The 227682-nt window shown below is 66.2% G+C and carries 210 protein-coding genes, 4 tRNA genes and 1 pseudogene (1 of these 215 only partly in view); 99 read left to right on the plus strand and 116 right to left on the minus strand.

What is annotated here, in order from left to right; genetic code table 11:
- Positions 1-451: 451 nt before the first annotated feature.
- From rpsI to L1965_RS03350, 4 genes are all read right to left on the minus strand, one after another.
- Positions 452-943 (minus strand): 30S ribosomal protein S9, encoded by a 492-nt coding sequence (gene rpsI / locus L1965_RS03335; protein WP_235755004.1) that lies wholly within the window; start codon positions 941-943, stop codon positions 452-454.
- A gap of 2 nt (positions 944-945) precedes the next feature.
- Positions 946-1410 (minus strand): 50S ribosomal protein L13, encoded by a 465-nt coding sequence (gene rplM, locus L1965_RS03340; protein WP_235755005.1) that lies wholly within the window; start codon positions 1408-1410, stop codon positions 946-948.
- A 156-nt stretch (positions 1411-1566) separates the two neighbouring features.
- Positions 1567-1986 carry a PaaI family thioesterase gene (locus L1965_RS03345; RefSeq protein ID WP_235755006.1) on the minus strand — a complete coding sequence of 140 codons (420 nt, stop codon included), beginning with the start codon at positions 1984-1986 and terminating at the stop codon, positions 1567-1569.
- Between the two features lie 447 nt (positions 1987-2433).
- A tRNA-Met gene (locus tag L1965_RS03350) sits at positions 2434-2510 on the minus strand.
- Between the two features lie 103 nt (positions 2511-2613).
- Between L1965_RS03350 and selD the strand changes: the two genes are divergently transcribed.
- Positions 2614-4794 (plus strand): selenide, water dikinase SelD, encoded by a 2181-nt coding sequence (gene selD, locus L1965_RS03355; RefSeq protein ID WP_235755007.1) that lies wholly within the window; start codon positions 2614-2616, stop codon positions 4792-4794.
- 169 nt (positions 4795-4963) lie between these two features.
- Here selD and gltX read toward each other — a convergent pair whose 3' ends face one another.
- Positions 4964-6286 carry a glutamate--tRNA ligase gene (gene gltX / locus L1965_RS03360; protein WP_235755008.1) on the minus strand — a complete coding sequence of 441 codons (1323 nt, stop codon included), beginning with the start codon at positions 6284-6286 and terminating at the stop codon, positions 4964-4966.
- Between the two features lie 80 nt (positions 6287-6366).
- On the opposite strand from gltX, the gene L1965_RS03365 reads away from it, so the two are divergent.
- Together L1965_RS03365 and L1965_RS03370 are read left to right on the plus strand one after the other, a co-directional pair.
- Positions 6367-6774: a metallopeptidase family protein gene (locus tag L1965_RS03365; RefSeq protein WP_235755009.1), complete on the plus strand. Its 408-nt coding sequence runs from the start codon at positions 6367-6369 to the stop codon at positions 6772-6774.
- Complete coding sequence (locus tag L1965_RS03370) at positions 6771-7739, plus strand: 1-phosphofructokinase family hexose kinase (RefSeq protein WP_235755010.1); 969 nt, start codon at positions 6771-6773, stop codon at positions 7737-7739. Before L1965_RS03365 ends, L1965_RS03370 begins: the two co-directional genes overlap by 4 nt.
- Positions 7740-7802: 63 nt before the next feature.
- On the opposite strand, the gene L1965_RS03375 is transcribed toward L1965_RS03370, so the two are convergent.
- Positions 7803-8129, minus strand: a complete 327-nt coding sequence (locus tag L1965_RS03375; RefSeq protein WP_235755011.1) for a DUF6280 family protein — start codon at positions 8127-8129, stop codon at positions 7803-7805.
- Between the two features lie 360 nt (positions 8130-8489).
- Here L1965_RS03375 and efp point away from each other — a divergent pair, with 360 nt between their 5' ends.
- Positions 8490-9053: an elongation factor P gene (efp, locus tag L1965_RS03380; protein ID WP_235755012.1), complete on the plus strand. Its 564-nt coding sequence runs from the start codon at positions 8490-8492 to the stop codon at positions 9051-9053.
- Between the two features lie 300 nt (positions 9054-9353).
- The gene (locus L1965_RS03385; protein WP_235755013.1) at positions 9354-10076 is read left to right on the plus strand and encodes a sterol desaturase family protein; all 723 of its coding nucleotides are present in this window, start codon (positions 9354-9356) and stop codon (positions 10074-10076) included.
- Positions 10077-10090: 14 nt separating this feature from the next.
- Here the strand turns inward: L1965_RS03385 and dinB are convergent, their stop codons facing one another.
- The 6 genes from dinB to L1965_RS03415 form a co-directional block, all read right to left on the minus strand.
- Entirely contained in the window at positions 10091-11179 is a 1089-nt protein-coding gene (dinB, locus tag L1965_RS03390; protein WP_235755014.1) for a DNA polymerase IV, read from the minus strand.
- A 14-nt stretch (positions 11180-11193) separates the two neighbouring features.
- Positions 11194-11913: a CAF17-like 4Fe-4S cluster assembly/insertion protein YgfZ gene (gene ygfZ, locus L1965_RS03395; RefSeq protein WP_235755015.1), complete on the minus strand. Its 720-nt coding sequence runs from the start codon at positions 11911-11913 to the stop codon at positions 11194-11196.
- On the minus strand, positions 11910-13658 hold the full coding sequence (locus L1965_RS03400) for an ABC transporter ATP-binding protein (RefSeq protein ID WP_235755016.1): 1749 nt from the start codon (positions 13656-13658) through the stop codon (positions 11910-11912). Before L1965_RS03400 ends, ygfZ begins: the two co-directional genes overlap by 4 nt.
- 289 nt (positions 13659-13947) lie before the next feature.
- Positions 13948-14343 (minus strand): CopM family metallochaperone, encoded by a 396-nt coding sequence (gene copM, locus L1965_RS03405; RefSeq protein ID WP_235755017.1) that lies wholly within the window; start codon positions 14341-14343, stop codon positions 13948-13950.
- Between the two features lie 124 nt (positions 14344-14467).
- Entirely contained in the window at positions 14468-15037 is a 570-nt protein-coding gene (locus tag L1965_RS03410) for an RsmD family RNA methyltransferase (RefSeq protein WP_235755018.1), read from the minus strand.
- Positions 15038-15125: 88 nt separating this feature from the next.
- Positions 15126-16328: an NAD(P)/FAD-dependent oxidoreductase gene (locus L1965_RS03415; RefSeq protein ID WP_235755583.1), complete on the minus strand. Its 1203-nt coding sequence runs from the start codon at positions 16326-16328 to the stop codon at positions 15126-15128.
- Between the two features lie 78 nt (positions 16329-16406).
- Between L1965_RS03415 and L1965_RS03420 the strand changes: the two genes are divergently transcribed.
- The gene (locus L1965_RS03420) at positions 16407-16892 is read left to right on the plus strand and encodes a peroxiredoxin (protein WP_235755019.1); all 486 of its coding nucleotides are present in this window, start codon (positions 16407-16409) and stop codon (positions 16890-16892) included.
- A 78-nt stretch (positions 16893-16970) separates the two neighbouring features.
- Here L1965_RS03420 and guaB read toward each other — a convergent pair whose 3' ends face one another.
- Positions 16971-18419, minus strand: coding sequence for an IMP dehydrogenase (gene guaB, locus L1965_RS03425; protein ID WP_235755020.1), 1449 nt, complete (start codon positions 18417-18419; stop codon positions 16971-16973).
- A gap of 274 nt (positions 18420-18693) precedes the next feature.
- Here guaB and L1965_RS03430 point away from each other — a divergent pair, with 274 nt between their 5' ends.
- The 6 genes from L1965_RS03430 to L1965_RS03455 all read left to right on the plus strand — a co-directional run bounded on the left by L1965_RS03430 (position 18694) and on the right by L1965_RS03455 (position 24665).
- A complete protein-coding gene (locus L1965_RS03430) occupies positions 18694-19854 on the plus strand; it encodes an OmpP1/FadL family transporter (RefSeq protein WP_235755021.1) in 1161 nt (386 codons plus the stop codon).
- A gap of 132 nt (positions 19855-19986) precedes the next feature.
- The gene (locus tag L1965_RS03435) at positions 19987-20850 is read left to right on the plus strand and encodes an ATPase (RefSeq protein WP_235755022.1); all 864 of its coding nucleotides are present in this window, start codon (positions 19987-19989) and stop codon (positions 20848-20850) included.
- Between the two features lie 2 nt (positions 20851-20852).
- A complete protein-coding gene (locus L1965_RS03440) occupies positions 20853-21779 on the plus strand; it encodes a homoserine O-succinyltransferase (protein WP_235755023.1) in 927 nt (308 codons plus the stop codon).
- Positions 21779-22672 (plus strand): polyphosphate kinase 2, encoded by an 894-nt coding sequence (gene ppk2, locus L1965_RS03445; RefSeq protein WP_439332043.1) that lies wholly within the window; start codon positions 21779-21781, stop codon positions 22670-22672. Before L1965_RS03440 ends, ppk2 begins: the two co-directional genes overlap by 1 nt.
- Complete coding sequence (locus tag L1965_RS03450; protein WP_235755024.1) at positions 22669-23514, plus strand: TPM domain-containing protein; 846 nt, start codon at positions 22669-22671, stop codon at positions 23512-23514. Before ppk2 ends, L1965_RS03450 begins: the two co-directional genes overlap by 4 nt.
- Positions 23515-23624: 110 nt before the next feature.
- The gene (locus L1965_RS03455) at positions 23625-24665 is read left to right on the plus strand and encodes an ABC transporter substrate-binding protein (RefSeq protein ID WP_235755025.1); all 1041 of its coding nucleotides are present in this window, start codon (positions 23625-23627) and stop codon (positions 24663-24665) included.
- Between the two features lie 69 nt (positions 24666-24734).
- On the opposite strand, the gene L1965_RS03460 is transcribed toward L1965_RS03455, so the two are convergent.
- Positions 24735-25088, minus strand: coding sequence for a Rieske (2Fe-2S) protein (locus tag L1965_RS03460; RefSeq protein ID WP_235755026.1), 354 nt, complete (start codon positions 25086-25088; stop codon positions 24735-24737).
- Between the two features lie 369 nt (positions 25089-25457).
- Between L1965_RS03460 and L1965_RS03465 the strand changes: the two genes are divergently transcribed.
- Entirely contained in the window at positions 25458-26501 is a 1044-nt protein-coding gene (locus L1965_RS03465) for a homocysteine S-methyltransferase family protein (RefSeq protein ID WP_241865421.1), read from the plus strand.
- Complete coding sequence (gene metH, locus L1965_RS03470; RefSeq protein WP_235755027.1) at positions 26494-29202, plus strand: methionine synthase; 2709 nt, start codon at positions 26494-26496, stop codon at positions 29200-29202. Before L1965_RS03465 ends, metH begins: the two co-directional genes overlap by 8 nt.
- 75 nt (positions 29203-29277) lie before the next feature.
- Here the strand turns inward: metH and L1965_RS03475 are convergent, their stop codons facing one another.
- The 5 genes from L1965_RS03475 to xdhA all read right to left on the minus strand — a co-directional run bounded on the left by L1965_RS03475 (position 29278) and on the right by xdhA (position 36602).
- Complete coding sequence (locus tag L1965_RS03475; RefSeq protein ID WP_235755586.1) at positions 29278-30705, minus strand: mannose-1-phosphate guanylyltransferase/mannose-6-phosphate isomerase; 1428 nt, start codon at positions 30703-30705, stop codon at positions 29278-29280.
- Positions 30706-30830: 125 nt separating this feature from the next.
- A complete protein-coding gene (guaD, locus tag L1965_RS03480) occupies positions 30831-32114 on the minus strand; it encodes a guanine deaminase (protein ID WP_235755028.1) in 1284 nt (427 codons plus the stop codon).
- Positions 32102-32845 (minus strand): xanthine dehydrogenase accessory protein XdhC, encoded by a 744-nt coding sequence (xdhC, locus tag L1965_RS03485; RefSeq protein WP_235755029.1) that lies wholly within the window; start codon positions 32843-32845, stop codon positions 32102-32104. The genes guaD and xdhC overlap by 13 nt, the downstream gene beginning before the upstream one ends.
- Positions 32842-35148, minus strand: coding sequence for a xanthine dehydrogenase molybdopterin binding subunit (xdhB, locus tag L1965_RS03490; protein ID WP_235755030.1), 2307 nt, complete (start codon positions 35146-35148; stop codon positions 32842-32844). Before xdhB ends, xdhC begins: the two co-directional genes overlap by 4 nt.
- A 2-nt stretch (positions 35149-35150) precedes the next feature.
- Positions 35151-36602: a xanthine dehydrogenase small subunit gene (gene xdhA / locus L1965_RS03495; protein ID WP_235755031.1), complete on the minus strand. Its 1452-nt coding sequence runs from the start codon at positions 36600-36602 to the stop codon at positions 35151-35153.
- Between the two features lie 111 nt (positions 36603-36713).
- On the opposite strand from xdhA, the gene L1965_RS03500 reads away from it, so the two are divergent.
- Positions 36714-37607 (plus strand): LysR family transcriptional regulator, encoded by an 894-nt coding sequence (locus tag L1965_RS03500; RefSeq protein ID WP_235755032.1) that lies wholly within the window; start codon positions 36714-36716, stop codon positions 37605-37607.
- A gap of 36 nt (positions 37608-37643) precedes the next feature.
- Here L1965_RS03500 and L1965_RS03505 read toward each other — a convergent pair whose 3' ends face one another.
- From L1965_RS03505 to bhcA, 9 genes are all read right to left on the minus strand, one after another.
- Positions 37644-39050, minus strand: coding sequence for a PepSY-associated TM helix domain-containing protein (locus L1965_RS03505; RefSeq protein WP_235755033.1), 1407 nt, complete (start codon positions 39048-39050; stop codon positions 37644-37646).
- A gap of 129 nt (positions 39051-39179) precedes the next feature.
- Entirely contained in the window at positions 39180-39542 is a 363-nt protein-coding gene (locus tag L1965_RS03510; protein WP_235755034.1) for a DUF2946 family protein, read from the minus strand.
- Between the two features lie 59 nt (positions 39543-39601).
- A complete protein-coding gene (locus L1965_RS03515) occupies positions 39602-40855 on the minus strand; it encodes a urate hydroxylase PuuD (protein WP_241865422.1) in 1254 nt (417 codons plus the stop codon).
- Positions 40856-40858: 3 nt separating this feature from the next.
- The gene (gene uraH, locus L1965_RS03520) at positions 40859-41212 is read right to left on the minus strand and encodes a hydroxyisourate hydrolase (protein ID WP_235755035.1); all 354 of its coding nucleotides are present in this window, start codon (positions 41210-41212) and stop codon (positions 40859-40861) included.
- A gap of 183 nt (positions 41213-41395) precedes the next feature.
- Complete coding sequence (locus tag L1965_RS03525) at positions 41396-42862, minus strand: uracil-xanthine permease family protein (RefSeq protein ID WP_235755036.1); 1467 nt, start codon at positions 42860-42862, stop codon at positions 41396-41398.
- Positions 42863-42904: 42 nt separating this feature from the next.
- The gene (gene bhcD / locus L1965_RS03530) at positions 42905-43867 is read right to left on the minus strand and encodes an iminosuccinate reductase BhcD (protein ID WP_235755037.1); all 963 of its coding nucleotides are present in this window, start codon (positions 43865-43867) and stop codon (positions 42905-42907) included.
- Positions 43867-45030 (minus strand): 3-hydroxy-D-aspartate aldolase BhcC, encoded by a 1164-nt coding sequence (gene bhcC / locus L1965_RS03535; protein ID WP_235755038.1) that lies wholly within the window; start codon positions 45028-45030, stop codon positions 43867-43869. Before bhcC ends, bhcD begins: the two co-directional genes overlap by 1 nt.
- An 11-nt stretch (positions 45031-45041) precedes the next feature.
- Entirely contained in the window at positions 45042-46004 is a 963-nt protein-coding gene (bhcB, locus tag L1965_RS03540) for a beta-hydroxyaspartate dehydratase BhcB (RefSeq protein WP_235755588.1), read from the minus strand.
- On the minus strand, positions 46004-47194 hold the full coding sequence (gene bhcA / locus L1965_RS03545; RefSeq protein ID WP_235755039.1) for an L-aspartate--glyoxylate aminotransferase BhcA: 1191 nt from the start codon (positions 47192-47194) through the stop codon (positions 46004-46006). The genes bhcB and bhcA overlap by 1 nt, the downstream gene beginning before the upstream one ends.
- Before the next feature lie 187 nt (positions 47195-47381).
- Here bhcA and bhcR point away from each other — a divergent pair, with 187 nt between their 5' ends.
- Complete coding sequence (bhcR, locus tag L1965_RS03550; RefSeq protein ID WP_235755040.1) at positions 47382-48182, plus strand: HTH-type transcriptional regulator BhcR; 801 nt, start codon at positions 47382-47384, stop codon at positions 48180-48182.
- 72 nt (positions 48183-48254) lie between these two features.
- Here bhcR and L1965_RS03555 read toward each other — a convergent pair whose 3' ends face one another.
- Positions 48255-49556 carry an NCS2 family permease gene (locus L1965_RS03555; RefSeq protein ID WP_235755041.1) on the minus strand — a complete coding sequence of 434 codons (1302 nt, stop codon included), beginning with the start codon at positions 49554-49556 and terminating at the stop codon, positions 48255-48257.
- Between the two features lie 223 nt (positions 49557-49779).
- Here L1965_RS03555 and puuE point away from each other — a divergent pair, with 223 nt between their 5' ends.
- Together puuE and L1965_RS03565 are read left to right on the plus strand one after the other, a co-directional pair.
- A complete protein-coding gene (gene puuE, locus L1965_RS03560) occupies positions 49780-51186 on the plus strand; it encodes an allantoinase PuuE (protein ID WP_235755042.1) in 1407 nt (468 codons plus the stop codon).
- Positions 51183-52076 carry a bifunctional allantoicase/(S)-ureidoglycine aminohydrolase gene (locus L1965_RS03565; protein WP_235755043.1) on the plus strand — a complete coding sequence of 298 codons (894 nt, stop codon included), beginning with the start codon at positions 51183-51185 and terminating at the stop codon, positions 52074-52076. The genes puuE and L1965_RS03565 overlap by 4 nt, the downstream gene beginning before the upstream one ends.
- A 1091-nt stretch (positions 52077-53167) precedes the next feature.
- Here L1965_RS03565 and L1965_RS03570 read toward each other — a convergent pair.
- The 14 genes from L1965_RS03570 to L1965_RS03635 form a co-directional block, all read right to left on the minus strand.
- Positions 53168-53243, minus strand: a tRNA-Phe gene (locus L1965_RS03570).
- Between the two features lie 83 nt (positions 53244-53326).
- Positions 53327-53491 (minus strand): DNA gyrase inhibitor YacG, encoded by a 165-nt coding sequence (locus L1965_RS03575; RefSeq protein WP_235755044.1) that lies wholly within the window; start codon positions 53489-53491, stop codon positions 53327-53329.
- Positions 53491-54543: a ribonuclease E/G gene (locus L1965_RS03580; RefSeq protein ID WP_235755045.1), complete on the minus strand. Its 1053-nt coding sequence runs from the start codon at positions 54541-54543 to the stop codon at positions 53491-53493. Before L1965_RS03580 ends, L1965_RS03575 begins: the two co-directional genes overlap by 1 nt.
- Positions 54540-55145, minus strand: a complete 606-nt coding sequence (locus tag L1965_RS03585) for a Maf family protein (protein ID WP_235755046.1) — start codon at positions 55143-55145, stop codon at positions 54540-54542. Before L1965_RS03585 ends, L1965_RS03580 begins: the two co-directional genes overlap by 4 nt.
- 28 nt (positions 55146-55173) lie before the next feature.
- A complete protein-coding gene (gene infA, locus L1965_RS03590) occupies positions 55174-55392 on the minus strand; it encodes a translation initiation factor IF-1 (RefSeq protein ID WP_010397442.1) in 219 nt (72 codons plus the stop codon).
- 86 nt (positions 55393-55478) lie between these two features.
- Positions 55479-56687, minus strand: a complete 1209-nt coding sequence (locus L1965_RS03595; protein ID WP_235755589.1) for a FliM/FliN family flagellar motor switch protein — start codon at positions 56685-56687, stop codon at positions 55479-55481.
- 60 nt (positions 56688-56747) lie between these two features.
- On the minus strand, positions 56748-59420 hold the full coding sequence (locus L1965_RS03600) for a sensor histidine kinase (RefSeq protein WP_235755047.1): 2673 nt from the start codon (positions 59418-59420) through the stop codon (positions 56748-56750).
- Complete coding sequence (locus L1965_RS03605; RefSeq protein WP_235755048.1) at positions 59410-59739, minus strand: hypothetical protein; 330 nt, start codon at positions 59737-59739, stop codon at positions 59410-59412. Before L1965_RS03605 ends, L1965_RS03600 begins: the two co-directional genes overlap by 11 nt.
- 34 nt (positions 59740-59773) lie before the next feature.
- The gene (locus L1965_RS03610; protein WP_235755049.1) at positions 59774-60133 is read right to left on the minus strand and encodes a response regulator; all 360 of its coding nucleotides are present in this window, start codon (positions 60131-60133) and stop codon (positions 59774-59776) included.
- A 99-nt stretch (positions 60134-60232) separates the two neighbouring features.
- Positions 60233-61507: an XRE family transcriptional regulator gene (locus L1965_RS03615; RefSeq protein ID WP_235755050.1), complete on the minus strand. Its 1275-nt coding sequence runs from the start codon at positions 61505-61507 to the stop codon at positions 60233-60235.
- Between the two features lie 151 nt (positions 61508-61658).
- Positions 61659-62522 (minus strand): ATP-binding protein, encoded by an 864-nt coding sequence (locus L1965_RS03620; protein ID WP_235755051.1) that lies wholly within the window; start codon positions 62520-62522, stop codon positions 61659-61661.
- Complete coding sequence (gene tatC, locus L1965_RS03625; protein ID WP_235755052.1) at positions 62519-63412, minus strand: twin-arginine translocase subunit TatC; 894 nt, start codon at positions 63410-63412, stop codon at positions 62519-62521. Before tatC ends, L1965_RS03620 begins: the two co-directional genes overlap by 4 nt.
- A gap of 1 nt (position 63413) precedes the next feature.
- Positions 63414-63926 carry a Sec-independent protein translocase protein TatB gene (tatB, locus tag L1965_RS03630; protein ID WP_235755053.1) on the minus strand — a complete coding sequence of 171 codons (513 nt, stop codon included), beginning with the start codon at positions 63924-63926 and terminating at the stop codon, positions 63414-63416.
- Positions 63927-63947: 21 nt separating this feature from the next.
- Positions 63948-64193 carry a twin-arginine translocase TatA/TatE family subunit gene (locus tag L1965_RS03635; protein WP_235755054.1) on the minus strand — a complete coding sequence of 82 codons (246 nt, stop codon included), beginning with the start codon at positions 64191-64193 and terminating at the stop codon, positions 63948-63950.
- A gap of 180 nt (positions 64194-64373) precedes the next feature.
- On the opposite strand from L1965_RS03635, the gene L1965_RS03640 reads away from it, so the two are divergent.
- Both L1965_RS03640 and L1965_RS03645 read left to right on the plus strand, forming a co-directional pair.
- Positions 64374-64991 (plus strand): MarC family protein, encoded by a 618-nt coding sequence (locus tag L1965_RS03640; RefSeq protein ID WP_235755055.1) that lies wholly within the window; start codon positions 64374-64376, stop codon positions 64989-64991.
- Positions 64991-65560, plus strand: a complete 570-nt coding sequence (locus tag L1965_RS03645; RefSeq protein ID WP_235755056.1) for a retropepsin-like aspartic protease family protein — start codon at positions 64991-64993, stop codon at positions 65558-65560. The genes L1965_RS03640 and L1965_RS03645 overlap by 1 nt, the downstream gene beginning before the upstream one ends.
- Positions 65561-65694: 134 nt before the next feature.
- Here L1965_RS03645 and L1965_RS03650 read toward each other — a convergent pair whose 3' ends face one another.
- Both L1965_RS03650 and L1965_RS03655 read right to left on the minus strand, forming a co-directional pair.
- Entirely contained in the window at positions 65695-66063 is a 369-nt protein-coding gene (locus L1965_RS03650) for a hypothetical protein (protein ID WP_235755057.1), read from the minus strand.
- A gap of 326 nt (positions 66064-66389) precedes the next feature.
- On the minus strand, positions 66390-67868 hold the full coding sequence (locus tag L1965_RS03655) for a phospholipase D-like domain-containing protein (protein ID WP_235755058.1): 1479 nt from the start codon (positions 67866-67868) through the stop codon (positions 66390-66392).
- A 288-nt stretch (positions 67869-68156) separates the two neighbouring features.
- Here L1965_RS03655 and L1965_RS03660 point away from each other — a divergent pair, with 288 nt between their 5' ends.
- Complete coding sequence (locus tag L1965_RS03660) at positions 68157-69878, plus strand: tetratricopeptide repeat protein (protein ID WP_235755059.1); 1722 nt, start codon at positions 68157-68159, stop codon at positions 69876-69878.
- Here L1965_RS03660 and L1965_RS03665 read toward each other — a convergent pair.
- From L1965_RS03665 to L1965_RS03690, 6 genes are all read right to left on the minus strand, one after another.
- Positions 69852-70412 carry a hemerythrin domain-containing protein gene (locus L1965_RS03665; protein WP_235755060.1) on the minus strand — a complete coding sequence of 187 codons (561 nt, stop codon included), beginning with the start codon at positions 70410-70412 and terminating at the stop codon, positions 69852-69854. The genes L1965_RS03660 and L1965_RS03665 overlap by 27 nt on opposite strands.
- The gene (locus tag L1965_RS03670; RefSeq protein ID WP_235755061.1) at positions 70412-71365 is read right to left on the minus strand and encodes an ABC transporter permease; all 954 of its coding nucleotides are present in this window, start codon (positions 71363-71365) and stop codon (positions 70412-70414) included. Before L1965_RS03670 ends, L1965_RS03665 begins: the two co-directional genes overlap by 1 nt.
- 6 nt (positions 71366-71371) lie before the next feature.
- A complete protein-coding gene (locus tag L1965_RS03675) occupies positions 71372-72670 on the minus strand; it encodes an ABC transporter permease (protein ID WP_235755062.1) in 1299 nt (432 codons plus the stop codon).
- A 68-nt stretch (positions 72671-72738) separates the two neighbouring features.
- Positions 72739-73818: an ABC transporter substrate-binding protein gene (locus L1965_RS03680; protein ID WP_235755063.1), complete on the minus strand. Its 1080-nt coding sequence runs from the start codon at positions 73816-73818 to the stop codon at positions 72739-72741.
- A gap of 194 nt (positions 73819-74012) precedes the next feature.
- Complete coding sequence (locus tag L1965_RS03685) at positions 74013-75086, minus strand: ABC transporter substrate-binding protein (protein WP_235755064.1); 1074 nt, start codon at positions 75084-75086, stop codon at positions 74013-74015.
- A gap of 20 nt (positions 75087-75106) precedes the next feature.
- Positions 75107-76210: an ABC transporter ATP-binding protein gene (locus L1965_RS03690; RefSeq protein ID WP_235755065.1), complete on the minus strand. Its 1104-nt coding sequence runs from the start codon at positions 76208-76210 to the stop codon at positions 75107-75109.
- Between the two features lie 204 nt (positions 76211-76414).
- Between L1965_RS03690 and L1965_RS03695 the strand changes: the two genes are divergently transcribed.
- Positions 76415-78205: a coiled-coil domain-containing protein gene (locus L1965_RS03695; RefSeq protein WP_235755066.1), complete on the plus strand. Its 1791-nt coding sequence runs from the start codon at positions 76415-76417 to the stop codon at positions 78203-78205.
- A gap of 31 nt (positions 78206-78236) precedes the next feature.
- On the plus strand, positions 78237-79274 hold the full coding sequence (locus L1965_RS03700) for a TAXI family TRAP transporter solute-binding subunit (RefSeq protein ID WP_235755067.1): 1038 nt from the start codon (positions 78237-78239) through the stop codon (positions 79272-79274).
- On the opposite strand, the gene L1965_RS03705 is transcribed toward L1965_RS03700, so the two are convergent.
- From L1965_RS03705 to L1965_RS03740, 8 genes are all read right to left on the minus strand, one after another.
- Entirely contained in the window at positions 79275-81191 is a 1917-nt protein-coding gene (locus L1965_RS03705; RefSeq protein WP_235755068.1) for an AAA family ATPase, read from the minus strand.
- A 246-nt stretch (positions 81192-81437) separates the two neighbouring features.
- Positions 81438-82532, minus strand: coding sequence for a glycosyltransferase family 4 protein (locus L1965_RS03710; protein WP_235755069.1), 1095 nt, complete (start codon positions 82530-82532; stop codon positions 81438-81440).
- The gene (locus L1965_RS03715; protein WP_235755070.1) at positions 82529-84085 is read right to left on the minus strand and encodes an ABC transporter permease; all 1557 of its coding nucleotides are present in this window, start codon (positions 84083-84085) and stop codon (positions 82529-82531) included. The genes L1965_RS03710 and L1965_RS03715 overlap by 4 nt, the downstream gene beginning before the upstream one ends.
- Positions 84082-84879, minus strand: coding sequence for an ABC transporter ATP-binding protein (locus tag L1965_RS03720; RefSeq protein ID WP_235755071.1), 798 nt, complete (start codon positions 84877-84879; stop codon positions 84082-84084). The genes L1965_RS03715 and L1965_RS03720 overlap by 4 nt, the downstream gene beginning before the upstream one ends.
- Complete coding sequence (locus L1965_RS03725) at positions 84869-85867, minus strand: ABC transporter substrate-binding protein (protein ID WP_235755072.1); 999 nt, start codon at positions 85865-85867, stop codon at positions 84869-84871. Before L1965_RS03725 ends, L1965_RS03720 begins: the two co-directional genes overlap by 11 nt.
- A 24-nt stretch (positions 85868-85891) precedes the next feature.
- Positions 85892-86842 (minus strand): lysylphosphatidylglycerol synthase transmembrane domain-containing protein, encoded by a 951-nt coding sequence (locus tag L1965_RS03730; RefSeq protein ID WP_235755073.1) that lies wholly within the window; start codon positions 86840-86842, stop codon positions 85892-85894.
- Positions 86839-88443 (minus strand): alkaline phosphatase family protein, encoded by a 1605-nt coding sequence (locus L1965_RS03735; protein WP_235755074.1) that lies wholly within the window; start codon positions 88441-88443, stop codon positions 86839-86841. Before L1965_RS03735 ends, L1965_RS03730 begins: the two co-directional genes overlap by 4 nt.
- Positions 88440-89162, minus strand: a complete 723-nt coding sequence (locus L1965_RS03740; RefSeq protein WP_235755075.1) for a CDP-alcohol phosphatidyltransferase family protein — start codon at positions 89160-89162, stop codon at positions 88440-88442. The genes L1965_RS03735 and L1965_RS03740 overlap by 4 nt, the downstream gene beginning before the upstream one ends.
- A 120-nt stretch (positions 89163-89282) precedes the next feature.
- On the opposite strand from L1965_RS03740, the gene L1965_RS03745 reads away from it, so the two are divergent.
- Positions 89283-89831, plus strand: a complete 549-nt coding sequence (locus tag L1965_RS03745) for a cytochrome b (RefSeq protein WP_235755076.1) — start codon at positions 89283-89285, stop codon at positions 89829-89831.
- A gap of 51 nt (positions 89832-89882) precedes the next feature.
- Here the strand turns inward: L1965_RS03745 and L1965_RS03750 are convergent.
- Positions 89883-89969 (minus strand) — tRNA-Leu (locus L1965_RS03750).
- 210 nt (positions 89970-90179) lie between these two features.
- Here L1965_RS03750 and lipB point away from each other — a divergent pair.
- From lipB to L1965_RS03770, 4 genes are all read left to right on the plus strand, one after another.
- Positions 90180-90842 (plus strand): lipoyl(octanoyl) transferase LipB, encoded by a 663-nt coding sequence (lipB, locus tag L1965_RS03755; protein WP_338421469.1) that lies wholly within the window; start codon positions 90180-90182, stop codon positions 90840-90842.
- Between the two features lie 125 nt (positions 90843-90967).
- Positions 90968-91405, plus strand: coding sequence for a c-type cytochrome (locus tag L1965_RS03760; protein ID WP_235755078.1), 438 nt, complete (start codon positions 90968-90970; stop codon positions 91403-91405).
- Between the two features lie 195 nt (positions 91406-91600).
- Entirely contained in the window at positions 91601-93277 is a 1677-nt protein-coding gene (locus tag L1965_RS03765; protein WP_235755079.1) for a cytochrome c oxidase subunit I, read from the plus strand.
- Positions 93277-93771, plus strand: a complete 495-nt coding sequence (locus tag L1965_RS03770) for a DUF2244 domain-containing protein (protein WP_235755080.1) — start codon at positions 93277-93279, stop codon at positions 93769-93771. The genes L1965_RS03765 and L1965_RS03770 overlap by 1 nt, the downstream gene beginning before the upstream one ends.
- A 239-nt stretch (positions 93772-94010) precedes the next feature.
- Here L1965_RS03770 and L1965_RS03775 read toward each other — a convergent pair whose 3' ends face one another.
- The gene (locus L1965_RS03775; RefSeq protein WP_235755081.1) at positions 94011-94475 is read right to left on the minus strand and encodes a GatB/YqeY domain-containing protein; all 465 of its coding nucleotides are present in this window, start codon (positions 94473-94475) and stop codon (positions 94011-94013) included.
- 180 nt (positions 94476-94655) lie between these two features.
- Here L1965_RS03775 and carA point away from each other — a divergent pair, with 180 nt between their 5' ends.
- Both carA and L1965_RS03785 read left to right on the plus strand, forming a co-directional pair.
- Positions 94656-95804 carry a glutamine-hydrolyzing carbamoyl-phosphate synthase small subunit gene (carA, locus tag L1965_RS03780; RefSeq protein ID WP_235755082.1) on the plus strand — a complete coding sequence of 383 codons (1149 nt, stop codon included), beginning with the start codon at positions 94656-94658 and terminating at the stop codon, positions 95802-95804.
- A 73-nt stretch (positions 95805-95877) separates the two neighbouring features.
- Positions 95878-98040 (plus strand): glycosyltransferase, encoded by a 2163-nt coding sequence (locus L1965_RS03785; protein ID WP_235755084.1) that lies wholly within the window; start codon positions 95878-95880, stop codon positions 98038-98040.
- 52 nt (positions 98041-98092) lie between these two features.
- Here the strand turns inward: L1965_RS03785 and L1965_RS03790 are convergent, their stop codons facing one another.
- Positions 98093-100918 (minus strand): [protein-PII] uridylyltransferase family protein, encoded by a 2826-nt coding sequence (locus L1965_RS03790; protein ID WP_235755085.1) that lies wholly within the window; start codon positions 100916-100918, stop codon positions 98093-98095.
- 200 nt (positions 100919-101118) lie between these two features.
- Between L1965_RS03790 and L1965_RS03795 the strand changes: the two genes are divergently transcribed.
- The 3 genes from L1965_RS03795 to ilvN all read left to right on the plus strand — a co-directional run bounded on the left by L1965_RS03795 (position 101119) and on the right by ilvN (position 104488).
- Positions 101119-101958 carry an arginyltransferase gene (locus L1965_RS03795; RefSeq protein WP_235755086.1) on the plus strand — a complete coding sequence of 280 codons (840 nt, stop codon included), beginning with the start codon at positions 101119-101121 and terminating at the stop codon, positions 101956-101958.
- Between the two features lie 152 nt (positions 101959-102110).
- On the plus strand, positions 102111-103865 hold the full coding sequence (locus tag L1965_RS03800) for an acetolactate synthase 3 large subunit (RefSeq protein WP_235755590.1): 1755 nt from the start codon (positions 102111-102113) through the stop codon (positions 103863-103865).
- 62 nt (positions 103866-103927) lie between these two features.
- A complete protein-coding gene (gene ilvN, locus L1965_RS03805) occupies positions 103928-104488 on the plus strand; it encodes an acetolactate synthase small subunit (protein WP_235755087.1) in 561 nt (186 codons plus the stop codon).
- A gap of 37 nt (positions 104489-104525) precedes the next feature.
- On the opposite strand, the gene L1965_RS03810 is transcribed toward ilvN, so the two are convergent.
- Both L1965_RS03810 and L1965_RS03815 read right to left on the minus strand, forming a co-directional pair.
- Positions 104526-104888: a hypothetical protein gene (locus L1965_RS03810; protein ID WP_235755088.1), complete on the minus strand. Its 363-nt coding sequence runs from the start codon at positions 104886-104888 to the stop codon at positions 104526-104528.
- 864 nt (positions 104889-105752) lie between these two features.
- A complete protein-coding gene (locus L1965_RS03815; protein ID WP_235755089.1) occupies positions 105753-106520 on the minus strand; it encodes a M48 family metalloprotease in 768 nt (255 codons plus the stop codon).
- Positions 106521-106661: 141 nt separating this feature from the next.
- Between L1965_RS03815 and L1965_RS03820 the strand changes: the two genes are divergently transcribed.
- From L1965_RS03820 to L1965_RS03830, 3 genes are all read left to right on the plus strand, one after another.
- On the plus strand, positions 106662-106910 hold the full coding sequence (locus tag L1965_RS03820; RefSeq protein WP_235755090.1) for a DUF8831 family protein: 249 nt from the start codon (positions 106662-106664) through the stop codon (positions 106908-106910).
- A 163-nt stretch (positions 106911-107073) separates the two neighbouring features.
- On the plus strand, positions 107074-107646 hold the full coding sequence (locus L1965_RS03825; RefSeq protein ID WP_235755091.1) for a nitroreductase family protein: 573 nt from the start codon (positions 107074-107076) through the stop codon (positions 107644-107646).
- Positions 107643-108359, plus strand: a complete 717-nt coding sequence (locus tag L1965_RS03830; protein WP_235755092.1) for an EI24 domain-containing protein — start codon at positions 107643-107645, stop codon at positions 108357-108359. Before L1965_RS03825 ends, L1965_RS03830 begins: the two co-directional genes overlap by 4 nt.
- Here L1965_RS03830 and L1965_RS03835 read toward each other — a convergent pair.
- Complete coding sequence (locus L1965_RS03835) at positions 108316-108585, minus strand: DUF1467 family protein (RefSeq protein WP_235755093.1); 270 nt, start codon at positions 108583-108585, stop codon at positions 108316-108318. The two genes, L1965_RS03830 and L1965_RS03835, sit on opposite strands and share 44 nt — an antisense overlap.
- A complete protein-coding gene (gene mce / locus L1965_RS03840) occupies positions 108585-108989 on the minus strand; it encodes a methylmalonyl-CoA epimerase (RefSeq protein ID WP_235755094.1) in 405 nt (134 codons plus the stop codon). The genes L1965_RS03835 and mce overlap by 1 nt, the downstream gene beginning before the upstream one ends.
- 174 nt (positions 108990-109163) lie before the next feature.
- Here mce and L1965_RS03845 point away from each other — a divergent pair, with 174 nt between their 5' ends.
- Positions 109164-109856, plus strand: coding sequence for a response regulator (locus tag L1965_RS03845; protein WP_235755591.1), 693 nt, complete (start codon positions 109164-109166; stop codon positions 109854-109856).
- Between the two features lie 121 nt (positions 109857-109977).
- Here L1965_RS03845 and L1965_RS03850 read toward each other — a convergent pair whose 3' ends face one another.
- The 6 genes from L1965_RS03850 to L1965_RS03875 form a co-directional block, all read right to left on the minus strand.
- Positions 109978-111156, minus strand: a complete 1179-nt coding sequence (locus tag L1965_RS03850; RefSeq protein ID WP_235755095.1) for a DUF1501 domain-containing protein — start codon at positions 111154-111156, stop codon at positions 109978-109980.
- A gap of 4 nt (positions 111157-111160) precedes the next feature.
- Positions 111161-112540, minus strand: coding sequence for a DUF1800 domain-containing protein (locus L1965_RS03855; RefSeq protein WP_235755096.1), 1380 nt, complete (start codon positions 112538-112540; stop codon positions 111161-111163).
- Between the two features lie 71 nt (positions 112541-112611).
- Positions 112612-114387 (minus strand): aspartate--tRNA ligase, encoded by a 1776-nt coding sequence (gene aspS / locus L1965_RS03860; RefSeq protein WP_235755097.1) that lies wholly within the window; start codon positions 114385-114387, stop codon positions 112612-112614.
- 60 nt (positions 114388-114447) lie between these two features.
- The gene (locus tag L1965_RS03865; RefSeq protein WP_235755098.1) at positions 114448-115107 is read right to left on the minus strand and encodes a CPBP family glutamic-type intramembrane protease; all 660 of its coding nucleotides are present in this window, start codon (positions 115105-115107) and stop codon (positions 114448-114450) included.
- Complete coding sequence (locus tag L1965_RS03870; RefSeq protein ID WP_235755099.1) at positions 115080-115871, minus strand: glycoside hydrolase family 25 protein; 792 nt, start codon at positions 115869-115871, stop codon at positions 115080-115082. Before L1965_RS03870 ends, L1965_RS03865 begins: the two co-directional genes overlap by 28 nt.
- Positions 115872-116036: 165 nt before the next feature.
- Entirely contained in the window at positions 116037-116315 is a 279-nt protein-coding gene (locus L1965_RS03875; RefSeq protein ID WP_235755100.1) for a hypothetical protein, read from the minus strand.
- Positions 116316-117009: 694 nt separating this feature from the next.
- On the opposite strand from L1965_RS03875, the gene L1965_RS03880 reads away from it, so the two are divergent.
- Genes L1965_RS03880 through L1965_RS03890 form a run of 3 tightly spaced genes read left to right on the plus strand, consistent with a single transcriptional unit; the run spans position 117010 to position 120462 of the window.
- The gene (locus L1965_RS03880; protein ID WP_235755592.1) at positions 117010-117843 is read left to right on the plus strand and encodes a glycosyltransferase; all 834 of its coding nucleotides are present in this window, start codon (positions 117010-117012) and stop codon (positions 117841-117843) included.
- Positions 117843-118676 (plus strand): NAD-dependent epimerase/dehydratase family protein, encoded by an 834-nt coding sequence (locus tag L1965_RS03885; protein WP_235755101.1) that lies wholly within the window; start codon positions 117843-117845, stop codon positions 118674-118676. The genes L1965_RS03880 and L1965_RS03885 overlap by 1 nt, the downstream gene beginning before the upstream one ends.
- Before the next feature lie 37 nt (positions 118677-118713).
- On the plus strand, positions 118714-120462 hold the full coding sequence (locus L1965_RS03890; protein WP_235755102.1) for a chloride channel protein: 1749 nt from the start codon (positions 118714-118716) through the stop codon (positions 120460-120462).
- A 96-nt stretch (positions 120463-120558) separates the two neighbouring features.
- On the opposite strand, the gene cobT is transcribed toward L1965_RS03890, so the two are convergent.
- Complete coding sequence (cobT, locus tag L1965_RS03895) at positions 120559-122427, minus strand: cobaltochelatase subunit CobT (protein ID WP_235755103.1); 1869 nt, start codon at positions 122425-122427, stop codon at positions 120559-120561.
- Between the two features lie 148 nt (positions 122428-122575).
- Between cobT and L1965_RS03900 the strand changes: the two genes are divergently transcribed.
- A complete protein-coding gene (locus L1965_RS03900) occupies positions 122576-123160 on the plus strand; it encodes an NADPH-dependent FMN reductase (protein ID WP_235755104.1) in 585 nt (194 codons plus the stop codon).
- Positions 123161-123345: 185 nt separating this feature from the next.
- Here the strand turns inward: L1965_RS03900 and cobS are convergent, their stop codons facing one another.
- Complete coding sequence (gene cobS / locus L1965_RS03905) at positions 123346-124317, minus strand: cobaltochelatase subunit CobS (RefSeq protein ID WP_235755105.1); 972 nt, start codon at positions 124315-124317, stop codon at positions 123346-123348.
- Between the two features lie 130 nt (positions 124318-124447).
- Between cobS and L1965_RS03910 the strand changes: the two genes are divergently transcribed.
- The 12 genes from L1965_RS03910 (at position 124448) to L1965_RS03965 (ending at position 135945) form a co-directional block, all read left to right on the plus strand.
- Complete coding sequence (locus L1965_RS03910) at positions 124448-125002, plus strand: sigma-70 family RNA polymerase sigma factor (protein ID WP_338421463.1); 555 nt, start codon at positions 124448-124450, stop codon at positions 125000-125002.
- Complete coding sequence (locus L1965_RS03915) at positions 124999-125712, plus strand: anti-sigma factor (protein WP_235755106.1); 714 nt, start codon at positions 124999-125001, stop codon at positions 125710-125712. The genes L1965_RS03910 and L1965_RS03915 overlap by 4 nt, the downstream gene beginning before the upstream one ends.
- A 113-nt stretch (positions 125713-125825) precedes the next feature.
- The gene (locus L1965_RS03920) at positions 125826-126062 is read left to right on the plus strand and encodes a hypothetical protein (RefSeq protein WP_235755107.1); all 237 of its coding nucleotides are present in this window, start codon (positions 125826-125828) and stop codon (positions 126060-126062) included.
- Between the two features lie 122 nt (positions 126063-126184).
- Positions 126185-127189 (plus strand): DUF808 domain-containing protein, encoded by a 1005-nt coding sequence (locus tag L1965_RS03925; RefSeq protein WP_235755108.1) that lies wholly within the window; start codon positions 126185-126187, stop codon positions 127187-127189.
- A 186-nt stretch (positions 127190-127375) separates the two neighbouring features.
- Positions 127376-128692, plus strand: coding sequence for a sn-glycerol-3-phosphate ABC transporter substrate-binding protein UgpB (gene ugpB / locus L1965_RS03930; RefSeq protein ID WP_235755109.1), 1317 nt, complete (start codon positions 127376-127378; stop codon positions 128690-128692).
- A gap of 55 nt (positions 128693-128747) precedes the next feature.
- Complete coding sequence (gene ugpA, locus L1965_RS03935) at positions 128748-129626, plus strand: sn-glycerol-3-phosphate ABC transporter permease UgpA (RefSeq protein WP_235755110.1); 879 nt, start codon at positions 128748-128750, stop codon at positions 129624-129626.
- On the plus strand, positions 129626-130474 hold the full coding sequence (gene ugpE, locus L1965_RS03940) for a sn-glycerol-3-phosphate ABC transporter permease UgpE (protein ID WP_235755111.1): 849 nt from the start codon (positions 129626-129628) through the stop codon (positions 130472-130474). The genes ugpA and ugpE overlap by 1 nt, the downstream gene beginning before the upstream one ends.
- 1 nt (position 130475) lies before the next feature.
- Positions 130476-131483 (plus strand): sn-glycerol-3-phosphate import ATP-binding protein UgpC, encoded by a 1008-nt coding sequence (locus L1965_RS03945; protein WP_235755112.1) that lies wholly within the window; start codon positions 130476-130478, stop codon positions 131481-131483.
- A gap of 109 nt (positions 131484-131592) precedes the next feature.
- A complete protein-coding gene (locus tag L1965_RS03950; protein WP_235755113.1) occupies positions 131593-132681 on the plus strand; it encodes a M4 family metallopeptidase in 1089 nt (362 codons plus the stop codon).
- Between the two features lie 45 nt (positions 132682-132726).
- A complete protein-coding gene (locus L1965_RS03955; RefSeq protein WP_235755114.1) occupies positions 132727-133011 on the plus strand; it encodes a protealysin inhibitor emfourin in 285 nt (94 codons plus the stop codon).
- 602 nt (positions 133012-133613) lie between these two features.
- A complete protein-coding gene (locus L1965_RS03960; RefSeq protein WP_235755115.1) occupies positions 133614-134846 on the plus strand; it encodes an aromatic ring-hydroxylating oxygenase subunit alpha in 1233 nt (410 codons plus the stop codon).
- Positions 134847-134853: 7 nt separating this feature from the next.
- Positions 134854-135945 (plus strand): FAD-binding oxidoreductase, encoded by a 1092-nt coding sequence (locus tag L1965_RS03965; RefSeq protein WP_235755116.1) that lies wholly within the window; start codon positions 134854-134856, stop codon positions 135943-135945.
- Positions 135946-135951: 6 nt separating this feature from the next.
- Here L1965_RS03965 and murD read toward each other — a convergent pair whose 3' ends face one another.
- The 9 genes from murD to L1965_RS04010 form a co-directional block, all read right to left on the minus strand.
- The gene (gene murD / locus L1965_RS03970) at positions 135952-137355 is read right to left on the minus strand and encodes a UDP-N-acetylmuramoyl-L-alanine--D-glutamate ligase (protein ID WP_235755117.1); all 1404 of its coding nucleotides are present in this window, start codon (positions 137353-137355) and stop codon (positions 135952-135954) included.
- Between the two features lie 73 nt (positions 137356-137428).
- Positions 137429-138511, minus strand: a complete 1083-nt coding sequence (gene mraY, locus L1965_RS03975) for a phospho-N-acetylmuramoyl-pentapeptide-transferase (protein ID WP_235755118.1) — start codon at positions 138509-138511, stop codon at positions 137429-137431.
- Positions 138511-139881, minus strand: coding sequence for a UDP-N-acetylmuramoyl-tripeptide--D-alanyl-D-alanine ligase (locus L1965_RS03980; protein ID WP_235755119.1), 1371 nt, complete (start codon positions 139879-139881; stop codon positions 138511-138513). Before L1965_RS03980 ends, mraY begins: the two co-directional genes overlap by 1 nt.
- Positions 139878-141362 carry a UDP-N-acetylmuramoyl-L-alanyl-D-glutamate--2,6-diaminopimelate ligase gene (locus tag L1965_RS03985; RefSeq protein WP_439332044.1) on the minus strand — a complete coding sequence of 495 codons (1485 nt, stop codon included), beginning with the start codon at positions 141360-141362 and terminating at the stop codon, positions 139878-139880. The genes L1965_RS03980 and L1965_RS03985 overlap by 4 nt, the downstream gene beginning before the upstream one ends.
- Positions 141363-141373: 11 nt before the next feature.
- Positions 141374-143206, minus strand: coding sequence for a peptidoglycan D,D-transpeptidase FtsI family protein (locus tag L1965_RS03990; protein ID WP_235755121.1), 1833 nt, complete (start codon positions 143204-143206; stop codon positions 141374-141376).
- On the minus strand, positions 143203-143550 hold the full coding sequence (gene ftsL / locus L1965_RS03995) for a cell division protein FtsL (RefSeq protein ID WP_235755122.1): 348 nt from the start codon (positions 143548-143550) through the stop codon (positions 143203-143205). The genes L1965_RS03990 and ftsL overlap by 4 nt, the downstream gene beginning before the upstream one ends.
- A complete protein-coding gene (rsmH, locus tag L1965_RS04000; protein WP_235755123.1) occupies positions 143550-144518 on the minus strand; it encodes a 16S rRNA (cytosine(1402)-N(4))-methyltransferase RsmH in 969 nt (322 codons plus the stop codon). The genes ftsL and rsmH overlap by 1 nt, the downstream gene beginning before the upstream one ends.
- 3 nt (positions 144519-144521) lie before the next feature.
- A complete protein-coding gene (locus L1965_RS16100; RefSeq protein ID WP_235755124.1) occupies positions 144522-145043 on the minus strand; it encodes an MraZ-related protein in 522 nt (173 codons plus the stop codon).
- Positions 145044-145650: 607 nt separating this feature from the next.
- Entirely contained in the window at positions 145651-146736 is a 1086-nt protein-coding gene (locus L1965_RS04010) for an Mrp/NBP35 family ATP-binding protein (protein ID WP_235755125.1), read from the minus strand.
- A gap of 342 nt (positions 146737-147078) precedes the next feature.
- Between L1965_RS04010 and L1965_RS04015 the strand changes: the two genes are divergently transcribed.
- The 6 genes from L1965_RS04015 to L1965_RS04040 all read left to right on the plus strand — a co-directional run bounded on the left by L1965_RS04015 (position 147079) and on the right by L1965_RS04040 (position 152743).
- On the plus strand, positions 147079-147300 hold the full coding sequence (locus L1965_RS04015; RefSeq protein WP_235755126.1) for a DUF1127 domain-containing protein: 222 nt from the start codon (positions 147079-147081) through the stop codon (positions 147298-147300).
- 424 nt (positions 147301-147724) lie between these two features.
- Entirely contained in the window at positions 147725-148504 is a 780-nt protein-coding gene (gene rlmJ / locus L1965_RS04020; RefSeq protein ID WP_235755127.1) for a 23S rRNA (adenine(2030)-N(6))-methyltransferase RlmJ, read from the plus strand.
- Positions 148505-148588: 84 nt separating this feature from the next.
- Positions 148589-148882, plus strand: coding sequence for an FtsB family cell division protein (locus tag L1965_RS04025; RefSeq protein WP_235755128.1), 294 nt, complete (start codon positions 148589-148591; stop codon positions 148880-148882).
- A gap of 118 nt (positions 148883-149000) precedes the next feature.
- Complete coding sequence (gene pdhA / locus L1965_RS04030) at positions 149001-150035, plus strand: pyruvate dehydrogenase (acetyl-transferring) E1 component subunit alpha (protein ID WP_235755129.1); 1035 nt, start codon at positions 149001-149003, stop codon at positions 150033-150035.
- A 17-nt stretch (positions 150036-150052) separates the two neighbouring features.
- Positions 150053-151420 carry a pyruvate dehydrogenase complex E1 component subunit beta gene (locus L1965_RS04035; RefSeq protein WP_235755130.1) on the plus strand — a complete coding sequence of 456 codons (1368 nt, stop codon included), beginning with the start codon at positions 150053-150055 and terminating at the stop codon, positions 151418-151420.
- 12 nt (positions 151421-151432) lie between these two features.
- The gene (locus L1965_RS04040) at positions 151433-152743 is read left to right on the plus strand and encodes a pyruvate dehydrogenase complex dihydrolipoamide acetyltransferase (protein WP_235755131.1); all 1311 of its coding nucleotides are present in this window, start codon (positions 151433-151435) and stop codon (positions 152741-152743) included.
- Positions 152744-152881: 138 nt separating this feature from the next.
- Here L1965_RS04040 and L1965_RS04045 read toward each other — a convergent pair whose 3' ends face one another.
- From L1965_RS04045 to L1965_RS04080, 8 genes are all read right to left on the minus strand, one after another.
- Positions 152882-153400 (minus strand): type 1 glutamine amidotransferase domain-containing protein, encoded by a 519-nt coding sequence (locus tag L1965_RS04045; RefSeq protein WP_235755132.1) that lies wholly within the window; start codon positions 153398-153400, stop codon positions 152882-152884.
- A 65-nt stretch (positions 153401-153465) separates the two neighbouring features.
- Positions 153466-156522: an efflux RND transporter permease subunit gene (locus L1965_RS04050; protein ID WP_235755133.1), complete on the minus strand. Its 3057-nt coding sequence runs from the start codon at positions 156520-156522 to the stop codon at positions 153466-153468.
- On the minus strand, positions 156519-157769 hold the full coding sequence (locus L1965_RS04055; RefSeq protein WP_235755134.1) for an efflux RND transporter periplasmic adaptor subunit: 1251 nt from the start codon (positions 157767-157769) through the stop codon (positions 156519-156521). The genes L1965_RS04050 and L1965_RS04055 overlap by 4 nt, the downstream gene beginning before the upstream one ends.
- Before the next feature lie 198 nt (positions 157770-157967).
- Positions 157968-158738, minus strand: a complete 771-nt coding sequence (locus L1965_RS04060) for a division plane positioning ATPase MipZ (RefSeq protein ID WP_235755135.1) — start codon at positions 158736-158738, stop codon at positions 157968-157970.
- 98 nt (positions 158739-158836) lie between these two features.
- Complete coding sequence (locus L1965_RS04065; protein WP_235755136.1) at positions 158837-159745, minus strand: DMT family transporter; 909 nt, start codon at positions 159743-159745, stop codon at positions 158837-158839.
- Between the two features lie 30 nt (positions 159746-159775).
- The gene (locus L1965_RS04070; RefSeq protein WP_235755137.1) at positions 159776-160720 is read right to left on the minus strand and encodes a DMT family transporter; all 945 of its coding nucleotides are present in this window, start codon (positions 160718-160720) and stop codon (positions 159776-159778) included.
- Positions 160717-161292, minus strand: a complete 576-nt coding sequence (locus tag L1965_RS04075; protein WP_235755138.1) for a peroxidase-related enzyme — start codon at positions 161290-161292, stop codon at positions 160717-160719. The genes L1965_RS04070 and L1965_RS04075 overlap by 4 nt, the downstream gene beginning before the upstream one ends.
- Positions 161293-161440: 148 nt before the next feature.
- On the minus strand, positions 161441-162307 hold the full coding sequence (locus L1965_RS04080; protein WP_235755139.1) for a LysR family transcriptional regulator: 867 nt from the start codon (positions 162305-162307) through the stop codon (positions 161441-161443).
- A 95-nt stretch (positions 162308-162402) separates the two neighbouring features.
- Between L1965_RS04080 and L1965_RS04085 the strand changes: the two genes are divergently transcribed.
- From L1965_RS04085 to rpmE, 9 genes are all read left to right on the plus strand, one after another.
- A complete protein-coding gene (locus L1965_RS04085) occupies positions 162403-162990 on the plus strand; it encodes an FMN-dependent NADH-azoreductase (RefSeq protein WP_235755140.1) in 588 nt (195 codons plus the stop codon).
- Positions 162991-163166: 176 nt separating this feature from the next.
- On the plus strand, positions 163167-164663 hold the full coding sequence (ffh, locus tag L1965_RS04090) for a signal recognition particle protein (RefSeq protein WP_235755141.1): 1497 nt from the start codon (positions 163167-163169) through the stop codon (positions 164661-164663).
- 2 nt (positions 164664-164665) lie between these two features.
- Positions 164666-164830, plus strand: a complete 165-nt coding sequence (locus tag L1965_RS04095) for a hypothetical protein (protein WP_235755142.1) — start codon at positions 164666-164668, stop codon at positions 164828-164830.
- Complete coding sequence (locus tag L1965_RS04100; RefSeq protein WP_235755143.1) at positions 164827-165123, plus strand: chorismate mutase; 297 nt, start codon at positions 164827-164829, stop codon at positions 165121-165123. Before L1965_RS04095 ends, L1965_RS04100 begins: the two co-directional genes overlap by 4 nt.
- Positions 165124-165167: 44 nt before the next feature.
- Positions 165168-165530 (plus strand): 30S ribosomal protein S16, encoded by a 363-nt coding sequence (rpsP, locus tag L1965_RS04105; protein WP_235755144.1) that lies wholly within the window; start codon positions 165168-165170, stop codon positions 165528-165530.
- A gap of 59 nt (positions 165531-165589) precedes the next feature.
- A complete protein-coding gene (gene rimM / locus L1965_RS04110) occupies positions 165590-166087 on the plus strand; it encodes a ribosome maturation factor RimM (RefSeq protein ID WP_235755145.1) in 498 nt (165 codons plus the stop codon).
- Positions 166084-166956, plus strand: a complete 873-nt coding sequence (gene trmD, locus L1965_RS04115; RefSeq protein WP_235755146.1) for a tRNA (guanosine(37)-N1)-methyltransferase TrmD — start codon at positions 166084-166086, stop codon at positions 166954-166956. Before rimM ends, trmD begins: the two co-directional genes overlap by 4 nt.
- Positions 166953-167336 (plus strand): 50S ribosomal protein L19, encoded by a 384-nt coding sequence (gene rplS / locus L1965_RS04120; protein WP_235755147.1) that lies wholly within the window; start codon positions 166953-166955, stop codon positions 167334-167336. Before trmD ends, rplS begins: the two co-directional genes overlap by 4 nt.
- Before the next feature lie 14 nt (positions 167337-167350).
- A complete protein-coding gene (gene rpmE / locus L1965_RS04125; RefSeq protein ID WP_235755148.1) occupies positions 167351-167572 on the plus strand; it encodes a 50S ribosomal protein L31 in 222 nt (73 codons plus the stop codon).
- A 280-nt stretch (positions 167573-167852) separates the two neighbouring features.
- Here the strand turns inward: rpmE and L1965_RS04130 are convergent, their stop codons facing one another.
- The gene (locus L1965_RS04130; RefSeq protein ID WP_277882935.1) at positions 167853-168044 is read right to left on the minus strand and encodes a substrate-binding domain-containing protein; all 192 of its coding nucleotides are present in this window, start codon (positions 168042-168044) and stop codon (positions 167853-167855) included.
- Positions 168045-168214: 170 nt separating this feature from the next.
- Between L1965_RS04130 and L1965_RS16105 the strand changes: the two genes are divergently transcribed.
- Positions 168215-169315 (plus strand): TRAP transporter small permease subunit, encoded by a 1101-nt coding sequence (locus L1965_RS16105; protein WP_338421464.1) that lies wholly within the window; start codon positions 168215-168217, stop codon positions 169313-169315.
- Positions 169308-170336 (plus strand): YeiH family protein, encoded by a 1029-nt coding sequence (locus tag L1965_RS04145; protein ID WP_235755150.1) that lies wholly within the window; start codon positions 169308-169310, stop codon positions 170334-170336. Before L1965_RS16105 ends, L1965_RS04145 begins: the two co-directional genes overlap by 8 nt.
- Before the next feature lie 143 nt (positions 170337-170479).
- On the opposite strand, the gene L1965_RS04150 is transcribed toward L1965_RS04145, so the two are convergent.
- A complete protein-coding gene (locus L1965_RS04150; protein ID WP_235755151.1) occupies positions 170480-172663 on the minus strand; it encodes a TRAP transporter permease in 2184 nt (727 codons plus the stop codon).
- 110 nt (positions 172664-172773) lie between these two features.
- The gene (locus L1965_RS04155) at positions 172774-173745 is read right to left on the minus strand and encodes a TAXI family TRAP transporter solute-binding subunit (protein ID WP_235755152.1); all 972 of its coding nucleotides are present in this window, start codon (positions 173743-173745) and stop codon (positions 172774-172776) included.
- 412 nt (positions 173746-174157) lie between these two features.
- Here L1965_RS04155 and L1965_RS04160 point away from each other — a divergent pair, with 412 nt between their 5' ends.
- On the plus strand, positions 174158-174679 hold the full coding sequence (locus L1965_RS04160; protein WP_235755153.1) for a fasciclin domain-containing protein: 522 nt from the start codon (positions 174158-174160) through the stop codon (positions 174677-174679).
- 72 nt (positions 174680-174751) lie between these two features.
- On the opposite strand, the gene L1965_RS04165 is transcribed toward L1965_RS04160, so the two are convergent.
- On the minus strand, positions 174752-176710 hold the full coding sequence (locus L1965_RS04165; RefSeq protein ID WP_235755154.1) for a protein meaA: 1959 nt from the start codon (positions 176708-176710) through the stop codon (positions 174752-174754).
- A gap of 445 nt (positions 176711-177155) precedes the next feature.
- On the opposite strand from L1965_RS04165, the gene ccrA reads away from it, so the two are divergent.
- A complete protein-coding gene (gene ccrA, locus L1965_RS04170) occupies positions 177156-178445 on the plus strand; it encodes a crotonyl-CoA carboxylase/reductase (protein ID WP_235755155.1) in 1290 nt (429 codons plus the stop codon).
- 129 nt (positions 178446-178574) lie between these two features.
- Here ccrA and L1965_RS04175 read toward each other — a convergent pair whose 3' ends face one another.
- A complete protein-coding gene (locus tag L1965_RS04175) occupies positions 178575-178781 on the minus strand; it encodes a hypothetical protein (protein WP_235755156.1) in 207 nt (68 codons plus the stop codon).
- Between the two features lie 90 nt (positions 178782-178871).
- Here L1965_RS04175 and L1965_RS04180 point away from each other — a divergent pair, with 90 nt between their 5' ends.
- Entirely contained in the window at positions 178872-180419 is a 1548-nt protein-coding gene (locus L1965_RS04180) for an ATP-dependent DNA helicase (protein ID WP_235755595.1), read from the plus strand.
- A gap of 34 nt (positions 180420-180453) precedes the next feature.
- On the opposite strand, the gene L1965_RS04185 is transcribed toward L1965_RS04180, so the two are convergent.
- On the minus strand, positions 180454-181254 hold the full coding sequence (locus L1965_RS04185; protein ID WP_235755157.1) for an EcsC family protein: 801 nt from the start codon (positions 181252-181254) through the stop codon (positions 180454-180456).
- Entirely contained in the window at positions 181205-181822 is a 618-nt protein-coding gene (locus tag L1965_RS04190; protein WP_235755158.1) for a GNAT family N-acetyltransferase, read from the minus strand. The genes L1965_RS04185 and L1965_RS04190 overlap by 50 nt, the downstream gene beginning before the upstream one ends.
- A gap of 109 nt (positions 181823-181931) precedes the next feature.
- On the opposite strand from L1965_RS04190, the gene L1965_RS04195 reads away from it, so the two are divergent.
- The 5 genes and pseudogenes from L1965_RS04195 (at position 181932) to L1965_RS04215 (ending at position 186620) form a co-directional block, all read left to right on the plus strand.
- Entirely contained in the window at positions 181932-182534 is a 603-nt protein-coding gene (locus L1965_RS04195) for a flavin reductase family protein (protein WP_235755159.1), read from the plus strand.
- Positions 182531-183064: an adenine phosphoribosyltransferase gene (locus L1965_RS04200; RefSeq protein ID WP_235755160.1), complete on the plus strand. Its 534-nt coding sequence runs from the start codon at positions 182531-182533 to the stop codon at positions 183062-183064. Before L1965_RS04195 ends, L1965_RS04200 begins: the two co-directional genes overlap by 4 nt.
- Before the next feature lie 260 nt (positions 183065-183324).
- Positions 183325-184584 (plus strand): PQQ-dependent sugar dehydrogenase, encoded by a 1260-nt coding sequence (locus tag L1965_RS04205; protein WP_439332045.1) that lies wholly within the window; start codon positions 183325-183327, stop codon positions 184582-184584.
- Entirely contained in the window at positions 184581-185168 is a 588-nt protein-coding gene (locus tag L1965_RS04210; RefSeq protein ID WP_235755161.1) for a c-type cytochrome, read from the plus strand. Before L1965_RS04205 ends, L1965_RS04210 begins: the two co-directional genes overlap by 4 nt.
- Before the next feature lie 301 nt (positions 185169-185469).
- A pseudogene (locus L1965_RS04215) lies at positions 185470-186620 on the plus strand (IS256 family transposase).
- A gap of 50 nt (positions 186621-186670) precedes the next feature.
- Here L1965_RS04215 and L1965_RS04220 read toward each other — a convergent pair.
- The 12 genes from L1965_RS04220 to coxB form a co-directional block, all read right to left on the minus strand.
- Entirely contained in the window at positions 186671-187024 is a 354-nt protein-coding gene (locus tag L1965_RS04220; protein WP_235755162.1) for a hypothetical protein, read from the minus strand.
- Between the two features lie 26 nt (positions 187025-187050).
- Positions 187051-188685, minus strand: coding sequence for an FMN-binding glutamate synthase family protein (locus L1965_RS04225; protein ID WP_439332059.1), 1635 nt, complete (start codon positions 188683-188685; stop codon positions 187051-187053).
- 79 nt (positions 188686-188764) lie between these two features.
- A complete protein-coding gene (locus L1965_RS04230) occupies positions 188765-190162 on the minus strand; it encodes an FAD-binding oxidoreductase (protein WP_235755164.1) in 1398 nt (465 codons plus the stop codon).
- Between the two features lie 78 nt (positions 190163-190240).
- Complete coding sequence (locus tag L1965_RS04235; protein WP_235755165.1) at positions 190241-190822, minus strand: GNAT family N-acetyltransferase; 582 nt, start codon at positions 190820-190822, stop codon at positions 190241-190243.
- Positions 190822-192096, minus strand: coding sequence for a M16 family metallopeptidase (locus tag L1965_RS04240; RefSeq protein ID WP_277882936.1), 1275 nt, complete (start codon positions 192094-192096; stop codon positions 190822-190824). Before L1965_RS04240 ends, L1965_RS04235 begins: the two co-directional genes overlap by 1 nt.
- Complete coding sequence (gene thrC, locus L1965_RS04245) at positions 192093-193472, minus strand: threonine synthase (RefSeq protein WP_235755166.1); 1380 nt, start codon at positions 193470-193472, stop codon at positions 192093-192095. The genes L1965_RS04240 and thrC overlap by 4 nt, the downstream gene beginning before the upstream one ends.
- A 10-nt stretch (positions 193473-193482) precedes the next feature.
- The gene (locus L1965_RS04250) at positions 193483-194154 is read right to left on the minus strand and encodes an SURF1 family protein (RefSeq protein WP_235755167.1); all 672 of its coding nucleotides are present in this window, start codon (positions 194152-194154) and stop codon (positions 193483-193485) included.
- 173 nt (positions 194155-194327) lie between these two features.
- Positions 194328-195128 (minus strand): cytochrome c oxidase subunit 3, encoded by an 801-nt coding sequence (locus L1965_RS04255; RefSeq protein ID WP_235755168.1) that lies wholly within the window; start codon positions 195126-195128, stop codon positions 194328-194330.
- A 35-nt stretch (positions 195129-195163) separates the two neighbouring features.
- Complete coding sequence (locus tag L1965_RS04260; RefSeq protein WP_235755169.1) at positions 195164-195727, minus strand: cytochrome c oxidase assembly protein; 564 nt, start codon at positions 195725-195727, stop codon at positions 195164-195166.
- Positions 195724-195939, minus strand: coding sequence for a cytochrome c oxidase system small membrane protein (locus tag L1965_RS04265; RefSeq protein ID WP_235755170.1), 216 nt, complete (start codon positions 195937-195939; stop codon positions 195724-195726). Before L1965_RS04265 ends, L1965_RS04260 begins: the two co-directional genes overlap by 4 nt.
- Positions 195940-195944: 5 nt before the next feature.
- On the minus strand, positions 195945-196862 hold the full coding sequence (gene cyoE, locus L1965_RS04270) for a heme o synthase (RefSeq protein WP_235755171.1): 918 nt from the start codon (positions 196860-196862) through the stop codon (positions 195945-195947).
- Between the two features lie 24 nt (positions 196863-196886).
- Positions 196887-197777, minus strand: coding sequence for a cytochrome c oxidase subunit II (gene coxB, locus L1965_RS04275; RefSeq protein WP_235755172.1), 891 nt, complete (start codon positions 197775-197777; stop codon positions 196887-196889).
- Between the two features lie 210 nt (positions 197778-197987).
- Between coxB and tldD the strand changes: the two genes are divergently transcribed.
- From tldD to ftsH, 15 genes are all read left to right on the plus strand, one after another.
- A complete protein-coding gene (gene tldD, locus L1965_RS04280) occupies positions 197988-199409 on the plus strand; it encodes a metalloprotease TldD (protein ID WP_235755173.1) in 1422 nt (473 codons plus the stop codon).
- A gap of 73 nt (positions 199410-199482) precedes the next feature.
- Complete coding sequence (dprA, locus tag L1965_RS04285; protein ID WP_235755174.1) at positions 199483-200670, plus strand: DNA-processing protein DprA; 1188 nt, start codon at positions 199483-199485, stop codon at positions 200668-200670.
- Positions 200671-200911: 241 nt separating this feature from the next.
- On the plus strand, positions 200912-203704 hold the full coding sequence (gene topA, locus L1965_RS04290; protein ID WP_235755175.1) for a type I DNA topoisomerase: 2793 nt from the start codon (positions 200912-200914) through the stop codon (positions 203702-203704).
- 177 nt (positions 203705-203881) lie between these two features.
- Entirely contained in the window at positions 203882-204586 is a 705-nt protein-coding gene (locus L1965_RS04295) for a CoA transferase subunit A (protein ID WP_235755176.1), read from the plus strand.
- A 1-nt stretch (position 204587) separates the two neighbouring features.
- Entirely contained in the window at positions 204588-205229 is a 642-nt protein-coding gene (locus L1965_RS04300; protein WP_235755177.1) for a CoA transferase subunit B, read from the plus strand.
- A gap of 177 nt (positions 205230-205406) precedes the next feature.
- Positions 205407-205988, plus strand: a complete 582-nt coding sequence (locus L1965_RS04305) for a hypothetical protein (protein WP_235755178.1) — start codon at positions 205407-205409, stop codon at positions 205986-205988.
- 34 nt (positions 205989-206022) lie between these two features.
- The gene (gene ybgC / locus L1965_RS04310) at positions 206023-206427 is read left to right on the plus strand and encodes a tol-pal system-associated acyl-CoA thioesterase (RefSeq protein ID WP_235755179.1); all 405 of its coding nucleotides are present in this window, start codon (positions 206023-206025) and stop codon (positions 206425-206427) included.
- A 153-nt stretch (positions 206428-206580) separates the two neighbouring features.
- Positions 206581-207276 (plus strand): protein TolQ, encoded by a 696-nt coding sequence (gene tolQ / locus L1965_RS04315; RefSeq protein WP_235755180.1) that lies wholly within the window; start codon positions 206581-206583, stop codon positions 207274-207276.
- Between the two features lie 65 nt (positions 207277-207341).
- Positions 207342-207734, plus strand: coding sequence for an ExbD/TolR family protein (locus tag L1965_RS04320; protein WP_235755181.1), 393 nt, complete (start codon positions 207342-207344; stop codon positions 207732-207734).
- A gap of 3 nt (positions 207735-207737) precedes the next feature.
- Positions 207738-209444: a cell envelope integrity protein TolA gene (gene tolA, locus L1965_RS04325; protein WP_235755182.1), complete on the plus strand. Its 1707-nt coding sequence runs from the start codon at positions 207738-207740 to the stop codon at positions 209442-209444.
- Between the two features lie 60 nt (positions 209445-209504).
- Entirely contained in the window at positions 209505-210827 is a 1323-nt protein-coding gene (tolB, locus tag L1965_RS04330; protein ID WP_235755183.1) for a Tol-Pal system beta propeller repeat protein TolB, read from the plus strand.
- 35 nt (positions 210828-210862) lie between these two features.
- Positions 210863-211396, plus strand: a complete 534-nt coding sequence (pal, locus tag L1965_RS04335; RefSeq protein WP_235755184.1) for a peptidoglycan-associated lipoprotein Pal — start codon at positions 210863-210865, stop codon at positions 211394-211396.
- Positions 211393-212334 carry a tetratricopeptide repeat protein gene (locus L1965_RS04340; RefSeq protein WP_235755185.1) on the plus strand — a complete coding sequence of 314 codons (942 nt, stop codon included), beginning with the start codon at positions 211393-211395 and terminating at the stop codon, positions 212332-212334. Before pal ends, L1965_RS04340 begins: the two co-directional genes overlap by 4 nt.
- A gap of 10 nt (positions 212335-212344) precedes the next feature.
- A complete protein-coding gene (gene tilS / locus L1965_RS04345) occupies positions 212345-213577 on the plus strand; it encodes a tRNA lysidine(34) synthetase TilS (RefSeq protein WP_235755186.1) in 1233 nt (410 codons plus the stop codon).
- A 57-nt stretch (positions 213578-213634) separates the two neighbouring features.
- The gene (gene ftsH, locus L1965_RS04350) at positions 213635-215527 is read left to right on the plus strand and encodes an ATP-dependent zinc metalloprotease FtsH (protein WP_277882937.1); all 1893 of its coding nucleotides are present in this window, start codon (positions 213635-213637) and stop codon (positions 215525-215527) included.
- Between the two features lie 171 nt (positions 215528-215698).
- On the opposite strand, the gene L1965_RS04355 is transcribed toward ftsH, so the two are convergent.
- Positions 215699-216559, minus strand: a complete 861-nt coding sequence (locus L1965_RS04355) for a D-amino-acid transaminase (protein ID WP_235755187.1) — start codon at positions 216557-216559, stop codon at positions 215699-215701.
- Positions 216560-216740: 181 nt separating this feature from the next.
- On the opposite strand from L1965_RS04355, the gene L1965_RS04360 reads away from it, so the two are divergent.
- On the plus strand, positions 216741-217700 hold the full coding sequence (locus L1965_RS04360; protein ID WP_235755188.1) for an L-malyl-CoA/beta-methylmalyl-CoA lyase: 960 nt from the start codon (positions 216741-216743) through the stop codon (positions 217698-217700).
- Between the two features lie 149 nt (positions 217701-217849).
- On the opposite strand, the gene L1965_RS04365 is transcribed toward L1965_RS04360, so the two are convergent.
- Positions 217850-218746, minus strand: coding sequence for a TIGR02186 family protein (locus L1965_RS04365; protein WP_235755189.1), 897 nt, complete (start codon positions 218744-218746; stop codon positions 217850-217852).
- A complete protein-coding gene (locus tag L1965_RS04370; RefSeq protein WP_235755190.1) occupies positions 218746-219660 on the minus strand; it encodes a sulfite exporter TauE/SafE family protein in 915 nt (304 codons plus the stop codon). Before L1965_RS04370 ends, L1965_RS04365 begins: the two co-directional genes overlap by 1 nt.
- Before the next feature lie 171 nt (positions 219661-219831).
- Here L1965_RS04370 and surE point away from each other — a divergent pair, with 171 nt between their 5' ends.
- The 3 genes from surE to L1965_RS04385 are packed head-to-tail and all read left to right on the plus strand — an operon-like array spanning position 219832 to position 222516.
- On the plus strand, positions 219832-220665 hold the full coding sequence (gene surE, locus L1965_RS04375; RefSeq protein ID WP_235755191.1) for a 5'/3'-nucleotidase SurE: 834 nt from the start codon (positions 219832-219834) through the stop codon (positions 220663-220665).
- Positions 220662-221324, plus strand: a complete 663-nt coding sequence (locus L1965_RS04380) for a protein-L-isoaspartate(D-aspartate) O-methyltransferase (protein WP_235755192.1) — start codon at positions 220662-220664, stop codon at positions 221322-221324. The genes surE and L1965_RS04380 overlap by 4 nt, the downstream gene beginning before the upstream one ends.
- Before the next feature lie 37 nt (positions 221325-221361).
- Positions 221362-222516, plus strand: a complete 1155-nt coding sequence (locus tag L1965_RS04385; protein WP_235755193.1) for a M23 family metallopeptidase — start codon at positions 221362-221364, stop codon at positions 222514-222516.
- Between the two features lie 116 nt (positions 222517-222632).
- On the opposite strand, the gene L1965_RS04390 is transcribed toward L1965_RS04385, so the two are convergent.
- From L1965_RS04390 to L1965_RS04400, 3 genes are read right to left on the minus strand one after another with little or no spacing between them, the layout of a single operon-like run.
- A complete protein-coding gene (locus tag L1965_RS04390; protein ID WP_235755194.1) occupies positions 222633-223916 on the minus strand; it encodes a hypothetical protein in 1284 nt (427 codons plus the stop codon).
- A gap of 23 nt (positions 223917-223939) precedes the next feature.
- Positions 223940-225331 carry a TolC family outer membrane protein gene (locus L1965_RS04395; RefSeq protein ID WP_235755195.1) on the minus strand — a complete coding sequence of 464 codons (1392 nt, stop codon included), beginning with the start codon at positions 225329-225331 and terminating at the stop codon, positions 223940-223942.
- Positions 225328-225981, minus strand: a complete 654-nt coding sequence (locus L1965_RS04400) for a protein-L-isoaspartate O-methyltransferase family protein (RefSeq protein ID WP_235755196.1) — start codon at positions 225979-225981, stop codon at positions 225328-225330. Before L1965_RS04400 ends, L1965_RS04395 begins: the two co-directional genes overlap by 4 nt.
- Positions 225982-226106: 125 nt before the next feature.
- Between L1965_RS04400 and L1965_RS04405 the strand changes: the two genes are divergently transcribed.
- Positions 226107-226180, plus strand: a tRNA-Cys gene (locus tag L1965_RS04405).
- Positions 226181-226753: 573 nt separating this feature from the next.
- Positions 226754-227682 carry the 5' portion of a 3-deoxy-D-manno-octulosonic acid transferase gene (locus tag L1965_RS04410; protein ID WP_235755197.1) on the plus strand. The gene runs 307 nt beyond the window's last position, so the window shows 929 of its 1236 coding nt (coding positions 1-929); it begins with the start codon at positions 226754-226756; the stop codon falls past the right edge of the window.

Consider the following 227682-nt stretch of genomic DNA (forward strand, 5'->3'; position numbering starts at 1 on the left):
CGAAACAGCAAAACCAAGTCCCGCTATCCCGTCCCTCACAGCGTCTCCCGCCGTTCGGTGAAGCGGTATTTACGGACCAGAACCAAAACCCGCAAGAGGAAAATTGGGCCATCTGGTCATTTTTCGCACAAGCACATGAACTGTATGTATAAATTTACGACACTCATGTGACGTGCTGCGTCGCTGTCTTCGCCGGCGGCGCGGGATTCGCGCCTCACCCGGGCCATGATCGACCGAATCCGGATGGAATCACGCCCTCTTCAATCCCGATTCCGGCACCACGCACGCTGATCCGGTGGCGTTCCGCCACCGCATGGGTGCGCCTTTCCATCCGGCGCCCCTTGCCCCTGGCCCCTCCTCAAGCCGGTATCGGTTCTGGTTCGACGACGCGCCATGCAAAAGGCGCGACCCAACGGGCCGCGCCTTCCACGAGAATCGACAAGCGCAGGGATCAGCGCTTCGAGAACTGGAAGCTGCGGCGCGCTTTCGCCCGGCCGTATTTCTTCCGCTCGACGACGCGGCTGTCGCGGGTCAGGAAACCGGCGGCCTTGAGCGCGGCCCGCAGGCTGGGCTCGTGCAGCTGAAGGGCCTGGCTGATGCCATGCTTGACCGCGCCGGCCTGACCCGACAGGCCGCCGCCCTTGACGGTCGCCTGCACGTCGTATTGTCCGGCGACGCCAGCCACGTCGAAGGGCTGCTTCAGGATCATCTGCAGCACCGGACGGGCGAAGTAATCGTTGATGTCCTTGCCGTTCACGGTGACCTTGCCAGAGCCTGGCTTGACCCAGACGCGGGCAACGGCGTCCTTGCGCTTGCCGGTCGCATAGGCGCGGCCGTGCTGGTCGCGCTGCGGCTCGCGGCTGATCGCGGCCTCGGGCGCTGCCGCCTCGATGCCCGGTACTGCCGACTTCAGGTCGTCGAGTGTTTTGATGTCTTCAGCCATAATCACGCGCTCCGGGTGTTCTTGGCGTTCAGGACCTTGACGTCCAGAACTTCGGGCTGCTGAGCCTCGTGCGGGTGTTCGGTGCCCGCATAGACGCGCAGATGGGTCATCTGCTGCTTGCCCAGCTTGTTGCGGGTGATCATGCGTTCGACCGCCTTGATCACCACGCGCTCGGGATGCGCGCCTTCCAGCACCTGACGCGCGGTGCGGTGCTTGATGCCGCCCGGATGGCCGGTGTGCCAGAAGTATTTCTTGTCATCGCGCTTGCTGCCGGTCATCTGCACCTTGTCGGCGTTGATGACGATCACATTGTCGCCCATGTCCATGTGCGGCGTGAACGTCGGCTTGTGCTTGCCGCGCAGGCGGTTGGCGACGATCGTGGCGAGGCGACCCAGAACGACGCCCTCGGCGTCGATCAGGATCCACTTCTTCTCGATCTCCGCCGGTTTCGCGGTATAGGTCTTCATCTTTCGTCCCTTCAGGGTCGGTTTGCTGTTCGAGATGAGGGTATATCGAAAATCGCGCGCGCCGGGTCAAGAGGTATCATCTCGATTTTTATAAATACAATCAGGTGCTTGACAAATAGGTATTAAGATACCCCCGCACAAGCCGCCGGAATTCCGTTATTTCGGCGGAATCGCGTAGGTCATCGAACAGCGCGCAACCGGTTCGGACGCCCCGTCCGAGCCGATCAGTGCTTCGGCCACGGCAAGGACCCTGCCCAGCTTCAGGACACGGCATCGGGCGATCAGGTCCTTGCCCGCTTGCGGCTTGCGCATGAAATCGATCGAGGCGTTCGTCGTCACCGCCAGCGCGACCGGTCCGATCCGCGCGAGGATCGCGCAATAGACCGCCAGATCGGCCAGCGCGAAGATTGATGGTCCGCTGACGGTACCGCCGGGCCGCAGATGGGATTCGTCCACGATCAGTCGCGCCTGCAATCCGTCCTCATCCACGCTATCGACACGGTACTGACCCGCCACCTGCGGAAAATCGCGGGCCAGAAAGGCGTTCAGTGCGTCGGCATCCATCGCGATCGTCATGTTTTTCCCCTGCTCAGTGGCGCCCCACGTTTCAGGCAAAGAGGGAGGAGATCAAGATGCAGCACAGTCTTACGCAGCGACAATGCGTTTGTCGGGAGGCAGAGCCCGGCACCGAAAAGACCGTCGAATCGGGCTGCGGGCGTCATCGTCATGCAGGCCCGCATGACGCACACCGCAACTTGCGCGGCATCGCAGCGACGTCCGGCAGCTTGAGGTCACGCAGCACCCGGACGAGGTCTGCGCGCGGATGAAAGCAGCGAAGTCCGGGCCCAACGCCCGCGCATCAACCTTGTGCCCCGTCGCGGGCTTGATGCCGCGATGGGCCCCTTCCCGGATCCGATAGCCGATCCGCAGGTCAAGCGTGGGATTGGGGAGTCTTCGCAAGACGGGCAGATCTGCCTGACCCGAGGGCCGTCCCGAGAAACATCAGGGAATTGCAGGGTGCGATGGTAGCGGAGGAGGGATTTGAACCCCCGACACAAGGATTATGATTCCTCTGCTCTAACCAACTGAGCTACTCCGCCACGAGTGCTGGGCGATTTAAGGGGTGGCGCCGGGGGCGTCAAGCGGTTTTCTTGACGCTCTGACCGCCAGCCTTCCGGCGAAGCGGAACACGAAGGAGTCGCGATGAAACTCGACATTCCCGCCTCTCGCGATCTGGTGCTGGTCGGCGGTGGCCACAGCCACGCGCTGCTGCTGCGCATGTGGGGGATGCAACCCCTGGCGGGCGCGCGCGTCACGCTGATAAACCCGCACCCGGTGGCCGAGTATTCGGGAATGCTGCCGGGCTTCGTGGCCGGACTTTATGATCGCGACCTGCTGACGATCGATCTCGTGAAGCTGGCGCGGCATGCCGGGGCGCGCCTGATCCTCGACCGTGCGACCGGCCTCGACACGGCTTCCGGCCAGGTGCAACTGGCCGGGCGCGGGCCGGTCGCATACGACATCGCGTCGCTGGACGTCGGCGTCGCGACGATTCCGCCGGATCTGCCGGGCTTTGCCCAGCACGCGCTGCCCCTCAAGCCCACTTCGCAATTCGTCGAACGCTGGCAGGATTTCGCGGCCTCGGGCGGCGGCAGGATCGTGATCATCGGCGGCGGCCTTGCGGGGGTCGAGATCGCCCTTGCCGCCAGGCGCCGCCTGCCCCACGCGCCCGTCACGGTCATCGAGGCCGACGCAACCCCCCTGCGCGAACTGTCCACGCCCGCACGTCGACATGTGCTGGTGCGCGCGGCTGCCGCGAGGATCGACCTGATCTGTGGAAGCCCCGTCACCGAAATCTCCGCGAGGTCCGTTCAGCTTGCCGACGGCCGGACGCTGCCCGCGCAGCTCATCGTGGGCGCTGCCGGAGGCTGGACTCCCGACTGGCTTGGCGCGACCGGGTTGAGGATGCAGGGCGACCGAATCCTCGTCGACGACAGGCTGGCGACCTCGGACGGGCAGGTCTTCGCGACCGGCGATTGCGCGATCCTGTCTGACGCTCCCAGGCCGCAGGCCGGCGTCTTTGCGGTCAGGCAGGCACCCGTGCTGGCCGCGAATCTGCGGGCCGCGCTGACGGGGCGAGGGCGGCAGCGCCGCTTCCGGCCCCAGAGGGACTGGCTGCGGCTGATCGCTGCCGGGGGGGACGCGGTCGCGGACAAGTGGGGACTGGGCGTTGGCGGAGGCTGGGTCTGGCACTGGAAGGACCGGATCGACCGTCGATTCATGGCCATGCTGCACGACCTGCCGAAAATGCCCCCTCCCGCCCTGCCCCGGCAGATGGCGCTCGGGGCGCGCGACGCCATGGGCGACAAGCCGCTCTGCGGAGGATGTGGCGCCAAGATGGGCCGGGCGGCGCTGCAGCGCGTTCTGCTTGCACAAGCCTCGCCGCGTCGGCACGACATCCTGACCGGTCCGGGCGACGACGCCGCAGTCATCCAGATGGGCGATCTGCGACAGGTGTTGACCACCGACCACCTGCGCGCCTTCGTCCTGGACCCTGCATTGATGGCCCGCATCGCGGCGCTGCATGCGCTGGGGGATATCCGGGCAATGGGTGCCCAGCCGCAATCGGCGCTGATCCAGGTGACACTGCCGCGCCTGTCCGAACCCTTGCAGGAGCGGACCCTGACGGAAATCATGGACGCAGCGGCGCAGGTGCTGGACGCGGCAGGCGCGCCGATCGTGGGTGGACACAGCTCGACCGGGGCCGAGATGACCATCGGCTTCTCGCTGACCGGAACGGCCCGCGACCCGATCGGCCAGACCGCAAGACCCGGCGACGTGCTCATCCTGACCAAGCCGATAGGAACCGGGGTGGTGCTCGCCGCCGAGATGATCGGGGCCGCACCCGGCAGGGCCGTCGCCGCGGCCTGGGACTGGATGTCGCGCGATCAGGCCCATGCGGCCCGCATCCTCGGCCAGGACCCGAGCGACCTGCGCGCCCGGGCGATGACCGATCTGACCGGCTTCGGGCTGGCCGGCCACCTGGCCGGCATCGCCGAGGCGTCCGGCGCGCGCATCACGATCGCGCTCGACCGGTTGCCGCTGATCGACGGGGCAGAGACATTGTCAGCGGCCGGACATCACAGCTCGCTTTACGCCGCCAACCGTTCCGCCACGCTTGGCCTGGTTCAGGTCCCCGCGACCGCGCGCGGCCGGCTGGTCTTCGACCCTCAGACCTCGGGCGGCCTTATTGCCGCCCTGCCGGCCGCGCGGGCCGAAGCGGCGCTTGCCGCAATTCACGCGGCAGGCGACGACGCCTGGATCGTCGGCGAGGTCGGGCACGGTCCCGCCGAAGTCCTGTTCCGCCAGCATGAACCTGACTGAAGACCGCATCACGGCCGTCCCACTGACCGCAGCCCGATGAAAGCCGGGCAATCGACCGCCCGGCCATGCCGCTCGTCTTCGGTCTGGAAATATCTCCGGAGGTCCGGGGGCGGGCAGCCCCCGGGGCGGCGCGGGACGCAAACCCGGCGCCTCGGCCGGCCGCGTCCGCTCAGCCGCGTGCCTTCACGACGCGCAGCAGCGGCATCAGCTCGGACATGTCCGGTCCGTGCGCCTGCCCGGTCACGGCCTTGCGCAAGGGCATGAACAGCGACTTGCCCTTCCGGCCGGTCGCCTGTTTCACCCGCCCGGTCCAGTCAGACCAGCTCGTGTCATCATAGGGCGGAGGCGGCAACAGGGTCATCGCCTCGGCAACGAAGCCGGCGTCCTCGGGGTCGATCTGCGGCTCGGCGCCCTCGCTGATGATCCTCCACCAGCCGGCGAGATCGTCCATGGTGGTGATGTTCCCCGACGCCACCCGCCAGAAACGCTCGGCCTGGTCCTGCGGCACGCCCAGGCCCGCGATCCTGTCGCGGACCGCCTCGAAGGGCTGGGACTGGTTCTGCTCGCGGGTCAGGGGCCACAGATCCTCGGCATCGAACTTCGTCGGCGAGGCACCGAACTGCGACAGCTCGAACCGGGCCGCCAATTCGTCAAGGCTGGCCAGCGTGACCGGCTGGCCCGACCCCAGGCGCGCCATCAGCGACAGCAGCGCCTCGGGCGCGACGCCGGCCTCGCGCAGGTCCTTGAGCGACAGCGCGCCGATGCGCTTCGACAGCTCTTCGCCCCTGGCGCCCGTCAGCAGGCTGTGATGCGCGAAGGCCGGAGGCGTGCCGCCGATCGCACGGATGATCTGGATCTGCGTCGCGGTGTTCGTGACATGGTCCGATCCGCGCACGATATCGGTCACGCCCATGTCGGTATCGTCGACGCTGCTGGCAAAGGTATAAAGAACCTGCCCGTCCGCGCGGATCAGCACCGGATCGCTGACCGAGGCCGCGTCGATCGAGATGTCGCCCAGGATGCCATCGACCCATTCGATCCGCTCGTGATCCAGCCGAAAGCGCCAGTAACCTTCGCGCCCCTCCGCCCGCAGCCGGTCGCGATCGGCATCGGACAGATGCAGCCCGGTGCGGTCATAGACCGGCGGCTTGCCCATGTTCAGCTGTTTCTTGCGCTTCAGGTCCAGTTCGGTCGGGGTCTCGAAGACCTCGTAAAGCCGGCCTGTCGCCTTCAGTTCGTCGGCCATCTCGGCATAGCGGTCGAGCCGCAGCGACTGCCGCTCGACCCGGTCCCAATGCAGGCCAAGCCAGTCCAGATCGCGCTTGATGCCGTCGACATATTCCTCTTTCGAGCGTTCCCGGTCGGTGTCGTCCAGCCGCAGAATGAACGTGCCGCCCGCCTTTCGCGCGATCAGGAAGTTGAACAGCGCAGTCCGAAGATTGCCGACATGGATATGTCCGGTGGGCGACGGGGCGAAACGGGTGGTGGTCATGGCGGATCTCCTGTTGCCGATGCTCTTTCACAGCCGGCGTTTTTTGTCCATATCGGGGTGGCAACCCCTGGGAGGTGCGGATGACGGACTGGGAAGGGCTTCGCGCCCCCGATGCCACCGAGATCGAGGTGATGGCACGCGCCGCGCTGGCGACGTTGCCGGCCCGGTTCGCCGGCCACGCGCATGACGTGGCGATCCGGGTCGCCGAATTCGCGTCCGAGGAGGTGCTGGACGAGTTGCAGATCGACGATCCGTTCGAACTGACCGGGCTTTATGACGGAATCCCGGTGACCGAGAAATCCGTCGGCGACCAGCCCGGCGGGCCCGACATCGTCTGGCTGTATCGTCGGCCGCTTCTGGATGAATGGGCCGCGCGCGGCGATGTCACGCTGGGGCAGCTTGTCGCGCATGTCGTCACGCATGAGCTGGCCCACCATTTCGGCTGGTCCGACGATGATATCGCGCGGATCGACAGGTGGTGGGAATGAGCCCCGACCCGGTCGCTGCGCAGGCGCCGATCCTGACCGTCACGCTCAACCCGGCCCTGGACCTTTCGACCGCCGCCGAGCAGGTGCGCCCCGGCCTGAAGCTGCGCTGCGACAAGCCGGTGGTCGATCCGGGCGGCGGCGGCATCAATGTCAGTCGCGCGATCAAGATCATGGGCGGGTCTTCGACCGCGATGGTGGCTCTGGGCGGCGCGACCGGCACCCGCATCGCCGAGATGCTGAAATCCGACGGCCTGTCGCTGGTGCGCCTGACCGCGCCGGGCGAGACCCGGCAATCGCTGGCCGTCACCGACCGCTCGACCGGCGAACAGTATCGCTTCGTGCTTCCGGGCCCGGAATGGCACACAACCCATGTCGCGGACATGATGTCGGCGATCACCGAAAAGGCGCGAGCCGGCGGCTGGGTCGTCGTGTCGGGATCGAACCCGCCCGGCGTTGCGCCGGGTTTTGAACAGATGCTGACGGTGCGCCTGAAGGACGGGCGCGCGAAGCTGTTGGTCGATACTTCGGGCGAGGCGCTGCGGCTGCTGGCCGGATCGTCGATTCCGGTGGACGTGCTGCGGATGGACAGCCACGAAGCCGAGGAGCTGGCGGGCCGCAGCCTGCCGCTGCGCAGTGACAGCGCAGCATTCGCGGCGGGCCTGGTCAAGGATGGCGCAGCGAAGTCGGTGATCGTGGCGCGCGGCGCCGATGGCTCGGTCATCGCCGGACCGGGGGGGGCCTGGCATGCCGAGGCGGCGCGGGTCCCGGTGGTCAGTGCCGTCGGCGCGGGCGACAGCTTCGTGGCGGGCTTCGTGCTGGCGATGGCCCGCGACTGGCCGGTACAGGAGGCCCTGGCGATGGGCGCTTCGGCGGCTGCGGCCGCAGTCATGACCCCGGCCACCGAACTGTGCCATGCCCATGACGTCGATCGCCTGTTCGCGGACCGGCTCATCACCCGGCTGTAACGTCGCGAAATCAGAAAGGCCGCCCCGAACGGGCGGCCTTGCAGCGCCTTGCGGCACGATCTGTCAGGCGGCTTCGGCTTCCTCGGCCTCGGCGGCCATGCGGCGTTCGCTTTCCTCGCGCGACAGCGCCACCGAGGTGCGTACGCCCTTGGACACGAAATCCATCAATCCCTTGACGACCCGTTCGTTCGGATCGATTCCGGCGCAGCTGAGAACCTCGCGGCCATCACGCGACCGCGCCCAGCGGGCGATCTGCTCGGGGCCGTTGCCGTATTTCTTGTCGTCGGCGATGGCATCGTCCAGCGCCGCCAGAACCACCGCAGCGAACAGCTTGCGGGCACGCTGGCCTTGTTCGAAGTTGAAAGCTGAGCCGTCTACAAAATCGCGCATTACATCCGTCCATATATTGGGCCCGGGAGTCGCCCGGGCCTTGCGGGGCTACATCGCCAGAACCCGCATCGTTTATTTCCGTTTCTCCGACGGTGCAGCCTGACTAGACCAGTTCGACACCGATTCGATATTGCCTCGACTGCATGGCTGCCATGCATAACCTGCATTACAGGAAAAACTCAGGTAAATTTTACCACTTCATCGTTGGTTCGTCGGGATTTGTCCTCGGCTCCCGCCTTGACAACGTGCAAAACCCGTTTCGGTTGCCTCTGTCCGCAGCCCCCGATATAGGGGCGCGGCAGCGTCGTTCAACGCCCGGACGGCCCGATTTCCCGAAACATCCCCAACGAGTTTTCCCCCATGCCCAAGATCAACGGCAACGAAATCCGCCCCGGCAACGTGCTGGAGCATGACGGTGGCCTGTGGGCCGCCGTCAAGGTCAACCACGTCAAGCCCGGCAAGGGTGGCGCCTTCGCCCAGGTCGAGATGAAGAACCTGCGCGATGGCCGCAAGCTGAACGAACGCTTCCGCAGCGAAGACAAGGTGGAACGGGTCCGACTGGACCAGAAGGACCAGCAATTCCTGTATGAAAGCGACGGCAAGCTGGTCTTCATGGACAGCGAGACCTTCGAGCAGACCGAGCTTGACGCCGAATTGCTGGGCGATCGCCGCCCGTTCCTGCAGGACGGCATGACCGCCACGATCGAGTATTACGGCGACGAGGCGCTGTCGGTGTCGATCCCGCAGAAAGTCACCTGCAAGGTCACCGAGACCGAGCCGGTGGTGAAGGGCCAGACGGCCGCCAACAGCTACAAGCCCGCCATCCTCGACAACGGCGTCCGCATCATGATCCCGCCCTTCGTGGGCGAGGGCGAGGATATCGTCGTCAACACCGAACTGTTCGAGTACAGCGAACGCGCCTGAGCGCCACTTGCGCGACAGAGGAACCCCCGCGGCCGCGTGTCGCGGGGTTCTTCATGTCGAAACGGGCGCCGCAACGGGCCGCGCGTTGCATCGGCTGTGCGCGCACCCCCCGGATCGCCCGGCTTTGCGATCTGGCCAGCAAATGCTGGCAAGAACCGGCGCACAAAGCGTGCACTGCGGATGCACCGGACAGGCACAGCCTGTACACCGCTTGCGGGCGTTGCGCGGCTGCCGTTGCATCGCCATTGACCCGATGCAGCCCCAAGGGCGATTCTGCAGGCAGGCAGGAGGGAGGACGCGATGATTCCGACATTGCGGGTGCTGATCCACATGGGCGCGCTGCAAAGGCTGGCGCCGTTCTTCATCGCCGGGCTGGTGCTGATGCTGTGGCATTTCGATGTCTGGCTGCTGCTGGCCGTGGCCTATGGCATCGTCGCGCAGTTCGGCGTCGAATACGCGATGCACCGGTTCCTGCTGCATCGGCCGCCGCCCGCCGAGCAAGGCCCCTTCAACGAGCTTTACCGCAGCCATATCGGCCATCACGAATTTCCCGCCGAGGCCGAGTTCTTCACCGGCGGCGACCACTGGTATGCGATCCGCTTCGGCCTGATCTCGGTCGGACTGCACATGCTGGTCCTGCTGCCCTTCGCGGGGCTGGGTGCGGCGTTCCTGTGGTCCTGGGTCGCGGTCTTCGTGGGGTCGGTCGCGGCCTTCGCCTTCTATGAATACTGCCACACGCTGGCGCATCTGGACGTGCCGAAGGAATGGTTCGGCAGGCAGGTGACCCATGCCCATCTGCGCCACCATTTCAACGACCACGAAACGAATTTCCACGTCAGCTTCGGCACCGGCTGGATCGACCGCCTGTTCGGCACCGCCTATGACAAGGACACCGCCCGGGCGCGGTTCGACCGCAAGACGATCCTGTCGATGGGCATGGACCCCGAGGACCTGCGGCTGGTCACCGCGCGCAAGGCCTATGGCCTGCCGCCGCGTCCCGCAGCCGGTCATGCCCGGCGATAGCGGCGCGCAGCGGATCAGCCGAACAGGTCCAGCTGCGCGTCGTCCCGGCGATCGTCATGGTCGAAGCCGGACAGGGTGATCCCCAGCAGGCGCGCACCACGCGGATCGGGCAGCACCGTCGCGGCAAGCGCGCGCGCGATGGCCAGCATCTCGGCCTCGCCGGCCACCGGCCGGTTCAGGGTCCGGGCGCGGGTGATCTGCTGAAAATCCGAGAACTTGACCTTGAGCGTGACCGTCCGGCCCTGCAATTCATGCTTGCCGACATGGCGCCAGACCTTGTCGGCCAGCGCCGCCAGCGCCTCGTCCGCCTGATCCAGGGTCATCAGGTCGGCGTGATAGGTGTTCTCGGCCCCGACCGATTTGCGGATCCGGTCGGGGCGCACCTGCCGGTGATCGATGCCGCGCGAGATGTTCCAGTAATAGCGCCCCGACTTGCCGAAGCGCCGGGTCAGGAAATCCAGGTCCTGGGCGCGCAGATCGGCGCCGGTCAGGATGCCCATGGCGTTCATCCTGGCCGCGGTCGCGGGACCGATGCCGTGGAACCGGCCGACCGGCAGCGTCAACACGAAGTCGGGCCCCCGGTCGGGGGTGATGACGCACAGCCCGTCGGGCTTGTTCTGGTCCGAGGCCAGCTTGGCCAGGAACTTGTTGTAGCTGACGCCGGCGCTGGCCGTCAGCCCGGTCGCCTGGCGGATGCGCGCGCGGATGTCGCGGGCGACCTGCGTCGCGGTCTGGCCGGGCCACAGATGGTCGGTGACATCCAGATAGGCCTCGTCCAGCGACAGCGGCTCGATCAGCGGCGTATAATCGGCGAAGATGTCGCGGATCTGGGCGCTGACGGCGCGATAGACGTCAAAACGGTGCCGCACGAAGATCAGGTCGGGGCACAGCCGCGAAGCGGTGACCGACGGCATCGCCGAGCGGACGCCGAAGACCCGCGCCTCGTAGCTGGCGGCCGCGACCACGCCGCGCAGGGACGAGCCGCCGACCGCGACCGGCTTGCCGCGCAGATCGGGATTGTCGCGCTGTTCGACCGAAGCATAGAACGCGTCCATGTCGATATGGATGATCTTGCGCAGCACCGGCTGCGCATCGGGGGCCATGTCGGCCCCTGCGCTCATTCGGTGAAGACGCGGGCCGGTCCGGCCTCCATCCCCTCGCCCAGCCGGTCGAAGCGGACATGGGCGATGCCCCGGCCGCCCGACTGGGTGTAGAGCACGCCGACATCGCGGCCCTCGCGGGTGATCTTCGTGCCGACCGGGGCCTCGCCGGTCACGCCCAGAACGGTCAGGCCCTTGCGCAGTTCGGTCTTGTGCTTCATCCGCGCCGTGACCTCTTGTCCGACATAACAGCCCTTGCGGAAATCGACGCCGTGCAGCCGTTCGAACCCGGTTTCAAGGATGAAGCTGTCGTTGGGGATCAGTTCGACCAGGGTTTCGGGGATGCAGTGTTCGACGCGGATCGCATCCCAGTCGCTGCCGTCATCGCCCGCCTGGCCGTAAAGCCGCCAGCCAAGGGCCGGATGGCGCGGGTCCGCGATCGCGCCGTCGGGGGCCGGGCCGGTCCCGCGCGCCACGGGCAGGTCGGTCGGATGCAGTTCGACCTTGGAACGCAGCTTGTACATCGACAGGCGCCGCAGCAGGTCGTCGGCCAGGCCGGCGTGGACATCCAGCAGCAGCGCGTCATCATCGGGCACGATCAGGAAATCGGCCAGATACTTGCCCTGCGGGGTCAGCATCGCGGCCCAGCAGGGTGCGCGGTTCACGTCGTTGGTGACCAGGCCTTGCAGGAATTCGACGCGGTCCTCGCCGCTGACGCGGATGATCTGGCGGGTCATGTCTGTTCTCCGAATTGCAGGTCGACGAGGCGGGCATAAGCCGCGCCGTTTGCCATCAACTGGTCATGGCTGCCCTGCTCGACAACCCTTCCGGCCTCGATCACCACGATCTTGTCGGCGTTGCGGATGGTCGACAGCCGGTGCGCGATCACCAGCGTGGTGCGACCTCGCGACAGCCGGTCCAGCGCCTGCTGCACCAGCCGTTCGCTGACCGTATCCAGCGCGCTGGTCGCCTCGTCCAGCAGCAGCACGGGCGCGTCGCGCAGGACCGCGCGGGCGATCGCGATCCGCTGACGCTGGCCGCCCGACAAGGACGAGCCGCGCGGCCCGGCGGCACTGTCCAGCCCGTTCGCCAGCCCGGCGAGGAATTCGCTGACATGGGCGGTTTCCAGCGCCTCTGCCAGTGCGGACGGGTCGGCGTCGGGGCGGCCCATGGTGATGTTGTCGCGCAGCGATTCGTCGAACAGCGCGGATTCCTGGGCGACGGTCGAGAACTGGTCGCGCAGCACCGCCAGATCGTATTCGGCCACCGGCACGCCGCCCATCAGGACCTGGCCGCGATCCGGATCGACCATCCGCGTCAGCAGGTTGAAGACCGTCGACTTGCCTGCCCCCGACGGTCCGACCAGCGCGGTGGTCCGCCCCGCCTCGGCCGTGAACTGCAAGCCGCGCAGCACCGGCTGGCCGTCATAGGACAGCCAGACATCGCGCAGCACGATCGAGGTGTCGGTCGGCGGCTCACGGCGCGGGCCGGACAGGATCGTGGGCTGCGTGTCGAATACCTCGTAGATCCGTTCGAGGCTGGCTGCGGCGGTCTGCCAGATGCCGGCCATGCTGCCCAGCCGCCGCATCGGCTGGAAGGCCAGCGCCAGCGCGGTGAAGAAGGACATGAAATCCCCGATGCTGCGCTCGCCCTGCATGACCTCGTTGCCGCCCAGCGCCAGCACGGCGACGAACCCGATCCCGGTCACGATGTCGGTCAGCGCCGGAATGACGCTGCTGGTCGCTGCGACCTTGACCTGGGCCTTGCGGATGTTTTCCACGATCGCGCCGAAGCGCCGTGTCTGGTCGGCCTCGGCGCGGTTCAGCCTGATCGAGACGATGCCGTGCAGCACCTCGTCAAGGCGGGTGGCGCGCTGGCTGGCGTTCAAGCGATTCTGGCGCATCTTGCGACGGATATAACGCTGCACCAGCGCGGCGGGCGCGATCAGCAGCGGCGCGCCGATCATCGCGCCCAGCGTCCAGACCGGATCGACGGTCAGCGCCACCCCGAACAGCATCACCAGCGAGATCGCGTCCCGCGTGGCGCCGGTCAGCAGGGTCGCCCAGATGCCCTGCACGGCGGCCGTGTCGCCCTGGATGCGCTCGATCAGCGCGCCGGGAGAGTTGTCGCGGAAGAACCGACCGTCCAGCGTCAGGATATGGGCCAGCAGATCGACCTGCATCCGCGTCGCGATCGACAGCGAGATCTTGGTCAGCAACGACCGGCTGGCGACCAGCGTGACGGCCCGCAACAGGAAGATCCCGAAGATCGCCCCGCCGACCCACCAGATCGCGCCCGGCTGCTTGCCGACGAACACCAGATCGAACAGCGGCTTCAACATCCACGAAATCAGCGCCAGCGTCGAACCTTCCAGCGCCATCAGCACGAAGGCCAGCATCATCGCCGCGCGATGACGGCGCAGGTAGTCCGACCACAGCCTGCGGAACAGCGAGGGCATGGGCGAGGGATCTGTCTGGGCCATGGCTGCGCTTGCCTCCTTGGGCGGATCGTCCTGACGCCCAGCCATAGCCCGTGCCGTCCATCGCGGGCAAGGCACCGGCAGCCCTGGGCGGGCGGCGACGGGCTGCCAGACCGATCGCGCGACCAGCGTGGCCGCGCATATCTCGCCGGTTCGCGCGGCGATGGCCGGGCACCCCGCGCTGCTGGTCGTGAACGCGATCGCGTCACCGGGATGCACGCCGATGATGATGGACGACCGGGGCCTCGACCAGCGGATCGCGGCCAGCCAGAAGGGCGGCGCGCCCGGGGGGCTATCGGGACGGCGCGTTGGTCGAAAGCCAGTCCTGCAGGAACCGGATTTCGGATTGCTGGGCCTCGATCACCTGTTCGGCCAGATGGCGGATCTGCGGATCGTCGCCGTGTTCCAGCACCTCGCGCGCCATGTCGATCGCGCCCTCGTGATGCGGGATCATGCCGCGGGCGAAATCCACGTCGGCATCGCCGCTGGGTTCGATCGCCATGCCGTGCCGCATGCGTGCCATCGCCTCGGACATGGCATGGGTCGCGGCGGTATCGGCGGCGTGATCGGCGGCGTGGTCGTGCTGGGCCGCCGAATCGGTGGCCTGCGCGGCCGGCGCATAGGCGCCGAAGGCAAGGGCGAACAGGATCGGGCTGAGACTTGCGGCGCTGCGGGTCGAACGGGTCATGGTTTTCTTCCGGATGGTTTCTGGCGAGGGTCGGGTGAGCCCAGATGTGACTGCACGGCCCGAAGCCGCAACCCAAGGCTGCCGCGCCGGTCATCACGATCCGGCGACGTCGCCCCGGCTCGGGTCAGTCCGCCGCCGGCATCCGCGCCAGGGTGACCACGCTGCCGCCGTAACGGCGCTGGTCGATCCGCACCAGCGGTGGCGGAACCGGGACGGGCTGGGCGTCCTCCCACACGATGATGGCGCCGGGCGCGACCCAGCCGCCGTCCAGCGCCGAGGCGACGGCACGCTGGCCCAGGCCCTTGCCGTAAGGCGGGTCGAGAAAGATCAGACCGTAGGGCGCGTCGCGGTTCGGACCCAGTCGCGTGGCGTCGCGCCGCCAGATATCGGTCGCTCCCATGGCCCGGGCGCGTTCGACATTGGCCCGGATCAGGGCCCGCGCCGTCACCCCGTCATCGACGAAGACCGCCCGCGCCGCGCCACGCGACAGCGCCTCGAGCCCCAGCGCGCCGGTGCCCGCGAACAGGTCCAGCACCCGGGCGCCCGGCACCGGATCGCCATGCGTGCCGTTGATCAGCAGGTTGAAGATCGCCTCGCGGACCCGGTCGGTGGTCGGGCGCAGATGCGCCGCCGCGTCGCCCGCGGCCAAGTCGGCGAGTTTCAGGCCGCGCAGGCTGCCGCCGACGATCCTCATGGATGCGTCCCGCGGCCGAGCGGGGCTGTCTGCCCCCCATCCGGCTGACGCCGGCTTCCCGCCAAGGATCGTTCCCGACCGAAGATCCTCACAGCAGCGCCTTGAGATCGGGTGTTTCGGCGAGGGTTTGCGGATCGGGCGAGCGGCCGGCCTCGATCAGGCGCTTGCCGATCATGTAGGCGCGGGCGTCGTTCAGCGCGTCCACGGCGATCAGCCGGTCGCGCCGATAATACCAGACCGAGCCGCCATGCCGGCCGTCGCCCGGTCGGGTGACGATGCGATCATGGCCGGCGCCCAGCCCGGCGATCTGCAACTTGGCGTCGAACTGGTCGGACCAGAACCACGGCTTCGCGACATAGGCACGATCCGCGCCGAGCATGTTGTCGGCCACGGTCTCGGCCATGTCGATGGCGCCGCCGACGCTTTCCAGCCGGATCCGCTCGCCCTCGAACGGAAAGCTGGCGCAGTCGCCGGCCGCCCAGATCGCCGGATCGGAGCTGCGACCCCGGTCATCGGTGAGGATGCCGTTATCGATGGCCAGCCCGGCCTCGTGCGCCAGCCGGGTCTCGGGCAGGACTCCGATGCCGGTCACGATCAGGTCGGCCGGCAATTCGCGCCCGTCCGCCAGCGCGACGCCGGTGGCGCGGTCGGTCCCGGTGATCCGTTGCAGGCTGGCCGATTCCATGATGGTCACGCCGTGCGCCTGATGCAGCGCGCGGATCATGTCGGCCGTTTCCGTGGCGGCGACGCGGCCAAGGATGCGCGGCGCGGATTCGAGCACCGTCACCTCGAGGTCCAGCTTGCGCGCGACCGCCGCGGCCTCCAGCCCGATATAGCCGCCGCCGATCACGATCAGCCGGCGGCCGGGTCGCATCGAAGGGGCCAGCGCATCGACATCGGCAAGGCTGCGGATCACATACACCCCGGAAAGATGTCCGCCCGCCGCCTCGGGCAGGCGGCGCGGGCGGGCCCCGAGCGTCAGCGCCAGCGCGTCATAGGCCAGGCTGCCACGATCGGTCGTGACCAGCCGGGACGCCGTGTCGATGGCGGTGGCCGTCTCGGACAGGCGCAGGTCTATCCGCTGGTCGGTCCACCATTCGGGGGCGCGCAGCAGCAGCCGCTCCAGCCCCATCTGCCCAAGCAGGTAGGCCTTGGACAGCGGCGGGCGCTGATAGGGCGCCACGGGCTCGGCCCCGACCACGGTCAGCGGGCCGTCATGCCCCCGGGCCCGCAGCCGCGCCGCCATCGAGGCCGCCGCCTGCCCTGCCCCTAGGATCACGATACGCATCAGCTGTTCCCGCCGCTGGCCTGTCTTCGGGACCCAGCCTATAGTCGCGGCGAATCCGTTGCAATTCATGGAGAACGCGCGATGAGCATCCAGGCTGGAGAGAGTTTCCCCGAAGGCAATCTGCTGCGGGCCGGCGAGAACGGCCCCGAGACCGTGCCGACCGCCGAACTGGCCACCGGCCGGGTGGCGATCTTCGGCCTGCCGGGCGCCTTTACCGGCACCTGCACCAACGCCCACATGCCCAGCTTTGTCCGCACCGCCTCGCAGTTTCGCGACAAGGGCATCAGCCGGATCGTCTGCCTGACCGTGAACGATCCCTTCGTCTGCGCGACCTGGGCGCAGTCCACCGGCGCGACCGAGGCCGGAATCGAGGTGCTGGCTGACGCCGATGGCAGTGTGACCCGCGCCCTGGGACTTGATTTCGACGCGCCTCCGGCCGGGCTTTTCGGCCGCTGCAAGCGCTTTGCCGCGCTGCTTCAGGACGGCAGGGTCGAAGTCATCGAGATCGAGGATTCGCCCGGCGCATGCAGCGTCAGTGCCGGCGAGGCGCTGCTGGAGAAAGCCTGAGGGCGGCGCGGCGGCTGGCGCGCCGATCCGCGCGGCCCGGTTTGCGGGCCGCGCGCTGTCCCGGTGACGCCGCCGCGGCTAGCCCAACCTGTAGTTGGGGCTTTCGCGCGTGATCTGCACGTCGTGGACATGGCTTTCCTTCAGCCCCGCACCGGTGATCCGGACGAACTGGCAGTCGCGCCGCATCTGGGCGATGGTGGCGCAGCCGGTATAGCCCATCGCGGCGCGCAGTCCGCCGACCAGCTGATGGATCACGGTTCCCGCCGGCCCCTTGTAAGGGACCTGACCCTCGATGCCTTCGGGCACCAGCTTGTCGGAGGCGGCGTCCTTCTGGAAGTAGCGGTCGGCGCTGCCGCGCGCCATGGCGCCCAGGCTGCCCATGCCGCGATAGGACTTGAAGCTGCGTCCCTGATACAGGATCACCTCGCCCGGGCTTTCGTCGGTGCCCGCGATCGCGCTGCCGACCATCGCGCAGCTTGCGCCCGCGGCAATCGCCTTGGCGAAATCGCCCGAAGACTTGATGCCGCCATCGGCGATGACCGGAACGTCGCCCGCTGCGCCTGCCGCATCCATGATCGCGGTCAGCTGCGGCACGCCCACGCCCGCGACGATCCGGGTCGTGCAGATGCTGCCGGGCCCGATGCCGACCTTCACCGCGTCCGCCCCGGCGTCGATCAAGGCCCGCGTGCCCTCGGCCGTCGCGACGTTGCCGGCCATCACCTGCACCTGGTTCGAGAAGGTCTTGACCCGCTCGACCGCGCGGGCGACGCCCTCGGAATGGCCGTGGGCGGTGTCGATCACCACCATGTCCACGCCGGCATCGATCAGCGCCCGGCTGCGTTCGAAACCCTCTTCGCCCACGGTCGAGGCGGCGGCGACGCGCAGCCGGCCCAGATCGTCCTTGCAGGCCATCGGGTTCAGAACCGCCTTTTCGGTGTCCTTCAGCGTCAGCAGGCCGGTCAGATGACCCTCGCCGTCGGTGATCAGCAGCTTTTCGATGCGGCGTTCCTTCATCAGGTCGATGGCCTGCTGCCGGTCGGCCGGCTCGGTCAGCATCGCCAGCCGCGACGAGGTCATCATCGCCCGAACCGGCGTCCTGTCGTCGCTGGCAAAGCGCATGTCGCGATTGGTGACGATCCCCATCACGCGACCGTCCTGGTCGACAACCGGAAAGCCGGTGACGCTGTAGCGCTCCTGCAGCGCCTTGGCGTCGGCCAGCGTCTGATCGGGGCGCAGCGTGATGGGCTTGTAGACGATGCCGCTTTCGAAACGCTTGACGCGGCGCACCTCGTCGGCCTGCTGGTCGATGGTCAGGTTGCGGTGGATGACCCCCATGCCGCCGGCCTGCGCCAGCGCGATGGCCATGCGGCTTTCGGTCACCGTATCCATGGCCGAAGACAGCAGCGGGATGTTCATCCGGATCGAGCGCGTCACCTGCGTGGTCACATCGGCGGTCGAGGGCAGGACTGCGGACGCGGCGGGAACCAGCAGCACGTCGTCGAAAGTAAGCGCCTCACGAATCTGCATGGGATAGGTCCTTGCGGCAATCTCGTTTGGCAGTTTCCCCTTTCACGCGTGCAGGGGATTGTCCAGACCGCAGACGCCGTTTTCGCGGCCCGCAAGGCCAGACCGCGGGCCGCCCGGGACGCAAGCGACCGGAACGCGTTGCGACAATGTCACGATGCCGCAGGGTCACGGCCGCGTTTTTGCCTACAACCTTACGCTGTGAATTGATTCGGTGCGGGCGCGGCGTAATCTGAACTCAAGGGTCAACCCCGGACCCGGGAGAGGGAGGATTTCCATGAAAAGAGTCATTACCGGTGCCGCGACCCTGCTGATCAGCACGTCGCCGCTGCTGGCCGGCGGGATCGAGCGCGCGCCGCAATCGCTGGCCGCGCTGTTCGAAGCGGGCAACTATGCCGAACTGAGCTTTGGCGGCGTCGACCCAACCGTCACAGGCACGGACAGCCGGGGCTTTCGGACCGGCGACGTGGCGCAGGGCTATGGCTTTGTCGGCCTCGCCTACAAGCAACAGTTCACCCCGGAATTCTCGGGCGTGCTGATCATCGAACAGCCCTTCGGCGCCGATATCCGCTATCCGACCCAGCCCGGGCCGGTGCCGAGCCCGGCCGAGGACGGATCGGTGCTGCTGGGCGGCACGGCCGCGCGTGTCGATTCGACCACCTTCAGCGCGCTGGGTCGCTACACGTTTCCCAACAACTTCTCGGCCCATGGCGGCATCCGCGGATCGCGTGCCGAGGGCAACGTGACGCTGAACGGCGCCGCCTACGGCCCGGTCGCGGGCTACAATGTCGATCTGGATTCGGCATTCGGCGTCGGCTGGGTCGCGGGCGTGGCCTGGGAAAGACCCGAGATCGCCGCCCGTGTTTCGCTGACCTACAACTCTGCGGTCGAACATGATTTCGATACGACCGAAACCGGTCCGCTGATCCCGACCCCGGTCGGCCCCCTGCCCCTGCTGGCGGGCGAGTCGACGACCACGGTCAAGACGCCGGAAAGCTGGAACCTCGAATTCCAGAGCGGCGTGGCCCCGGGAACGCTTGTCTTCGGCTCGATCCGTTGGGTGAACTGGTCCGAATTCAGGGTCGATCCCGATCGCTTCGTGGCGGTGACCGGCGGCGGACTGGTCGACCTGGAAGACACCACCACCTACACGTTGGGTGTCGGGCGCAAGTTCACCGAGAACTGGTCCGGCTCGGCGTCGTTCACCTATGAGAAGGCGGGCGACGATCTCGTCTCGCCGCTGGCGCCGACCAATGGCCGCAAGGGCATCACGCTGGCCGCGATCTATACCCGCGACAACATGAAGATCACCACCGGCGTGAACTACACCAAGCTGGGCGATGCCCGCCCGGAAACCGGAACACCGGACACCGAGCGCGCCCAGATGACCGACAGCGATGCGTGGGGCTTCGGCGTGAGGATCGGCTACAGCTTCTGAACCGATCGCGCGAGGACGTCAGCCAAGGCCCCGCCCTCGGGCGGGGCCTTGGCGCGCTGCGGACCGGTTCCGAAGGTCTTTCCTCTTGATGATCCGCGCATTACCTATGCGGCGGTCAGGAAGGGAAGCAAGATGATCTATCACAGCGGCAGCGCGTGGCGACATGCGGCGAACAAGCGCGTGGTGCTGTTCGGCATGTCCGGCCTTGGCAAGACCTACCTGTCCAACATGCTGCGGGCGGCCGGCGACTGGTTTCACTATTCCATCGATTACCGGATCGGCACCCGCTACATGGGCGAATACATCGCCGACAACTTCAAGCGCGAGGCGATGAAGGTTCCGCTGCTGCGCGAGTTGCTTCTGTCGGACAGCGTCTATATCGCCAGCAACATCACCTTTGAAAACCTTGCGCCGCTGTCCACCTATCTGGGCAAGCCCGGCAGCCCCTCGCGCGGGGGCCTGCCCTTCGACGAATACTGCCTGCGCCAGAACCGCCACAGGCGGGCCGAGATCGCCGCCCTTCTGGACACGCCCGATTTCATGAAACGCGCCATCGACATCTACGGCATCCCGCATTTCGTCTGCGACAGCGGCGGCTCGATCTGCGAGGTTGTCGATCCCGACGACCCCGATGACCCGGTGCTGTCCGCGCTGGAGCGCGACTTGCTGATGGTCTGGATCAAGGGGTCGGACATGCATACCGCCGAGCTGGTGCGGCGTTTCGACCGCGCCCCGAAGCCAATGTATTACCAGCCGGAATTCCTTGAAAAATCCTGGGTGGCCTATCGCGTCGAGAAGGGTTTGCAGGGCGATGAGGTCAATCCCGACGACTTCATCCGCTGGACCTATGCCCGCGCGCTGGCCCACCGGCAGCCGCGCTACGAGGCGATGGCCCGGCGCGGCGTCACCGTTCTGGCCGAGGAGGTCGCCGCGGTCAGTTCACCCTCCGACTTTACCGACCTGATCGCCCGCGCCATCGACCGCAAGGAAGGCTGACGATGCCCATTACCCTGAACGAGAACCTTCCCGCCTTCCGCATCCTGTCGGAAGAGGGCGTGATGGTGATGTCGCCGGGGCGCGCGGCCATGCAGGACATCCGGCCGTTGCGGATCGGGCTGCTGAACCTGATGCCCAAGAAGATCCAGACCGAGAACCAGTTCGCCCGGCTGATCGGCGCCACGCCGCTGCAGATCGATTTCCAGTTGATCCGCATGTCCGACCATGAAAGCCGCAACACCGCAGCCGACCACATGGAAAGCTTCTATCGTCCGTTCCGCGATGTCCATGCGACGGGCGAGAAATTCGACGGGCTGGTGATCACCGGGGCCCCGATCGAGCATCTTCCCTTCGAGCAGGTCACCTACTGGGACGAGCTGACCCGGGTCTTCGACTGGACCCGGACGCATGTCCATTCCACCCTCGGCGTGTGCTGGGGGGGGATGGCGATGGCGTGGCATCTGCACGGGTTGGAAAAGCACCTGCTGGATCGCAAGGCCTTCGGCTGCTTCCGCCACCAGAACCGGGTGCCGGCCTCGCCCTATCTGCGCGGCTTCTCGGACGACGTGCTGATCCCGGTAAGCCGCTGGACCGAGGTCCGGCAGCCCGAGGTGGATGCCCGCCCCGGCCTCGTCACGCTGCTGGCCAGCGACGAGGTCGGCCCCTGTCTTGTCGAGGACCCGGGCCACCGCGCGCTGTATATCTTCAACCATCTGGAATATGACAGCACGACGCTGAAGGAAGAATACGACCGCGATGTCGCGATGGGCAAGTCGATCAACGTGCCCCGCAACTACTATCCCGACGACGATCCCTCGCGCGCGCCGTCGAACCGCTGGCGCAGTCACGCGCATCTGCTTTATGGCAACTGGATCAACGAGATCTACCAGACCACCGAATATGACTTGACAAGGATCGGAAGCATCTGATGCCCAGGTCGAAACCCGCCATGCCGGAACTGCCGCTGGTCGGACGGATCACCGACTATCTCGACCACGGCGCCCCCGAGGAGATCCGCAGGATCATCGACAAGGCGCGCAAGGATGACATCCTCGATGCAGGTTTTCCCTATCGCGAGGAAATGGGCAAGGACGCCTACGAAAAGCATCTGGAACAACTGCAACTGCAACTGGTGCGGATGATGCATGACGTGGTCGCGACCGGCAAGCGGGTGGTGGTGCTGTTCGAGGGCCGCGACGCCGCCGGCAAGGGCGGCACGATCGAACGCATGCGCGAGAACCTGAACCCGCGATCCTGCTACATCGTCGCCCTGCCCAAGCCCACCGAGCGCGAGGCCACGCAATGGTATTTCCAGCGCTATGTGGACTGGCTGCCGGCCGCCGGCGAAATCGCCCTGTTCGACCGCAGCTGGTACAATCGCGGCGTGGTCGAGCGCGTGTTCGGGTTCTCGACCGTCGCGCAGCGAAACGCCTTCTTCCGCCAGTTGCCCGGCTTTGAACAGACGCTGGTCGATGATGGCATCGTGCTGGTCAAGCTGTGGCTGAATGTCGGCCGGGCCGAGCAGTTGAAGCGCTTCCTGGACCGCGAACAGGACCCGCTGAAGCAGTGGAAGCTGTCCTCGATCGATGTCGACGGGCTGGCCAGATGGGACGACTACACCGACGCGATCCACGACACGCTGAACCTGTCGCACTCGCCGATCGCGCCATGGACGGTAATCCGGTCGGACGACAAGCGGCGCGCGCGCATCGCCGCGATCCAGACGGTGCTGAGCGCGGTCGACTATGCCGGCCGGGACCGCAAGGCCATCGGCCAGATCGACCCCCTGATCGCGGGCGGCCCCGACCTGTTGCTGGCGTGATCCGCGTCGCGTTCCTGTGGCTGGCGCTTGCGCTGCCGCTGGCGGCGCAGGACCTGCCGGACTGGCAGCATACCAGCATCAACGATTTCGCCCGGATGCTGGGCAATGACGACACCCGCATTCTGGACCAGGCGCTGATCGCGCTGAATGAGCAAACGGGAATCGAGGGCACCGTCGTCACGCTGGAAGACCGCGCACGCCATGGCGGCAGCGACGGGCTGGAGCCGTTCGCGACGCGTTTGTTCAACGACTGGGGCTTGGGCGACCCGCGCCGCAACGACGGCTTCATGATCCTGGTCCTGAGGGATGACCGCGAGGCCCGGATCGAGCTTGGCGCGGGCTATCCCGGGACCGCTGATGCCGTTGCCCGCGACATCATGGACAGAACCATTCTGCCGCCTTTCCGCGACGGGCGCATGTCCGACGGCATCCGCGAGGGCACGCTGGCCGTGATCGACCGGATCGCGCGTCCCTTGGCCGAGGGGCGCGCGCCCGAGCGGTCACCGGACGACCTTGCCGGGCGGGTCCTGCCGCTGCTGGTCCTCGCTGTGTTCGGCCTTGTGCTGTTCCGGGTCCTTCGCAACCTGATCTCCCGCCTGCGGCACGCGCGTCGCCCCTGCCCGGCCTGCGGCGGCCGCGGACTGGTCGAGGAGATTGCCCCGGTCGAGGCGACCGATGTCGAAGGCCGGCCGCTGCCGCGCCAGTCGATCTGGACCCGTTGTCCACGCTGCGGCTGGAGCAGCCATTCCACCCGGCGGGAGCCGCGCGCCGGCACGCGGAAGCGCAGTGGCCGGTTCGGCGGCGGCAGGTCCTCGGGTGGCGGGTCGTCGGGGCGCTGGTGACCCGGGCATCCGGCGCCGGGGCCGCCGCATGGCGATCGCGTCACACTTGCACGCCTGCCGCAGCCGGGCTAGCGTTTCCCAAAACAGACCAACAGGAAGGCCCCAGAACCATGCGCTTGATGACAACCACCATGCTGGTATCCGCCCTCGCGGCGCCGGCCTTCGCCGCCGACCCGGAACTGACCGTGTTCGACTGGGCCGGGTTCGAGGAGCCATCCATCTTCCAGGCCTATATCGACAAGCACGGCACGGGACCGACCTACGCGTTCTTCGGCGACGACGACGAGGCGTTCCAGAAGGTTGCTTCGGGCTTCAAGGCCGACCTGGTGCATCCGTGCAGCCAGATGGTCAGCAAGTATCGCGACGCCGGCCTGATCGAGACCTGGGACACATCGAAGATCCCGAACTTCGACAAGATCGATCCCAAATTCCTCGACTCCGAGGTGTTCCAGGACGATCAGGGCGTCTGGTATATTCCCACCGACTGGGGCGCGACCGCGGTGGCCTACAACACCGAAACCGTCCCTGTGGAGGATGTCTCGACTCTGCAGGTGTTCGTCGATCCGAAATACCAGAACCGCACTTCGCTGCCGGACAGTTCGGACGATGTCTGGGCTCTTGCCTATCTTGCCACCGGAACCACCGACTGGACCGAAGTCACCGACGAGCAGTTCGACGCCGCAGCCGCGTGGCTGCGCAAGGCGCATCAGAACGTCGCGGCCTATTGGGCGGACCCGTCCGAACAGGCGCAGCTGATGGCCTCGGGTGCGGTCGATATCGCCTGGTCCTGGAACGACGGCGTTACCTATCTCAGGGACGACAACCATCCGGTCGGTTTCCAGCGGGCGGCGACCGAGGGGTCTTCGACCTTCTTCTGCGGCTTCGTCAACCTGAAGGACGGGCCGGGCAACGAGGACAAGGCCTATGACTTCATCAATGCCTGGCTGGAACCTTCGGCCGGCAAGGCGCTGCTGGACACGATCGGCTATGGCCACACCTCGACCGAGGCGATGGCCACGATCGAGGACGAGCCGGCCGTGAAGGAAGGCCTGGGCCCGGTCGATGTGCCGATCCTGGACCAGACCCCGAATTCGCCCGAACAGCGCGAGAAGCAACTGGCCGAGTTCGAGAAGATCAAGGCCGGTTTCTGACCGGACCACCGGGCCGGGGGGCGGGGCCCCTCGGCCAGCACCCGGTTCAGGCGCCCGGGCTCGGCGGCGTCACGACGCGATCCGCAGCATCCCGTCCACGACCGTCACCGGGACCGCATCAAGCCCGCAATCGGCACCGCTGACCACCGCCCCGGTGTGGATGTCGAACCGCGCCCCATGGCCCGTGCAGAGCAGCATCGTGCCATCCGCCGACAGCAGCCTGTCGCCGCGATAATTCAGCGGCAGATACTGATGCGGGCAGGCGTTGACATAGGCGCGGAAAATCCCGTCCGCGCGCAGCACGAGCAGCGGAAATTCGCCCTTCCCGGTGGTCACGCTCAGGGCATGGACGCCGGTCACCTCGTCGCTGTGGCAGATGACGGTCCCGGGTTCCGGCGCGGTCGAATAGTCGGTCCAGGCCATCGCTACGCCACCCGCACGGTCTGCGCGCGGCCGGCCGCGCGGCGGATCGCCTGTTTCCGAATGCTGCGCGGGAAAGAGTTCATGCGTCCTCCTGTCGGGCAAGGTTCGTGCGATAATCACTCTAGGCCTGCGCATGTTGCTTGCGAAGCTGGCGAGGCATCGCAGGATTGCTGCACGAAAGCGGCATCGTCGTCCACAGCGCCGCGCCGGAGATGCGTCGCGCAGCGCGATGGCAGCGGGCAACTGCGGGGGCTGGACCGATCCAGGGTCACGATTATCTAATTCACTCATGATCTTTTCGAATATTATGAATTTGCGGACGGCACGCGCTGTGCCTATGGTGCGGGCTTCGCGAGCAAGGACAGGATCATGACCGGCGCACTTCCCCCCTCTGCCGCCTTTGCGGTGCTGAACCGGCTGGCGGCCGAACGCATTCTGATCCTGGACGGCGCGATGGGCACGCAGATCCAGCAACTGGGCCTGGACGAGGCCGGCTATGGCGGTCACGGGTCGGGGCATGTCTGCCGCCACCACAGCGACCTGCCGCAAAAGGGCAACAACGACCTGCTGATCCTGACCCAGCCGCAGGCGGTCGAGGACATCCATTATCGCTATGCCCGGGCCGGGGCCGATATCGTCGAGACGAACACGTTTTCCGCCACGACCATCGCGCAAGCCGATTACGGGCTTCAAGCGGCTGTCCACGACCTGAATGTCGAGGGCGCGCGCGTCGTCCGCCGGGCACTGGACCGCGCCACCGCCGAGGACGGCCGTCCGCGCTTTGTCGCCGGCGCGCTTGGGCCGACGAACCGCACCGCCTCGATCAGTCCCGATGTGAACAACCCGGGCTATCGCGCCGTCAGCTTCGACGACCTGCGTGTCGCCTACCTGCAGCAGGCGAACGGGCTGATCGAGGGCGGCGCCGACATCCTGCTGATCGAAACCATCTTCGACACGCTGAACGCCAAGGCCGCGATCTTCGCCTGCCTGCAGGCCATGGAGGCGCATGGACTGCGCCTGCCGGTGATGATCTCGGGGACGATCACCGATGCGTCGGGGCGCACCCTGTCCGGGCAGACCCCGACCGCGTTCTGGCATTCGATCCGCCATGCGCGGCCATGGACCGTCGGCCTGAACTGCGCGCTGGGGGCCTCGGCGATGCGGCCCCATCTGGCCGAGCTTTCGGGCGTCGCGGACACGCTGATCTGCGCCTATCCGAATGCCGGATTGCCCAATGCCTTCGGCGCCTACGACGAGGGTCCGCAGGATACCGCCCGGCAGATCGCCGACTTCGCCCGCGAGGGGCTGGTGAATGTCGTCGGCGGGTGCTGCGGCACCACCCCCGACCATATCCGCGCCATCGCCGACGCGGTGGCCGAGTTCAGCCCGCGAAAGGTTCCCGAATATGCCTGAACGCCAGCTTCGCCTGTCCGGACTGGAGCCCTTTGTCCTGACGCCCGACATTCCTTTCGTGAATGTCGGCGAGCGCACGAATGTCACCGGCAGCGCCCGGTTCCGCAAGCTTGTCAAGGAACGCGATTACGCCACCGCGCTGGAGGTCGCGCGCGATCAGGTCGAGAACGGCGCCCAGATCATCGACATCAACATGGACGAGGGGCTTATCGATTCGAAGGCGGCCATGGTCGAATACCTGAACCTGCTGGCGGCCGAACCCGACATTGCCCGCGTGCCGGTCATGATCGACAGCTCCCGATGGGAGGTGATCGAGGCCGGGCTGCAATGCGTCCAGGGCAAGCCGATCGTCAACTCGATCAGCATGAAGGAGGGCGAGGACGCGTTCCGCCAGCAGGCGCGGCTGTGCCTGGCCTATGGCGCGGCGGTCGTCGTGATGGCCTTCGACGAACAGGGCCAGGCGGACAGTTGCGCCCGCAAGATCGAGATCTGCCAGCGTGCCTATCGCATCCTGGTGGACGAGGTGGACTTCCCGCCCGAGGACATCATCTTCGACCCCAACATCTTCGCGGTGGCCACGGGGATCGAGGAACACAACAATTACGGCGTTGATTTCATCGAGGCGACGCGCTGGATCAGGGCGAACCTGCCGCATGCCCATGTCTCGGGCGGGGTCTCGAATCTCAGCTTCAGCTTTCGCGGCAACGAACCGGTGCGCGAGGCGATGCATGCGGTGTTTCTGTATCACGCCATCCAGGCGGGCATGGACATGGGCATCGTCAATGCCGGACAGCTTGCGGTCCATGACCAGATCGATCCCGATCTGCGCGAGGCCTGCGAGGATGTCGTCCTGAACCGCCGCGACGACGCGACCGAACGGCTGCTGGACGTGGCCGAGCGCTATCGCGGAGAGGCTGGCGCGAAGGCGCGCGAAAAGGACCTGTCGTGGCGCGAGTGGACAATCGACAAGCGGCTTGAACATGCGCTGGTCAATGGCATCACCGAATATGTCGAGGCCGATACCGAAGAGGCAAGGCGACAGGCCGAACGCCCGCTGCATGTCATCGAAGGTCCGCTGATGGCCGGCATGAACGTGGTTGGCGACCTGTTCGGTGCGGGCAAGATGTTCCTGCCACAAGTGGTGAAATCCGCCCGCGTGATGAAGCAGGCGGTGGCTGTGCTGCTGCCCTACATGGAGGAAGAAAAGCGCCTGACAGGCGGGACCGACCGCGAAACCGCCGGCAAGATCCTGATGGCAACGGTCAAGGGGGATGTCCACGACATCGGCAAGAACATCGTCGGCGTCGTGCTGGCCTGCAACAATTACGAGGTGATCGACCTCGGCGTGATGGTGCCGACGCAAAAGATCCTGGATGTCGCCCGCAAGGAAAACGTCGATGTGATCGGGCTGTCGGGACTGATCACCCCGTCGCTGGACGAGATGGTGACCGTCGCCGCCGAGATGGAGCGCGAGGGGTTCCGGGTGCCGCTGCTGATCGGCGGGGCGACCACGTCCAAGATCCATACCGCCGTCAAGATCGCGCCCCGCTATCATCAGGGGCCGGCCGTCTATGTCACCGATGCCAGCCGCGCGGTCGGGGTCGTGTCCTCGCTGCTCAGCCCGGCGCAGCAGCAGGGCTATGTCGAGGCGATCCGCAGCGAATATGCCGCCGTCGCCGAACGGCACGAACGCTCGGAGGCCGCGAAAAGCCGGCTGCCGCTTGACAAGGCGCGCGGCAATGCGCTGCGGCTGGACTGGTCCGGCTACAGGGCCACCACGCCCGGCTTTACCGGAAGCCGGGTGATCGAGGACTGGGATCTGGCCCGGATCGCCGACTATATCGACTGGACCCCGTTCTTCCAGACATGGGAGTTGAAGGGCGTCTACCCACGCATCCTGGACGACGCGGCGCAGGGCGAGGCTGCACGCGGCCTGTTCGCCGAAGCGCAGGACATGCTGGCGCGCATCATCGAGGAGAAATGGTTCCGGCCCCGCGCCGTGTTGGGTTTCTGGCCCGCGAACGCGGTCGGGGACGATATCCGGCTGTTCACGTCCGAGGACCGGGACGAGGTTCTCGCGACACTGCATACGCTGCGCCAGCAGGTCACCAAGCGGAACGGCCGACCGAATGTCGCGCTGTCGGACTTTGTCGCGCCGGAAGGCCGGCCCGACTATGTCGGCGGCTTCGTCGTCACGGCGGGCCCCGAGGAGGCCGAGATCGCCGCCCGCTTCGAACGCGCCAATGACGATTACGCCGCCATCATGGTGAAGGCGCTGGCCGACCGGATCGCCGAGGCGATGGCCGAGATGTTGCACGAACGGGTTCGCAAGGAGTTTTGGGGTTATGCGCCGGACGAGGCGTACGACCCCGCCCAGCTGATCGGCGAACCCTATGATGGCATCCGCCCTGCCCCGGGCTATCCGGCCCAGCCCGATCACACCGAAAAGCTGACGCTGTTCAGGCTTATGGACGCCGAGGCCGCGACCGGCGTGACGCTGACCGAAAGCATGGCGATGTGGCCCGGAAGTTCGGTCTCGGGCCTCTATATCGGGCATCCCGACGCCTATTATTTCGGCGTCGCCAAGGTCGAGGAAGATCAGGTCCGCGACTATGCCGCCCGCAAGGGCATGTCGTTCGCGGATGCCGAACGGTGGTTGCAGCCGATCCTGAACTACACCCGGAAAGATCAGGCCGCCTGAGGCCGCACGTCCCGGCGGAAGGCGCGGGCCGGCCGGCTTGCGGCCGTGGCGTTCGCGGCCGTAGCCGTCGCAGCTTCAGTCCTTGCTGTCGCGGGCATAGACATCCTCATAGCGGATGATGTCGTCCTCGCCCAGATAGGACCCGGTCTGCACCTCGATCAGCACCATGGGGACCTTGCCGGGATTCTCCATCCGGTGGACCGCGCCCAGGGGCACGTAGATCGACTGGTTCTCGGTCACCAGCGTCACGCTGTCGTCCACCGTCACGCGCGCGGTGCCGCTGACCACGATCCAGTGTTCGGACCTGTGCACATGGCTTTGCAGGGACAGCGCGGCGCCGGGCTTGACCACGATGCGCTTGACCTGGAACCGGTCGGCGAGCGCCAGAGTCTCGAACCAGCCCCACGGGCGATGATCGCGCGGAAAGGCCACGGCCTGCTTGCGGTTCTTCTTTTTCAGCGCCGTGACGGCCTGGCGCACGTCCTGCGCGCGCGACTTGTCGGCAACCAGCACGGCATCGCCCGTGGCCACCACCATCACGTCATGCAGCCCGATGCCGACCACCTGCAGATCCTCGCTGTCGGAACGCAGCAGCACGTCATGGCAGTCGATCGCGGTCGAGTTCGGGTCCGCGACCACCCCGTCGCCGTTCGGGTGACGCCCCAGCTCTTCGCGCCAGACGGCATCCCATCCGCCCAGATCCGACCATCGCCCCGAGAACCGCACGACGGTCAGGTTGTCGGCTTTTTCCATGACCGCATAGTCGATGGAGTTGTCGGGCAGGCTTTCCCAGGGTTGGCGCGCCAGCCGCAGGAACCCGATATCGGTCCTGGCCTGCGCCAGCGATGCCTGAACCGGGTCCAGATATTCCGGTGCATGGCTGCGAAACGCCTGGATCATCGCCGCGGCGCTGAACAGGAAGATGCCGGCGTTCCAGAGGAAGTTAACCTGCGCCAGCATTTCCGCAGCACGCCCGGAATCGGGCTTCTCGATGAAGCGCGCCAGGGGCTGAGGCCCCTCTGCCCGGCCGGCCAGTTCCAAATAGCCATAGCCCGTCTCGGGACGGTCCGGTGTGATCCCGAAGGTCACGATCCGGCCTTCGCGCGCCGGCCCGCTGCCGGCCTCGACCGCGGCGTCAAACGCCTCGGCATCGGGAATGACATGATCCGAGGGCGCGACCAGAAGCAGCCTGTCGGGATCCTCGCTGGCCACCATCAGCGCCGCGGCCAGGATCGCCGGCGCCGTGTTGCGGCCCGCGGGTTCGATCGCGATGGCGCTGGCCTCGATGCCGATCTGTTCAAGCTGTTCGGCCACGATAAAGCGGAAATCGGCGTTCGTCATCACCACCGGGGCGGTGTAGCCTGGACCCGACAGCCGGCGCGCCGAGGCCTGGAACAATGTCTCATCGCCGATCAGCGGGGCGAACTGCTTGGGAAAGCTCTTGCGAGAGACCGGCCACAGCCGCGTGCCTGAACCGCCCGCCATCAGTACCGGTGTAATCATGCTCATCGCTGGACCCCAAGCTGCGGCGGACAGGCCGTCATGTCGCAAGGGCCACCGGCCCTCATTGTTCAAAGGGATAGCCGATGGGCCGCCATCCGCCAAGAGTCAGGCGTGCGGGATTTGACCTAAAGCGGCGCCTTCATCGGCCGCCCGGCGACATAAGTCTGCGCGATGGCGCGGTCGTCGCCCATGATCTGCAGGATGAACAGCTCTTCCGCCAGCGTCTCGGCCCGCTCGGCACGCAGCGCCATCGCGGGCGTGGCGCGCATGTCCAGCACCACCAGATCCGCGTCGCTGCCCGGCGCCAGCGTGCCGATCCGATCGGCCATTCCCAGCACAACGGCGTTGCCCCGCGTGGCCCAGTGGAAGGCGGTCAGCGGATGCAGCTTCTGGCCGCGCAGTTGCAGGATCTTGTAGCCCTCGTTCAGGGTCTGCAGCATCGAATAGCTGCTGCCGCCCCCGACATCCGTGGCGATGCCGCTGGTGACGCCCGCGGCGCGCAACCCGGCCTCGTCGAACAGCCCCGATCCCAGAAACAGGTTCGAGGTCGGGCAGAACACCGCGCGGCTGCCGGTCTCGGCCATCCGGGCGATCTCGCGATCGCGCAGATGGATGCAGTGGCCCAGCAGAAGCCGTTCGGACAAGAGCCCGTAGGTTTCGTAAACATCCAGGTAATCCCGCGCCCCCGGATACAGGCTCAGGGTAAATTCGATCTCGGCCAGGTTCTCGCTCAGATGGGTCTGGATGTGGCAGTCGGGATGTTCGCGCGCAAGCTGGCCGGTCGCCCGCATCTGCTCGGGCGTCGAGGTGATCGCAAAGCGCGGCGTGATCGCGTAGCGTTGCCGGCCGCGACCGTGCCAGGCGTCGATCAGCCGCTTGCTGTCGTCGTAGCCCTGCTGCGCGGTATCCTGGACCTCGGGGATGGCGTTGCGGTCCATCAGCACCTTGCCCGCCACCACCGCCATGCTGCGCGCCTCGGCGGCGGCGAACAGCGCCTCGACCGAGTTGGCATGAACCGAACAGAAGGCGACGGCGGTGGTCGTGCCATGCGCGGTCAACTGGTCGAGGAACAGCCCGGCCATGCGGGTGGCGTGATCGGGATCGGCGAAGCGCGCCTCTTCGGGGAAAGTATAGGTGTTCAGCCAGTCCAGCAGTTGCGCGCCCCAGCTGGCGATCACCTGCACTTGCGGGAAATGGATATGCGGGTCGATGAAGCCCGGCAGGATCAGGTGCGGACGGTGATCGATCACCGTCAGGTCCGGGCGCGCGAGGCGGGCGTAGTCATCCACCGCGACGATCCGGCCATCCTCGATCAGGATCGCCCCGTCCTCGATATGGCGGTGGTTGTCCTCGGTCAGGGCCGGATCGGCGTGAAAGTCGAGCACGCGGCCGCGGATCAGCTGTTGCATGGGGCTCTTTTCGATGACGAGGAGGTTGCGGTCAGCCGCGCGATCAGTTCGGCGGCGGTGGTCGCTGCGATCACGGCGGGACGCTTGTCTCGGGCAGGGCCCGCGCCGATCGGGCAGATCAGCGGCCCGGTATCGACACCACGCGCCTCTGCGAAGCGCAGGAACTGGGCGCGTTTGGTCCGGCTGCCGATCATCCCGACATAGGCAAGATCGCCGCGCGTCAGCGCCTCGGCCGCCAGCAGGAAGTCAAGCGCGTGGTCATGCGTGACGATGACCACGGCACTGCCTGGCCGGGCGGCGCGGATCAGGGCCTCGGGCAACGGGGTCAGGCGGGTCTTGACGCCCGGCGCCGCCTGAGCCAGTTCCTCGGGCCGGGAATCGATCAGCGCCGTGCGGACCGGCAACGGATGCAGCGCCAGCGCCAGCGCGCGGCCGACATGCCCGGCGCCGAAGATCAGCACATCGGGACGATCCTCGGGGGTCGGTCCCTTCCGGTCCAGATGCAGCCGCACCCGGCCGCCGCAGCATTGGCCGATCTCGGGGCCGAGGGGAATGTCCATGTCCGCCTCGGCCTCGTTCCGGGCCAGCATCTGCCGGGCGCGGTCGATCGCCATGTATTCCAGCTGGCCACCGCCGATCGTGCCGGTCACGCGATCGGGACCGACAAACATCTCGGCGCCCGCGTCGCGAGGGGTCGAGCCCTTCGCCGATATGACGCGGACCCGGATCATCCCCGCAGCCGGTTCACGGCCGCCAGAACCCGTTCGGGTGTGGCGGGTGCGTCCAGCCGTGCCGCCTCGCGATACCCGGCGACCGAGGCCACCGCCATGTTGATCGCCTCGAAGACCGAGATGCCCAGCATGAAAGGCGGCTCGCCCACGGCCTTGGACCGCTTGATGGTGCGCTCGCTGTTCTCGGACCAGTCGGCCAGCCGGACATTGAAGACGCGCGGCCTGTCCGAGGCCAGCGGGATCTTGTAGGTCGATGGCGCATGGGTCCGCAACCGGCCCTTGTCGTCCCACCACAGCTCTTCGCAGGTCAGCCATCCGGCACCCTGGACAAAGGCGCCCTCGATCTGACCCTTGTCGATTGCCGGGTTCAGCGAGCGGCCGACATCATGCAGCACATCGGTCCGGTCGATGATATATTCCCCGGTCAGCGTATCGACCGACACCTCGGAGACCGCCGCACCATAGGCGAAATAGTAGAACGGTCGGCCCTTGCCTGTCGCCCGATCCCAGTGGATCTTCGGCGTCTTGTAGAAACCCGCCGCAGACAGGTGGATCCGCGCCATGTAGGCCGCCGCGATCACCTGATCGAAGGGGATGTCCTGCCCGCCCGCCCGGACATGGCCGGGCACGAAGGACACTTCGTCACGCGGCGCCTGCCAGCGTTCGGCAACGAAATCGATCAGCCGGGCCTTGATCTGCTCGGCCGCGTCCAGCGCCGCCATGCCGTTCAGGTCGGTGCCCGATGACGCCGCCGTGGCCGAGGTGTTCGGCACCTTTTCGGTCGTCGTGCGGGTGATCTTGATGCGGCCGATGTCGCATTGGAACGCCTCGGCCACGACCTGCGCGACCTTGGTGTTCAGCCCCTGCCCCATCTCGGTTCCGCCATGGTTCAGCGCGATCGAGCCGTCGGAATAGATGTGGATCAACGATCCGGCCTGATTGTACCAGGTGGCGGTAAAGCTGATGCCGAATTTCACCGGCGTCAGCGCGATGCCCTTGCGGATCACGCCGCCTCTGGCGTTCCAGTCCAGCACCGCCTGACGGCGGGCGTGGTAATCGCTGCTGGCCTCGAGTTCCTCGAAGATGCGCGGCAGGATCTGGTCCTCGACCTGTTGGTGATAGGGGGTCAACTGGCCGTTCCGATACAGGTTCAGCTTGCGGATCTCCAGCGGATCGCGGCCAAGCGCATAGCCGATCTCCTCGACGATGCGTTCCGCCACGATCACCCCCTGCGGGCCGCCAAAGCCCCGAAAGGCGGTGTTGCTGACCGTGTTGGTGCGCATCGGATGGCTGCGCAGTTCGACATCGGGGTAGAAATAGGCGTTGTCGGCATGAAACAGCGCCCGGTCGGTGACAGGGCCAGAGAGGTCGGCGGAAAAGCCGCAGCGCGCAAACCAGTCGCCCGAAACGGCGAGGATGCGGCCTTCATCGTCAAAGCCGACCTCGTAATCGACAACGAAATCATGTCGCTTGCCGGTCGCGATCATGTCGTCGTCGCGGTCGGGGCGGATCTTGACGGCGCGGTTCCAGCGTTTCGCGGCGACGGCGGCCACGCAGGCGAACAGGTTCATCTGCGTTTCCTTGCCGCCGAATCCGCCGCCCATGCGCCGCACATTCACGACCACCGAATGGCTGGGCACGCCCAGCACATGGGCGACCATGTGCTGCACCTCGGTCGGATGCTGGGTCGAGACGTCGAGGACCACGTCCTCATCCTCGCCCGGCACCGCCACGGCGATCTGGCCTTCCAGATAGAAGTGGTCCTGACCGCCAATCTCGAAACGGCGCTTGATCCGGCGCGGTGCCCTGTCCATGGCCGAGGCCGGGTCGCCACGCCGCAAGGTCAGCGGATCGGTGACATAACCGTGTCCGGCATCGCGCGCGGCGACAGGGTCCAGGGCATGGGGCAGCGCCTCATAGTCGATCCTTGCCTTGTGCGCGCCCCTGCGGGCCTGGTCGCGGGTCTCGGCGATCACCGCGAAAACCGGCTGGCCCCAGAAATGCACCTCGTCCTCGGCAAAGACCGGGTCGTCATTCCTGCCGGCCGGTGAGACGTCGTTGACGCCCGGCAGGTCCCTGGCGGTCAACACCCCCAGCACGCCTGGCTGTGCCAGCGTGTCGGTGAAATCCATGGCCGTAATCCGGCCATGCGCGCATTGCGACAGGCCCAGACAGGCATGGATCAGGCCCGCTGGCTCGGACATGTCGTCGGTGTATTCGGCCCGTCCGGTGACATGCTTGATGGCGCTGTCATGGATCGTGTCACCATGGGCGAGGCCGCGGATGCTGGTATCGTCCTTCATGCTCATGCCTCCACCGCATGGCTCAGCCGGACCGGCAGCCCGGGTGCGGAATTCTCCAGCCAGAAGCGCCTGAACAGGTTCGCAGCGACCGCGCTGCGGTATTCGGCGCTGGCCCGCCAGTCGGAGAGCGGCTTGAAATCCTCGGCCACGGCGCGCGCGGCGGCATCAAAGCTTTCCGCCGCGAAGGGCTGGCCGTTCAGCGCGGCCTCGGCCCGGGCTGCCCGCTTCGGGGTCGCCGCCATGCCGCCAAAGGCGATGCGCGCATCGGTGATCCGGTCGCCCTCGACCGTCACGCAGAAGCCGGCCGCGACCGCCGAGATGTCGCTGTCGCGGCGCTTGCTGATCTTGTAGGCCGCGATCCGCGCGTCTTGCCGGACCGGCATGATGACCCGCTCGACGAATTCGCCCGGCGCGCGGTCCTGCTTGCCGTAATCGATGAAGAAATCCTCCAGCGCCACCTCGCGCCGCGCCTTGCCCTTGCGCAGCACGATCCGCGCGCCAAGCGCGATCAGCAGCGGCGGCGTGTCGCCTATGGGCGAGCCATTGGCGATATTGGCACCAATGGTTCCCATGTTGCGGACCTGCCAGCCGCCGATCCGCAACCAGTAGTCGAGGGCGGACGGAACATGTTCGGCGATCAGCGGCGCGGCCTCGCTGTAGGTGACGCCGGCGCCCAGGCGGATCTCGCCATCCCGGACCTCGACATCTTTCATCAGATGCCCGATGAACACCGCCGGAGAGATGTCGCGCATGAATTTCGTCACCCACAGACCGACATCGGTCGCGCCCGCGACGATGGTGGCACTGGGGTGGTCGGCCAGCAGCTCGGCCAGATCATCGACATCGGCCGGAATGATCGCGCGCTGGTCGCCCCGGGTCAGCTCGACCCGCTGGCCCTGCATGTCGCGCAGCCGCGCCGCGACGGTCTCGCGTTCGATCATCAGGGCATCGCGGGCCTGGCCGCCGGCGCGGCCCGCGGCCAGCGCGGCCTTGATGATCGGCTCGTATCCGGTGCAGCGGCACAGATTGCCCTGCAACGCCTCTTCGATCTGGGTCACGCCGGCATCGGGCCTGGTCATCCACAGCCCGTAGAGCGACATCACGATGCCGGGTGTGCAGAACCCGCACTGGCTGCCATGATGCTCGACCATCGCCGCCTGGACCGGATGCAGCCCGCCATCGGGATGCCGCAGATGCTCCACGGTGACGACATGACAGCCATGGCACGACGCCAGAAAGCGGATGCAGGCATTGATCGGTTCGTACACAAGCCCCCGGTCGGTCAGCCGGCCCATCAGGACGGTGCAGGCCCCGCAATCGCCCTCGGCACAGCCTTCCTTGGTGCCGGTCAGGCGGCGGGCAATGCGCAGATGATCCAGCAGCGTATCGGATGCGCCAACTTCGGTCAGGCGAATTTCCCGATCGTTCAGCAGAAACCGCAGCTCGGGCGTCATGGCAATCCTCCTGGCTGTGAACCCTTCCACACGTTAGGCTGGAAAAAGAGATTGCGAAATCGGTGACCACACGGAAGACTTTACACGAAGCATTGAAAGCGGCCCAGCAACATGTCCTATCTGGAAAGCCTGCGCGTCTTCGTGCGCGTCGTCGAACTGGGCTCGATCACGGCGGGCGGAAGGGATCTGCGGCTGTCGCCGGCCGTGGCCTCGAACCGTATCAAGGATCTTGAAAATCGCTTCGGCGTGCGGCTGTTGAACCGCACCACCCGCAAGCTGACCGCGACCGAGATCGGACGCGCCTTCTATGACCATGCGCGCCGCGTCATCGACACGCTGGACGAGGCCGAGGCGCTGGTCAGCAGCTTTTCGGGCAAGCCGCAGGGGGTAATCCGGCTGACCGCGCCGCTGGGGCTGGGTCGACGGCTGATCGCGCCTTTGATCCCGCCGTTCTGCGCGGCCAATCCCGGCGTGGACGTGCGCCTTCGCCTGTCGGATCGCAACGTGAATATCGTCGAGGATGCCATTGATCTGGCTTTCTTTCTGGGCGAACCGGCCGATTCCGCGCTGAAGTGGCGCAAGATCGCCGACGCGCCGCGCGTGCTGGTCGCCTCGCCCGGATATCTGGCCGCCCATGGCACGCCCAGGAAGCCCGACGATCTGACCGGCCACAACTGCCTGCTGCTGCGATACCCGCGCAGCCCCGAATATTTCTGGGTCCTGCAGACCGAGGAAGGGCACCAGAAGATGATGGTGACCGGACGCTATGATACCGATGACGGCGACGTGCTGCGAAGCTGGGCCCTTGGCGGACACGGGATCGCGAACCGGCCGCTTTACGAGGTGGCGGAGGATCTGCGCACCGGGCAGCTTGTGAATGTCCTGCCCGATAGCCCGCCGCTGCCGGCGCAGTTCGGTTGCCTGACGCCGCATCGCAGGTTGCAGGATCCCAAGGTCCGCATGTTCGCGGATTTCGCGGTTCGCGAGTTGAAGAAGGTGTTCTAGCCCTGGCCGGGGCGATGACCCCGGCCAGGGCTGGTATCAGCCGAAGGCGCGCTTGATTCCTGGCAGCCGCGACAGCAGCAGCAGATCGGCCAGCAGCACCACGGCCAGTGTCAGCCCCGCCATCGGGAAGGCCAGCGACACGACCAGCCCGACCGCCACGGCGCCTTTCCAGAACGGCATGTCGGCCGGCATCGGCGGCGCAACAAGGCGCACCTGACCGGCGGGGCGGCGCTTCCACCACATCACCATGCCCGACACGCAGAGAAAAATCACCGACAGGCAGAAGACCGTGTTGGCCAGCACGCTCCACAGCCCCAGCGTCCCCATGTGCAGGGCGATGCCCACGGCCATCGCCTTGCCCATCAGCGAATAATCCTGGTAGCGGATATCGGCGAGGATCCTGCCCGAATGACGGTCCACATGAACGACCCGGTCGCCGGTCGGATTTGAGCTGTCCGTGCTCATCGAATCGCGGCTCATCGTCCAGACGCCGGTGTCGGATTGCGGCAGGTTCAGCTGATAGCGGGCGTCATAGCCGATCCGCCGGGCCAGCGCGTCGACGCTGTCCAGATCCACCGGGCCCACGACGCCATCAAGCCCCGCCTCCGATCCCGATGCCGGCATCGGGGTCTGTTCCAGCGCCCAGGGCACTTCCTTGGCGCCATGGTTCATGGTCGCGTGCACGTCGTCGGACAGCGGAATGTTGTCGTATTTCCCCGCCGGAAAGCTGGACCAGGCCTGCACCAGCTTTTCGCCCCAGACGCCCGACCAGGAAAGCCCCGAGATCAGGAAGAACAGCAGAAAGACCGAGATCCAGACGCCGATCGTGGCGTGCAGAGACTTCCACAGCCCGCGCCCGCGCGCCGACAGCCGGGGCACGAAGGCCCGCAGAACGCCGCCCTCGCGTGGCCACCACAGATAGATCCCGGTGGCCAGCAGCACGACGCCAAGCGAGGCGGCGATCTCGATCATCCGGTCGCCGGTCACGCCCAGCATCAGGCTGCCATGAAAGTTGTCGGCCCAGTCATACCAGCCGCTGCGGCGCGGGAACTGGTCCAGAACGGTGGCGCGATAGGGATCGACCACGACCATCTGCGCTGCACCCTCGGCATCGTCGACGCGGAAGATCGCGGCCAGATCCACGGCGCGCGGGGCCACATACTGGATCAGCGTGCCACCCGGAACCGCCGCCAGCGCGGCCTCGGCCTGCGCCGAGACGGCCAGGGCCGATTCGGTCGGAACGACGGCGGTGCGTTCCCCGTCGCGCCCGTCGATCCAGGCGATCCACAGCATCATCATGCCGGTCACGGCAAGGATCAGGAAGAACGGGACGACGAAGATCCCCGCATAGAAATGCCAGCGCCAGGCGGCGCGATACAGTTTTGCGCCACGGCCCGGATCGACCGGGCGGGTGGCGTCGAAATTGCCGTCAGTGATGGCCATCGGGGCCTCCTGCGGCGACAGGTATTGCATGAAGGGTCATCGAAATTCTCCGGTTGCACCATCGACCGCGGCGCGCGGCAGGTGCGGGTTTCGCGTGTCGGTGACGGGACGCGGCCAAGGGCCGCGCGGTCAGGCGCGCGGTGGCGCGCGGGCGAAACGGGTCCGGGACGGGGTCTCGACATGCGCCATGGCGATGTCGGACGGCATGAATGCGGCATGGGCCAGGGCCAGCCAATGCGGCGATGGCGGGGCCAGCGCCCCATCCAGCGCATGGACCAGCAGGCAAAGCGGCTCGTCATGCGAGGGCGCGGGGGCATGATGCGGACCGTGACCGGGTTTCAGGTCAACCCGTTGCATCCCGTGCCCGGTGCAGATCAGCACACTGCGCGCGTTCGACAATCCCAGACCGGCAAGTGCCGCCGACGCTTTCGGCAGAACAACCCCAAGGATAACCCCAAGGACAACCAGCAATCTGAGGATGCGCGCGATCATCGCGAGTCTGTTACCGCGATCTGCGCCTTGCGTTAAGCAAAAAGAATCGTGGCTGGCGGTTACATGCCGGCCAGATCGGCGCCGCCCGCCTGCCGGAACCAGCGGATGACGCGGGCGCGTTCCTCGTCCTCCATGAAGCTGACATTGGCGGGCGGCATGGCGTCGGTCAGCCCCGACTGGACATAGATCTCGCGCGCGGCGCGGGCGATGTCGGCGGGGGTTTCGAGAAAGACCCCTTTCGGTGCGTGATGGATGCCCTCATAGACGGGTTCGCGCGCATGGCACATCGAACAGCGGCCCATGATGACGTCGCTGACATCCTCGAAACCCACGGCATCGGCATAGCGCTGTTCCACCGGCGACAGCGTGCGGGCCTCGGCCTCTTCATAGCGGTCCTGGTTGAGACCCATCGAACTGAGCCACATGATCAGGATGAACAGCACGGTGGTCACCGCCCAGGTCCACCACAGATTCCCCTCGCGGGCATGCATGGTGTTGAAGAAATGCCGGATGGTGACCCCCATCAGGAAGATCAGCGCGGCGATCAGCCAGTTGTATTCGCTGGCGAAGGCCAGCGGGTAATGGTTCGACAGCATCAGGAACACGACCGGCAGGGTCAGGTAGTTGTTATGCGTCGAGCGCAGCTTGGCGATCTTGCCGTATTTCGGATCCGGCGCGCGTCCGGCCTTGAGATCGGCGACCACGATGCGCTGGTTGGGCATGATGACCAGAAACACGTTGGCGGTCATGATCGTCGCGGTGAAGGCACCCAGATGCAGCAGCGCGGCACGGCCGGTGAAGACCTGGTCATAGCCCCAGCCCATGATGACCAGCGCCACGAACAGCAGCAGCATCAGGACGGTCGGCGTCTCGCCCAGCCCGGACTTGCACAGCGTGTCATAGATCAGCCAGCCGATCGCCAGCGAACCGCCCGAAATGACGATCGCCTGCCAGATGGCCAGATCCATCTTGGCCGGATCGATCAGATAGAGATTCGCGCCCGCCCAGTAGGTGACCATCAGCAGCGCGGCGCCCGACAGCCAGGTGGCATAGCTTTCCCATTTGAACCAGGTCAGGTGCTCGGGCATGCGCTCGGGCGCGACCAGATATTTCTGGATGTGATAGAAGCCGCCACCATGGACCTGCCATTCCTCGCCATGCGCGCCCATGGGCATGTTCGGAGCCTTGGTCAGGCCCAGATCCAGCGCGACGAAATAGAAGGACGAGCCGATCCAGGCGATGGCGGTGATGACATGCAGCCAGCGGGTTGCAAAGGCCAGCCATTCCCAGATGACGACATAATCGGGGATCATCGCTCAACTCCCGCGATAGGTCGAGAATCCGAACGGCGAGATCAGCAGCGGCACGTGATAATGGTCCTGCTGCGACATGCCGAAGCGGATCGGGATGATGTCGAGGAAACGCGGGCTCTCGGCCGGCACGCCGCTGGCGTCCATCCAGGCGCCGGCGTGGAATTCCAGCTCGTAGGTGCCGGTCCGGAACTCTGCCTCGGGCAGGATCTGCCGGTCCGTGCGGCCGTCCGCGTTGGTGCGCAGTCGCGCAAGCTCGGTCCGCTGGCCCTCGTGCAACCTGAAAAGCACCACCTCCATGCCTTCGGCAGGTCGCCCACGCGCGGTGTCCAGAACATGTGTCGTCAGGTATCCTGGCATCCTCGATCCCTCCTGATTATCCCTGTTTCATTGATAACCGATCCTCGCGCGCACGCGAGAGGCGCGGATCGCAAGGCAGTCTCAAGCGGTGGTGTATAATCGGCCCTGTCACCGCGGAATGCCAAAGGGGGCAGCCGCGCTGCCCCCCCCCCCTTTCATGTCGTGATCGCCACGCAGGCCGCATCAATGCCGGGTTCCGCCTTCCCGCAATCCCGCGCCGTGCCCCTGAAGCCCGCCCGAGACTTCCTCGGTCGATTCCTCGGCCAGTGCTTCGGGCAGCACCAGGTTCAGGATGATGGCGATCAGCGCCGCCGGCAGGATGCCCGACGCACCCAGGATGCGCAGCGTATCGGGCAGATGCTGCAACGCGTCGGGTTGGCCCGCCCCGGTGCCCATCGCCTCAAGCTGAAGGCCCAGCCCGACCGACAGCGCGACCGCGAAGATGACCATGTTGCGCCGGTTCCAGATCACGTCCGACAGCATCGAGATGCCAGAAGCCACGACCATGCCGAACATCACGATGACACCGCCGCCCAGGACCTCGATCGGTATGGTGAGGATGACACCGCCGATCTTCGGCACGAGGCCGCAGACGATTAGGAAGGCGGCGCCGATCGTGACGACGTGACGGCTCATCACCCCGGTCATGGCGATCAGCCCGACATTCTGGCTGAACGATGTGTTGGGCAGACCCCCAAAGACACCGGCGATGGCCGTGCCGACCCCGTCGGCATAGGTCGCCCCGGTGATCTCCTTGTCGGTCGCCTCGCGGCCAGCGCCGCCCTTGGTGATCCCCGACACGTCGCCGACCGTCTCGACCGCCGACACGAAGGCCATCAGGCAGAAGCCGATCACGGCCGCCATGGTAAACTCGAACCCGTATTTGAAGGGCACGGGCAGGGCGAACGCCGCGGCATTCTCCCAGCTGCCGGTGATCGCCGCGACCGGCAGCTTTCCGACCGCCATGCAGTAGAAATAGCCGACCAGGATGCCGATCAGCACCGCCGAGATGGACAGCATGCCGCGCGCAAAGAATTTCAGCCCCAGCGTCACGAAGATCACCACAAGCGCCGCCGACCAGCTGGCAAGATCACCATAGGCGGCCGAGCCCTGCGCCTTCAGCGGCACGCCGCCCGCCGCATATTCGATGCCCACCTTGACCAGCGCCAGGCCGATCATCATCACCACAAGCCCGGTGACCAGCGGCGGCAGGGCGAAGCGGATCTTGCCGATCACCGTCCCCAGCGCGGCGTGGAAGATGCCCCCGATCAGCACGCCCGCGAACAGCGCGGCCAGGCCATCGACACCCTTGCCCGCAACCAGCGGGATCATGATCGGGATGAAGGCGAACGAGGTGCCCTGCACGATCGGCAGCTTGGCGCCAACCGGACCGATGGTCAGCGACTGGAAAAGCGTCGCGACGCCTGCAAAAAGCATCGACATCTGGATCAGATACAGCAGTTCCGGGAAATCAGGGCTGTTTGACCCGAAGCCGAATCCGGCCGCACCCGCAACGATGATGGCCGGCGTCACATTGGACACGAACATGGCCAGAACATGCTGGATCCCCAGCGGCACCGCCTTCCACAGCGGCGGCATGTAATCGGGATCACGCAGTTGTTCCGGCGTGCCGATGCTTGAAGAAGTCATCACCCTATCCTCCCCTTGGTGATATGCGCCCGCAGGCATCGCTCAGATCGGCACATCGATTGCGATTCCCGCCTCGATTGCCCGCTGAACGACGCTGCCGGCCACGGCGAGGTCCTGAAGACCGACGCCCGTGCCGTCAAAAATCGTGACTTCCGCATCGCCGCGTCCCTCGTGATCGCCGATGATAACCCGGCCTATCGCGATGACATCGCTTTCGGAAATCGCTTTCTGCGCCGCGGCATGCTGGAATTCACCGATGCTGACCGATTGGGCAACCTCATCGGTGAAAAGCCGGGCACGTCCGACCAGCGCCGGGTCAAGTTCCTGCTTGCCTCTGGTGTCGGTGCCCATCGCGGCGATATGGGTCCGACCGGTCACATGCCCGTCCATGAGCAGCGGCGAGAACGCCGAGGTGATCGAGATGATCACGTCGGCATCGGCCCCCAGCCGGTCCAGTTCGACCGCCTCGAAGGGCAGGTCCAGATCGGCGGCGGTCTCGGCCAGGCGGGTCAGCATCTCGGGATGCGGGTTCCAGCCGATGACCTTTTCAAAGCCTCCCAGCCGCGCGGCGGCGCGCATCTGGAAGGCGGATTGATGCCCCGCGCCGATCATGCCCAGCACCTTCGCGCCCCTGGGCGCCAGATGCCTGATCGAGACGGCGCTGGCGGCGGCCGTACGCAACGCCGTCAGCAGGTTGCCTCCGACCGCTGCCGCGAGACGCCCGGTATCGGGATCGAACAGGAAGACCGTGGACTGGTGATTGATCAGCCCGTGCTTCTGGTTGTTCGGCCAGTAGCCACCCGCCTTCAGCCCCAGATTCAGCGCCGCCTTGTCGAAACCGCCCTTGAAGCCATACAGCGCATCCTCGTATCCGATCGCCTCACGGACCACCGGGAAATTGCGGGCGTCGCCCTTGGCCATCGAGGCAAAGACCGCCTCGACCGCATCGAATGCCGCCTCGGGCGTCATAAGCCCGGCGATTTCCGTCTCGGGAACGACCCACATCAGTAGGCCTTCCCGCGCGCGCTGACCGGCCACAGCGTTTCGACCTTGCCGTTCCGCACGCCGACATACCAGTCATGGACATTGCAGGTCGGGTCGCAATGACCCGGCACCAGCCGCAGCTTGTCATTCACCTTCAGCACGCCCTGCGGGTCGTCGATGACGCCATGCTCGTCGCTGCACTTGACGTATTTCACGTCCTCGCGGCCATGGATGAACGGCAGGCCGCTATCGACCGACTGCGCCTTGAGGCCGGCGTCGCAAATCGCCTTGTCGGCTTTCGCGTGGCTCATGACCGAGGTCAGGATGAACAGCGCGTTTTCCCATTCGCCCTGGTCGATACGGTTGCCGTCCTTGTCCAGGATGCGCCCGTAATCGGCGTCCATGAAAGCGTAGCTGCCGCACTGCAATTCGTTGTAAACGCCCGAATTGCTTTCGAAATAGTAGCTGCCGGTGCCACCGCCCGAAACCAGTTCCGGCTCCAGTCCGGCCTCTTTCAGCGCGTCAACGGCCTCTTGAACCTGGGCGATGGCCGCGTCGAGTTTTGCCTTGCGGTCCTCATAGCTGTCCATGTGCTGCATGGCGCCCTGATAGGCCTGGATTCCGGTGAATTTCAGCCCCGGCGCCGCATCGGTGGCACGGGCGATCTCGACCACCGCCTCGGCGGTCTTGACGCCGCAGCGACCCGCGCCGCAGTCGATTTCGACGAAGACCTCAAGCTGGGTGCCGTGCTTTTCGGCGGCCGCCGACAGGTCGGCCACGTTCGCCACGTCGTCCACGCAGACGATGATGCGCGAGCCATGTTTGGGCAATTGCGCCAGACGGTCGATCTTCTTCGGGTCGCGGACCTGGTTGCTGACGAGCACGTCCTTGATGCCGCCGCGCACGAAGACCTCGGCCTCGCTGACCTTCTGACAGCAGACGCCGACCGCGCCGCCCAGGGATTCCTGCAATTTCTGCACATCGACCGATTTGTGCATCTTGCCGTGGCTGCGATGGCGCATCCCGTGGGCCCTGGCGTAATCGCCCATTTTCCTGATGTTGCGTTCCAGCGCATCCAGGTCGAGGATCAGGCACGGGGTCTGGATGTCCTTTTCGTCCATTCCCGGCAGCGCGGGCACGTCGAAGCCGACTTCCAGCCCTTCAAAGGTGGTCGGTGCGTTCATGATGCCTCTCCTCAGGTCCAGGGCAGCGTGTCGAGATCGACATTGCCGCCGGTGATGATGATGCCGACGCGCTTGCCGGCGAATGCGTCGCGGTTCTTCAGGATCGTGGCCAGAGGCACGGCGCTGCTGGGTTCCATCACCACGCGCAGATGCTTCCAGGTCAGTTTCATCGCGTCGATGATGTCCTGTTCCGTGGCGGTATAGATCTCGGACACGTGGTTGCTGACGAAATGCCAGGTCAGATCCTTCAGCGGCACCAGCAGCCCGTCCGCGATGGTTTTCGGGGCGTCGTCCGCGATGATGTGACCGGCCTTGAAGCTGCGATAGGCGTCATCGGCCTGCTCGGGTTCGGCCGCGATCACTTTGGTTTCGGGCGCCAGGGTGGACAGCGTCAGGCAGGTGCCCGAGATCATGCCGCCGCCGCCGATCGGGGCCACGACCATGTCCAGCCCGTCGGTCTGTTCGATGAACTCCCTGGCACAGGTGCCCTGCCCCGCGATCACGCGCGGATCATTGTAGGGGTGGACGAAATCGCCGCCGGTTTCGGCCTGCACCCTGGCGAAGGTCTCTTCGCGCGATGAGGTCGAGGGATCGCATTCGGTGATCTTGCCCCCATAGCGCGCGACCGTATCCTTCTTGGCTTGCGGGGCCGTGCGCGGCATCACCACGTTGCAGGGAATCCCGCGCCGCATGGCCGCATAGGACAGGCAGGACGCATGGTTGCCCGAGGAATGCGTCGCCACGCCCCTGGCCGCCTGCGCCTCGTCCAGCCCGAAGACCGCATTGCTGGCGCCGCGAACCTTGAACGCCCCCGGCTCCTGGAAATTCTCGCATTTGAAGAACAGCCGAGCGCCGGTCAGATCATCGAGATAATCCGAGGTGCGGATGGGTGTCCGCCGGATATGCGGCTTGATCCGCTTATGCGCGTCCAGCATGTCCTGGTAGGTCGGGATTTGCATCTGGGTGCCCTTCATCACGCGGCGGCCTGCTGGGCGCTGGCGGCGCTTTGGCGATAATGTTCCTGCGCGGCGGCGACACCGCTGCCAAGCGTGACGGGCAGGCCCAGATCGGCCATGACCATTTCCGCCGTGGCGATCCCCGACAGCGCCATCACGTCGGTCAGCATGCCCAGATGCCCGATGCGGAACACCTTGCCGGCGACATCGCCCAGCCCGGTGCCGAAGGCCACGTCATAGGTGTTCAGCGCGTGGCTGACGATCCTGTTGGCATCGAAACCCTCGGGCACCCGGATCGCGCTGACGCTGTCGGAATACAGCTCTGGCCGCCGCGCGCAAAGGCTGAGGCCCCAGGCGTCGACCGCCTTGCGCACGCCTTCGGCGATGCGTTTGTGACGGGCAAAGACGTTCTCGAGCCCCTCGTCCAGCAGCATCTGGCAGGCGACATTCAGCCCGTTCAGCAAGCCGACCGGCGGCGTGTAGGGAAAACCGTTTGCGGCATAGCCCCTGGCCATGTCGCGGATGTCGAAGAAGGTGCGCGGCAGGCTGGCGGTCTCGACCGCCGCCATCGCCTTCGGCGAGAAGCCGACAATGGCCAGACCGGGCGGCAACATGAAGCCCTTCTGGCTGCCGGTGACGGCGATATCGACGCCCCATTCGTCCATGCGGAAATCGTAGCAGGCGATCGAGCTGACGCCGTCCACGAACAGCAGCGCCGGGTGGCCGGCGGCGTCCAGCGCGCGACGGACGGCGCCGATGTCCGATTTTACCCCAGTCGCGGTCTCGTTATGCGTGGCCAGAACGACCTTGATCTCGTGTCCCTTGTCGGCGGCCAGGATTTCCTCGAAACGGTCGGCCGGAACGCCGTCGCCCCATGCCTGCATGACGACCTGCACATCCAGCCCGTGACGCTGGCACATGTCGATCCAGCGCTGGCTGAACATGCCGTTGCGCGTGGCCAGAACCTTGTCGCCCGCCGACAGCGTGTTGGTAATCGCGGTCTCCCAGCCGCCCGTGCCGGTCGAGGGGAACACGAAAACCTGCCCGTCGATGGTCTTCAGCACCTTCTTGACGCCGTCCAGCGCAGGATGAAGGATCTTGCCGAAGACAGGGCTGCGATGGTCGATAGTAGGCATGTCCACGGCCTTGCGCAGCACCTCGGGGATGTTGGTCGGGCCGGGGATGAAAACGGGGTTCTGGCTGGTCATGGCGACTCCTCCTGCGGGTTATTGACGAGATTACGCCCCGCGACACAATGACACAATTTTTCTGGAAACGTTTTCCGATAAGCGGACAGACTCTGGAAAACCGCGTCGAAACATGGGCTTGTGTTTTTCCACTTGCAGCCAGCAATTTTCGCTGGAATCAGGATGCATTGTTAACCGGGGGGATAAAATGGCTGAGCCGCAACGCAAGCGGGGGCGTCCGCGCAGCGCACCGGAAAACGCCGGAACCATTCAGGCGCTGGACAGGGCACTGGACATTCTGGACCTGCTGGCTGCCCATCCCGGCCTGACGCTGTCGGAAGTGGCCGAGAGGATGGAGCAGTCGCCCTCGACCGTGCATCGCGTCCTGCACACGCTGGCCTCACGCGGTGTCGCGGAAAGCGACCCGGCCACCCAGAGCTGGCATATCGGCCCTGCGACCTTCCGGCTGGGATCCGCCTTCATGCGCCGATCGGGTATCGTCGAGCGCGCGCGCCCGATCCTGCGGGCGCTGATGGAACATACCGGAGAGACGGCGAATCTTGGCATTCTGAATGGCGACGCGGTGCTTTTCGTCAGCCAGGCCGAGACACAGGAAACGATCCGCGCCTTCTTTCCGCCCGGCACAAGATCGCCGCTGCATTGCTCGGGGATCGGCAAGGCGCTTCTGGCGTTTGGACGGCCCGAAACGCTAGCCGCGCTGGTCGAGCACACGCCGCTGAAGCGGTTCACCGACAAGACCCTGACCACTGCCGAGGCGCTGAAAGAGGACCTTGCACGCATCCGTCACCGCGGCTTCGCCTTCGACGACGAGGAAAAATCCCGCGGCATGCGCTGCATTGCCGCGCCGGTCTTCGACCTGACGGGAGAAGCGGTCGCCGGCATCAGCGTCAGCGGCCCCAGCCATCGGATCGGACATGAACATGTCAAGACGCTGGGGGCCGTGGTCGCGGCGGCGGCCCAGGATCTGTCGCAGGCGATGGGGGCCTGATGGCCGAACGGGCAGGAACGGCGACGGCCGCCACTCGCGGCGGCTGTCGTCAGGCGTCGGCGCCTGCGCGCATCAATGCCCGCCAAGGAAGCCGAACTTGATCACGAACAGGCCGGCGACGATCCACGTGGCCAGATGCACCTGCCGTGCCTTGCCGGTCAGCAGCTTGATCAGTGCATAGCTGATGAACCCGAAGGCCAGGCCATTGGCGATCGAATAGGTGAACGGCATGGCCAGCGCGGTCAGCACGGCCGGCGCGCTTTCGGTCACGTCGCCCCATTCGATGTCTGCCATTTCGCGAAGCATCAGCGTGGCGACATACAGCAGCGCCGGCGCGGTCGCGTAGGCGGGAACCGATCCGGCCAGCGGCGCAAAGAACATCGCCAGCAGGAACAGCACGGCGACGACCAGCGCGGTCAGTCCGGTGCGCCCGCCCGCCTGCACACCCGACGCGCTTTCGACATAGGCGGTCGTGGACGAGGTGCCCAGCAGCGAACCCGCGGTGATCGCGGTCGAGTCCGCCAGCAAGGCGCGGCCAAGGCCCTTGTTCTTGTGCGCCGGACCTTCGGTCAGCAGGCCGGCGCGCTTGGCGACGCCGATCAATGTGCCGGTTGCATCGAAGACCTCGACCAGCACCATGACCAGGATCACCTGGAAGATGCCGTAGGTCAGCGCACGCGCCAGATCGAGCTGCAGGAAGGTCGGCGCGATCGAGGGCGGCATGGACATGACACCGCCGAACTCGCTGACCCCCAGAAGGATCGCGGCGACTGTGACGACCAGAATGCCGATCAGAATGGCCCCCGTCACCTTCATGGCGTCCAGCGCGATGATGATGAAGAAGCCGGCGATGGTCAGCAATGTGCCCGTTGCCGTCAGATCGCCAAGCGCGATCAGCGTGGCCGGGCTGTCAACCACCAGGCCCGAGCTTTGCATGGCAATGATCGCAAGGAACATGCCGATACCCGCGGCGATTCCGCTGCGCATCGAATGCGGGATGCCGGCGATCAGCCACCGCCGCAGGCCGGTCACCGTCATGATCAGGAAGATCACGCCCGAAATGAACACCGCGCCCAGTGCCTGTTGCCAGGTAAACCCCATCGCCCCGACCACGGTGAACGCGAAAAACGCGTTCAGCCCCATCCCCGGCGCCATGGCGATCGGCCAGTTCGCCCACAGCCCCATGATGGCCGAGCCGATGGCGGCGGCAAGGCAGGTCGCGACGAAGACGGCGTTGCGGTCCATGCCGGTGCTGGACAGGATCTCCGGGTTCACGAAGATGATATAGGCCATCGTCAGGAAGGTGGTGATGCCGGCGATGACCTCGGTCCGGACCGTGCTGCCATGGTCGGACAGCTTGAAGAAGCGTTCCATGAAATTCCTCCGCGCGGCTCTCCTCGGCCGCCATGCGGGAAGGTTAGCGGCGGCCGGTCGATCGCAACAATCAGGCAGAGGCCGGAAGTCTTTCAACGGGCAATTGAAACCGCCGGTGATCTTTGCCGATTCATTGATACAGAATTCTGCTATTCCCGGCTTGCCGGGCAGGCCGGCACGCGGTCTTCTGTTCCCGAACCAGCCACGCCGGAGGACAGGCACGATGCGCTACAGCCGCGACATGCGAGGATATGGCGAAACGACCCCCGACCCGCAATGGCCCGGCGGCGCCAGGATCGCCGTGCAGATCGTCGTGAACTACGAGGAAGGCGGCGAGAACAGCATCGAGCATGGCGACGCCGCCTCCGAGGCGTTCCTGTCCGAGATCATCGGCGCGCAGCCCTGGCCGGGCAAGCGGCATTGGAACATGGAATCGATCTATGATTATGGCGCGCGTTCGGGGTTCTGGCGCCTGCACCGGCTGCTGAAGGACGTCCCGGTGACGGTCTATGGCGTGGCGACGGCGCTCGAGCGCTGCCCCGAACAGGTCGCCGCGATGCAGCAGGCTGGCTGGGAAATCGCCACGCACGGGCTGAAATGGATCGACTACCGCGACATTCCGCGTGAGGTCGAGGCCGAGCATATCGCCCAGGCCATCGCACTGCACACGCGCGTGACCGGAGAGCGGCCCTACGGGTTCTACCAGGGCCGCACCTCGATGAACACGGTCGAGCTGGGCTGCGAGGAAGGCGGCTTTGCCTATCTGGCCGACACGATTGCGGACGAGCTTCCCTACTGGCATGTCCATCAGGGGCGCCCGCAACTGATGGTGCCCTATACGATGGACGCCAACGACATGCGGTTCTCCAGCGGACAGGGCTTCGGCACGGGCACTGACTTCTTCGACTATCTGCGCGACAGCTTCGACATGCTTTATGCCGAAGGACAGGCCGGCGCCCCGAAGATGATGTCGGTCGGACTGCATTGCCGCCTCGCCGGTCGCCCAGGCCGCGCGATGGCGATCCAGCGGTTCCTGGATCATGCGCGCGCGCATGAGGGCGTGTGGTTCGCCAGCCGACTCGACATCGCCCGCCACTGGGCACAGCATCACCCCCATGTCCCGACCGACCGGCCGTCGCAGATGGAGCGCGAGGCGTTCGTCAAACGGTTCGGCGGCATCTATGAACATTCGCCGTTCATCGCCGAACGGGTCTGGGACGCCGAGATGGGCGCCGTCCATGACAGCGCAGCCGGACTGGCAGGGCGCATGGCGCAGGTCTTTCGCAGCGCAAGCGACGCCGAGCGGCTCGGTATTCTGGTGGCGCATCCCGATCTGGCCGGCAAGCTGGCCGCCGCGAAAAGGCTGACGGCGGAAAGCACGCACGAACAGGCCAGTGCCGGCCTCGACGCGCTGACTGATGCCGAACGGGCCGAGTTCACGCGGCTGAACGACGCCTATACCGCCAAGCATGGTTTTCCCTTCATTATCGCCGTCCGCGATCACGACAAGGCCGGCATCCTCGCGGCCATGCAGGCTCGCGTCGAGAACGACACCGCCACCGAGCGCGCCGAGGCCGAACGCCAGGTGATGCGGATCGCCGAACTTCGCCTGAATGAGGTGCTCAAATGAACGACCTGCCCCCCGCCGGTGCCCCGACCGGCGATGTCGCCACCGTCAGGGATGGCCAATCGACCACCGGCCGCTATGCCGGTCCGGTCGCGGGCCTGCCGCCGCAGACCGGCCTGACCACCGACACGGCGGTGTTCACCGAAGCCTACGCCGTCGTGCCCCGAACCGTCATGCGCGACATCGTCACCTCTTACCTGCCCGGCTGGGAGGGCATGCGGATGTGGATGCTGGCCCGCCCCCTGTCCGGCTTCGCCGAGACCTTCAGCCAGTATATCGTCGAACTGGCGGAAGGTGGGGGCTGCGACACCCCGGACGAGGATCCCGAGATCGAACACGCCATGTTCGTTACCGGCGGCACGCTGCGCGTGACCATCGACGGCACCGATCACAGCCTGACGCCCGGCGGCTTCGCCTATGTTCCGCCCGGCATCGAATGGTCGCTGCGGAACGTGACGCCGGGCGAGGCCGGCTTTCACTGGTGGCGCAAGCGGTGGCAACCGGTCAAGGGCGTCAGCCGCCCCGATCCCATCGTCGCCCAGGAACAGGACATCTCGCCCTCGCCCATGCCCGACACCGACGGCGCCTGGGCGACGACGCGCTTCATGAATCCCGCAGATCTGCGCCACGACATGCACATCACCGTCGTGACCTTCAAACCGGGCGGATCGATCCCCTTTGCCGAAACCCATGTGATGGAGCACGGCCTGTTCGTGCTGGAAGGAAAGGCCGTCTACCGCCTCAACCGCGACTGGGTCGAGGTGGGGCCCGGAGACTTCATGTGGCTGCGCGCATTTTGCCCGCAAGCGTGTTATGCGGGCGGTCCCGGTCCGTTCCGCTACCTTCTCTACAAGGACGTCAATCGTCACGCCGCCCTCTGGCCAAATCGCTGAGCGCGGTTCGCATCGCCAGGCCCGTCCTGGCCTGGCGGGGGATCCTGTGTGCCCGCCTGACGGGCGGGCTGCGGATATGCCGGCCAAACCGGGCCCGATGCGCCGACATCAACCGCCGTCCGATGCGGCCGTGGTCTCTCTATCCGATCGCGTCATGGACTGGTTCAGGCGGACATCGCCGGCCTCGCGCATTCCGAACACGCCGGTCGCCCGGACCCTGCCCCGAAGCGGGGATACGTGCCTGAACTGCCCCGTTCTCGCCCCCCCGTCACAGGTCGTCGCCCTGCGTGATCGCCCTCGAAATTCGTGAAACCTGGGATCGTGAAACCTGCCTCGGGCGCAAGACAGGCCTGAAGCCTCGCCCCGCGCGAAGCCCCCAGCCGGCAGCACGACGAAGCGCCGGCCGGGGACGTTCGCGTCCGGCGTCATGCAGCCGGTTCCGAAAGAGACGCAACCGCGAGGTCACGTTATCTGCGGACAGGAGGCTGGCCGCCTTTCGAACTGGGTAGTGATCCCCAAACGTCGCCATGATCCTCGGAGTTCATGGCTGTCTGGGTCAGCAGCCGCGCGTCAGTGGCAAAGCAAGCCTGCAGCGTTTCGTCAAATGCCACGAGATCGTTCTGCCGCCGCCCGGTCGCTCCGGGACCGGCACGAACCGACTTTCGAAACCCGCCCTCGCGTTTCCAACGGCAAACCGTATCGGTCGGCACGCCATGGCGGGCTGCGCCCTCCTCGACTGTCCTGAATGTGGAGATGGAACCAGATACTTCGGTCAATCAATCGGCAGCAATATCATCGTCTCGGGTGAAACACCCGGTCAGCTCCGCAACCCGGTCCGAGCCAGTCCATTGAGCCAATGATCGGTTGGGGTGCTAGACTGTGTCGACCAAAGCTGGATCCTGGAGATCTTGGGTCCGCTTCCGTCAACAGCGGTCTGACCAAAGGCATCGGGCGAAGATCAGGTCCACATCGTGACAGAAGCGGGCGCGTACTGTAGCCCAGAAGTAGCCCAGATGCGTCCGAAACAGAGCCAAGCGCGGGATCAACCAGGCGCCCTGCACGTAAATTTTTCATTTTCAATGGCTTGTAAGTGGTGCCCGGAGACGGATTTGAACCGCCGACACGCGGATTTTCAATCCGCTGCTCTACCAACTGAGCTATCCGGGCGCCGGACGCGCCGGTCAGGCGCTGGCTGTGCGGTGGTTTCTACGGGCGGCGGCGCGACGTGTCCAGACCCAAAAACCGATTCTTCACTCGCCCTTGTCCTCATCCGAGGCGATGTCGTCCAGCGGCGGGCCGGGGATGACATAGTCTCCGCGCAGCCAGTGTGCCAGATCGACATCGGCGCAGCGTTTCGAACAGAAAGGTCGGTAATCGGACACACTCTCCTTGCCGCAGATCGGACAGGCCGCCATCACGCCCCCCCGGCATTCCGCAGACGCAGCAGCGGTATGCGATCGCGCTTGCGGCTGATCTCGTACAGGCCCATGGCGGTCCAGCCAATCAAGGTCGTCTCGGTGCCGTCACCCTTGAAAGCGGCGCGCAGCACCTGATCCAGCGTGGCGCGATCACGCTTGGGCATCGGCGCGAAATCAACCACGACCTGGCCACCGAAGCCGCGCAATCGCAACTGCCGGGGCAGGTCGCGGGCCAATGCGATATTGGCCTTCAGCGCGGCGGCGGGCGAAACATCGCGCCCCGTGTTCACGTCGATCGCGGTCAGCGCGCGGGTGTTTTCGATACAAGCGCTGGCACCTGCCGGCAGATCGATGCGCGGCGACAGAAGCGCGTCCACCGCATCGCTGACACCGCAGCGCTCAAAGCTGTCCTCGCCCTCCTCGATCGCGTCGGGCTCGGGCTCTGCCCAATCCAGCCAGGATTGCTCCCACGGATCGGGGGCGTCCAGAAGAAGCTCGGGCTCGCCCGTGGTTTCAGCCATGATCCGGTCGGCAAGTTCGATCAGCGGCCCCAGCTCGGCCGCAATGGCCTCGGCACCGGCGAACGCCGAGGCGCTACGCAGGATCAAGCCATGGTCGCGCCCGTCAAGCGCCGTCCGGCCAATCTCATCCAATGCTGCGCGCCGTTCGGAATCGCGGATCCGGCGCGAGACGTTCACTCCGGGAACACCCGGCGTCACGAGGCCGTAGCGGCCCCGGAACAGAAGCCGTGATGACAGCGGTATCGCCTTTCCCGCCTCGGCGACGCCGGCAATCTGCACCAGGATCGGCTGGCCCTCGCGCAGGCCGGTCCGGTCCCGCAGAAAGCCGCGTTCGCCGTCGGGAAGGCGCACAAACACGCCACCCTGCCCCTTCATCAGGCGATCGGTCACCCCGCGGCAGATCGCCCCCGGCGCCAGGGGTGCAAGCGCACTGGAATCGACGATCAGATCGACCAGTGCGCCATCGATCACAAGCGCCGCGGCCCGGGCATCAAACAAATGGCCAAGGACAATCTGACGACCCTTCATGCGACGCCTCCCTCATGCTGGCCATGAAGCCCGACCGCAGCCAGCATCGCGGCGGTTTCGGACAGGGGAAGTCCGACTACCGCGGAGAACGACCCCTGGATCCACGGTATATAGGCTGCGGCGGCACCCTGGATCGCATAGCCTCCAGCCTTGCCTTGCCAGTCGCCGGCGTCAAGATAGCGCTGCAATTCCGCCTCTGACAAGGGGCGCATCCTCACCTTCGTCTGGACAAGCCTGTGCCGTGTCCGGCCGTCATGGCGCAGTGCCACCGCCGTCAGGACAAGGTGACGCCGGCCCGACATGAGCCGCATGAATTGCGCGGCCTCGAGCCGATCCCGGGGCTTTCCCAGGATCCGACGACCCACCGCAACGGTCGTGTCGGCCGTCAGCAGGGCCTCGCCATCAGCCACGTGGACCGCCTTGGCCTTGTCCACCGCCATGCGGCGGACATAATCGCGCGGTGTTTCGGCCTTGCGGGGCGTCTCGTCGATATCGGCAGGCCGCAGCGCGGCCGGCACGATGCCGATCTGTGCCAGAAGTTCCAGCCTGCGCGGGCTGGCGGAACCCAGCACCAGCAAGGGTGGAGGACTGCTTGCCGTCACGCCGAGATGCGGCGCTGAGGGCGCCGGATCATTTGAAACGATAATTGATACGTCCCTTGGTCAGGTCGTAGGTGTTCATCTCGACCTGCACCTTGTCGCCAGCCAGAACCCGGATGCGGTTCTTGCGCATCTTGCCTGCCATATGCGCGATGATCTCATGGCCGTTTTCCAGCTCGACCCTGAACGTCGCATTCGGCAGGAGTTCCTTCACGACGCCGGGGAATTCGAGCATTTCTTCCTTGGCCATGGTCACTCCGTTGCAATCGCCCCGCAGGATTCGGGACGGACGTTAGATGCGACCAAGATGCGCCGATTTCAAGGGAAAAGCGCGCGTCAGGCGCCGCCGACCGCTTTTGACGGCGCGGAAGCGGCATCGGGCGCGACTTCCCGCGCTGGCATCTTGTCCGTTGCCACGTCCCGTCGGAAGGGATCGGGACCGTTCAAGTCGGCGATCGGGGGCTCGTTCCGTCCCTCCTGCGGCGCCGGCTCGGACAGAGGCGCTTCCGCGATCGCCCCCGGATCGCTGAGCCGGATTGCGTGACATCCTTCGGCTTCGCCGAACTTGCCCACCGCAAGAAGCTGACCATCGCGTGTTTCCAGGCGGGATTGGGTCAGGCTGACCTTTGGCAGATGCAGCAGCTTGCCCTCGCCCAGACCGCGCAATTCACCCAGTGTCATCCTGCGCCGGCACAATACGCCGACCATTTCGACGGGGGCATCGGCGACATGGGCCTGAAGCGTCGATGCCGCCGGCGCGCCAACGGGCTTCGCGCCGGCTGAGCCCGGCCCTGCCGCAGTTCTGCTTTTGGCCTGTGGGTCCTCACCTGCAGCCACGACCGACGACGCAGGCACTGAAGGTGCCGGTTTCTGCTTGCCCTCACCACGGGTCGGCAACGCCAGAAAGATGGTCGTGTCGCGCGTTTCTGCCCCGCCCAGCCGCACATTGAACGTGATGCTGCGATAAGGCTTGTCCTCCAGCATCAGCGACAAGGGCCGCGGATCATCCAGGTAGCTGGCATAGCGATAGCCCTTGATCCCCGCGAAACCTTCGACGTCGAGCATTTCGGTCGCCAGTTCGGCCATCAGCGCGTTGATGAAGTCAGCGCACATCATCGCATCGCTTCGCGTCGGCCGACGCGGTTCCGCCGTTCGCGCGGTGATGCGGCCAAGCGTCTGGACCTCGATCAGTGCGGTGACCGTCTCGGGGCACAGCGCCATCGCGCCGACCAGATCGCCCGGACCCTGCAGGATCGCCAGCAAGGCCGGCGCCGGCAGCAGTTCAGGCAGTTCGGCCAGCGTGAGCGCCCCGGGTGTCACCGAGATCGGCTGCACGCCGAGATGATACAGCCGGTCCGCGGCGCGACCGATCGCCGTGGCGGCGGCCCGCGACGCGGTCGGAGCTGCCGGTTGGGGAAGTTGCGGCGCGCGCCCCGCCCCCGACGCTGCCTGACTGCGCGCGGCAAGCAGGCGGCGCAGCACGCCCCCATCCGGTCCGTCCTGCCCGTCTTGCTGTTTCGCGACTGCTGTGCCGTCGTCTGCCATCGTCAATCCGAATCACCTTGTGCCCTCAGCCAATCTGGCAAGAACAGGTTGAGAAAGGGTTTATGGGACAGCGTCCTCCTGGGTCGGCACCGCACCCGACGGCGGCCTGCGCGGCACTGTGATGCGGAACGCCGCACCGTCCTGACCCGGCAGATAGTCGATTTCGCCCCCAAGGGCCGCCATGATCTCGCGGCAGATTGCCAGCCCCAGCCCCGCCCCGCCTGCCCGAGCCGGATCGTTGAGGCGCGCGAATTTCTCGAAGATGAGCTTCTGCCGAGAGCCGTCGATCCCGGACCCGTTGTCGATGATATCGATCGCGGCGCCGCCGGCGGCGGGTTGGCGCACCCTGATCTTGAGGACCGGCCGCGACGAGTCGCAGTATTTGCGCGAATTCGAGATCACGTTGATCAGCACCTGCAACAAGCGGTCCGCATCCGTGATGACGGCCACATGTTCGGATGGCATGTCGCGATCCACCGTGAACACGCGTTCCGACCGCGTCGCCGACGCGGCCTGCAATGCACGCGAGATCAGGTCATGCAGATTGCTGGCCGAGACGTTCAACTGGGCGCGCCCGCTTTCCAGCACCGACAAATCCAGCAGGTCGTCCAGAAGGCGGGTGAGCCGCGCGGCCTCGTCATGGATGATGCCCGCAAAGCGCGCCCGCTCTTCCTCAGACAGGTCGGGTGTCATCAGGATCTCGGAGAACGCCCTGACCGAGGTCATCGGAGTCCGCAATTCATGGCTGATCTGGCTCAGGAACGCGTCCTTCTGCACCGAGAGGGCGGTCAGCTTGTCGTTCGCCTCGCGCAGCTGCGTGGCGGTGCGGGCCAGCTCGTTCGTTGCGTTTTCAAGCCGCTGCGCCTCTTCCTTGGCGCGATGCGCCTCGTCCGCCACCTGCAGCAGGTCCGACACGGTCAGGGCAACGCCGCCAGCCACCCGGTCGATCATCGCATGCGCGGTTGCGGCGCCGATCGATCCGGCCAGCCGCCGCTCGAGCCGGGTCAGGAAATTCGGGGTCAGATCCGGCAGATAGCCGGTTTTTCCCTGTGCGGCCGCCTCGGCCTGAAAATAGCGCAGTGCGGAATCGGCGCCCCAGACCCGCCGCGTCATCGCCAGCAACGGTTCGGCCCGGTCCTCGCCCCGGGTCGTCCGGCTGTAACGGATCGGTTCGACCGCGCTGACAAAGGACAGACCCTGCAGCCGCTCGACAGGGTCGGGAAAGCCGAAGATCGAAACCCCGATGAACGCCAGCGTGTTGACGGTCAACGAACTGAAGATGCTGAACGCCAGCGGATCGACGCCCGAAGGCAGCACCGGCGGATGCCCGATCCCGACCGAGGGCATGAAGATCAGCCCAAGCCACAGCGCAAACCCGACCCCCACGCCGGCATAGGCCCCCCGCCGGTTGGCGCCGCGCCACAGAAGCCCACCCAGCATCGCGGGCAGCACCTGCGCCATGCCGGTAAACGCCACCAGCCCCATCGCGGCCAGCGCGGCCGCCCCGCCCGAGGCCTCGTGATAGACCCAGCCGGCCGCAACGACGGCCAGGATCGCCAGACGGCGCGCGTTCAAGACGAAACCCCTCAGGTCCTCGGTGTCCTCGCGTGCGGGGCGGCGGCGCAGCGCCAGCCAGCCAGGCACGATCCAGTGGTTCGAAATCATCGTTGCCAGCGCGATCGCACAGACCACGACCATCGACGTGGCGGCCGAGAACCCTCCCAGAAACACCAGGAACGCCAGCATGTTCTGGCCTGCAGCCGCCGGCAGGGTCAGGACGTACAGATCGGGGTTCGATCCGGCCGGCAGCAACTCGCGGCCCATCACGGCGATCGGCAGCACGAACAGTGACATCGCGAAGAGATAGGCGGGGAAAGCCCAGCCGGCCACGTGCAGGCGTTCCTCGTCCGCGGCCTCGACCACCATGACCTGAAACATCCGCGGCAGGGTCAGGATGGCCGCAGCCGAGACGACGATCAGCGCGGTCCAGCGATCGGGTCGCAGCACCCAGCCATCGGCGACGGCGGGGTCGCGGCCCGCCCGTGCGATCCGCGACATCATGTCGGCCGGCCCGTCTGCCAGCCCCCAGACCACGAAAACCCCAAGCGCGAGAAAGGCCAGCAGCTTGACCAGCGCCTCAAGGGCGATGGCGGTGACGACGCCGTGGTGACGCTCATCGGCGGCAAGGTTCCGGGTGCCGAACAGGATCGTGAACAGTGCCAACCCCGCCGCCACCCAGAGGCCGGTGCCACCTGTGGCGCCGTTCATGGCGGCGCCGGTGGGCGACTCGGTCGCGAACACCTCGAAGGACAGACGCACCGACTGCAACTGCAGCGCGATATAGGGTGTGGCGGCGATCACCGCGATCAGCGTGACCAGTGCCGCCAGCGGGTTCGACTTGCCGAACCGCGCCGAGATCAGGTCCGCGATCGAGGTGACGTGATGCATCCGTGCGACCCGCACCAGTCGCCGCAAGCCCCACCAGGCCGCCGTGAAGACGATGGTCGGTCCCAGATAGATCGTGACGAACTCAAGTCCCGAGCGGCTGGCATAGCCGACCGCCCCGTAGAACGTCCACGCCGAGCAATAGACCGACAGGGACAAGGTGTAGATCAACGGGTGGTCCAGCCAGCGCACCCGCCCGCGCGCGGCGGCGCGATCCGCCGCGAAGGCCACGCCGAACATCAGCACCACATAGGCCAGGCAACCCGCCACGAGGGTTTCAAAGGGCATGATCGTCGTCCCCCTGATCGGGGCGCGCCGGCGCGGCAGCAGCCGGCGGCGCGAGGCTCTCGGCGACCGCGGATTCGGCGCGCAATGTCGCCGCCTCGGCGCGCAGCAGCGCACGGTGCAGCGCCCATATGGCAAGGATCAGCACTGCCCACAGGCCGAAGAGCCATCCGGCACCAGCCGCGAAGCTGAGCTGCCGGGGAATCCACCAGACCGGCGCAAGCGCCGCGATCGCCGCGACCACGGGCAGGATCCGGGCGGCGTCGCCCAGCCTGCGGCGCCTGAACGATGCCCGTTCCAGAAACAGCGGACGTTCCGGCATCAGCGCCTCTCTTGAGGGGGCATGGTGATGGCGTTCATTCCAGCATCCTGCGCACCAGATCGCGCAGATCCTGGTTGGCAAAGGGCTTGGCCAGCACCGCGTCCGCCTGCTCGGCGGCGGCCGCCGTCTCGCCCCGCGCCGTCAGCATCAGGACCGGGGTCGAGGCCAGAGCCGGATCCGGGTCGGACCGCAACTCGGCCAGAATTTCGGTGCCGGAGCGGTTGGGCAGCATCAGGTCGAGGATGACCAGCCGCGGTCGGTTCTCGCGGATTGCCTCGATGCCGCCCTCGCCATCCGGATGCAGCCGCAGGCGCCAACCGTCTCGGCCGAGGATGAAACGCACGGCCTCGGCGATGTTCCGCTCGTCCTCGATCATCAGGATGTCCAGCATCATCGGTTCTGACCGCCCCCCCCTCGCACACTGCGCCGATGATGTGACGGAAGCGCCACGGCTGTCAAAGCCGCATTGTGGGTCCCGCGGCGCACCAGGGGCCTAGCGGGCCAGAAGGATCGAGGGTTCGCGCCTGGCCGCACAATCGGCGCGAGGGCAGATCCGGCAGGAGGAACCGATCGGAATGGCAGCGGAGGCTGGCGACGCGGCCGCGCCATCGCCCGGCAGGATCAGCATCTGAGCGCGGCTGAGGACCGGCCCGCCAATCCCTGCGGGCTGGCTGCGGGTCGCGAAGCTGAGCGTCGAGAACCGCCGGTCCTCGGGCGTGACCACGACATGCGAGATCGCGGTCTGCGGCGCCCCCAGAGCCTGATAGAGCGGCCACAGGGGACAGGCATCGCCTGGCCGCGGCAGCGGAAAACCCGGCGCCGGGCGCCGCAGCGTCAACGCCCCCGAGCCGTCGCAGACCAGCAAACCGGCCCGCTCGAACCCCGGCGGGCGCAATGCCGCCAGCCGCCGCATGACAAGATCCAGCGGACAGCCCAGCCGCGCGGCGATGCGCAGGGGGTCCCCCTCCTCGCGGGCGGCCGGAGCCAGAACCGCGTCCGGCAGGGCCGCGGTTTCCTCGTCCAGACGCGCCAGATGCGTGCGGGCAAGAAGACGTCCCGCATCCGAGGCCAGATCGCGCGCCGCCTCGATCGAGGGAGTCCCCGCCGCCATCCAGGCCTCGACCTCTTCCTGCGGGGTAAAGATCGCGCCATCCGCCTCGAAGCTGTCGAGATAGGCGACCAGCGCCTGGGCGGTGTTGGACAGCCGCAGGCTGTCTTCGTCGAGATTGGCGCGAAAACGATGCCGCCATTCGTCGGGAACCTCGGATTCTTCCGCGAGGATCGAGGCGGTCGAGCGAACCGAGGTCACCGCCGACAGCACCTCATGCAGCGTGGTCAGAAGATAGGGATCCTGGGTCATGCGGTCGGACAGTGTGACCAGTTGACGCTCGAGCGCCTCGGAGCGGCGGGCGAGGGCGACGAGCGCAGCCGCCCAGCCCGGAAATCGCGCGAGGAACTCGGGCGCCTGGTCCAGTTCCGGTGCCGCATCAGGTCCGTCGTCAGCCAGCCGCGCGACGGCCTCGCGAAGCGTGGCGATCCGCGCCTCTTCGCGGCCCTCGGCAAGCTCGTCCGATGGCACCTCGAGAACCTTGGCCAGTCGTTGCACCAGCTCTGGCCCGACCGGGCGGCGGTTATGCTCGATCAGGTTCAGATAGGCAGGCGAGATCCCCGCCGCGCGGGCCACATCGGCCTGCCGACGCGACAGCGCCAGACGGCGTTCGCGGATGCGGGTTCCGGTCAGGACGTGGCTGAGGCTGCGACGGTTCATGACCGTGATGAAAGCGCGAGCACGGTGCCAGCGCAAGCGGATTGCGTGACATGACCCGGCACCTGGCGCCAGGCAGGGGGTGTGCCGACCGAAGGTCGGCGCGCTGCCGCCCGGCGGGTGCGCCGCTGATGCGGCGCGGTCACCGCCTTGCTCAGGGATGCAGCGACACGCCGTGGCGTCCGGCCAGATCGGTGAAGAACTGCCATGCCACCCGGCCGGAACGTCCGCCGCGCGTGGCCTGCCATTCGATCGCCTCGGCCCGCAGCGTCTGGGGCGCGATCGTCAGATCATAGGCGTCACAGTAACCCTGGACCATCGCCAGATACTCATCCTGCGAACAGGGATGAAAGCCCAGCCAAAGCCCGAACCGGTCCGACAGCGAGACCTTTTCCTCGACAGCCTCGCCCGGATGGATCGCGGTCGAACGTTCGTTGTCGATCATGTCACGCGGCATCAGGTGACGCCGGTTCGAGGTCGCATAGAGGAGCACGTTCCCGGGCCGCCCGCTGATGCCGCCATCCAGGACCGCCTTGAGAGACTTGTACTGGCTGTCATCGTGGCCGAACGACAGATCGTCCGCAAACAGCAGGAATCGTCGATCCGTGGCGCGACCGAGGATCGCCAGAAGCCGTCCGACGGAGGCCAGATCCTCGCGCGCGATCTCGACCAGCACCAGCGGCAGCCCCTGGGCCACGGCCTCGGCGTGGACGGCCTTGACCAGCGAGGACTTGCCCATGCCGCGGGCGCCCCAGAGAAGTGCATTGTTGGCCCCGTATCCGCGCGCGAACTGCAAGCTGTTGGCCAGCAGCGTCTGCTTGGCGCTTTCGATGCCGATCAGCTGCACCAGGTCGACACGGTCCACGGTCTGAACGGGCTCGAGCCGGTCGGGGTCGGGATGCCAGACATAGGCCGCGGCTTCGGTGAAGCGGGGCGCGTGGAACGGCGCCGGGGCCAGCCGCTCAAGCGCCGCCGCGATCCGCGTCAGCGCCTCGAGGCTGTCGCCCGGATCGCTCATGCCTTGCCCTCGTCCTCGTCCTCGTCCTCGACCCATAGCCCCTGGGCGCGCAGTTCCGCCTCGCGGCGCTTCTCGATGCGGCGAACGAGATAGATCGAGATCTCGTAGAGGCCGTAGACGACCGTGAACAGCACCACCTGGCTGACGACATCCGGTGGCGTCGCGACAGCGGCCAGCATCAGGATTGCCACGACGGCGTATTTGCGGACCGAGCCCAGCCCAACGGCGCTCACCAGCCCCGCCTTGCCCATCAGGGTCAGCAGGACCGGCAGCTGGAAACTGAGCCCGAAGGCGAGGATGAACTTGGTGGTCAGCGAAAGATATTCGTCGACCGAACCCTGAAAGACGATCGCGGCCATCGGGTTGTCCGCGATCGCCTCGGCGGCAGGTTCAGCGCCGGTTCCGTCGTCGGGCAAGGCCAGCGGTCCCTGCTGGAAGCCCAGGAAAAAGTCATAGGCCAAAGGCAGGATGATGTAGTAGGCGAACGAGGCGCCCAGAAAGAACATGACCGGCGACGCGACCAGGAAGGGCAGGAATGCCTGTTTCTCGTTGCGGTAAAGCCCCGGCGCCACGAAACGCCACATCTGGTAGGCGATGATCGGAAAGGCCAGCACGAATCCGCCCAGCAGCGATATGCGGATCGCCACGAAGAAGCCTTCCTGCAATTTCAGCAGGATCAGTCCACATTCCTGATCCCGCGCCTCGAGCGCGTGGCAGATTGGCTGGGTCAGGAAGTTGTAGATCGGGTTCCAGACCGTATAGCACAAGACCATCGCCGAGACGAAGGCCAGCAAGGACCAGATGATGCGGGTCCGCAGCTCGGCCAGATGTTCGATCAGCGGGGCCGAGCTGTCATCAAGCTCGTCGTCCTTATCAGTCTTGCTGGCCAATTCAGGTGTCTTTCATGTCGCTGCGGCGCACGGCGTGCAGACGGCGTACACCGGCGGCCGATGCCTCGGGCGGCTCGGCCGACCCGTCCTCGCCGGCCGCGTCACCGGGCGTGGCGCTGGCAGGCTTGGGGCCGGCGGGCGTCGCGCTGGCGGGCGTGGCACCTTCGCCTGCGGGCTTCGGGGTCTGGCCCGGATCGGGCGTCGCCTTCTTGCGGGCGTCCGGTGACTTCGGGTCCCATTTCTCGAAGCGTTCCGTCGCGCGGTCCAGCGCGTCCAGTCCGAGCGATTTCTTCGAGGCCAGCGATTTCAGGTCACGCAGGCTTCCGGTCGCCTCGTCGATTCCCGAATCCTTGGCGGCATCCTCCATCGCCGAGGTGAATTCCCGCGCCATGCTGCGCGCCTTGGCGGTGAACCGCCCCAGCGAATGGAAAAGATGCGGCAGATCCTTGGGACCGACCACGATCAGCGCCACGACGCCGATCAGCAACAGCTCGGTCCAGCCGATATCAAACATGGTGCGCCGGGCCTTCCCCGCTCAGCCGCGGTCGGTGGTGTGCGGCGTCACGTCACGCGCCTTTTCGCCCGGCACGTCGCTCTTGGTCGGGTCTGGCTCGTCGGCAGCGTGTTCGATCTCGTCGGTGCTGTCCTTGACGCCGCGCTTGAAGGCGGTGATGCCCTTGCCCACCTCGCCCATCAGCGACGATATCTTGCCGCGCCCGAACAGGACCAGCACGACGACTGCGATCAGAAGAAGGCCGGGAAGGCCGATATTGTTCAGCATGCGAAACTCCCTTGCCGGACGGTCTGACCGTCCGCGTGTCAGATTTATGCGCTCGGACTGCGGATTGCAAAGCCCGATTGCGCGATCACGCAAGCGTATGCGCGATCACGCAAGCGCAAGACCGCCGTTGAGGCTGCGCGGACGACTTGGCACGGCCGCAATGGCGGGCGATAAGCAGACATGGACCAGTCACTTTACATCACGGCCTTCGTCACCCTTTTCGTGGTGATCGACCCGGTCGGCCTGGCGCCGATCTTCATCGCCCTGACACCCGGCATGGACAGCGCACAGCGCCGCCGGATCGGGTTCCGCGCGCTGGTCATCGCGGCCGTTCTGCTGACCATGTTCGGACTTGCCGGCGAGGCGATCCTGTCGGGCATCGGCATCTCGATTTCGGCCTTCCGGATCGCCGGCGGACTGCTGCTGTTCCTGACCGCACTGGACATGCTGTTCGAGCGACGGACCGAGCGGCGCGAGGGTCAGGGCCATGCCGATCCGGCCGACCACGATCCTTCGGTCTTTCCCCTGGCGATGCCGCTTCTTGCAGGGCCTGGCGCGCTGGCCACGATGATCCTGCTGATCGGCCAGCAACCCGGCTGGGGCCATCTGGTGCTGGTCCATCTGGTCATGCTGGCGGTTCTTGGGATCGCCATGCTGCTGTTCCATCTGGCGACCCCGCTGGCCCGCGCGCTGGGTCGCACCGGCACGATGGTCGTCACCCGGCTTCTGGGAATGCTGCTGGCCGCACTCTCCGTGCAGTTCGTGATCGACGGGCTGAAAGGCTCGGGACTGGTTTGATGCAAGTCGAAGATGGCATGCAACTGGCCTACTACATCCTTCTGCTCATCGTGATCGGTGGGGCGATGCTGTTCGAATTGTCGGGCCGGGGCAGTCAGGCGGTGCGCCAGCTGGTGCTGTGGGTCGTGATCTTCGCCGGCGCGATCTTCGCGGCGAACTGGTGGATCGAGGGCGATGCTCCGCGCCAGCAGGTACTGGAGAACGGGCGGATCGAGATCCCGATCGGCAGGAACGGACATTTCCACCTCACCGCGCAGTTGAACGGCGTCGATGTCCGGTTCATCGTCGATACCGGCGCCTCGACCATCGCACTTGGCCCCGCGGATGCCCGCCGGATCGGCATCGACCCCGACGATCTGGCCTATGTCGGCACCGCGATGACCGCCAATGGCCGCGTTCAGACCGCGCCGGTCACCATCGATGAATTCGCTATCGGAGACATTCTGGACCGCAATGTCCGCGCCTGGGTCATCGGCGGCGATCTGGACGGCTCTCTTCTGGGCATGTCGTATCTCAGGACCTTCGCCCGGGTCAGCTTCGAGGACGATCTGCTGATCCTCGAACGCTGATTTGCAACCACCGCGCCGGGACTGCACTTTCGTCATTCCATCGCTCGGCGCCAGGATGCGGGGCCGACAGGCCGCGCCGGTCGGGGTCGCGGGTCGGCGGCGAAATCGTGCTGCTGGCAACCGGCTGAGCCCTGTCAGTCCAGCAGCATCGCGGGCGTCGAACCGCCGGTCTCACGATGCCGGACAGCCCGCCATGCGCCATTCTGGCGTTGCAGGGTCAGGAAGTTGCGTTCGGCCACGTATCGCTGGCGTTGGCGCGGAAGCGGGCCGATGCGGATGGGTTGACCGGACAACGGCGCCTCGCCCATCACCCGACGCCGGGTCCCTTCCGAACGCAGGTCAGGCGCTAAGTTCGCAAGCCCGGGCAGGTCCCGCCGCCAACCAGGATTGCCGCCCTGAAGCAGCAGGCCAAAGGGCGCAAGCCGGTGCTCTTCGGCCAGCCGCGCCCACATCAGGTTGCGTGCGCTGCCATCGCGCTGCAGATCGCAATCAAGGCGGGTCACGCGACCGGATGAACGACGTTTTCCAGTCGGTAGCCGTCGTCCTCCTGGCTCAGGCAGAACTCGAGCCTGCAGGCGGCCAGGCCCCCGACCACCGCGATCCGCCGAATCTCGTCGTGCGTTCGACCGCTTCGACAGGACCAGGGCAGCCATCCTCCAGAGGCCGGAGAAGGGCCACCGCCAAACGCGGGCGGCGGTCGTCATGGCCGTGCAAGTGCAGGATCGGCCCGGCGCCGAGTGTCTGGATCGGAACGTCCATCAACGGTTGCCTTTGGGGGTTCTGGCTCGCAGTCGCGCGAAGCGACGGGCGGTCATCGGGCCCAGCCGCGCTAACGTCGGCTGAGCCAGTCGCGCAACCCGCCCCAACCCCGAAACAAGCCCCGCTTTTCAATGGGTTCGAAAATCATCTCGGGACCTTCCGGATCAAGGATCTCGTTGTCCGCCAGCCATTCCTCGGCAGCGGCAAGCTCTGGCATTTGGTAGTCGGCCAAGGTCTTGCCCTGCCCGCTGGCCGCGCGCAACCGATCGATCGTCGCGATCAGGGACCCCGTCTGGCGCAGTGTCCCGGCGACCTCCTCCGCTTGAACGCCCAGATGCTCGGCCAACAGCCCGTTCCGGATGGTGGCGATGCCGTTCCGGATCGTCTCGTTTCCCGCCTCGTCCGCGCTGACGACCACATCGCATTCGCTATCGAGGCGCATGGAGCGGTTGTTGAAGTTTGACGAACCGACGCGCAGGATGCAGTCGTCCACGATCATGATCTTCGCATGGACGTAGATCTCGGCGCCGGCGTCGGTCAGCGGGTGCAGGAACCGCAGGCGATCGTGCCGGTCATGCTGGCGCAGCCCCTCGATCAGGCGCGCGCGCGCCGAATCCATCGCCGCGCTGCGCAGCCATCCCTCGGCGCTGACCGGATTGACGATGACGATTTCAGGACCGTCTGCCTCGAGCAACCGGCTGGCGATGGCCCGGGCGACATTCCGCGACGCGAAATACTGGCTTTCCGCATAGATCATCCGTTCTGCCCGCGCGATCAGGTCCAGATACATTGCCTCGACCTCGTGGACCGGTTCGCTGTCGGCCGTTTCGGGAAGGGTCCGCGCAATACCCAGCCGGACATCCTGGAAGGTCGCAGCCAGATTCTCGGGCCAGCAGCCGTCCTGACAGGTCACGGGCTTCAGCGTCTCGCCGGTCGCGATGCACCACCGTTCACGCGCCAGGTCACCCATCGCCCGGGCGGCCGGGCCATCGAACGCGCTTGTCGCGTCGTGCCAGGGCGGGTGCGGCTTGCCATCGGGACCGACGCGCCGGGGATCGTCGTCCAGATGCGCGGGCCGATCCCAGCGCCCGGCCGTCATGTCGATGCCACCACAGAACGCGATACTGTCGTCGATCACGACGATCTTCTGATGATGCGAGCCACCCACCGGATGCTGGCTGTCAAGGCAGAGCGTAACGCGGGGATGCATCTTCCAGCGCAGAACCGTCAGCAGCGTCTTGCCGCGAAGCAGCGTCTTCAACGCGCCCGTGTCCCAGCGAAGAACCCGGATTTCCAGCGACGGCGTCCGGCGCGCCAGCCAGATGATGAAGTCGCCAAGCCGCGCCGGACCCTCGTCGACATTGCCGATCTCGATGCGGGCATCGAAGTCCCAGCCGATCAGCATGATGCTGTGGCGGGCGGCGCGCATGGCCTGGCGGGCGGCGGCGAAATAGGCGTCGGCGTCCACGATCACGGTGAAGCGGCGGGCCTGTTCGACGCGCCAGCAATTATGCCCCGGCTGCAGCAGTTTTCCTGAATCGGCGGACATGAAACTCCCTGACTTCGCTGCGTTTCCAGCGCTTCCGGCCGCGGCATGGCGCGTATCGCCAACCCGCAAGCCGCGCCATAAGTTCCGCGAATCCTGCCCGCGAAACCCGTCAGACAGAGGCCGCATTGGGGGGCGCACAACGCATGCACGGCGGGTGCACCGGGCGTGCACAGCCTGTACACCGACAACGCACGGTGGTGTTGCGCACGGTCGGCAGACGAGCCGGTTGATCGCGCGCGGCGCTGAGGGCAGTCTGGCGGACGGGGTCGGTGGTTCGGAGGTGCGCGGATGAGCAATGCCGAGAAGGTCGCCGAACATGCAGCGGGCGGATGCGTCGGGGCACTGGCGTTGATGCTGGGAGATCCGACCGGCGGCACGGTTGCCGTCGCCGGGTCGCTTGCAGGGCTGGCGCTGCTGGCTCGCACGACATGGGGCCGCGAACGCGACGCCGTCGCCGCGCGGGCGGCCTTATCGGCGCGGGCGGCGGTCGCGGATTGCCGCGACTACGCGACAGCGGATCTGGGCCGCGTTGCGGTCCTGCTGAGCGAGGCCCAGATCGACCCGCTGACGCCCGAGGACCTGATCGCGGTCGTCCAGGGCAGCGAGACCTATCGCCTTGCAGCGCCGCTTGCGGGTGTCCTGCGTGCCCGCATCCGTTTCGACGGCGACAGCGCGGCGAATATCGCGTTGGTGCGGGTCGCGCTGGAATCGGCGATGTCTGCCTGCTGCGCCGACAGCACATTCAAGAACGACCTCCAAACCCTGCTGATGATGACGTCGGTCCGGCAGAACGATGCGGTGCTGGCGACCCTGACCGAAATGCGCGGCAGCCGCGAGGCCGCCGAACGCGAGTTGGGCCGCCGGGAAGGGCTTTTGATCGGGCTGGTTCGACCGATCGCGCAGGGCGTTGACGATTTCGATACGGCGATTCGCGAATTGGAGCGCGCCGTCGGAATCGCCGCCGATCTGGAGCGGCAGGCGATGATGCCGTCCAATCTGGGCGATCAGGTCAACGCCGTGCTGCGCCGGATGCAGGAGCAGAACCGGGCCGGCGATCTGGACGGGGCGGCGCAGACGGTGGATGACGCGCTTGGGGAACTGGAGGCGGAAAAGGCGCGGCTGCTGGATGCGGCGGTCGAACAGCAGATCCTGCGCCGCGATGCCGGGGCGGCGGCCACGCGGCTGTGGCAGCGGCGGCAGCTAGACCTGCCCGAGGGCGCCGACCGGTTCGAGGCGCTGCGCGGATTGCAGGATGAATGGTATGTTCGCGGCCGCGACAAGGGGCTGAATTTCGACCTGGAGGTCGCGATCAGGCTTGCCGGGATCAGCCGAAACGGCGCGCAGACCAGCGACCAGCGCGGAGCCGCGCTGAACGATCTGGGCAACGCGCTGCTTGCCATGGGCCGTCGCGAGACCGGCACCGACAGGCTGGAGGAAGCCGTAACCGCCTATCACGACGCGCTGCGGGAACGGACCCGCGCGCGGGTGCCGCTGGATTGGGCCATGACGCAGAACAATCTGGGCAACGCGCTGCGGACCCTCGGCGCGCGCGAGACCGGCACCGACCGGCTGGAAGAGGCCGTCGCCGCCTATCGCGACGCGCTGCGGGAATGGACCCGCGCGCGGGTGCCGCTGGACTGGGCCGCGACGCAGAACAATCTGGGCAACGCGCTGGCAACCCTCGGTGAGCGCGAGCCCGGCACTGACCGGCTGGAGGAGGCCGTCACCGCCTATGGCGAGGCGCTGCGGGAACGGACCCGCGAGCGGGTGCCGCTGGATTGGGCCATGACGCAGAGCAATCTGGCCCTTCTCGAGGTGGCGTTCTTCGACAAGACCGGCGAGGCGTCGCGGCTGGAGGCGGCGGAGGGGTCTTGTCGCGCGGCGCTGGAGGTGTTCGAGGCGGCCGGGGCAAGCCATTATGTGGGCATGGTCCGGGAGGCACAGGCCGCGATCGCAGAGCGGCGCGGGCGGCCGGGCCAGGTCTCAGATCGGGATGGCGTGGGCGCCTAGCGCGCCGTGAAGCTGGGTTTCCTCATAGCCGAAATGCGACTGGATCGCGCGGTTCAGGGTGTCGAAGGCGGTCGCGCAGGCGTCGAAGGCGGCGGGGCTGCGCTGGGCGGTCAGGGTGGTGGCGGCTTCGCGCAGATCGGCGATCAGCGCATGGATGACGCGGTGTTCGGCGATCAGGCGGTCGATGACGGCCTGCAAGGCCGGGTCGGCCCGTTCCGCGAGGGCCGGGAACATCCAGTGTTCCTCGATGTCGTGGTGGTTCTTCAGCAGCGCGCATTCGCGGCCGCAGACGGTGCCGAACAGCGCCAGGTTGCGCGCCAGGTCAAGCCCTTCGATCACCGGGACCAGCGTCGCGGGATCGGCGCGGGCGGCGCGTATCTCGGCCAGCAAGGCGGCGACGGCGGCCAGTTCGTCGCGATACATGTCGTGGATCTGCGCCAGCCGCCCGCCATGCGCGCGCTGCGCGGGCGAAAGGCCCGGAACGTCGGGCGCGCGGGGACGCCCGCCCTCGTCCTCGAGCTCTTCTGGCGTCATCAATGCGGGGTGATGCCGCGGATACGCTCGGACCGGCGGCGCAGCAGCTCGACCGTGGTCAGAAGCGCGATCGAGAAGATCACCAGCAGCGTGGCGACGGCCAGGATCGCCGGGCTGATCTGTTCGCGGATGCCGTTCCACATCTGCCGCGGGATGGTCTGCTGGTCGGGGCCGGCGATGAACAGCACCGCCACCACCTCGTCGAACGAGGTGACAAAGGCGAACAGCGCGCCCGAGATCACGCCCGGCAGGATCAGCGGCATGGTGATCCGGAAGAAGGTCGTGCGCGGGTTCGCCCCGAGGCTGGCCGCGGCGCGGTTCAGCGACTGGTCGAACCCCACCAGCGTCGCCGTCACGGTGATGATGACGAAGGGGATGCCAAGCGTGGCGTGCGCCAGGATGACGCCCAGATAGGTGCCCGCAAGGCGGCCGCAATCGGTGGGCAGGCCCACCAGGCCCAGCAGCTCGCACGGGTTCGAGTAGAAGAAGAACATGCCCGTGGCGGTGATGATCAGCGGCACGATCATCGGCGAGATGAGCGTCGCCATGATCGCGCGGCGGAACGGCATTTCCGGGCGCGACAGGCCAAGCGCGGCCAGCGTGCCGAGGCAGGTCGCGAGGATGGTCGCGAAGAAGCCGATGATGATCGAGTTCTTGGCCGCCTTCACCCATTTGGCGTTGGCCCAGGCGTCGGCCCACCAGGATGCGTCGCGCACCCCGTCCGGCGCGGCCATGCCGAAGGTCAGCAGGCTGTCATACCAGCGCATCGAATAGCCGTCCGCGTCGAACTCCAGCATCTGGTCGGTGAAGGTGAAGTAGGGCTCGGCGTTGAACGACAGCGGGATGATCACCACGATCGGCGCGATCAGGAAGAAGAAGATCATTCCGCACAGCACCAGATAGGCGTAATGCCAGGCGCGCTCGAGCGGGGTTGCATAGGTCGGGACTGCCATTCGCGATTACCCCAGCTTCAGGTTGTCGATGCCGACCATGCGGTCGTACAGCCAGTAAAGGATGAGGACCGAGGCCAGAAGCAGCGCCGCCAGCGCCGCGGCCATGGACCAGTTCAGCGTGTCGGTCATGTGCATCGCGATCATGTTCGAGATCAGCTGACCCGAAGAGCCGCCGACCAGGGCAGGCGTGATGTAGTAGCCCACGGCGAGGATGAAGACGAGCAGCGCCCCCGCCCCCAGACCCGGCAGGGTCTGCGGGAAGTAGATCCGGCGGAAGGCGGTCCAGCTCGTCGCGCCAAGGCTGCGCGCGGCGCGGACATAGGACGGATTGATCGTGCGCATCACCGAATACAGCGGCAGGATCATGAAGGGCAGCAGGATATGGGTCATGGCGATGATCGTGCCGGTCTGGTTGTAGATCATCTGCAACCGCTGGCCGCCGCCGATCACGCCCAGCCACACGAGAATGTCGTTGATGACGCCCTGCTGTTGCAGCAGCACCATCCACGACGTCGTCCTGACAAGCAGCGAGGTCCAGAAGGGCAGCAGCACCAGGATCATCAGAAGATTCGATTTCCGCATCGGCAATGTCGCCAGCAGATGCGCGACCGGAAAGCCCAGCACGAAGGTCAGCGCGGTGATCAGCAGGGACAGCCAGAAGGTCCGCATGAACAGCATGACATAGACGCGCTGGCGTTCATCGACCTGCTGGATGCTGCCGTCATCGGTGCGCGTCCGGTCCACGGAAGCCAGGTAGAAATTCGCCGTCACCGGTGTCGCGGCGTTTCGCATCGCGCTCCACAGCCGGGAGTCGCCCCATTCCTCGTCGATCTCGAGCAGCGCCTCGCGATAGGGCGGCTCGATCCCGCGCCGGACCTTGCGGCCGGTCGATGTGAACAGCGACCGCGTGCCGGGCACGTCGTAGTTGATGCGGGTTCCGACCACACCGATCGACCGATCCTCGGCCGAGGCGATCAGGTCGTTCGCCAGCGCCGTCCACGCGGCCTCGTCCGGCGGCGTTCCACGTTCGTTTTCGGCGAACCACTGGGATATCTGCGGCATGTTGGCCGAGAAGCCGTCATTGTAGAAGGACCGTTGCAGCATCTGCCCGATCGGGATCACGAAGGTGATCAGGATGAAAGCCAGCAGCGGCAGGACGAGCAGAAAAGCCCGTCGCTTGGCTTTCAGCTGCGACCGCTTGAGGGCCCAGGCCAGCGGCTTGCCGTCGGCGGTGGTCAGCTTTCCGTCCTCAGCGCCCGAGGCGGTGGTGACGATGGCGGCGTGAGGATCGAGGGCTTGGGCCATGATGTTCCCGGCTGTCGGTCATGAGGCCGCCGCCCCGCGCCTGAAGGCGGGGCGGCGGCGGGTTCGGATCAGGACGAGGCGAGCCAGCTGTTGAAGCGCTCGGTCAGTTCGGCGTCATGGTCGGCCCAGAACTCGGGGTCATCCATCACGGCGCTTTCCATATGGTCCGGGTTGGTGGGCATGTGCGGCGCCATTTCGGTCGTGCCGTCCTGATACAGGCCGACCAGCGCGGCCGAGGATTTGCGCGCCGGACCATAGGCGATGTATTTCGCCTGATCGGCCAGCCGCTGCGTGTCGGTGGCGAATTTCAGGTATTCCATCGCCGCCTCGGGATTGGGCGCGCCCTTCGGGATCACGAACATGTCGAGATCCATGTACTGGCCGTCCCAGATGATCTCGAACGGCTTGCCTTCGGCGACCATCGCATCGAAGAAGCGGCCGTTATAGCCGGTCGCCATCGTCACCTCGCCATCGGCGAGCAGCTGCACGGGCTGTGCACCGGCTTCCCACCAGACGACATCGTTCTTGATGCTGTCCAGCTTGGCGAAGGCCTGCTGGACGCCCTCGGCCGAACCCAGCTTGTCATAGATCTGGTCAGCCGGAACGCCATCGGCGATCAGCGCCAGATACAGGGTGCGCTTGGGGTTCTTGGGCAGGCCGCGCTTGCCGGGGAATGTCTCGAGGTCGAAGAAATCCGCGGCGGTGGACGGCGCGGCGCCCTCGAACTTGGTCTTGTCGAAAGCGATCACGGTTCCCCAGAAGATGTTGGCGACCGCGCAATCCAGCAGCGCGCCGTCCAGGAAATCCTCGGCCGCAGGCGTGCCGTCCGGCGCTGCGGGCAGCATCGCCGGGTCGATCTCGACCAGCGCGCCCTCGTCGCAGAGACGGATCGCGTCCGACACCTCGACGTCGAACACGTCGCCGGTGACGTTCCCGGCCTCGACCTGCACCTTCAGGGGCGTGGCCGGGTTGTCGGCGGCGATCATGTTGACCGTGATGCCGGTCTGTTCGGCGAAGGGCTTGTTGTAGGCTTCGACCTGCGACATCTCGTAGGCGCCGCCCCACGACACCACGTTGACTTCGCCTTCGGCCAGCGCGGCGGTGCCCAGAGTCGCGATCGCCGTCGAAAGAATAAGTACCGTTTTCAAGTTTTTAGCTCCTGTTGGATGGTCGGCCTTCTGGCCGTTCTGATTTTTCGCCCGTTGCGGGCCGGACTGCGCGGGACTGCCCCCGCAGACCGTCTTCATCAGCCAGCGCCGCGATCGAACCCGAACCGGGTCCAGGCCGTTCGCGCCAGCGTTCTCCGCGGCCGGGGCAACCGCTGCGGCCCCCGGCCGCAAGCTCATGTCGCCAGCCAGGCGGCAAAGCGCTCGCTGAGTTCAGACATGTGGTCGACCCAGAAATCATTGTCGAACGCCAGCGCGTTGCCCATGTTCTCGGGCGAGGTCGGCAGGTTCGGCGACATCGGGATGTCGGTGTCCTTGTAGTTGCCGACCAGCGGCGCCGAGCTTTTGCGCGGCGGACCATAGCTGATCTGCATCGACGCCCGCGCAAGCGATTCCGCGCTGGTCGAGAATTTCAGATACTCCATCGCGTTCTCGGGATTCGGCCCGTCGATCGGGATCACCCAGCCTTCCATCTCGTAGATCTGGCCGTCCCAGATGATCTTGAAGGGTTTGCCCTCGTCCACGGCGGCATTGAAGATGCGACCGTTATAGGCCTGGGTCATCACCACCTCGCCGTCGGCCAGCAATTGCGGCGGCTGCGCGCCGGCCTCCCAGAAGACCGCGTTGCCCTTGATCGTGTCCAGTTTCGCGAAGGCGCGTTCCAGCCCCTCGGGCGTGGACAGGACCTCGTAGACCTCGTCGGCGGGCACGCCGTCGGCCATCAGCGCGAATTCCATGTTGAAGCGAGGCTCTTTCAGCATGCCGCGCTTGCCGGGATAGGTCTCGGTGTCGAAGAAGTCGGCGACCGTCGAGGGCGGGTTTTCGGGAAACCTGCTCTCGTCATAGGCGATCACCGTGGAATAGACGTCGGTGGCCACGAAACAATCCGACAGACCGCCTTCCAGGAAATCATCGGCGGCGGGCGTGCCGTCGGACGCGGGCAACAGATCGGCCGGGTCGATCTCGACCAGCATGCCTTCGTCGCACAGCCGGGTGGCGTCGGAATAGCCGATGCTGGCGATGTCGGCCGAGACATTGCCGGCCTGCACCTGCGCCTTGATCGGCGTGGCCGGATTGTCCACGTCGATCATGTTGACCTTGATGCCGGTCTCGGCCTCGAAGGGCTTGTTGAACGCATCGACCTGGGACTGCGAGTAGGCCCCGCCCCACGACATGACCTCGACCGTTCCCTCGGCCAGAGCCCAGGAGGGCGCGACCAGGGCGGTGCAGAGCAATACGGTTCGTTTCATTGACTTGCCTCTTTTTCCGTTCAGATCGGGTCCAGGGCGCGGGCGTCCGCGGGATGCCAGCCGACCTTGATCTTCTGGCCCGGTTCCAGACGCGTCTGGCCCTGGGTGTTGCGCATCTTCATGACGAAATCGTCGGCCCCCGCGACGTTCAGGCGGGCACGCAGGATGTCGCCCATATAGATGACCTCGACGACGGCCGCATCGATCATGTGCGCGTTCGGCGGCATCATCTCGGGCTTGAACTCGACCCGTTCGGGGCGGATCGAGACCAGGGTCTTCTGGCCCTTCTCGGTGACGTTCACCGGGGTCGCGTCGATCAGCTCGCCCGAGGACAGCCGCACCAGCGCGTTGTCGCCGCTGAGTTCCTCGATCGTGCCGGGCAGCTTGTTGTTTTCGCCGATGAACTGCGCCACGAAGCTGTTCTCGGGCCGTTCGTAAAGGTCCGAGGGCGCGGCAAGCTGCTGGATGCGCCCGTCGTCGAACACCGCGACGCGGTCCGACATGGTCAGCGCCTCGCCCTGGTCATGGGTCACATAGACGACGGTGATGCCCAGCCTCTCGTGCAGGTGCTTGATTTCGAACTGCATGTGTTCGCGCAACTGCTTGTCGAGCGCGCCCAGCGGTTCGTCCATCAGCACCAGCCCGGGGTCGAAGACCAGCGCGCGGGACAGCGCGATCCGCTGCTGCTGCCCGCCCGAGAGCTGCGCGGGCCGGCGATTGGCGAAGTCGCCCATCTGCACCATGTCCAGCGCCCGCTTGATCCGGCTTTCGCGTTCGGCCTTGGCCATGCCGCGCACCTCCAGCGGAAAGGACAGGTTCTCGCCAACGGTCATGTGCGGAAACAGCGCGTAGTTCTGGAACACCATGCCGATGCCGCGCTTGTGCGGCGGTACCTGATTGATCGGCCTTCCGTCCAGCCGGATCTCGCCATGGGTGGCGGTTTCGAACCCGGCCAGCATCATCAGGCAGGTGGTCTTGCCCGAACCCGAGGGCCCCAGCATCGTGAGGAACTCACCCTTGTCGATGAACAGATTCAGATCTTTGACGACAAGCGTTTTACCGTCATAGCTTTTTTGCACGTGATCGAAGGCAACGAAGGCGTCGCCAGTGCTATTGTCCAGCAATGAGCGCTCTCCCTGTTATGATATGGTTATTCAGCGCAAGGTGGACGTTATGCGGGCTTGTGCCCGTATTGCAACACAATTTGCGACATTCGCGAAGATGTCTGCGGCATAGAGGCGCGGGGCCGGTCGGGGCGCGGCGAGCCGCCGCAAAGATTGACAACCGGGGGGCAATCCGCATCATGAACACAGTGTGAGGAGATGTGCGTGGCGCGGTTACCCTGGTCGATCGGGTCTGCAACGGCCCTGTGTCTTTTCGTTTCTCTCGCTCCTGTCACCGCGTTGGCGCAGCAGGACGCCGAGCGTGCCCGCGCGCTGCGCCAGATCATCGCCGCGATGGATCAGGAGGTCGGGCAGCTTGAGGCGCAGGCCGCAGAAGCCCGCGACCGGCTTGACGCGCTGAACCAGCAGATCGCCCCGACAGAGGAACGTTTGAGCGGCCTGCGCGAGGATGTCGCGAAGCTGACCGATCAGCGCGAGGACCTGCAAGCCCAGATCGACCGCAACGCGCAACTCGAGGCCGAAAACCGGCAGCTTGCCGACAGCATCGCCAGCCAGCAGGACGCCGCCGCAGGGCTTGAGACGCAGATCGCCAGCCGCGAACAGGCGCTGTCCGGGCTGGACGCGCGGCACGAGGCGCTTCAGGGCGCTGTCCAACAGCTTGTCGCCGAGCGCGACGGGCTTGAAGCGGCGGTTGCTGCGGCGCGCGAGGAAGCCGCGCGCCAGCAGGCGGCGCTGGAGGCTCTGACCGAAAAGGCCGCCCCGCTGCGCGCCGAGGCAAGCGATCTGACGGATCGGATCGGGCAGTTGCAGGCCGACGCGGCTCAGCAGCAGGAACGACTTGCGGCCTTGAACGCCGAGACCCGGGCCCTGCGCGATGAGGTTGCATCGCTGACCACGCAGCGCGACGCATTGCAGGCGGAAATCGCCGAGGCGGCCGAAGCGAGGGCCGAGCATGACCGGCTGACGGGCGACTTGCAGGCGATGCGGACCGAGGCCGAGGCATTGACCGGCCAGATCACCGAACGCGAGGCCGAACTGGCGGAACTGCAGGCCACGCGTGACGAGGCTGAAGGCCTGACCGGCCGCGTGGCCGAACTGGCTTCGCAGGAAGCCGGCTTGCAGGAGACCGTGGCCGGGCTGGGCAGGCAGGCCGACGAACTGCGCTCGGAGGTCGGGACCCTGACCAGCCGGCGCGAGGCGCTGACCGCCGAGACCGCCGAGGCCGAGGCCCGCGCCGCCGAGCTGGACGCCGAGGCGGGAATCGATGCAGAGCAGCGGGCGACGGCCGAAGCCCTTGCTGACAGCATCGCCAGCCGCCAGCAGGAACTGGCCGATCTGGATGCAAAAGCCGCCGAACTGCGCGGCACGATCGAACAGCTGGATGCCGACCGCGAGGCGGCAAGCGCGCAATCCGAACAGGCCCGGCAGCAGGCGCAACAGCACGAGGCCGCGATGGACGCGCTGACCTCGGAGGCTGCGCCGCTGCGCGAGGAGCTGGCCACGCTGCGCGACGAGATCGCGGCGCTGAGCGACCAGCGCGCCGCGCTGCAGGAGGACATCGCCAATGCCGGGACGCTGGCCGCCGAACGCGACGCGCTGGCCGGTGCGGTTGCGGAACAGCAGGCGGCGACCGCCGAGCTGACCGCGCGCGCCGACGCGCTGCGTGCCGACATCGCCACCCTGACCGAGCGCCGCGATGCGCTGGCGGCGGCGGCGGACCCGGCCCCCCAGACGGACAGCGCCACCGGCCAGCAAGAGGCCAGCGCCACGCCCGCACCCGCCGCGCCTGCGGAGCCGGCGCCCGTGCGCAGCCCGGCGGCGGTCGATGCGGCACTTGCCGCCGCGCCGGGACTGCCCCCCGATCCCGCCCAACGGGCGCGCCTGCGCGAGTTGCTGATCGGCGGCGCCTGCGCCGCTGACGCGCTTGGGGCGGTGCAGAATCCGATCAACCGCCAAACCCTGCTGGCCCTGATCTCCCGCCTGGAGAACTGCTGACCGGCCGCGCCACACACGGAAGGAGACTAAGATGCGATTGTCGAAGCTTTTTCGGAACCTCGCGCTGGCGACCGGTCTTCTGGCGGCGTCGCTGTCGCCCGGTCAGGCGCAGGAGCCGCGGATCAACATCATGACCGGTGGGCCGACCGGAACCTATATCCAGTTCGGCCGCGACATGCAGAACCTGATGTCGGGTTGCGGGCAGACCATGGGCGTCGTCGAATCCGCCGGATCGCTCGAGAATTTCCTGGGCGTCAGGCAGCGGCGCTACACTCAGTTCGGAATCGTCCAGAACGACGTGCTGGAATACATGCAGACCTTTGCCAGCCAGGACCCGGTGATCGCCCGCACGATCCAGGGGGTGCGCATCGCCTTTCCGCTTTACGACGAGGAGGTGCATATCCTGGCCAGCAAGGACATTGCCGATTTCCAGGGCATCGAGGGCAAGCGCGTGGCCATCGGGGTCGAGGACAGTGGCACCTTCCTGACCGCGTCGCTGATGATGTCGCTGGCCGGGCTGGAGCCGTCGGAGAAGCTGACGATCGGCCCGAATGAATCGCTTGAGGCGCTGAAGGCGGGCGATATCGACGCCTTCTTCTATGTCGCAGGCGCCCCGGCCGCGATTTACGCCGAGGGCGATATCGACGCCGAGAAGTTCCATCTTCTGCCGATCGTCGACGACACGCTGCGCAGCGTCTATACCCCGAAGAGCCTGCCCGGCGGCACCTATCCGTTCCAGTCCGAGCCGGTCGATCTGGTCTCGGTCAAGGCGGTGCTGATGACCTATGAATACGATCCGCGCATGAACGCCTATCACCGTGCCGCCTGCACGGCGGTTTCGGATCTGTCGTCGCTGATCCTGACCAATCTCGACAGTCTCAAGCAGAACGGGCACCCGAAGTGGAATGACGTCGATCTTGGCGCGATCCCGCAGGGCTGGGATGTCGGCGCCTGCGTGAATACCGGCATCAGCCCCGGCTATGTCGCCAACTGCACCGCCACGGGCACGCCGGAAAGCGACGCCAACGAAGCCTATCGGCGCAGCATCTGCGAGGTCATGGGCTGCTGATCAGCGCGCGGGTGGGGCCGGCCAGGTCCAGCCCGTCGACTCGGCATCCGCGCCCAGAACGTCCAGCGTGACGATCCGCCAGCGCAGGACCGGCCCATGCAGCAGCATCGCCGAGCGGTCGGTCTCGGCGCGCTGCAGGCCGCCGCCTCCTCCGGCAAGCTGGTATTCCACGGCGAACCGGACCGGGCTGTCGCCACCCGCCGAGCGCCAGTGGATCTCGATGTCGCCATTGGGAAAGATCGCCTGCATGATCGGCACGGGGCGCGAATCCAGCCCCCGCACCACCGGAGCATCGGACAGCTCCTTGACGCGCAGCTGCGCGCCCCAGATCCCGGCGGCCGCGCGATACCAGGCCCGCGCGCGGTTCAGGTCGATCCCGACCCCGTCGCCGGTCTCGAACGCCTGCCCGAGGAAATAGGCGGCCCAGTCGCTGTTGCGCAGCGCGGCGCGCGCATAGAGAAGCGCGGCGGCCGGCAAATGCGCGGGACCCAGCGCCAGGGCCTCGTCCAGCAAGGCTTGCGGGTCGGGAACGCTTTCGATGGTCCGGACAGGCGGCAGGCGCCTCACCCCCAGGGCGGAGGCAACGGTTGCGTGCGACATGACCGGAGCCGGGGCGTCGGGCAACGCTTGGTCCGCGACCTCGGCGGGCGACGGGGTCGGCGCTGGCTCGACCGGCGGCACGGCCCGTGTCGCCGGCAGGGCGGCGATTCTGTCGGATTCGGGCGCTGCGGCACCGTTCGCAACCGGGGACGATGCGGGCGCCAATGCGGGCGCGGGCGCGTCGGTGGTCAGTTGCCAGGCGGCCCCAAGCGCGATCACGGCCACGAGCGGCAGGACGATCAGGGCAGAACGCAGCGGGCTGCGGGACGGGGAGGGCAGCCGGTTCGCGAACGATGTCGGCACCTCGCGCATGGGCAGATCGCCCTGCCCTGTCCCGCCGTCGCGGGCGAAAGCGGCCATGGCGGGACCGGAATCGCCCGGCCCCGGCGGCGACGGGCCTTGCCCGCCCGGATCGCCCGGATCGCCCGGCCCGGACTCGCCGCCTGGCCCGGCGTCGGAAATGCCATCCCGGGACGGGGCAACGGGCAAAGCGCCGGGTGTCGCGCCGCCCGGTCGCAGGCATGTGTCGGCGAAGGCCGCGCCGATCACCGGAAGCCCGGCGCTGTCGGCCTGGGACAGGCACTGTCTGACCTGCCGGTTCACGACGCCCGGCACGCCGCCGGACCAGTGGTGAACGATCCTGAGGCTGCCCGGGGCGAAGGGCGAAACCCCGGAATGGCAGCGGCATCTGGCGATCTCGAACCGGTGGGCGACATAGCCCGCCGTCTCTCGTTCGGTCAGGGGCGCAAGGTCGCATCGGGTCCCCAGCCGGGCCTGCAACGCGTCATGCGGCGGCAGCGAAAGCCGGGCCAGAAGCTCGGGCTGCCCGGCAAGCAGCACCGGCATCAGCGACACGCCGTCCGAGACCAGGCCGCCCAGATCCGCAATCTGTCGCAACGCCCCGTCTGACAGCCGGTGCGCGTCGTCCACGATCAGCAGGACGCCGCGTGAGGGATCGGCCGAATGGCTCAGACGGAGGCGCAGGCGCTGTTCCAGCGTCGCTGCGGGCAGGTCGGGACCCTGCCGACAAAACGCCCCAAGCGCACGCTGCACAGGGTCGGAGGGATCGGTGTCGTCCCGATCGACATGAACGAGGTCGAGATCGTCACGGTGACGGGCTTCGATCACGCGCAGCAGCAGCGTCTTGCCGCTGCCCGCAACACCGGTCAGCAGCAGCAGGGGCTGCCGCGCCTCGATCCCCGCTTCAAGCGCCGCCAGGGCGCGGCGATGACCGGTGGCCGGATACATCCATGCGGGGTCGTGGATCTCGCGGAACGCGGGGCAGACGGTGCCGGGCTGCGGGCCAAGGCTGTTCATCGGCCCGCCCGCCCCCGGTTTGCCCTCAAGCCGCCTGGCCTCGCGAGCGACAGATCTGCCACGTCTGGCCCATGCTCTGTCCGGTCATTCCACACGACGCCGCCATTTCTGGAAAATCTGAACCAACCACTCTGGAAAGGATATCCCGTGAACCCTTTTCGTCAAGGCATGAACACGGAAAGGGCCCGGAAACGGCGCCTCGGTTCCGCAATGCGGAAAAGCCGCGGATTTCTGCCTTCGTGGCAGTCAGCAAGCGCCGCCGGGACGGGGATCGCCAGAACCGGGGTCGCCGGCCGCGATCCGGTCGATCACGCCGCCCGCGGTCAAGGCGGTCTGGTCCCATCCGGGCAGGCGGCGTCCGGCCAGCGCCGCGGCATCGGCCAGCCGCCTTCGCATCGCCGGCCGGGACAGCAACTGGCGCAGCGCGGCGGCGAAGGCATCGGCATTCTCGGGCGGGACCAGGATCCCCGTCCCCTCCGGCACCGTGTCGGGCACCGCGCCGACCCGGCAGCTGACGATCGGCAAGCCGCGCAGCAGAGCCTCGTCGAAGACGATCCCGTAGCCCTCATAGCGCGTGGCCAGCGCAAAGATCGACGCCTGCCCATAAAGGCGCTGCAACCGATCGGCGGGGACGCGGCCAGCCAGGCTGAGGCGCGATGCCAGGCCCGATCGGTCCAGCTGCGCGCGCAGCAGCGCCGCGTGGTCGGCATCCCAGGGACTGCCGACGATCACGGCCCGCCAGTCCAGATCCAGAAGCCGCGTCAGCGCCTCGATCAGGATGTCGTGGCCCTTGCGCTTGTGCTGGATGCCCACGGACAGGATCAGCGGCGGCTGGACCGGTGCAGCGGCATGTTTCGGCGGATCGATACCGGGCCTGGCGACGGTGATCCGCTTGGCCGCGACGTCATAGCGCTGCATCAGGATGTCGCGTGTATGCGGGCTGGGCACCAGAACGTGCCGCGCCAGGCGCAGATTGTCGTATTCGGTGCGGAACAGATGGTCGCGACGGACCGCCGACAGATCGCTTTCCAGCGCCAACGGATGATGGATCATCGCGATCACCGGGGCACGGACCGATGCAAGGCCAGCCGTCTCGATCGCGCCGAAGACCAGCCCGTCCAGGATCAGCGGGCGCGCGGGCCCGACCTTTTGCAGCGCGGCGACCGCCGTTCGCATCTGCTTGGCCGAGGGATCCGGAAAGCTGTCCGGCAGCCGCAGGTGGGTCACGTCATGGCCGCGCTGACGCAGCCCCATCAGCAGCCGGCGTTCATAGATATAACCGCCGGTCAGCGTCCGGATATCGCCCGGAATCGCGAAGGCGCAGGGCGCGTGCGACGTCATCGGCGCATCTGCTCGGGCGCATAGATCGCAAGGATGCGCGCCTCCAGCATGGCGACGGCCGCGTAGCAGATCGTCGAGATTGCCGTGACGACCACCACCGCCGCCCAGAGCAGGTTGTAGTTCGAGGTCGAGGCCGACAGCGCCATCAGGCTGCCAAGCCCGCGCCCGGTGGTCAGCCATTCGACCACGGTGACCGCCAGGATGGCGGCCGGCACGCTCATCCTGGCGGCGGCGAACAGCGCCGGCAGCATGGCGGGCAGCCGGACATGGAGCATCTGCCGCAGCGGGCCCGAGGCATAGGTCTGGAACACGTCGAGGATCTGGCCGGGGGCCTGCCTCAGCCCGTGCAGGCAGGCGACCAGCGTGGGGAAGAACACCATCACCGCGACCAGCGTGATCGTGCCCGCCGCGCCGCGCCCGAGGAACAGCACGATCAGCGGCGCTGTCGTCACGATCGGGATCGAGCGCAGCGCGACCGCCACCGGCAGGATCAGCGCAGCAAGGCCCGGCAGCAGCACCAGCAGGATCGCCATGCCCGCGCCCAGCCCCAGCCCGGCCAGATAGCCCGGCAGCAGGAACACCGCGGTTTCGGCCACCGCCTCGAACAGCGCACCGCGCGTGGCGGCTGCGTCGGGCCCCCGGATCATCGCCGCCAGCACGTCCGGGGGACGCTTGGCGAAGAACCTGTTCAGGTCCAGCGCCTCCATCGCGCCCCACCAGACCGCCAGCACGAGCACGACAAGCAGCGCGGCATGGACCGCGCGCCCGAAACCCGCCCCGGTCCCGATCCCGGGCGGGGCAAGGATCACCGGCGGGCGGTCATGCAGCACCGCCCGCGCCAGCGCCCCGATCGCGCCATAGGCGACCATGGAGACCGCCGCCGCCAGCAGCGCGATCGCCCACAGCGCCGATACATCCATCGACCGCGTGAAGCGGATCGTCAGCACGCCCAGGCCGCGCTCGGCGCCGGTGAATTCGCCCACCATCGCCCCCAGGAACGCCGCCGGCGCGGCGATCTGAAGCCCCGCGAACAGATAGGGCAGACCGGCGCGCGCGCGGACATGGATCAGTTCGGCCAGGCGGCCGCGCCCATAGCTGCGGACCAGATCAAGCCAGACCGCCGGGGTCGCGCGCAGCCCCGTCATCAGCGGGATCAGCGTCGTGTAATAGACCGCAAGCGCGGCGAGAACGATCTGCGGCGCCTCGCCAGGGCCCAGAAGCACCCGCAGGATCGGGCCGGTGGCGATCAGCGGCAGGCAGAACACCACCAGTGCAAGGCCCGACACGGCATGAGTCAGGCGCGGCCAGACCAGCGCGATCCCGGCCAGCAGGATGGCTGCGAGGTTGCCGGCCAGAAACCCGATGGCGGCATTGGTCAGCGTCACAGCAAGGGCCCGACCGATCAGGCCGGCATTCCCGGCCAGCCAGCCGGCGACCTGGATCGGCCCGGCGATCACCCTTGTGTCGGCCAGAGCCATGGCCAGCAGAGACCAGCCCGCGAACAGCAGCATCAGGCCCAGCGCAGCGGGGGCCAGAGCGGCGCTGCGCGTCATTGCGCCGCCATCGGCGCGTTCCGGGCGTTGCCAAGCGCCAGCGCCGCCGACGCCCTTGTGGCAAGCGCCCGGAACTCGGGCGTCTCGGCCAAATCCGCCGGACGCGGTACGGGCAGCGGAACCGCGATGTCCGACACGACCCGCGCCGGGCGCGGCGACAGCACGACCAGACGATCGGCCAGCATGACGGCCTCGTGGATCGAATGGGTGACCAGCAGGGTCGTGGTGCCGCGCGGTTGCCACAGCGGCGGCAATTCGCGGGCCAGTTGCTGGCGCGTCAGCTCATCCACCGCTCCGAAGGGTTCGTCCAGCAGCAGGATATCGGGCCGGGTCGCCAGCGCCCGGGCGATGGCCGCCCGCTGGCGCATGCCGCCCGACAAGGCGGCGGGTCGGGTCTCGGCGAACCCGTCCAGCCCGACGAGGCCGATCAGATCCTCGACCAGTCGCGGATCCGGGGATTGTCGCGCCAGTTTGCGCGCCAGCGCGATATTGCCCCTGACCGTCAGCCAGGGCAGCAGCGAGGGGTCCTGGAACGCGACCGAGATCGCCCCGCGCCGCCGCTGTTCGGCGGGCGTCAGACCTGCGATCCGCACCTGCCCGCTGGTCGGATCCTCAAGCCCGGCCACCAGCCGCAACAGCGTCGACTTTCCACAACCCGACGGGCCGATCAGCGCCGTCGTCCGGCCCGCCTCGAATGTCAGGTCAACGGGCGCGACCGCCTCGATCCCGCCGGCGAAGACCTTGCCAAGCCGGTGGCAGACGATGTCGGCGCGCGGCCCCGGTTCAGCCGGCATGGACTTCTTCGAGGATCGAGCGATCCCACAGATCGGGCGTCACCGTCCTGTCCAGCAGCGCCAGCGTCCGGATATTGGCCTCGACGCTGTCATCGCTCCACCAGCCGAAACCCTTGGCGTCGGTCAGATCGGAAAACATCAGCGGCACCTGGCGCCGCGCCTGCAGTTTCTGCGTCGGCAGGTCCAGCCCGGCATCGGGGAACATCCGCACCGTCAGTTCGGCAGCGGCGTCGGTATCGTCGCGATAGGCCTGCCAGCCCATGACCTCGCCCCGCATCAGCGCGACCAGTTCGGCGCGCCGCTCGGCCAGGCTGTCCCGGGTCGCGATATAGGTCTGCGAGTGGACGGCATAGCCGTGATCCGCCATCAGCATGGTGCGCGATTCGATGCCGTTCATGGCCATCGCGACCGGCAGATCGGTCTCCCAGCAAAGCAGGCAGTCCACCTCGCCCGCGATCAGGGGTTGCGCCGAATACTGGGTCGGCACGATCCGGATCGCATCGAAATCGACGTCGTTCAGGCTGCACAACGCCTGCAGCACCGGCGTGTTCGCCAGCGCCATGCCGATCCGCTTGCCTTCAAGATCGGCGGGCGCGGCGACCGGGTTGGCGGGCAGCGAGGCGATGACGAAGGGGTTCTTCTGCATCGCCACGCCGATGATCCTGAACCTTGCGCCCTGGGCAACCGCGGCAGCGGTATAGTCGGCGGCCGAGATCCCGACCAGCGCGGTGCCCGACACGACCGGCGGTTCGACCGGCGCATTCGGTCCGCCCTGCAAAAGGCTGACATCCAGCCCGGCCTGTGACCACCAGCCCTTCTCGCGCGCCAGATAGCTGCCCGCGAATTGCACCGAATGCAGCCATGACAGCTGCAGGGCGACCGGTGTCGCGGCGTGGCCGGGGCCGGGTCGCAGCCCCGCCCCGCCGAGCACCAGCCCGGCCGCGCCCGAGGCCATGAAGCCGCGTCGTGTCAGTCGTGAAGCAAGCATTGGGAAATCTCCGTCAATGAAGGGTCAGATGTCTGGCCTTGGGGGGGCGGCAACCCTGCGAGCGGCAGTGTTCGCTGGCCCGCCCGCCACCATCACGGCCAGGCCCGGAAGGCTGCCGAGCAGAAAGATCAGACCAAAGGCGATGCTGGCCGCAAGCCCGGCCTCGGGACTGAACCCGGCCAGCGGGAACAACCCGGCGGCGGCGCCCTCGCGCAGCCCCCATCCGCTGACCGTGATCGGGATCAGCATCGTGAACAGGATCAGCGGGGTCAAAACCAGGGCCGCGACAGGCGGAAGGTCCACGCCGGTCGCACGGGCGGCGAAGTAGAAGGCGCCAAGATTGGCCAGAACCGCGATCAGGCTGAGCAGAAGCTGCCGCCACAGCACAGAGGGCGCCAGCAGCGCGGTCGTTGCGGTCCGGCGCTGCGCCGCAAGCGCGCGCCCCACCCTGCCCCGGCCGGTCGAGGCCGCGACAAGCGCGCCCATCGCCAGCACCGCCAGCGCCACGATCCCGACCGACCACAGGGATGCTGGCAGGACATTCCGCGCCGACGGCATCAGCCAGCCTGTGCCAAGAGCGAAGACCATGACCATCATCAGCATCACATTGCCCATCAGCCGTTCCAGCGCCACCGCCTGGGCCGCGGGCATCATGCCCGCCTCGCCCGAACTGCGCAGGGCGCGCCCGACATCACCGACCATCCCGCCCGGCACGGTCTGGTTGACCAGCTGCGCCAGGTAATACTCGGCCACAGCGCGCCGCGGCGCAACATGAACCCCCAGCCGCCCCGCCGTGAGGCGCCATCGCCATGCCGAAAGCAGGGTCTGCGCCGTCAGCGCCGCCAGCGACGCAAGCACCCAGCCGGGCTCGACCGCACGCAGCCGTGCGATGGCGTCACCCGCATCCAGCGCGGCGAGGACCAGCCCGACCAGACAGGCCGCGACGAACAGCCGTGCCAGCCCCGCGATGGTCATGCAGGAGCCTCGACGCGGCTGAAATCCCTCAGGATAAGGTCGCGAAGCCGGTCCATCGGCAGGGCCGGGCCGGCCTGGGGCGGGATCAGCCCCGGCGCGAAGCCCCAGCCCTCGACCCGCCGGACCAGCTCCTGCGGACCGATCACATGCAGGGCGACATCCTTGCCGTCGCCCAGGGCGATGCCGGGCGCCGCCTGGTGATCGCCCAGGATCAGCATCAGGGGCGCATCCTTTCCGCGCCGCGCGGCAAAGTCGAACACAGCCCGAAGCGAATAGTCGATCGCCTCGCGGTATTGCAGGCGGACGCGGTCACGATCCTTCCAGACGACCTCGGGCGGATCCCCCGCCAGCGCCATCGCGTCGAAAACGGTTCCGTCGCCCAGCCGGTCCCACGGCAGCATCTGCGGCACCGGGACCCAGGGCGCGTGGGACGAGATCAGCGCGACCTGCATCATCATGCGCCCGCGGTCCAGCATGCGCCCGGCTGCCGCGCCCGGATGGCCGTCCGGATGCGCGCCCGGGTGATTTTCCAACAGCCGCTCGACAACGGACAGGGTGAACTGATCCGGCATGGTGACCCAGTTGAACGGCTTGCCGCGATAGTCCAGATCGGCGGCGGCCAGAATCCGGTCGAACCCCATCATCTGCGCTTCGGGCCATGGCCGGGTGATCGCCGGCATCACCGCCAGCGTGTCGAACCCGGCGCGGCGCGCATGGTGGAACAGGGTCTGGCGACCGCTGGCCAGCACCGCCCGATAGCGTGTCTGGTCGTCGATCCAGAGTCCGCTTGCCAGCGTGCTGTGCGACAGCCAGCTTTGACCGCCCTGGGTCGGCGCCTTCAGAAAGCCGCTCCGGGCCGACAGCCCCGCGGCGGCAATCCGGGCCTGGGCCGAACGCAGCGTCCCCAGATGGGTGTCGGCGTAAAGCGGCGTCTCGAAGCTGGCCCGGCCATAGCTTTCGATGAAGATCAGCAGCACATCGCGGTCGATCGCGTCAAGCAGGCCGATTCGATCCGCGAAGGGATCGGCGGCGGCCGCGCGGCGCAGATCCCGCAGGTCCGCGACCGAGGATCGCGCCAGATCAAGGCGCTGCGTCGCATAGAGGCTGTTGGCGGGGGTCAACGGGCCGATCAGCGCAAGCGCTATGGCCAGCGCGGCCAGCCCGGCCACCGTCATCCTGCCGCGCCGACGCCATCGGCGTGCCGACCAGACGCCGGCGGCCCACCAGACCGCGCCGGCAAGCGCGATGGCGGCGACCAGCGCAAGCAGGACCGCCGCAACCGCCACGACGGCGCCGAAGCTTCCCGCGATCAGCCGGACCGAGGCATCGATCAGCGGCAGGTCGGTCACGGGGTTGAATGACCGCGCCAGGGCCGAGTGCATCGCCAGATCCGCCAGCTTCTGCAGGGTCAGCACGAAAATCACGGCCGCGACCAGGACCCGGACGGCCGCGCCGCCAAGGCACAGCACGGCCAGCAGCACCGGCAACTCGGGCGGGAAGCGAAGCAGCGTCTGCGCCCCCCCGGACGGGCTTCCAGGCAGGATCAGCAGCAGATGGATCAGCAGCGTCGCAACCGCCAGGTTGAGAGCCGATCGCCTCATGGTCGTTGCCTCCACAGCCAGACCATGTCCGCCGCGAATGACCAGACAAGCGCGACCGCCGCGGCACGCGCCAGCCAGATGGCGGTATCGGCCGGCAGCAGCGGGACCTGCAGGATGACAAGCACGGACAGCTGGACAACGCAGATCAGCTTGCGGCGGAAACGCGGCGGCAACGATTCGCGCAGCCAGGGCAGCAGCCATCCTGCAGCGACAAAGCCGGGGCGCAGCAACCCCAGAAGCAGGATCTCGGCGCCGATGACCGTGCCCAGCAGGATGTGCAGCGCCAGAAGCAGTGCCAGCAGCGCGTCGACCTCCATGTCGAGCCGGGCGCCGAAATCGCTGGCCAGACCGCTGTGCCGGGCCAGCCAGCCGTCAGCCCCGTCCAGTGACAGCGAGAGGGCGCCGATGCCGGCAACCAGCCACCCGGCCGCCTCGCCCGCCAGCAAGGGGGGCAGCAGCGCGCAGACCAGCGCTGCGCGCAGCAATGTCACGACATTGCAGGCTCCGATCCGGTCATGCGGGTAATGTTCCCGCATCATCAACCCGGTCGCGATCACGGCCAGCAGGAACAGCAGGCTGGCGGCGACCCAGGCTGCCGGCTGTCCGGGCAATCCACCCAGTCGGATCAGGTGAATGACCGCAATGCCCAGCACCGCGGTCCCCGCAAGCTGGCCGGCAATGCCCGCAGCCGCGCGCAGATGATGGCGTTTGGTCGACATGGCCCACTGGGTTTCCCGCATCCGGCCAACCCTATGCCAAGCCCGACTCGCGTCAAGCGCGTTAGACGGCCTATGCAAGGAGTTCGGCGCGGATTACCCTGCGGCAAAGGAGCACAAGCGATGACCCGGCCCCACCCCGGCTACCGGACGCCCGCCCGGATGTTTCACTGGACCATCGCGGTCGCGGTGCTGCTGATGATTCCGGCCGGGCTGGTGATGACGCAGGACGGGCTGGCGCGCATTGTGCAGGATGCCCTGTTCCTGTTTCACAAGAACCTGGGCGTGCTGCTGATCCCGCTGATCCTCGCGCGGCTGATCTACCGGCTTGTTCACAGGCCGCCGCCCCTGCCCGGGCACATTCCGGCATGGCAACGACGCGCCGCCGCGCTGTCGCACGCGGCCTTGTATGTCCTGCTGATCGTGATGCCGCTCAGCGGTTTCGTGCGCGTCCGGGCGGGCGGTTTTCCGATCGAGCTTCTCGACAGCCTCGGGGCCGGGCCCTGGCTTGCAAAATCGGAAGCGCTGGCCGAAGCCGCGAAAGGCCTGCATTACGCCGCCGGAATGACGCTGATCGCGCTCTTGGCGCTGCATGTCGGCGCGGCTCTGCATCATGTCCTGATCCGTCGCGACGAGGTCTGGGGGCGCATGTGGCCGCCTCGCGCCCGCTGATCCGCGGCTGATCCGCCGCAGCGGGTCATTCAGACCGACGGTAAGGAAAGATGGTGCGGTCGAGAAGACTCGAACTTCCACTCCGGTTAAGGAACAGCGACCTCAACGCTGCGCGTCTACCAATTCCGCCACGACCGCATCCGGGCAGTGCGGCGCGTCATAGCCGAGGCGCCACCGGATGAAAAGGGGTTTTCTTCGCGTCGCGACACCGGCCAGGGACGGGGGTCGGGGGGCGGGCCCCCCGAGCCTTGGCGGACCCCTCGATGGGGTCGGACAAGGCTTGCCCTGCCCCGGCGGGCAAGCTGACACCATCGGCCGGCGCTTGACGGCGACCGCGCTTCGCGTCAGATCGCCGCCATGGTGGACTGGATCATCAGCGACGGCCTGACCGGCCATGACGAGGCGGTCGCCTTCATGGAGGCCCGCGTGGCCGCGATCCGTCACGGCACCGCCGGCGAGCTGATCTGGCTGGTCGAACATCCGCCGCTCTACACCGCCGGCACCAGCGCGAAGGACGGCGACCTGCTGAGGGCGCGCTTTCCGGTGCACATGACCGGACGCGGCGGGCAGTACACCTATCACGGGCCGGGCCAGCGCGTCGTCTATGTGATGCTGGACCTGAACCGGCGCGGACGCGACGTGCGGGCCTTCGTCGGACGGCTGGAGGCATGGGTGATCGACGCGCTGGCCGGGTTCGGCGTGACGGGCCAGATTCGCCCCGGCCGGGTCGGCGTCTGGGTCACGCGGCCTGACAAGCCCCCCCTGCCCGACGGCAGCCCGCGCGAGGACAAGATCGCCGCGATCGGCGTCAAGCTGAGGGGCTGGATCAGCTTCCACGGCCTCTCGATCAATGTCGAGCCCGAGCTTTCGCACTATGACGGGATCGTGCCCTGCGGCATCAGCGGCCATGGTGTGACCAGCCTGGTCGATCTGGGCCTGCCGGTCGGCATGGCCGACCTCGATCTGGCGCTGCGCGACAGTTTCGAAACCGTGTTCGCGTCACCGGCCTGAGCCGGTGCAATCGCGACACATCTTCTGACGATGGCGCATGCGACATTCGGCACGCTGGATTTCAACGCCTGCCGCGTTATGCTATGCAGCAGACCACCAACTGTCGGTTGAACGAGGAAACACAAATGAAGATGATGATTATCGGCTCGCTTCTCGGTGCCGCCCTGGCCGTGCCCGCCCTTGCACAGGACGGTGACGTCGCCGCGGGCGAAAAGGATTTCCGCAAGTGCAGGGCTTGCCACATGATCCAGACGCCGGATGGCGAGGATATCGTCAAGGGCGGCCCGTTGGGTCCGAACCTGTGGGGCGTGGTGGGTCGCAAGATCGCCGCGCAGGAAGGCTTCAGATACGGCGACGGCATTCTCCAGGTGGCCGAGATGAAGCCGGATATGGTCTGGACCGAGGAAGAACTGGCCAAGTACGTGACCGACCCGGGTGAATGGCTCGAAGAGCAGACCGGCGATGCCGGCGCAAAGAGCAAGATGACCTTCAAGCTGAACAAGGGTCAGGCCGACATGGCCGCCTATCTGGCCAGCGTGTCGCCCGACGCGGCGTCGGACTGACGGCGCCAGCCGGCCGTTCTGCGGCAATGAGCCGCAGGCCATCCGGACCTCGCCCCCGCGGAGTGTGATATTCTGCGGGGGCGTTCAACTTTACGACAGCAGGACGCATTGCCCGGTCCGCGATGCTGGTCTAGAAGAATTGCAGAACAGGCCGGTCTGCCAGACCGGATCGACGACATCTGAGGGAGTTCGGGTATGGCAGACGCAGCCGCTCACGTCCACGACGACCATCACGACCAGCGCGGGTTCTTCACCCGCTGGTTCATGTCTACCAACCACAAAGACATTGGTATTCTATACCTTTTCACCGCCGGTCTGGTCGGGCTGATCTCGGTCAGCTTCACCGTCTACATGCGGATGGAGCTTCAGCACCCTGGCGTGCAGTACATGTGCCTGGAAGGTGCGCGCTTCTTCGCCGATTCGACGGCCGAATGCACCCCGAACGGCCATTTGTGGAACGTCATGATCACCTATCACGGTGTGCTGATGATGTTCTTTGTCGTGATCCCGGCGCTGTTCGGCGGTTTCGGCAACTATTTCATGCCGCTGCATATCGGCGCCCCGGACATGAGCTTCCCGCGGCTGAACAATCTCAGCTACTGGATGTATGTGGTCGGCGTGGCGCTTGGCGTCGCATCCCTGCTGGCGCCGGGTGGCAACCAGCAATTGGGTTCGGGCGTCGGTTGGGTGCTGTACCCGCCGCTTTCGACGACCGAGGGCGGCTACTCGATGGATCTGGCGATCTTTGCCGTGCACGTGTCGGGTGCGTCGTCGATCCTGGGCGCGATCAACATCATCACCACCTTCCTGAACATGCGCGCGCCCGGCATGACGCTGTTCAAGGTGCCGCTGTTCGCCTGGTCGGTGTTCATCACCGCCTGGATGATCCTGCTGTCCCTGCCAGTGCTTGCCGGCGCCATCACCATGCTGCTGATGGACCGCAATTTCGGCACGAACTTCTTCAACCCGGCCGGCGGCGGTGATCCCGTCCTCTACCAGCACATCCTGTGGTTCTTCGGGCATCCGGAAGTCTACATCATCATCGTGCCGGGCTTCGGCATCATCAGCCATGTCATCGCAACCTTCTCGAAAAAGCCTATCTTCGGATATCTGCCGATGGTGCTGGCGATGGTTGCGATCGGCCTTCTCGGCTTCGTGGTCTGGGCACATCACATGTACACGGTCGGCCTGTCCCTGACCCAGCAGAGCTATTTCATGCTGGCCACGATGACGATCGCCGTGCCCACCGGGATCAAGGTCTTCTCGTGGATCGCGACGATGTGGGGGGGCTCGGTCGAGTTCAAGACGCCGATGCTGTGGGCCTTCGGGTTCCTGTTCCTGTTCACCGTCGGCGGCGTCACCGGCGTCGTGCTGAGCCAGGCACCGCTGGACCGCGTCTATCACGACACCTACTACGTCGTGGCGCATTTCCACTATGTGATGAGCCTGGGTGCCGTGTTCGCGATCTTTGCCGGCGTCTATTACTGGATCGGCAAGATGAGCGGACGCCAGTATCCCGAATGGGCTGGCAAGCTGCATTTCTGGATGATGTTCATCGGATCGAACCTGATCTTCTTCCCGCAGCATTTCCTTGGCCGTCAGGGCATGCCGCGCCGGTATATCGACTATCCGGTCGAGTACGCATTCTGGAACAACATCAGCTCGATCGGCGCCTACCTGTCCTTCGCGTCATTCCTGTTCTTCATCGGCATCGTGTTCTACACGCTGCGCGCCGGCCAGCGCGTGAACGTTCCGAACTACTGGAACGAGCATGCCGACACGCTGGAATGGACCCTGTCCTCGCCGCCGCCCGAGCACACGTTCGAGCAGTTGCCGAAGCGTGAGGACTGGGACCACGCGAAAGCGCACTGATGCCCTACGCATGGCATGACACGGCCCCGGAGGATTCCGGGGCCGTTTCTTATCGGCTGCGGGCATGGCCTTACCGGTCACTCCCGGCGCGCGGCTTTGTCTGGTTCATCGCCGTGACGGCCGTGTTGCTGGCGCTGCCGTTGCTTGCGGTGCTGGGAACCAGCGTGCTGTGGGGCCTGCTGCCCTTCATGGCGCTTGTGGTCTGGGGCATCTGGTATGCGCTGCAGCGCAGCTATCGCAGTGGCGAGACAGTTGAGGAACTGACCCTGGACCGCCGGTCGCTGACGTTGTCGAGGCTGGATCCGGGCCGTCCCGCGCGCCACTGGCAAACCAACAGCTACTGGGTGCGCGCGGGGCTGCGAAAGGGGCCTGTCGAGGATTACCTGACGCTGACCGACGGGCAGCGAGAGGTCGAGTTGGGGGTGTTCCTGACACCCGAGGAACGACGCGCCCTGTGTGACGAGCTTCAGAAACGTCTGGCGACGCTGCGATAGGAAAGCGAACGGCGCGCAGGCCACAAAGTGCCGTGGCGACGCCGGAGACGCGGGAATCCCTGCTCAGGCATCAGGCGTCATCCTCGCCGTGAATTGAAAGCCCCGGCAGATTGCCGGCCGCGGTTGCCTGCGACTGGCGGGCAGCGCCGCACCGGGGCATGGTGCCGGGCCGCTGCGGGCGTTGGCGATCGTCTTGCCTGTGCCGCGCGGCGCGGCAGCATGGCAAGGGCTGCGGCGGCTCAGTTCAGAAGCCGCGCCTTGACCATCGGGCCCACGGCGCCGAAATCCATCTGCCCGGCGTGCCGGACGCGCAACTCGGCCATGACGCGTCCCATGTCGCGGATGCTGGTCGCGCCCAGGTCGCTGACGACGGAATCGATGGCTGCCGATGTCTCGGCTTCGTCCAGCTGTCGAGGCAGGAACTCCTGGATGATCCGGATTTCCTCTTCCTCCTGAGCGGCCAGCTCCAGTCGGCCGCCCTCTTCGTAAGCCTTGGCTGATTCCTGACGCTGCTTGACCATCTTCGACATGATCGCGATCAGGTCGGTTTCTGTCATCTCGCCGCCTTCGCCGTCCCCGCCGCGCAGCGCGATCTCTCGGTCCTTGACGGCCGCGCCGATCAGGCGCAGCGTCGATAGCCGGGTGCTGTTCCTGGCTTTCATCGCCTCCTTGGTGGCGGCTTGCAGTTTGGCTCGCAGATCCATCAGCTGTCTCCCGGGATGATCCCTTGGGGCGCGCCTTCAGCGCGCGCCGGAAAGCTGGCGATGTAGAGCGTTGATGCGGGGGAATCAACCCGCCACCCGGCGTCACGAAAGCCTGACCTTCTTGACCTTGCCGCCCGCGCCGCCTATTCACCGGCTGATTTAACACCAGAGGGTGCCACCATGGCCGCTAAACCGACAGCCTGCCTTGCGCTTGCCGACGGGACCGTATTCTACGGCCAGGGCTTTGGCGCCCCCGGAGAGGTCGTGGCCGAACTGGTCTTCAACACCGCCATGACCGGCTACCAGGAGATCATGAGCGATCCCTCCTACGCCAGCCAGATCGTGACCTTCACCTTCCCCCATATCGGCAATACCGGCATCAACCCCGAAGATGACGAGGCGCCCGATCCCGTCGCCAGCGGCATCGTCGTCCGCTGGGACCCGACCGCCCCCTCGAACTGGCGGGCGACCGGGGATCTGGCGCAATGGATGGCGCGGCGCGGCAGAATAGGAATAGGCGGGGTCGATACCCGCCGGCTGACCCGCGCGATCCGCCAGCAAGGGGCGCCCCACGTCGTGCTGGCCCACGATCCGGAAGGCAGTTTCGACCTTGAGGCGATGATTGCCAGGGCGCGCGCGTGGCAGGGACTGGTCGGCATGGACCTCGCCCGCGAGGTCAGCTGCGCGCAAAGCTATCGCTGGCAGGAAGGCGGCTGGGAATGGGGCAAGGGCTTCGGCACCGCACCCGAAGACAAGCCCTTCAAGGTGGTCGCGCTGGATTACGGCGCCAAACGCAACATCTTGCGCTCGCTGGTGGCGCACGGTGCGGATGTGATGGTCCTGCCGGCAACCGCGACGGCCGAGGACGTTCTGGCGCATCAGCCCGAGGGCGTGTTTCTGTCGAACGGGCCCGGCGACCCGGCGGCGACCGGCGAATATGCCGTGCCGATGATCCAGCAGCTGCTGGCCCGCGACATGCCGGTGTTCGGTATCTGCCTTGGCCATCAGATGCTTGCTCTGGCGCTGGGGGCGAAGACGGTCAAGATGGGCCATGGCCATCACGGCGCCAACCACCCCGTGCGCGACAACGAAACCGGCAAGGTCGAGATCACGTCGATGAATCATGGCTTCGCGGTCGATTCGCAGACCCTGCCGAAGGGCGTGATCGAAACTCATGTCAGCCTGTTCGATGGCAGCAATTGCGGCATCCGGGTCGAGGACAAGCCGGTGTTTTCCGTCCAGTATCACCCCGAGGCGGCGCCGGGCCCGCAGGACAGCCTGTATCTGTTCCAGCGCTTTTCCGATGCCATGCGTGCGCGCCGTGGCTGAGGCAAAGCTTGCCCGCTTAACATCTTCTTAACCGGTTTCATGCCACGACTGGGCGCTCCGCGAAGGAATCGCCATGTCCATGCCTGCGACCTCTGCCCAGTCTGATCCGGATCCGGTCGAGCCGGCTCAAACCGGCGCGGTTGCGCTTGCGCCCCGGAATCAGCAGCCACTGGGGCAGATCCTTCTGGAGGATGGGGCGGTCCAGCCAGGCCATCTGCTGAAAGCGGTGGTCATGCGGCAGCGCCAGAAGGCGAGGCTAGGACAGATCCTGCTGGCTCAGGGCTGGGTCACGCCCGAGGCGTTGACACGCGCGTTGTCGCGCCAATGGCGGACCAGCGCCATCGACCCGGCCGCGACCCCTGCCGACCCCCGATTGATCGACGCTGCGGGGGCCGAATTCTGCCTGGCGCAAGGCATCCTGCCGTGGCGCCGGATCGGCGGCGTGACATGGGTCGCGACCGCTCGGCCCGACGAATTCGAAGAGATCTGCGGCGCTCTGCCATCCGAATTCGGGCGAATCCGCATGCTGTTGTGCAGCGAAGCGCAGGCACAGGAAGCAATTCTCGCGACCCGCCGCAGCGCGATGATCCGCGCCGCGGAATTTCGCGTCCGCCCCGAGGAAAGCTGCCGCACGCGCAACGAACACCGGACAGGCAGGCTGGCGATCGGCGTGATGGCGGCAATGGCTCTGGGCCTGTGGCTGGTGCCGGTCGCGATGCTGACATTGCTGACCGCGTGGGCCGCCCTGACGCTGATCACGCAGACGGCCCTGAAGCTGATGTCCCTTGCGGCGGCGCTGCGGGTCCGGGCCGAGCAACGCCTGGTCCGGCGCGCGGCCGGCGACGGTCGGCTTGCGGTGCCGCAGATGGAAGGGCCGCTGCCAGTGATTTCGGTCATGGTGCCGCTGTTTGAGGAAAGCGACGTCGCGGGCAAGCTGGTCACGCGGTTGTCCCGGCTGGAATATCCGCGGGAACTGACCGATATCCTGCTGGTGATCGAGGCCAGCGACCATATTACCCGTCAGGCGCTGAAAGGGGCGCAGCTGCCTCGCTGGCTGCGTGTCGTCGAGGTCCCGGAAGGCCCGATCCAGACCAAGCCGCGGGCGCTGAACTATGCCCTGAATTTCTGTCGAGGCGAGATCGTGGGGATCTGGGATGCCGAGGATCGCCCCGATCCGGACCAGCTTCACAAGGTCGCACGCCGGTTTCACTTCGCCCCGCCCGACACGGCCTGCCTGCAAGGCGCCCTGGACTATTACAATCCCCGCACCAACTGGCTGGCGCGATGCTTCACGATCGAATACGCCGCCTGGTTCCGCGTGCTGCTGCCGGGGGTTGCGCGACTGGGACTGGTCGTGCCTCTGGGCGGTACGACGCTGTTCTTTCGGCGGCACGCGCTGGAATCGGTGGGCGCGTGGGATGCCTGGAACGTCACCGAGGACGCCGACCTGGGCGTCCGCCTTGCCCGCCGCGGATGGCGGACCGAGATTCTGGACACCACCACCGACGAAGAGGCAAACTGCCGGGCCCTGCCCTGGGTCAAGCAGCGATCGCGCTGGCTCAAGGGATACGCGATGACCTGGGGGGTGCATATGCGCGACCCGGTCCGCTTGTGGCGCGAACTGGGGGCATGGCGCTTCTGTGCCTTTCAGGTTCAGTTCTTCGGCACTCTTTCGCAATACCTGCTGGCCCCGGTGCTGTGGAGCTTCTGGTTGCTCAGTGTCGGCCTGCCGCATCCGCTGCGCGCACCGCTGGACGGGGTCTGGGGCGGCCACGCGATCACCGCGCTGTTCGGCCTGTTCGTGGTCTCCGAGCTGATCAATATCGGCGTCGGCATGTGGGCGGTGCGCGGCGCGAAACACCGCCATCTCATGGCCTGGGTGCCCACACTGCATCTGTATTTCCCGCTGGGGTGCCTGGCGGGATGGAAGGCGATCTACGAGGTCGTGGTCAAGCCGTTCTACTGGGACAAGACCGCCCACGGGATATTCGACGCGAACGACGCCGATCCGATGCCGGACGCCGAAGCGGCCGGAGAGGGGCTGGTCAAGGTGCCGCTGCTGGGCCCGATCGGTGGCAGGTCTCTGTCCGACATCGCGCGGGAAGGCCGCGGCGCCGGGTCGGTCACGGCAAGCGCAGCCGATGCGCCCGGCTTGGCAGCGGGGATCATGACCGCTGCAATCGGCCGCACAAGCCCTGCGTCGGACGACCAGGAACTCAGGGCCGCAGCAGGCTAAGGCCCCGAGAGCCTGCCAACGGCGCCGCGAGCGCGACGGCCGGACCCTCGGGTCAACCCTCGTCCTCTGCGGCGGCCTCGTCCTCTGCGGCGACCTCGGACAACTGGTCCGCAAGGATCGTCTCGGCGTTTTCAACCCCGTCCAGGAGGCCCGCCTCCAGTTCTTCAAGGTCCGTGCAGCCCGTCTCTCGCAGCAGGAATTCCTGACCGCCAAGCCCGATCTCGTCCATGTCCAGCGGACGCTCGGTGAGCAGGCGGGCCGAAGCATGCAGCCGCCAAAGGAACCGCCAGACCGACGAAAGCTGCTCTGCCAGCCGACTGTCCAGAACACCTTCGCGCCGCCCCGCACGCAGCTGGGCAAGCGTCGCGCGCGACGGGTCGCCGCATCGAAGCGCGCAGGACTGCGCCAGCAACTCGATATCCTGCAGACGACCTGGACCGATCTTGGCGTCCCAGCGCCCGTCAGGCGCCTTGGCCGCGAATATCCGCGCTCGCATCCGCGCCAGGTCCGGCATCACGCGCGGATCGGGCCCCCTCTGGCGCAGGACCTCCAGCCGCAGCGCCTCGACCTGATCCGCCAGCGCGCTCCCCGCCGCACCGGTCCGGGCAACGACGCGCGCGCGTGTCAGCGCCAGATGCTCCCATGTCCAGGCCTCGGTCATCTGATAGTTCTCGAAGCTCTGGATCGAGGTGGCCACGGGGCCCTGTCGCCCCGACGGACGCAGCCGCATGTCCACCTCGTAGAGTTTTCCCTCGGCGGTCGGCGCCGACAGCGCGGTAATCATGGCCTGGGTCAGCCGCGCGTAATAGGGTCGTGTCGCCAGCGGACGCAGGCCGTCCGAACTGTCGATCCCATCGGCGTCGTAAATCACGATCAGGTCGAGATCCGAACCGGCGTTCAGCATCCGCGCACCCAGCGACCCCATACCGAGAACCACGGCCCCCCTGCCCGGCGGCTGCCCGTGGCGAAGCGCGAACTCATCGGCCACGGCCGGGAAAAGTCCGGCCACGCAAGCGTCGGCCAGGTCGGCATATTGCTGCCCGGCCTCATCGGCGTCGATGAGGCCGCGCAGATGATGGACTCCGATCCGGAAATGCCATTCATGCGCCCATCGGCGCGCCGCATCCAGAGCGCGCTCGTATCCCCCGCTCGGCGCAGTCATCGCAAGCCCAAGCGCATCGCCCAGCCCGTCGCGCAGGCCCGCGGCTCCCGGCCATGGCGCAAAGAAGCTGCCGGCCAGAACTGCGTCCAGGACACCCGGATGCCGTGCCAGATAGGCCGCCAGTCCCGGCGCCGTGCCGCAGATATCGACGATCAGGTCGATCAGTTGCGGATTGGCCTCGAAAAGCGCGAACAGCTGGACACCGGCCGGCAGCCCCGCAAGGAAGCTGTCGAAACGGGCCAGCGCCTCGTCGGGATGGCCGGTCCGTGCCATGCGGGTCAGCAATTCGGGCTCGACCCGCTTGAATATCTGCTGCGCGCGGGCCGAGCGCAGCGCGGCATAGCCTTGCCAGCGATCGATGATCGCGCGCGCATCGCCTGACATCGCGGGCGCTTCGCCAGCCTCGCCCGGCGCAAAGAACGATTCGGTCAGTTCATGCACGCGCTCCAGCCTTGCCTTCAGCGCCGCCGACCACGAATCCACATCCGCCTCGCCCATCATCGCCGCGATCACCGACAATCCGTCACGATCCTTGGGCAGGGTGTGGGTCTGGGCATCGTTGACCATCTGGATCCGGTGTTCGATGTCGCGATGCTGCCGGTAGTGATCGGCAAGCTCGCTGGCGACCTCGGCCGGTATCCAGCCTTTTTCAGCCAGCGCCGCAAGCCCGCCGACCGTATCCCTGCAGCGCAGATCCCGATCGCGGCCGCCGGCGATAAGCTGCCGGGTCTGGGTGAAGAACTCGATCTCGCGGATCCCGCCGCGGCCCAGCTTCATGTTGTGGCCCGGCACTTCCAGCCGCCCGCCCAGCCCCTTGTGGTCACGGATCCGCAGCCGCATGTCGTGAGCATCCTGGATGGCCGCGAAATCAAGATGCTTGCGCCAGACAAAGGGGCGCAGATCGTCCAGGAAACGCTGGCCCGCCACGATGTCGCCAGCGGCCGCCCGCGCCTTGATGAAGGCAGCGCGTTCCCAGGTCCGGCCTTCGGCCTCGTAATAGGTCAGCGCGGCAGCGGTCGAAATGCAGACCGGCGTGACCGCTGCGTCCGGACGCAGCCGCAGATCGGTGCGAAAGACATAGCCATGCTCGGTCGCGTCCGACAAGGTCGCGGCCATCCTGCGGGTCGCCCGGATCAGCGCCGCACGGGCCTCGACCTGGTCGCTTTCGTGATAGGCGGTCTCGTCAAAAAGCACGATCAGGTCGATGTCCGAACTGTAATTCAGCTCGCCCGCGCCACCCTTGCCCATGGCCAGCGCGAAGATCCCGCCCGCGTCGGCATCCGTGGATGGCAGCTTGCCACGCCGGGCCTCGTGCGCGACATGCGCGCGCAGAGCCAGATCGACGGCACGGTCAGCCAGACCGGACAGGGCGCCGGTAACCTTTTCCAGCGGCCAGACCCCACCCAGATCGGCCAGCCCCGTCAACAGCGCCACGCGCCGCTTGGCGCGCCGCAAGCCGATTCCAAGCTCGTTGGCATCCAGGTCCTCGAATCCGCGGGTTTCGCGCGCGACGACGTCTTCATGCTCCAGCCCTCCCGACCGCAGCCAATCGGCCTCTTTCGCGATCAGCCCGGCCAGAAAGGGGCTGCATCCGGCAGCAGCGGCGATCAGATTCGCCGAGCGCTCCGGAAGATCGGGAAAATGCTTACGAATATCTGCGGCGCGGGCGCGGTCGAACGGCAGCGGCAGGCGGGTAATGGCGGCGTCGAAATCCATGGCGGCTACAGTAGACGAAGCCTCTGCGCCGTCAACGCGCCGGCGATATCGCAAGCGCCGCCATTAACCCTTTCCCTGCTTGGCGCATGGGAATTTCGTTGCTAGGCTTTGCGCCAGACCGTCAGCCAGGCCAAATCACGGACACGCAGCGCACGCATGACTAGATACGCACCGTTCATCTGCCTCCCTAGGTGTGCCTGATGCGTCACACCGTGCCGCACGCGCCGCAATTCTATGTCACGGCTCCGCAGCCCTGCCCGTATCTTCACGGCCGGGCCGAACGCAAGCTGTTCACCGCGCTGCACGGCGAGAACGCGGCCGATCTGAACAACGCGCTTTCGCGGCAAGGCTTTCGCAGGTCCCAGAACGTGCTTTACAGGCCCAGCTGCGAAAGCTGCGTCGCCTGCATGTCGGCGCGGATCCGGGTCGCGGATTTCACCACGTCGCGCACTCAGCGCCGGTTGCTGCGCAGGAACGAAGGGCTTCGCAGACTGGCCACAAGCGCCTGGGCGACCGAGGAGCAGTTCGATCTTTTTCGCGGCTATCTGGACCGGCGCCACGCGGATGGCGGCATGGCGGACATGGATATCTTCGAGTTCGCTGCAATGATCGAGGAAACGCCGGTCAAGACCCGTGTGATCGAATATCGCTGCGACGGTCGCGACCCCCAGAAACTGACCGACGGCGACGATCATCTTGCCGCGGTCTGCCTGACGGATGTGCTGGATGACGGGCTGAGCCTGGTCTACAGCTTCTACGATCCGGCGCTGCAGGCGGCCAGCCTTGGGACCCACATCATCCTGGACCATATCGAGATCGCGCGGGCCGCGAAGCTGCCCTATGTCTATCTGGGCTATTGGGTGCCGGGCAGCCGCAAGATGGACTACAAATCGCGCTTCTCGGCGCTTGAGATCTACAAGGGCGGCGTCTGGCAGGAAATCGGCGATCCCGGCGAGCATTCGAACGAGGCTCACCCGCTGTCGGTGGACCCGATCGTCGAACAGGTCGCGCGCATCGCCCTGCCTCAATTCTATCGCTGATCCGCGAAAGAATATTACAATTCCCGGCCGTCTTGGGTCACTTTCTCCGCCGAACCCCATTGACCGCGACCGAGCACCTCCATAGTTTGCGCCGACGCCGTGGCCGGCATCGCTGCGCCATGGTCCGGGTTTGACTTGATGGAGTAGAGATGATGTCCCGAATGATGACGGGTGCGAGAATGGTTGTCGAAGCGCTGCGCGATCAGGGCGTCGATACCGTATTCGGTTATCCGGGCGGGGCGGTGCTACCCATCTATGACGAGATTTTCCAGCAGAACGACATCACCCATGTGCTCGTCCGCCATGAACAGGGCGCGGTCCACATGGCCGAGGGCTATGCCCGCTCGACCGGCAAGCCGGGCGTCGTCCTGGTGACCTCGGGCCCTGGCGCGACGAATGCCGTCACGGGCCTGACCGACGCCCTGCTGGATTCGATCCCGCTGGTCGTGCTGTCGGGCCAGGTGCCGACCTTCCTGATCGGAACCGACGGGTTCCAGGAGGCCGACACGGTCGGAATTACCCGTCCCTGCACCAAGCACAACTGGCTTGTGAAGGACCCCGACAAGTTGTCCGAGACGATCCACAAGGGGTTTCATGTCGCAACCTCGGGCCGTCCCGGTCCGGTTCTGATCGACATTCCGAAGGACGTGCAGTTCGCGACCGCTGAATATGTCGGACCGAAGCAGATCGAACCGGCGCGCTATCAGCCTGTGCGCAAGGGCGACATCACCGCAATCACGCGGCTGGTCGAGCTGATCGAACAGGCCGAACGGCCGATCCTGTATACGGGTGGCGGTGTCATCAATTCCGGTCCCGGCGCAAGCCAGTTGCTGCGCGAACTGGCCGATTCGACCGAATTCCCGGTCACCTCGACGCTGATGGGCCTTGGTGCCTACCCGGCTTCGGGCAAGCACTGGCTGGGCATGCTGGGAATGCATGGTCTCTACGAGGCCAATCTGGCGATGCACGACTGCGATCTGATGATCAATGTCGGCGCGCGCTTTGACGACCGGATCACGGGACGCGTGGCGGATTTCAGTCCCGGCTCGATCAAGGCGCATATCGACATCGACCCCAGCTCGATCAACAAGGTCATTCATGTCGATATTCCGATCATCGGCGATGTCGGCCATGTGCTGGAAGATCTGCTGAAGGTCTGGAAATCGCGCGGCCGCAGGCTGAACAAGGCGGCGCTTGGCCAGTGGTGGGAGAAGATCGAGGGCTGGAAATCCAGAAACTGTCTTGCCTACCGCAACAGCGACAAGATCATAAAGCCGCAATACGCTGTTCAGCGCCTGGAGGCGCTGACCAAGAACCACGACCGCTACATCACCACCGAGGTCGGCCAGCATCAGATGTGGGCCGCCCAGTATCTGCATTTCGACGCGCCGAACCGCTGGATGACCTCGGGCGGGCTGGGCACGATGGGCTATGGCCTGCCGGCCAGCATCGGCGTCCAGATGGCGCATCCCGACGCGCTGGTCATCAACGTGGCAGGCGATGCCAGCTGGCTCATGAACATGCAGGAAATGGGCACCGCGGTGCAGTTCCATCTGCCGGTCAAGCAGTTCATCCTGAATAATGAGCGTCTGGGCATGGTGCGCCAGTGGCAGCAATTGCTGCACGGAGAGCGCTATAGCCAAAGCTGGTCGGACAGTCTTCCGGACTTTGTCAAGCTGGCAGAGGCGTTCGGCTGCAAGGGCGCGCAGGTCCGGGACCCGAAGGACCTGGACGACGCGATCCAGCAGATGATCGACTATGACGGACCCTTCATCCTGGACGTGCTTGTCGAGAAACACGAGAACTGCTTCCCGATGATCCCATCCGGCAAGCCCCATAACGAGATGTTGCTGGGCGAGGCCGAGACGCTTGGGGTCATCGAATCGCAGGGTGCCGTTCTGGTCTGAGACGGGGGGCGTCACCGCCGCGCCCCCGGGATGATTTCTGCACACAGGATAAGGGCAGAGTGATGAATGCGTTGAATATTCAGAAGGGCATGTCGAGCCACTCGGCCTATGACCTGCGCGATCCGAACTCCGAGATCATCGAAAGCCACACCCTGGCCGTGATGGTCGAGAACGAGCCTGGCGTATTGGCCCGTGTCATCGGCCTGTTCTCGGGTCGCGGCTACAATATCGACAGCCTGACGGTGGCCGAGGTGGATCATACAGGCCACAAGTCCCGGATCACGGTTGTCACGCGCGGAACGCCGGCCGTCATCGAACAGATCAAGGCTCAGCTGGGGCGGATCGTACCGGTCCACGAGGTTCATGACCTGACCGTCGAGGGTCCGGTGGTGGAACGCGAGTTGGGCCTCTTCAAGGTGCACGGTCAGGGCGAAAAGCGCGTAGAGGCCCTGCGAATCGCCGAGATCTTTCGCGCGAATGTTGTCGATTCGTCGCTGGAAAGCTTCGTGTTCGAGGTGGTCGGCACGCAATCGAAACTGGATGCCTTCGCCGATCTCATGCGGCCACTGGGGCTGTCCGACATGGCCCGGACTGGCGTTGCGGCGCTGGCAAGAGGGATCTGAAAACCCTGGATGATCGTCAGCGCCAGGTCGCTTGAAATCAGCGGCCGGCGCCGACGCGCAACAGCCTGGCGAATTCAGGCTGCGGATGGGCATCGCCTTCTATCCGGTCACGCGTGGCGACCACACGCAGATGCGTGTCCCGGACCGGGCTGGGCTGGGCCTGGCTCAACAATTCTGGAAGATGCGGGAAGCCCTGCTCGGAGAGCACCGAAACACGACGCGCGTGACGCAGATCCCCGATCATCTCGCTTTCAAGCTCGAGAAGGTCACCCGGTTCGGGCCACGAAGCCGGGTCAAGTAAATTGGCGCTTCCCTGCAGATAGGCCAACGACGCGTGATCCTCGCACCAGATCACGGCTTTTTCTCGCGCCGAGCTGCTCCATACCACGACCCCGATCATGGATATTCCTTCTCATCGTCGCTCCGACCCGGCCGGAGAGTGGCAATCAACAACACAATTATGTGCGTGGTAATCCGAATAAAGCAGAAATCCGCCGATATGCCAGTTTTTTCTGGCGCGACCCCGCCGTTTTTTTTCAGCCGGTCAAAGAACCAGTGTCGATTTCGTTCAAGTCATTGTGAAATCGGAACTAGATCGTCTAGTATTGAGATCGGATCGTCGCGCTGCGACATCATTGCAACACCGCATCCGGCGTTGAACCGGTCCCTTGAAAGGCAAATGGCGGCCATGCCAGCCAGGCGGACGGCAGAATCCCGCCAATGCAAGCCGCGCCTGCGCCAGATCTCTCGGGATCTGGAAGCCGCCTGGCAACTCGCGTGCAAGCGGCCGAAAATCCTGATCGCGCAGCATTGCGACGATCAGCAAGGCGACGCAACCCCACGGGCCTTCAGTGGCCGGGCGCCTCCGTCGATCCACTCATGCGGCACATTCAGGATATGCCAGATCGCGTTGACGCGTTTTCGGGCTGGGTGATTCCCGACGGACATGCAGGTGGCGCGGCCTCGGACAGGCGCTGAAGCCCGGATGTCAGTCCTGGCAGACGCCGCGACCGTCGCGAATCGTCAGGCAAGGCGACAGCGTTGCTCGCAGCTTGGCGGCCTGTCGCGAATCAGTCGGAAGCGCCCGGCCCGCGTGGCTGGGCCGGAAAGGGCCTGCCAGACAGTCCTCGGCATGGTCGTTCCCGCGACGATGGCGGGCCGGCGAGGGTCAACCAATCCGCCACCCTGCCAGGTCCTGTTCAGACCTTTCGCGAAGGCGGACTGCCGACTGGCTGATGTCGCGCGCAGGCGGACCTGCACCGGGTCAGCGTGCCCGACCGCTGCGGACGTCGGCCACGGCCCGGTTGACCTGGGCAAGCCGCGATGCGCGCGACGGGTGCGTGCCCAGGATGTGATCGCCCGGATCGGGGATCCGCTGGAAGAACCGCGCACCGTTCACGGGATCAAAGCCGGCGTTCAGCGTCATGATCGCGCCCAGATAGTCAGCCTGCAACTCCCATTCCTTGGAGTAATAGCGCGACCCGACCGAGGCCCCGATGCGTTGCGCGGTTTCGATCGCCGCCGCGTCATTGCCATAGACCGAGGCGATGCTGCCCAGAATCACCGCGCCCGCTGCCGCTGCGCCGGATTTCCGTTCCAGATGGTTCAGCACATGGTGGCTGGCCTCGTGCCCCACCACAAAGGCGATCTCATCGGCATTTCGGGTGGCCGCGATCAGCGACAGGGTAAAGCCGATGATCGGTCTGCCGCGATCATCGACCGTCTGGAAGGCGTTCGGCTCCAGCCCCGGGCGGTTGTCGACAACGAACTGGAAGTCGCAGTTCAGCGGCTGGGTACGGCGCTGGATGCATTCGCGCTCGACCGCGGGTTCCATCCGGTTCATCACCGCGATGAAGGTCCTTGCCGTGCTTTCGGGCGAGCCGTCGTTTCGCATCACCGGTGCCGGGACTTGCGGCATCACCGGCGGTTGCCCGGGCGTCTGCTGGACCGGGATCGGTGCGCAGGCGGAAATGCTCAGCAGGGCGACCGCAATGATCGCTGAAATCCGCAGCTTTGGTATGCCCCTGCTCATATCTGCCTCGCCATGTGCCCGATGCCGCGTTCCCCGCAGCGTTGCGTGCAGCTTATCTGGTCGCGGATAGCCGCGCAAACCCCGTCGGGTTGCCGCGACCGCTGCTTCGCGCGATTGTCATGGGAACGCAAGGAGACCCAGATGTTTACGATCGAACATGATTTCGACGCCACAGTGATCACGCTGATCGACGAGGCCGATCCGAATACCCGCCCCCTGAACGAGGATATCGTCATCCTGAACTTCGACGACCGGGTGATCGTCGAGCAGATGAACCCGGACGGGGACGAGGTGGCGCGGATCACCTTCAGCATGCAGCAGTTGACCGAACTGAGGCTGGCGCTCAACCTGCCGGAAGGCAACTACCGGATCGAGCCGAACGCGTCGTGATCCAGCCGAGACTGCGATTTGTGGCATGGTTCGCGCGCCGCGCCTGATGTCGTGCACCAAGCTGGACATTCCAGCGCGGACCCTGCGTCCGCTTGCGCCCGGTCAGGCCATCTGGAACAACCGCCCGACGCGGAATGCCGACGCGGAAGCCAAGGAGGCAGACATGGAATACCGTAACGACGCCGCGGTGGATTTTCTGGCCACGCGCCGCTCGCATCCGCCCAAGCTGCTCAAGGATCCCGCGCCCGACCGCGCCGAGGTCATGCGTCTTCTGACCCTGGCCGCGCGCGCGCCCGATCACGGCAAGCTGGAGCCGTGGCGATTCGTGGTTCTGGAACGCCCGGCGTTGGACCGGCTTGTGCCGATCCTGCGTCAGGAAGTCCTGGCTGACGGGCAGGACGCCGCGGCGGCCGAAAAGGCGGTGAGCGCCTTCGCCTCTCCGCTGATCGTCGCGGTGATCTCGGCGCCGATTGCCGATCACAAGATTCCGGTCTGGGAACAGGTCCTGTCGGCGGGCGCGGTCTGCCTTGGCCTTGTCAACGCCGCGCTGGCGTCGGGCTGGGGCGCGGCATGGCTGACCGGGTTCGCGGCCACGAATGAGGGTTTCGCGCAGGCCCATCTGGGACTGGCTGCGCATGAGCGCGTCGCGGGCCTGATCCATATCGGCACGCGCGCCGACGCCCCGCCCGAGCGCCCAAGGCCCGACATCGACGCCAAGACACGCTGGCTGGGATGATCGCTCTGCGCGCATTGGCCCTTGGCTGGGGCGATCTGCTGCGTCCGCGCATCCTGTCGCTTGTGCTGACCGGGCTTGTCATGACGCTGCTGTTGTTCGTGGCGTTGCAGGCGGGCACGTTCTGGCTGATCCGCGCGTTCACGCCGGGCAGCCTTTCGCTGCCCTGGCTCGGCGCGATCGATGTCGGCAACACGCTGTCCTGGGGTTCGCTGGCGCTGTTCCCCCTCATGGGCTTTTTTCTGATGGCTCCGGTCGCCGCAGGGTTCGCGGGCCTCTTTGCCGAGCGCGTGGCCGATGCCGTCGAGGACATCCACTATCCGGCCCGGCGCGGCCTGCCGCTGGATTTTCTGGACGGATTGCTGGAATCGCTGGCCGTCATGGCTGCGGTGGTCGGCGTGGCCGTGCTGTCACTGGTACTGACGCCGTTCCTGGGCCCGCTGGCGCCCGTGCTGTTCTATGGGGCGAACGGATGGCTGCTGGGCCGCGAATTCTTCCAGCTGGTGGCCCGTCGTCACCTGAAGGATCCGCACGCCACCGATCTGCGGCGGCGCAACAGCGGCACGGTGACCGCTGCCGGTGCGCTGGTCGCCATCGCGCTGACGGTGCCGATCGTCAACATCGCCGTTCCGCTGCTGGCAGCGGCGGCGTTCACGCATCTTTTCCACCTGATCAGCGGAAGATCTGGTCCAGATTCTCGATATCCGCGCGGGTGACGACTCCGCCAAGGATCACCCAGGCGACAAGCGCCCAGATCGCCGCCGAGATCAGCGTCGTCAGGGTCAGCTTGCGCCGCCACGGCGTGGCCTCGGGCGCGCCTGCCGGCGTGCCCGGCTCTACCTGACCCGCATCCTGCTGGCTGCGCTGGCCGATCGGGATGACGACGAACAGGGTCAGGAACCACAGTACCGCATAGAGGACGATGCCGCCGGTCAGATTCATCAGACCTGCTCCAGTTCGATCAGACAGCCGTTGAAATCCTTGGGGTGCAGGAACAGCACAGGCTTTCCGTGCGCGCCGATCTTGGGTTCACCGTTGCCCAGCACGCGCGCTCCCTGGGTTTTCAGACGGTCGCGCGCGGCGATGATATCCTCGACCTCGAAGCACATGTGATGGATGCCGCCCGACGGGTTCTTTTCCAGAAACCCCTTGATCGGACTATCCTCGCCCAACGGATACAGCAGCTCGATCTTGGTGTTGGGCAGTTCGATGAAGACGACCGTCACGCCGTGCTCCGGCTCGTCCTTGGGCGGACCGACCTGCGCGCCAAGTGTGTTTTCGTATTGCGCGGCCGCCGCCTGCAGATCCGGCACGGCAATGGCCACGTGGTTCAGACGTCCGATCATCTCAGCCTCCGTTTGCGGGCTTTCATAAGCTCTTCGATCGCCGAGCGAAAGGATAACAAGGCCGCATTAACGGCTTCTTAGGGAATCCGCGCTTATCTGAATGAAACAGCAGCAATCGAACGGGGGACAGACATGCTGACCGATCTGGGGACTGGACCGAAAGACGCGCTGCCGATGTGGCGCATGTCGCTGCCCGGGCGTCCGCTGACCGGGCTGACCGTGCTGGTGGTCGAGGATTCGCGCTTTGCCAGCGAGGCCGTGCGCCTGCTCTGCCTGCGATCCGGGGCGCGGATCCGGCGCGCGGACTGTCTCAGGTCAGCCGCCCGTCACCTGCAGACCTATCGTCCGGCGGTCGTGATCGTTGATCTGGGGTTGCCGGACGGGGATGGCGCCGGGCTGATCCGCCAGGTGACCATGACCGAGCCTCGCGTGCCGGTCGTCCTGGGCATGTCCGGCGATCCCGACGCGCGGGATGCGGCGATGTCGGCGGGTGCGGATGGCTTTCTGCCCAAGCCCGTCGAAAGCCTCGCCGTGTTCCAGCAGGCCATCCTTTCGGCGCTGCCACCCGAAGCGCGCGGCACCGGATTGCGCGCCCTGCCCGACGACGTGATCCAGCCCGACTCATCCGGCTTGCGCGACGATCTGGCCCATGTCGCCGAGATCCTGTCGAACGCCCAGGACACGGCCGCCATCGATTACATCGCCCGCTTTCTTGCCGGGGTCGCGCGATCGGCGCATGATCCGGCGCTCGAGGCAGCGGCCTGCGCCCTGGCGCGCGATCATCAGGCCGGCCACGCGCTTGCCACCGACCTCGCGCGGATCAGCAGCATGGTGCAGGAACGACTGGCCAGCGTGGCCGGGATGTGACCGAACGGGTCCTGTCCTGGTCAGCCGCGTGCGGGCCGGACTGCGCCATGGAACTGGGTCTGGACGGGATCCCGCGCGTCATTCCGGCCTCGTCGAATGCCCCGCAGAACAGCGCCTGATGTCAGGCCAGAATGCGCGGATTGTCCTCCATGTCGAGACCGGGAAAGACCGTGCCTTCCAGCACCTCGCGCCGGACGCCGTAAAGATCGTGCAGCGCCCATGCCGCATAGGCGCGGATATCGCGAACCGGCATCAAGTCACGCCCGGCATAGAGGTCGCCTTCTGCGAGGCCCGGCCAGCGACCCATTGCACGTCCACCGCGGACCGCGCCGCCCGCCATCAGCAGGGCACCCCCGGTGCCGTGATCGGTGCCTCCGGTTCCGTTCTCGGCGGCGGTGCGCCCGAATTCGGTCATTGCGAGGACCGTGGTCTTCATCCAGGTCCGGCCCAGACCCTCGCGCAGCGTCAGGATCGCGTCGGACAGCCGGTCCAGCGCGCGTCCGATCACCTTTGACTGCCGTGCATGGCTGTCCCAGCCCGAGATCGAGAATGTCGCGATTCGCGTCCCCGCGCTGAGCCGGTCGGCCGCAAAGCGCGCCAGTGCCCTGGTGTCACGGGTCGGGCCGCCATCCTCGTGGATCGTCCCGATGCCCTCCGACACGATCTCCATCGCCTGCCCGCCGGCCTCGCGAAACAGCGGGTCGTCGTGATACACACGCTCAAGTAGCCGCTGCGCCTGCGGGCTGAGGCTGAACGCGGCCTCGGGTGCCCAGCTTTTCGAAGGCGCCGGCCCGCCCAGGATCCGCATCTTCTCAAGGCCGACCGAATAGGCTGTTTCGGAAGAAATATTCGGCATGGTCTGCAGCAACCGGTTCAGCCAGCCGTCACGCTGCTGATACAGCGCAAGATCGGTTCCGGTCCCGGCCTCCAGCATGTCCTGCCCGTCGAAATGGCTGCGCTTGTCACGATAGGGCGTGGAAACCGCCGGCGCGAAGCCAAGTTCGCCCGCCCGCCACAGCGGCATCAGCGGTGCCAGGGCGGGATGCAGCGCGAAGAAGCCGTCCAGGTCCAGCGCGCCGCCGTCGGGTCCTGGCGAAAGCGTCCTGCGCAAGGCGCGCAGATGCGGGTCGCCATAGGGCTGGAACACGTCAAGCCCATCCATCGCGCCGCGCAGGATGATGACGACGAGACGATTCTCGCCGGGCGCCGAGGCAAGGGCGATGCTGGACAGCAGCGGATGCGCCGCCGCCGAACAGCCGATCAGCGCCGAGGATTTCAGGAACAGACGTCGGGACAGCATGGCCTCACCTTCGGTTGAAATCGGATGAGGCCAGAATGATCGCCAGCCCCTCGCGCGCCGATTCCGCCTTGGGAACGGCCCAGCGCAGCGCGTCCGACGCGGTGTCGCCCAGGGTCGAGATCAGGAAACTGCGCGGGTCGGGCAAGGTTGCGACCAGTTTGGCCGGGTGGCGCATCGCCCAGTCGATCCGCGTCGCCAGCCCCTGCGGCGTCACCCAGCTTTCGGCGGCTTCGGGCCAGCCATCCGGGCCCCGAGGCCGGCCCCAGTCCTGACCCATCCCCTTCAGCGGATTGATCAGGCGCGCATGGGCCTCGCGAAGCGGCAGGGCCATCACGGCATCCCGGTCAAAGCCAAGGCCGCGCAATGCGGCAACAAGGAAATCAAAGGGCTGACGCATCTTGGCGCGGAAATGCGCCGCGACCTCGGGCGCCTCTGCCAGCGCGGCGGACAGCATACCCAGATCGCCGTCGGTTTCGCGATAGACCGCCGCCAGACGTCCGATCAGTCCGGCGGGCGGATCGTCGGACACGAAATGCACGGCCAGCTTGCGGGCAAGATGGCTGGCCGTGTCCTCGTGCCCTGCCAGATCGTCGATCACGGCTCGGATATCGGCAAGCCTGGCGGGACCATCGCCACCATAGCTGCGGCCCAGCACCGTTTCCGCGCCCGGCTCGGCCATGCCCGGGCGGAAGCTCTGGTCCTTGCGCGCATTATAGGTCAGGCCAGTCAGCAGCTTCGCCAGTTGCCGCACATCGGTCTGCGTATAATCGCCCGCCACGCCAAGGCTGTGCAGCTCAATCATCTCGCGGGCCAGATTCTCGTTCAGGCCAAGCTCGCGGTTCTGCTGACGCCGCGCGATTGTGGAATTCGGTCCGAAGGACCGGGCCTGGTCCAGATAGGTCAGCATTCGGGGATGGGTTTCAGCGGCGAACATCATGTCGGCGAAACGCCCGCTCAGATGGGGACGGATGGCCTCGTCCACCAGCGAGGCCGCCATCAGCATCTGCTGCAGGCCGCCGCCGCTGACCGTGAAGTGATCGGACCAGAACTGCACCAGCCGCTCGCCAAACCCCGCGGGATCTCCGACGGCGCGCGCGATCCGACGCTGCACCAGCTGCCGCTCAAGATCGCGGATCTTGCGCTGATAGGCGCGTTTCCGGTCGCGCGTATCAGCCTTTTCAGCGCCCTGGGCGTTTTTCATCCGTGCATTCAGCTTGACCAGGCGGTCCTGTACCCGTCGCACCCGCCGCATCCGCATCGGGTCCTGATCCATCCCCGCCAGCCGCACGGAATCAAGCAGGTCGCCGGCCGTCGCCGGCGGCGCGGTCAGTGGCGACAGGCCGTATCCCAGCCTGATCGCCGCGATCTGTGGGTCGAACGTCATGCCGTCACCATGATGCCTGCCGCGTGAACCGGTGGTGGCATCTATGGCACATGGGCCGGGAGGCTGTCAGATCACTCTTTCGGCAGGACCCGAAGGCGCAGTTCGCGAAGCTGTTCGTTGGTCGGTTCCGATGGCGCGCCCATCATCAGGTCTTCCGCGCGCTGGGTCATTGGGAACATGATGACCTCGCGGATATTCGCCTCGTCGGCCAGCAGCATCACGATCCGGTCAATGCCGGCCGCGCAGCCGCCATGCGGCGGCGCGCCATAGCGGAACGCCTTGACCATTCCGCCGAACCGTTTTTCGACCTCGGCGGCCGGATAGCCCGCCAGCTCGAACGCCTTGAACATGATCTCGGGCTTGTGGTTGCGGATCGCGCCGCTGACCAGCTCATAGCCGTTGCAGGCCAGGTCATACTGATAGCCCAGCACCTTCAGCGGATCGCCATTCAGCGCGTCCATGCCTCCCTGAGGCATGGAAAAGGGGTTGTGGCTGAAGTCGATCCTGCCGTCGTCGGTCTTCTCGTACATCGGGAAATCGACGATCCAGGCGAACTTGAACTGGTTCTCGTCGGTCAGCCCCAATTCGCGGCCGATCTGGTTGCGGGCGCGGCCGGCCACCGCCTCGAAAGTCTCGGGCTTGCCGCCGAGGAAGAAGGCCGCGTCGCCCTGACCCAGAGCCAACTGGACGCGGATCGCCTCGGTCTTCTCGGGGCCAAGTGCCTTGGCGATGGGGCCGGCTGCCTCGGTCGAGCCATCTTCGGCCTTGCGCCAGAAGATATAGCCCATGCCGGGCAGGCCCTGCTGTTGGGCGAAGGCGTTCATCCGGTCCGCGAATTTGCGGCTGCCGCCCGTTGGCGCGGGAATGGCGCGCACCTCGGTGCCGTCCTGTTCCAGCAGCTTGGCGAAAATGCCAAAGCCGGAACCGCGGAAATGCTCGCTGACCACCTGCATCTCGATGGGGTTGCGCAGGTCGGGCTTGTCGCTGCCGTATTTCAGCATCGCCTCGGCATAGGGGATGCGCGGCCAGTCGGCATCGACCGGACGGCCGCCGCCGAACTCCTCGAACAAGCCCTGGATAACCGGCTGGATCGCGGCGAACACGTCTTCCTGGTCCACGAAGGACATTTCCAGGTCAAGCTGGTAGAAATCGGTGGGACTGCGGTCGGCGCGCGGGTCTTCGTCGCGAAAGCAGGGCGCGATCTGGAAATACTTGTCGAAGCCCGCCACCATGATCAGCTGCTTGAACTGCTGGGGCGCCTGCGGAAGCGCATAGAACCTGCCCGGATGCAGGCGCGAGGGCACCAGGAAATCGCGCGCGCCTTCGGGGCTGCTGGCCGTGATGATCGGCGTCTGGAATTCGGTGAAGCCCTGATCCCACATGCGGTTGCGCAGCGAGCGCACCACGTGCGACCGCAGCATGATGTTGTTGTGCAGCGTCTCGCGGCGCAGGTCGAGGAAGCGATAGGCGAGCCGCGTTTCCTCGGGGTATTCCTGATCGCCGAAGACCGGCAACGGCAATTCCTCGGCCGCGCCCAGAACCTCGAGCCCGGTCGCATAGACCTCGATCTCGCCGGTGGGCAGCTTGGCATTGACCAGCGAGGCGTCGCGCAGCTTGACGTGGCCGTCGATGCGGATCACCGTCTCGGCCCGCAGCCTTTCCATCGCGCCGAATGCCGGGCTGTCGCTGTCGGCCAGCACCTGCGTCATGCCGTAATGGTCGCGCAGATCGACGAACAGCACGCCTCCATGATCCCTGACGCGGTGAACCCAGCCCGACAGGCGGACGGTTTCCCCGGCATTGGCGGCAGTCAGATCGCCGCAGGTATGGCTGCGATAGGCGTGCATGATCGGTCCCCACTTGTTCAGCCCCCGCATCAACCGCGACAGCAGCGGGAAGTCAACCGGTCAGAATGGGCGCACGACGTTGCCGCTGTAGAAATAATAGCCCATGCCGACGGCGAACATGATGTTTCCGGCGACCGCGTGCAGCAGCCATGCGGCGGGAAAGCCGTGGCGCAGATAGGCGCGTGCGAAGAACCAGCCGCCGACGAAGGTCAGCACCGCCACGACCCATGACCAGTACATCAGATGCGCGAAGGAAAAGATCGCCGCATTGGCCGCGATCGCCGCTTTGCCGCGCGGCAACAACGCGCCGTAGCGATGAAAGAACAGCGGCCGGAAGATCAGTTCCTGCGGCAGGGCCGACAGCAGCGGATAGAGGCACCATATCATCAGCAGGAATTCCGGCCGTGCCAGGGCCAGCGCGAACATCGCGTCGGGTCGCGCCAGCCAGAGGATCGCAACCCCCGAAACCAATGCCGCCAGGGCGATACCCAGCACCTCCCACCAGGGCATGCGGCGCCCAAAGATCAGCTCGCGCCACTGGAAGCCGCCGGTACGCCACAGCAGGACAAGCCCGGCCAGGCTGAACAGGAACAATGCCGAGAACATCCGCTGCGGCGGCAGGAACAGCGCAATCGCAAGCGGAGCGCCAAGATAGAGCGCCACGAACTCGAAAGCCAGCCAGGGGCGGGACCTCAGCGTGTCAGGCGTGTCGACAACCATCGCGCCCAGTCCGATGAAGAGCCGGCAAATGCATTCAGGTCCACGTCGCCCCGAATGCCCGGCACCGTGCCGGTGCCGCTGTATTGCCAGAAGGCCCAGTTCTGGCCCGGATAAGTCATCCGCGGATGGTCCGCGACCGAGCGCAGCCAGAATTCCGCCCGCATGTCGCCCAACCGGTTGTCACGGTAGAAGTCGACGGTCGTGTAGATGATCGGGCGCTGGCCATAGTGGCGGCCGACGATGTCCAGGAATGCATTCGCCTCGCGCTTGACCTGGTCGGGGGCGGGCCGCTGCGGGCAGGTCCGGGAGTTGGTCCATTCCAGATCCAGAACCGGCGGCAGCGAGCCGCGCTCGCGCGGGACGTTCTGGATGAACCAGCGCGCCTGCTCGGCTCCCGAGCGGCAGAAGTAATAATAGTGATAGGCACCGCGGGGCAGCCGGACGGCAGCAGCCTCGCGCCAGTAGCGCTGGAAGGACGGGTCGCTGTGGTCGCCGCCCTCGGTCGCCTTGATGAAGGCAAAGCTGACGCCTGAACTGCGGACGCGGTTCCAGTCGATGCTGCCCTGCCAGCGCGAGATGTCGATCCCGTGCACCTGATGGTTGTAGGGATGCCCGTTGCGCCAGGTATGCGGCCTGCTGTCGCCCAGCTGCGGCACCGCGCCTCCGACATAGCCGGGTCCGGCCGACCCGCGCGGCGGTGTCCGCGAGCAGGCCACTGCCAATACCACCATCAGTCCCAGAACGATCGCTGTGAAGTGCCGCATCCTGCCCTCGCTACTGCCCGTCAATGACGCCGCGTTGGCCGCGGCTGTCTTCTGCTTATCGCAAGGCCGTGACGGAAAGTCATCGGGCCGTGATGGTCAACTTCGCGTCAACCACCACGGCGGGACATGTCCGGCCCAGGCGGGGGAAAAGATGACCGGCACGGCTCAGTCCGTGTCGGATTCCGTCGCATCGTCATCGGGCGTAACCGGCGCGGCGCTGTCGGGTGCAATGACGGCGGCTTCACCTGCTTCGTCGCCCTCGGCGTCGGTGAGTGCGGTATCGCCCGGCGGCGGAGTCGTGACGATGCCTTCGTTCTGCTCGTCAGCGCCGGGCATGAAGAGAAGAAAGGCAATCACCGCGACAAGAAGCGCGACGACGATCCCGATGATGGCGGGGCGATGATTCTTTGCCGACGTTTTCGGGTTCTCGTTATTGAAAGACATGTGTTTCTCCATCAATTGTAGCTTGCAGGATCAACCCGCGGCGGCCGCATCCGTTCCGGTCCGGCACCGGCCAGTCTGTAGTGAGAAACTTGTCGGGGGCAAGGCCAGGCTTGATCCCGCACATCATCTGACGCGCTGCGCCTTGTTCAGCCTGTATCTGCCCGCGCTTGCCAACGCACACGCCGTGTTCGCCTCTGATCGTGGCACCATGGCCTGCTGCCGGTTTCCTGGACAGCGGGTTCGGCTCGCGCAGCACGGGCCTCGTGCCATGGCGCAGGGCGGTGGCCCGGCTGGCGGGCGTCGCGGCCATGCGCCCGGACCGGCATCGGCGCCGGGATCGAGCAAGAGGAACGGTCCGGTGGCCAGCGGCGGGACGAAAGCTCTGCGAGGCGGAATGGTGGTCGCGGTCCGCCACCCTCTGCGACAGCCGCGATCCCGGGAGGGCAGGCAGCCGGGCGCCCGCCTCGGGTGAAGATTTCACCGGCAATCCTTCTCTTGTCACCGACTGGCGACCCGTGACTGGCGAAATGAAACTTGGCAACGACGGGCACGTTCTGTCATTAACGGTTCACGAAATCGCCATAGCCTGGCGCCGAATGGCGGCTGAGCCGATCCGCAGTGCAGAAGGCAAGACATGGATAAGACCTGGATTTCTTCGCCACGCCGCAGGCTGGCTGGCCGGTTTGCCGGCATAATGCCGGAAGGCCTGTCCGCCGAGACGCGACCGCAAGCCGATCACGCCTATGTCACACTTGTCAGCAATCCTGATTACCTGCCCGGAGCCGAGGCGCTGTTGCGATCGCTGAAGCTGACCGGCACGGCGGCGGATCTGGTCGTGATGCATCGCGGATTGCAGCCCGCGCATCTGGCCCGGCTGAGGGCGCATGGTGCCAGACTGATCGCCGCCGACCTCTTGCCCACATCCGAGGCGTTCGACCGCACGCACGCGCGCGGCGCGCTTCACCAGCGCGCGGCCTTCACGCGCGGCGGCAAGCCGGACTTTCATACGCCCCTGGACAATTTCATCAAGCTGCGGCTCTGGCAGCTTGACTACGACCGGTGCATCTTCATCGATGCCGACGCGGTTGTGCTGCGCTCTGTGGACAAGCTGTTCGAGATGCCGGAACTGTGTGCGGCGCCGAATGTCTATGACGGGCTGGACGGATTTCACCGGATGAATTCCGGCGTATTCACCGCACGGCCCGACCAGCGGACCTACCGCGACATGCTGGCCCGCCTGGACCGCCCCGGCGCGTTCTGGCGCCGCACCGACCAGACCTTCCTGCAACATTATTTCCCCGATTGGCAGGGGCTGTCGATCCATCACAACATGCTGCAATATGTGTGGTTCAACCTGCCGGAACTGTGGAGCTGGGAGGATATCCGGATCCTGCATTTCCAGTACGAGAAGCCTTGGCAGGATCATGACAAGGTCCGGCTGATGCGGCCGCTGATCGAACTTTGGCGTGCGATCGCAGCGGGCCATCCGATCCCGGACCTGGCGGCACAGGCCCGCCCAGCCGCCTGATGCGGATCGCCCTGACTGGCAGCAGCGGGATCGTCGGCGGCTTCGTTCTCGCGGCGGCGCGGACCGCCGGTCACCACGTCACATGCCTCACCCGCGAGCGCGGCTACCGTCTGGGGGACGCCCCGGACCTGTCCGGACAGGATGCGCTGATCCACTGCGCCTTCGCCCATGTGCCCGGCTGCTATCGCGGCGGCGAAGGCGACGCACCGCGGGACTTCATCGACGCCAATCTGCACGGCTCGATCCGGCTGTTCGAGGCGGCGGAAAGCGCCGGGGTCCCGCGCATCGCGTTTCTGTCGTCGCGGGCGGTGCACGACGGCCATCCGCCCGGCACCGTGCTTGAGGATGACCTGCCGCCTTGGCCAACCACGCTTTACGGCCACGTCAAGGCCGAGGCCGAAAACCATCTGGCGCGGATGCGCGCGCGCGGGACCAGGGCGGTGGCGCTGCGATCGACAGGGGTCTACGGACCCGGACGCGCGCATAAATGGCGTGCGCTGTTCGCTCGGTATCTGACGGGCGGGCAGGTGTCCGCGCGCGTCTCGACCGAGGTGCATGGCCGGGACCTGGCTGCGGCGATCCTGCTGCTTCTGTCGGTGCCCGACCCGCCGCGGACGGTCAATGTCAGCGACCTGGTTCTGGATCGCCACGATCTGCTTGGCCTGGTGCAAGACCTGACCGGCAGCCAGGCCCGCCTGCCCCCGCGCGCGGATGCCACAGGGCTGCGCCTGCCGCGATGTCTGGCGCTGTCAAATCTGGGCTGGCAGCCCGGCGGAACGGCTCTGCTGCGGGCGACGCTGCCGCGATTGCTGGACCAGGCCGACATTTTGTGATTCGCTGGCGTCCGACCCAGCAGAAGTGGCATTGTCCATGCGCCCGCGTCCATCGAAATCCGGAACGGAACCCAGGACCGCCTCGGCCGGAGGCTGGCTGAGCAAGGGCTGGCTGCGGCTTCGCCATCGGGCAACGCGCACGACCCGGATCATGCGGAAGAGCGGCCCCAGCCAGATCCAGTTCTGGTTGCTGGCGCTGCTGATCGGGATCGGCGCGGGTTTCGCCGCGCTTGGATTCCGTCTGGGCATCGGCGCATTGCAGACGCTGATCTATGGCGCCGACGACCTGACTCTGGCGACGGTGGCGCAGCGTCTGCCCTGGTACTGGGTGCTTTCCGTCCCGGTCATCGGCGGGCTTGTCGTCGGGCTGATCCTCGACCGTTTCACGCCCGATGCCAGGGTCCGGGCGGTAGCCGACGTGATCGAGGGCGCCGCGCTGGACGGCGGTCGGGTCGAGACGCGCGAGGGGCTGGCCTCGGCCGCGGCGTCGCTGATCACGCTTGGAACCGGTGGCAGTTCGGGGCGCGAGGGACCGGTGGTCCATCTTGCCGGCGTCATCTCGACAGCGGTCGCCAAACGCATCGACGCCAGTCCGATCACCGGCCGCGATCTTCTGGGCTGTGCCGTGGCGGGTGCAGTCGCGGCCAGCTTCAACGCGCCGATCGCGGGCGCGCTGTTCGCGCACGAGGTCGTGCTGCGCCACTTCGCGCTGCACGCCTTTGCGCCGATCGCGATCGCGGCGGTCGCCGGGACCGTCATCAACCGGCTGGAATTCGGCGGGCTGACAGAGTTCACCCTGTCGCAGGCGATGGATCTGGCGTTTTACGTCGAGTTGCCGGCCTTCATGCTGCTGGGCCTGGTTTCCGCGCTGGTCGCGGCAGCCATGATGTCCAGCATCTTCCGGGCCGAAAATTTCGGCAACTGGGCGATGGGCCGCCTTGGCTGGCCTCGCTGGATGCGACCAGCCGTCGCCGGACTGATCCTGGGCGCGATCGCAATCCCGTTTCCGCATATCATCGGCGTCGGCTACGAGACGACGGCGGCGGCGCTGAACGGCCGCATCGGCCTGACCGACGCGATCCTTTTTGCGGTCGTCAAGGCCGCCGCTGTCGCGGTGACGCTGGGGGGGCGAATGGGCGGCGGGGTCTTCTCGCCGGCACTGGTCATGGGGTCGTTGACCGGCCTCGCCTTTGGCATCATCGCGACCTGGATGCTGCCCGAGGTGTCGGGCATGGTGAATGTCTACGCCTTCGCGGGGATGGCCGCCGTGGGTGCGGCGGTTCTGGGGGCGCCGATCTCGACCGCGCTGATCATCTTCGAGATGACCGGTGACTGGCAGACCGGGATCGCGGTGATGACCGCGGTTTCGCTCAGTTCGGCGCTGGCCTCCCGCCTGGTGCACCGATCCTACTTTCTGACGCAGCTCGAAAACCGCGGCGTCCATGTCGCCGAGGGACCCCAGGTCTGGCTACCCCAGAAGATGCGGATCACGACCATCCTGCGGGCGATGGACGATGAAGGCGCGCCGTCCGCGGACCTGATCCGGAACCTGATGGCTTCGGGCCAGGCGTTGACAGAAGGCATGCCCCTCGACGAGGCGCTGCGCGAGTTCGACCGCAAGGGCGCGGCCTTCCTGCCGGTCATCCGCCCGCCAGAACCCGCCGAGCTTGAAGACCCCGACACGCCGCTGCCGGACCCCGAGATCATCGGCGTCGTCTATCACATCGATGCGCTGCGCGCCTTGAATCAGGCGCTGGCCGAGACCGCCGCGGAAGAGCACGGCTGACCCCGCCGTCTCGGAATTTCCGCGACGGCGGGCGCGACATCGGGGGGTCCGGGGGGCTGGCCCCCCGGCCGTCGCGGGACGCAAGTCGGGCGTCGCTCAACCGCGCCGGATCGCTGCCATTCCCAGCACCCGGGCACGCTTTCGGGGGTCCCTGTCGAACAGTGCCGCAAGCTGTTCGGTGATCGCACCAGCCAGCTGCTCGGCGTCGGTGATCGTCACCGCGCGCTCGTAATAGCGGGTCACATCATGGCCGATTCCGATCGCCAGCAGTTCGACCGCACGCTTGCGCTCGACCATGGCAATCACGTCGCGCAGGTGTTTCTCGAGATAGTTGGCCGGGTTCACCGACAGCGTGCTGTCATCAACCGGCGCGCCGTCCGATATCACCATCAGGATCTTGCGCGCCTCGCTGCGCTTCGACAGGCGCTTGTGCGCCCATTCCAGGGCCTCGCCGTCGATGTTTTCCTTCAGCAAACCTTCCTTCATCATCAGCCCCAGATTGGGGCGCACCCGACGCCACGGCGCGTCGGCGGACTTGTAGATGATGTGCCGCAGATCGTTCAGCCGTCCCGGCTGCGCGGGGCGACCGGCCTGCAGCCACGCCTCGCGCGCCTGCCCGCCTTTCCAGGCGCGGGTGGTGAAGCCCAGGATCTCGACCTTGACCGAGCAGCGTTCCAGCGTTCGCGCCAGCACATCGGCGCAGATCGCCGCGATCGAGATCGGCCGGCCCCGCATCGACCCTGAGTTGTCGATCAGCAACGTCACCACGGTGTCCCGGAACTCGGTGTCCTTCTCGACCTTGAAGCTCAGCGGCGTCGTCGGGTTGGCGACGACGCGCGCCAGACGCCCGGCGTCCAGCACACCCTCTTCCTTGTCGAATTCCCAGCTGCGGTTCTGCTGCGCCTGCAGGCGACGCTGCAACTTGTTGGCAAGGCGCGACACCGCCCCGCGCAGCGGGTCCAGCTGCTTGTCCAGGTAAGCGCGCAACCGTTCCAGCTCGGCCGCGTCGGCCAGATCCTCGGCGCGGATCTCCTCGTCCCATTGCTGGGCGAAGACCTTGTAGTCGGGACTGGCCTCGCTGACGGGCGGCGGCAGGTCGGGCGGGCTGTCGGACTCGGGCATCTCGGCTTCGTCCGTTAGCTCTTCGTCGGACTGGTCGTCCATGCTGACCTGGGCCTGACGCTCGTCCTGCTGCTGTTCCTGGGATCGCTCGGCCGAGCTGTCCGAGTCTTCGCTTTCGTCCTGATCGGGGGACTGGTTGTCGCCGGCCTCTTCGTCCTGCTCGGCGTTATCCTCCGCGTCGTCCTGTTCGGGCTCGTCCGGGTCGTCGCCCAGCTGGTCGCCATAGCCCAGATCGCTGATCAGCCGGCGCGCAAGCCTCGCGAACGCCGTCTGGTCGGCCAGAACCTCATGGACATCGGCCAGCGACTCGGCGGCCTGCTGTTCGACGAAGGGCCGCCACAGATCGGCGACATGCTGCGCCCCGCCCGGCAGCGCGCGCCCGGTCGCGGCTTGCCGCAACAGATACCCGGCCGCCACGGAGAGCGGCGCGTCGGAGGGCGACTTGATCTGTGAATAGCCCTTCTTCTCGGCGTCAGCGCCGATCTTGGCGTCGATATTGGACAGCGCCCCCGGCATGTCGCGGGCCCCCAGCGCCTCGCAGCGCGCGGTCTCGAAGGCTTCGTAGAGCTCGCGCGCCATCGGGCCGGCGGGCGCGAATTTCGCATGTGTCCCGGCGTCATGGTGGCGCATGCGCATCGCCAGCGCATCGGCGGTTCCCCGAGCCATCAGGATCTCGTCGCGGCCCATCCGGCGGCTGATCTGCGGAAGACGCATCGTGTCGCCCGCGACCCCCGAGGGATCGGCGCTGAACGTGACGTTCAATTCGCGCTCATCGGCCAGGGCGCGGGTGGCCTCGGTCAGGGCCTTCTTGAACGGATCGGCGGGATTATCGGACTTCTTCATGCCTTCCATAGACCACCACGCGGCACGCGGGGCAAGAGGTCTGCGCAGCCCCGCGCAGCCCTGCAGGCGGATCCCGGACGCAGGCACGGAACCAACGACGCCGCCCTGCGTTCTGCCAAATACCATCGCATCAGGAAAGGATTCTCGCATGGCCAAACCGAAGATCGCCGTCATCATCAGTTCGACGCGCGACGCGCGCTTCGCCGACAAGCCGGCGCAGTGGTTCATGGGCAAGGTCGCAGGGCATCCCGATCTTGATTTCGACCTCGTCGATCTGCGCGATCAGGACCTGCCCTTCTTCAACGAAAAAGCGTCGAATCTGTGGGTTCCGTCCGAGGATCAGCGCGCCGTCGCGTGGCAGAAGAAACTGGCAGGATATGACGGCTTCGTCTTCGTGGTCGCGGAATACAACCATTCGATCACCGGGGCGCTGAAGAATGCGCTGGACCAGGCCTACAAGGAATGGAACCGCAAACCGCTGGCGGCACTGGGATATGGCGGCGTCGGTGCGGCACGCGCGGTCGAGCATCTGCGGCTGATCGGGATCGAGCTGCAGATGGTGCCGCTGCGCAACGCCATCCATATCGGCGGCGGCGACTTCATGAAGGTTTCTCCGATGGGCGAAAACGCGCCCATGTCCGAGATCGAGGACCATCTGGAAGGCGGGCTGGACGGCATGCTGGATGAGCTGGTCTGGTGGACAAACGCGACCAAAGCGGCCCGCGAGGGCTGATCTGGCCCTGAGGCCATCGGGCGGCGCGGTCGGCATCGGCGCTGATCGCGCCTGTGGACAGGAAAGGCTTCTGATGGAGGTCATGGTTCGTCGGGCGGGCCGGCCTGTTGCCGCGGTGCGCATGCGCTGAACGCGCGAAGCCGGCGTCTTCCGTAGCGGACGCCCGGACGACTGTCACCGTGCCGTCAATGTGCCTTCGAGGCCGCACTTTCCGGCAATTCCTCATCGAACAGGCGCTGGTAGAACTCGGCCACCGTCTGGCGTTCCAGTTCGTCGCATTTGTTCAGGAAGGTCAGCCGGAATGCATAGCCGATATTGTCGAAGATCCGGGCATTCTGGGCCCAGGTGATGACGGTGCGCGGTGACATGACCGTGGACAGGTCGCCCTGCATGAACGCGGTCCGGGTCAGATCGGCCAGCGTGACCATCTGGCTGATCGCCTTTCGGCCCTTCTCGTTGTTGTAGTTCGGATTCTTGGACAGAACGATCGCAGCCTCGGCGTCATGGGACAGATAGTTCAGCGTCGCGACCAGCGACCAGCGGTCCATCTGGCCCTGGTTGATCTGCTGGGTGCCGTGATAAAGCCCGGTGGTATCGCCCAGACCGACCGTGTTCGAGGTCGCGAACAGCCGGAAACAGGGGTTTGGCGTGATCACCTCGTTCTGGTCCAGCAACGTCAGCTTGCCGTCCGCCTCCAGCACGCGCTGGATCACGAACATCACGTCCGCGCGGCCTGCATCGTATTCGTCGAAGACGATTGCTGTCGGGTTGCGCAGCGCCCAGGGCAGTATGCCCTCGTGGAACACCGTGACCTGCTTGCCATCGACCAGCTTGATCGCGTCCTTGCCGATCAGGTCGATTCGGCTGACATGGCTGTCCAGGTTCACGCGTACGCAAGGCCAGTTCAGCCGCGCCGCCACCTGCTCGATATGGGTCGATTTCCCGGTGCCGTGATAGCCCTGGATCATCACCCGGCGGTTATAGGCAAAGCCTGCCAGAATCGCCAATGTCGTGTCCGGGTCGAACTTGTAGGTGCTGTCGATTTCGGGCACGCGGTCGGTGCGTTCGGCGAAGCCCTTGACCTTCATGTCGCTGTCCAGACCGAACGCCTCGCGCAGGTCGATCTCTTCGGTTGGTTTCGCGTTCATGTCCAGCATCGGGGGCCCTTTCCTCGCATCCGCGTCTTGATCGCGCATTCGTTGTCAGTGTGCAAGCCGACGGCGCGTTGACGCGCCCCCGCGCGCCTCATAAAGTCGCCCGCAGAAACAAGCCGAGCGAGGGCCGCGCGTGCAGGACGCCCGCAGATTGAAGCTGGAAGAGATGATCGCGCGCACCGCTCTGGGCGACCGTGAGGCGTTCGAGGCGTTGTATGACGCAACCTCGGCAAAGCTGCACGCCGTCTGCCTTTCGGTCCTGAAGGATCGCCCCGAGGCCGAGGAAACCCTGCAGGAAGTGTATATCAAGGTCTGGCAGAACGCCGCGCGCTATGCGGCCAACGGGCTGTCGCCGATGACCTGGCTGATCACCATCGCGCGCAACCGCGCCATCGATCGGTTGCGGGCCCGCAGTTCGCGCCCGGCGACCGCCTCGACCGAGGCTGCGGCGACCGTGGCCTCGTCCGAGCCCGGCCCTGAAACCGCGACCATCCGCGCGCAGGAACGCAGGCTTCTGGACGAATGTCTCGCCCAGCTGGCCGAGCCACAGGCCGGCGCCGTACGGGCCGTCTATCTTGAAGGCATCACCTATGCCGATCTCGCGCAGCGCGAGGGTAAGCCGATCAACACGGTCCGCAGTTGGCTGCGCCGCAGCCTGCTGCGCCTGAAGGATTGTGTGAGCCAATGACCGAAGATCAGCCTCTGACCCCGGAACAACAGGACAACCTGCTTGCGGCGGAGCTTGCGCTTGGACTGCTGGAAGGCGACGAGGCCCGCGCCGCCGTCGCGCGGCTGGCCGAGGACCCCGACTTCGCGCAGGCAGTGCGCGACTGGCAGGAACGACTGGCCGGACTGGCCGAAAGCCTGACGCCGGTCATGGCGCCCGCGCGTGCCCGGCAGGGAATCCGCGAGAAACTGGGCCACGGCCTTGCTCCGCTGAGCGAGGATCCGAACCAGCGCCGGTCGTGGTGGCGCAGTCCGGTCGGCGCTCTGGCCGGCCTGCTGGCCGTGGCCGCGGTCGCCGCCTTCCTGTGGCTGCCGGGTCAGACGCCTCCGATCCCGACATCGGGTCCGGACTATCAGGCCGAACTGGTGTCCGAAGACGCGGCGCTTCGCGTCGCCGCGCGTCTCGAGGGCGACGAAATGGAGATCGCCCTGCAACAGGGCGCGCCGTCGTCAGGCCGCGATTACGAGATCTGGTGGATCAGGCCCGATGGAAGCGCCCCGATCTCTCTGGGCGTCGTGCCGCAGTCGGGCAGCGCCCGCATGACCCTGCCCGAAGGTCTGGATCCCTCCGAAGGCATCCGCATCGCGTTGTCGGACGAACCGGCAGGCGGGTCGCCGACCGGTCAGGCGACCGGTCCCATCGTGGCGATCGCAGAGCTTACGCGCTTGTGACAGGATCGCCGGGCTTTCCCGGCGCGACCGACCACCAAGACCTCCGTGACTGTGTTTGCCGGATGCGAAACCGCAGCCCAGGACACCCGGACGCCTTGGCATGAGGCGCATGCATGACCACCACTCTTGCTGCCTCGGCCCTTGCTGTGATGGCGACCCATGACGCGTTCGCCAGGCAGGCCGACGCAGCGGGGACCGATCCGCTGAAGCCACAGAACAGCGACGCCCCGGCGCAGGTCCTGACCTGCGACGTGGTTGTCGCGGACGCGATGTCACCCGCGATCGGCAAGATGATGACATCCGGGATCGGCCCTCCATGCGGCGCTGTCGGGCGATCGGGGCCCCGATAATCCGTGCGCCGCGCGGTGCATGGTGCCGATTCGCTGATCGAGGCGCACTTAACCGCCTTGCGCGCGCCGGGTTGCACCTGCAATTTGCGAGCGAACGGAATGACGCGGAAACCGGGGGACACATGAGCGGTCTGATTGCGCTGCTGGACGACGTTGCGGCGATCTCGAAAGTGGCTGCGGCCTCGATCGACGATGTCGCCGGACAGGCCGTGAAGGCCGGAACAAAAGCGGCGGGCGCGCTGATCGACGATGCCGCCGTGACGCCCAAATACATGCGTGGCTTTCACGCCGACCGCGAATTGCCGATTGTCTGGAAGATCGCCCGAGGGTCGATCGTCAACAAGCTGGTGATCCTGCTGCCTGTCGCATTGCTGCTGTCGGCCTTCGCACCGTGGCTGATCACGCCGCTGCTGATGATCGGCGGCGCCTATCTGTGCTTCGAGGGCGCCGAGAAGATCGCGCATTCCTTCACCCAGACCGACGCCCATGACAGCGAAAAGCACATCCACCCCGATGACGCAGGTGCGGCGCTGGAGGAAAAACGTGTCGCCGGCGCGATCAAGACCGATTTCATCCTTTCGGCGGAAATCATGACCATCGCGCTGTCCGAGATCCCGGTTCAGAACTCGCTGTTGATGAAGGCGCTGATCCTGCTGGTCGTGGCGATCGGCGTCACCACCGCGGTCTATGGCGCCGTGGCGCTGATCGTGAAGGCCGACGATGTCGGGGTCCACCTCGCGACCGAACGCGGCGGCCTTCTGGCCGCGCTCGGCCGGGGCATCGTCAAGTTCATGCCGGGATTCATGAAGGCACTGACCATCATCGGCACGGCCGCGATGCTTTGGGTGGGGGGCCAGATTGTCGTCCACGGCATTGCGGATCTTGGCTGGCCGGTCGTTTATGACTGGATCCACCACATGGCCGAGGCCGTGGCGCTGCAGGTCCCGCAATTTCCGGCCTCGGTCGCGTGGGCGACGACGGCCTTCTTCGACGGCATCCTGGGGCTGGCGCTGGGGCTGATCCTGATTCCGATCGTGACGCATGTGATCAACCCGATTCTGCAGGTCACCATCCTGCCCGCGATCGCAGGCGTGAAGGGGATGTTCGGCGGTGGGGGGTCGGCCTGATGGCTTCGCCGCGCGCGCGCCGCGCAACGTGATCGCGCGGAAGGAAAATCCGTGAAGAAACGCGAAAATCCTCGCGTGTTGACCGCGCGATCAATTATCGTCACATTCCCTTCACAGGATCGTTGCGCTTCCGTCACCGTGGGCCGCTAGGCCGACCGGGAACGCAGCTCCAACGGGAGGAAATACATGTCTAGACTTATCACCGCATCGGCGGTGGCGCTGATCGCGTCGCTGTCGGCAGCCCATGCAAAGACGGATGTCCAGTGGTGGCACGCGATGGGCGGCGAGCTGGGCTCGAAGCTTGAGGAAATCGTCAAGGGCTTCAACGAGAGCCAGGAAGACTACAACGTCATTCCGTCCTACAAGGGCACCTATCCCGAGACGATGACCGCCGCGATCGCGGCGTTCCGCGCCCAGGAGCAGCCTGCCATCGTGCAGGTCTTCGAGGTTGGCACCGGGACCATGATGGCCGCAGAGGGTGCGATCGTGCCGGTTCACCAGCTGATGCAGGATCAGGGCGCCGAATTCGATCAGTCCGCCTTCCTGCCGGCGGTGGTCGGCTACTACACGGACACCGATGGCAACATGCTGTCGATGCCCTTCAACAGCTCGACCCCGATCCTGTATTACAACAAATCCGTGTTCGAGAAGGCCGGGCTGGACCCTGAACAGCCGCCCAAGACCTGGGCCGAGATGGAAGAATTCTCGAAGCAGATCATGGATTCGGGTGCGGCCTCGTGCGGTTTCACCACCGGCTGGATCAGCTGGATCCAGACCGAGAACTTCAGCGCATGGCACAACCAGCCCATCGGCACGATGGAAAACGGCTTCGGCGGGCTTGATGCGCGACTGACGCTCAACGGTCCGGTGCAGGTCAAGCACTGGGAGAACCTCAAGCGGTGGACCGATGAGGGCGTCTTCAAGTATGGCGGCCCGGTGGGCGGCGACAATGCCCCCCCGATGTTCTATTCGCAGGACTGCGCGATGATCATGAACAGCTCGGCCAGCCGGGCGGGCGTGATCGCCAACGCCAAGGATTTCGAGCTCGGCTTCGGCATGCTGCCCTATTACGATGATGTCGAGGGCGCGCCGCAGAACTCGATCATCGGCGGCGCCACGCTTTGGGTCCTGTCGGGTCGCCCTGACGAGGAATATGCCGGCGCCGCGAAATTCTTCGAGTATCTGTCCAGCGCCTCGGTGCAGGCGGATTGGGCGTCCTTCTCGGGCTATCTTCCGATCACCCAGGCTGCGGCGGATGAAATGGCCGGCTTCTTTGCCGAGAATCCCGGCGCCGATACCGGCATTCGCCAGATCACGCTGAACCCGCCGACCGAAAATTCGAAAGGTCTGCGTTTCGGCAACTATGTCCAGATCCGTGGCGTCATCGACGAGGAATTCGAACAGCTTCTGTCCGGCTCCAAGGATGCCCAGGGCGCACTGGACAGTGTGGTCGAGCGCGGCAACAAGCTGATCGAAGAGTTCCAGGCCCAGCACCAGCAATGACTGACCGGGGCCGCGTTCGCGCGGCCCCGCCCCCACAGGCACGACCGGAATTCGGATGAAGCGCACGATCTTCAGCAATCAGCTGCTGCCCTGGCTTCTGCTGGCGCCGCAACTGGCCATCACCTTCATCTTCTTTCTCTGGCCGGCGGGTCAGGCGGTAAGGCAAAGCTTTCTGCGCGAGGATGCCTTCGGCATCAATTCCAGCTTCGTGGGACTGACCAATTTCCGGGCGCTTCTGAGCAGCCCCGAATACATGAATTCGTTGCAGGTCACGGCGGTCTTCGCGGTGTCGGTCACGATCATGTCGATGGGGGTTGCGCTGCTTCTGGCCATCGCCGTGGACCGTATGCTGAAATCGGCGCGGGTCTATACGACCCTGCTGGTCTGGCCCTACGCCGTCGCCCCCGCTGTGGCCGGCATCCTGTGGTGGTTCATCTTCAACCCGACCATCGGCGTGATGCCCTATGTGCTGGACGTGGTCGGCTATGACTGGAACCATATCAGCTCCAAGACCGATGCGATGCTGCTGGTGGTGATCGCCAGCGCCTGGAAGCAGATAAGCTACAATTTCCTGTTCTTCGTCGCGGGCCTTCAGGCCATCCCGGCCTCCATGCGCGAAGCGGCCGCGATCGACGGCGCCGGGCCGGTCCGGCGCTTTTTCGACATCACCTTTCCGCTGCTCTCGCCGACCACCTTCTTCCTTCTGGTGGTCAACATCGTCTATGCGATGTTCGATACATTCGGGGTCATCGACGCGACGACCGAGGGCGGGCCCGCACAAGCCACGAACATCATGGTCTACAAGGTCTATTTCGACGGCTTCATCGGCCAGAACATCGGCAGTTCGGCGGCGCAATCGGTGATCCTGATGCTGCTGGTGATCTCGCTGACGGTCATTCAGTTCCGCTGGGTCGAGAAGAAGGTCGAATACTGATGATCGAGAATCGTCCCGGCCTGAACGCGATGGCCCATCTGGTGCTGATCCTGGGCGTCGTGGTGGTGGGGCTGCCGCTGTGGGTGGCTTTCGTCGCCTCGACCCATACCGCCACCGACTTCATGTCAGGCACGGTGCCGATGTGGCCGGGCCCGCATCTGGTCGAGAATTACAGCCTGATGCTGGAGCGCGGCGTCTCGACCAGCGGCACCCCGCCGGTCGCGCGGATGATGCTGAACAGCCTGATCATGGCGCTGCTGATCGCCTGCGGCAAGATCGCCATCTCGATCACCTCGGCCTTCGCCATCGTCTATTTCCGATTTCCGCTGCGCGGTCTGGCCTTCTGGTGCATCTTCGTGACGCTGATGCTGCCGGTCGAGGTCCGCATCGTGCCGACCTTCCAGGTCGTCGCGGGGCTGGGGCTGCTGAACAGCTATGCCGGCCTGTCGGTGCCGCTGATCGCCAGCGCCACCGCGACCTTCCTGTTCCGCCAGGTGTTCCTGACCATGCCCGACGAACTGGTCGAGGCCGCGCGCATCGACGGGGCGGGTCCGATGAAATTCTTCCGCGACATCCTGCTGCCGCTGTCGCGCACCAACATGGCGGCGCTGTTCGTCATTCTGTTCATCTATGGCTGGAACCAGTATCTGTGGCCGCTGCTCGTTACCACCGACTCGCAGTATTACACCATCGTGGCAGGCATCAAGCGGATGGCGGATGCGGTGGACGGGCTGCCGCAGTGGCATCTGGTCATGGCGACCGCCGTCCTGGCGATGCTGCCGCCCGTCGCGGTCGTCATCGGCATGCAGCGGCTGTTCGTCAAAGGTCTTGTCGAGACGGAGAAATAACTTGGCATCAATCACCCTCGAGAATGTCGGCAAGGTCTATCCTGGCGGCACGCGCGCCGTGGGCGATGTCAGCATCGACATTGCGGATGGCGAACTGATCGTGCTGGTGGGCCCGTCGGGCTGCGGCAAGTCCACGCTGCTGCGCATGGTGGCGGGGCTGGAATCGATCACCGAGGGCGAGGTCCGCATCGGTGACAGGATCGTCAATCGGGTCGAGCCGGCCGATCGCGACATCGCGATGGTTTTCCAGAACTATGCGCTTTACCCTCACATGTCGGTCCGTCAGAATCTGGCCTACGGTCTCAAGAACCGCGGCACGCCCCGATCCGAGATCAAGCGCCGCGTGGACGAGGCGGCCGAGATCCTGCAGATCGGCCCGTTCCTCGACCGCAAGCCTCGCGCCCTGTCGGGCGGCCAGCGCCAGCGCGTGGCGATGGGCAGGGCGATCGTGCGCGAACCAGCCGCCTTCCTGTTCGACGAACCGCTGTCGAATCTGGACGCCAAGCTGCGCGTTGCCATGCGGCTGGAGATCAAGCAACTGCAGAAGCGGCTTCGCACCACCTCGCTTTACGTGACCCATGACCAGCTGGAGGCGATGACGCTGGCCGACCGCCTGGTGGTCCTGAACGGCGGCCGGGTCGAACAGATCGGCACCGCGCTTGAGGTTTATCGCCGGCCCGCCAGCGTCTTCGTGGCAGGCTTCATCGGCAGCCCGGCCATGAACCTGCTGGACGCACGCGCGCTGCCGCATCTGCCCGGCAGCGCCCATGCAGGAACGATCGGGATCAGGCCCGAGGATCTGACGGTCACACCCGATGGGCCGATCGAATTCAGCGTCACAGCGGTCGAGGAACTTGGCGCGCAGCGCCTGGTGCACGGACTGGCGAATGGCGAGGCGATGACGATCACGCAGCCCTCGGACGCAACGCTCAGCGACAATATGCGTCTGTCCTTCGATCGCGGGAACCTGCATCTGTTCAACCGCGAGACGGGCCGCAGGATCGACTGAACCCGCTCGGCCTCGTGCCGTCGCAAGCCGCTTGTCGTTTGCGACATCCGGCTTCCATGCTACCATCGGACGGGTTGTTCCTGTCGGGGGTCGCGCAATGTGCTTTTCCTTGTCCTGTTCCGGGCACAATCCCGTCAACTGCATCATTCCGCCGTATATGCTGCAGGTCCTTGCCCTGCGTGGCGACGAAGACACCGCCCGGATGGCGCGCAGCCTGCTGAAACAGAACGAGCAGGTTCGGGACGAACGGGCGGAACACGCGCGCGCGGGCGTGCCGCCCACAGACCTGCTGTCCGGTGCATTCGCCAGCCATGCGCTCAGCCCGTCCGGGCAACTGTGCTGTCCGGACCGGCGCATCCATGACGGCGGCTTCAAGGCCGCCCTGCCCGGTACACTCATCCGCAGCGAAGGCGACGACCCGTGCGGCGTTGACGATGCCGATCTTGCCTATGACGGCGCCGGCCATGTGTTCTCGCTGTTCGCCGAGGAATACGGTCGCAACTCTCTGGACGGGGAAGGCATGCCGCTGGTCGCGACCGTCCATCACCGCCGCGCCTACAACAACGCCTTCTGGAACGGCGCGCAGATGGCCTATGGCACCGGCGACGGAGAGTTGTTCCGGACCTTCCTCGAGCTGTCGGTGATCGGACACGAGATGGCCCATGGTGTCATCCAGTTCGCGGGCGGATTGATCTATGAAAACCAGTCGGGCGCGCTGAATGAAAGCATCGCGGATGTGTTCGGCAGCCTGGCGCTGCAACGCAGCCTGGGACAGCAGGTGCACGAGGCCGACTGGCTGGTCGGTCGCGGGATCCTGGGTCCGGGGGTCAACGGCGTGGCCCTGCGCAGCATGAAGGCGCCGGGCACCGCCTATGCGGACGATCTGCTTGGCCAGGACCCGCAGCCGTGGCACATGGATCATTTCGTCACCACCACCGACGACCATGGCGGGGTCCATATCAATTCGGGGATACCCAATCACGCCTTCTATCTGTTCTGCAACTATCTGGGCGGGCGGTCATGGGAACTGCCGGGGCGGATCTGGTATCGCGCGCTGCAAAGCCTGAACAACCCCATGGCCAGCTTCGCGGACTGGGCCGATCAGACGATGGACGCGGCGACCGATCTGACCGGACGCGGCAGCATCGAAACAGTCCTGCTGCGTCGCGCATGGAAACTTGTCGGAATCGGGTTCTGAACCTAGATTGTCGCCATGAGTGCAATTTTGGGCGGATGTGTCGCCATGATCATTGAAATCGCGGCAGAGGGCGGGTTCGGCGGCATCGCCGCCGCTGCGTCGCACAAGCGCATTGATGTGGACCAGCAGGCCGAGCCGATGCGGCAGGAATTGTGCGAGGCCTTCGAACCCGATCAGCTGGCCCTGCTGGCAGACAAGCCCTGCACGACCTGCGCCGATCGCCTGACCTACCGGATCACCGTGACCGATAGCCAGCAGCACAGCCAGATCTTCACCATACGCGAGGATCAGCTGCCTCCCGAGACGCTGGATCTGATCGATCAGATGTAGCGGTCGCGGCAACGCGGCCGGAAACCCGACCGCGCGGCGGCCACGGCCACCGATCGCGCGACATGAACGGCCGGCCCCTTGGGGTGCGCATCACGGCTGGTGTCGTCGTGGCTGGCCAGCGTCCCACCGAAATGGCGGGCATGATCCGCCGCCGCGGCCTCGTTCGGCGAACCCCTTGCGATCGGGGCACCATCAGCGGGGTGCGATCGTCCCCGAGCGCGGCCTCTTTCATCCGCGATTGCCGCGAGGCCACTGGCTTCATCAGCCCAGGATGACTGCGGGGCCAGGCCCATGCGCCCGTTGCCTTGGCGATTTCGGGCGCTCCGAATCGCGCCCGCGTTCCGCCGACCGATGTCACCGCGCGATCCATCAGGCATCTTGCTTGTGGAATCGGCATGAAACGCCGCAAGATCAGAAACATGCAGCCGCGTCCCGCGGCGGGACGCAGATGTGGCGCGAAAGCCGCGGTGACGTCTTTGTCATCGCGGCCGCGCGCTCATGTCTGAATTGAAGGTCTTGAGGTCGCAAATCGTCCGTTGCCTGCGCGCAGCAGGTTTAGGTTGGCGAAAATCCAGGACAGCGCCATCGAAGGCAGGTGCGATATGAACCACACGACCTCTACAGCCGAGCTGATCTCTCAGCGCAAGCCCGGCTACTCGCTTCCCCGCGACCTCTATTGCGGGCAGGACGCCCTTCGCGACGATCTGGAACAGATCTGGTATCGCGAGTGGGTTTTCGCCATCCCGGCCTGCGAGATCCCGAAATCCGGAAACTTCGCGACGCTGCAACTGGGCGAATACCCCGTCATCATCGTTCGCGGCTCCGACGGCCGCGTCCGGGCGTTCCACAATGTCTGTCGCCACCGGGGCCAGCGGCTCTGTTCAAAGGCTTCGGGCAGCAATCCCAAGCTGGTCTGCCCCTATCACCAGTGGACCTACGACCTGGACGGCAAGCTGCTTTATGCACGCGACATGGGCGAAGGCTTCGACGCCTCCAAACACGGTCTGAAGCCTGTGCATTGCGTCGATATCGGCGGCATGATCTTTGTCTGCGTGGCCAAGGTGCCGCCGGCGATCAACGATCTTGCCCAGAACCTGATGCGCTATGCCGCCCCCAGCGGGCTGGCCGATGCCAAGGTCGCGTTCAGCCAGACGATCGTCGAGAAGGGCAACTGGAAGCTGGTGATGGAGAACAACCGCGAGTGTTATCACTGCGGTGGCAGCCACCCGTCCCTGTGCCGGACCTATTCGGACGACCCGCAGATGACGGTGATGGAAGGCCCGAATGCCGCCAGCAGCGAGATCCTGCAACACTGGGATCGCTGCGACGCTGCAAACCTGCCTTCGCGCTTTGTCAACGCGCCCGACATGCAGTGGCGCATGGCCCGTGTCCCGCTGATGGACAATGCCGAAAGCTTTACCATGTCGACCCGTGCCGCTGTTGCGATGCGGATGGGCACCATTCCCTGGAATGACGCCGGCAGCCTGATGTTCTATCATTTCCCGTCCAGCTGGAACCACTTCCTGCCCGATCACGCCATCGTTTTCCGCATCCTGCCGATCAGCCCGATGGAAACCGAGGTCACGACCAAGTGGCTTGTCCACAAGGACGCCGTCGAGGGCAAGGATTACGACCTGCAGAAACTGACCGAGGTCTGGCTCGCAACCAATGACGAGGACCGTCAGGTGGTCGAGGAAAACCAGGCCGGCGTCCTGTCGCCTGCCTATGAGCCGGGTCCCTATTCGCCCAACCAGGAAGCAGGCGTGATCCACCTGGTCGACTGGTATTGCGGCCTGATGGCCAGCCGTCTGGGATTGCAGACCGCAGCAGAGTGAGAAGACGATGAAGAAGCCGCGCAGGAACTGGGCCGCCGAGCCATGGGACGATTCCGAGATGCTGGAATGCACCCAGATCGTGCCCGAGACCCCCGATACCTGGACCTTCACCTTCCGGTCCCCGTCGGGGGCCTGGTTCGACTATGAGCCGGGCCAGTTCATCACGCTGGATCTGCCTGTCGATCCCTCCCGGGGCGAGGCGGGGAACGTCCAGCGCACCTATACGATGTCGTCGTCTCCGTCGCGGCCGCTGTCGATCTCGGTCACGGCCAAGGCGCATGCCACTTCGGTCGCGACTCGCTGGATGATGGATCACATGAAGCCCGGCATGAGGATCCGCGCCTACGGACCCTCGGGCATCTTCAGCTTTCACCGGCACCCCGCGAAGAAATACCTGCTCATCTCGGCCGGGTCGGGGATCACCCCGATGATGTCGATGACGACCTGGGCGTGGGATTCGGGCGAGATGCCCGACATCGTCTTCGTCCATGCCGCGCGGCGTCCTTCGGACATGATCTTCCGCGACCGGCTTCAGCAACTGGCGAACCGCGTTCCCGGCCTGCAGTTGCGCCTGACCGTGGAAGAGCCCGAGCCGTTCAAGGCGTGGCCGGGCTTTCATGGACGTCTCAGCCAGATCATGCTGGGCCTGATGGCGCCGGACTATCTGGAACGCGAGGTCTTTTGCTGCGGACCCGAGCCCTTCATGCAGGCGGTCCGCGAAATGCTGATCTCGCTTGGCTACGACATGGAGCATTACCACCAGGAGAGCTTTGGCGCGCCGATCGCGACCGAGGCCGAGGCTCCGGTCATCGATGACGTCATCCTGGACGACGATGCCAAGGCGCAGATCCGCTTTGCCGCCAGCGAGGTGGTTGCAACCTGCCACGAGACCGACACGGTCCTTTCCGTCGCCAAGCGGTCGGGCCTGAACATCCCGTCAGGATGCACCTTCGGCCTGTGCGGAACCTGCAAGGTCCGCAAGCTGTCGGGCGACGTGCACATGGTCCACAATGGCGGCATCAGCGACGAGGACATCGAGGAAGGCTGGATCCTCGCCTGCTGCTCCAACCCGATGGGCAAGGTCGAAATCGACGCCTGACGCCGATCAGCGCCTTTGCAGGGCTTCGACCAGCGCGGTGAAATGCTCGCCGCGCTTTTCGAAATCCGCATACTGGTCGAAACTGGCGGCTGCCGGAGCCAGCAACACGGTGTCGCCGGGTTGGGCTTCGGCGGCGGCGCGACATACGGCCTGGTCCATCGTCTCGGCGATCTCGTGCGGGGTCTGGCCGATTTCCAGCGCAAAGTCGCGGGCCGAATGCCCGATCAGATAGGCCTTCGACACCCGGCCCAGATGTGGAACCAGGGCCGCGATGCCGCCATCCTTGCCCAGCCCCCCCGCGATCCAGCGGATCCGGTCAAAGGCCTGCAGGGCCTTGGCGGCGGCATCGACATTGGTCGCCTTGCTGTCATTGACGAACCGCACACCACCGATTTCCGCCACAAGCTGGCTACGATGAGGCAGTCCCGCGAAGCTGCGGAAGGCAGCCTCGATCTCGCGCGGGGCCAGCCCCACGGCGCGGCAGGCCGCATAGGCGGCACAGGCATTCTGATGGTTGTGGGCGCCCGGCAATCCGCCGATCTGGCGCATGTCGATCGAGCCGGCCTGACGTCCCTTGCGGTATTCGGCCAGAAAACCCTTGCGGGCAAAGACCGACCAGGCACCGCGATCCAGTTTCTGTCCCGCCGAAATGCGGATCACCCGGTCATCGGCGGGGCCCATCTGCAACTGGCCCGCCAGATACAGCCCCTCGGGTTCGTCGACACCGATCACCGCGCGATCCGGGCCGCCTTCGGCAAACAGGCGACGCTTGGCCGCGAAATATCCGCCAAGGCCCGCATGGCGATCCAGATGATCGGGCGACAGGTTGGTGAAGACGGCCACGTCCGGCGTCAGGGCGCGCGCCAGATCGGTCTGATAGCTGGACAGTTCCAGCACCACGACCTCGCCATCGACAGCCGGCTGCAGGGACAGCACGCCGGTGCCGATATTGCCGCCCATCTGGGTCGGCCGTCCGCATTCGTTCAGGATATGGTGGATCAGCGCGGTCGTCGTGGACTTGCCGTTCGAACCCGTGACCGCGATCACCTTTGGCGTCCGGTCGAACCCGTCCCAGTCGGGGGTGGCATAGCTGCGGAAAAACAGCCCGATATCGTTGTCGACCGGCACCCCCAGCGCGCAGGCCATCGCGATCGCGGGATGTGGTCTGGGATAGAGATGCGGAATGCCGGGCGAGGTGATCAGCGCCGTCACGCCGTGCCAGGCATCCGGATCGGTCAGATCCACGATGCGCAGCCCTTCGGCCCGGGCGGCCTCGCGGGTGTCGTGGCCATCATCCCACGCGACGACCGTTGCGCCGCCCGCAGCCAGGGCCGCGACCGTGGCCTTGCCGGAACGGCCAAGGCCGAGGACGGCAACAGTCTGGTTTTCAACGCCTTGAACCGCAATCATCCGGCACACCTGATCTTGAACGCCGGGGCAGTCTGCCTCCGGACCCGCGAGGACATCTGCAACAGACCATGGGTCAGCGCAGTTTCAGCGTGGCAAGCCCGATCAACGCAAGGATCAGCGCGATGATCCAGAAACGGATCACGATCTGTGCCTCTCCCCAGCCCTTCTTCTCGAAATGGTGGTGGATGGGCGCCATCAGGAAGACCCGCTTGCCGGTGCGTTTGAAATACAGGACCTGGATGATGACGCTGAGCGCCTCGACCACGAACAGGCCGCCAACGATGGCCAGCACGATCTCGTGCTTGGTGACAACCGCGATGGCGCCAAGCGCGCCGCCCAGGGCAAGCGATCCGGTGTCCCCCATGAACACCGCCGCGGGTGGCGCGTTATACCACAGAAAGCCCAGCCCGCCGCCGATCAGCGCGGCCACGAAGATGAGGATCTCGCCCGAACCCGGGACATGGTGAACGCCCAGATACTCGCTGAAATCGACGCGCCCGACCGTGTAGGCGATCACGCCGAGCGTGCCGGCGGCGATCATCACCGGCATGATCGCCAGCCCGTCCAGCCCGTCGGTCAGGTTCACGGCGTTGGCGGCGCCGACGATGACCAGCATCGCGAAGGGGATGAAGAACAGCCCCAGATTTATCAGCGCGTCCTTGAAGACCGGCATGGCAAGCTGGCCCGTCAGGTCCGATGGATGCAGCCACATCGCCCAGCCCGAGGCGATGAAGGCCAGCGCCAGGCCAAGCGCCATGCGCACCCGGCCCGGGACGCCCCTGGTGTTCTGTTTGCTGACCTTGGAATAGTCGTCGGCAAAGCCGATCGCAGCATAGCCCGCCGTCACCGTCAGCACGATCCAGACAAAGCCCGTGTCCAGACGCGCCCAGAGCAGGGTCGATACAAACAGCGCCGACAGGATCAGGATGCCACCCATGGTCGGAGTGCCGGCCTTGACCAGATGGCCTTCCGGACCGTCATCGCGGATCGGCTGGCCCTTCTTCTGCGTGCGCCGAAGGTAATTGATCAGCGGCCGGCCGAAGACGAAGCCGAAAAGCAGTGCGGTAAAGAACGCCGCGCCCGCCCTAAAGGTGATATATCGAAACAGGTTGAAGAGGTCGCCCCCTTCGGAAAGGCTGCTCAGCCAATACAGCATCACGCATCCCCTTCGTTCAGGGCATGCCTGAGGGCGTCAACAACGGTCGAGATCTTCGAGGATTTCGACCCCTTCACCAGAACGGTGTCGCCGGGCGCGACCAGCGCGTCGACCCGTGCGGCCAGTTCTGCCGCGTCCCGTGCCCATTCGCCACGCTTGGCGGGCGGCAGGGCGTCATGCAGATGCCGCATCCGCACACCCGCGCTGTGCACCAGATCGACCTTTCTCATCGCCGGATCGTCGGCCACGGCTCGGTGCATCATCATCTCCTCCGGGCCCAGTTCCAGCATGTCTCCGAGGATCGCCACGCGCCGGCCACCCTCGAGTCCGGCCAACGTCGCCAGCCCCGCGGCCAGTGAGGCCGGGTTGGCGTTGAACGCATCGTCGATCAGCCGGATGGAACCCAACTCCTCGACGGCGCCGCGACCCCGGGGCGGGTGCCAGTCGGCCAGATGCCGCGCCGACTCTGCCAGATCGGCGCCGGCCGCCGACAGGGCGGCCAGCACGCCGACGGCATTCAGTGCGAAATGCGCGCCGGTGGTCCGCAACGTGAAATCGACGGGCTCGCCGGTGATCGTGGCGCGGCAGGACAAGGCGCCGGCCTCGGGCCTGGCATGCACAAGCCTTGCCATTCCCTCTCGGCCAAAGCCCAGCACGATGGCGCCCGCCGCGTCCGCGCAGTCGCGCAGGATCGGGGTGACGGGCAGGTCCTCGGGCAGGATCGCGGTGCCCGCGGGTTCCAGCCCCAGGAAGATCGCGCCCTTTTCACGCGCGATCCCGTCGATTGCCCCGAACGCTTCGAGATGGGCGGCGGCGACGGTGGTGATCAGCGCGACATGCGGGCGGGCCAGCCGCGACAGGGGTTCGATTTCGCCGGGATGGTTCATGCCGATCTCGACGATCGCGAAATCGGTATCGGCCGGCATGCGGGCCAGCGTCAGCGGCACGCCCCAGTGATTGTTGTAGCTCGCCTCGGCGGCATGAATCCGCCCCTGTCCCGTCAGCGCGACCCGCGCCATGTCCTTTGTCGAGGTCTTGCCGACCGAGCCGGTGATGGCGACGACCTTGCCGGTCATCCGCGCCCGGCCCGCCCGGCCCAGATCCTGCAGCGCGGGCAGCACCGCCGGCACGATCAGCAGCGGCGCGTCGGCGGGCACATTGTCGGGAACATGGTCAACCAGCGCGGCGCAGGCGCCGCTCGCCAGGGCCTGCGCCACGAAATCATGGCCATCGCGCACATCCTTCAGCGCGACGAACAGATCGCCCGGGCTGATCGTCCGCGTATCGATCGAGACACCCGAGGCCGTCCACTGACCCTGGGCCCGTCCTCCGGTCGCGGCGGCGGCGTCAGTGGCCGTCCAGAGGCTCATATCCTGCCATCCAGCGCGGCGACCGCGACCGAGGCCTGTTCGGCATCGTCGAACGGATAGACATCATGGCCGACGACCTGGCCGGTCTCGTGGCCTTTGCCGCAGATCAGCAGCGCGTCGCCCGGTTGCAGCGCATCGACGCCGCGCAGGATGGCCTCGGCCCTGTCGCCCACTTCGGTCGCCTCGGGACCCGCGCCCTCCATGACTGCGGCGCGAATCGCTGCGGGGTCCTCGGTTCGGGGGTTGTCGTCGGTCACGATCACCACGTCGGCATGGTCGCGCGCGGCCTGCCCCATCAGCGGGCGCTTGCCCTTGTCACGGTCACCACCCGCGCCGATCACGCAAATGATCCGGCCCATCACATGCGGCCGCAGCGATTGCAGCGCCGCGATGACCGCACCGGGCTTGTGGGCATAATCGACGAACACTGCCGCGCCGTTCTCGCGCTGTGCGACAAGCTGCATGCGGCCGCGCACGGTCTGCAGTTCGGGAAGGGCCCGCAGCACCCTCTCGGCCGGATCGCCCGAGGCCAGCACCAGCCCCACCGCCGCCAGCACGTTTTCAGCCTGGAAACCGCCGATCAGCGGCAGCCGGACCATGTGTGCCTGCCCCATGAGCGAGAATCGCAGATCCTGGCCGGTCGAATCGTAACGCTGCCCCAGGATCCGCAGCAGCGCAGCCTCGCCGTGGCCGACACTGGTCAGCGCCAGGCCGCGATCCATGGCGATGTCGGCCATCTGGCGACCGCGCTCACCATCGACATTGATGACGGCGGCTTCGCCATCTTCAAGAATATGGTTGAACAGCAATGCCTTGGCCGCGAAATATTCGTCAAAGCCGGCATGGTAGTCCAGGTGGTCCTGGCTGAAATTGGTGAAGGCCGCAGCCTCGACCCGCACGCCGTCCAGCCGCCTCTGGTCCAGCCCGTGGCTGGAAGCCTCCATCGCGGCATGGGTGACGCCAGCCCGGGCTGCCTCGGACAGCACGCGATGCAGGGTGACGGGTTCGGGCGTCGTATGGGCCAGCTTGGCCTCGTAATCGCCCTGAACGCCCATCGTGCCAAGACTGATCGCCTTGTGCCCCAGCGTCTGCCAAATCTGCCGTGTAAAGCTGGCGACGGATGTCTTGCCCGAGGTGCCGGTCACGGCCACGACATGGTCCGGCTGGACCTCGAACCACAGCGCGGCGGCGCCCGCCAATGCGGCACGCGGGTCCTCGGCCACCACCAGCGCGCCCGACCAGCCGGCCAGCGACTCGGCCGCCATCTCGGCGCCGGCGCGATCGGTCAGCACCGCGGCCGCATCCATCCGAAGCGCGTAGGGAATGAATTCGGCGCCGTGCCGTGCCGACCCCGGCAGCGCCGCGAACAGGTGACCCGGCTTGACGGTGCGGCTATCGACGGAAAGTCCGGTGATGGCCGGATCGCGCCCATCCCTTGCCCGCAGCCCCAGCTGCGCCAGCGTCTTCGTGGTCTGCCTCACCGTTTCACCCGTCATCTGCTCGAAACGAGCTTTATCCCATCGGCAGGCTGGGGTTCAACACGCGGCAGGAAACGCGGAGCGATAGCCGGCAGTTTTTCGTCGGTCCTGGCCGGCAGCCCGACCAGCGGCGCCAGGCGGCGCACCAGCTCGGCCGCGACCGGCACGGCGGTCATCCCCGCCGTCCGGCTTTCACCACCGCCTGCGCTGCGGGCCGACGGCTCATCCAGGGTGACGATCAGCACATATCGGGGATCGCTGGCCGGAAAGACCGAGGCGAAGGTCGCGACCACCTTGTCCTTGTAGTAGCCGCCATTGGGACGAGGCTTGTCGGCGGTGCCCGTCTTGCCGGCGACCTCGTAGCCCTCGACCTCGGCCTGGCGCGCGGTGCCGCGCGTCACGACCTGACGCAACATGCCGATCGCCATCTCTGCGGCGCGGGCCGACAGGACCTGCTCGCCCTCGGGGCGCTTGCGGCCGTGGATCAAGGTCGGCGTCACGCGCTTCCCGTGGTTTGCGATCGTCGCATAGGCCGAGGCCAGATGCAGCGGGCTGGCGGCGAGCCCGTGGCCAAACGACACCGTCGCCGACGTGACCGCCGGCCAGCGTGACGGCACCAGCGGCTGGCCGGTGGGCGCCTCGACCATCTCGACCGGCGTCGGCGCGAACAGGCCCAGCTTTTCCAGGAAGTCCTTCTGCCGCTCGACCCCCAGCATCTGGGCGATCCGCACCGTGCCCACGTTCGAGGATTTCACGATCACATCCGTCGCGCTCAGCTCTTTTCCGTAGTTGTGGAAATCGTGGATCCGATACTTGCCGATCTTCATCGGGCTTGAGGAGTTGATGCCCGAATTCGGGTTGATCAATTTCAGGTCCAGCGCCTGCGCAACGGGGAAGATCTTGAAGGTCGAGCCAAGCTCGTACTGGCCCTGCACCGCGCGATTGAACAGCGGGCTGTCCGAGGGGTCGCCCTTCAGCAAGGGCCGGGGCCTGTCGTTGGGATCGAAATCAGGCAGGCTGGCCATCGCGACGATCTCGCCCGTCTCGACCTCCATCAGGATGCCGGCCGCGCCCTTGGCGCGCATCAGCTTCATGCCCGATCCCAGCACCTCTTCCATCGCGGACTGCACCGTCAGGTCGATCGAAAGCGCCAAGGGCGCCCCGTCATGCGTCGGATCGCGCAGCCAGTTGTCGAACGCCTTCTCGACGCCCGCCACACCCAGCACCTCGGCACTGCTGACACCCTCGTTGCCGAAGCCCGATCCGCCGAGAATATGGCTGGCGACATCGCCGTTGGGATAGACGCGCATCTCGCGCGGGCCGAACAGCAGCCCGGGCTCGCCGATATCGTGGACCGCCTGCATCTGTTCGGGGCTGATCTTGCGCTTGATCCACATGAATTTGCGGCCGCCGGTAAAGTCCTTGACCAGCTGCGCTTCTTCCAGGTCGGGAAAGATCTGCGCCAGGCCCTTCGCCGCGCCAATCGGGTCAACCATCTGGCGGGGATGGGCGTAAAGCGAATGGGTCAGCAGATTGGTTGCCAGCACGCGGCCGCGCCTGTCCGTGATGTCGGCGCGTTGCGACATGATCTGGCCGGACAGGACCTGGCTGCGCGGCTCGCTGGGTTCGCTGGATGCCAGCGCGCCCATCCGCAGCCCGACCGTGCTGAAAGCCAGCACGAAACAGGCCGCCATCAGCACCAGCCGGCCTTCGGCCCGCCGGCGCGCCCTGTCCTGGATTTCCTCGTGCCGCCGGCGTCGGTTCTCGGCCTCGATCTCGTCGGGGTTCTCGCCGCGTTCACGGGCGCGAAGGATACGGGCCAGCGGGCGCAAGGGGGTGCGGATCATGGCTGTTGCTCCTCGGAATCGGCCCTCTCGACGGGATCGGCGTCGGGCGGCGCAGGCGGCTTTGGGTAGTCGACATGACCCAGATCGATGTACTGGCCGGATTCGACCGGCACCAGTTGCAGGCGTTCAAAGTTCAGATCGACCAGTTCGCGCAGGCGATCGGGCCGGTTGAGATAGGCCCATTCCGCCCGCAGCACGCCCAGATCGTCGCGCAGGCCGGCGATCTCGCGCTGAACCTGACCCATCTCGCTGATCTCGGCCTGGGTGCGGTAATTCTCGCGATAGGCCCAGAAGGCCAGCCCCATCACCAGCAGCGTCACCAGCAGATATGTCAGAGAGCGCATCAGCTGCCCCCTTTCGCTGGCAGACGCGGCATGGCCAGGGCACCTGCGTCGATCTCGGCGGCCGGCGCGTCGGTGCGGATGGCGACGCGCAGCAGCGCCGAACGTGCGCGCGGGTTGCCGGCCGTTTCATCCGCATCCGGGCCGATGGCACGGCGAAACGGAAGGCGGAAGGCTGCCGGCGCGGTCTCGGGCACCGGGGCATAGCGGCTGCCGCCCCCGGCGCTGTTCGACCGTGCCTGCATGAACCGCTTGACGATCCGGTCCTCAAGCGAGTGAAAGCTGACGACGGCCAGTTTGCCGCCCGGCTTCAAGGCGCGCTCGGCGGCGGAAAGCCCATCGACAAGCTGGCGGAATTCGTCGTTCACCCAGATGCGGATGGCCTGGAAGCTGCGAGTCGCCGGATGACTCTGCCCGGGCTTCGGCCGCGGCAGGCAGGAGGCCACGATTTCAGCCAGTTGTTCGGTCCGCGTCAGGGGGCGGGCGGCGACGATCGCGCGGGCGATCCGGCGCGAGGCGCGCTCTTCGCCGTAATGGAAAAGCACATCCGCGATCACCGCTTCGTCCGCGCTGTTCAGCAGGTCGGCGGCAGACGGTCCCCCCTGGCCCATCCGCATGTCCAGCGGGCCGTCGCGCAGGAATGAAAACCCGCGCTCGGCCTGATCCAGCTGCATCGAGCTGACGCCCAGATCAAGCACGACCCCGTCGAGCGGTTGTCCGGCCAGACGGTCCAGTTCGGAAAATGTGCCCTCGACCAGCCGCAGCCGGTCGGCATACTCGCCGGCCCAGCCCTGCGCCATCGCAAGCACGGCGGGATCTCGATCGACGCCGATGACCAGGTCCGCCCCGGCCGCAAGCAGACCGCGCGCATAGCCGCCCGCCCCGAACGTGCCGTCCAGCCAGATGCCGCAAACGGGTTCGACCGCTTTCAGCAGCGGCTTCAGCAGGACAGGGATGTGCGGGTCGGCCATGGGTCAGCCCTCGCCCCCATTGGCCGCCTGGCCCGCAAGGCTGCGCGGATCGAAACCCGGCCCTTTCGATGCCGCGAATTCCTCGACCTCGAGAATATCCTTGGGCGGCGATTCCGGCAGATAGACCTTGAGATAGTCGCCACTGGCCGCGAATGTGACCTCGGCGCCGTTTTCGAAACCAAGCTTTTCGCGCAGTTTCTGCGGCAGCATCAGCCGCCCCTCGCGGTCGATCTCGAGATCGACCGATTGCGCATTCATCAGTTGTTCCAGCCAGCGCCTTTCGACGCTGCCGCGCTGCATCAGGTCGATCTGAAGGTCGATCGTCTCGATGGCCTCGATCGTGTAGAGTTCGAGCCAGTTCCACCAGTCGGGACCATAGACGGCGACAAGCTGCGCGCGACCGGTGTTCGAAGTCGCAAAGGCCGGGTCGCATTGTTCGAATTGCTTGCGCATCCGCGCAGGAACCGACATGCGGCCCTTGCTGTCGACCTTGACGGTCTCGGTGCCCCTGAACTTGCTAGCCACGCCGGCCTGACCTCACTGTCCCGCCCCTTTCGCCCGCCCGAAAGAGAAAGGGCGGATCGGGCCGCTGCCACTGCCCGATCCGCCGCCCTCGTTCCCATTGCCTGGGCCCCTTTCGGGGGGTGTTCGTCCCGTCGCGCGCCACCTGGGGGCAGGTGCTGCTCGCACGCGCGGTCGAACCTTTTTGGAAAACGGATGCCTGCATGAAACCTGCTTCGCCTCTTGGGGTCTTGATGCCCCTTGCTGCCCGTCTTCGTGATTCAGTTGTGACATGGGATTTCATGGGAGGCAATGGATTTCTTCGCCACCTCTGGTCCCGAAATCCGGTCAAAACGGCCCCGCTCAGGCCATTCCCCCTCGCGACCGGCAATCAAGACACAACCTCTGGAATATTACTCTGCCGGGCACGCAATATGTAGAACAGGCATGCGTGGACGGCAGAGGTGGCCCGTTTTCCCAGAAAAGAGACAAACGGCCTGCGTCAGGACGATTCAAACGCCTGAATCACGTCCTTCAATGGGAACATCACGGCGAATCACAACCGCGGGAGCCGTTCTTGCCCAAGGTGGGGTGAATTCCCACCGGCCCTGCCGAAGCGTGCTCTGGCCTTTCAGGCCACCCCGTCACGGACAAGACGTTCGGCGAGTCTGGCATAGGCATGCGCCGTCGGGCCGTCGCCCAATGCGACCGGAGTGCCCGAATCGCCCGAGAGCCGAACCTCAAGATGCAGCGGCAACTCTCCCAGGAAGGGCAGGTCCAGCGCCTTCGCCTCGGCCGCCACGCCGCCATGTCCGAACAGATGAGCCTCGTGGCCGCAATTGGGGCAGACATAGCTGGACATGTTCTCGATCAGTCCCAGAACCGGGGTCTTCAGCTTGTCGAACATGTCGATGGCCCGGCGCGCATCCAGCAGCGCGACGTCCTGCGGCGTCGAGACGATGATCGCGCCGGTGACGGCGGCCTTCTGGCACAACGACAGCTGTACATCGCCGGTGCCAGGCGGCAGGTCGATCAGAAGGACGTCCAGCTCGCCCCAGTTCACCTGCTGCAGCAACTGCTGCAAGGCGCCCATCAGCATCGGGCCGCGCCAGACCACCGCCTCGCCTTCCTTCAGCATCAGTCCGATGGACATCAGCGTGACGCCGTGGGCACGCAAGGGCTCGATCCGCTGACCGTCCGGGCTTGCCGGTCGTCCCGACACCCCCATCATGCGCGGCTGCGATGGCCCATATATATCGGCATCCAACAGGCCGACACGACGCCCGGCCCGGGCCAGGGCTACCGCAAGATTCGACGCGACCGTCGATTTGCCCACGCCCCCCTTGCCCGACCCGATCGCGACGATGTGCTTCACGCCGGGTATCGCCTGCGGTCCCGCCTGTCCGGTGGGGTGCCGACCGATCTTCATCGGCGGCGCCTCGCGGCCGCCCGGTCCGGCTGCCGGCCGTCCTGCGGGGGCGGTCACGACGATCTGGACCTTCTCGACCCCCGGCAGGGCCTCAAGCCGCCGTCGCGCCTCTGCCTCGACGGATGACAGCGAGCGCGCCATGTCGGCATCCGCCACCTCGATCACGAATCTGACCGTCCCAGCCTCGACCGTCATCGCGCGCACAAGGTCGGCTGCGGCCAGGGTGCGACCGTCCGGCAGGGCGATATCAGAGATTTCCCCAAGGGCAACTTCGCGGGTCACGGTCATGTCAGAACCTTTGTTGAGTGTCGCGTGCAGCATGATGCATGCCTGAAGAAGCGGCAACCACCCTCCTGCGACATGCTGCCCACTATTCTGACAAGCGCTTTCACTACAACCGATTACCGGCCTGCCAAATCAACGGCTGAAACATTTTCTGAGTAAAATTTCCGCGTTAATTCAATATTAACCATTGGCCAGACTGCTCCGAGTCATGCGATTGCTGCATGGCAGCATTTCCAAACGATCCATTGTGCATCCGCAGCATCAGCCCCATCTTTGTGTCAACGAAAGCGCCAGACCATCCGGGCCGGGCGCTGACCGCAGAAGAGATGCGAAAGGAATTGAAGCATGGCCGTTATCGCCCACACACAAGCCGCCGCAGTCGGCGTGCGTGGTCGCCTGTTGGCAGCGATACAGCGTCTGCAGGAAAACCGCGCGCGAAATGCCGTCTATCGACAGACGGTCCGCGAACTGAATGCGCTGACGAGCCGGGATCTTGACGACCTGGGTATCAGCCGCTCGATGATCTCCCGCCTGGCGCATGAAGCGGCATGGGGTTCGTCGAAGTAAGAATTCGCTTTCCCGCCCCGCTCCTCCTCCCTGGGGCCGGGACTGGCGGCATCCTCCCCTCCTCCTCCCCGGAGGATGCCGCTCAAAAACACGCGACCGGGCCTTTCTCCTCCCCAGGCCCCGATCGTGCAGGCGGCGACCCCCTCCTCCTCCCCGGGGTCGCCGCAACATATAGCCGCCTCATCTGCGGCAACCCGATGCGACGGACCTTCTCCTCCTCCCATGGTCCTTCGCTGGCGGTGTGGGCCTCTCCTCCTCCCGGGCCCGACATCGCACCCCCTACGCGGCCCTCCCTCCTCCCTGGGCCAGCGTTGAGCGGCGGCGCCCCTTCCTCCTCCCTGGGCGCCGCCGCGACCCATCCAGGTCCACCACCCGCTGCGCCGATGCCCCTTCCGATCGCGGGCGAACGGCGCTATGGCGTCCCATGCTCAGTTATCAGCACGCCTATCACGCGGGAAACCTGGCCGATCTGCACAAGCACGCCCTGCTGGCGGCCGCGCTTGACTACATGACGCGCAAGGCCAAACCGCTGAGCTATCTGGAAACGCATGCCGGGCGCGGTCTCTACAGGCTGGATTCGGAAGAGTCCCGCAAGACCGGCGAGGCGACTGCCGGCATCCTGCGCGCCGAGGCCCAGGGCTGGCTGCCCGCCGATCACCCGCTTTGCCGCGCCCTCGCCCGGATTCGCATGCGCCATGGCGCGACGGCCTATCCCGGATCGCCGCTGATCGCGGAATATTTCCTGCGCCCGGGCGACCGCGCCGATCTTGCCGAACTTCATCCCGCCGAATACGCGGCGCTGTCCGATGTTGCGGGGTTTGCGACGACATATCCGCGCGACGGGTTCCAGATGGCGCAGGCGCTTTGTCCGCCGACGCCAAGGCGCGGGATGCTGCTGATCGACCCCAGCTACGAGGTCAAGGAAGACTACGCGGCCATCCCCCGCCAGATCGGCCAGATCGCGCGGAAATGGAATGTTGGTGTCATTGCACTGTGGTATCCGATCCTCGCCGACAAGCGGCACGATCCGATGCTTGAGACGCTGATGAAGGCCCATCCCGATGCGCTGCGCTCGGAGGTCGGTTTCGCGCCTGCCAGGCCGGGCCATGCGATGACCGGCTCGGGAATGTGGGTCCTGAACCCGCCATTCGGTCTTGCCGGCGAGGCGGCGCGGCTGGCCGCGATCTTTTGCGCCCATGAGTGAGAAGGACGGGGATTCCCCCGCCGCTCGGGCTGTGGCATGATCGCGGCCACATCGGGCAGGACAGCACAGGCTAGGCGACCGGGAATGTCACAACGTCTTTCGATCAGCGCGACGATCTTCTTTGTGCTGACGCTTGCGCTCGGGCTGTATTTTGCATTCGCGGCCGTGCAGGGGCCGTCAGGCATCCTGCGCCGCATCCAGATCGAATCCGAGACCACCGAGCTTGTCGCCGAACGCGACCGCCTGCGGGCCGAAGTGGACCGGATGCAGAACCTGACCCGCCGTCTGTCCGACGAATATCTGGATCTGGATCTGCTGGACGAGCGGGCGCGAGACGTCCTCGGAGTGGTCCGCGCCGACGAGATTTTCCTGCGCTGACAACCCGCCTGGCCGCGGCGCGGGCGGCCCGGTTTCGCGCATTGCACCCCCCGAGGCGATGCGCTACGGATAGTTTAACGCTGAACTATTCCGACCAGGCATCCAGGAGGACACCCGCATGGCCAGGAAACCCGCCGCCGCAAAGGAGGCACCTTCGAACAGCTCGAAGGACGAGTTGCTTCAATATTACCGCGACATGCTGCTGATCCGCCGGTTCGAGGAAAAGGCCGGCCAGCTTTACGGCATGGGCCTGATCGGCGGCTTCTGCCACCTGTATATCGGGCAGGAAGCGGTCGTCGTCGGGCTTGAGGCCGCGGCCAAGGAAGGCGACAAGCGCATCACCAGCTATCGCGACCACGGCCATATGCTTGCCTGCGGCATGGACCCCAAGGGCGTCATGGCCGAACTGACCGGCCGCGAGGGCGGGTATTCCAAGGGCAAGGGCGGCAGCATGCACATGTTCAGCCGCGAAAAGCATTTCTACGGCGGCCACGGCATTGTCGCCGCTCAGGTGCCTCTGGGTGCGGGACTGGCCTTTGCCGACAAGTATCTGGGCAACGACAACGTCACCTTCACCTATTTCGGTGACGGCGCCGCCAACCAGGGCCAGGTCTACGAGACCTACAACATGGCCGAGCTTTGGGACCTTCCGGTCGTGTTCGTGATCGAGAACAACCAGTATGCGATGGGCACCTCGATGAAGCGCTCGACCAAGTCCACGTCGCTGTTCGGACGCGGCGAGGCTTTCGGTATCCCGGGCGAACAGGTCGATGGCATGGACGTGCTGGCCGTGAAGGCCGCGGGCGAAAAGGCGGTCACGCACTGCCGCGCGGGCAAGGGTCCCTATATCCTCGAAGTGATGACCTATCGCTATCGCGGCCACTCGATGTCCGACCCGGCAAAATACCGCACCCGCGAAGAGGTGCAGAAGATGCGCGACGAGCGCGACCCGATCGAGCATGTCCGCGACTTGCTGCTTCAGGGCAAGCATGCCAGCGAGGACGACCTGAAGGCGATCGACAAGGAGATCAAGGAAGTCGTCAACGAGTCCGCCGAATTCGCCAAGGAAAGCCCGGAGCCGGCGCTGGACGAATTGTGGACCGACATCTATGCCGCAGAACTGCCCCAGGGCAGCGCTGAAGAAAACGCCTGAGGGAGGGTGAGCAAGACATGGCTACCGAAATCCTGATGCCCGCCCTGTCGCCGACCATGGAGGAAGGCACGCTGGCGAAATGGCTGAAGAAGGAAGGCGACGAGGTCAAATCCGGCGACATCCTGGCCGAGATCGAGACCGACAAGGCCACGATGGAATTCGAGGCGGTTGACGAAGGCATCCTCGGCAAGATCCTGATCCAGGAAGGCACGGAGGGCGTGAAGGTCAACACCCCGATCGCGGTGATGGTCGAGGAAGGCGAAAGCGCGGACGATATCGAGGTGTCGAAATCCGAAGCCAAGCCCGCCGAGGCGAAAGCCGAGGAAGCGCCCTCGAAATCCGCCGTCGAAGAGGTCAAGGCGCCCGAACCCGACCGCAGCCCGGACTGGCCGGAAGGCACCAAGATGAAGACCATGACCGTGCGCGAGGCATTGCGCGAGGCCATGGAAGAGGAGATGACCCGCGACGACACCGTCTTCCTGATGGGCGAGGAAGTCGGGGAATACCAGGGCGCCTACAAGATCAGCCAGGGCCTGCTGGACAAGTTCGGCGCGCGCCGCGTGGTGGACACGCCAATCAGCGAAATGGGCTTTGCCGGCATCGGCACCGGCGCCGCGCTGGCCGGGTTGCGTCCGATCGTCGAGTTCATGACCTTCAACTTCGCCATGCAGGCGATCGACCACATCATCAACTCTGCCGCCAAGACGCTTTACATGTCGGGCGGTCAGATGGGCTGCCCGATCGTGTTCCGCGGCCCGAACGGCGCCGCCGCCCGCGTGGCCGCCCAGCACAGCCAGGACTATTCCGCCTGGTACGCGCAGATCCCGGGCCTGAAGGTGGTCATCCCCTACAGCGCCGCCGATGCGAAAGGGCTGCTGAAACAGGCGATCCGCGATGCCAACCCGGTGATCTTCCTCGAGAACGAGATCCTCTACGGGCGCAGCTTCGAGGTGCCGGACCTTAAGGACTTCACCATCCCCTTCGGCAAGGCGCGCATCGCGCGGCCCGGCAAGGACGTGACCATCGTCAGCTTCGGCATCGGCATGGCGCATTCGCTGGAAGCCGCCGACAAGCTGGCCGAAGAGGGTATCGATGCCGAGGTGATCGACCTGCGGACCCTGCGGCCGCTGGACTATGGCACGATCATCGAATCGGTCAAGAAGACCAATCGTTGCGTGACGGTCGAAGAAGGCTTTCCGGTCGCCTCGATCGGCAATCACATCTCGGCCCATATCATGGAAAACGCCTTCGACTATCTCGACGCACCGGTGATCAACTGCACCGGGAAGGACGTTCCCATGCCCTATGCCGCCAACCTCGAGAAACATGCCCTCATCACCCCGGCCGAAGTCGTCGAGGCGGTGAAGAAAGTCACCTACAAGTAAGGGGAACGCGAGATGCCGACAGAAATCCTGATGCCCGCGCTGTCTCCGACGATGGAGGAAGGCACGCTGGCCAAGTGGTTGGTGAAAGAGGGTGACGAGGTCAAATCCGGCGACATCCTGGCCGAGATCGAAACCGACAAGGCCACGATGGAGTTCGAGGCCGTTGACGAGGGCAAGATCGGCAAGATCCTTGTCGAGGAAGGCAGCGCGGGCGTGAAGGTGAACACGCCCATCGCCGTCCTGCTGGAAGAGGGCGAGTCGGCCGACGATATCGGTGACACCGCGTCTGACGCCGCCAGCAAGCCCGCCGCACCCGACGCCGACGCAGAAGCCCCGAAAGAGGCCCCGAAAGAAGCCGAGGCCACATCCACCAAGGCCCCGCCCGCGCCCGTCTCGGACAAGGGCGATCGCATCTTCGCCTCGCCTCTGGCCCGCCGGATCGCCGCCGAAAAGGGCCTCGATCTGGCCGCCATCAAGGGCTCTGGCCCGCACGGACGGATCGTGAAGGCGGATGTCGAGGGCGCCAAGCCGGGCGCCGCCCCGGCCAAGGCCGACGCCCCCAGGGCGGCACCCGCCGCAGCCGAAGCCCCGAAGGCCGCATCCGCCGATGCCGTCGCCCGCATCTATGCCGATCGCGAGACAGAAGAAGTGCAACTGGACGGCATGCGGCGCACCATCGCCGCACGTCTCAGCGAAGCCAAGCAGACGATCCCGCATTTCTACCTGCGCCGCTCCGCGAAGCTTGACGAACTGATGAAGTTGCGCGCGACGCTGAACAAGCAGCTCGAAGCCCGAGGCGTGAAGCTGTCGGTCAACGACTTTGTCATCAAGGCCTGCGCCCTGGCGCTTCAGCAGGTGCCGGATGCCAACGCCGTCTGGGCTGGCGACCGGATCATCAAGCTGAAGCCATCGGATGTGGCCGTCGCTGTCGCCGTCGAAGGCGGTCTCTTCACGCCGGTTCTGAAGGACGCCGAAATGAAGACCCTTTCGAAGCTGTCGTCCGAGATGAAGGACCTGGCCGGGCGCGCCAAGAACAAGAAACTCGCGCCCCACGAATACCAGGGTGGCAGCTTCGCAATCAGCAACCTGGGCATGTTCGGGATCGAGAATTTCGACGCGGTCATCAACCCGCCGCACGGGGCGATCCTTGCGGTCGGCGCGGGCATCAAGACGCCCGTGGTCGAGGGCGACGAGGTGGTGATCCGCAACGTGATGTCGATGACCCTCTCGGTCGATCACCGGGTGATCGACGGCGCGCTCGGTGCACAGGTTCTGGAGGCGATCGTGTCGCATCTAGAAAATCCGATGGGCATGCTGGCCTGATCCTGTCGGACCAAACGAACCGGCACACACCGAACAGGGGGCCCGTCGTCGCGGGCCCCTTTTTGCGTCTTCGGTCCGGACATATCCCGCAGGGGGTCCGGGGGACGCGAAGTCCCCCGGCGATCGCGGGACGCAATATCAGGCGACCGCCTTCTTGATTGCCTCGACGAAATCATCGAGGTCACCGGGATTGCGGCTGGTAATCACCCCGCGATCCACCACCACGCTTTCATCGACCACGTCCGCGCCGGCATTGCCGATATCGGTGCGGATCGAGACATAGCTGGTCATCCTGCGGCCCTTTGCCAGCCCGGCTTCGATCAGCAACCACGGCGCGTGGCAGATCGCGGCAATCGGCCTGGCGGCCGAGGCAAAATCGCGGATCAGGCCGATGGCCTTTTCGTCATGGCGCAGCGTGTCCGGATTGATGACACCGCCCGGCAGCACCAGGGCGTCATAATCGCTGGCCACGGCATCGCCGATGCTCACGCCGGCCTTGACCGACCTGCCCCAATCGGCCCTGTCCCAGGCGCGAACCTCGCCGACGAGCGGTGCCGCGATCTCGACCTCGTGGCCGGCGGCCTCGAGTTTTTCCAAGGGCACCAGCAACTCGGATTGTTCGTAACCGTCAGACGCCATGATCAATATCCTGGCCATGAGGGCCTCCTTTCAGGTCTGCGTTCGCCGACCCAATGCGGCGCGATGGGTCGGGGTTCCTCGGGCTATTCCGCCGGCAGCTTGCGGGCGCTGTTCAGCCCGACCCTGCGGCCGATCCAGCCAAAGACCCGGCTCTGCGACCCGTGCACGACCGAAAACAGAGAGGGCACGAACAGCAGCGACAGCACGGTCGACAGCAGCAGCCCCCCGATCACGGCAATCGCCATCGGCGCGCGGAATTCGCCGCCCTCGCCCACGGCCAGCGCCGACGGGACCATTCCCGCGCTCATCGCGATGGTGGTCATCACGATCGGGCGCGCACGCTTGTGGACGGCATCCAGGATCGCCTCGCGCTTGGGCGTGCCCGCCGCCATCGAGGTCAGCGCGAACTCGACCAGCATGATCGAGTTCTTGGTCACGATCCCCATCAGCATCAGAAACCCGATCACCACCGCCATGCTGATCGAATTGCCGGTGACGAACAGCGCCAGGATCGCGCCTCCGATCGCCAGCGGAAGCGACAGCAGGATCGTGACCGGGGTCACGAAATTGTGGAACAGCAGCACCAGGACGACATAGACCAGCATGATCCCGGCCCCCATGGCGGTGCCGAACGCGCCGAACACCTCGCCCATGATCTCGGCATCGCCCGCGGCCTGGATGCGCGTGCCGGGCGGCATCTCGATCCGGCCCTGCAATTCGGTCACCTCCGCGCTGACGGGACCAAGCAGTGCGCCATCCGCGAGATTGGCGCTGACCGTCGTCTGATACTGTCGGTCATAGCGTCCGATCTCGGTCGCGCCGGCCGACAGCCTGACATCGGCTACCGTCGCCAGCGGTATCTGCCCGGACGAGCTGGGCACCCGCAGGTTCTGGACCTGCATCAGATCGCTGCGCGCCGCTTCGTTCAGCCGCACGACGACGGGCAGCTGCTCATCGCCGGTGTTGAACTTGGCCAGATTCGCCTCGGTATCGCCCAGTGTCGCCACGCGCAGGGTCGTCGCGATCGCGCTGGCGGTCACGCCAAGCTGGGCCGCGATCTCGGGCTTGGGGCGGATCTGGATTTCAGGACGCTGCAGGCTGGCCGACGAGCTCACGCCCTCCAGCGAGGGCAGCCTTGCCATCTCGGCCACAAGCCGTTGCGCGGCCAGCGCCGCGCCTTTCTCGGTCTGGCCCAGGACGCTGATGGTCAGGTCGTTCTGACCGTTCTCGTTCTGGAAATTGATCCGCAGGTCCGGTGTCGCGGACAGCCGCTCCTTAAGCTCGGCCTCAAGCGCGAACTGCGACCGCTCGCGCGTGTCCTTTTTCCCGTAATTGATCATCACCCGTGCCGTGGTTACGTCCGATCCATCACCGTAGGCAAAGACCGACTGCACCTCGGGGACCTCCTTGATCTGCCGGGTCAGGCGGCGGGACGCGTCCTCGGTTTCCGAGATGGTCGAGCCGGGCGGAAGCTCCACCTTGATCTGGCTGCGCCCGACATCCGAGGCCGGGATGAATTCGGTCGGCAGCAGCGTGGCCGAATAGATCGAGGCCGCGAACACGCCGACCCCCGCCAGCAGGGTCAATCCGCGATGCCGCATGGTCCAGCGCAGCACCGAGATCAGCCCGCGCATCACCAGCCCGTCGCGCGCCGCCTCGTCATGGGCTGCGCCACGCATGAGATAGGCCGCCATCATCGGCGTGATGATCCGTGCCACCAGCAGCGAAAACAGAACCGATACCGCGACCGTCAGGCCGAACTGCTTGAAATACTGTCCCGGAATCCCGCCCATGAAACTGACCGGTGCGAACACCGCAACGATCGAGAAGCTGATCGCGATGACCGTCAGGCCGATCTCGTTGGCCGCTTCCTCGCTGGCTTCATAGGGGGGCGAGCCCATGCCGATATGGCGCACGATGTTCTCGATTTCCACGATGGCGTCATCGACCAGGATGCCGGTGACCAGCGTGATCCCGAGCAGGCTGATGCCGTTCAGCGTGAACCCCAGCCAGTGCATGACGAAGAAGGTCGGGATGATGGACAATGGCAGCGCCACCGCCGCGATCAGCGTGGCGCGCCAGTTGCGCAGGAACAGGAAGACCACGATCACCGCCAGCGCCGCGCCTTCGTAAAGCGTTTCCATCGCGCTGTGATAGCTGGCGGCGGTATAGGTCGTGCTGTCGTCGATCAGGGTGATCCGCGTGTCAGGATAGCGCTGGCGAAGCTCTTCCAGCTTTTCCTTGGTGGCGTCGCCCGCCCCCAGGTCGGATTCACCCGATCCGCGATAGACGCCGAAAGCCACCACCGGCTGCGCGTCCAGCAGCGCGAAGACGCGTTCGTCGCTGGCCCCGTCGGACACCGCGCCAAGCTGGTCAAGGCGGATCGTGCGGCCGTTGCCGATGGCGATCGGGGTCGCTGCCAGCTGCGCCACCGTGTCGGCGGCCCCCAGCGTGCGGATCGAATACTCGGTGCCGGCCAGATCGCCACGGCCGCCGCCCATGTCGATGTTCTTGGCGCGCAGCTGGTCGGACACTCCGGCCGCCGTCGTCCCATGCGCCAGCAGCCGGTCGGGGTCCAGATCGACCCGGATCTGGCGTTCCGCGCCGCCGATCCGGGTGGTCTTGGCGACTCCGTCGACATTCGACAACTCCCGCCCGATGACGTCATCGACGAATTTCGACAATCCCTCGATGGACTGGGTCGGATCGCTGACCGCATAGGTCAGGATCGGAAAGCCGGTCACGTCGACGCGCTGGACGATCGGCTCGCTGATGCTTTCGGGCAATTCTGCGCGCACGTTCGAGACCGCGTCCTTGATGTCGTTGACGGCCCGGTCGCTGTCGGTTTCAAGCTGGAACTCGACGGTGATGCTGGCGCTGCTGTCGGTCGCCGTCGAAGTGATGTGGCGCACACCGGTGACCGAGGCGATGCTGTCCTCGACCGGCTGAATCACCTGGCCGATCAGCTCGGAGGGCGCCGCGCCGGGCTGGCTGATCGAGACGCTGACGATCGGCAGGTCGATATTCGGCATCGCCGTGACCGGCAGCCGCGAGAAACTGAACAACCCGACCACCAGCAGGACAAGGAACAGCGCGATCGGCGGAACCGGATGCCGGATCGACCAGGTGGACATGTTCATGGCTGGCCAGTCCCGTCGGCGTTCCGGTCCACGCTGGCGGTTTCGTTCGGGGCTGCGTTGCGGTCCAGCGCACCCGCTGGCTGGCCATCTGTCGGCGCAGGGCTGACCGCGCGCACCTGGTCGCCATCGCGAAAGAACGCTCCCGACCGCGCCATGACGATCTCGCCGTCGGCCAGGCCATCGACGATCTCGCGCCGGTCCTGCCACAGAAGACCGGCCTTGACCTTGCGACTGCCGACACGGCCCTCGCGGACAACCTGGACGCGGTCGCCCGAGGCATCCGACAGCACCGCCGAGGCCGGCACCGTGACCGCGTCGCGGCGGGCGGTTATGACCCAACCGCTTGCGAAAGTGCCGATCCGCAGGCCCGGCCGGGGCTGCAAGGCGATCCGCATCAGTCCCAGACGGGTGACCGGATCGACCGAGGCGGGCACAAGCCGGACCTCGCCCTCGACCTGACCCAGGCCGGCGACGGTCATTTCGGCTGGATCGCCCACCGAAACATCGCCAAGCGCCGTTTCGATCACCTCTGCCTCCATCTCGATCGCGCCATCGGCGATCAGCGTGAACAGCGGTTCCACCGACCCTCCGGACAATGCGCCAAGTTCGGCGTTGCGTGCCACGACGATCCCCGCCACGGGCGCGACGATGCGCGCACGGTCCATGTTCAGCCGGGCGATCCGCCGCGCCGCGTCGGCCTGTGCCAACGCGGCCTGAGCCACCGCGAGACCGTCAACCGCCGACGCGGCGGCTGCGCGCGCACTGGCCTCGGCCGCGACCGCCTGATCCAGCGCCGCCTGCGAGGCGTTTCCACCCTGCTGCAGCCGCCGCGCCCGCTCCAGCGCCGTCACGGCCTGCGTCAGCGACGCCTGGGCGCTCTCGATATTGCTGCGGGCCTGTCCGACGCCGGCCTCGGCGCGCTGGTATTCGGCCTCGGCCTGGGCCAGCTGCGCGGACAGCGTCTCGGTGGCAAGCTGCGCCAGCACCGCACCCTTTGCGACGACATCCCCGGTTTCCGCGTCGATCCGCCTGATTTCGAGCCCGGTGACCTGCGGGAAGACCAGAACCTGCTGCCGGGCGACCAGGGTTCCCGACACCGGCACGCGCGCCTGCACCGGCGTGATCGCGGCAGCCGCCACGGTGACCGATGGCACCGTGCGTTCGGCCGTCGCGCCCTGAACCTCGTCGGCTGCGACGGGCGCAGCCAGCAGCAAGGCGGTCAACAGGCTGATGAACACATGTCGCATCGGAACTTTCTCTGGCCTGCACGGGCCGTGCCAGATAATCCGGCTCGCCCGCATCCCGTCAATGTCGAACGCCACGAGATGCGCCGCGCTGTCACCCGAACGTGACCGGAATGGGCAAGCGATGCCGGACCGCTGGCCTTCCGCGCAGTTAAGCAGTTCGCTTTGGATTTTCCAGAGGCACAGGGTCGCACGAACCCGTCAGAAGCTGACCGTCACGCCCGGCAGGTTCAGTTCGCTTACCAGTTCGCGCAATTCCTGCCGCGCCGCGACATTCGACATCGACAGCTGTTCGGTGCCGATATCCTTCAGATCCAGAAGCGTCAGACCGCGAGGAAACAGCTCGCGGAAGATCACCCGCTCCGAGAAACCCGGCGCGACCCGGAACCCGATCCGTTTGGACAGCGTCGTCAGCGCGCCGCCGACCTTGCGCTTGTTGTGCATGGCCTGCGTGCCCAGCCGGTTGCGGATCACCAGCCAGTCGATCGGGCCCGCCCCGGCCTCGGCCCGCATCTGCCGCGCGGCCCAGACCATCTCGGCATAGATCGACGGACCCAGCACCTTGCCCTCGGGCGACATCCGCGCGAGCAGGTCGAAATCGATGAAACTGTCGTTCATCGGCGTGACCAGCGTGTCGGCCACGCTATGGGCCATCTGGCTCAGCTGCGTGTGCGATCCGGGACAGTCCAGCAGGATGAAATCGCAGTTGGCCTCCAGTTCGGCCAGCGCGGCGCTCAGCGGATCGCTGCCCTTCCCGAGATGGGCGATGACCGGCATCGGAAGGTCCAGTCCCGCGCGCGCGGCAAACGCGGCGCGGTTCTCGAGATAGCGCCCGAAGCTGCGCTGGCGCACATCCAGATCCAGCCCGCCGACACGATGGCCCATCCGGGCCAGCGCGGTGGTCAGGTGCATCGAGGTCGTGGACTTGCCCGAGCCGCCCTTCTCATTGCCCACAACGATGATATGCGCCAATGCCTGCCCCTTGCACGTCCTGCCTGGCCGGGACCCTAGCGAGGCCGTGAGGCGAAGAAAAGCAGGCCAGCGCAAAGAAGCGCGCAAGTTGTGCCGGCCTAGCGATCCACCTGCAACAGTAGCGCCAGCGCGGCCAGCGTCGCGACGATTCCGGGCAGCACGATCGCCCCGGGCAGGGCCTGTCCCAGCAGGGCTTCGAGGGCGATCACCCAGACCGGGGTCAGATAGGTATAGGCCATCACCTTCGCCGCCGGCAGCCGCAACGAGGCGAACTGCACCAGAACGAAGGTCACCGCGCTGGCGAAGACCGCGATATAGATCAGCGTGATCCAGACGATCGCCGGCAGATGCGCCCAATCGGTCGCCCGGATCGCAGGCGCTCCCCACAACATCAGCAAGACCGCGCCGGCGACAAGCGTGCCGAAGGTGAAGATCAGCGGGCTTTCGCCGCGATTGAGCTTGCGGACCATCGGGATATACAGCGCATGGGCGGCGCAACCCGCCAGATAGATCAGCTCGCCGCGCCCGATCTGCAGCCGCGCCATCGCCACCAGATCGCCGCGAAAGATCACCCACAGCGCCCCGGCGGCCCCCAGCATCAGCGCCGCGGCGATCTGCCCGGTCATCCGCTGCCGCATCAGCAGCCAGCCGAAGCCCGCCGCCATCAGCGGCGTCAGCGTGAAGACAGCCGCGGCCGATACGGGCGCAGCGGTCTTCAGCCCCTCGAACATCAGCACGAAGTAGCTGGCGAAGACCCCGCCCAGCAAAAGATAGCGCCAGGGCGCGCGGAACATCGCCGCGGGGATACCCCTTCCTGCCAGGGCCACGCCTCCGATCACGCCGGACGCAATCACGAAGCGCGCCGCACTGATCGCGGCCGGATCGATCAGGTTCGCGGCGCGCGATCCCAGCGAGAACGATCCCGCGACCAGCCCCGAAAACAGCAGCATCGCGGCATGGCCGCGCAGCGCCTCGTGCCGCTCGATCCGCGTGCCCGCCACGGTCATCGCGCCATCCGCGTCATCGCGCCATCCGCGTCATCGGGCGGCCCGCAACAGCCGGCCGTCGATCAGCGCCAGCCCGGCCGCGATCAGTGCCATGCCCAGAAGAGGTGCCAGCCCCAGCGTTTCGCCCAGGAACATCCAGCCCAGCAGGATCGCCGAAACCGGCACAAGAAAGGTGACCAGCGAGATATTCGTCGCGCCGGACCGGCCCAGCACGCGGAAATAAAGAACATAGGCCAGCCCGGTGCAGACCACGCCCAGCACGATCACAGCCTGCCAGACATGCGTCGGGACATCGGTGCCCGGGATTCCGTCCATGGCCAGAGCCAGCGGCACCAGCACGACGCTGGACCCGCTGACCATGCCCGCCGCCGTCACCACCGGGTCAACGCCCATGCGCTGGAACCTGCGCCCGAACGTGTTGGCAAAGGCATAGGAAATCGCTGCGCCCAGTATCGCCAGCTGCGGCCAGATCGCGTGCCCCAACCCGGCCAGCGTGTCCAGCCCGATCATCACGGCGACCCCGCCAAGGCCCAGGGCCACGCCGGTCAGCTTGCGCAGGCTGGCCCGTTCGTCGCTGAGCAGGGCGGCAGTGACCAGAACCGTCCACAGCGGCGTGGTCGCGTTCAGGATCGAGGCCAGGCCCGCCGGAATCGCGGTCTGTGCCCAGACGATCAGCCCGAATGGAATGGCGTTGTTCAGCATCCCCATGCCCAGAAAGGCCAGCCATACCGATGGCATGCGCGGCACCGCCCGCCCGGTCGCGGCGACGATCACCCACAGGACAAGCGCCGCGATCGACACCCTTGCCGCCACGATGGTCAGCACCGGAAGCCCGGTGACGGCGATCGCGATCAGGAAGAACGACCCACCCCACAACAGCGACAGCAGCACGAGCTGCGCCCAGTCGCCCGCCTCCATCCGGGCCGCGATGGTTGACGCCGGGCCCGGCGCAAGCGGCGACCGGGCCGGCTTCACGCACGTCCCAGCAGGTAGAACTCGTCGTTTGGTCGGATATCTCCGGCGTTCACGAGTCGGTTGGACATGCCAAAGAACGCGGCGATCGCGCCGATGTCCCAGACCTCGTCCGGCGTGAAGCCGGCCTTGTGCAGCGCGTCGTGATCGCTGTCGTCGATCTGCTGGGCGTTCAGCGCGACTTTCTCGGCATAGGCCAGCATGGCCCGTTCCCGCCCCGACAGATCGGCCTTGCGCCAGTTCACCGCCACCTGATCCGCGATCAGCGGGTTGCGGGCCCGGATGCGCAGGATCGCGCCATGCGCCACGACGCAATACTGGCACTGGTTCAGGCCGCTGGTGGCGACCACGATCAATTCGCGTTCGGCCTTGGACAGCCCCGCGTCCTTGTCCATCAGCGCATCGTGATAGGCGAAGAAGGCGCGGAACTCGGCCGGCCGGTGCGCCAGCGCCAGAAAGACATTCGGAACGAAACCCGACTTTTCGGCCACCGCCTCGATGGCCTGACGGATATCGTCGGGCAGAGAGGCGAGGTCGGGAACCGGAAAGCGGCTGATCGGATGGGTGTCTGTCATGGAATCCTCCTTGAGCAACATTCTGGTGCAAGCCGCCGGCTGATGGAAGCCGCCGAACGACCGCAACATGGCATCCGCGCGGCCATCGCGGGCGCCCGCATCGGGCGACACATTCCGCCCGTGTGGCGCAAGGGCGCGCCTTGATGGGTCACAGGGCGCGCGTGTCGCTCCCGCGCAGCGCCGCCAGCGCCGCCTGCACCTTGGGCGTGCGGTGCAGATCGACATGGGTCACCAGCCACAGCCGCGAATCCCATTCGGGCAGGCACATCACCTCGACCAGCCCCTTGGCCCGGTCGGGCGCCAGCATTCCGATCGCCAGCCCGGCCCGGATCACCGCTTCGCGCGCCTCGGGGTCATTGCTGATCATCACCAGATTGGCCGCTGGAACCCGCTCGGTCAGCCAGCGCATCACCGGCGATCCCTTCGCCTCTGGTCCGGGCAGCGCGAACAGATGCGCCGCGATGTCGGTGACCGGACCGTGCGCGTCCAGATAGGCCCGCGCCGCGAACAGTGATTGCCGTGCCGTGCCCATCGGGCGGATCACATAGTCCGGCTCGGTCGGCCGTGCGCCGGCTCGGATCGCCACATGCGCCTCGCCCGCGTCCAGCCGGAACAGGCGGGCATCGGTGACGTAGCGCAGCCGCAGCCCCGGATGAAGGCGCATCAGGCCGATCAGCGCTGGCATGACCATGCCCGCAAACTGCGGCAGCGAGGTGATGACCAGATCGCCCTCGATCCGATCGCCCGCTCCGGCGATCTGCGCGGCCATCTGCGCGAATCGTTCATCGGCCTCGGTCGCCGCCTTCAGCAGCGCATGGCCGGCATCGGTCAGGGCGTAGCCGCGCGGGTGGCGCTGGAAAAGGCGGCTTTGCAACTGCGCCTCCAGCGCGTCGATCCGGCGGATCACCGTCGCGTGGTGGACGCCCAGTGCCTCGGCCGCCGCGCTGACGGTGCCGGTTCGTGCGACCGCAAGCGCCACCCGTATATCGTCCCAGTTGCCGACCATAATGTGCATCCCCGCACAGACCATGCGCGTTTATCGCCCTTTCGTTCACAATTGCAAAGTCATAGATGCGACCGTGACGAACACCCCCGCAAAGGACGAACGAGATGAACATTCTTCATATCGACAGCGCAATTACCGGCGAGGCATCGGTCTCGCGCAAGCTGACCGCCGATATCGTGGCCAAGCTGGTCGCGGCCAACCCCGACGCCGCCCTGACCTATCGCGATCTGAACGAAGGCGTGCCGGCCATCGACACCGACTGGTTCCACGCCGTCCGGATGGCGCCCGAGAATCCGTCCCCCGCCCAACAGGAACTGATCGCCACCTCCGACGCCTATCTGGCCGAGGTGCAGGACGCCGATGTGCTGGTGATCGGCTCTCCGATCTATAACTTCACCCTGTCCGCGCAACTCAAGAACTGGCTGGACCAGATCGCCCGCGCAGGTATCAGCTTTCGCTACACTGAAAACGGTCCCCAGGGCCTGCTGAAGGGCAAGCGCGCGATCATCGCGTATTCCTCGGCGGGCACGCCGATCGGCTCTGACCTGGACTTCGCGTCGGGCTATCTGCGCCACATTCTGGGCTTCCTCGGCATCACCGATGTGACCTTCGTGGCCGCCGACCGCCTGGCGATGGACCGCGAGGCGGGGCTTGCCCGCGCGCAGGAAGCGCTGGACAGCATCGCCGCCTGAGCCGCCCTGTCGCCACGGCGAACGGCCTGCGTTGACTCGCGGGCCGTTTTTGCCTATCCCGGCATCGAATTCCCGGAAGGACGTCCCTTCCGGTCCCCGCATGGTGCGGGGATCGCCCCCCGTCAGCGCGTTGCGCCCACGGGGGCAAGACTGTTTTGGACCGCAGGAGGCCCGCGATGTTCGAGAACCTGTCAGACCGGCTTGGCGGCGTCTTCGACCGGCTGACCAAGCAGGGTGCGCTGTCCGAGGATGACGTCGCCGCCGCCATGCGCGAGGTGCGGGTCGCGTTGCTGGAGGCCGATGTCTCGCTTCCGGTCGCACGCAGCTTCGTCAAGTCGATCACGCAGAAAGCCACAGGCGCGGCGGTCACCAAATCGGTGACGCCGGGCCAGCAGGTCGTCAAGATCGTCCATGACGAACTGATCAAGGTCCTGCAGGGCGAGGAAGAGCCCGAGGCGCTTCGCATCGACAACCCGCCTGCCCCGATTCTGATGGTCGGCCTGCAAGGCTCGGGCAAGACCACCACCACAGCAAAGCTGGCCAAGCGCCTGAAGGATCGTGAAAAGAAGCGCGTGCTGATGGCGTCGCTGGACACCAACCGCCCGGCCGCGATGGAGCAGCTGGCGATCCTGGGCCAGCAGATCGGCGTCGATACGCTGCCGATCGTGCCGGGTCAGACCGCGACCCAGATCGCACAGCGGGCGAAACAGCAGGCCGGGCTTGGCGGCTATGACGTCTATATGCTGGACACCGCCGGCCGTCTGCATATCGACCAGGTGCTGATGGATGAGGTGCAGGCGGTCCGCGACATCGCCAACCCGCGCGAGATCCTGCTGGTCGTCGACGGCCTGACCGGTCAGGACGCGGTGAACGTGGCCACCGAATTCGACGGCAAGGTCGGGGTTACTGGCGTCGTGCTGACCCGGATGGACGGCGACGGGCGCGGCGGCGCGGCGCTGTCGATGCGCGCCGTCACCGGCAAGCCGATCCGCTTCGTCGGCCTGGGCGAAAAGATGGATGCGCTGGAGGCCTTTGACGCGCAGCGCATCGCGGGCCGCATCCTCGGCATGGGCGATATCGTCGCGCTGGTCGAAAAGGCGCAGGAAGTGCTGGAGGTCGAGCAGGCCGAACGCATGATGAAGCGGTTCCAGAAGGGTCTGTTCAACATGAACGACCTGAAGGGTCAGCTGGAACAGATGCAGAAGATGGGCGGCATGCAGTCGATCATGGGGATGATGCCCGGCATGCAGAAGATGGCCAAGCAGGTCGAGGCCGCCGGCATGGACGACTCCGCCATCCGCCGCCAGGTCGCGCTCATCAACTCGATGACCAAGAAGGAACGCGCCAACCCCGCCATTCTTCAGGCGAGCCGCAAGAAACGCATCGCAACCGGCGCCGGTCTGGATGTCGCCGAGCTGAACCGTCTGCTGAAGATGCAGCGACAGATGGCTGACACGATGAAGAAGCTTGGCAAGATGGGCAAGGGTGGCATGCTGAAACAGGCGATGCGCGCGATGACGGGAAAGGGCGGCGGGCTGCCCGACATGGGCGATGTCGATCCCGCCAAGATGGCCGAGGCCACCAAGATGCTGCAGGATCCGAGGGGGCTGGGCGGCGATCTGGGCAAGGCCGGCCTGCCCGGCGGCCTTTCGGGTCTGTTCGGCAAGAAGTGACCATGACGGCGCCCGCTTTTCTTCAACCGCGCACCCTCGTGCTGTCCTCCCCGCTTCTGGCGCTGCGCGCGCCCGAGGCGGGTGATCTGGACAGCCATGCGGCTTTCCTTGCCGGCGCTGTGGCGCGCGATATCGATTCCGTCCCGATCATGCCGGTGCCGGCATGACCGATCCTGCAGCCCGTGCGGCGGAACTGCTGAGGGAACACCGCGCCAGCATCGACCGGCTGGACGCGATCCTTGTCTATACGCTGGCCGAAAGGTTCAAGCACACCCAATCCGTCGGCCGCCTCAAGGCCGACCACGACCTTCCTCCGTCCGATCCCGCCCGCGAGGCGCAACAGATCGAGCGGCTGGAACGCCTCGCGCGCGAGGCCGACCTCGACCCGGAATTCGCGCGCAAATTCCTCACCTTCGTGATCGCCGAAGTGATCCGGCATCACGAAACCTTCCAATCGTAAGGCGACACTGTCGCCAGACCCGCCATTTCAAAGGAGAAACCCAAATGGCCATGAAGATCCGTCTTGCCCGTGGTGGTTCGAAGAAGCGCCCCCATTATGCCATCGTCGCCACCGATTCGCGCATGCCGCGCGACGGCCGCTTCCTCGAGAAGCTGGGCACCTACAACCCGCTTCTTCCCAAGGATTCGGAAGATCGCGTGAAGATGGACATCGAACGCGTCCAGCACTGGCTGAGCCAGGGCGCGCAGCCGACCGACCGTGTCGCCCGCTTCATGGAAGCCGCCGGCGTGCGTGACAAGGCCGAGCGCAAGAACATGAAGAAGGCCGAACCCGGCGCCAAGGCCACGAAGCGCGCCGCGGAAAAAGCCGCAAAAGCCGCCGCCCCTGCCGAAGAGGCCGCCGAATAGGCACGAACAACCGGCCGGCGGGTCGTTCCGCCGGCCACGGTCGCATCGGGGGGGGGGCCATGAACACGGATCGTATCTGCGTCGGCGCGATCGCCGGGGCCTTCGGGGTCCAGGGCGAGGTGCGACTGAAAAGCTTTTGCAGCGAACCCGCCGATATCGCGGGATATGGCCCGCTGACAACCGAAGACGGCACGCGCAGCTTCACCATCCGGCTGACGCGGCCCGTCACCGGCGGCCTTGGCGCGCGGCTGTCCGGCGTCTCGACGCGGGACGACGCCGAGGCCTTGAAGGGCACTACCCTTTGGGCGCCCCGCGCGGCGCTGCCATCCCTGCCTGATGACGAGTTCTATCACGCCGACCTGATCGGGCTCGAGGTCGTGGATACCGGCGGACAGGTGCTGGGCCGCGTCCGCGCCATCTACGATCACGGAGCCGGCGACATTCTGGAGGTCACGGGAAAGGATCTGCTGCTGCTGCCCTTTACCCGAGCCGTCGTGCCGACGGTCGATCTGGCAGCGCGCCGGATCGTCGCCGACCCGCCGGACAGCGACGAATGAGCGAGGCGCCGAAATCTCATGGACGGCTGGCGATCCGGCCCAGCCTGCGCCCGCGCGAGTTGATGGCCGAACCCCAGGTGCAGGGCGCCTGGACCGCGAATGTGGTGACCCTGTTTCCAGATGCGTTTCCCGGCATCCTCGGCCTGTCCCTGACCGGCAAGGCGCTGGCCGAGGGGCTGTGGAACCTGCGCACGGTCGCGTTGCGGGATTTCGGCATCGGCCGGCACCGCAATGTGGATGACACGCCCGCCGGCGGCGGTGCCGGCATGGTGATCCGCGCCGATGTGATGGATGCGGCGCTGCACGCGGCAGGGTCCGACCTGCCGGTCATCTACATGTCGCCGCGCGGCCGGCCGCTGACCCAGGCGCGCGCCCGGCAACTGGCCGAGGGTCCCGGCGCCACGCTGATCTGCGGCCGGTTCGAGGGCATCGACCAGCGCGTTCTGGACGCCCATGACATCGAGGAAATCAGCATCGGCGACTATGTCCTGACCGGCGGCGAAATCGCGGCTCAGGTCTTGATCGATGCGACGGTCCGGCTTATACCCCGCGTGCTGGGGAATCAGGACTCTCTGGCCGAGGAATCCTTTTCTGTCGGCAATCGGGGCCTGCTGGAAGCCCCCCAGTACACGAAGCCCGCCCGGTGGGAAGGCCGCGAGATCCCCGATATCCTGTTGTCGGGCAATCACGCGGCCATTGCCGCTTGGAGGGCGAAGGAAGCCGAAAGGCTGACCAAGGAACGCCGCCCCGACCTGTGGCGGGCATGGACCGAACCTTCGGACATGGACCCGGCAAAGGACCGACAGCTCTCGGGCGCATCAGACCAATCGCGGAATCACCGCGAGCATGACAAGGAAACGAAGCGATGAACTTGATCGCAGAACTCGAAGCCGAGCAGATCGCAGAGCTTGGCAAGACCATCCCGGACTTCAAGGCCGGCGACACGATCCGCGTCGGTTACAAGGTGACCGAGGGTGCACGGACCCGCGTCCAGAACTATGAAGGCGTGTGCATCGCGCGCAAGGGCGGCAGCGGCATCAGCGCCAGCTTCACCGTTCGCAAGATCAGCTTCGGTGAGGGTGTGGAACGAGTGTTCCCGCTTTACGCGACCAACATCGATTCGATCGAGGTCGTGCGTCGCGGCAAGGTTCGCCGCGCCAAGTTGTATTACCTGCGCGACCGCCGCGGCAAATCGGCCCGTATCGCCGAGAAGACAAACTATCGCCCCAAATCCGACGCGAAAGCCTGAGACGAGGTCACGAGATGAAAAAAGATATCCATCCCGACTATCACCTGATCGAAGTCAAGATGACGGACGGGACGCTCTACCAGACCCGCTCGACCTGGGGTTCGGAGGGCGATTCCATGTCGCTTGACATCGACCCGACCACGCACCCGGCCTGGACCGGCGGCTCTGCCCGCCTGATGGATGCCGGCGGCCGCGTGTCGAAGTTCAAGAACAAATACGCCGGCCTCGGCTTCTGATTCACCCCGGCCACGAAACGCGGAACGTCGCCCCCTGGGGCGGCGTTCTTTCGTTTCGAGAACCGCCAGAGAGCAGGGTCAGCCTTGCGGAACCGCCAGCCTGTTCGCTGGGGATTGTCGGTTTTCACGCGCCGTCGCGGCACGGCCCATGGAATGGGCGGGAAGCCGACCACAGGCATGGCGGCATGCTCGAAGCCCCGGGCCCGTCGAAGCCACGCTTTGTTGCCTGCCTGACGATATGCGGTCAGGCGGGTCGCGATGGCTCGCAAGCGGGCAGTCGCTATGGGTGCAAAGCAGTGCGGATCAGCGATCGCGCGATGAGGCAGCGCGCGGCCACACGGCCCATCTCGCGGTGGGGCACATGCATCGTGGCCAATTCCGGGTCAATCACCCATGCGATCTCGATATCGTCGAACCCCCTCACCGAGATATCGGACGGAGTCGCCAGCCCCATCGTCCGCGCCCTCGCCATCGCACAGACCCGCAGCAGAGACGTTCGACCGGCCGAGGCAGCAGATCCTCCAGCCAACCGGGGAACGCGATCAATCGCGTCGTGCAGGACCTGAACCGGGACGCCGCGGAGAGGGCGTCAATCGCCTTTCTCGTGATCCTGGCCGTGACGATGTTCATCAAGGTGCTGACATGGGACGCCCTGTCCTGCTCCTCGATCTGGGGGACGGGAGCGTCCGTTGTTCCCTCATGCATCTCGCCCGGATCGCCGCGGCGGCGACGATGCACGAGCGGGGTCACATCCGCATCGACGCGATCCTCCATTATCCGCGGCCGCGCATGAAGGCGCTGCTCTGCGTCTTCGGCGACCTGGTGATGTTCGCCGTGGCGGTGGTGGCGGTCGTCCACGCGATGGCGACCGTCCACGTCGCGTGGAAATTCGGCTCGGTGACCGACGGTCTGCGGATCAGCCGGGTCTGGTTCCTGATCGCGGTGCCAATCGGATTCAGCCTCGTGATCCTGCGCGCCGTCCAGTCCTTGGGCCGCGATCTTGCAGATCGTCGTGCGGGCCGCGCCGTCGGCGACGGCGCCATGCTGTTCGATCAAGGGGATCGATCACTGCAATGGAACCATCGCGACCAGACCGTCATCCTCGGCTGGGATTTCGACCGCTCGGTCCTTCTGTTCCTGTGCGCGCCGGCCTCGGACTGCGCGGCAGATCAGGTGCCGATGGTAGAAGGGGGGCACCGCGCGACAAGGGCTCTCGTCCATACCGGCGTCGAAACGCTTGACATGCGCGAGGTGTCCGATCCTCTGGCCGCCGATGGCGAGGCGATCGTGCAGATCGAAAGCGCAGGCATCACGATCACGGCGAACCCGCGCATGGTGCGGACCATGTCCGAACATGTGGACATGGACATGTCAGGCATCCTGCGCCTGGAAATGACCATCGACAGGGCCGACGACGCGCTGGTAGACCAGATCTGCTGCACCGAGAAGGGGCGTGTCACAGCCGCGACGCTGACCGGCGCGAACCCGAGTCGCGATGCGGGTTCCTTCTTCTCCGGCGAAGGCAATCCGCCCGGCACAGGTCAATGTCTCATTGCCCTCCGACCGGGCGAGGGTTTCTGCGAAAGGCTGGAGCCGCTCTTGAGCGCGATCGCCGAAACCCAGGGCGCGCGCCTTCCCGGCGCCCGGCGGGCAAAGCGGATCGCCGAGGCCACAACGCACGGCATCGCCGTCCCGACAATCTATATGGAAGAGGCACGGACCATGGCGGCAGGACATGACTGAAACCGTTCAATCCGCGCCCAGGCCTGGACCGCTGCAAAGGGCGAAACCGCTGCTGCCGGGCCTGCTGATCGTCTTCATCATCGCCTTTGCCAGCCGGTTCGTGGCCGAGCATTACGGTGCGCCCGCGATGCTCCTGGCCCTGCTTTCCGGCATCGCACTCAATTTCCTGTCCGCCGACGAGACCGCGCGCCCGGGGATCGAGTTCGGCGCCAGCACATTGCTCAGGATCGGCGTGGCGCTGCTCGGCGTCCGTATCAGCGCCGAGGTCGTCGGATCGCTTGGCTGGGGTGTCGTGGCGCTTGTCGTCGCCGGTGTGCTTGCGACAATCGGCTTTGGCCTCGCCGTGTCGCGGGTCTTCGGTTTCCGGTACCGCTTCGCGTTTCTGTCGGCGGGCGCGGTGGCGATCTGCGGCGCGTCGGCGGCCATGGCCATCGCCGCGATCCTGCCAAGGGACAAGCGGTCGGACGAACGACTCGTCTTCACGGTCGTCGGCGTCACGGTCATGTCGACGCTCGCCATGGTGATCTATCCGGTTATCGTTTCAAGCCTCGGATGGGGTGACCGGCAGGCCGGCATATTCATCGGCGCCACGATCCACGACGTGGCGCAGGTGGTGGGCGCGGGCTACTCGATTTCCGACGACGCGGGCGTGACGGCCACGATGGTCAAGCTGCTGCGCGTGCTGATGCTCGCCCCGATCGTCGTGGTCGCGGGCCTCATCATCCGCCTGCGCGTGACCGAGCCTGGTCTCTCCGGCAAGCGCCCGCCGCTGGTGCCGCTTTTCGTGGCGGGATTCGTGATCCTTGCCGTCCTCAATTCGCTCGGCCTGCTGCCCGCCTTCGTCACCGCGCCCGCCTCGGCGGCGTCCGGCTGGGCGCTTCTGGCGGCGATCGCGGCGGTCGGCCTGCGCACGGTGCCGCAGCGGATCCTGAATGTCGGCCTGCCGGCGGTCGGGCTGCTTGCGGCCGAAACCGCGTTCCTCGCCCTCTTCGTCGCGCTCGGTTTGATCGCTCCCGCCTGACCATCCGCGCACAAGACCGACCAGGAACGCCAGGATCCTCATCCCCGTCGCTTGCGGCCACAAGGGCCTGGTCGGTGTGGCAAGCGGCAAGCCCGGCGTCCAGATCACCCGATACGCCCGCGTCGTCATCGCGCAGGCAAGGCTCAGTCCATGCCGCGGGCCAGGTTTTGCGGCCCGATGAAGCGCTTTTGCAGCAGCCAGACGAGAATGCCGGTCGATAGCCCGATCGCGTCGGTCAGCCAGCCCGCCGCGATCATCGACAGCGCCGCCGCCATCAGCAGGATCCGCAGCGGCCAGCCCAGACGGCCGAAATACCAACCCTGCACCGACGCAGAGAGCAGGTAGATCCCCACCAGCGCAGTGACCAGAACATGGATGACCTCGAACCAGCTGCCCTGCATCAACATGGCCGGCGAAGTGAAGAACATGAACGGCACCACGAAGGCCGCAAGGCCGAGGCGGAAACTCTCGACGCTGGTTCTCATCGGGTCGGACTGCGAAATGGCCGCGCCGGCATAGGCGGCAAGCGCCACGGGCGGGGTAATTGCCGACATGACCGCAAAGTAGAAGACGAAGAAATGCGCGGTCAGCGGTTCGATCCCCATCTGGATCAGTCCCGGCGCGATCACGCTTGCCGCGACCGCATAGGCCGCGGTCGTCGGCATCCCCATGCCCAGGATGATCGACACGATCATGGCGAAGAACAGGGCGATCAGCTGGTTCTGGCCGGCCAGCCCCAGCAGCATCGACGAGAACCTTGTGCCGATCCCGGTCAGGGCGATGACGCCCACGATGATCCCCGCGGCGGCACAGACCGCGACCAGTTGCAGCGTCATCTTCGCCGCGATCTCGAAGGCGTAAAGGATCTTGCGCAGCCCCATGGGATAGGGCGTCAGCCAGCTGACGACCGCCGCCGAGGCCATGCCGTAGATGCCCGCGCGGATGACCGAGTATCCGGCAAAGAGCGAGACGATGAGGATGACGATCGGCAGGAACAGATAGACCTGCCGTGCCAGCTTGGCGAATTGCGGCAATTCCTCTCGCGGAAGGCCCTTCATGCCGAACTTCTGTGCGGACAGATCGACCATGAAATAGATCGACGCGAAATACAGCATCGCCGGAATGATCGCCGCCACGACGATCTCGGTATAGGGGATGCCGGTGATCTCGGCCATGATGAAGGCGCCGGCGCCCATGATCGGCGGCAGGATCTGCCCACCGGACGAGGCGGCCGCCTCGATCGCGGCGGCGGTCTGGGCTGGGTAACCGACCCGCTTCATCAGTGGAATCGTCAGCGACCCGGTCGATACGACATTGCCCGCGCTGGTGCCGTTGATCATGCCCATCAGGCCAGAACCGAACACCGCAACCTTGGCCGGCCCGCCCCGCGCTCCGCCCGCCGCGGCGAAGGCGAAGTTCACGAAATACTCGCCCACCCGACTTGCCTGCAGGAACGCGGCGAAGGTGACGAACAGGATGATATAGGTCGATGAAATCGCGGTCGTCGGGCCCAGAATGCCCTGATCGGTATAGACGTAGGTGAAGAACCGGGTCAGCGAATAGCCGCGATGCTGCAGGATCCCGGGAAGCCAGGGCCCGACGAAACTGTACAGCACGAAGATCCCGGCAATGATGACCAGCGCCAGCCCCGCCAGCCGCCGCGTCACCTCGAGGATCAGGATCACCCCGGCAAAGGCTGCGTACATGTCCGCCTGTTTCGCCAGCGCAGTGCCGGCGCGCAAACGCAGCAGCGGCGCGTGATAGATGATGTACATCGCCGCCGCGATCGCGGCCAGCGCCAGGAACAGGTCCACCACGTCGAACCGGTCGCGCCTGCGATCCGGCATCACCCAGCCCAGCACGATCAGCCAGACCGTACCCAGCAACAGGGGCAGCCCGAAGGTCAGCGTGTAGTCGTCACTGCCGGCGGCCTGTCCGACCTCTTGCCCGGTCAGATAGAATATCAGCACCTGCGCGAAAGCCACCGTCACCGCCACGGCACCCGGCGCCATGAGCAGCATCCGCCGCCGGTCGGGCGCTGTCGCCTGCTCCGCGGTATCCGCGTCCGTGCCGAACACGCCCGACGAGAACAGCAGAAACCCCAGCGCCAGCCCGCCGCCCACATGGATCAGGCGATATGTCCAGGTTTCCAGTGGGTAGAGATACATCACACCGATATGAAACACGGTGTAGACGATGCAGGCGATCGACGCGACAAGCGCAAGCCTGTCCGTCGGCATCCGCTGGTTTGCGGTAAAGATCTCTGCATCGACACCAGAGGCGATGAGCGCGCCGTCAGGCGCTTGCTGGGCTGAGGTCTGGGACATGGCTTCCTCACCGGGATGACGGAAAGTCTGCGCGCCTTCCCCTTCCCGGAACCCGCCCCTCACGCGATGCGCGGGGACGGGACGCCAGGCCGGGGTCGGCGGTCAGCCGATCACCTGAGGTTGTCGGGAATGGTCACACCCGCTTCGGTGAAATACTGCACCGCTCCGGGATGGTAGGGCATGAAGCTGTTCTTGTCCCAGTTCTCGCGCAGTGTTTCCCGGGCCGCGGCATGGATCTGCACCATGCGGTCGGGATTCTCCATCGCCAGCTTGGTGATCTCGTAGGCCAGGCTGTCAGGCATGTCCTGATGCGCGACGGCAAAGTTCCACAGCGCCACCGTCTCCTGATCGTAGTCGTGCCCGGTGTAGGTGCCTGCGGGAATGGTCAGGGGTGCCATGGCCGGATAGGCTTCGAGGATCTTCGGCAACTCGTCCTCGGTAAAGCCGAACATCACCACATCCTGACTGGCAGCCAGTTCCGCGAAGGCCGAGATCGGCACACCTGCCGCGAAGGCGAAGGCGTCGATCAGCCCGTCCTGCAACTGTCCCGCGGCGTCTGCTGCACCGGCATAGGACACCGTCGCGTCGACCTCCAGCGCCTCCATGAACAGCGGCCAGTACGTGCCGGGCGTGCCGCCGGCGGGACCAACGCTGACCCGCCTGCCGTCCAGATCGCTGACCGAGGTGATGCCCGACGACCGCAGCGCGACCACCTGGAAGGGCGTCTGATACATCGGAAAGAGCGCGCGGATCGACTTGTGCTCCAGCCCCGGCGCCAGTTCGGATTTGCCCATCCACGCATCATAGGCCGGTCCCATTGTCACCAGGCCCATCAGGTGATCGCCGGTCTCGACCAGCGTGACGTTCTGGACCGGGCCGCCGGTCACTTCGCCAGTGGCATTCACGCCAAGCGCCTCGGTGATATAGCTGGCGAACCCGTTGCCATAGACGAAGTACGTGCCGCCCTGGCTGGCGGTGCCGATGGTCAGGCTGTTGGGCCAGTCGCTGCGATCCTGCGCGATGGCGCCACCGGCAGCGAATGTGGCCGCGGCCGCGATGGCCGCAAGTGTCTTCAGGCTCATGTGATCTCCTCCCCGAGCGTTCTTTTCTTGGCGCGCGCCTGATCCAGCCGACAGTGAGGGCAGCCAGGCCCGACAAGACGCATCTGAACATGCCCGATGCGTTTGCGGCAAGCCTTTCCGCGCGCAACTGGACTATCGGCGCGGCCGTCGCGGAAAATCGGCCCGCATCGCCGAGACGCCGAACGGCAAGCCCACAGCCGACGCGAAAGACCGGGGAGGCTTGCGACGATGGGAAGGACTTCCATCCCGATTGTCGCATGATCGATCCCTTACGCCGCCCTTCCGGGCAGCGCTTTCATCGGCGCCCTCCGCATCGCGCGCGATTTTTTCACGAAGGCGTGATCGTCTGCACCTCATGTCCCCGACCTTACGTGAATTGTGTTACCTGCGTCCAATACCAAGGAGGATTACGATGCATTTTGCTAAGTTTACCGCTCTTGCCGCCAGCGCCGTCATGATGGGCTCCGTTGCCTTCGCCGACATGCACGGCGATATGCCCGCGACTGTCGTCGACATCGTGGTGGGTTCCGACGACCACACCACGCTCGAGACTGCCGTGGTCGAGGCTGGCATGGCCGAAACGCTGTCCGGCGAGGGCCCGTTCACCATCTTCGCCCCGACCGATGCCGCCTTCGCCGCGCTGCCCGAGGGCGCGCTTGACGCGGCGCTGGCCGAGGAAAGCAAGGAAACGCTGACGGCGATCCTGGGCTGCCACGCCGTGGGCGCCAAGGCCATGGCCGCGGACGTCATCGCCATGGTCGAAGAGGGTGGCGGCACAGCCGAAGTCACCACCGTCGGCAACTGCAAGCTGAACCTCACCGTCGTAGACGGCATGGTCAAGATCAATGACGCGGTCACAGTGACCGCCGCCGATCTGGCTGCTGGCAACGGCGTCGTTCATGTCATCGACGGCGTCCTGATGCCGGCGATGTAAGCCCTGTCTTTTGGCAGAGTTGGAAGAGGGGGCCTGCGGGCCCCCTTTTTTCATGCCGATCGCCGATGCGGTTCAGGCCGCCGCCGCGCCCGGCTCGACCAGTGCCACGATGTCCATCATGATGGTGTTCAGCTGGAAATCCTTGGGCGTGTAAACCCGCGTGACCCCCATCGCCAGCAGCCTTCGCGCATCCTCATCGGGGATGATGCCGCCCACGATCACCGGCACATGGCCCAGCCCCGCCTCGCGCATCCGCGCCATCAGATCCTCGATCAGCGGCAGGTGGCTGCCCGACAGGATCGACAGGCCGACCACATGCGCCTCGTCTTCCTTCGCGCGGGCGACGATCTGCTCGGGGGTCAGGCGGATGCCCTCATAGGTGATGTCCATGCCGCAGTCGCGGGCGCGGAAGGCGATCTGCTCGGCGCCGTTGGAATGGCCGTCCAGACCCGGCTTGCCGACCACGAATTTCAGCCGCCGGCCCAGCCTTGCGCTGACCGCATCGACGGCCTCGCGGATGTCTTCCAACCCTTCGGTGCGGTTCGAGGGGCTCGCCGACACGCCGGTCGGGCCGCGATATTCGCCATGGATCTGGCGCATGACGTCGGCCCATTCGCCGGTCGTGGCGCCCGCCCTGGCCGCCTCGATGGAGTAGGGCATCACGTTACGCCCCTCCGACGCCGCCTGGCGCAAGGCGGCCAGTGCCGCCTCGACCGCCGCCTCGTCGCGCGCGTCGCGCCACGCCCGCAGCCGGTCGATCTGATCCTGTTCCAGCTCGGGATCGACCACCATGATGCCGCCATCCCCCGCTGTCAGCGGCGATGGCTCGCCCTGCTGCCAGCGGTTGACGCCCACCACGACGGTCTCGCCAGCCTCGACCCGGTTCAGCCGCTCGGCATTCGATTCGACCAACCGTGACTTCATGTAGTCGATGGCGGCGATCGCCCCGCCCATCTCGTCCAGCAGGCGCAACTCGTCGCGCGCGCCCTGCTTCAGTTCCTCGACCTTCGCCGCGATGGCGGGGTTGCCGTCGAACAGATCAGCAAATTCCAGAAGGTCGGTCTCGTAGGCAAGGATCTGCTGCATCCGCAGGGACCATTGCTGATCCCAGGGCCGCGGCAGGCCCAGCGCCTCGTTCCAGGCCGGCAGCTGCACGGCCCGCGCCCGCGCGTTCTTCGACAGCGTGACGGCCAGCATCTCGAGCAGGATGCGGTAGACGTTGTTTTCAGGCTGCTGCTCGGTCAGGCCCAGGCTGTTGACCTGCACGCCATAGCGGAAGCGGCGGAATTTCGGGTCCTCGATTCCGTATCGCTCGGCCGTGATCTCGTCCCACAGCTCGGTAAATGCGCGCATCTTGCACATCTCGGTCACGAACCGGATGCCGGCATTCACGAAAAAGCTGATTCGGCCGACCATCGCCGGGAAATCGGCCTGCGGCACCTTGCCCTTCAGATCGTCCAGCACCGCGACGCCGGTCGCCAGCGCATAGGCCAGTTCCTGCTGCGGCGTCGCCCCAGCCTCTTGCAGATGATAGGAACAGACATTCATCGGGTTCCATTTCGGCAGATGCTCGCGCGTGTAGGCCGCGACATCGGTAATCATCGCCAATGAGGGCTTGGGCGGGCAGATATAGGTGCCGCGCGACAGGTATTCCTTGATCAGGTCGTTCTGGACCGTGCCCTGCAGCTTGCCGATATCAGCGCCCTGCTCCTCGGCCACGGCGATATACAGCGAAAGCAGCCAGGGCGCAGTCGCGTTGATCGTCATCGAGGTGTTCATCTGCTCCAGCGGGATCTGGTCGAACAGCGCCCGCATGTCGCCCAGATGGCAGACCGGCACGCCGACCTTGCCGACCTCGCCGCGCGCCAGCACATGGTCGCTGTCATAGCCGGTCTGGGTGGGAAGGTCGAAGGCAACGCTGAGGCCGGTCTGGCCCTTCGCAAGATTGCCCCGATACAGTTCGTTCGATTTTTCCGCGGTCGAGTGCCCCGCATAGGTGCGGAACAGCCAGGGTTTGTCCTTCTCGGCCATCGCAGATGCCCTCGCAACAATATTTCCGTTGCTGACCGGATACAGAAACATTCCTGCGCCGTCAATTCGCCGCGCTGCGGCGTGGCGGGGATTTCGGCTTAGCCGACCGCAGCGCGCAGCCCTGAGCCACACCGGGACGGCGGACCGACATGCGGCGGCTGCGGTTTCGCTGCCTTTTTCGCACACACGCCCGATCCCGGCCTGCCGCCCGGCCCGGCCCGATCAGGCTTCGGACTTCGGCGCGATTCGGCCCCAGACCCGGATTTCGCCGTCGCGGATGCGGCAAACTTCTGCACTGCGGCTACGCACGCCCGCACGACACGCCAATTTCGGACATATTGTTACCCAAATTACCCATCAGCCTGTTGCAATGTTGCGCGCACACCGATACGCAACTGCAAGAAGCGTGGCGATTCTGCGCTGCGGCACGACGAAGGAGAAAATCATGGCCCTGGACGCACCGTCCCAGATTGCGCCTTACGAGGCGCCCGAGAAGGATCTCTACGAAATCGGTGAGATGCCGCCGCTTGGCCATGTGCCCCGGCAGATGCATGCCTGGGCGATCCGCCGCGAACGGCAGGGAGAGCCCACTCAGGCGATGCAGCTCGAGGTCGTGGATACGCCCACGATCGACAGCAACGAGGTGCTGGTCCTGGTGATGGCGGCAGGCGTCAACTACAACGGCATCTGGGCGGGGCTCGGCATTCCGGTCAGCATGTTCGACGTCCACAAGCAGCCCTATCACATCGCCGGGTCGGATGCCTCGGGCATAGTCTGGGCCGTGGGCGACAAGGTCAAGCGCTGGAAGGTCGGCGACGAGGTCGTGATCCACTGCAACCAGGACGACGGCGACGACGAGGAATGCAACGGCGGCGACCCGATGTATTCACCGACCCAGCGCATCTGGGGATACGAGACGCCGGACGGCAGCTTCGCGCAGTTCACCCGCGTCCAGTCGCAGCAGCTAATGCCGCGCCCGCGCCACCTGACATGGGAGGAATCGGCCTGCTACACGCTGACGCTGGCCACCGCCTACCGGATGCTGTTCGGCCATGAGCCGCACGAGCTGAAGCCCGGCATGAACGTGCTGGTCTGGGGCGCGTCGGGCGGCCTCGGCTCCTACGCGATCCAGCTGATCAACGCTGCGGGCGGCAACGCCATCGGCGTGATCAGCGAGGAGGACAAGCGCGACTTCGTCATGGGTCTCGGCGCCAAGGGCGTCATCAACCGCAAGGAATTCACCTGCTGGGGCCAGCTGCCCACCGTGAACACGCCGGAATACAAGGAGTGGTTCAACGAGGTCCGCAAGTTCGGCAAGGCGATCTGGGACATCACCGGCAAGGGCAACAATGTCGATATCGTCTTCGAGCACCCCGGCGAGGCGACCTTCCCGGTCTCGACATTCGTGTGCAAGAAGGGCGGCATGGTGGTGATCTGCGCCGGCACCACCGGCTTCAACTGCACCTTCGACGTGCGCTATCTCTGGATGCACCAGAAGCGCGTGCAAGGCAGCCATTTCGCCCATCTCAAGCAGGCCAGCGCGGCCAACCGGCTGATGCTGGAACGCCGGCTCGATCCCTGCATGTCCGAGGTGTTCCCCTGGGCCGAGATCCCGCAGGCGCACATGAAGATGTACAAGAACCAGCACAAGCCGGGCAACATGGCGGTTCTGGTGCAGTCGCCGACGACCGGGCTGCGCACCTTCGAGGACGCGCTGGAGGCCGGACGCCTCTAGCAAGCGACCGACACGGATCAAGCCCGCCGGGTACCGCCGCATCGCGCGCGGTGCCCGGCTGTCTCTGCACGCCGCCGATGCGATCATCTCTCCACGCCGCCCTGACCCGCGATCCGGGCGTCGGGCCGGTCAGATGTCCGTCCCACCGGCACCGGAATAGCGGCATTTCCATTCGCGAACGGTTTCGCGCGGATGTGTCTCGATCCACCGGGCCAGTTCGTTCTGACCTTGCAGCATGCAGGTGAACAAGCCGTTCTGCTCTTCGAACAGAAGGCTGCGATCCTGGCAGACATCGGGCTCGGCCATGAGGCATGTGACGAAGAACAATTCGATCATCCTGCTTCCTCCCTGCGCGCAACCACGCGCGATTTCGCGAAAGGTTGCATGGCTCTTCGCTTTCCGGCGGCGGCGCGATATGGCTGGGCGATGACCGGCCTGTCCACCGCCCCTGCCCCCGTTCCCGCGCTGTCACCCGATCAGGCCGACGCCTGGGACGCGCTGGCAGAAACCTTCCGCACCGCCGGCGTCGATCTGGTGGCCGAAGAGATCAGCCCGCCAAGACCCGGCAAGGGCCGGGTGATGGCAGTGATCGGCAAGGCCGGCTCGGGCAAGACGCTGCTGCTGTCGGAAATGACCCGCGCCCTGCGTGCCGCCGGCGTGGACATCATCAGCGCCGATTACGAGGGTCGCCGCCGCAAGGACCGCCGCACGGTGGCGATCCTCGCGCCGACCAACAAGGCCGCCTTCGTGCTGCGGACCCGCGGCGTTCCGGCGACGACGATCCACCGCATTCTCTACACCCCGGTCTATGACCCCGAATACGAACGCATCGCCGAATGGCTGACCGGCGAGGGCACACGCCCCACGATCGACAGCCTGTCCGACGAGGCTCTGGCCCGCGCCAGGGCCTTCTACGACCAGCACGCCTCGATCCCCGGCGCGCTGGCGGCGGCCGGCCTGCGCGGCTCGGACTTCATCAAGGGCTGGAAACGGCGCGAGGACGGTCTGGATATCGGCCTGATCGACGAATCCTCGATGCTGGACGAACGCCAGTTCGACGATCTGCGCGAGATCTTTCCGGTGCTGGTGCTGTTCGGCGACCCGGCGCAGCTGGCCCCGGTCGGCCAGTCCGGCGAGATGGTTTTCGACCGGCTTGCCGAAAGCCAGCGGCTGGTCCTGCACCGCATCCACCGCCAGGCCGATGACAGCCCGATCCTTGATCTGGCCCACGCCTTGTCCGACGTCAGCCTGACCTTCGATGCCTTCGAACGCCTCGTGCGCGAGGCGGCGTCCCGCGATGACCGCGTGATCTGGGCCGAGCGCGTCGAGTCGGACCTGATGGCCCGCAGCCCGGTTCTGGTCTGGCGCAACGCCACGCGCATCAGGCTGATCCACGCTTTCCGCGCCGCATTCGGCGCACCCGGCGACGCGCTCTTGCCGGGCGAGCCGCTGGTGTGCGACGGGCTGGAACTGCCGCTGAAATACCGCAAGAAACGCATCGACCTCGAGGCGCGCGGCCTCATCAAGGGCGCGCAGGTCATCTATCTGGGGCCGGGCAAGAAATCAGGCTTCTCGCGCCTTCACGTGATCGGGGCCGAGGATCCGCGCCTGTCCGCGGCCAGCATCGTGAAGATCGAGATGCCGGGCCAGGACGAGCCCTTCATCCCCTACGCGGCACATATGGGCGCGGCCTTCCTGCACGGCGCGGCGGTCACCATCCACAAGTCGCAGGGCAGCCAGTGGCCCGATGTGCAGGTCTTCGGGCCCGACATCGCCGCCGCCGCATGGTCCAACCGAACCGAGGCGGGCGTCGCGTTGTGGAAACGACTGGCCTATGTGGCCATCACGCGCGCGCAGGAACGGCTGCACTGGATCACCCGCGCCCGCCTCGCCCGGCCGCGCGCCGGTCTGTCGACCGATGATCTGGCGGTGCCGGTCGCCCCCCTCGCGCTCGAGGCCGGCGAGGACGACTAGGCTTGCCGGGGCAGCGAACGCACCGAAACCGCCATCACCGACGCGCCGCGCGGCGCTCGTCGATCCGCTCGATCGACAGCCGCAGCGCCTCGACCAGCGCCTCGTGGGGCAGGCCGGTTTCGTGCGCCAGCCGCATGATACCGAAATGCACCCGCGCCAGTTCCTGGTAATAGCGCGCGAAGGTATAGTTGATCGAGGCGCCCACGAAGGCGCCAAAGACCGGTGCGGCCTGCGCCGCCAGCTTCTGCCCCAGCGACACCGAAAGCCGCGGCGCGACCCGGCTGATAAGCCCCTGGACCGTCTGACCGGTGACCGACAGCCGGGCCGCCAGCAGGCCCAGATCGCTTCCGTCATCATCATCCATCGGGCCAGCGGCGGCGAAGATGCGCAGACATTCCATCCGCACCTCGTCGCTGTCGGGGTCCAGCCCGTGTTCCGCGGCGATTTCCAGCATGGAGCGCAGCAACAGCGTGACCGTGAACGGCAATTCGACCATCGCGCCGGCGAACCCGGCGGCGCCACCCGCCGCGCCGCTGACGGTCGAGGCCATGCGATTGAACCAGTCGCCCCGGTCCCGGACCACCCGCCGCGTTCCGGCGGCGGCGGCAAAGGCGCGGCCGAGCGCGATCCGTGTCAGCCGGTCCATGCGCGAGCGCACGAAGTCCGGCAGACGCTCGATCAGCCCCTCGGCGCTGTTGCCGATCATCGACATGATCTCCATCCCCAGCCCGCCGGCATCGGCATGGCGCCGCGCCAGTCGGTCGATCTGGGCGCGAATCGTGGGGTCACTGATCGGCGGCAGCACCGCCTGGCGATTGGGAACCATCTGTGTCATCTCTTGGATGCTCGACCTCGCTACATGCCGACCCGATATGGGGAGTCCCGGCCATTTCCGCCAGCCCTGCGCGAAGCTCGGGTCGTTCCTCGCGCGTGACCATGCCCTGCACCCCAACCCAGGCGCCGTCGTGAAGTTCCAGCCCCAGCACCCGGTCGGGGTTGGTCGGGGGCGGCATCTCGACACCCTCCAGCTTGTGGAATCCGAACCGCGAATAATAGGGCTCGTCGCCGACCAGCAGCACCCGGCCCCAACCCATCGCGCGCGCGCGCGTCAGGCTGTTGCGCATCAGCAGGCCGCCAAGCCCCTCGCCCTGCGCGGTCGGATGGACGGCGACCGGACCCAGCAGCAGCACCCTGTGCGGGCCGATGCGCGCCGGCCAGAACCGGATCGCGGCCAGCACCATACCGGACGGGTCGCGCAGGATCAGGCACAGATCGGCGACCCTCGGCACGCCCTCGCGCAGACGATAGGATGACAGCGCCGTGCGCCCCGGCGAGAAGCACAGATCATAGAGCGCCTCGACCTCGTATTCGTCCGCCGGCGTCTCGGGGCAGATCTCGTACATCGCGCCTCCTCGTTCTGCCGGCGCCTTAGCATGGCCGTTGGCCAAGCGGAACATTGCAGAGCCTGAAAAGCGATGGCAGGTTGGGCAGGCTCATCACAGGAGGCCGCCCATGTTCTATCGCCCCGAAGCCGGTCACGGCCTGCCTCACAACCCCTTCAACGCGATCGTCGCGCCCCGGCCGATCGGCTGGATCTCGACCCGCGGCGCGCAGGGCGACAACCTTGCGCCCTATTCGTTCTTCAATGCCGTGGCCTATGTTCCGCCGCAGGTGATGTTCGCCTCGACCGGGGCCAAGGCGGACCGGGGCGGCACCAAGGACAGCGTCGCCCAGATCATCGAGACCGGGGTGTTCTGCGTGAACATCGCGACCGGCGACCTGCGCGACCAGATCAATGCCAGTTCGGCCGCCCTTGATGCCGGAACCAGCGAGTTCGCGGCAGCGGGGATCGACGCGGCCGAATGCCGCAGCATCGACTGTCCGCGCGTGGCCGGCGCCGCCGCGGCGCTGGAATGCCGCATGACACAGATCGTGCCACTGGCAGGCAAGGCGAATGTGATGGTGCTCGGCGTCGTCACCGGCGTCCATATCCGCGACGATTGCGTGATCGACGGCCGCTTCGACCCGCGCCGCGCCGGCGGCTGGATCGCCCGCCTCGGCTACAAGGATTACGCTGCCGTCCACGACCTGTTCGAGATGGAGCGCCCGGCATGACCGTGACGGTCCGGGACTATATCCGCACCATTGTCGATTTCCCGCATGAGGGGATCATGTTTCGCGACGTGACCACGCTGTTCGCGGATGCGCGCGGCTTCCGCATGGCGATCGACCAGCTTCTGCACCCCTATGCAGGCGTCCGCATCGACAAGGTCGTGGGGCTCGAGGCGCGCGGCTTCATCCTTGGCGGCGCGCTGGCCCACCAGCTTTCGACGGGCTTCGTGCCGGTCCGCAAGAAGGGCAAGCTGCCCGGCACCGTGATCTCGGAATCCTATCTGCTGGAATATGGCGAGGCGGTGATGGAGATCCACGACGATGCCCTCAAGACCGGCGAGCGTGTGCTGATCGTCGATGACCTGCTGGCCACCGGCGGCACGGCCGAGGCCGGGATCACGCTTTGCCGCCGCCTTGGCGCCGAGGTCATCGGCTGCGCCTTCGTCATCGACCTGCCCGATCTCGGCGGCCGCCAGCGGCTGGAAGCGATGAACATGCCGGTCCACGCGCTCTGCGCGTTCGAGGGGGATTGAGCGCAGGACCGCGCCTGAGTCAGCACCGGCCCGGGGGGCAAATCCACATATCCGCCGCATCTCGCATGGGGCAGGCGTCTCACAACGCCCCGCCCGATGAGACGGCGATGCCGCCTCGAAGGCCAGGTCCGGGTCGCGGCCCGGGTTCGATCATTTGGCGTTGACTCAAGGAACGGCCCGCGCAACCATCCATGCACGGTAGCCGGTACCGCAATCTCGTCCGAAAACGAGAGCCTGGAATTGACTCGGGAGGAACGATCATGATGCAGCGCAGCCTTGCTGCCGTGCTATGCACGACAATGCTGTCTTCGCCGCTTGCGGCGCAGGACAACATGGACAAGCTCACCAACATGCAAAAGACGGACGCGACCTTCGCGTTCGTCGATCAGGGGGGCGAACGAGCCGAGGCGCTCAGGGCGATCGTCGAGCACATCAATGTGCCCGATGGATTCGAGGTCAGCCTCTATGCCGTCGTTCCGGACGCGCGTTCGATGGCGATGGCGCCCCAGGGCACCGTGCTGTTTGCAGGGACGCGCAAGGACAAGGTGTGGTCGATCGTCGATCGGGACCGCGACCGGGTGGCCGATGAGGTCAAGAATTTCGCGCCCTCGGTCACGTTCGACATTCCCAACGGGCCATGCTTCTCGCCCGATGGCTTCCTCTACATCGCCGAACGCAACCGCGTGCTGGTCTTTCCCGCGGCAGAGTTCTTTTTCGAAGGCCCCGACCCCGCGGTTGGCGTCGTTGTCGCGCAGGGCGAACTGATCCCGCCAGAAGAGGAAAGCTTCAATCACACCGCGCGCGTCTGCGATATCGGCCCGGACGGGAAGCTCTACGTGTCGCTGGGTCAGCCCTACAACGTGCAGCCCGTCGAGAAGCTGGAGATGTACGACGAACTGGGGATCGGCGGCATCATCCGGATGAACACAGACGGGTCAGAGCGCGAGGTGTATACCCGCGGCATCCGGAATTCCGTGGGCCAGGACTTCAATCCGGCCACGGGCGAGCTGTGGTGGACCGACAACCAGGTGGACGGGATGGGCGACGACATCCCGCCTGGCGAACTGAACCGTCAGACCGCGGCAGGCCAGCATTTCGGCTTTCCGTGGGTCAATGGCGGGGTCGAAATTCCCGAATACAAGGATGTGCCGCGGCCCGAGGGCGTGACCTTCATCGAGCCGCAGCTTGAACTGACCGCGCATGCGGCCGATCTTGGCATGCGTTTCTATCACGATGACAGCTTCCCCGAAAAATACCATGGCGGCATCTTCTGGGCGCAACACGGGTCCTGGAACCGCACCGTGCCCGTGGGCGCGCGGGTCATGTTCACGGCGCTTGACGAAGAAGGCAACGCCGCGGGGGCGCAGGTCTTTGCCGATGGCTGGCTGAACGAGGCCACGGGCGAGTATCGCGGACGCCCGATGGATATCGAGTTCCTGCCCGACGGCTCGATGCTGGTCTCCGATGACTTCGCCGGCGCAATCTGGCGGATCGCCTATGTCGGGATGCCTGCCGAGTGAGGCATCCGGCCATCATCATCCTCGGCGGGCTTGCGCTCGCCGGGGGGCTTTCGGCGCCAGCCCGGTCCGAGGATCCGCAAGCGGGGCGGATGGTTGCCAACATGTGTCGCACCTGTCACGGGATCGACGGCTATGCCGCGATCCCCATCGCGCCGCATATCGGCGGCGAGCCGGCATCCTATCTCGAGGCTCAACTTCTGGCCTTCAAGACCGGCCAGCGGGAACACGAGATGATGAGCGTCGTCGCGGCCGGTCTGAGCGCACAGCAGATTTCCGACGTGGCGGCGTGGTATGGTGCCCACACGGCGCAGGGAACCTTGCCGCAGGGTGTCGCGGCCGAGGATGCCCCGCAGGCCTGTGTATCCTGCCATGGTGCCAACGGGATCTCGCCCATCCTCGACGCGCCGAATCTCGCAGGTGAAACGAACATCTACATCGACACGCAGCTCAAGGCCTTCAAGCGCGGCAAACGGCAGCACGACATCATGTCCGAGGTGGCGGCGGGGATGACCGATGACGAGATCCGGGCTGTCGCGGACTGGTATGCGGCGGTCAATCTCGAGATCCTGCCCCCCGCAGACTGATCACAAGCTGAAATTGGCCCTGTAGCGCCCACGCTCGCCACCTGATTCGCGGAAAGTCGTGGCTTGTCCTGCAGCCACACGGCGAGCGTAGGCAGCCTGCCCGGCCCTGTGCCGACCGTCGCTGGCAGTGTTCGGGCACGTGGTGAAATTTCTGCGCCGTCATCGGTGTGATCTCAGGTGGCCATCGATATGTATGGTCGAGGTGGAGTTTGGCGACCTCGACCACGAACCACACCGAGACCCCGATGATCAAACGCAAACCGGACTTAACCGAGCTTTTGCAAAGCATGATCAGGGCGACTTGCTGCGCTCGATCGTGGAGGCTGTTCTGCAACCGATGATCGAGAGCGATGTCGATGGCCTGATCGGTGCCGGCCGCCATGAACGGGCTGAGCAGCGCACGACCTGGCGTAATGGCTAACGTGACCGCTCTCTGGACACCCGGCTGGGAACGCTGAACCTGAAGGTGCCGACGCGGCGGCAGGGCAGCGATTCTCCCTGGCTTCCTTGAGGCCCGCAAAACGTCTGAGCAGGCCCTGGTTGCGGTGATCCACGAGGCCTGGACCGGCGGCGTCTCGACCCGGCGTGTTGACGAGCTGGTGCGGGCCATGGGGCTGAGCGGCATCTCGAAGAGCCCCCTGGCCAAGCTGTGCAAGGCCATCGATGAACGGGGCGGCGAGTTCCTGGACCGCCCGCTGACCGGGGACCGGCCCTATGTCTGGATCGACGCCGCCTGCCTCGAACAACGCCAAGGCGGGCGGATCGTCAGTGTGGCTGCCATAATCGCCGTTGCCGCCAACACGGAGGGGCGTCGCGAGATCATGGGTCTGGGTGTTGGTCCCACGGAGGCCGAGACCGTTTGGATGGGCTTGCTGCGCGGCCGGAAGGCCCGCGGCCTTGATGGCGTGAACCCTGGTGATCAGCGACGCCGATACCTTCCTGAAAGGCGCAAGCGCGCGCGTCTTCGAGGCGGCATGGCAGCGCTGCCGCGTTGACTGGATGCGCAACGCCCTGGCCCATGTCTCGCGCGGCCAGCACACGGTCGTGGCCGCCGCGATCCGGCAGGTATTTGACCAGCCCGACCGTCAATATGCCGGGGAAACCTGGCGGCGCGTGGCTGATCAGCTCCGCCCGCGTTGGCCCAAGCTCACCGACCTGATGGATGCCGGCGAACTTGATGTGCTGGCCTATATGGCGTTCCCGCGCCAGCATCGAACCAAGTTGCATAGCACGAACCCGATAGAACGTCTGAAAAAGGAGGTGAAGCGTCGTGCCGAGGTCGTGGGCATCTGCCCCGTCCGGGCCTCGATCATGCGTCTGATCGGCGCCGTGCTGTTCGCGCGGAACGACGAATGGCAGACCTCAAACCGCTACGTGGTGGTCGCGGCCTTCGCGCAGATCGGCGAGGAGAACATCGACCCCATTCTCAGCAGAACAACGAAAGCCGCCTGATGATGACCTCAGGCCATCTGGGAAATTGCACCACCTTGACGGACGGTCCCTCAGAAGGGTGTCAGCATTGTGTAGGGCAACTTGATGCATATCCAGGTGCTCTCGTGCTCTGCGGGCTCGTCGATATGCACCCATGTGCATTTACCGGCGATGCATCCGGCCATGCGGAAGGCACTCCGGGTCTTGTCGTCCGTCGTTTCGGCATCTTCGACCCTGAGCGCATTCACCTTCCGGCCGCTCGCCTCGATGGCCCGGGCGATGTAGTCGGACGGGCGATCAATAAATGCCTTCACATCGTCACCAAACAACACAAAATCAATCTCGCCCTGCGAGATCACCATTTCGCGTTTCGGATCTCCGGTGAAATGAACTTCGGCGTGATCGGATTTCGGCGTTTCGCGCAAGCTGAAATACGAAGTCGCACGAGCCTTCAGGCTGCCATCGCCCAGCTGTCGATCTGCGCGCGGTTCCAGTATTTCGCGAAGGCGGGATGGGTCACCTCTCCCTCCAACAACGCGCCGGGGCTGGCCCAGTCGTAGAGGCTGGCCGCCGACCGGACCTCTCGCGGCCCGGTGCGAATCATCAGATGGTCGGGCGTGAATTCGTCCGGATGGCACAATCCCGAACTTTCGCAGGCCTCCTTCAACGCATGCATCGTCGCGGCATGGAACCGCGCCGCCCGCTCGGCCTTGTCGGGCACGACCAGCGCGCGATAGCGATCGGGATCCTGGGTGGTGATGCCGGTCGGGCATTTGCCGGTATGGCAGGCTTGCGCCTGGATGCAGCCGATCGCGAACATGAACCCGCGCGCCATGTTCACGCCGTCCGCGCCCAAGGCTGAAATCCGGCAGATATCGAACGCCGTGATGATCTTGGCCGACGCGATCAGCTTGATCCGATCCCGTATTCCCAGCCCGACCAGGGTATTGTGGACCAGCATCAGCCCTTCGCGCAGCGGAGCACCCTTGTGGTCGGCGAACTCGACCGGCGCCGCCCCCGTGCCTCCCTCGCCGCCGTCCACGACGATGAAATCGGGCGCGATTCCAATGCTCTGAAAGGCCTTGGCCATCGCGAACCATTCCCAGGGATGGCCCACGCACATCTTGATGCCGACCGGCTTGCCGCCTGACAGGTCGCGCAGCTGGGCGATGAATTCGCACAACCCGCGCGGCGTCGAGAAGGCCGAATGCGACGCCGGGCTGACACAGGCGACGCCGACCGGTACGCCGCGCGCCTCGGCGATCGCCTCGGTCACCTTCGGTCCCGGCAGGATCCCCCCGTGGCCTGGCTTGGCGCCCTGGCTCAGCTTGATCTCGATCATCTTCACCGCCGGGTCGGCAGCCGCGAGGCTGAAACCGTCCGGATCGAAATTGCCGCTCGCGTCGCGGCAGCCGAAATAGCCCGAACCGATCTGCCAGACCAGATCGCCCCCCATCCGGTGAAAGCGCGAGATCGATCCCTCTCCGGTCGTATGGGCAAATCCGCCGGCCTTCGCGGCCCGGTTCAGCGCTTCGATCGCGTTGGGCGACAGGGCGCCATAGGACATTCCCGAAATGTTCACGACCGAGCTGTCGTAGGGTTGCCTGCAATCCGGACCGCCGATCCGGATTCGGAAATCCTGGTGATCCAGATGCGTGGTGGCCATCGAGTGATTCAGCCACTCATACCCGCTGCTGTAGACATCGCGCAGCGTTCCGAACGGCCGGACCCCCTCGACCCCTTTCGCGCGGCGATAGACGACCGCCCTCTGCTCTCGCGAAAAGGGCGTCTCGGCATGGTCGTCCTCGACGAAATACTGCCGGATCTCGGGGCGAAAATGTTCCAGCAGGTATCGCATTCGCGAGGATAGCGGATAATTCCGCATCAGCGCGTGCTGAGTTTGCAGCAGATCGTAGATTCCGGTCAGCGTGCCGGCCAGCCCCAGCACGGCCAGAAGCCATCCAAGCCCCGGCGCGGCCGAGGTCAGCAGCAGCCCCAGCGGGATCAGCCCGACCGCTATGGCGAACGGGATATAGCGTTCATAGTACCGAACGCGCTCGGATACGCGGGTAAAGCGAAGGCGCATCATCTTCTCCCTGTCTCGGACGACCATGCCCGAATATGATGGAAAACTTAAGAAATGATATTCGCAGCAATGGCTCTTCTCACAAGACCGCCCCGGGGTTCATGATTCCCGCCGGGTCCAATGCGGCCTTGATCGCGCGCATCGCCGCCAGACGGACCGGGTCTGCCCAGGTCGCCAGATCGCGTGTCTTCAGCCGCCCGATCCCGTGTTCGGCCGAGAAAGAGCCTCCCCTTGCCACGACCATCTCATGGATCATGCGGGACAGGGCTGGGCGAAGATGCTCGTACTCCCCGCGCTCTCGCCCCGCGGCAGGGAACAGGTTGAAATGCAGATTGCCGTCGCCCAGATGGCCGAAACAGTTGATCCGGATGTCACTCTGGTCGGCCAGCAGAGCGCCGGCGTCGTCGATGAACCCCGCCACCTCGGACAACGGCAGGCTGATATCGTGGCTGGCAATGGCGCCCACCGCGCGGTTGGCCAACGGGATATGCTCGCGCAGCGCCCAGAAATCGGCCGCTTGCCGGCCCGATTGCGCGATTACCCCGTCCTTGACCAGCCTTGCCTCGGTACCCGCGACGAACAGGGCCTCAAGCGCTGTCTCTGCGGCCAGGCCCGCAGGCAGCCCGACCTCGATCAGGACAAGCCAGTCCGGCGCGGGCTGGAACGGCTGGCGCATCAGCGGGAAATGCTCGGCCAGAAACCGCAATCCCTGACCCGCGATCAACTCGAACGCCGTCACGCCGCCCGCCATGTGCGCCTGCGCCAGGGACAGAAGCCGCAGCGCCGATCGAGGGTCCTCGACCACCAGCAAGGCCACCCCGGTCTCGGCTGGAATCGGCGCCAGCACCAGCGAGGCGGCGGTGATGACCCCCAGCGTGCCCTCGGCGCCGATCAGCAGGTCGCGCAGGTCATAGCCGGTGTTGTCCTTTCGCAGCCGCTTCAGGTCGCGCATGATCTGACCCGAGGGCAACACCGCCTCGATTCCAAGGCACAGTGCCCGGGCGTTGCCGTGGCGCAGGACGTTGACCCCTCCGGCGTTGGTCGAAAGGACGCCGCCGATCTGCGCGGACCCCTGGGACGCCAGCGACAGCGGAAACTGTCGTCCGACCGAGGCCGCCGCATCGCGCGCATTCTGCAACGTCACGCCGGCCTCGGCCACCATCACGCCCTCATCGGCGAAAACCTCGCGAATTGCCGCCATTCGCTCCAGTGACAGGATCAGCGGCGCCGGTCCGTCCGGCATGACCTGGCCTCCGACAAGTCCGGTACCGCCGCCACGCGGCACGATGGCCACCCGTTCCCGGGCACAGGCGCGAACCACCGCCGCGGCTTCCTCGACGTCGCGCGGCGCGGCGACCAGCCCGGCCCGCCCCGCGAAGCGACCCCGCGGCTCCTCCAGATAGGCCGGCGCCACGTCGCGCAGAACACCAGCGGGCAACCGCGCCGCAAGCCGTTCATCCGCAGGGTTCAGTCCCATGTCGTCACCCTCTTTCCTCGCACCGTACAGGGGGGGTCCGGGGGGCCGGCCCCCCGGCCATCGCGGGACGCAATATCCCTAGCGCGCCTCGCTGCGTCCGCGCCGGTCACCGCGCAGATTGGCGTAAAGGACATGATTGCGCCACCTGCCATTGATCTGCAGATAGCTTTGCGCGACGCCCTCGTACTTGAAGCCCGAACGCTCAAGCACCCCGCGCGAGGCGGCGTTCTCGGGCAGGCAGGCCGCTTCGACGCGCGACAGGTCCAGCGTCGTGAAGGCATGATGGACCAACGCCCCTATGGCCTCGCGCATATATCCCTGGCGGATGAAAGGCTTCCCGATCCAATAGCCCAGCGTTCCCGACTGCGCCGGCCCGCGACGAATATTGTCCAGGGTGATGGCGCCCAGCAGAACGCCATCGCGGCGCAGCAGGAACAGCGGCAGCGCCGTCCCGCCCCGGCTCGCGCGCGCGGCCCAGTAGACGCGGTTGGTAAAGCTCTTGCGTGACAGGTGATCGGGGGACCAGACCGGCTCCCAGGGGGTCAGGAAATCGCGGCTCTCGACCCTCAGCGCCGTCCAGGCGTTGAAGTCGGAATGGGCGGGCAGCCGCAGGACGATCCGCTCGGTTTCCAGCCGGACGGGGCGTCTTCTTGGAAACATCAGGCGGCAAGCCTTTCGGCAAGCTCTTCGCGCGAGGGCGCCGACTTCACCGGACCATACAGCGCCAGTGCCGGACGCGCCTGACCGATCAGCCGCTCGGCATGGGCCCGCACATCCGCCAGGCTGACAGCCGCGATGCGCTCGGCCACTTCGGTCGGGTCAAGCACCCTGCCCCAGATCGCCAGGACGCGGGCGATCCGTTCGGCCTGCGCCGAGGGGCTTTCCAGACCCATCAGCAGGCCGGCGCGCAGCTGTGCCTTGGCCCTCGCGACCTCGGCCTCGGTCATGTCGCCTGCCGCACGCTTGACCTCGTCTATCGTCAGCCTGGCCAGATCGGACACATCCTCGCCGCCGGTACCGGCATAGATGGTCATCATCCCGGTGTCGTCGTGAAAGCCGGACTGCGCGAAGATCGTGTAGCAAAGCCCGCGTTCCTCGCGGATCTTCTGGAACAGCCGCGACGACATGCCGCCGCCAAGCGCCGCGGAAAAGATCTGCGCCGCATAGAAATCCGGCGCCAGATAGCCCGGTCCTTCAAGCGCTAGCGCGAAATGCGCCTGCTCCAGCTTCTTCACCCGACGCAGTTCGCGGCCCTGCCAGACGGCGCCTTCGCGCGGCTTCTGCAGGATCGGAGACAGGGATCCGAACGCGGCCTCGGCCAGCCGCACGATCCGGTCGTGATCGACGGCTCCCGAGGCGGCAACGATCATCTGCCCCGGACCGTAATTCTCGGCAACGAAATCTGACAGATCGGCGCGGCCGAAACCGCTGACCCGTTCGACCGGCCCAAGGATCGGCCGGCCGATGGCCTGGTCAGGATAGGCGGCCTCTTGCAGCCAGTCGAAGATGATGTCGTCGGGCGTGTCCATCGCCTGCCCGATCTCTTGCAGGATCACGCCACGCTCGACCTCGATCTCGCGTTCGTCGAAGACCGGATTGAGGACGATGTCCGAAATCACGTCGAAGGCCAGATCGACATCATCCTCGAGCACGCGGACATAATAGGCCGTCGCGTCGCGCGAGGTATAGGCGTTGATGAAGCCGCCGACATCCTCGATCGCCTCGGCGATCTGCAGGGCACTGCGCGTGGCGGTGCCCTTGAAGGCCATGTGTTCCAGGAAATGCGCGATGCCGTTCTGTTCGACCCGCTCGTTCCGCCCGCCGGCATTCACCCATACCCCAAGGGCCGCCGAATGAAGGCCCGGCATGGTGCGCGTCGCGACGCGCAATCCGTTGGGCAGCGTCGTCAGGCGCAGATGCGGGTCGATCGTCAATGGGCTCTCCGTTCCAGGATCAGCGATTTCAGGGCCTCGATGTCGTTGTCCACCCGCGTCACACGCTCGGGCAGATCGAAAAGGCCAGCCATATGGGGCGGCAATGCCGGCCGAATGCCAACGGCTTTCTCGACGGCGTCGGGAAATTTCGCCGGATGGGCTGTCGCCAGTGTCACCATGGGCACGCCCGGCTCGACATGTTGACGCGCGACCGCGACACCCACCGCACTGTGCGGGCAAAGGATCTGGCCGGTTTCCTCTCGCACCGTGCGGATCATCGCCAGCGTCTCGTCCTCGCCGACCCGGCCGGAAAGATATTGCTCCTGAAGAGCGTGACGCGCGCCCTGGCTGATGGCAAAGCCGCCGCCCGTCCTCAGTTCGTCCATCAGTTGCGCGATCGCCGACCCATCGCCCCCATAGGCCCAGTAAAGCGCGCGTTCGAAGTTCGAACTGACCTGGATGTCCATCGAGGGGCTGATCGTGGGATGGACCTCGCCCACGCGATATTCGCCGCCTGTCAGCGCCCGGTGCAGGATGTCGTTCTGATTGGTGGCCACGATCAGGCGGCGGATCGGAACGCCCATCGCGCGAGCGACGCTGCCAGCGAAGATGTCTCCGAAATTGCCGGTCGGCACGCAGAAATCGGTGGGTCGCATGCCCAGACTGGCGGCCGCGGTGAAATAGTAGACGATCTGGGCGACGACCCGCGCCCAGTTGATGCTGTTGACACCGGCCAGCCCGACCCCGTCGCGGAAATCATGGTCGTTGAACAGATCCTTCAGCCGCGCCTGGCAGTCGTCGAAATGCCCGGTCACGGCCAGTGCGTGGACATTCGCGGCGTCGGGTGTGGTCATCTGCCGGCGCTGCACCTCGCTGACGCGGCCATGCGGGAACATGATGAACACGTCGACATTGTCGATTCCCCTGAACGCCTCGATCGCGGCGCTGCCGGTATCGCCCGAGGTCGCGCCAACGATGGTGATCCGCTGGCCGCTGCGCTTGAGCGCGATCTGGAACAGCTGCGCGATCAGCTGCATCGCGAAATCCTTGAAGGCCAGTGTCGGGCCGTGAAACAGTTCCAGAAGGTGATGGCCGGGGGCCAGCTGGTTCAGCGGAGCCTTGGCGCTGTGTTCGATGCGGCCATAGGCACGCTCGATCGCGCCACGCAGATCGGCATCGCTGAAGCTGTCGCCGGTAAACGGGCGGATGACGCGAAAGGCCACCTCTTCATAGGGAAGACCGTCCAGATCCTCGATACCCGAAAAGGCCGGGACGGTTTCGGGCAGATACAGCCCGCCGTCGCGGGCCAGCCCGGAAAGCATGGCCTGTTCGAAATCGAGAACCGGGGCCTGCCCCCGCGTCGAGACGTAACGCATCGCCGTTCCTTCAGTATTTCCGCTGCCTGATACGCCAGATCAGACCCAGTGTCATCCCTGCCCATGCCACGGCAATCATGAACCACTGCAAGGCATAGGACAGGTGGTTGTTGGGGATGCCCTCGATCGCCACCGGGATCGGCTCGACCCCTTGCGCGTCGCCCTCGACGACGCTTGCAACGACCAGGATCGGCTCGGTATCCAGCGCCTTGGCCATCGCGGGCACATCGCGCGCAAACCAGATATTCTCGTCGAGATTGGGCGCAGGGGTCGAACCGCTTCTTTCCTCGGGCCAATGCAGGTTGCCACGCACTTTCAGCCGGACCGGCCCGCGATCCATGTGACGCGCCTGCTGCGGGATGAACCCGCGATCCAGCAGGATCGCCCGTCCGTCATCGGTCAGAAAGCGCGACACCACCTGATAGCCGCCGCCCTGTTCCTTGCTGCCCGACAGGACGTCTATCTCGTCGCCGGTGGTGGTGCCGCTGACCGTCACGGGCATGTATTTCATCCCCGGATCGATCCGTTCGGGCAGCGGCACCGCCGGGGCCTCGATCCGGGCCCGGATCTGGGCCAGCATGTCTTCCTTCCAGGCCATGCGCTGCAACTGCCACATGCCGAGGCTGATCAGGATCGCGCAGCCGACAGCGCCGAGAACCGCGGGGAACAGGTATCGTTTCATCAATGATGCTCCTCAGCTTGCTCGACTGGCACAGATGCCCGATCGGCGCGACGGCGCCAGGCCGAACACCATCCAGACGGCCCCGCGCCGCGTCAGATGACGGCATGGCAGGCTCTGGAAAGAGAAACGCGCGAGGCCGGGCCCCGCGCGCAATCGGTGATCTGGTGGGGGGCTCAGCTGCCCCAGATATACACGGCGCCGAACAGGAAAAGCCAGACCACGTCGACGAAGTGCCAGTACCAGGCCGCAGCCTCGAACCCGACATGCTGGGTCTGTGTCATCTGACCGCGGGTGAACCTGAAAAGGCAGACGGCCAGGAAGATCGTGCCGATGATGACATGCAGCCCGTGGAAGCCGGTGGCCAGATAGAACGCGCTGGCATAGGCCGTATCGGCCAGGCCGAAGGCTGCATGACTGTATTCATAGGCCTGGAGAATCGAGAAGGCGATGCCCAGCACGATGGCGATGATCAGACCGTTTATGGTGGTCTTGCGGTCGCCTTCGTGCACGAAGGCATGGTGCGCCCAGGTCACGGCCACACCCGACAGCAACAGGATCAGCGTGTTGATCAGCGGCAGGTGCCACGGGTCGAACGGCACGATGCCTTCCGGTGGCCAGACGCCGTCCTTGATGGGCGACATCGGGCCCATCGGATACAGCACGTTCTTGAACCAGTTCCAGAACCACGCCACGAAGAACATCACCTCGGAGATGATGAACAGCAGGAATCCGTATTGCAGCCCCAGGCGAACGACCGGCGTATGGTCGCCCGTCTCACCTTCGCGAATCACGTCGGCCCACCAACTGTACATGACGTAAAGCACGCCGACGAAGCCGATCAGGAACATCCAGGGCCCATGATCCTGCATCCACATCACTGCGCCAAACAGCATGATGAACGCGGACACTGCGCCGATGAAAGGCCAGATGGACGGCGGAAGAATGTGATAGTCGTGGTTCTTAGCGTGCGCCATGAGCAGGTCCCCGTCGGCTTCTCGTTCTTTGAAAATCAGTTGACGTCATTGGCCGGCGCGACGTCAAGCGCCGCCTGTTTCGGCTCGGTCAGGTGGAAGGTGTAGGACAACGTGATGTCCCTGACCCAGAATGCGTCGCGGTCGTTCACCAGCTCGGGATCGACAAAGAAGCTGATCGGCATCTCGACGCGCTCGCCCGGCTTCAGCGTCTGTTCTTCGAAGCAGAAGCACTGGATCTTGTCGAAATAGTAGCCTGCCACGTTGGGGGCGACGTTGTAGCTTGCAGTGCCGGTGATGGTCTGATCGCTGTTGTTGACAGCCTCGTAATAGGCCATTGCGTTCTCACCGATGCGCACGTCCATGCGCCTCTGCATCGGCCGGAACGTCCAGTCCAGATTCTTGTCCACATTCGCGTCGAAGCGCACGCGCACGATTTCCTCAAGCACCTCGTCCGGCGCGGCGGTCGAGACCTGCGTCGTGCCGCCGAACCCGGTCACGCTGCAGAACCAGCTGTAGAAGGGCACTGCCGCCCAAGCCAGGGCTCCCATCGTCAGCACGACTCCGACCAGCGCCAGAAGAGTGCGCGAATTGCGGTTCATTGCTGGACCTCCTTCTCGTTCGTGGCGGGTGCGGCCTGCTCGATTGGCAGTTCGGAGACGCGCGGCTGGTGGTCATAGGCCTCCATCAGGTCGCCCTGACGCACCTTGACGACGGTCAGCGCGAAAACAAGCGTGACGAAGGCGGCCAGCACAAGCCCCAGCCCGACATTGCGCGAACGGCGGCGGCGGTGCAGTTCATGCTCGGTCTGCATCGGCATCACCATGCGCCCACCCAATGCTGAACCAGAAGCGCAAGAAAATGCAGGAACAGATAGTAGAGCGACAGCCTGAAGACTTGCTTCTCGACCCTGTATCCATCCGCAATCGCCGCATCCTCGGTGCGGCGCATGATGCGCCAGCCGCCGGCGATGAACATCGCGTTCAGCACGACCGCGACGGCCATGTAGACCGGACCGCCGATCGAGGTGAACCCCAGCGCGACGGCAAATGCGGCCAGCACGAGCGTGTAGGCAAAGATATGGCGGCGGGTCACCGGCCGGCCATGCGTCACGGTCAGCATCGGCACGCCGGCCTTGTGGTAGTCCTCCTTCATGAACAGCGCCAGCGCCCAGAAATGGGGCGGAGTCCAGAAGAAGATCAGCGCAAACATCAGCAGCGACTCGATGCTGATGCCGCCCGTGGCGCAGGCCCACCCGATCATCGGCGGAAACGCCCCGGCCGCGCCGCCGATCACGATGTTCTGGGGCGTCCAGCGCTTCAACCACATCGTATAGACGACGGCGTAGAAGAAGATCGTGAACGCCAGGAACCCCGCGGCGAACCAGTTCGCCGCCAGACCCAGCATCATCACGGCGATGCCCGAAAGGACCAGCCCGAGGGCCAAAGCCTCGCCGCCGGTCGCGCGGCCCGAAGGAACCGGGCGGTTTCGCGTGCGGGTCATCACGGCGTCGATATCGGCGTCATACCACATGTTGAGGGCGCCAGAGGCGCCACCGCCAAGGGCGATGAACAGAACCGAACTGAAGGCGATGACGGGATGCACGTCGACCGGCGCCACGAGCAGCCCTACCATGGTAGTGAAAACCACCAGCGACATGACCCGCGGCTTCAGCAGCGCGACATAGTCGCCAAACTCGGCCTCGGGGGCGCCTGCATATGCGTTGATATCTGTCATCGTTCCTTCATGCGGTCCGGTCGGTCACTCGACCTTGGCCAGTTCAACGCCGCTATCGGCGGCCAGGCCCAAAGCCGCAAGCTGATCATCGGGCACGGTCCCGCCCTGCTCGCCGACCCACTGGGCATACACCTCGGGGCTGACCGCCTTCACGACGATCGGCATGTAGGCGTGGTTGATCCCGCACAATTCGCTGCACTGGCCGAAATACACGCCCTCATTCTCGACATTGAACCATGCCTGAGCGATGCGGCCGGGAACGGCGTCCTGCTTGATCGCGAAGGACGGAATGGTCCAGGAGTGAATCACGTCGTTTGCGGTAACCTGAAGCAGCACCGTCTTGCCCACGGGCACTACAACCGCGGTATCGGTCGCCAGCAGGTACTCGTCCTCGTTGTAGCCGTAATCCGCCAGTTCTTCCTTGGTCAGCATGATCGAATCGAAGCTGAGATCGTTGTCGGGATACTCGTAGGACCAGTACCACTGGTTGCCGATCGCCTTGATGACCACATCGGGATCGGGCGGCATTTCCTGGCTGCGGAACAGTGCCGGCAGCGAGAACGCGCCGATTGCCACCAGGATCAGCACCGGCACCAGCGTCCATGCGACCTCAAGAGGGGTGTTATGGGTAAACTTGGCGGGAACCGGGTTCGATCGGCTGTTGTAGCGGAAGATCACGATCAGCAACAGCACGCAGACCAGCACCGTCACCGCAGTGATGATGATCAGCACGAAGTAGTCCAGCCATTGCTGGTCGCGCGCCAGTTCGGTCGCCGCAGGTTGAAATCCCAGCCCCTTTGCAATCGGCTTGCCGATCACCGGCAGATCGCCAAGGGCATCCTGCGCCAGTGCCGCGCCCGCCAGCGTGCCCGCCGCTGCGAACCCCGTAGCTGCCGCGACTGCACGGCCAATCATCGCTTTTGCCATCAATCCATCCCGTTGCGTTGGCCCGGCCACATGGCCGAGGGAGCCGCGCGAGGCCGCCCCTTTCCCTTTCACATGGCTCGTTCTATGACCATATCTCAACCTGTCGGGCAAGGGATACCTAGGAAAGAGGTGCGATTTTCGGGGCTGAAATCTCCCGCGCCGCATCTTTTATTCCTCAATTCGGAGAGAAATCCAGACATGAGCCGCGACCGCTTCGAGCCGTTTACCCGTTTCCTCGACCGCGACCGAGCGCTGGCGATCCTGCGCGACGCCGTTGCCGGTGCCGATGACGGAGAGCTTTTCCTGGAACGTTCGGCCGCCGAAACGCTGGTGTTCGATGACGGCAGGCTGCGGAACTCGGGCTATACGGCGGAACAGGGCTTCGGACTGCGCGCCGTGCGTGGCGAGGTCACCGGCTATGCGCATTCCACCGAAATCACAGAGGAATCGCTGCGTCGCGCCGCGCAGACTGCGCGCCTGGCCGTCGGCGCCGGCGGCGGCAATCTGGCCCAGCCCGCGCCGATGGCCACCACCCCGCTTTACGCCGCGATGGACCCGGCCGAGGGCATACCGATCGCGCGGCGGATCGAATTGCTGCGCCAGATCGACGATTACGCAAGGGCCAGCGATCCGCGTGTTGTGCAGGTGACGGTATCGATCGCGTCTTCGCTGCAAGAGGTCGCGATCCTGCGCCCGGAAGGCGGTCTGGTCACCGATACGCGTCCGATGGCGCGACTGTATGTCGCAGTCATCGTCGAGAACAATGACCGACGCGAATCCGGCAGCCACGGCGGGGGCGGTCGCGTCTCGCTGCACGGCCTGATGGAGCCTGCGAACTGGCAGCCCGCCGTCGACGAGGCGCTGCGGATCGCGCTGCTGAACCTGCGTTCCGTCCCTGCGCCTGCCGGGGTCATGGATGTCGTTCTGGGGCCCGGCTGGCCGGGCATTCTGCTGCACGAGGCGGTGGGCCACGGCCTCGAGGGCGATTTCAACCGCAAGAAGGCGTCGGCTTTCGCCGGCCTGATGGGCCAGCGTGTCGCTGCCCCAGGCGTGACGGTCGTCGATGACGGCACCATCCCCGACCGGCGCGGCAGCATCAGCGTCGATGACGAGGGCACGCCGCCCGCCCGCAACGTGCTGATCGAGGACGGTGTTCTTGTCGGCTACATGCAGGATCGCCAGAACGCCCGGTTGATGGGAGTCGCGCCGACCGGCAATGGCAGGCGCGAAAGCTTTGCCCATGCGCCGATGCCGCGCATGACCAACACCTACATGCCAGGCGGCGATTCCGATCCGGCGGCGATCCTGGCGGATCTGAAGGATGGCATCTACGCCGTCGGCTTTGGCGGCGGACAGGTGGACATCACGAACGGCAAGTTCGTGTTTTCCTGCACCGAGGCCTATCGGGTGAAGAACGGCGTCGTGGGCGACCCGATTCGGGGCGCCACGCTGATCGGCGATGGCGCGACGGCCTTGCAGCAGGTGCGGGCGGTCGGCAACGACATGGCGCTGGACCCCGGGATCGGCAATTGCGGCAAACAGGGGCAATGGGTACCCGTGGGGGTCGGTCAGCCGACGCTGATGATCGGCGGCCTGACGGTGGGCGGCTCGGCGGCCTGAATTCCGCCGCGCTGCTAACCTTGTGTTAACCACTGTTGCGCTATGCCTGTCTGCGGATGAGGCGGAGGCAGCCATGGATACCGGACATATTCCCTTCGACACCCCCAACACCCCCTCCACCACGAAGGAAGACGACCTCAGCTTCCTTCGCCTCATCCGTTCCCGCCGTGTCGGACCGACGACATTTCACCGTCTGGTGATCGAGCATGGCGGCGTGATGGCCGCGCTGCAGGCGCTGCCCGGCATCGCCGCAGCCGCCGGCGTGCCCGACTACGAAACCTGTCCCGAGGGCGTCGCGGCCGCCGAACTTGCCGCCGGTCGCAAGGCGGGCGCGCGGCTGATCCGGTGCGACTCGCCCCTGTATCCGCAGGCGCTCCGCGAGATCGACGGGGCGCCGCCGGTGCTTTGGGTGCGCGGCGACCCGGCGTGGCTGGCGCGCGATCCGGTCGCCGTGATCGGCGCGCGGAACGCGTCGTCGCTTGGGCTCCGGATGGCGCGCGGCATGTCGGCGGGGCTTGGCGAGGCAGGTTGCACGGTCGTGGCAGGTCTTGCGCGCGGTGTGGATACCGCCGCCCACAACGCGGCCCTGCCCACCGGGACCGTGGCGGTGCTGGCTGGCGGCGTCGATGTGATCTATCCGGCCGAGAACGTCGTGCTGGCCGCGCAGATCGCTGAAAAAGGCGTGCTGGTGTCCGAGCAGCCCCCCGGAACCGAACCCGCCGCGCGACATTTCCCGACCAGGAACCGCATCATTTCGGGCCTGTCGCGCGCCGTCGTCGTGATCGAGGCCGCGCATCGCTCTGGAACCCTGATCACCGCCAAGAATGCGCTGGATCAGGGGCGCGAGGTGATGGCCGTGCCGGGCCACCCGATGGATGCCCGCGCCGCCGGCTGCAATCTGCTGATCCGCGACGGGGCGCTGCTGGTGCGCAGCGCGGCGGATGTGGTCGCCGCGCTGAGAGACGAATCCCGCGATGACGGGATGACGGGCCAGCAGACACCGTCCTCGATCAGGCCGGTCGGCGCCGCCACGCCCCGCAGCGGCGGTCCTGCCCGGCCCGTGGCCGCCTGTTGCGACGCCGGCGGTCCCGTGCAACTGGAGGCACGCATCCTGTCGCGGCTTACGCCCAGTCCGACCGAAGAAAACGACCTCATCCGCGACCTGGGCGTGCCGGCCGCCAGCGCCAGCGCAGCCATCCTGTCGCTGGAGTTGCAGGGACGGCTGACCCGCCTCGCCGGAGGTCGCGTCGCACTGTCCTGAGGCCGGGCCATGGGACCGCCGGGCGACCCGGGATGACGGGGAACGGTTGCCGCCGGACATGGCAATCAACGCAGAGATGTGCGAAGGCTCCTGAATGTCGGGCTGTCGTGGCCGCCCTGACAGGCCGCCCGGCCCCGGCCCGGGACATGGCGCCGCCCGCATGCCGGTCTTGCGGCAACCGTTGACAGTCCCGCGCCCCGGACCCATGTTGCCGCCCCATTGACCGGTCCCAGAGGTGCCTATGCCCATCGTCGTCGTCGAATCCCCGGCCAAGGCCAAGACCATCGAGAAATATCTCGGCGGCGACTACCGCGTTCTGGCCAGTTTCGGCCATGTCCGGGACCTGCCCCCCAAGGATGGCAGCGTCGACCCCGAAGACGGTTTCGCGATGAAATGGGAAGTCGCGGCAGACAGCAGGAAACACCTCAAGGCAATCCGCGATGCGCTGAAGGACGACCAGAACCTGATCCTCGCCACCGACCCCGATCGTGAGGGAGAGGCGATCAGCTGGCACCTGCTGGAAGCCCTGCAACCTGCCCTCAAGAAGGGCAGCGAGGTCAACCGCGTCACCTTCAACGCGATCACCAAGGCCGCCGTCAGTGAGGCGATGAAACAGCCGCGCCAGATCGACCAGGCCCTGGTCGATGCGTATCTGGCCCGTCGCGCGCTGGATTATCTGGTCGGCTTCAACCTGTCTCCGGTCCTTTGGCGCAAGCTGCCGGGGGCGAAATCCGCCGGACGGGTGCAGTCGGTCTGCCTGCGCCTGATCGTCGATCGCGAGATGGAAATCGAAGCTTTCCGGGCGCGGGAATACTGGTCCGTTCATGCAAGACTGGCGACGCCGGGCGGGGACGAATACGACGCGCAGCTGGTGTCGCTGGCGGGGTCGCGGCTGGAACGCTTCGATCTGCCCGATGCGGAGAAGGCCGCGATGGCGGTCAGCGCCGTGTCGAGCCGCGACCTGAAGGTGACGGGCGTCACTGCCAAGCCCGCCAGTCGCAATCCCTGGCCGCCCTTCATGACCTCGACCCTGCAGCAAGAGGCATCGCGCAAGATGGGCATGGGCGCCAAGGCCTGCATGTCTGCGGCGCAGCGCCTGTATGAGGCCGGCCTTATCACTTATATGCGGACCGACGGCATCGACATGGCGCCCGAGGCCGTGATGGCCGCGCGGGATGCGATCAGGGCCAAGTTCGGCGAGAAATACCTGCCGAAATCGCCGCGCATGTACAAGAACAAGGCCAAGAACGCGCAAGAGGCGCATGAATGCATCCGGCCGACCGACATGATGATGTCTCCGGACCGGCTGAAGCTTGGCGCGGATGACCAGCGCAAGCTTTACGACCTGATCTGGAAACGCACCATCGCCAGCCAGATGGAGGCAGCGCGGATGGAACGAACCACGGTCGAGATCGCCAGTCCCGATGGCCAGGTGGGCCTGCGCGCCACCGGTCAGGTGATGCTGTTCGATGGGTTCCTGCGCGTCTACGATCAGGGCCGCGACGATGACGATGCCGAGGACAGCGCCCGCCTGCCCGCCATCACCGAGGGCGAGGTGGCCAGCCTGGTCGGCCAGGCCTTCGACGCCGAGTTCGCCAAGGCGCGCGAAAAGAGCGACAGTGCGCCGGATGCGCCATCGGGCCAGCGCGCCGCGCCCGGCTTGCTGATGAACGAGGCCGCGTCGACCGCCGCGCGCCAGCATTTCACCCAGCCGCCGCCCCGCTATACCGAAGCGACACTGGTCAAGCGCATGGAAGAACTGGGCATCGGCCGCCCCTCGACCTATGCCAGTATCGTCACCACGATCCAGGATCGCGAATATGTCCGCAAGGACAAGAACCGGCTGTTCCCCGAGGACAAGGGCCGGCTGGTGACGACCTTCCTGGTCAAGTATTTCCCGCGCTATGTCAGCTATGACTTCACGGCCGACCTCGAGAACGAACTGGACGAGATCAGCGCCGGCGAACTGGTCTGGCGCGACGTGCTCGGAAGGTTCTGGAAAGATTTTTCGAAAGCCCTCGAGGGCACGTCGGATCTGCGGATCGGCGAGGTTCTGGAGGCAATCGACGAGGCGCTGGCCCCGCATCTTTACCCTCCGCGCGCCGATGGCGGGGACCCGCGCGAATGTCCGCTTTGCGGCAAGGGCCGACTGAACCTGAAGACTGCCCGCTCTGGTGGCGCCTTCATCGGCTGCTCGAGTTATCCCGAATGCCGCTACACCCGCCCCCTGTCGGCACCCGACGGCGAAGAGCCGGTGGGCGACCGACTGCTGGGCCATGACGCGGGCGATCCGATCAACCTGAAGACCGGCCGGTTCGGCCCCTATGTCCAGCGCGGCGAGGCGACCGAGGACGTGCCGAAGCCGCCGCGCGCCTCGATACCCAAGGGCTGGGATGCGGCCACGCTGGATCTGGACAAGGCACTGCAACTTCTGGCGCTGCCGCGCCCGGTCGGGCCACATCCCGATGACGGCGCGCTGATCGAGGCGGGCATCGGCCGGTATGGGCCCTATGTGAAGCACGGGTCGAAATACGCGAACCTGCCTGACGTGGAAGAGGTCTTCACCGTGGGCATGAACCGCGCGGTCGAGGTTCTTGCGGCCAAGCAGACGCGTGGCCGGGCCGCGGCCGCCGCGCCGCTGAGGGAGTTGGGCGATCACCCGGATGGCGGGGCCATTCAGGTCATGAGCGGCCGCTATGGTCCTTACGTCAAATGGGAAAAGATCAACGCGACCCTCCCCCGCGACGTCTCGCCCGAGGAACTGACGCAGGAACAGGCTCTGGAGCTGATCGCCGCCAAGGCGGCAAAATCTCCCAAGACGGGCGCAAGAAAACCCGCGGCCAGGAAACCGGCTGCCACGAAACCGGCTGCCACGAAACCGACTGCCACGAAACCGACTGCCCGGAAGGCTGCCCCCAAGAAAGCCGCGCCCAAGAAAGCCGCCGGAAAGGCCGCAAGCAAGACCACGGGCAAGACCACGGACAAGACCGCAGGAAAGGCCGCCGGGAATACCGTCGGAGACGAGGAATCGTAGCGCCTGGCCGTTGGTGCGGCGCGACGCGGCCCTGTCCGCTCCCCGCCGCCGCGGATGCTTGGCCGACGCGCATCACCGTGCCGGATCCGGGCGCTAACAGGGTGTGGCCTGATTGACACGGATTGGTCCGCGAGCCATGACTCGGCCCAAGCTTTCAATCAAGAGAGGGGAGGACCGATGAAGAAGGTCTATGCCAATGCGACCGAGGCCCTGGACGGGTTGCTGCATGACGGGATGTTCATCTCGGCCGGGGGGTTCGGGCTTTGCGGCATCCCCGAACTGCTGATCGACGCGATCGTGGACAGCGGCGTCAAGGATCTGACCATCGCCAGCAACAATTGCGGCGTCGACGGTTTCGGTCTGGGCAAGCTGCTGGACACCAAGCAGATCAGGAAGATGATCAGTTCCTATGTCGGCGAGAACGCCGAATTCATGCGCCAGTATCTGTCGGGCGAGCTTGAACTTGAATTCAACCCGCAGGGCACACTGGCCGAACGGATGCGCGCCGGCGGCAGCGGCATCGCGGGCTTCTATACCAAGACCGGGGTCGGCACGGTCATTGCCGAGGGCAAGGACGTGAAGGTCTTCGACGGCGAGGAATACATTCTCGAACGCGGCATCGTCGCCGATCTGGCGATCGTGAAGGCGTGGAAAGCCGACGATACCGGCAATCTGGTGTTCCGCAAGACCGCCCGCAACTTCAACCCGCCGGCTGCCATGTCGGGCAAGATCTGCGTCGTCGAGGTCGAGGAAATCGTCGAACGCGGCAGCCTGGACCCCGACAACATCCATCTGCCAGGCATCTATGTGCATCGCATCATCCAGGGCGAGCATGAAAAGCGCATCGAGAAAGTCACCACCCGCAAGCGTGAGGAGGTCTGACATGGCCGAAGAGATGAAAGGCTGGGACCGCGACCAGATGGCCGCCCGTGCGGCCGAAGAGCTGGAAGACGGCATGTATGTCAATCTGGGCATCGGCATCCCGACGCTGGTGGCCAACTATGTCGGCGACAAGGACATCACCCTGCAATCCGAGAACGGGATGCTGGGAATGGGGCCGTTTCCCTATGAGGGCGAGGAAGACCCCGATCTGATCAACGCCGGCAAGCAGACCATCACCGAGCTTGCCCGGACATCCTATTTCGACAGCGCCACGAGCTTTGGCATGATCCGCGGCGGCAAGATCGCGGCCGCGATCCTTGGCGCGATGGAGGTGGCCGAGAACGGCGATCTGGCCAACTGGATGATACCCGGCAAACTGGTCAAGGGCATGGGCGGCGCGATGGACCTGGTCGCCGGCGTCAAGCGAGTGATCGTGGTGATGGACCACACCAACAAGGCCGGCGAATCGAAGATCCTGACGGAATGCACCCTGCCGCTGACAGGCAAGGGCGTCGTCGACCGGATCATCACCAACCTGGGCGTTCTGGACGTCGTCCCGGGCGGCCTGAAGATCGTCGAACTGGCCGAGGGCGTCACCGAGGACGAGTTGCGCGAAGCCACCAGAGCCACGATCGTCGACTAAGCCCGACGCAGGGACCGACAACAGGGCAGCGGGGGGCGACGCCCCCCGCTGCCGTCAGACCGTGACGCGCCTCGGAATGTTTGCGCCAGGGCCTCGTGCAGCCATGCGGTTTCACGGATCGCGCGACGACGGCACGAGGCGCAGGGCCGCACGCAACCATGCGAAGGGAAGCCGCCGATGGCACCGGATCAGATTGCCGCCCTGTTCACGCGCGAGGATGGCAGTTTTCTCTGCGCCCGATGGGGAAGGCCTGTGGCGCCTGTCATCTTCGGGCTGGCCGACGACAGCCTCGAGATCTTTCGCGGTGCGATCCGCGCGGGTTTCGCCCACGCCCGCCATCCGGTCGCCGAAGCCGATCCCGAAATGGGCAGCAACCTGATGCTGTTCTTCATGCGCGACTGGCAAGAGCTTGCCGGCGTGCCCGATCTGGACCGTCTTACCGGGATCCCGGACCTGCCGTCGCGCCTGGTCGCGTCCGATGCGGATCAGTACCGGTTGTTCCGCTTTGACGCCGATGGCGGCATTCGCGCCTGCCTCAGCTTCACCCGTATCGGGGGCGCGCTGGCCACCGCTCATCCGGCCGCGCTGGCCGAGGCGCTGATGATGCGCAGCGCGCTGAGTTTTGCGGCCGACGTGACCCCGTCGCAGGATCTGGCCGATCTGATCCGCGCCGCTTATGATCCCATCCTGCCGGTCGCGGCCAGTGATCCGGCCCACGCGCTTCGACTGGCGGCGCGGCTTGCCGGCCCGGCGGCCTGACGTCACGCGCATCCTTGCAGGTCAGGAAACCGGAATGGCACATGCGATCCCTCTGCGGGTCTATTACGAGGACACCGATCTTGCCGGTATCGTCTATTACGCAAACTATCTGAAATTCATCGAGCGTGGCCGGTCCGAATGGCTGCGCGACCTGGGGGTCGACCAGCGCGCGATGAGGCAGGCGACCGGACATGTCTTCGCGGTGCGTCGCATCGAGGCCGACTATCTCCGGCCCGCAGTGTTCGACGACTTGCTGGAGGTGGGCTCGACGCTGAGCCAGTTGGGGCGGGCGCGGCTGGTCATCGACCAGCAGGTGCGACGGGGTGACGAAGTGCTGTTCACCGCCCGCGTCACCGTCGCCTGTCTCGATGGAAGCGGGCGCGCGACGCGACTGCCGGCCGATCTCGCCTCCCTGCTGGCACGGCAACGGCCCGGCTGAATGCTGCCGGCCCCCGCCCGCCGGACAGAGCGGCAAGGATGTCGCATCTTTGGCCGTTTGACGGCATTGTGTTGCGATGGGGGGATGAAACCCCTGCTAGAGAGGGTCTAGAAGGCCCGGCAGAACGGCGCCCGTGACGATGAGGCAGTGACGATGGAACCCATTCAGGCCGCACAGGCCCTCGATTTCTCGGTGGTGGCGCTGTTCGCGCGTGCCTCCCTGACGGTCAAGATCGTGATGATCCTGCTGATCATTGCCTCGTTCTGGGGCTGGGCGATCATCATCCAGAAATTCCTGACATTCGGCGCCGCGCGTCGCGAGGCCGCGCGTTTCGACCGCGCCTTCTGGTCGGGTGAGCCGCTGGACGATCTGTATGACCGCCTGGGCGAACGCCCCAGCGGTGCCTCGGAGCGGATCTTCGCGGCCGGCATGACCGAATGGCGGCGCAGCCACCGCGAGGATGGCGGGTTGATCCCCGGTGGCGTGCAGCGCATCGACCGGGCCATGAACGTCGCCATCCAGCGCGAGGAAGCGCGCCTCTTCCGCGGCCTGTCCTTCCTGGCCACCGTAGGGTCAACCGCGCCATTCATCGGCCTCTTCGGCACGGTCTGGGGGATCAAGAACGCGTTCGAGGGCATCGCCATGTCGCAGAACACCAGCCTTGCCGTCGTCGCGCCCGGCATCGCCGAGGCCCTGCTGGCCACCGCGCTGGGGCTGCTGGCGGCGATCCCTGCGGTGATCTTCTACAACAAGCTGTCGGGCGACGCCGAACGTGTCGTCGGCAACTGGGAGGCATTCGCGGACGAATTCTCGACCCTGTTGTCGCGGCAGCTGGACGGCGAGGGCTGATCGCGATGTCCGATGTCGTCAAACGGGTCGTTCGGAAAGGGCGCGGGCGGCGGCGCAACGCGCCCATGTCCGAGATCAACGTTACCCCCTTCGTCGACGTGATGCTGGTCTTGCTGGTGATCTTCATGGTCGCCGCGCCGTTGATGACGGCCGGCGTGCCGCTGAACCTGCCCAGAACCGCCGCCACCGCTGTCCCCACCGAACCCGAGGAGCCGCTGGTCATCTCGATCCCCGCCTCAGGGCAGGTGACCCTGATGAACGAACCCGTTGGCGATGACGAGGTCGTCGCGCGCCTGCGCGCCGTGCTGGAAGAGCGCCGCACCGACCGCATCTTCCTGCGCGCCGACGGCACCATTCCCTATGCGCGCGTGGTGCAGGTGATGGGTGCCCTGAACCTGGCAGGCTATACCAATATCGTGCTGGTCACCGATACCGGCGGCCCGCGCATGGATGGCTGATCCATGCAGGACCGCGACAGACGCATCGGCTACTGGATCTCGGGCGCGGCGCATCTTGCGCTGATCCTGTGGGCGGTCCTGGGCGGTGTCCTGTTGCGCCCGCAGCCCTCGACGCCGGTCCGGATGACCGAGGTCGCGACGATGAGCGGAACGGAATTCGAAACCTATGCCGCCGCCTCGCGCGGGGCCGGACCCGTGGGCAGCGACGCAACCGCCGTGGCGACGATGCCCGCCCCCCCGGCCGAAGATACGACCGGGGAGCCGCCGCAGGATGTCGATGCGCCCGATGCCGAGGTCGCGGCCCAGGAGCTGGCGCCACCGGACGCGGCCGAGGCACGGCCCGATCTGAGCGATTTCCAGAACCAGCAGCCCGTCGACGTGGCCATCGACCTGCCCGAGGCCCCGGTCGCGCCCCGCACCGACGAACCTGCCCCGCAATCTCCCGCAGCGACGATCGCGCCGTCCTTCACGGCGCCGCCGGCACCCCCCAGCGCCTCGGTTCAGGATCAGGCAGCCGAACCGGTGGCTCCGCGATCGGCGCTTGCGCTGGACGATTCGCCGCGCCCGCAGAATCGGCCCGAGGGCCTCGTCGAGGCCTATGACGCCCGCATCGCCGCGCAGCAGGCCGCCGCGGAACGCGCAGAAGCGCAGCGACAGGCCGAGGCCGAAGCGGCGGCGCGTGCCGAACGCGAGGCCGAGGCAGCGCGTCGGGCTGCGGCAGAGGCTCGTCAGGCGGAGGCAGAGCAGCAGGCCGCCGCGGAACGCGCCGCGCGCGCCGCCGAAGAGCGCCAGGCCGCCGAGGCTCGGGCCGAACAGGAACGTCGGGCCGAAGAGGCCAGGCGGGACCAGGAACGCCGCGCCGAGGACGAGGAGCGCCGCGCCGAGGAGGAACGCCGCGCGGCGGAAGCGCAGGCCCGCGATGAACGCCGCGCTGCCGAGGAAGCCCGTCGGCGGGACGAGGAACTGGCCGCCGCGCGCGCCCTTCGCGCCGAAGAGGACGCGCGCCGGGCCGCCGCTGAACAGGAGGCTGCCGACCGCGCGGCGGCGGAACGTGAGGCCGCCGACCGTCGGGCCCTGGAAGAGGCGCTGCGCGAGGCGCAGAATGACGAGGCCAGCGCCGAAGCCGCGGACAGCGCGTCCAGCGGCGACTCTGCGGGTGTCAACCGGCAGCGCATCGAGGGCGGCAGCGATGCCTCGGCGGAACAGGACCCTCTCGCGGCGGCGCTGGGGAACGCGCTGTCGCAGGGTGCCACGGACGGCGAGGCAGCGCCGCCGGACCGCGAACCATCGCAACTGGCCCCCGTGCCGATCACGCCGACACCGCTGCCCGACCCCGACCAGCGGTCCGAGGCCGGAACACGGGACGGGGGGGCTGAGCCGCTTGGCCAGCCCCTTTCGCTTTCCGAACGCGAGGGTTTCCGGGTCGCGATCCAGCAATGCTGGAATGTCGGCGCGCTGTCGCTGGAGGCCGCGCGGATGGATGTGTCGGTCGAATTTCGGCTGGCACCCGATGGTCGCCCCGATCCGGCCAGCTTCCGGCTGGTCGATCAGCGTGGCGGGTCGCAATATGCCGCCCAGAATGCCTTCGAGGTCGCGCGCCGCGCGATCATCATATGCGGGCGCGACGGCTATGCGCTGCCGCCCGGAAAATACAACCGCTGGCGCGAGGTCATCGTGGATTTCCGCCCGGACGGCATCGGATTCGAATGATGGCGCACAGGCACGATCCACGGCTTTTGCGCCGCCGACAATACGGCTAGAGAGGACACCATGTTCCGAAACCTGACCCTTGCTCTTGCATTGAGCCTGACCGCAACGCCGCTGACCGTCCTGCCCGCACTGGCGCAGGAGGACGGTCCCTTGCGGATCGAGATCACCGACGGCGTCGTCGAGGCGATGCCGGTCGCCATCCCGGCATTCTTTGGCGATGCCGAGATCGCCTCGAGGATCCGCGATGTCGTGGCGGACGATCTGACCGGAACCGGGCTGTTCCGAGAGATCGCTGCCGAGGCGCAGATCGCGCGGCCCGACAGCTTCACCGATGCGATCGCCTATCAGGACTGGCGCGCGATCAACGCCCAGGCGCTGGTGACGGCCGAGGTCACCCAGGCCGGCGAAGAGATCAGCGTCAAGTTCCGACTGTTCGACGTGTTCGCGGGCCAGCCGCAGGGCGATGGCATGCAGTTCGACGCACGCGCCAGCGACTGGCGCCGCGCCGCCCACAAGATCGCCGACCAGATCTATGCCCGCCTGACAGGCGAGGCGCCCTATTTCGACAGTCGGGTGGCCTTCGTTCAGGAAACCGGCCCCAAGGATGCGCGCATCAAGCGCATCGGGGTGATGGACTATGACGGCGCCAACATCCTGTGGATGACCGACAGTTCCTCGCTGGTGCTGGCACCGCATTTCTCGCCCGACGGCAAGTCGCTGCTTTATACCAGCTTCGACAGCGGCTTTCCGCAGATCCGCGTGATGGACGTGGACAGCGTCACCTCGCGCCCCTTGACCCAGGGCGGCGACAGCATGGCGTTTGCGCCGCGCTACTCCCCCGATGGGCGCTGGGTCGTCTATTCGCTGGAAAAAGGTGGAAACACTGATATCTGGCTGATGGACGCCGCCACCGGCGCGCAGCGTGCGCTGACGCATTCGCCCTCGATCGAGACATCGCCGAGCTTCAGTTCCGACGGCAGGCGCATCGTGTTCGAATCCGACCGCTCGGGCACGCCCCAGCTGTATGTGATCGGGATCGAGGGGGGCGAACCGACCCGGATCAGCTTTGGCGAGGGACGCTATGGCACCCCCGCCTGGTCGCCAAAGGGCGACATGATCGCCTATACGAGGCAGGTCGGCGACCGGTTCCATATCGGGGTCATGCGGACCGACGGATCGGGCGAGAAGAATCTTACGGAGTCGTTTCTTGACGAGGGCCCGACCTGGGCGCCCAATGGCAGGGTGGTGATGTTCACCCGACTGACTCCGGGAGGAAGCGGGCAACCGCTTCTGCATTCGGTGGACATCACAGGCCGGAACATGCGGCCGCTGGACCTTGACTTTGCTGCGTCGGACCCGTCTTGGGGCCCGCTGATGCCTTGACCGAATGACGCGAGAATCACCCGAAGGATACCGTGATGAAAGCCTGGATGAAGCCCGCCCTTGCCACCTGCCTGCTGGGACTGGCCGCCTGCGCCCAGCCTGCGCCACCGGCGCCGCTTGTCACCGACCCCTATGCCAGCACGGGCGCAGGGGCGTTGTATCAGGGTGATCTTGCCGGCGGTGCGCTTGGTGCCGAGGCCTCGGCCCAGTATTTCAGCACCCAGGTCGGCGACACCGTGCTGTTTGCCGCAGAGCAGACCAGCCTGACACCCGAAGCCCGGACGATTCTGGCCCGCCAGGCTGACTGGCTGAAGAAGCATGGCAATTTCTCGGCCGTTCTGCAGGGGCATGCCGAAGAGACCGGGACCCGCGAGTATAATCTGGCGCTTGGCGCCCGGCGTGCCAGCGCCGCGCAGGAATATCTGGTGGCGCAGGGCGTCGCCGCTGACCGGATCCGCACCCTGAGCTTCGGCAAGGAGCGCCCGGCCGAGACCTGCTCGGACGAGGCATGTTACGCCAATAACCGGCGTGTCGTGACCGTGGTCAGCGAAACCGGGGCGGGATCGTGACGGCAAGGATCACAGCCCTTCTGCTCAGCGTGATGCTGGCGCTGCCCGTCGCCGCGCAAGAGCCGACGCTGGCCGATCTTCGTGCGCAGCTGTCCGATCTGCGCGGTGACCTTCAGTCGCTGCGGTCCGAGTTGATGGCATCGGGCGCTTCCGGGTTCGAGGCGGCGGGCGGCGACACCGCCATTGACCGGATGAACCTGATGGAATGGCATCTGTCGCAACTGACCGGCCAGATCGAACAACTGCAGAACCGAATCAACCGGATCGTCGAGGATGGCACGCGCCGGATCGGCGACATCGAATTCCGCCTTTGCGAATTGGACGAGACCTGCGATCTTGGCGCGCTGACGACGCCGGAACTGGGCGGGCTTGCCAGCGGCGCGGCGATGTCGCCGCAAGTGGCCCCGGCCGCGCCGGCGCCGGATCTTTCCGACGATTCCGCCAAGGCAACCACCGCGACCGAACAGGACATATTCGACCGCGCCAGCGCGGCGCTGAACAGCGGAGACTTCCAGCGGGCCGCGCAACTTTTCGGCGAAGTGGCGGAGAACCACGCCGGTGGGCCGCTGACTGCCGATGCGTTGTATCTGCGCGGCGCGGCCCTGGACAGCGCCGGGGACCCCAAGGCCGCCGCCGCCTCCTGGCTGGAGGGCTTCGCGGCGTCGCCTGACGGGCCCCGCGCCGCCGAGAGCCTGCTGGGCATCGCCCGCGTCATCGCCGCCGATGGCGATCCGACCGCCGCCTGCCTGTATCTGGCCGAAATTCCGGCTCGTTTTCCAGGCGGCGATGCCGCCGTCGAGGCCGAAAAGCGGATGATCGTGTTGAACTGCGGAAGTGCCGAACTGGGCGCGCCCGGTGACGACCTGACCATGCCCGACAGCGCGCAGTTCGGCGTGATCGATCCCGAAGCCGCCGCCGACATGGCCGAATACGAATGATCTGAGCGCCATGATCGTGGCCGCCGACCCCGTCACCCGCATCCGCGCCACGCTGGACAGGCTGGCAGGCGACTTGCCGGCCCTGGGGATCGCGGTATCGGGCGGAGGCGATTCGGTGGCTTTGATGCATGTCGTGGCGGACTGGGCCTGCGGGCGCCGGGTGATGGTCGCGACGGTCGATCACGGTTTGCGCGACGAAAGCGCCGAGGAGGCGCATCAGGTCCATCGTGCCGCAAAGGCGCTGGCGCTGCCCCACGCCACGCTTCTGTGGCGGCGCGACACCGAGGCGGGCAACCTGATGGCCGAGGCACGCGATGCGCGGCTGCGGTTGCTGTCGGGGTGGGCGCAACGCAACCAGCTTCCGGCCGTGGCGCTTGGACACACCGCCGACGATCAGGCCGAAACATTGATGATGCGGCTTGCCCGCGGTTCGGGCATCGACGGTCTGGCCGCCATGGCCGAGTGGCGCGACGCTTTCGGCATGCGCTGGCTGCGGCCGATGCTGAATGTCAGCCGGGCCGAGCTGCGCGACTGGCTGAGGATGCGCGCGATCAGCTGGATCGACGACCCCAGCAACGAGAACCAGGATTTCGAGCGCATTCGCGTCCGCAAGGCCATCGCCGCGATGGGGCTGGACACGGCAGCCCTGGCCCGCTCTGCCAGCCATATCGCCGACGCCCGCGAAGCGCTGTCGCTTTATGCGGCCGAAGCCGCGCGGGACGCGGTCGTCGCTGATGCCACCATTACCCTGCCGCGCCGCCCCTTCACGGATGCCCCGGCCGAAATTCGCCGGCGCCTTCTGGTCGCGGCCAGCCGGTGGATCACCGGGGCCGACTACCCTCCGCGGCGCGCGACGGTGCTGCATGCGCTGAGCGCCATTGCCGCCGGCAGCCGCGTCACGCTGGACGGGGCGCTGATTGCGCCGTCCGGCGACCGGATCAGGATCGGCCGCGAACCCGCCGCGGCGATTCGTGCCAAGGCCAGCGATGGCCCGACCTGGGACAATCGCTGGCGGATCGAGGGCTTGAGGCCCGGCCAGCACGTCGCAGCAGTTGGAAACACCGCCTTGCCCGGCCTTACATGGCGCGCGTCCGGGCTTTCGCGCGACGACGCGGCGGCAAGCCCCGCGATCCGCGAAGCAGGGCTTCTGGTGGCGGCGCCGCTGCTTCGCGCCGCTTCCGGAATCCGGGTCTCGCCATTGCGGGGCGCGGCGGATTTTCGCAGGCTGGTCATGGCGCATTGAACCTGCGCGGATAATCCCTATTTTCAGTTCAAACCGCTTTCCGCCGGAGGACCCGATTTGGGCAACGCACGAAACCTGGCCTTCTGGGTCGTCCTGTTCCTGATGATCCTGGCGCTGTTCAATCTGTTCAGCGACGGGACCGCCACGATGAACAGCCGCCAGATCACCTATTCCGACTTCATCGAGCGCGTGAACAACGAGCAGGTCTCGGCGGTCACGATCGATGGCGAAGATCTGCAGATCACCGGCGCTGACGGACAGCAATACGTGACCGTGCGCCCGCAGGGCGAGGAGATCGCCGACAAGCTGATCGCTCAGGGCGTCGAGGTGAAGGTTCTCAAGCAGCAGCAGTCCGGCTTCATGTCGCTGCTGGGGGTGTGGCTTCCCTTCATCCTGCTGATCGGCGTGTGGATCTTCTTCATGAACCGCATGCAGGGCGGCGGAAAGGGCGGCGCGATGGGCTTTGGCAAGTCGCGCGCCAAACTGCTGACCGAGAAGCATGGCCGGGTCACCTTCGACGATGTCGCGGGCATCGACGAGGCCAAGGAAGAGCTGGAGGAAATCGTCGAATTCCTGCGCAACCCGCAGAAATTCAGCCGTCTTGGCGGCAAGATCCCGAAAGGCGCGCTGCTGGTCGGACCTCCGGGCACCGGCAAGACGCTGCTGGCGCGCGCCATCGCCGGCGAGGCAGGCGTGCCGTTCTTCACGATCTCGGGATCGGACTTCGTGGAAATGTTCGTCGGCGTCGGCGCCTCCCGCGTGCGCGACATGTTCGAACAGGCCAAGAAAAGCGCGCCCTGCATCCTCTTCATCGACGAGATCGACGCGGTCGGGCGGTCGCGCGGCGTGGGCATAGGCGGCGGCAATGACGAGCGCGAACAGACGCTGAACCAGCTTCTGGTCGAGATGGACGGGTTCGAGGCGAACGAAGGCATCATCATCATCGCCGCGACCAACCGCAAGGACGTGCTGGACCCCGCGCTGCTGCGCCCCGGCCGCTTCGACCGGCAGATCCATGTGCCCAACCCCGATATCAAGGGCCGCGAGAAGATCCTGTCGGTCCATGCCCGCAAGGTCCCGGTCGGCCCCGATGTGGACCTTCGCATCATCGCACGCGGCACGCCGGGCTTTTCGGGCGCCGACCTGATGAACCTCGTGAACGAGGCCGCTCTGATGGCGGCCCGGATCGGACGGCGCTTCGTCAGCATGGAGGATTTCGAGAACGCCAAGGACAAGGTGATGCTGGGTGTCGAACGCCGCAGCATGGTTCTGACGCCCGAGCAGAAGGAAAAGACCGCGTATCACGAAGCCGGTCATGCCGTTGTCGGGCTGTCGTTGCCCAAATGCGATCCCGTCTACAAGGCGACGATCATTCCAAGGGGCAGTGCCTTGGGCATGGTGGTGTCTCTGCCGGAAATGGACCGTCTGAATTTCCACAAGGACGAGGCGAAGCAGAAACTGACGATGACCATGGCCGGCAAGGCAGCCGAGATCATCAAATATGGCGAGGAAGGCGTCTCGAACGGCCCCGCCAGCGATATCCAGCAGGCCAGTCAGCTGGCAAGGGCGATGGTTATGCGCTGGGGCATGTCCGACAAGGTCGGCAATATCGACTATGCCGAGGCGCATGAGGGTTATTCCGGGAACACCGGCGGGTTCTCGGTCTCGGCTGCCACGAAAGAGCTGATCGAGCAGGAGGTTCACGATCTGATCGAGGAAGCCTATGCCGAAGCCCGTCGCATCCTGATCGAGAAGAACACGGAATTCGAACGGCTTGCGCAGGGCCTTCTCGAATACGAGACGCTGACCGGAGAAGAGATCGGCAAGATCATCCGGGGCGAGCCCCTGGGCGGCGATGACGACACGCCCGGCAGCGCGGTCCCGTCGGTCACAGCCGTGCCGAAGGCAGGCAAGGCCGCACGCCCCGAAAGCGATCCCGCGCCCGCCTGACTGGTCCGGGGGCACGGACAAGCGGACGGCCCCCCCCCACCGGCTCAGGCCCACCCGGCTCAGGGGCGCCGCGCGCCCCCTCTCCGTTGGTTGTGACGGGTCCGTTTTCAAGAACCGGGTCGTCCGGTCCGGCACATGCCCGGGAAGCTGTCGCCACGATTGCGGCGGCTTTCAGATCGCGGTCTTGCGGCTCTCTTCCAGATAGATCTCGCGCATGCGGGTGGCGACCTCGCCGACCCGGCCTTCGCCGACGGGCTCGCCGTCGATTTCGACCACCGGCATCACGAAGGCCGAGGCGGACGTCACGAAAGCCTCGTCGGCCTGCTGCGCCTCGGCGATCGTGAAGCTGCGCTCCTCGACCCGCATCTGCGCCTCGGCGGCAAGGCGCAGCACGGCGGCGCGGGTGATTCCATGCAGGATTTCGTGGCTAAGCGCGCGCGTGACGATCACGCCGTCCTTCACGATATAGGCGTTGTTCGACGTGCCTTCGGTCACCTTGCCGTCCTCGACCAGCCAGGCGTCGTCGACGCCGCGCGCCTTGGCCTCCATCTTGGCCATCGACGGATAAAGCAGCTGCACCGTCTTGATATCGCGCCGGCCCCAGCGCAGGTCCTCGACGCTGACGATCTTCCAGCCTGTCTTCGCGGCGGGCGCGTCGGCGAGGCCGGGCTTTGACTGGGTGAACATCACCACCGTCGGAACGGTATCCGCCGGCGGAAAGGCGAAGTCACGGTCGCCCGGATTGCCGCGCGTGACCTGAAGATAGACCATCCCATCGGTGATCGCGTTGCGCTCTACCAGCTGGCGATGGGCCTCCAGATACTGTTCGTCGGCCAGCGGGTTCGTGATCTGCAGCGCTTCAAGCGAGCGTGTCAGGCGGGCCATGTGTCCGGCGAAGTCCATCAGCCTGCCATCCAGCACGCTGACCACCTCGTAGACGCCATCCGCCATCAGGAAACCGCGGTCGAAAACCGACACCTTTGCCTCGCCCTCGGGCAGATATTGCCCGTTCACATACACTGTCCGCGTCATGCTGATCTCCTTCCCGTCTTGGCGCATGGTTCCCGGTCCTGCGCGCAATCGTCGCGCCCGTCAAGCCGGCCCGGACACCGCAGAGAAGCCGCGCCGCAGCGCGAACGTTTCGCACTTGCGGCAATCGCCGCGAAACATTATTGCACGAACGACCCAAGATTTGACAGAACAGGACCAGAGCATGAGCTTTCGCACCCAGCCTTTGCCCCCTGCCCGTCTGAACCGCTGCCAGTTGTTCGGACCCGGCTCACGCGACGGGTTGTTCGAGAAGATGGCCCGGTCGGACGCCGATGTCATCAATATCGACCTCGAGGATTCGGTGGCGCCCGATGACAAGGAAAAGGCACGCCGGATGACCATCGAGGCGATCGGTGATGTCGACTGGGGCGACAAGACATTGTCCGTGCGGATCAACGGCCTGGATACGCCGTTCTGGTATCGTGACGTCGTCGACCTGTTGGAGCATGCCGATGAGCGGCTGGACCAGATCATGATTCCCAAGGCCGGCAACGCCGCCGACATCTATGCGGTCGACGCGCTGGTGACGGCCATCGAAAAGGCGAGGGGTCGCGGCAAGAAGATCGGCTTCGAGGCGATCATCGAAACGTCGGCCGGCATCTGCCATGTCGAGGAAATCGCCGCCGCGTCGCCACGCCTCCAGGCGATCAGTCTTGGCGCGGCCGATTTCGCGGCATCGATGGGCATGGCCACGACCGGGATCGGCGGAACGCAGGAAAACTACTACATGGTCCGCGAGGGACAGAAATACTGGCCCGACCCCTGGCACTGGGCGCAGACCGCCATCGTCGCGGCGTGCCGGACCCATGGGGTGCTGCCGGTTGATGGCCCGTTCGGCGACTTCAAGGATGATGAGGGATTTCGCGCTCAGGCGCGCCGTTCGGCCACGTTGGGAATGGTTGGCAAATGGGCCATCCATCCCAGCCAGATCGCGCTGGCGAACGAGGTCTTTTCGCCCAGCCCGGACGCCGTGACCGAGGCGCGCGAAATCCTGTCCGCGATGGAGGAGGCCAAGCGCGCAGGTGCCGGCGCCACGGTCTACAAGGGCCGGCTGGTGGATATCGCCTCGATCAAGCAGGCCGAAGTGATCGTGAGACAGGCCGAACTGATCGACGACAAGTAACACAAGCGGCGCCGGACCTGTGGAGGGGGACGGCATCGCGCGGTGGGAGGGTGCAGGCTCCGTGGGCGACCACGGGGCCTGTTGCGTGCCGGGGCCAGGTCGGGCCTGGAGCTCGCGGGACGCCCCCGTCAGCCCTGGCGCTGGACAGGTCAGGCCCGTCGCAGCTTGCGGAAGACCGCAGATGCGGCCCAGCCTGCCGCCACCGCCACGGCCAGCGACATCAGGCCGTACAGCAGCGGCTGATCGAAGGCCAGACGATAGAGCCAGCGTTCCAGCCCCACCTTCCGCACATCAATGGACGCCCGGTACACATCGACCACCTCACCCTCGCGCAAGAGGAAGATCCGGGTCTTGTAACTGCCTTCGATCAGGGTCGCGGGCAGCCGCACATCCGCACGGAACAAGGTTTGATCGACAAGCTTCACGCTGCCCTCGTCCAGACGGTACAGGCCGTTCGCCTGACGCCGCCGGATCAGCGCCTCGGTATAGGGCACCGCATCCTCGACCTCGAGCTCGCCCGCAAAGGCGCGCAGCGCCAGCGGCAGCGAGATCCGATACCGGCTGTCCCACTCTGGAAGAAGGATCTCGTCCAGCGGTCCGCTGGTGGCGACCGCATAGAAACCGGGGGCGGCGCCCACCTCGACCTTGTCGGAATTGATCCAGATGCCGAAATGCCGTGACTTGCGCCAGATGGTCAGTTCCTGCGCCGGCGCCTCGACGGTCATGATGATCTGCAGCGGCAGGCCGGGTGGGATCGGCGTCTCGCGCTTGACGGCGCCGTAGATCAGGATGTCCGATCCGTCAAAGCTGGCGGTGATCGCAACCGAATCGCTGGACAACCCCGCGACCACCTGTTCGGAGGGCGGCGGCAACTGTTCCGCATCTCCGGAGCGCGGCAGCTGCGGATCGGGATAAAGCGGATAGCCCTGCTGCGGCGGGGTCAGCGGCACGGTCGAGCCAGGCGCCTGCCGCGGCGGGTCGTCCTGTGCCGGCGCGGGGCCGGCGCCAAGCCATACGGCCATGGCCAGAATCAGCGATGCCCGCATCAATGCGTCCCCGTCGTGATCGAATACAGATCGTCCGGCCGCAGGAACAGGTCCAGCGCCAGCTTGCCGCAGACCAGCAGCACCAGCAGCGCCAGCAGGATCCGCAACTGCTCGGCCTTCAGCCGCGCCCCCAGCGTGGTGCCCAGCTGCGCGCCGATCACGCCGCCCACGATCAGCAGGACCGCAAGCATGATGTCCACGGTGTTGTAGCTGATGGCATGCATCACGGTGGTGAAGGCAGTCACGAAGATGATCTGGAAGAGCGATGTGCCAACCACGACCTTGGTCGGCATCCCCAGCAGATAGATCATCGCGGGCACCATGATGAAGCCGCCGCCGACGCCCATGATGGCGGCCAGAACACCGACCGCCAACCCCACCAGCAGCACCGGGATGACGCTGATATACAGCCCCGAGGCACGAAACTTCATCTTCAGCGGCCAGCGATGCACCCAATTGTGCTGATGCAAGCGCTTTCGATAGGTCGGGTTCTTGGACCGGCGCAGCGCCCGGATGCTTTCCTGCAGCATCATCGCGCCGATCAGACCCAGAAAGACCACATAGCAAAGCTGCACGACCAGATCGACCTGCCCGGTGTTCTGCAGCACCGTGAAGACCCACACCCCGGTCCACGAGCCGACCAGCCCTCCGGCCAGCAACACGCCGCCCATGCGGAAATCGACGGTCTTGCGCTTGACATGCGCCAGAACGCCACTGACCGAGGACGCCACGACCTGATTGGCCCCCGTCGCCACCGCGATCGGAGGCGGGATGCCGATGAAGAACAGAAGCGGCGTGATCAGGAACCCGCCCCCCACGCCGAACAGCCCGCTCATCAGCCCGACCAATCCCCCAAGTCCGATCAGGGTGAAGGCGTTGACCGAGACCTCGGCGATGGGAAGAAAAAGCTGCATGTACCGATTGCCAATTGAGTCCGCTTGAGGATGCAACGGCGATCTGCCCGCGTCAAACCGCTTTGAGCCAACTCATCAACGGGTTGAAGCGCGTTCCGCGCGTCGCTAAGCAAAGAGGCAACAGAGGCGCGCGCGGGTCACGGGCCCGGGCACAGATGGTGCGGGGCCGGAATGCGCATATTGATCACCAACGACGACGGCATCAACGCACCGGGGCTTGAGGTCATGGCCCAGATCGCTGCAGAGCTTGCCGGCCCGCGCGGCGAGGTCTGGACGGTCGCCCCCGCCTTCGAACAGTCTGGCGTCGCGCACGCCATCAGCTATTCGCATCCCACGATGATCGCCCGGCTGTCAGAGCGTCGCTACGCTGCAGAGGGAAGCCCCGCCGATTGCGTGCTGGCGGCGATCTCGGACGTGATGGCCCGGACACCTCCGGACCTGGTCCTGTCGGGCGTGAACCGCGGCAACAACGCTGGCGAGAACGTGATGTATTCGGGCACGGTCGGCGGCGCGATGGAGGCGGCGCTGCAGGGTCTTCCGGCGGTTTCCCTGTCGCAATACCTGGGACCCCGCACCGCCGATCTGTCCGATCCGTTCGAGGCGGCGCGCGACCATGGCGCGAGGGTGATCCGGCGGCTTCTGGATCATGCCGACTGGACCTCGGACGCAGATTTCCGGCTGTTCTACAACGTGAACTTCCCGCCGGTTCCCGCAAGCGCAGTGCAGGGCGTTCGCGTCACGCGGCAAGGTCGCAGGCAGGGGACGAATTTTGGCGTTGTGCCCTATACCGCGCCCAATGGCCGACGCTTCATGTGGGTTGCAGGCGGCTCGCAACAGGCACCCGCACGCGAGGGAAGCGATGTCGCGGCCAATCTGGCCGGGTTCGTGTCGGTGACCCCGATGCGAGCGGACCTGACCTGTCACGCCTCGCTTGACGGACTGACCCGGGCACTGGACGATCTGGACCCGGGCGACCACAAGACGGAGGCCAGCGAGACGCGATGAGCGACCCTGACAACGCCGAGGACACCCCGGCCGAGCGCAAGATGCGCTTTCTGTTCCAGTTGCGCTCGCGCGGCGTGACGGACCCGCGCGTGCTGGATGCCATGGAGCGGATCGATCGCGGCCTGTTCGTGCGCGGCCAGTTCGCCGACCGCGCCTATGAAGATACGCCGCTGCCGATTCCATGCGGTCAGACCATCAGCCAGCCCTCGGTCGTGGGGCTGATGACCCAGGCGCTGAACCCCGGCCCCCGCGACACGGTGCTGGAAATCGGGACCGGATCGGGCTACCAGGCGGCTGTGCTGTCGGGGTTGTGCAGGCGCGTGTATTCGGTCGACCGCCATCGCCGCTTGGTGCAGGAGGCCGAAGCGATCTTTCGCGAACTGAATCTGCCCAACATCACCGCGCAGGTCGCCGACGGCTCTCGTGGTCTGCCCGATCAGGCGCCTTTCGACAGGATTCTGGTGACAGCCGCGGCCGAGGACCCGCCAGGACCGCTGTTGGCACAACTGAAGATCGGCGGTATCATGGTCGTGCCGGTCGGCCAGTCTGACGCAGTGCAGACACTGATCCGCGTCACACGGACCGACACCGGTTTCGATTATGACGAGTTGCGGCAGGTTCGGTTCGTGCCGCTGGTCGAGGGGTTGGGACAGACATGACCCCCGGTCGCACAGAGGCAGTTTGAGGACATACAGGATGAGCAGGACCCCCACGCTTCTCGCGCGCGCTTGCGCGGCCATCGCGTTGCTGGCCTCATGCGGGCCGAATGGCGGCTTCGACCCGGATCTGCGGCGCTGGATGCCAGGCGCGCTCAGCACAACCGACGCGGCGTCGCAGGCACCCGTGCGACCGCAGCCCGACAGCCGCGGGCTGATCAGCTTTGCCGACTATCAGGTCGCGATCGCACGCAACGGCGACACGCCGACGACGATCGCTTCCAGGCTGGGCTTGGGCGCAGAGGAGCTGGCGCGGCACAACGCACTGCCCGCCGATGCATCCTTGCAGCCGGGTGCTGCGCTGGTTCTGCCGCGCCGCGTCGCTGGCGGAACCCCCGCGCCCACCAGCAGCGGCACGGGGCTGGTGACGGACCCGTTCGCGGGCCAGGGCGTGCGAAAGCCCGAGATTCCCGGCCGCAGCCCCGCCAACGCGGTGGCGGCGGCGCCGGCCGCCGAAATCGCGCAGCCCCGCCAGCACGTCGTCGCGGCCGGCGAGACCGTCTGGTCGATCGCACGGAAATACGGCGTCAGCGTGCAGGATGTAGCATCCTGGAACGGCTTGCCCGCGTCGATGAGCGTGCGCGTCGGGCAGCGCCTGATAGTGCCGGTGGCCGGACAGGAAGCCCCGAACCCGGTCCGGACAACGACCGCGCCCGGAACCGGCAGCCCGACACCGCGGCCACCGTCGTCGACCGAGCCGCTGCCCAGGCAGGACACGACGCCGGCCGCGACCCCCGCGCCTGAGGCACCGGCCACCGATCTGGGCGCGACACGGACCGCGGCCTCTGGTAGCGGCCGGTTTCAGATGCCGGTCACCGGGGCGATCATCCGTGTCTATGAAAAGGGCAAGAACGACGGCATCGACATCGCCGCCGCGGCAGGCACGCCGGTCAAGGCGGCAGGGAGCGGCACGGTCGCAGCGATCACCCGTGACACAGCCGGCGTTCCGATCATCGTCCTGCGGCACGATGGCGGGCTGATGACCGTCTACACGGGACTGGACAGGCTGGACGTTTCAAAAGGCCAGAGCTTGTCCGCAGGCCAGACGCTTGGAACCGCGGGGAACGGAGGCTTCGTGCATTTCGAGGTGCGGCGCGGCTTCGAAAGCGTCGATCCCGAGGACTATCTGGGCTGATCGTCGGACCCGCGTTCGTCACGCTGCATTTGGGCGCCATGACCGGCCAGATCGCCTCTGGCCGGCAGGTTGCGCACCGGACCTCTGCACGGAACAGCCATGCAGGCGCCGTTCCGTCAGATGCGATCCAGTTGATCGTCGATCGCAGCCGAGACTTCGCGGCGGATCACCGCGCGCAGATTGCGTGAGAAGCGTTCGCCCAGTTCTCCGTGCAGCTCTTCCTGGATCATCTCGCGCAGCAGGTCGCGGATGCATTGCTCTTCTTCCGCCGGGGCGAGTCCGGTGACCGTGTCATGGACGTCGGCCTGTTCCGCGGTGGCGGTGGCGGAGGCGGTGGCAACAGGCGGTATCGAGGACGCAGATCCGACAGGATCCAGAGCGTCCAGCACGTCGGCAAAGTCCGGTACGGCGTCCTGCGTGTCTGTTGCGGCATGTTCCTCGATCCCGCAGCCTGGTTTTTCGAGGTGATCGGCCGCGGCGCAAGACATCGCGGCCTTCGACGCTTCATCAGCAAGCGGACCGGCCTGAACGTCATCGGCCGGCCTGGCAACAGCGCGCGCGGGCTGATCCCATGTCGCGGCGATGTCGGGGCGCATCCTCGCCTTCCAGTCAAAGTCCTCGGCAAAGTCGACATCCGCTGCCATCCTGGTCTCGGCGGTCGCGGGAATGACGGATGCAACTTCCTGAGGAGCCGACGTCACAGCCGTGCCCTGCGGAGCGGAACGCAGCCAGTTTCGCCACCCGGCGGTGCCTTCATCGTCCGCTTTCGGCACTGCCGCGATCCGCTGTCCTGGGTTCAGCCGCAGCGGCGGGATCACGACCCTAGCGGCCGAATGCTGGTCGTCACGCGGCGAAGGCACGGGTCGCAGCCGAGGCTGCACATCGGCGGTGGTGTCGCGAAGCTGCGATTCGCCTGCCCGACTGGTGGCGGAAAGTGATCGGGCCAGGTCATTCCGGGCGGCCGGAAAGGGCGGCCGCGCCGCGTCCAGTTCAGCGTCGTTTTCGGGCGAATGGCGCATGATCCGCTGCGCGGCCGGTGGGGTCTGCGCAATCGGGGTTTCGGGCACCACAGGCTTGGGACGCGCTGCACTGGGTGCATTCGCGATATCACCCAGCGGCCACTCATCGCCGGTCCCGGCCTCGGCCATGCTGGCCTGCTCGTCTGACGGAGCGTGCGCCAGTCGTCGCGCCAGAGCGGCGTTGCCGCCATAGCGACGGGCCAGAAACTCGCCTGCGTCTTCGTTGATGGTGTCCGAGAGAGCGCGGCGATCGCCATTCAGCCGGTCACGCGCGGCGCCGAGCGATTCATCCTCGGCGATCAGTCGCCGAATGGCGCCAAGCACATCGCCGATGTCTTCGGACAGGCGGGCGGCGTTCTGCGAGGAGCGGGCATCAGACATGACGCCCCCCTTTCACGGCGAAGTCAATTGTCCTTGCCAAGCGCGCGCAGGACGCGGTCCAGGCTTTCGCCCTGCGTGCTTCGATTGGGTGCGTTGCGCACCGCGTTGTAATACTGCGATGGGTCATAGGTCGGAATCCCCAGGTTCAGGCGTTCTACCGTAAGAAGACCCATAGCAGCCAAAAGTTGATAATGTGCTAATTGAAGATTGGCCTGCGCCGAGAGCCTGTCGGCCCGCGCCTCAAGCAGGGACTGCTCCGCATCGAGGACATCCAGCGTCGTCCGAGCCCCCAGCAGCGCTTCCTCCCGGACCCCGTCATAGGCTTGCTGCGCGGCGGAAATCTGCTTGTCGATGGCGCGGATCTGGGCGCGCGCGACATCGATATTCGCCCAGGATTCGCCAACTTGCTGGCTCACCTGGCGCGCGGCATTCAGCAACGACGCCCGCGCCTGGTCACGAAGCGCCATTGCCTTGCGGTGCGCGGCGGGCAAGCGGCCCCCCGAATAGAGCGTCTGGTTGAGTTCCAATCCCACAGACGCCCCAAGCCGGTTGTCATAGCGACCGATGGCGTCCGGACTGCGTGTGACCCCAAGTCCGGCATTTGCGGAAAGGCTGGGCCTGCGCTCGGCTGCAGCCGAAGCGACGCCAAGTTCGGCAGCAGCAGCCTGACGCTGTGCCTGAAGGATCAGCGGATGCGTCTTCTGCGAGATCGCCCGCGCAGCGTCGACCGACGCAGGCAGTTTCGGCAGTGTCGGCGGCTCGGCGACCGACCCCGGTCTGCGTCCGGTGGCGGCAAGATAGCCCTCGCGCGCGATCTCCAGATCACCCTGCGCGGCGGCCAGCGCGGCCTGGGTTGCCGCAAGCGACGCATCGGCGAGCGCGACATCGGTCACGGTAATCTCGCCGACCTCGAACCGATCCTGGGCGGCCTGCCTCTCGCGGGTCAGCACCTCGACAGAGTTCGTCTGCAAGGCGACCTGTTCGGTGGCGCGCCAGATGTCGAAATACGCGATGGTCGCGGACAGCAGGATATCCTGTTCGACGCCCACCAGCGCCTGACGCGTCGCAAGCACCTGTTCCTTGGCCGAATCGATGGCCAGCTGCGAACGGCCCCAGTCATAGAGCGTCATCTCGGCCCCAAGCGTCAGCGAGGTCGAACGGGTGGTCGTCCGACCTTCGTTGCGCTGTGCCGAATGGTTCAGCGCCCACTGCACGACTGGCCGAAGCTGCGCGACCGCGCTGGCGACATCCTCATCGGCGGCACGCAGCACGGCGCGGTTCTGCTCGATCAGCGCCGAGTGGCGATAGGCCGCAACCATGGTGTCGGCCAGCGACTCGCCGCTGGCCGGAAATGCGGCGGATACGGCCAGGGCCGCTGCGGCTGCAAGCTGGCAAAGCGATCCGCGAAACGTCACAAGCTGAATCCCCGCTCTCTTGAAAAGCCGGGCAGCAGGGGCGCATGGGCATTGAATGCGTAGCGCCAATTCACACGGCCGTTGAGGCGATGACCGATGCGAACCACCCCCAGCGTCCCCTCGAGGAACAGCGCAGCGATGCGACCGCCGTCCTTCAGCTGATCGAGAATGGCCGCAGGCACATCCTCGACGCCGCCGCCGATCAGGATCGCATCATAGGGCCCTTGTTTCGGTGCACCCTCTGCCAGAGGTCCATGCAACACCGCCACGTTGAACACGCCCGCATCGGACAGCCGGCTCTCGGCCTCGGTGAACATGTCCTCGTTGTCCTCGATCGCAACGACAGCCTCGGCCATGCGCGCGATGACCGCCGAGGAATATCCATAGCCACAGGCCAGATCCAGAACCAGATCGCCCGGCTGGATGTCCAGCCCGTCCACCATCTTGGCCAGCGTCCGGGGCTCCAGCAGCACGCGCCCGTGACCGATGGCCAGGTTCTCGCCCGAATAGGCGACAGAGCGTTTGGCGGGCGGAACGAATTCTTCGCGCGGTATCGACAGCATCGCCTCGATCAGCGGAAACTTCGTGACGTCGTTGGGACGAACCTGGGTGTCCACCATCATGGTGCGCCGGGCGGCGAAATCGGTCATGTCGGGAACCTCTGCGACCTGCTTGTGAACGCTTATTGCCACGATTCCCGGGGGTGGGCAACGCCGGTCATTCCCGTCTTGCATGGCACGCGTCGATCCATTAAGTCAGCCGCACGCTTGACGACGGTGGGTTGGCGGAGTGGTTACGCACCGGATTGCAAATCCGTGAAGACCGGTTCGATTCCGGTACCCACCTCCACAAGGCTTCATCGGCCGCACGGGCGATATCGCATTTCGGCAAACCCGGACGTCCTGCCCTGTCACGGCCAAGACCGATGCCCGGACCGGGCAACCCGTGGACCGGGAAACCAGTTTTGTGCGTGGCAGACGCGGCGAGGTCCGGATGAACGCCGCAGCGGCGTCGTTCATCAACTCCAGCGGCTCGTCCTCGCCCTGATACGGATCCGAGGCTGCGTCAGCAAGGTCGTCATGGTTGAACAGTTCGCCCAGATCGGGCCTGACGATCCTGCGAACCGCTTCGATGCCATCGGAATCGCGATCCAGAACCATCCGGCACCGATCGCAAGCCGAAACCCCGCCGGAACAGGTCGCGCGCCAAGGTGAGGATCGATGGACCGGCCGGCGGCAAGCTTCACGGCATTGTGAGGGCCCAGCTGCGGGCTGAACGCGGATTGACCAGACCGGCCCGGAAATGCGCTGCCCATGCCCGCTCGTTTACAAGATCGCTGTCAGACCCTAGGACGGGACCGGGCACGACCCGCGCGGCGACATTGGCAGGCCGTGCCGTCTTCGCCTCAGTCGCGAGGCCGGAATGATGATCTACGCCACGACCACCCGCCTTGCAGAGATTGCCTTGCAGGTCCGGGCACGGCTTGGCCGTTCGCCGGCGTTGCGCGAACGTCTGGTGGCAGGCAGTCCCCCGGGCCCGGCGGACGTCTGGGTGCACGGCGCCTCGGTCGGGGAACTGACCTCGGCGCGCCCGGTGATCGAGGCTCTGGCCTCTGATCGGCCGGTCCTCGTGACGGCCAACAGCGAAACCGGGCGCGACATGGTAACGGGCTGGGGCCTGCCTGCCCGGTTGGCGCCGCTGGACATGCCCGGAGCGCTGACGCGCTTTCTGGATGCGACGAAGCCGCGCCTGCAACTGACACTGGAGAGCGAGTTCTGGCCCCTGCGCTCGCGGCTACTGGCGGAGCGGGGAATCCGGCAAGCCATCATCGGGGCGCGCATGTCACAGCGTTCGGCGGCATTATGGGCCCGCCTTCCAAAGGTCATCGGGCCGATGCTGGCGCGGGTTTCGGCCCTGTCCGCCCAGGACCCGCACAGCGAGGCGCGGCTGCGACAGCTTGGCCTTGCGCCCGGTGCGCTGCTGCCCCGGCTGGATCTGAAGCTGCTTGCCCCTGCCGCAGTCGCCCCCCCGCCCGAAAGCGCCGCGCGCGACCTTACCCTTCTTGCCGCATCGACCCATGAGGGCGAAGAGGCTGCGGTCCTCGAGGCGTGGTTGTCCGCGCGCAAGGCGCATCCCGGCCTGAGGCTGATCCTTGCGATCCGGCACCCCGCGCGCGGGGACGAGGTTGCGGGCCTGATCCGATCCCGCGGCCTGCGGCTGTCACGCCGGTCCGAGGGCGCGGAGGACGGCGATATTCTGCTGGCCGACACGTTGGGCGAGATGGGCCGCTGGTATGGCCGAGCCGGCATCTGCCTGGTCGGGGGGTCGCTGACCGATCGGGGCGGCCATAC

The organism is Paracoccus salsus, from assembly GCF_021556615.1.
GTDB lineage: Bacteria > Pseudomonadota > Alphaproteobacteria > Rhodobacterales > Rhodobacteraceae > Paracoccus > Paracoccus salsus.

Bases quoted from the DNA above. Each gene is read 5' to 3' on its own strand.
- L1965_RS04200 (WP_235755160.1), top strand. From the start codon at position 182,531: ATGACCGTGACGGTCCGGGACTATATCCGCACCATTGTCGATTTCCCG.
- pdhA (WP_235755129.1), top strand. From the start codon at position 149,001: ATGGCCAGGAAACCCGCCGCCGCAAAGGAGGCACCTTCGAACAGCTCG.
- L1965_RS03615 (WP_235755050.1), bottom strand. From the start codon at position 61,507: ATGAACCGTCGCAGCCTCAGCCACGTCCTGACCGGAACCCGCATCCGC.
- dprA (WP_235755174.1), top strand. From the start codon at position 199,483: ATGGATACCGGACATATTCCCTTCGACACCCCCAACACCCCCTCCACC.
- topA (WP_235755175.1), top strand. From the start codon at position 200,912: ATGCCCATCGTCGTCGTCGAATCCCCGGCCAAGGCCAAGACCATCGAG.
- ppk2 (WP_439332043.1), top strand. From the start codon at position 21,779: ATGCCCAGGTCGAAACCCGCCATGCCGGAACTGCCGCTGGTCGGACGG.
- L1965_RS04040 (WP_235755131.1), top strand. From the start codon at position 151,433: ATGCCGACAGAAATCCTGATGCCCGCGCTGTCTCCGACGATGGAGGAA.
- L1965_RS03600 (WP_235755047.1), bottom strand. From the start codon at position 59,420: ATGCCCTTTGAAACCCTCGTGGCGGGTTGCCTGGCCTATGTGGTGCTG.
- L1965_RS03990 (WP_235755121.1), bottom strand. From the start codon at position 143,206: ATGATCCGCACCCCCTTGCGCCCGCTGGCCCGTATCCTTCGCGCCCGT.
- L1965_RS03645 (WP_235755056.1), top strand. From the start codon at position 64,991: ATGCAAGTCGAAGATGGCATGCAACTGGCCTACTACATCCTTCTGCTC.
- mce (WP_235755094.1), bottom strand. From the start codon at position 108,989: ATGATCGGACGTCTGAACCACGTGGCCATTGCCGTGCCGGATCTGCAG.
- tilS (WP_235755186.1), top strand. From the start codon at position 212,345: ATGATCGTGGCCGCCGACCCCGTCACCCGCATCCGCGCCACGCTGGAC.
- L1965_RS03420 (WP_235755019.1), top strand. From the start codon at position 16,407: ATGAGCATCCAGGCTGGAGAGAGTTTCCCCGAAGGCAATCTGCTGCGG.
- L1965_RS03730 (WP_235755073.1), bottom strand. From the start codon at position 86,842: ATGACCATCGCGGGGCTGGCACGGCTGTTCGTCGCGGCCTGTCTGGTC.
- coxB (WP_235755172.1), bottom strand. From the start codon at position 197,777: ATGATTGGCCGTGCAGTCGCGGCAGCTACGGGGTTCGCAGCGGCGGGC.
- L1965_RS03515 (WP_241865422.1), bottom strand. From the start codon at position 40,855: ATGATCCCCGATTATGTCGTCATCTGGGAATGGCTGGCCTTTGCAACC.
- L1965_RS03900 (WP_235755104.1), top strand. From the start codon at position 122,576: ATGGCCAAACCGAAGATCGCCGTCATCATCAGTTCGACGCGCGACGCG.
- L1965_RS03665 (WP_235755060.1), bottom strand. From the start codon at position 70,412: ATGACGCCAGAAGAGCTCGAGGACGAGGGCGGGCGTCCCCGCGCGCCC.
- L1965_RS03960 (WP_235755115.1), top strand. From the start codon at position 133,614: ATGAACCACACGACCTCTACAGCCGAGCTGATCTCTCAGCGCAAGCCC.
- L1965_RS03745 (WP_235755076.1), top strand. From the start codon at position 89,283: ATGACCCGGCCCCACCCCGGCTACCGGACGCCCGCCCGGATGTTTCAC.
- L1965_RS04050 (WP_235755133.1), bottom strand. From the start codon at position 156,522: ATGAACATGTCCACCTGGTCGATCCGGCATCCGGTTCCGCCGATCGCG.
- L1965_RS03830 (WP_235755092.1), top strand. From the start codon at position 107,643: ATGATCGCTCTGCGCGCATTGGCCCTTGGCTGGGGCGATCTGCTGCGT.
- L1965_RS03345 (WP_235755006.1), bottom strand. From the start codon at position 1,986: ATGACGATCGCGATGGATGCCGACGCACTGAACGCCTTTCTGGCCCGC.
- copM (WP_235755017.1), bottom strand. From the start codon at position 14,343: ATGACCCGTTCGACCCGCAGCGCCGCAAGTCTCAGCCCGATCCTGTTC.
- L1965_RS04190 (WP_235755158.1), bottom strand. From the start codon at position 181,822: ATGTACGAGATCTGCCCCGAGACGCCGGCGGACGAATACGAGGTCGAG.
- L1965_RS03890 (WP_235755102.1), top strand. From the start codon at position 118,714: ATGCGCCCGCGTCCATCGAAATCCGGAACGGAACCCAGGACCGCCTCG.
- L1965_RS04130 (WP_277882935.1), bottom strand. From the start codon at position 168,044: ATGGCGAGGGCGCGGACGATGGGGCTGGCGACTCCGTCCGATATCTCG.
- L1965_RS03740 (WP_235755075.1), bottom strand. From the start codon at position 89,162: ATGTCGACCAAACGCCATCATCTGCGCGCGGCTGCGGGCATTGCCGGC.
- murD (WP_235755117.1), bottom strand. From the start codon at position 137,355: ATGATTGCGGTTCAAGGCGTTGAAAACCAGACTGTTGCCGTCCTCGGC.
- L1965_RS03770 (WP_235755080.1), top strand. From the start codon at position 93,277: ATGCCCTACGCATGGCATGACACGGCCCCGGAGGATTCCGGGGCCGTT.
- L1965_RS04380 (WP_235755192.1), top strand. From the start codon at position 220,662: ATGAGCGACCCTGACAACGCCGAGGACACCCCGGCCGAGCGCAAGATG.
- tolB (WP_235755183.1), top strand. From the start codon at position 209,505: ATGTTCCGAAACCTGACCCTTGCTCTTGCATTGAGCCTGACCGCAACG.
- L1965_RS04390 (WP_235755194.1), bottom strand. From the start codon at position 223,916: ATGTCTGATGCCCGCTCCTCGCAGAACGCCGCCCGCCTGTCCGAAGAC.
- L1965_RS04260 (WP_235755169.1), bottom strand. From the start codon at position 195,727: ATGAACCGCAATTCGCGCACTCTTCTGGCGCTGGTCGGAGTCGTGCTG.
- L1965_RS04160 (WP_235755153.1), top strand. From the start codon at position 174,158: ATGCATTTTGCTAAGTTTACCGCTCTTGCCGCCAGCGCCGTCATGATG.
- L1965_RS04155 (WP_235755152.1), bottom strand. From the start codon at position 173,745: ATGAGCCTGAAGACACTTGCGGCCATCGCGGCCGCGGCCACATTCGCT.
- L1965_RS03915 (WP_235755106.1), top strand. From the start codon at position 124,999: ATGACCGAAGATCAGCCTCTGACCCCGGAACAACAGGACAACCTGCTT.
- L1965_RS04205 (WP_439332045.1), top strand. From the start codon at position 183,325: ATGATGCAGCGCAGCCTTGCTGCCGTGCTATGCACGACAATGCTGTCT.
- L1965_RS04095 (WP_235755142.1), top strand. From the start codon at position 164,666: ATGACGGCGCCCGCTTTTCTTCAACCGCGCACCCTCGTGCTGTCCTCC.
- L1965_RS03700 (WP_235755067.1), top strand. From the start codon at position 78,237: ATGCGATTGTCGAAGCTTTTTCGGAACCTCGCGCTGGCGACCGGTCTT.
- L1965_RS03510 (WP_235755034.1), bottom strand. From the start codon at position 39,542: ATGATCGCGCGCATCCTCAGATTGCTGGTTGTCCTTGGGGTTATCCTT.
- L1965_RS04185 (WP_235755157.1), bottom strand. From the start codon at position 181,254: ATGACACAGATGGTTCCCAATCGCCAGGCGGTGCTGCCGCCGATCAGT.
- L1965_RS04080 (WP_235755139.1), bottom strand. From the start codon at position 162,307: ATGCACATTATGGTCGGCAACTGGGACGATATACGGGTGGCGCTTGCG.
- L1965_RS03410 (WP_235755018.1), bottom strand. From the start codon at position 15,037: ATGAGGATCGTCGGCGGCAGCCTGCGCGGCCTGAAACTCGCCGACTTG.
- L1965_RS16105 (WP_338421464.1), top strand. From the start codon at position 168,215: ATGGGACGCCCTGTCCTGCTCCTCGATCTGGGGGACGGGAGCGTCCGT.
- tolA (WP_235755182.1), top strand. From the start codon at position 207,738: ATGCAGGACCGCGACAGACGCATCGGCTACTGGATCTCGGGCGCGGCG.
- L1965_RS04035 (WP_235755130.1), top strand. From the start codon at position 150,053: ATGGCTACCGAAATCCTGATGCCCGCCCTGTCGCCGACCATGGAGGAA.
- dinB (WP_235755014.1), bottom strand. From the start codon at position 11,179: ATGGCCCCCGATGCGCAGCCGGTGCTGCGCAAGATCATCCATATCGAC.
- L1965_RS04355 (WP_235755187.1), bottom strand. From the start codon at position 216,559: ATGACGCGGACAGTGTATGTGAACGGGCAATATCTGCCCGAGGGCGAG.
- L1965_RS03610 (WP_235755049.1), bottom strand. From the start codon at position 60,133: ATGATGCTGGACATCCTGATGATCGAGGACGAGCGGAACATCGCCGAG.
- cobS (WP_235755105.1), bottom strand. From the start codon at position 124,317: ATGCTGGACATGAACGCGAAACCAACCGAAGAGATCGACCTGCGCGAG.
- L1965_RS04360 (WP_235755188.1), top strand. From the start codon at position 216,741: ATGAGCTTTCGCACCCAGCCTTTGCCCCCTGCCCGTCTGAACCGCTGC.
- L1965_RS03955 (WP_235755114.1), top strand. From the start codon at position 132,727: ATGATCATTGAAATCGCGGCAGAGGGCGGGTTCGGCGGCATCGCCGCC.
- L1965_RS03575 (WP_235755044.1), bottom strand. From the start codon at position 53,491: ATGGCGGCCTGTCCGATCTGCGGCAAGGAGAGTGTGTCCGATTACCGA.
- tatB (WP_235755053.1), bottom strand. From the start codon at position 63,926: ATGTTTGATATCGGCTGGACCGAGCTGTTGCTGATCGGCGTCGTGGCG.
- L1965_RS04300 (WP_235755177.1), top strand. From the start codon at position 204,588: ATGGCCGAAGAGATGAAAGGCTGGGACCGCGACCAGATGGCCGCCCGT.
- L1965_RS03505 (WP_235755033.1), bottom strand. From the start codon at position 39,050: ATGGCCATCACTGACGGCAATTTCGACGCCACCCGCCCGGTCGATCCG.
- ccrA (WP_235755155.1), top strand. From the start codon at position 177,156: ATGGCCCTGGACGCACCGTCCCAGATTGCGCCTTACGAGGCGCCCGAG.
- ygfZ (WP_235755015.1), bottom strand. From the start codon at position 11,913: ATGACCCGCCAGATCATCCGCGTCAGCGGCGAGGACCGCGTCGAATTC.
- bhcA (WP_235755039.1), bottom strand. From the start codon at position 47,194: ATGACCAGCCAGAACCCCGTTTTCATCCCCGGCCCGACCAACATCCCC.
- L1965_RS03555 (WP_235755041.1), bottom strand. From the start codon at position 49,556: ATGGAACGCTTCTTCAAGCTGTCCGACCATGGCAGCACGGTCCGGACC.
- L1965_RS04370 (WP_235755190.1), bottom strand. From the start codon at position 219,660: ATGCAGCTTTTTCTTCCCATCGCCGAGGTCTCGGTCAACGCCTTCACC.
- ffh (WP_235755141.1), top strand. From the start codon at position 163,167: ATGTTCGAGAACCTGTCAGACCGGCTTGGCGGCGTCTTCGACCGGCTG.
- infA (WP_010397442.1), bottom strand. From the start codon at position 55,392: ATGGCCAAGGAAGAAATGCTCGAATTCCCCGGCGTCGTGAAGGAACTC.
- L1965_RS03620 (WP_235755051.1), bottom strand. From the start codon at position 62,522: ATGAGCGATCCGGGCGACAGCCTCGAGGCGCTGACGCGGATCGCGGCG.
- L1965_RS03920 (WP_235755107.1), top strand. From the start codon at position 125,826: ATGACCACCACTCTTGCTGCCTCGGCCCTTGCTGTGATGGCGACCCAT.
- L1965_RS03565 (WP_235755043.1), top strand. From the start codon at position 51,183: ATGAACGACCTGCCCCCCGCCGGTGCCCCGACCGGCGATGTCGCCACC.
- L1965_RS04295 (WP_235755176.1), top strand. From the start codon at position 203,882: ATGAAGAAGGTCTATGCCAATGCGACCGAGGCCCTGGACGGGTTGCTG.
- L1965_RS03715 (WP_235755070.1), bottom strand. From the start codon at position 84,085: ATGACGCGCAGCGCCGCTCTGGCCCCCGCTGCGCTGGGCCTGATGCTG.
- rpsP (WP_235755144.1), top strand. From the start codon at position 165,168: ATGGCCATGAAGATCCGTCTTGCCCGTGGTGGTTCGAAGAAGCGCCCC.
- ugpB (WP_235755109.1), top strand. From the start codon at position 127,376: ATGTCTAGACTTATCACCGCATCGGCGGTGGCGCTGATCGCGTCGCTG.
- pal (WP_235755184.1), top strand. From the start codon at position 210,863: ATGAAAGCCTGGATGAAGCCCGCCCTTGCCACCTGCCTGCTGGGACTG.
- L1965_RS04305 (WP_235755178.1), top strand. From the start codon at position 205,407: ATGGCACCGGATCAGATTGCCGCCCTGTTCACGCGCGAGGATGGCAGT.
- L1965_RS03670 (WP_235755061.1), bottom strand. From the start codon at position 71,365: ATGGCAGTCCCGACCTATGCAACCCCGCTCGAGCGCGCCTGGCATTAC.
- mraY (WP_235755118.1), bottom strand. From the start codon at position 138,511: ATGCTGTATTGGCTGAGCAGCCTTTCCGAAGGGGGCGACCTCTTCAAC.
- L1965_RS04010 (WP_235755125.1), bottom strand. From the start codon at position 146,736: ATGACCGTGACCCGCGAAGTTGCCCTTGGGGAAATCTCTGATATCGCC.
- L1965_RS04180 (WP_235755595.1), top strand. From the start codon at position 178,872: ATGACCGGCCTGTCCACCGCCCCTGCCCCCGTTCCCGCGCTGTCACCC.
- xdhC (WP_235755029.1), bottom strand. From the start codon at position 32,845: ATGATCCGGGTCCGCGTCATATCGGCGAAGGGCTCGACCCCTCGCGAC.
- ilvN (WP_235755087.1), top strand. From the start codon at position 103,928: ATGAATGCGTTGAATATTCAGAAGGGCATGTCGAGCCACTCGGCCTAT.
- L1965_RS03870 (WP_235755099.1), bottom strand. From the start codon at position 115,871: ATGCGGCACTTCACAGCGATCGTTCTGGGACTGATGGTGGTATTGGCA.
- L1965_RS03705 (WP_235755068.1), bottom strand. From the start codon at position 81,191: ATGAACAGCCTTGGCCCGCAGCCCGGCACCGTCTGCCCCGCGTTCCGC.
- metH (WP_235755027.1), top strand. From the start codon at position 26,494: ATGCCTGAACGCCAGCTTCGCCTGTCCGGACTGGAGCCCTTTGTCCTG.
- L1965_RS04250 (WP_235755167.1), bottom strand. From the start codon at position 194,154: ATGAAACGATACCTGTTCCCCGCGGTTCTCGGCGCTGTCGGCTGCGCG.
- L1965_RS03465 (WP_241865421.1), top strand. From the start codon at position 25,458: ATGACCGGCGCACTTCCCCCCTCTGCCGCCTTTGCGGTGCTGAACCGG.
- bhcD (WP_235755037.1), bottom strand. From the start codon at position 43,867: ATGTGGGTCGTTCCCGAGACGGAAATCGCCGGGCTTATGACGCCCGAG.
- L1965_RS03980 (WP_235755119.1), bottom strand. From the start codon at position 139,881: ATGAGCCTCTGGACGGCCACTGACGCCGCCGCCGCGACCGGAGGACGG.
- L1965_RS04075 (WP_235755138.1), bottom strand. From the start codon at position 161,292: ATGACAGACACCCATCCGATCAGCCGCTTTCCGGTTCCCGACCTCGCC.
- cobT (WP_235755103.1), bottom strand. From the start codon at position 122,427: ATGAAGAAGTCCGATAATCCCGCCGATCCGTTCAAGAAGGCCCTGACC.
- L1965_RS04085 (WP_235755140.1), top strand. From the start codon at position 162,403: ATGAACATTCTTCATATCGACAGCGCAATTACCGGCGAGGCATCGGTC.
- tolQ (WP_235755180.1), top strand. From the start codon at position 206,581: ATGGAACCCATTCAGGCCGCACAGGCCCTCGATTTCTCGGTGGTGGCG.
- L1965_RS03885 (WP_235755101.1), top strand. From the start codon at position 117,843: ATGCGGATCGCCCTGACTGGCAGCAGCGGGATCGTCGGCGGCTTCGTT.
- L1965_RS03810 (WP_235755088.1), bottom strand. From the start codon at position 104,888: ATGATCGGGGTCGTGGTATGGAGCAGCTCGGCGCGAGAAAAAGCCGTG.
- L1965_RS03825 (WP_235755091.1), top strand. From the start codon at position 107,074: ATGGAATACCGTAACGACGCCGCGGTGGATTTTCTGGCCACGCGCCGC.
- selD (WP_235755007.1), top strand. From the start codon at position 2,614: ATGAAACTCGACATTCCCGCCTCTCGCGATCTGGTGCTGGTCGGCGGT.
- L1965_RS04100 (WP_235755143.1), top strand. From the start codon at position 164,827: ATGACCGATCCTGCAGCCCGTGCGGCGGAACTGCTGAGGGAACACCGC.
- bhcB (WP_235755588.1), bottom strand. From the start codon at position 46,004: ATGAAGGGCACCCAGATGCAAATCCCGACCTACCAGGACATGCTGGAC.
- L1965_RS04400 (WP_235755196.1), bottom strand. From the start codon at position 225,981: ATGACCGATTTCGCCGCCCGGCGCACCATGATGGTGGACACCCAGGTT.
- L1965_RS03725 (WP_235755072.1), bottom strand. From the start codon at position 85,867: ATGCTTGCTTCACGACTGACACGACGCGGCTTCATGGCCTCGGGCGCG.
- L1965_RS03500 (WP_235755032.1), top strand. From the start codon at position 36,714: ATGTCCTATCTGGAAAGCCTGCGCGTCTTCGTGCGCGTCGTCGAACTG.
- L1965_RS04065 (WP_235755136.1), bottom strand. From the start codon at position 159,745: ATGACCGTGGCGGGCACGCGGATCGAGCGGCACGAGGCGCTGCGCGGC.
- rplS (WP_235755147.1), top strand. From the start codon at position 166,953: ATGAACTTGATCGCAGAACTCGAAGCCGAGCAGATCGCAGAGCTTGGC.
- bhcC (WP_235755038.1), bottom strand. From the start codon at position 45,030: ATGAACGCACCGACCACCTTTGAAGGGCTGGAAGTCGGCTTCGACGTG.
- carA (WP_235755082.1), top strand. From the start codon at position 94,656: ATGGCCGCTAAACCGACAGCCTGCCTTGCGCTTGCCGACGGGACCGTA.
- rsmH (WP_235755123.1), bottom strand. From the start codon at position 144,518: ATGGCCGACCCGCACATCCCTGTCCTGCTGAAGCCGCTGCTGAAAGCG.
- xdhB (WP_235755030.1), bottom strand. From the start codon at position 35,148: ATGAAGGACGATACCAGCATCCGCGGCCTCGCCCATGGTGACACGATC.
- L1965_RS04255 (WP_235755168.1), bottom strand. From the start codon at position 195,128: ATGGCGCACGCTAAGAACCACGACTATCACATTCTTCCGCCGTCCATC.
- L1965_RS04165 (WP_235755154.1), bottom strand. From the start codon at position 176,710: ATGGCCGAGAAGGACAAACCCTGGCTGTTCCGCACCTATGCGGGGCAC.
- L1965_RS04225 (WP_439332059.1), bottom strand. From the start codon at position 188,685: ATGCGCCTTCGCTTTACCCGCGTATCCGAGCGCGTTCGGTACTATGAA.
- L1965_RS03925 (WP_235755108.1), top strand. From the start codon at position 126,185: ATGAGCGGTCTGATTGCGCTGCTGGACGACGTTGCGGCGATCTCGAAA.
- L1965_RS03775 (WP_235755081.1), bottom strand. From the start codon at position 94,475: ATGGATCTGCGAGCCAAACTGCAAGCCGCCACCAAGGAGGCGATGAAA.
- L1965_RS03815 (WP_235755089.1), bottom strand. From the start codon at position 106,520: ATGAGCAGGGGCATACCAAAGCTGCGGATTTCAGCGATCATTGCGGTC.
- L1965_RS03735 (WP_235755074.1), bottom strand. From the start codon at position 88,443: ATGAGGCGATCGGCTCTCAACCTGGCGGTTGCGACGCTGCTGATCCAT.
- L1965_RS03580 (WP_235755045.1), bottom strand. From the start codon at position 54,543: ATGAAGGGTCGTCAGATTGTCCTTGGCCATTTGTTTGATGCCCGGGCC.
- L1965_RS03605 (WP_235755048.1), bottom strand. From the start codon at position 59,739: ATGCCGGAACGTCCGCTGTTTCTGGAACGGGCATCGTTCAGGCGCCGC.
- L1965_RS04015 (WP_235755126.1), top strand. From the start codon at position 147,079: ATGGCCGTTATCGCCCACACACAAGCCGCCGCAGTCGGCGTGCGTGGT.
- efp (WP_235755012.1), top strand. From the start codon at position 8,490: ATGCCCAAGATCAACGGCAACGAAATCCGCCCCGGCAACGTGCTGGAG.
- surE (WP_235755191.1), top strand. From the start codon at position 219,832: ATGCGCATATTGATCACCAACGACGACGGCATCAACGCACCGGGGCTT.
- L1965_RS03370 (WP_235755010.1), top strand. From the start codon at position 6,771: ATGAGCCCCGACCCGGTCGCTGCGCAGGCGCCGATCCTGACCGTCACG.
- thrC (WP_235755166.1), bottom strand. From the start codon at position 193,472: ATGCGTTACGTCTCGACGCGGGGGCAGGCCCCGGTTCTCGATTTCGAA.
- L1965_RS03785 (WP_235755084.1), top strand. From the start codon at position 95,878: ATGTCCATGCCTGCGACCTCTGCCCAGTCTGATCCGGATCCGGTCGAG.
- L1965_RS04150 (WP_235755151.1), bottom strand. From the start codon at position 172,663: ATGTCCCAGACCTCAGCCCAGCAAGCGCCTGACGGCGCGCTCATCGCC.
- L1965_RS03460 (WP_235755026.1), bottom strand. From the start codon at position 25,088: ATGGCCTGGACCGACTATTCGACCGCGCCGGAACCCGGGACCGTCATC.
- L1965_RS03655 (WP_235755058.1), bottom strand. From the start codon at position 67,868: ATGTCCGCCGATTCAGGAAAACTGCTGCAGCCGGGGCATAATTGCTGG.
- L1965_RS03435 (WP_235755022.1), top strand. From the start codon at position 19,987: ATGATCTATCACAGCGGCAGCGCGTGGCGACATGCGGCGAACAAGCGC.
- L1965_RS03880 (WP_235755592.1), top strand. From the start codon at position 117,010: ATGCCGGAAGGCCTGTCCGCCGAGACGCGACCGCAAGCCGATCACGCC.
- L1965_RS04175 (WP_235755156.1), bottom strand. From the start codon at position 178,781: ATGATCGAATTGTTCTTCGTCACATGCCTCATGGCCGAGCCCGATGTC.
- L1965_RS03525 (WP_235755036.1), bottom strand. From the start codon at position 42,862: ATGACTTCTTCAAGCATCGGCACGCCGGAACAACTGCGTGATCCCGAT.
- L1965_RS03855 (WP_235755096.1), bottom strand. From the start codon at position 112,540: ATGACGTTCGACCCACAGATCGCGGCGATCAGGCTGGGATACGGCCTG.
- ybgC (WP_235755179.1), top strand. From the start codon at position 206,023: ATGGCACATGCGATCCCTCTGCGGGTCTATTACGAGGACACCGATCTT.
- L1965_RS04195 (WP_235755159.1), top strand. From the start codon at position 181,932: ATGTTCTATCGCCCCGAAGCCGGTCACGGCCTGCCTCACAACCCCTTC.
- xdhA (WP_235755031.1), bottom strand. From the start codon at position 36,602: ATGACGCCCGAGCTGCGGTTTCTGCTGAACGATCGGGAAATTCGCCTG.
- L1965_RS03845 (WP_235755591.1), top strand. From the start codon at position 109,164: ATGTGGCGCATGTCGCTGCCCGGGCGTCCGCTGACCGGGCTGACCGTG.
- L1965_RS04230 (WP_235755164.1), bottom strand. From the start codon at position 190,162: ATGGGACTGAACCCTGCGGATGAACGGCTTGCGGCGCGGTTGCCCGCT.
- rpmE (WP_235755148.1), top strand. From the start codon at position 167,351: ATGAAAAAAGATATCCATCCCGACTATCACCTGATCGAAGTCAAGATG.
- L1965_RS03710 (WP_235755069.1), bottom strand. From the start codon at position 82,532: ATGACGTCGCACGCGCCCTGCGCCTTCGCGATTCCGGGCGATATCCGG.
- L1965_RS03375 (WP_235755011.1), bottom strand. From the start codon at position 8,129: ATGCGCGATTTTGTAGACGGCTCAGCTTTCAACTTCGAACAAGGCCAG.
- guaD (WP_235755028.1), bottom strand. From the start codon at position 32,114: ATGCAACAGCTGATCCGCGGCCGCGTGCTCGACTTTCACGCCGATCCG.
- L1965_RS03675 (WP_235755062.1), bottom strand. From the start codon at position 72,670: ATGGCCCAAGCCCTCGATCCTCACGCCGCCATCGTCACCACCGCCTCG.
- L1965_RS03790 (WP_235755085.1), bottom strand. From the start codon at position 100,918: ATGGATTTCGACGCCGCCATTACCCGCCTGCCGCTGCCGTTCGACCGC.
- guaB (WP_235755020.1), bottom strand. From the start codon at position 18,419: ATGCAGATTCGTGAGGCGCTTACTTTCGACGACGTGCTGCTGGTTCCC.
- rpsI (WP_235755004.1), bottom strand. From the start codon at position 943: ATGGCTGAAGACATCAAAACACTCGACGACCTGAAGTCGGCAGTACCG.
- L1965_RS03850 (WP_235755095.1), bottom strand. From the start codon at position 111,156: ATGCTGTCCCGACGTCTGTTCCTGAAATCCTCGGCGCTGATCGGCTGT.
- rlmJ (WP_235755127.1), top strand. From the start codon at position 147,725: ATGCTCAGTTATCAGCACGCCTATCACGCGGGAAACCTGGCCGATCTG.
- L1965_RS03800 (WP_235755590.1), top strand. From the start codon at position 102,111: ATGTCCCGAATGATGACGGGTGCGAGAATGGTTGTCGAAGCGCTGCGC.
- L1965_RS04235 (WP_235755165.1), bottom strand. From the start codon at position 190,822: ATGTTTCCAAGAAGACGCCCCGTCCGGCTGGAAACCGAGCGGATCGTC.
- L1965_RS03385 (WP_235755013.1), top strand. From the start codon at position 9,354: ATGATTCCGACATTGCGGGTGCTGATCCACATGGGCGCGCTGCAAAGG.
- L1965_RS03640 (WP_235755055.1), top strand. From the start codon at position 64,374: ATGGACCAGTCACTTTACATCACGGCCTTCGTCACCCTTTTCGTGGTG.
- L1965_RS04145 (WP_235755150.1), top strand. From the start codon at position 169,308: ATGACTGAAACCGTTCAATCCGCGCCCAGGCCTGGACCGCTGCAAAGG.
- L1965_RS03400 (WP_235755016.1), bottom strand. From the start codon at position 13,658: ATGGCCCAGACAGATCCCTCGCCCATGCCCTCGCTGTTCCGCAGGCTG.
- L1965_RS04025 (WP_235755128.1), top strand. From the start codon at position 148,589: ATGTCACAACGTCTTTCGATCAGCGCGACGATCTTCTTTGTGCTGACG.
- L1965_RS03965 (WP_235755116.1), top strand. From the start codon at position 134,854: ATGAAGAAGCCGCGCAGGAACTGGGCCGCCGAGCCATGGGACGATTCC.
- L1965_RS03365 (WP_235755009.1), top strand. From the start codon at position 6,367: ATGACGGACTGGGAAGGGCTTCGCGCCCCCGATGCCACCGAGATCGAG.
- tldD (WP_235755173.1), top strand. From the start codon at position 197,988: ATGAGCCGCGACCGCTTCGAGCCGTTTACCCGTTTCCTCGACCGCGAC.
- gltX (WP_235755008.1), bottom strand. From the start codon at position 6,286: ATGACCACCACCCGTTTCGCCCCGTCGCCCACCGGACATATCCATGTC.
- L1965_RS04320 (WP_235755181.1), top strand. From the start codon at position 207,342: ATGTCCGAGATCAACGTTACCCCCTTCGTCGACGTGATGCTGGTCTTG.
- rimM (WP_235755145.1), top strand. From the start codon at position 165,590: ATGAACACGGATCGTATCTGCGTCGGCGCGATCGCCGGGGCCTTCGGG.
- L1965_RS03660 (WP_235755059.1), top strand. From the start codon at position 68,157: ATGAGCAATGCCGAGAAGGTCGCCGAACATGCAGCGGGCGGATGCGTC.
- L1965_RS04045 (WP_235755132.1), bottom strand. From the start codon at position 153,400: ATGGCCAGGATATTGATCATGGCGTCTGACGGTTACGAACAATCCGAG.
- L1965_RS03440 (WP_235755023.1), top strand. From the start codon at position 20,853: ATGCCCATTACCCTGAACGAGAACCTTCCCGCCTTCCGCATCCTGTCG.
- L1965_RS03595 (WP_235755589.1), bottom strand. From the start codon at position 56,687: ATGGCAGACGACGGCACAGCAGTCGCGAAACAGCAAGACGGGCAGGAC.
- L1965_RS04265 (WP_235755170.1), bottom strand. From the start codon at position 195,939: ATGCAGACCGAGCATGAACTGCACCGCCGCCGCCGTTCGCGCAATGTC.
- ugpE (WP_235755111.1), top strand. From the start codon at position 129,626: ATGATCGAGAATCGTCCCGGCCTGAACGCGATGGCCCATCTGGTGCTG.
- L1965_RS03430 (WP_235755021.1), top strand. From the start codon at position 18,694: ATGAAAAGAGTCATTACCGGTGCCGCGACCCTGCTGATCAGCACGTCG.
- puuE (WP_235755042.1), top strand. From the start codon at position 49,780: ATGCGCTACAGCCGCGACATGCGAGGATATGGCGAAACGACCCCCGAC.
- rplM (WP_235755005.1), bottom strand. From the start codon at position 1,410: ATGAAGACCTATACCGCGAAACCGGCGGAGATCGAGAAGAAGTGGATC.
- L1965_RS03685 (WP_235755064.1), bottom strand. From the start codon at position 75,086: ATGAAACGAACCGTATTGCTCTGCACCGCCCTGGTCGCGCCCTCCTGG.
- L1965_RS03795 (WP_235755086.1), top strand. From the start codon at position 101,119: ATGCGTCACACCGTGCCGCACGCGCCGCAATTCTATGTCACGGCTCCG.
- L1965_RS03820 (WP_235755090.1), top strand. From the start codon at position 106,662: ATGTTTACGATCGAACATGATTTCGACGCCACAGTGATCACGCTGATC.
- L1965_RS04365 (WP_235755189.1), bottom strand. From the start codon at position 218,746: ATGCGGGCATCGCTGATTCTGGCCATGGCCGTATGGCTTGGCGCCGGC.
- L1965_RS03765 (WP_235755079.1), top strand. From the start codon at position 91,601: ATGGCAGACGCAGCCGCTCACGTCCACGACGACCATCACGACCAGCGC.
- L1965_RS03835 (WP_235755093.1), bottom strand. From the start codon at position 108,585: ATGAATCTGACCGGCGGCATCGTCCTCTATGCGGTACTGTGGTTCCTG.
- L1965_RS03475 (WP_235755586.1), bottom strand. From the start codon at position 30,705: ATGATTACACCGGTACTGATGGCGGGCGGTTCAGGCACGCGGCTGTGG.
- ftsL (WP_235755122.1), bottom strand. From the start codon at position 143,550: ATGCGCTCTCTGACATATCTGCTGGTGACGCTGCTGGTGATGGGGCTG.
- bhcR (WP_235755040.1), top strand. From the start codon at position 47,382: ATGGCTGAGCCGCAACGCAAGCGGGGGCGTCCGCGCAGCGCACCGGAA.
- L1965_RS03720 (WP_235755071.1), bottom strand. From the start codon at position 84,879: ATGCCGGCTGAACCGGGGCCGCGCGCCGACATCGTCTGCCACCGGCTT.
- L1965_RS04385 (WP_235755193.1), top strand. From the start codon at position 221,362: ATGAGCAGGACCCCCACGCTTCTCGCGCGCGCTTGCGCGGCCATCGCG.
- trmD (WP_235755146.1), top strand. From the start codon at position 166,084: ATGAGCGAGGCGCCGAAATCTCATGGACGGCTGGCGATCCGGCCCAGC.
- L1965_RS03635 (WP_235755054.1), bottom strand. From the start codon at position 64,193: ATGCTGAACAATATCGGCCTTCCCGGCCTTCTTCTGATCGCAGTCGTC.
- cyoE (WP_235755171.1), bottom strand. From the start codon at position 196,862: ATGACAGATATCAACGCATATGCAGGCGCCCCCGAGGCCGAGTTTGGC.
- uraH (WP_235755035.1), bottom strand. From the start codon at position 41,212: ATGCCAGGATACCTGACGACACATGTTCTGGACACCGCGCGTGGGCGA.
- aspS (WP_235755097.1), bottom strand. From the start codon at position 114,387: ATGCACGCCTATCGCAGCCATACCTGCGGCGATCTGACTGCCGCCAAT.
- L1965_RS03760 (WP_235755078.1), top strand. From the start codon at position 90,968: ATGAAGATGATGATTATCGGCTCGCTTCTCGGTGCCGCCCTGGCCGTG.
- ugpA (WP_235755110.1), top strand. From the start codon at position 128,748: ATGAAGCGCACGATCTTCAGCAATCAGCTGCTGCCCTGGCTTCTGCTG.
- L1965_RS04055 (WP_235755134.1), bottom strand. From the start codon at position 157,769: ATGCGACATGTGTTCATCAGCCTGTTGACCGCCTTGCTGCTGGCTGCG.
- L1965_RS03455 (WP_235755025.1), top strand. From the start codon at position 23,625: ATGCGCTTGATGACAACCACCATGCTGGTATCCGCCCTCGCGGCGCCG.
- L1965_RS03865 (WP_235755098.1), bottom strand. From the start codon at position 115,107: ATGGTTGTCGACACGCCTGACACGCTGAGGTCCCGCCCCTGGCTGGCT.
- L1965_RS03875 (WP_235755100.1), bottom strand. From the start codon at position 116,315: ATGTCTTTCAATAACGAGAACCCGAAAACGTCGGCAAAGAATCATCGC.